A 230,686-nucleotide genomic window follows, 5' to 3' on the forward strand; every position below is an offset into this window, starting at 1 on the left:
TACCTTCCTTGCAGTAGGTTCATCCTGAACCGAAAATAACTATAAAATGGCCCGCTAATCTTTGCAAATAACTATTTGCAATATCAGATCAGCGAGGAAATATAGGTGTGGTTGATGCGGCGCTTACGATGTAACCACCCCTTCCTCTGGAACACATGTGATAAATCGATGTGAACCAACTCTGCCAGTATCCGTTGGTTGAGCAACCGCTATCGCACCTTCCCAAGCAAAAACATTACTTAAGACCAAGTCATTTGGCTCAATGTGATATAGCTTCTTCGAACCAACATCTACACCATTCAAGGCTGGCTTATGAAAAGTACCCTTTCCAAAGGACCTAACACCCAGTTCTGGATACTCACCATCGAAGTTAACACTAACTTTTCGGCGAATAATCGGTAACACCTGAGACATTGGAAGATACTGAACATCATCAATCAAATTCTGGAAAGCACTCTGTAGAAGTGCCTGCGCTTCTGTGAGAACACCTTTTCTTAGGGAAGTTACCTCATTGACCTGAGTCCGAATCGATTCAATTTTTTTTACTATTTGACGCTGCTCTGCTAGTTCTGGCAGACGAATCTCAATTCCTAAGAATTGTTTTTCTTTCAGGCGAACTCTGTTAGTCGTACCTTCGCTCACCTTTTTGCAAGCATCAACAAACCAAGGCGTCTTGCTTAGCCAATTCAGATACTCAACATCGAGTCTTTTGGGATCAGCTTCGAACAAAGGAAAATCGCTAGTGATTACCGCTCCATCAAGTTCTTCAGGAATGACCCCAAATGCTCCGTGCCTAGCATCAATTTTAGACAGAATGAATTGACCTGGAGACACGTAGAAACGCTTGCCAGTGCCAATTTCACTACCGAGTTTAACGCCTCGCAGATTCACGCCTTTGCCCCAAAGCCTGACCGTTACCTCTTTATATTCCTCATCAGGCAAGATATCTGCTGCATACTTACTGCTTGAAAGTAAATCACCGAGTCTAACCAGTGGCCACTGACTGTTCACTCATGACCTCCAGAAAGTTGCTCTTTTAGCCCATCCAATATCGAAAATATCTGCTTTTCTTTCTTAGCTATGCTTTCTAGCAGCTCCAGAGGCGGACGATGTTCTAGTGCTTCCAGGCTGTTTGGATTTTTTAAGTCCAAATTAGCGGCAAACAACGTACCATCTTCGTCATATTTCAAAATTTCGCTTGCTGAAACTTTCCAAGCGAAAGTGTTTTCGTGCCTTCTCTCCCACCATGCCATGCAATCAGCAAACTCACCAAATTCCATCGGTTTAGTTTTCGTATATTTTTTGCGCCCATCTGGAGTGGGAATATCGTAATACCAGATTTCGTCGGTTGGTCCACTTCTATCAAAGAACAGTAAGTTGGCCGGGATATCGGTATAAGGTGCAAAAACACCATCTGGCAATCGAACAATTGTGTGAAGGTTGAAGTTTTTAAGTAGTTCTTCTTTGATCCGCGCACCAATGCCATCACTAAATAACGTACCATTAGGTACAACAACTGCCGCTCGGCCTCCACAATCAGATCCTTTACCAGGCCTTTTAAGCTTGCGCATAATAAGCTGAAGAAACAAAAGTGCAGTTTCAGCTGTTTGCATGTCATCAGGGAAGTTCCCCAATATCCCTTTCTCTTCCTCGCCACCAAACGGTGGGTTAGTCAGGATCACGTCAACGCGGTCTTTGTCGCCGATTTCACGCAGGGGGAAGCGAAGACTGTTACCCGAGTCAATTTGAGGGTATTCCAGTCCATGCAACAACAGGTTCATCTGAACAAGCAAATAGGGGAGAGGTTTGGGTTCGCCACCATATAAGCTTGAGCCTTGCAGCATCGCGCGATCTTCTACGGTCGCACACTGGCCTTCCAGGTAAGACAACGCTTCAACCAAGAAGCCACCGGTGCCACATGCAGGATCCAGCACACTCTCGCCCAGCTGAGGCTTAGTGACTTCGACCATGAAACGAACCACTGGTCGTGGTGTATAGAACTCACCAGAGTCACCTGCTGCATCACGCATCTCTCGCAACATGGTTTCGTACAGGCGGCTAAGGGTGTGCATTTCCTCAGAGGAGTTGAAATGAATACCATTGACCTTATCGATCACATCTCGCAACAGGTAGCCATTAAGCATCCTGTTGTGTAATCCGCTGAAGACCGTCGCAATCACGTCACGACGATCCATCTGGCCATTTTCGCCCTGTAACTCTCTCAAATAAGCGAACAGACCCTCGCCTTTCGTGCCGTCTGGCCTGACAGTAAAGTCATTGTTGACAAAAGAGATCAGTTCACCTCCAGTGATCCCACCTTCCTTTGCTGCCCAATCACGCCAACGGTAAGGCGCATCAATTGCGGCTTTGAACTCTTTCCCCTCTAACTCAGCCTTTGCTTCTCTAAGGCTTTCTAAATCATCAAGAAACTTGAGAAACATCACCCAAGTAAGCACAGGAAGTCTATCAAGATCACCGTTAAGGCCTTTGTCCTTACGCATAATCTGACGTGCACTTTTTACAATAGAGCCCAGTTGTTGAGCTGTTGTCATTGGCTTTGCAGCCTTCTTTTTAGTCATCAATTACTACCAATATTCTTATGAGTGGTAGAGCAGAGATTGCATCTGGTCTACCGCACTTTTCATCTCTCTTGGCCCACCAAATCGTCCCGCAATCTCTATCAAATTGCCGAAATCAGAAATTGGTGGAACATCAACCACTTCTGCGAGGTTGAATTGTGTTGGTCCGTGTTCTCGGTACTTGCTTAAGAGCGCCTCTAGCACCTCTCTGGCCTGAGGGCCGTATTTGTCAAAGAAGTCGGGATTTTGCTTTCGCAGGTATTCTGCACGCTCGCGCCTGGTTCTTAGGGGCGCATCGAACGCCAAATGACAAAGCAAGTCAAATGGATCTGCGTCGGGCTTTCCAACCTCCTCGCTCACATGCAGGAAATCAATGCCCTTAGCGGACAGCGTCGCTATGATGTCTTCACGCTTAACCGGATCGGCCCAACTATCACGAAGCTCATCAGGTGATGAAAACAAGGTTCTCACGCTTTCTGCTGTGTAGTCGGTAAACTGGACAACCTTTAGCTGTTTACCACTTGCATCAAACTCGTAAACAACATGGGTAGAAATATCCACCATGCCACCATCAACATAATAGCGTGCTGGTTCAGACTCAGAGATTTCTCCTCCAGAGCCTGTGTCTCCCCCATCCGGCAGCGTATCATCACCGCTTCCATCTGGTACATCATCGCCATCTTGAGGTAACTCATTACCTTCATCATCAATGATGGTGTCTTCCTCGATGTCAGGGAAGCCATCAAAAGTTGGGTCAGCAAAGTTTTGAGTCGCTGACCCCGTATAATCCAGAATGCTGAACCAAAGCTTGTCGTAATCTTCACGTAACCTGGTTCCCCGCCCGATGATCTGCTTGAACTCACTCATTGAGTTTACAACCCGAACTAAAATGACATTTTTGCAAGTCGGTGCATCAACGCCAGTAGTCAGTAACTGCGAAGTAGTTAAGATTACCGGTGTTGTTGTTTCCAGCTCTTGGAATCGACTGAGGTGACCTTTACCAATTTTCTTTTCATCTGACGTCACCCGAGCAACATAGTCCTGATACTTTTTGACTAAATCGCTGTTCAGGTTATTCAAAGCTCGGCGCATATCGTCAGCGTGAGATTGGTCTACGCAGAAAACAATTGTCTTTGCGAACCTGTCGGTTCTTTTAAGAAAATCTGTAATATGCTTGGCGATCGTCTCCGTCCGGGCTTTCAGGACAACTTTTCGCTCAAAGTCTTTTGTTCCATACTCTTCGTCTGGGATTTCACGACCATAACGATCTAACTCTCCCTTGGTAGGCCTCCAACCCGTAGCATCTACTTGAGTAATTACGCGATGCACACGATATGGAGCAAGGAAACCGTCTTCAATTCCTTGAGCTAGGCTGTATGTATAGAGCGGATTTTCAAAGTACCTATATGTATCACGGTTATCTTCACGAAGGGGAGTTGCTGTCATTCCGACCTGATAAGCGGGCTCAAAATACTCAAGAATCTCTCTCCAGTTACTATCATCTCTGGCACTCCCACGATGACACTCGTCTACGATGATCAGATCGAAAAAGTCAGGAGAGAATTCTCTATATAAGCCTGGTCGGTTCTTATCCTTAGCAATGGATTGATAAATAGCAAAGTACATCTCTCGACTTTTTGTAATCTTGCCACCTTCAATCTTATGCCGAGCATCACCGAAAGGAGTAAACGTCTTATCTTTTGGGTCATCAACCAGTACATTTCGGTCAGCCAAGAACAAAATTCTGGGCTTTCTGTACTCACCTGAACTATTCCACTTGGAATTCCATAACTTCCAGCAAATTTGAAAAGCTACAATCGTTTTTCCGGTACCAGTAGCCATCGTGATTAGATTGCGCTTCTTTCCCTGCAAAATAGAAAGTACGGTACGGTTGATAGCTATCTGCTGGTAGTATCTCGGTGAAAACCCTCCAGGGGCATGATGATAAGCACTCAGAAGCCTATCGGTAGCTTCAGTATCCAAACCTTCGCCGCTTCCAAGACGCGTAATCAATTCTTCAGGGGTTGGATAATCACTGACGACCTGCTCAATCCCCGTCAGAAAATCGAATTCTAGAATTTCATGACCGTTGGTTGCATATGCGAACTTAAGACCTAGGATTTCAGCATAGGTTTTGGCTTGTTGCATTCCTTTACCTACAGGAGCTGATTCGGGCTTAGCCTCCACAACGGCAATAGGAAAGTCTCGGTTGTATCTAAGCAGGTAATCTGCCCTATATTGCTCACCGCGAGAGGTTTTATCTCCTCTAACAGTAATTCGCCCATCAGTAAGCTGATGCTGTTCCCTTATTTGATGAGGGGTGTTATCCCAACCTGCCTCAACAAGCTTAGGAGTAACATACTTCCGACAAGTATCTGCTTCATTCAGTTTTTCTTGCTGTGACTCTGCACTTTTGTCCGGCCAATAGCTTTCATGATTCTGAGGTTCATGCGGCTTGCTGTAATTTGCTTCTGCTAAAGCGTAGTCACCAATAGTTTCCGATGGCATCATTTCCAGCACAGTGCGCGGCTTTGGCGGTTTAGGACGACCAGACATGCTTGAAACGAGAGGAACTGTTAATTCTTGATTGCTATTTTCTTTAGACATTATTCATCAGCTCCTGATTCAGTAGATACCAACTGAACCGGTGATTCTAATTCAGCAGAAGGTAAAGTAACCTGTTGCACAACAATAGGTTTTCTAGGTGAGGATGCATCAAGATCAGCCAAGATAAATAGCATACTCGCAGTCATGAATAGTGCTACAGAAGGAAGTGATAACCTGTAGAAACGATGCATTCTGCTGAGGCGTTCTTCATTAACCTTAGTATTCGTTGATGAAATCTCTGCCGTACTACTCAGCAAGTAATCCAACATGTCACTTTCAATAGATCCATTCTCATCAGAATCCTTGTAGTGACGTTCCAAACCATGCCGATATGCCTCGACATCGGTTAGAACTGGTAAATAGTCATATTTGTTGCCCCAAAATGCTCTACTTAGGACCCACACTGAAAAAGCAAACGGAATTAGTGCAAGTCCCAAGCACCCAATAAATAGCCAAACGAGATATTGCGGCTCTGAAAAATCCACTGTTCTCAGCATATATGCCGATAGCGCTACACCAGTAGCAATGAACGCGAAACGAACCTGAGCTTGCGCAGTAATCCGATCCTTGCGCTCCAGCTCATGAAAATAGAGTTCTTTATAAAGCTGGAGTAATTCCTTTTTGTTCAAGATAGTCTTCCTGTTAACTAATCTGCACAGCACGAAAGTTGTTTAGAGTTGACCTAAAACCTAAAAGTATACGGCTCCTAGCATTGCCAACACACAGGTTATGCATTTAAAACAATTTAAGCTCGTATCCCATTGAAAAGTTTACGAAACTAATTACGTATATCCAAGCTATTTCAGGGTAACCCAGCTTTAGTTACTAAAGACATCAACAGCAAATATCGCTGATTAATGGCAATTAGACACTACGCTTAATCCAGCTGGCTATTCTAAGTGCCCATGGATCAATTACCTCTGGAGCAACCACTCCAGAGTGCTTTGATTTTGAGTGCGGAATACCTTTGTAAGAACCATCACCCAACTGATCCCTAAAAAAATCGTTCGGCCACCCCAAGGATTTCTTCATTATTCCGTGAAGAATAACCTGCTTGTTTATCCCGACCCAACCATGAGGTGATTTAAGCAGCATGGTCGATAGTTTCGCAGCACCATCAGATGTATCGACCTCAAGTAAAATAAATTCCCTGTTACCATGCAACAACTCAACAATGGCTAGGCAACGCGGGTTTTGTGTATCTGCTAACCAATGCTTTTTTCCATCTCCAACCCTAGGTAATTTTTCTAAGCTTAGGTTTAAGACCTGACAACCGTGAGATGACTCAAGAACCGCTACCATATTAAGAAATGATTGAAACTTGCCCAGGTAAAGGTGAACATCGTCCGTTTGATCATCCAGATTATTCCATGCACCTCCGGGCAGATTACCTGATTCTTCCTTTTCATTTGGACTCAGCTCTTTATCCAAAACCTCTTTGTCTCCATCGCCAACTATGTTGTTAACCGCCTTAGTCTTTTTCGCTATTCGATTTGTTATATGAGGGTTCTGAAAGGAAACGGATACTTGCTTAGATATGAGCGTCAGGGTCGCTTTATCAGAATCTGACAACTCGTCATCATCGAGTTCGAACTCATCAGAAGATTCTCCTTGCTTACTATCGCCTCTGGTTGGCTTGCCTCCGACCCTTCGATCATAGGCTGGGTGGTAGAAGTCAATTTCCCCTTCCACATCCGATGGTAAATTATCTAGCTGGGTTATTTCCCAAACAAAAAAACTACCCGAATCGCGATCTTCCCAACCTCGTGCCCCCAGCTTCACATCCGTCAATGGAGGTGGAGTGAATTGGTAGTGCCAATGTAAGTAACTGCCTTTCTGAAATTGCCCTTTGACAAGCTGCATGCTAATGCTTTCGAAAGAGGCTCTGGCAGCACTATCTAATAACACCCAACTGAGAAATCTTCGATTATCGTCTCGGTTAAAGTATGAAACTGGATATTCGGCGCCTTCACGAACTACGATTAATGGCTGACCATCCTCTCTGAGACCTAGCATAAAGTCTTCGGCCAAAGCGTCGTGCTGGAGGCTTAGTCGAGCAAGAAATGGATCATGATAGAAAAGTACTCGAGCGAATTCTAATTGCGGGATAAAGACTCGTTTAGTATTAACGGTCGCAACAAAACACATTTGATTGCCGTCACCGCCGTGATGATGGGCATGATACGCAGGGCAATCAGATGCCTTTGCGATACCCCAATCTTGAGCGTTATTTATAACAAAATCGATTGGCAATCCAGCAGGCTTTAGCTGCTGAGTTGGGTTTAACACTCTTTTTCTCGCAAGCACAGGAATATTACTGAACTGCATGCTTTGAGATTGTTTACCTGTAAAGTCTACATTTATCGCCCACCCCTTTCGGTCTAAGCCACGAAACAAAGAGCCAATGCCCATAACTTTTGAATCATTATCCAGCTTCTTAAATCGTGCATTGCTTTTACTCACTCAAGATATCCTTTAAAAGCGCAGTAATTAATTCCGTCATCCGCTCATCGCTTAAACCCGCTTCCCTGAGTAGCGACCAGCGTTTAATCTCCCGATGTTTGTTCCTCATTGACAAATAGGCACGCGTAAGCCTTCTTGCTTGATATTCAGTCGTGCTTTCAGAATAAAGAGTTAACAACATTGCACAACGTGGTAATCGGCTTAGATTCTTTTCAACAGTTGCTCGCTGATTCAACTGATGTATCAGGAAGGTACGGCTAAGATGCGGTGCGTTTAGGTTTTCAGTCAAAGCCTTACAGACACGCCTTAGCTCTCGAGCAATTTTCCTATCCCTTTTGGACCAATCGACTCGATGATTTTTTAGAGTAGTTTCAGTATGGAATGATTTGTCGATCTCCATCAACCATTCGTAGTTGTTACGATAAAGCCGAGCATACAATGCCTTATAAATCTGCCGTGCAGCTTTTGGCGAGTAGGATTTGAGGAGCGTTTTCCACTGCAATTGATCAGGGCTCGGCGGGGCTACAGGTTCTACGTCGTGCTTCTGAGCAGACTGATTCTTAGTTTCTGCGGCGGAAATTATTAGGCTCGAAGCTTGATTGATAGCTTCACTAATACTTAGCCTCCCATCAGACAGGGCTACGATTGCAACTATATGTTCAGCAAAACTAAAGCTTTTTCTATGCTTGCGGAATAGTGATTTTAGCCATGAAGTCTCTATTCTCGAGGGAAGAATTCTTACATCTTCGAGCCACTGCTTTCCCCAAAACGTAACAACAGTGTCGTGTATCTTTGAATGGTCAATTCTAGAGCCATCTAAATAATTCAGGCTTACAGCGAACTGTTTATAAAACAAAGACCATTGGGCAAAGCTAATCCCTTCACAATTACTCAGTAGTAACTGAGCACATTGCTTTGCAAAGACTTCATCCTGCTCCTTAACAAGGACATCTTGAAATAAATCAGCAGATTCTACCGGGATAAAAGCATGCCGATGCTCTCCATCTAATTCGATATTCGATCTACTCAATGCGCCATGTTTAGGGCACATTCTCACCAAAGGAACCTGCCAAAGGCGATGCCAATAGCATTCTCCATATTTCAACCTTTGCTCAGCCAAACATGGCCTGCAAGCAAACAATTCGGTCTTTGCCTTAACTCTGGAAGCAGCAATACCTGAAGCTAAATGTGCAGCACCTTGTGACTGCTCCGCCATCCAGTTGCGTAGCTTTTTAATTCGCTCAGGTGGCAAAAAAGGTGCGTAAATTGGCCATAGTGTATGGCGAGCGATTAAGAGACTTGTATTGAGCCCGCTGTTACTTGGGTACTGCTGAGCTAATGATTGAACATGACTAGGTAGATCCACCGTTGCGATTATTTTCCGATTCTCAAACACCTGATCCAACAGCTGCTTAGGAGAGGTCTCCCCATCATGCACACCCGCTCTCGCGACTGTGCTATACAGCAACTCATCAGAGTAAGGTTTCGGAAATCCCAGCATTAATACCCTGTTGCCCATCCTTCAAGATCAAACATTTCGCCATTTTGATCCAGTCGCTCAACTAACGACAGGTTGTCCTCTTTGCAGTAGGCAAACTGGTAACGCCAATCATCGACATCCAGGTCTACCCAGTCCTCTTCTTTAATGCGGTCCGTTGGTTGTTTATTTACTGAAGTGGTTTCGTCTGACTGATACCACGACACGATGACAGGGATCATTTCTGGGAGACTAAGATCAGGCTGTTCCTTAATTATTCGCGTGACCAATTGAGCAACTGTTTGTTCTTCAAATGATTCGTCTAACTGCAAAACCAAATTGTACAATCTCAGAGCTTCTGGGTTTCCTCCAAACAGTTGTTCTTCTTGCTTTTGGACATCCGCTAAGATTTTGGCTCCCAATTGGATAATGCGCTTATCCAGGTCGACAATACGCATGTCGGAGTACTTCACGATTTTATCTGCGTCACAGGACCGCAATGCATCTAACATTGGGTGTACTGGCTTTAACTCCTGCTTATAGACCGATTTCAAAATGCCCACTGTAATTCGTTCTTTCTTATTCGCGATAGCACGGAGCTGCGCCAATACAAAAAGCTTCACAACAATATCTAAGACACCTTGGGAGAGGTCATACCAACAATCTCTTATTTCATCGCTAAGTGGATCACCACCATGCTTTAACCATTGATACTTCCAGAGGTTGTCCGTGAATCGAATCCAATTGGTATTTGGCTGCCTTTCTTTTTCTTTAATAAGGTATTGTGGAATAGTTTCCCAGTAAATTGACCCCAGTCCAGCGCTGCGCCGGCCAGATTGCAGCTCTAGTTCAAATATTGGACGCGCTTTAGGAGTGCCAACTAAAACTATCGGAATCCCCACGGTATTCACTAGCTCTACAAAAAACTCCAGCATTTGCTCTTTACCACCTGAGCGCACCTGGCTTAATCGTTGGATTTCATCTATTACCAGAATACCAATTGCACGATTATTGGCTGTCTGCCGCATTAGAGCCAGCATCTTTGGAACAGAAAGACGCTGTTTTGCGTAGCGGCGCTCATAGTCGGTACCCAATACACTGTCGACTGCACTGAAGAAGTTAAGGCATAAGCTTTCGAGGTCACCGTTGCTAGGGCATTCAATCTTAAGGTACGTCACCTGAAAGCGATTTTCTTTTTCGTGGTAAATCACCTGAGGATACGTTGCCAATACTCGCTCAAGCGACTTACTTTTCCCAGCACCGGAAATACCCACAAGAGACATGCTTCGAGCCGTGGTTTTTTCCACAGCAAAGTTAGCAGCAACTTCACCGCCTGACTTTATAAACTCATAACCCTCCTGGAGCTTACGGTTCAATGAACCATCATTGATGTTCCTTCCGACATAGCCCATACGAAGCATTAGGTCGATCTTCTCTTGTAGCTGGACGTGCTGTGAAATAGGTTGAAAATAATCGTCTAACAATGACACAACCATATGCATTCTGGACTTCGGATCGGCTAATCTATCCGCAGGGTGATACTCAATTTTCCCTTTAATACTCTTACCTACTTGAGCAACCGATAGGATTGGTGGGAGCGCTTCAATGAATGGATTGTCATCATAGCGCTTAACACCTGTCGGGGTATAAGACGCAGTAACAAAGTGACTAGGACGTTCCATCAGTCGTCTCCGTCATCAAATAATTCATCTTCGAAGTCAGGATAATCATCATTTTCGTCAGGCGGATTCAAATGCACGACTTTAGCAGGCTGCTCGTTCTTAACGACTTGGTGACGACGCTGTTCACGTTCTTTCTCCAGTTGTTCAGAACGTGCACCACTTACTCCCTTCATTCGTTCTGAATTTGTTGCGACAGGCTTGGGTGATTCCTTGATAGCCGATGTTATGATGTCTTCTATTCTATCTTCATGCAGTTTTCGAATTCTGTCGGATTCGAGCTGGTCTTTTGCTGACTGTATTTTAATCTGTTTCTGTTTTCGCCATACTTCCCAGAAGGTAGAGCCTCTATATTCCCTCGATGTATCAGTAATTCGGCAAACCCAATGATCTCGATTTCCTTCAGAGTGAAATAAGTACACTTCATCGGCAAAATTAGGGTCATAGGCAACTTCAACTTCTTTCGGCCTGGGGGAATTTCCTGATCGATGCAACCAGCCAAGCTCTACTATTTCTGGCGCAGAGTAGTACACCCCAAACAAGCAGATTCCCTGTATTGATGTGCTTGCCTTTTGTCTAGGAAGCAGTGCTATCCGAACAGCCTCAGCATTAGCCTTACGTAAACGCCCTGTTCGATTCTGCAAGCCCCAGCTCCAAAGATGAATAGGAATTGACGGCAGATCAGCAGGCATGTCTTTGGCTCGATCATACTTCTTCATTGGATCTACAAAGTTACGCATCACAATAGAAGAAACAATAATTTCAGTGAATTCTGATACTGTGAGCTTACCATCCAACCAATAGTTCTTTCCTCCACGCTTCCTAACTGTTGGTCCAGAAACTTCTCCTGGAACAAAGCCCTTAAATTCTGCCTGCAGAGTTCTAAATCTTTGCTCTACAATTCCTTTAGCATCTCCTCTGTAAGGAGGCGTATTCTCTATTCTGACCTTATTACTAGCTTCAAGCCCTTCTATTTGATGGCCTAGAAGCTCACCACGGTCTGCAAGAATTGCTTCAGGTAAACCCGGTGTAGGCCATTCAAAATTATCTGTGTCTATCTCAAGATCTCTAAATATGTGATTTTTATCTGTTAGCGCTAAATGAAGCGCTTGAATTGCGGCTACGTAAGAAGGGTTCTCAAATCCGATATACCAACCAACAATAAAACGAGAGAAAACATCTATGACAAGATAAACAGTGGGCCGTCCAACAGGTTGATTGCGGTCATGATCCGAAACCAATATTACATCAGCAATAGTCGCATCAATTTCGTATCGTGAGCCAGGACCTAAGGCTTGCGTTGTCGCGGTACTTTCAAGTGGCCTAACATCCTTCATATATATGCTATCTGGTACACCTGCCCTTATCCTTTCAACATGTGTGTACTCGCGGTTGAAAAAGTAACTAAACTGCCGCTTTGTTGGCTTTTCAGATTCCGATACGCCAGGAGCGATATTTTCATATAGGCCCTTAAATTTCCGGTGAGCCTTTGCGATAGAAAATTTCTTCTTAAGTATGTATTTATCGATGATGATTCGGAAAAGCCTTTCAGTTGCCTCATCTACTAATGCGCCAGTCCCTTCCATTTTTTCTCTTGGCCGACCTAACTTCTTATTCTTCGCAATCCTCTTTTGACCTTTCGCCCCAGAGTTCTTGTAATCTGGCAACAGAGCATTGGGGACTTGGCCTCTTTGCCAATACCTGCGAACTAGCTTGTATATGTAAGGCCTTGATACTTCACCAAGTTCTAGAATCTCAGCAATACGTTTTGCTCGTACCTTTTTAACGTAGAAGTATGGATCTTCAACCACAGGCTTAATAACACGATAATTCGTGTCACGAATAGTTGCGTCTTTTGAATCCTGTTCTGGTTGTAGACCCAATACATAGGAAAAAGGGTCATCAACACGAACAAGCTTCTCTTGCAAAATCAACGCCTCAAGCTGAGAGAGGTCAACTATGTCTGGAAATGCTTTTTGATCATCAAGTGAAATCCAAACAACGTGACGCGCGGTGGTAAGAAGCACTCGATAGAGGTTATCTGCTACCTGAACCACCTCGTTAACCTGAAACACGCCAAACCTCCTGCAATACCTCAAAGCTTTCAGCTGTCAGATCTGAGCAACGCAATTCGGTAAATGGCTTTGTGATATCAAAATGGAAATATCGTTGGGCCAACAATCGTTTAATCTGATACAGACTTTCTCCAGGCTCATAGTCGTAGGCAAGATCAAGCTTTATACATAGGTCTTTAACTCTGAGACTTTCACTTCTTGGCAAGTGTTTTCTGAACAGTTCAAACTGAATCATGAGTTCACCCAGTTCAGTTTCATCGTCTATGTGGTTATAAAGCAGATTGATGTTTTCAAATACCGTTGAAGGCATCTGATTCTCCGTCACCAAAAACCAAGGTATCTGCTTCTCAGACCAATAGCGCCGCTCAATCTCAAGCTTTTCTATAGTTCTAGAGTCATTCAGTGACTCAGTTGCTTTCACCTGAATCACAAAACGTGAATTCACCTTCTCTCTTGCATCAACGACAAAGTCACTACTCATGTATTGATCCAGACCATGATGGTTTGGATGTTCGATACCTAAATCCTTACTAAGCTGCAGCGTTACCTCTCTATCCAATGGAAACTGTTCGCGAATATCAATAGTGGTGGGTCGCCATTGAAGGAGTAGGAAAGTTGCAAGTTCAAGATCTGAGAGAAGGTGGTGAGTGCGCTGAGTTAGGTGGCCAAAAACTCGATGAGATCGACCTTTAGAAGCAACATCGCGAACCGTGAGCCATGGTTTATAATCTGAACCAGCCCCCTGACCACGTCCGCTTTTGATCCAGCGCCTGTTTTTGGCCTCTGAATTCCAATAATTCTTCCTACCCATACTAAAATGCCACCTGAACTGACTTATTTCTAAGGTAGCTCAGATGGCAATAGTTAACAACTTTATTGGCCTGTTAATAACTATATTGTTTTATTAACAACTTTAATGTTCTCCAACACTAGCGACTACCAACTAGAGGCTTTTTACTCCACTGTTACCGACTTAGCCAGGTTGCGTGGCTGATCTACATCCGTACCCTTTAATACTGCGACATGATATGACAATAGCTGTAAGGGGATGGTGTAAACAATAGGGGCGATTAACTCTGGTACGGGTGCCAGTTTAATCACAGTAATACCGTCACCGCTGCTAAAGCCTGAGTTATTATCGGCAAATACAAATAACTCACCACCGCGGGCCTGCACCTCTTCTAGGTTAGATTTTAATTTTTCCAACAACTCATCATTAGGCGCTACTGCCACTATAGGCATTTCGCTATCGACTAGTGCCAAAGGCCCGTGCTTTAACTCACCGGCAGGATAACTCTCGGCATGTATATAGGAAATCTCTTTAAGCTTGAGCGCACCTTCCATAGCCACTGGCCATTGCACACCGCGCCCTAAAAATAAGGCGTTATGTTTATCAGCAAAGGCTTCGGACATTTTTTCTATGGATTGATCCAGCGTTAATACTTCGCTAAGTATTTGCGGTAATTGATGCAGGCTGCTTACCATTTCTGCTTCTTTCTCAGCACTTAAGCCATTGCGCTTACCCAAAGCTATAGTTAGTAGTACCAAGGCAACTAATTGCGTAGTAAACGCTTTAGTCGACGCCACACCTACTTCGGGGCCGGCCTCTGTCATTAGTGCTAAATCGGATTCGCGCACCAATGAGCTTTGCGCCACGTTGCAAATCGTCATGGTGGCGGCATAGCCTAAGGTTTTAGCTAAGCGTAAGGCCGCTAGCGTGTCGGCTGTTTCACCCGATTGAGAAATGGTAACGATTAGTGTGTCATCTTGTACTACAAATTTTCTGTAGCGAAACTCACTGGCTACCTCTACCCGACAAGGTACGCCAGCTATACCTTCAATAAGGTATTTAGCCACCATGCCTGAGTGATAGCTGGTGCCGCAGGCTATAATTTGTACGGCCTTGGTTTTATCGAAAATTTCTTTAGCTTGGGCACCAAAGGCTTGTTCTAAAATCTTATCTTTAGAGATACGTCCCCGTAAGGTGTCTTTAATCACCTCAGGCTGTTCGTATATTTCTTTTAACATATAGTGCCGGTACTGACCTTTGTCGGCGCTTTTGGTTTTATCTGTTAATTGCACTAGCTTACGCTTAACGGGCTCGCCTTGGGCATCATAAATGTCATAGCTGTCTGGACTTAAAACGGCAAAGTCGCCTTCCTCTAAATAGATAAATCTATCGGTAACTTGACGCAGAGCCAGCTGGTCTGAGGCTAAGAAGTTTTCACCTATGCCTAAGCCCAGCACTAAAGGGCTACCACTGCGGGCGCAGACTATGCGCTCGGGTTCGTTTTTATGAATTACGGCTAGGCCAAAAGCACCTTCTAATTGCTCTACGGCTAACTTCACGGCGCTAAATAAATCTTCACCCTTTTTCATAATAGAGTGAATTAAATGAACAATAGTTTCCGTGTCGGTTTGCGATACAAACACATAACCTTGGGCTGTTAGTTGCTCACGCAATTGTTCGTGGTTTTCTATAATGCCGTTATGCACCAAGGCAATTTCATTATTGGAGAGGTGAGGGTGGGCGTTTTCTTCCGAAGGTTTACCGTGGGTAGCCCAACGTGTGTGGGCAATACCTAAAGAGCCTGCCAAGGGTTGCTCTGTGACGGCCTGATCTAATACCGCCACTTTGCCCAAGCGCTTATGGCAACCTATTTCGCCTTGATGATTAATAATCGCCACACCAGCCGAGTCATAGCCTCTGTACTCTAAGCGTTTTAAACCTTCGACTAAAATGGCTGCTACTTCTCTACGTGCTGCAGCACCAACTATTCCACACATACTATTTATCCAAGCAATGATTGTTTAGAGGGCTTACTATTTCTTGTCTTTTTTGACGGGTCGCGACCAATTGTTGATTTGTCGCTGTTTGCCTCTGGCTACTGCCAAACTATTTTCTGCTACGTCGCTAGTGACGGTAGAGCCCGCACCAACGGTGGCCATACTGCCTATGTTTACAGGGGCAACCAAAGCGCTATTAGACCCTATAAATGCGCCATCACCAATATGGGTTTGATATTTATTCACACCGTCATAGTTACAGGTAATGGTGCCCGCACCTATATTGGCTGCCACACCTATAGTGCAATCGCCTATATAGCTTAGGTGATTGACTTTACTGCCTGCACCAATAATGGCTTTTTTGGTTTCGACAAAATTGCCTATTTTTGCTTTGTCAGCTAATTGTGTACCCGGTCTTAACCTGGCGAAAGGACCTATATCGCAATATTGGGCGATAGCGCTTTGCTCTATGATGCTATTGGCTTTAACCACAGTGCCTAGGCCTATGCGGCTGTTTTCTATTACACAGTTAGGGCCTATAACCACATCATCGGCCAGCTCTACCTCACCGATAAACACGCAGTTTACATCTATGCTCACATCCTGCCCTACGGTTAGCTTGCCGCGCACATCTATACGTTGTGGATCCGCCAAACTGGCACCGGCTGCCATCAATGCTTTGGCCTGCTGCAATTGATAGTAGCGCTCTAATTCAGCGACTTGCTCGCGGTTATTGGCACCTTGTACTTCCCATTCATATTCGGGTTGTTCGGTTTTGACCGCTATTCCTTGTTCTGCCGCCATACTAATAATATCGGTGAGGTAGTATTCACCCTGGGCATTTTCAGAAGAAAGTGCGGGCAACCATGTCGCTAAATGCTTTGCCGCTACAGCCATAATGCCGGTGTTGACTTCTGCTATGGCTAATTGCTCTGCGCTGGCATCTTTTTGTTCTACGATTGCGGTTACCTCGTTTTGCGCGTTACGCACTATGCGACCATAACCGGTAGGGTCGGCTAAGTTAACCGTGAGCAATGCCAGCGTCGTTTCATTGGCTAGGTCTAGCAATTTTTGTAAGGTCTGAGCTTGCACTAAGGGCACATCACCATAGGCAATCAGCACAGTGCTATCGGGTTGCAGCAAGGGTAGGGCTTGCGCCACCGCATGGCCAGTACCTAGCTGCTGGTCTTGTATTGCCCAGTTAACGTCATCTGTAATGCTGGCTTTAACTTGTTCTGCGCCATGGCCTATTACCACATGTATGGCCTGCGCATTTATGGTTTTTGCGCTGCTAATCACGTGCCCTAACATGGGCTTGCCCGCCACTGGGTGCAAAACCTTAGGTAGTTTCGAACGCATACGCGTGCCTTGGCCGGCCGCTAAAATAACAACTTCATGTGCCACTTTTGTTTCCCTCAAAGTGTGGTAAATGCTTACTCACTACAGCGTAAGTATTGCTTTATTATTTTTAAATGAATAAAAAAGGGTAGCCTAAGCCACCCTTTAATGCGATTACTTGTTAGTTATCACTACTAGCCCATTTTCTTACGAATTTGCTGTATGGTGCGCAATTGCGCAGCAGCGGCAGCTAATTGTGAAGCGGCTTTGCCATAATCAAAGTCAGCACTTTGATTTGCTAAGGCGTGCTCTGCTTCTTTTTGCGCTTCAGCGGCGGCAGCTTCATCCAAATCATTAGCGCGTATAGCCGTATCGGCTAATACACTAACTACGCCTGGTTGAACTTCAAGGAATCCACCAGAAACGTAGTAAACCTCTTCTTCACCATTTTGCTTTTTAATGCGTATAGGGCCTGGTTGTAGCGAAGTTAACAATGGCGCGTGGCCGTAGCTAATACCCAAGTCACCCAAGGTACCGGTTGCTACTAGCATTTCGACTAGGCCGGAGAAGATCTCTTCCTCAGCACTAACGATGTCGCAATGTACAGTCATAGCCATTTTTTAAACCTCTAATTAAAGACGGGTAGTAAGAGAGCATAGCTCTCTTACATCTTCTTCGCTTTTTCTAATACTTCGTCTATACCGCCACACATGTAGAACGCTTGCTCTGGGATGTGATCGTATTCGCCTGACAATAAACCTTTGAAGCTGGCAATAGTATCTTTCAAAGATACGTACTTACCGGGCGAGCCAGTGAATACTTCAGCAACGTGGAAAGGCTGAGATAAGAAACGCTCAATCTTACGAGCACGGTTTACGGTTTGCTTATCTTCTTCAGACAATTCATCCATACCCAAGATGGCGATGATGTCTTTCAGCTCTTTGTAACGCTGTAATACAGTCTGTACACCACGTGCAACATCATAGTGATCTTGACCTATGATTAATGGATCTAGCTGACGTGAAGTAGAGTCCAATGGGTCAATCGCAGGGTATATACCTTTAGAAGCGATATCGCGTGAAAGTACAACCGTCGCATCTAAGTGAGCAAAGGTGGTAGCAGGTGAGGGGTCAGTCAAGTCATCCGCAGGTACGTATACCGCTTGGATAGAAGTGATGGAACCAGTCTTAGTCGAAGTGATACGCTCCTGCAATACACCCATCTCTTCAGCAAGTGTAGGCTGGTAACCTACCGCAGAAGGCATACGGCCTAGTAGTGCAGATACTTCGGTTCCCGCTAGGGTATAGCGGTAGATATTATCGATAAACAATAATACGTCTTTACCTTCGTCACGGAATTTTTCAGCCATGGTCAAACCAGTCAGGGCAACACGTAGTCTGTTTCCTGGTGGCTCATTCATCTGACCATAAACCATGGCAACTTTTGATTCAGAGAAGTTCTCAACGTTTACAACGCCAGATTCCTGCATTTCGTAATAGAAATCGTTACCTTCACGAGTACGCTCACCAACACCGGCGAATACAGATAAACCACTGTGCTCTAGTGCGATGTTGTTGATCAACTCCATCATGTTTACGGTTTTACCAACACCGGCACCACCGAATAAACCAACTTTACCACCCTTAGCGAATGGGCAAACCAAGTCGATTACTTTGATACCAGTTTCTAGCAATTCTTCAGATGCAGATAACTCGTCATAAGCTGGCGCTTTACGGTGTATAGAGGCACGCTCTTTTTCACCTATAGGGCCACACTCATCAATTGGGTTACCTAACACATCCATGATACGGCCTAAAGTTTCAGTACCTACCGGTACAGAAATTGGCGCGTTAGTGTTATCAACTGAAAGACCACGGCTAACACCTTCTGATGAACCCATCGCAATTGCGCGCACAATACCGTCGCCCAATTGTTGCTGAACTTCTAAGGTTAAACCTTTTTCTGTGACCGTCAGTGCGTCGTAAACACGCGGTACTGCATCGCGTGGAAATTCCACATCGATTACCGCGCCTATTATTTGTACGATACGTCCGCTACTCATTTCCGGATCCTCTTACCAATATTTTAAAATTTAAAAAACTTTTCGTTTTATTTGCCAACGCGATTAAGCAATCGCAGCAGCACCACTTACAATTTCAGAAAGCTCTTGGGTAATAGCAGCTTGACGTGCTTTGTTGTAAACCAACTGTAAATCGTCAATTAGCTCGCCCGCATTATCGGTGGCGTTTTTCATTGCCAACATACGCGAAGCTTGCTCACAGGCACCATTTTCAACCACGGCCTGATAGACTTGCGACTCCACATAGCGAGCCAATAGGCCATCTAGTAACTCTTGCGCATCGGGCTCGTATAAATAATCCCAGTGATGCTTTAGCTCTTTGTTTTCTTCCGCAAGTAAAGGCAATAACTGCTCAACTTGTGGGTTTTGTGTCATGGTGTTTACAAACTCGTTACCGACTAAATACAGCTTATCGATTTTGCCTTCAGCATAGGCATCTAGCATGATTTTAACGCCGCCGATTAAGTCAGACAGAACAGGGTCTTCACCTAAATCGCGTATAGCAGCAATTACATTACCGCCGTAGCTGTTAAAAAATGCTGCCGCTTTAGCACCGATTAAACACAGATCAATTTCTATATCTTGATCAGCATATTCTTTCATGCCTTTGATAGCGGCTTTAAACAAGTTAATGTTTAGACCACCACACAGGCCTCTATCGGTTGAAACCACAATAAAGCCAACGCGTTTTACTTCGCGCTGTAGCATATACATATGCTTGTATTCAGGGTTTGCGTTAGCAATATGACCCACTACCGAGCGTATACGCTGCGCATAAGGCTTGCCCACATTCATGCGGTCTTGTGCCTTACGCATTTTACTAGCGGCAACCATTTCCATTGCGCTAGTAATTTTTTGCGTACTTTGGATACTCGATATTTGAGTCCGTATTTCTTTTCCGCTTGCCATATAAATAACCTAAATTATTTTTTATGGGCTTAGAGCCTTAACTCTAAGCCCACTAAAAATTAGTAAGTTTGCGTAGCCTTAAACTTCTCTATGCCTTCTTTGAATTTTGCTTCAAAGTCGCTGTTCCAATCGCCTTTTGCTGCGATGGCTTTCATAGTGTCAGCGTATTCGCTGTTCATGAAAGAGAGTAGGGCAGATTCAAAGTCACCAATCTTGGCAACATCGACATCGTTTAAGTGGCCTTCGTTAGCGCAGTAAATCATCAAGCCCATTTCAGCAACATTTTGTGGTGCATATTGCTTCTGCTTCATTAATTCAGTTACGCGCGCACCGTGGTCTAGCTGTGCCTTAGTGGCATCATCTAGGTCAGAGGCAAACTGAGAGAAAGCCGCAAGCTCACGGTACTGTGCTAAAGCGGTACGAATACCACCTGACAGCTTTTTAATAATCTTAGTTTGTGCAGAACCACCAACACGGGATACAGAAATACCAGCATCCATAGCAGGGCGGTTACCACTGTTAAACATGTCGGCTTCTAAGAAGATCTGACCGTCGGTAATAGAGATTACGTTAGTCGGTACGAAAGCTGATACGTCGCCTGCTTGCGTTTCGATTAATGGCAATGCAGTTAATGATCCGGTTTTACCTTTCACTTCACCGTTGGTGAACTTCTCTACGTAGTTAGCATTTACACGAGAAGCACGCTCTAATAGGCGCGAGTGCAAATAGAATACGTCGCCAGGGTAGGCTTCACGGCCTGGTGGTCTACGTAGTAGTAGAGATATTTGACGGTAAGCCCAAGCTTGCTTGGTCAAATCATCATAAATGATCAAGGCATCTTCACCGCGGTCACGGAAGTATTCACCCATAGTACAACCAGCGAAAGGCGCTAAGTATTGCATAGCCGCTGGGTCAGAAGCGGTAGCGGCAACAATAATGGTGTGCTCCATTGCGCCGTGCTCTTCTAATTTACGTACTACTGAAGCGATAGATGAAGCCTTTTGGCCTATCGCAACATAGATACATTTAATACCAGAATCTTTTTGGTTGATGATGGCGTCAACAGCAATCGCTGTTTTACCAACCTGGCGGTCACCGATGATCAACTCACGCTGGCCACGGCCGATGGGTACCATTGCATCAACGGCTTTTAAACCAATTTGCACAGGCTCATCTACCGATTGACGGTCGATTACACCCGGTGCGATTTTTTCGATAAAGTCAGTCGTCTTGTTAGCAAGAGGACCTTTACCGTCTATAGGGTTACCCAATGCGTCTACTACGCGGCCTTGTAGTTCAGGGCCTACCGGTACTTCTAGTACGCGGCCAGTACACTTACAAGTTTGGCCTTCAGCTAAGGTTTGGTAACCACCCAACACTACGGCACCTACTGAATCGCGCTCAAGGTTAAGCGCCATACCATAAACGCCGCCTTCAAACTCAATCATCTCACCAAACATTACATTGGTAAGACCATGGATACGAATAATACCGTCGGTTACAGAAACAACAGTACCTTCGTTTTGGGCTTCACTTGCTACATCTAATTGGTCGATGCGGCCTTTGATAATTTCGCTAATCTCTGATGGATTCAGCTGTTGCATGTTCTTTTCCTCAATCCCTTTGTTTAGGGATATCTGTCCAGGAGTGCTAGTTAGTCGTTACTAATGTCTATCATTAATAACCTAAACCTAAAACGTATTAAGCTTTCATCGCCTCGCCAAGCTTAGCTAAGCGACCGCGTATGCTAGCGTCTATCACTACATCAGCAGCGCGTATAATCACACCACCAATTAAGCTTTTATCGATATTCGCCTGTACTCTTACTTCGCGCTCTAGCTTGCTTGTTAAAGCTTTTGCTAATTGATCTTGTAAATCGGCATCCAGTTCAAAAGCGGTGGCGATATCAACATCAACTGTTTTTTCGCGGTTAGCTCTAAAGGCTTCATACAGTGCATAAATCTCAGCTAACAAGCTTAAACGCTTGTTTTCTGCTAACACTTTAATAAAGTTTTGTGCTTTAACCGTTAACGCATCACCACAAACATCAATAAAAATCTGTGCTTGTTGTTCAGACGTCAAGGAAGGTGACGCTAGCACCTTCTTGATAGTATCTGCTTGAGCAACGGCGGCCGCTGTTGCTAATTGCGTTGACCATTCAGCCAACGCATTAGCACTATCAGCATACTCAAATGCTGCTTTTGCATAGGGTCTCGCCAGGGTGCTTAATTCAGCCATAATAACCTCGTCTACACCTGGCCTTTACAGACCTGCAGCTAGTTTTTCAACTAGTGCTTTATGTTGTGCTTCATCGATAGAGCTCTCAAGTACCTTTTCGGCACCTGCCAACACTAAGCTAGCAACTTGCCCGCGCAATTGTTCTTTTGCACGGTTAGCTTCTTGCTCGATTTCAGCTTGGGCTGCAACTTTTAAGCGATCACCTTCTTCGCGAGCCGTATCTTTGGCTTCTTCAACGATTTGAGTAGCGCGCTTATTTGCAGCATCTATGATGCTGGCCGCTTCTTCTTTCGCCTTGCGAAGTTGTTGTGTTGCTTTTTCCTGTGCTAGTTCTAAATCTCTACCAGCACGGTCTGCAGCTTCTAGGCCATCTGCAATTTGCGCTTCGCGCTCATCCATTGCACTACGTATAGCAGTCCAAACGAATGCTTTGCAGAACCATACAAACAGTAGGAATGTAATGGACTGGCCAATTAAAGTCAGATTAATGTTCACGCCGACACCTCAGCTTCTTTGCATTTATAAGTAAGAGTTAGTAAACCGTTTCTAACCTAATTATGCAGCTAAAGTCGGAACGATTACGAACAATACGTACATGCCGATACCTACACCGATCATTGGAACCGCATCCAATAGACCAGCGATAAGGAACATTTTACCTTGTAGCATAGGAGCCATTTCAGGCTGTCTAGCTGAACCTTCAAGCAATTTACCGCCTAAAAGACCAAAACCGATAGCAGTACCAGCAGCACCTAAACCAATTAAAAGAGCAACAGCAATTAATGCAAGACCCATTGTTTTTCTCCAAATATTAAAGCTAAAAGTTAAAAGTTAAATCTAAAAATTCTTTCTTAATGTTCTTCGTCCACATCATGCGCCATCGCCATATAAACGATAGTTAACACCATGAAGACAAAAGCTTGTAACGCGATAACCAGGATGTGGAATATCGCCCAACCCATTTGCAATACGCCAGCTAAAGCACCTAGGAACAACCCAGCACCAAACATGGCAGCAATAAGAATAAAGATCATTTCACCCGCGTAGAGGTTACCGAACAAACGTAAACCTAATGAGATAGGCTTAGCGATCAAAGCCACTGACTCTAGGATTAAGTTAACAGGTATTAAGAATATATTGACGTACCATTTAGGCGCATGAAAAGGGTGCAGTGTTAACTCTTTAACAAAGCCCATAAAGCCTTTATTTTGAATGGTAAAGAAAATCATTAGGGCAAATACTGTGATTGCCATACCCAAAGTAATATTGGGATCAGTGGTAGGTACCACTTTGAAATAGAAGTGCGGATCGCCTGTGGCCCACATCATAAACGACGGAATCCAATCCACGGGGATTAAATCCATCAAGTTCATAAAGAATATCCAGATAAAGATAGTTAATGCCATAGGCGCAACTAAAGCATTTTTATAATGGAAGGTATCTTTAACTGTACTATCGATAAAGTTAATAATCATTTCGATAAAGTTTTGCAAACCTGTGGGCACACCTGAGTGCATGCCTCTGGCAACTTTGGCAAAAATAAACGAGAAGATTAAACCCAAGGTGATAGACCAGAACATAGAGTCTACATGCACCGCCATAAAACCCATGTCAGCCATTTCTTCGCTGTTGTGGGCTAAGGTCCAAGTATCCTCTGCCAGAGTGTGCTGTTCACCATCGGCTGAGGTTCTTACATAACCGGCAGGTAATTTGCCGTAGGTCATATTGGTAAGATGGTGCTTGATATAACTTTCAGTGGTTAGGGTATCGCCTGCCATGAATATCTCTCGAAAACCTTCATCAAATTAATGCTTTAAACAACGACTCAAACAGCCTAGCGCGTTGCCCGCCATGCTAACAACCAAGTCAGCACCATAAAAAAAATATATGTTAGAAATACGGCGACCACATCGATGGGCCTCATTACCGCAAAACTAACTGCAAACATTACCGCGGTTAAAACAAACTTACCCGCCTCGCCTCGATAGAAAGACTGCGCCACCTGTGGGGCAGCTCGCGCACCAGCATAGCGAAATGCATAAAATGAAAAATATGCATTTGGCCCTATAAATATGCCGGCGCCTATCAAGGCGCTATATATTGTTAATTCACTTAAAGCTAATAGCCAAGCAGCCAGTAATAGAATCAACAACACGAAAATTTGTAGTGCAAATATTACTAAGAGCCTGGGTTTCTTGAGCTTGGCTACTGGAGCAGTGGATGGTTGCAACTGCCTCTCACCTTATTATCTCTGTATGCCTATTAACCAACTTAGTAATCGCCCAGCCTTGAGCCAAGGCCCAGCAAAGCGGAGCGCATTATAGGTAGTTTACGCAGGTGATTCAACTCTATTAGTGAATTAAGCCCCGCCAGCAAAGCGCTGCTAGCCCAGTATTTTAGGGGCTTAGCACAGGCGGTTAGCATTTACTCCCGCAGCCAACCAGATATTGATCACATTTTTATATAAACCACTATATGTAGTAAGCAGCTATTTGATATGGCTTAAAATGCCATCTAGTTCATCCAGGCTGTTGTATTTTAAAACCAACTTACCCTTACCTTTAGCACCATGCTGTAACGTAACCGGCACGCCAATTTTTTCCGATAGCTCAGTTTCCAGCTTGGCGATATCACCATCAACCGAGTCTTGCTTGGCTTTGCCGCTAGGTTTTGCATCTTCGCTTTGCAGCTGTTTGATGAGCACTTCTGTTTGCCGTACCGACAAACCCTTGCTGATGATGGTACTGGCAGCCGCCGATTGCTGATCCAAGGGTAGGGCTAATAGTAGCTTGGCGTGGCCCAGCTCTATGTCACCATGCTCTAACAGGCGCTGCACATCTTCACGCAAATTCATTAAACGCAGTAAGTTAGCGATGGTGCTGCGGGATTTGCCCACCGCATCGGCTACCTCTTGCTGAGAAAGTTCAAACTCTTGTTGCAGGCGATACAAGGCTATAGCCTCTTCCATGGCGTTGAGGTTTTCGCGTTGTATATTTTCGATTAGCGCCATGGCAATGGCCGCTTCGTCGGGCACCTCGCGAATTAACGCGGGGATTTTATCCAGGCCTGCTAACTGGCAAGCACGCCAGCGGCGCTCACCGGCGATAATCTCATAGCGTTGATCGGCGATAGGGCGCACCACTATGGGCTGCATCACCCCTTGGGTTTTAATGCTGGCGGCCAATTCCTCTAGGGCTTCGGGGTGCATATCCCGGCGCGGCTGGTATTTACCGCGCTGGATGATTTCTACCGGCAAATCCCGCAATAAACCGTCGCCGCTTAGCGGCTCAGCCAACTCAACTACAGCCTCGTCGGCCTCGGCAGTAGCCTGCGGTTTGTTTTTATTAATCAAAGAGTTAAGGCCACGCCCTAAGCCACGTTTTTTTGCCATTGTGTATTACACCTGGTATTTGTCTTAGTTATTCGACTGCTGCTGCGGTTTGCTCTTTATCGCTGCGGCGCAGCATTTCACCCGCCAAGGCCAAATAGGCCACTGCACCCTTGGATTGTTTGTCATAAAACAACACAGGCATACCAAAGCTGGGGGCCTCGGCCAAACGTATATTACGGGGGATAAAGGTGCGGTAAACCTTGTCGCCAAAGTACTCCAGCAACTGGTCGGAAACGTCTTTGGTCAGGCTATTGCGGGGGTCGTACATGGTGCGCAACAAGCCTTCTATCTGCAAGCTGGGGTTTACCGACTCTTGGATTTGGTTAATGGTATCCATTAGCGCCGCCAAGCCCTCCAGTGCATAGTACTCACACTGCATGGGGATAATCACGCCATCGGCCGCCGCCAAGGCATTAACCGTGAGCATATTCAGCGACGGTGGGCAGTCTATAATCACATAGTCATAAGCGGCGCGCTCCACCGCTAAGGCATCGCGCAGCCGGTATTCTTTATTTTCTATATCGAGTAATTCGACTTCGGCGGCGGTGACGTCGGAGTTAGAGGGGACTATGTCATAGCCGGCATTTTCACCGTGCACACTGACCTCAGCCACGCCCTTGCCCAGCACCAGCACATCGTAAAGGCTGGCTTCGACATCATTTTTATCTATGCCGCTGCCCATGGTGGCATTGCCCTGGGGGTCCAAGTCTATAAGCAGCACTTTTTTTTTGGTAGCCACTAAGGAGGCGGCCAAATTTACACAGGTGGTGGTTTTACCTACGCCGCCTTTTTGGTTGGTAATGGCTAGTATCTTTCCCAAAACGAGTTCCTAATTATTATGCTGTAACGCACTTATAGCGCTCAGCGCTGTTTGGACATAACCACTAAATGACGTTGGCCGTCACTATGAGGCACATCAAGGGGATGACAGGCATCGACCTTATAAGTTTTTTGCACCGCGCTCAACTCTTCTGTGGGATAAACCCCTTTCATCGCATAAAAGCGGCCATCATCAGCAAGTAACTGCTGGCTACCCTGTACCATATCTTCCAGAGTGGCGAAGGCTCGCGATAACACACCATCATAGAGCTGCTCGGGATGGTGGCTCTCTACTCGGCAATGATGAACCGCCACATTGGCTAGCTTTAATTCGGTTTTCACTTGAAATAAAAACCGCGTTTTTTTGCCGTTGCTATCCAGCAAATCGAAGCTGCGCTCAGGGTAGAGTATGGCCAGTACTATGCCGGGCAAACCGCCACCGGTGCCCACATCAATAAAACGCTGGCCGCGAATTAAGGTTGCGATACTGAGGCTATCCAACAGGTGACGGCTGACCATTTCCAGAGGGTCGCGTATAGCGGTAAGGTTGTAGGCTTTATTCCACTTAATCAGCAATTGGTGATAGGCCAGCAATTGCGCCATCACTTTTTCATCTAAAGTGAGGCCTAGGGCCTCGGCACCGGCGGCTAAAATCGTACGATATTGTTCTGACATTAAGCGGACTTTTGTGAGTTCTGATTACCGGTATGCTTTAACAAACCTTGTTTTTTTAAGTAGATTAGCAACAGCGATACCGCCGCGGGGGTCACCCCTTGTATACGTGAAGCTCGCGCTAAGGTTTCGGGCTTGGCAGCAATCAGTTTCTGCTTAACCTCGTTGGATAAACCTTCGATGACCGAATAATCAAATTCATCGGGCAGTAGGGTATTCTCGTAACGGCGCAGCCTGTCGATTTCTTCGGTTTGCCTATCGATATAACCGGCGTACTTAACTTGGATTTCTACTTGCTCGGCCACCTGCGCGCAACTTACCGCCTCGCCTTTAACACTGGCTATATCGCTATAGCTAATGCCGGGGCGTTTTAGTAAATCCATTAAACTGTATTCGCGGGTAATGGGGGTATCGACCAAGGTATTTACTTTATCGCCAGCTTCGGTTTTGGGTTGCACCCAGGTTTGCGCTAAACGTTCAGCTTCTTTTTCTATACCCTCGCGCTTAATGCTAAAGGCCTGCCATTGCTCATCACCCACTAAACCTAGGTTGCGGCCTATTTCGGTAAGGCGTAAATCGGCATTGTCTTCTCGTAAGATTAAGCGGTATTCAGCACGGGAGGTAAACATGCGGTAGGGCTCCATAGTCCCCATGGAGATTAAGTCATCTACCATCACGCCTATGTATGCCTCGTCTCTACGTGGGCACCAGCTGTCTTGGCCCTGCGCTTTGCGGGCGGCATTTAAACCGGCCAACAAACCTTGCGCGCCCGCCTCTTCGTAACCGGTGGTGCCGTTGATTTGGCCTGCAAAAAATAAGCCGCTAATAAATTTGGTTTCTAAGGAGTACTTTAAATCGCGAGGATCAAAAAAGTCGTACTCTATGGCATAGCCTGGACGCGAGATATGAGCATTTTCAAAGCCCTTAATCGAGCGCACTAATTCAAATTGCACATCAAAGGACAGGCTGGTGGAAATACCGTTGGGGTATAACTCGTGGGTACGCAGGCCTTCGGGCTCGATAAAAATCTGGTGGCTGTTTTTATCGGCAAAGCGATGGATTTTGTCTTCTATGGAGGGGCAGTAACGTGGCCCCACGCCTTCAATCACCCCGGTATACATGGGTGAGCGATCTAAACCGCTGCGAATAATCTCGTGGGTTTGCTCATTGGTGTGGGTAATCCAGCAGCAGACTTGTTCGGGGTGTTGTGCCAGCGAGCCCATAAACGACATGACCGGCTCAGGCTTATCGCCCCACTGTGGTTCTAGGCCCTCAAAATTAACCGAGCGAGCATCGATACGCGGCGGGGTGCCGGTTTTTAAGCGCTCTACATTGAAAGGCAATTCCCGCAAGCGGTCGGCCAAGGCTATGGACGGCGGATCACCGGCACGGCCACCGGAGTGATTATCCATGCCTATGTGGATTTTGCCGCCTAAAAAAGTCCCTGAACACAATACTACGCTGGGGGCAAAAAACTTTAGCCCCATTTGGGTGACTACCCCTTTGACGGTCTCACCTTCAATGATGAGATCATCGACACCTTGCTGAAAAATACTGAGATTGGGCTGATTTTCTAATATATCCCGTATCGCCGCCTTGTACAGGGCGCGGTCAGCCTGGGCTCTGGTGGCCCTAACTGCTGGGCCTTTGCGGGCATTGAGGGTGCGAAATTGAATACCGCCTAGGTCGGTAGCCCTAGCCATGGCGCCACCCAGGGCGTCTATCTCTTTGACTAAATGGCTTTTGCCTATGCCACCAATAGCGGGGTTGCAGGACATCTGCCCCAAGGTTTCGATGTTGTGGGATAGCAATAAGGTTTTTGCCCCCATACGCGCTGCGGCCAAACAGGCCTCAGTTCCAGCATGGCCACCGCCAATAACAATAACATCAAAATGATCAGGGTAATTCACAGTGTATCTCAGTAAATAATCTAGCAGACCCTAGCCTGTTTTAGCTGGGGGTCAAAAGGGCGGCCATTATACGGCTTATTCTCAAGCTAGCGCAAAGAGTTGTTGTTGTTTTTTTGTACAGTTAAGTTTTATATTTTTTGTTTTTTTAAAGGTTATTAAATTTATTATTTTATATATATGAATATATCTATTGTTGTTATTGTTATTACTGAGCCCATATTTTGTGTATAAGCAATTTAAATATAATAAAATCAATGCCTTACACGAAATAAAAAGCCTGTATCAACGCTGTATCTGCTGGTATTAAGCTCTCAATGAGCTGTGCATAAAAGGCCTGTTTATCCACAGGTGATAATTTATAGTTATAAATAGCCTTTTTTATAAAAGTGATTTCAAGGGTTTTTACACAGCGCTTAGCCGGATTTATCCACAGAAAAATAATTAAATTTATTTTTTACAATAAGTATTGCTGCAAGCTGTGTATAAGTTGTGGGTAAGGGGCTGTAAGGGGAGGGGGAGGCTCTAGTCTACAGTCTCTAGTTTTAACTAAGCTAGCGACTGTAGACTGTGAACTAGCGGCTGCTACTTACCTATACAAAAACTAGAAAAGATCTTGCCTAGTAAGTCATCAGGGGTGAATTCACCGGTAATCTCGCTAAGTGCGTTTTGGCATAGGCGTAGATCTTCCGCTAATAGTTCACCAGCACCAAACTCAGTCAGCTGCTGTTGCCCTGCCAATAGAGCGCCTTGCGCCTTTTCTAGGGCATCTATATGCCTGCGCCTAGCGGTAAAACCGCCTTCACCGGCACCACTATAGCCCATGCAATTTTTTAAATGCTGGCGTAACAACTCTATACCATCACCGGCTTTGGCGGAGAGTTTTATCAGGCTGTGCTCGCCTTCTATTAACTCAGAGGATAATTGGTTGAGGTCACATTTGTTGTGGATAACTGTGATGTGAGTTAAATCGACAAATTCTTTAGCGGCTTGCGGCCAAAGTTTAAATGGGTCGGTTTCTTGGCTTTGGCTGCTATCGACGACCAGTAAAATTCTATCGGCTTTACGTATTTCATCCCAGGCGCGGCGTATGCCTTCTTGCTCTACTATGTCGGGGCTGTCGCGCAGGCCAGCGGTGTCTATGATGTGTAATGGCATGCCATCGATTTGTATTTGCTCACGCAGTACATCGCGGGTGGTGCCTTCTATTTCGGTAACTATGGCGCTGTCGCGGCCTGATAGGGCGTTAAGCAAGCTGGATTTACCGGCATTAGGCTTTCCGGCTATTACCACGGTCATGCCTTCTTGCAGTAAGGCCCCTTGCTTAGCTTGCTTAAAAACCTGATTGAGCTGATCGATAATGCCCTGCAGGTCGTTGGCGACTTTACCATCACCGATGAAATCAATTTCTTCCTCGGGGAAATCTATCGCTGCCTCTACATAGATGCGTAGCTGTATAACCTGCTCTACCAAGGTGTTGATCTTATTGCTGAACTCGCCCTGTAGTGAACGCAGGGCGTTTTTAGCAGCTTGTTCTGAGGCACTATCGATTAGGTCGGCAATGGCTTCGGCCTGGGCTAGGTCAATTTTATTATTGAGAAAGGCACGCTCAGAGAACTCACCCGGCCTGGCTAGGCGCGCCCCTAGTTTCATGACTTCTCTCAATAAGCAGTCTAGGAGTATGGGGCCACCGTGGCCTTGTAGCTCTAATACGTCTTCGCCGGTAAAGGAGTTGGGGCCGGCAAAAAATAAGGCGATACCCGCATCTAACACTTCTTTGCTGTTAGCGCCCTTGCTTTCATAGAAGCTGCCGTAATGGGCGTAGCGTGGTTTTAACTGGCTGTTGGTGATCTGCTGGGCTATGGCTAGTGTCTTGGGGCCAGAGACGCGGATGATGCCTACGCCACCACGGCCGGGTGGGGTGGCCAGGGCGGCTATGGTGTCGGTGTCTAGGGAGTTGCTATTCATAATGCGGCTTATCAACAATAAAAGTGTTTAAGAAGTTTGGGCTGTATCAGGCCAATTGCAATCATTGTAAGGCTTAATCGCCAGATATAAAAAAGGCTGCAAATGCAGCCTTTTTAGTTTTCGTTTTTGCTAACTGTTTTCTATGCGCTTGGTAATCACATACTGCTGCGCAATCGAGAGTACGTTGTTTACTACCCAGTACAATACTAAACCGGCCGGGAAGAACAGGAAGAAGAAGGTAAACAATACTGGCATCCACTGCATGACTTTGGCCTGCATAGGGTCGGGTGGCGGTGGGTTAAGTTTTTGTTGGATAAACATAGACACACCCATAATCAACGGCAGTATGAAATAGGGGTCCATGGCGGATAAGTCATTTATCCATAACATAAAGGGTGCATGGCGTAGCTCTACACTTTCCATTAATACCCAGTATAAAGAAATAAATACAGGCATTTGCACTAGGATGGGTAAGCAGCCACCTAAAGGATTTATTTTTTCATCCTTGTATAACTTCATCATGGCCTGCGATTGCTTGGCTTTATCGTCAGCATAGCGCTCGCGCAGTGCTAATAGCTTGGGCTGTACTTTGCGCATATTCGCCATAGAGGTATAGGCTTTGGCGTTAAGCTGGAAGAAGGCCGCTTTCACTAATAAGGTAACGCCTATAATAGCCGCACCCCAGTTACCGAATAGGGCATGAATTTTGGTAAGCAACCAGAACAAGCCCTGTGCTGGTAGCCATAAAAAGCCGTAGTCCACACTGAGTTCTAGGCCGGGAGAAATCTCTTCCAACTTATATTGATCTTTGGGGCCGGCATAAAAGCGCGAACTAATCGTGGCTTGTTGACCCGGAGCAACCTCTACCGCGGGGCCGGTAAAGCGTATTAGGTTAAAGCCATCGGCGGTTTTAACGGTAGAAAAGCTATTAGTGGCATTGGGGTCAGGTATCCAGGCGCTTAAAAAATAGTGCTGGATTAGTGCTGCCCAACCACCTTGGCGAGTATCTTTGTAAGGCGTCTCTGCCATATCGTCAAAGCTAACCTTTTTATAAGGCTCATCCACTAAGGTAAAAGCAGCGCCTAAATAGGGAGCCATGCCCATGCCACTGGTATCGGCACCGGGGTCTTTGCTGCTATCGCGCTTAAGCTGGCCAAACATACCGGCGCTCCAGTTTTGCGCGCTGCCGTTGTTGATCAGGTAATCGACATTAATAACGTACTTGCCGCGCTTAAACGTAAAGCGTTTGGTGATGTTTACATTGTCTGCGGTGGTTAACTGTAAATCGACAACTAACTCATCTGCGCCTTGTTGTAATTGATACTGTTGCTGGGCCGAGCTAAATAATGGTCTACCCTTGCGCGTGTCGGTGCCATTTTTACCAATCAAGCCACTTTGCGCGATATAGGTGCGAACAGGTCCTTGCTCTAATAATACAAAGGGCTGGTCGGGGGTATCGATAGCGGCATAGTGCTTAGGCAAGGCCACAAAGTTAATGTCACCACCTAAGGGGTTAATACGGACTTTTAAGGTGTCGGTGCTGACTTCTATATTGTTAGCGCTGGGGATTACAGTTGCTACCGGTGCGCTGTGTTGGTCAGCCGTGGCTGAGGGGAAGTCATCCTGAGTGCTGGTTTCACTGGGGATAAAACCGCTGTTAGCTGCCGTTGCATTGCTATTGTTATTCAATGCGGGGGCTGCTTGGTTAGAGACCGGAGCACTGTGCTCGGTTCTAAACTGGCTCCACTCCATCAATAACATATAAGAAAGAACCGCGATGGCTCCAATCAATAGATAACGTTTTAAGTCCATAATTATTGTGTAGATTGCTCAGGGTGTAGGTGGGTATCCGGAACGGGGTCATAACCGCCGGGATTAAAAGGGTGACAGCGTAACAGTCGGCGCAGCATCAGCCAACAACCTTTTAGTATTCCATGTTTTTCTATGGCTTCTATGGCGTAGCTGGAACAACTGGGGTAAAAACGACAGTGCCTTCCTATAAAAGGACTAATGCAATAACGGTAGGCTTTGATGCAGCTAATAAATAGTCGGCGCATAGGTGGCCTTATTTCTGCTACTGAGGTTTACGGTTGGCTTTGCGCTGCAGCTGTTGCCACAATTTCGCAAGGTGTTTATGCAAGGTAGCATTATCCATTGCATCTATACTGTGCCTAGCCAGTACAACAATATCTAAGGCAGGGATGTTAGCTTGGTTTAGCCGAAAACTTTCTCTGATAATGCGTTTAACACGGTTGCGTTGCGCCGCTAAACGAACATTTTTTTTAGCTATTACTAAACCTAATCTAGGGTGATCCAGTTGATTAGGTTTAGTAAGAAGTAATAGCTCTTTTGATGAAACTTTAAAAACAGCATTATCGAATACTGGCTTAAAGTCACAGGCCTTTAAAAGACGTCTAGATTTATCAAAGGCGTAGTCGGCCATAACCGGCAGCAACTAAAGTTTACGCAGATAAGCTGTTACGGCCTTTAGCGCGACGACGAGCAATTACAGCACGACCGTTTTTAGTAGCCATGCGAGCACGAAAACCGTGGTTGCGTTTGCGCTTTAAGTTGCTAGGTTGAAATGTTCTTTTCATGACAAAAATCCAATAAGCTAAAGTTCGAACGTTCGATCTCACAAGATATCAGGCTGACCCCCTGCGAAGAACCGCGCATTCTAGAGAAAAGCCCTACTAATATCAATTTGTTTCTGTGTGTATTTCAGGCAATTTCCCCCTCAAATCTAACTACCTATATATAGAAGCATGTATGCATCGATGCCACTATATGTAGTGGTTGTTTTTATACAGGGTTTTGGACGCTATTTACACAGTTTTTAGGTTTGTTATCCACAGCTTTATGCACAGGTTAGTAAAAAAAAATTTTTTTTGCGTTGCTGTCGAGTTTTTTTCTTAAGTTGTTGATTTATAAGAGTTTTAGCAAAGAGGGTAGCGTATATTTTTTGTGGATAAGTTGCTGTTTGCAGAGTACAATTTGGCCCTTGTTGAGAGCCTGCCCTGTAGTGTTATCACAGCTTATTAAAAAGCCTGGCAGGCCATAATAATAAGTGCTTGTTCAGCTGATATCTTACTCATTACCTATTGCGTATATCCAAGGAGTTATTTTTGCCTGCGTCTATTTGGCAACAATGCGTTAACTATTTACAGGATGAATTGCCGTCACAGCAGTTTAATACTTGGATACGCCCGCTAAAAGTTAATACTGATGTTAGTGATGTCATTCACCTGTCTGCGCCTAATCGCTATATAAAAGATTGGGTGAGCGACAAATATATGGAGCGCATCAACGAGCTGGTCTCGGAGTTGTGCAGCGCCGCGCCGCTAGAGGTAAAGCTGGAAATTAACGCTCAGCCCCCCACCTTTAGAAAACGGATGGCCAGCAGCAGCGCCAAAGCTACACCCGAAAACACCCAGCCAGCCACAATTATTAGTAAACCACGCTACAGCACCCAAAATAGCTCGCCGGTTAAAAAGACCCGCAAAGTCGAGGTTGAGGGCGGCATACATCACGATACTAAGCTATTTGCTAACTACACCTTTGATACCTTTGTAGAGGGTAAGTCTAACCAACTCGCCAGAGCTGCCGCCAAACAGGTGGCCGAAAGCGCGGGTGATGCCTATAACCCGCTGTTTTTATACGGCGGTGTGGGCCTGGGTAAAACCCACTTAATGCATGCGGTGGGTAATGCTCTGTTGGAGCGCAACCCAGAGGCCAAGGTGGTTTATATACCTTCAGAGCGTTTTGTTGCCGATATGGTTAAAGCCCTGCAACTTAATGCCATTAATGAATTTAAGCGTTATTATCGTACCGTCGATGCATTGTTAATAGACGATATACAGTTATTCGCGGGCAAAGAGCGCTCCCAGGAAGAGTTTTTCCACACCTTTAATGCCTTATTAGAGGGTGGCCAGCAGATGATCTTAACCTGTGATCGCTTTCCAAAAGAGATTGCCGGTTTAGAAGAGCGCCTAAAATCGCGTTTTGGCTGGGGTTTAACCGTAGGGGTAGAGCCGCCAGAGCTAGAAACCCGGGTAGCGATACTGTTAAAGAAAGCCGAACAGTCTAATATCAGTTTACCGGCTGATGCTGCTTTCTTTATTGCCCAGCGTATACGCTCACATGTTAGGGATTTAGAGGGTGCCCTTAAACGGGTGATAGCAAGTGCTCACTTTACCGGTAGAGCCATAGACGTAGAGCTGGTTAGAGAGTCGCTAAAAGATTTACTGGCAGTACAAGATAAGCTCATCAACCTGGATAACATCCTCAAGGTGGTGGCTGAGTATTACAAAATTAAGGTGTCAGACCTGTTGTCGAAACGGCGCAGCCGCTCGGTGGCCAGGCCCAGGCAAATGGCCATGGCCTTAGCCAAAGAGCTGACCAATCACAGCTTGCCAGAAATAGGTGATAGCTTAGGTGGGCGCGACCACACTACGGTGTTGTATGCCTGCAGAAAAATTAATGAATTGCGCGAAGAAAACTCCGATATACGGGAAGATTTCCAAAATTTATTGCGCACCTTAACCACATAATAAGTAGTACTAAACCACTAACTCATTCATAAAAACATAGAGATCAAATAATGAAATTTGTGATTTCCCGAGACGCCCTATTAAAGCCGCTTAATCTAGTTGCGGGTGTTGTTGAACGCCGCCATACATTGCCGATATTGTCGAATGTGATGTTGGTGTTAGAGGGCAATCAGCTATCGATTACCGGTACCGACCTTGAAGTTGAGTTGGTGGGGCGCGTAGCGCTAGAGCAAATGCCCGCTGCCGGTGGTGAAATCACTGTGCCGGCACGCAAACTAGCCGATATTTGTAAATCTTTACCCGATGGCAGCGATATAGAGTTTACCGTGGCCGATGATAGAGTCACCGTACGTGCGGGCCGCAGCCGCTTCTCTTTATCAGCTATAGCTGCCGCCGACTTCCCCAATGTAGAGCAAAGCCCAGGCAGCCAGCAGTTTGTGGTTAAACAGGGTGATTTAAAGCGTTTAATTGATAGAACCAGCTTTGCTATGGCGCAGCAAGATGTGCGTTATTATCTCAACGGCATGCTATGGGAAGTTAACGCCGGCCACTTGCGCATGGTCGCCACCGACGGTCACCGTTTGGCTATGTGTACACTGGAGGCCCCTATCGATGCCGCTGAGCAGATGCAGGTCATACTGCCGCGCAAAGGGGTAATCGAACTATCACGTTTGTTAATCAACGAAGATCAAGAGGTAGAAGTGGTTATAGGTTCTAACCATATACGTGCCACCACAGCTGATTTTACCTTTACCTCTAAGTTGGTAGATGGCAAATTCCCAGATTACGATCGCGTATTACCCAAGCAGAGCACCAAGGCTATCTTCGGTTCGCGGGATGATTTGCGCCAAGCCTTTTCTCGTACAGCCATACTCTCTAATGAAAAATATCGCGGTGTGCGCTTACTGCTTAGCGATGGCAGCTTAAAAATCATCGCCAACAACCCTGAGCAGGAAGAGGCGGAAGAGATAGTAAACGTCGATTACGCCGGTGAGGCCCTGGAAATAGGCTTTAATGTTAGCTATCTGCTAGATGTACTGGCGGTGCTTAGCGGCGACACGGTAAAACTATCGCTATCAGATGCTAATAGCAGTGCCTTGCTAGAAGAATCAGAGCAGGGTGATTCGCGTTACGTTGTTATGCCTATGAGGCTTTAAGCCTGATTAAAGGGCTTATATGCTTATTCGGCGGTTAGAAATAACCGATGTGCGCAATGTTAAGCACGCTAATATCGTGGACCTGTCCCCGATATCTATCTTTTATGGGGTTAACGGCAGCGGTAAGACCACGCTGCTGGAATCCATACATATATTGTCTTCAGCCAAATCTTTCCGCAGCCACAAACTCAAGCCGCTTATTAATAATGAGGCTGAGCGCTGTGTGGTTTTTGCCGAGGTGGCGGTGCAGGGCGATGAAGATCTGTTTCACCCCATAGGGGTGCAGCGCAGCCGTTCGGGCGAGGGCTTGATAAAGATTAACGGCGAGAATGTGCGCTCGGCGGCGCAGCTGGCTGAGGCTCTGCCATTGCAGGTTATTAATTCCGACACCTTCCTATTATTAGGTGGTGGCCCGGTAGTGCGCAGGCAGTTTTTAGACTGGGGCGTGTTCCACGTGGAACATGGCTTCCACGAGGCTTGGAAAGGCTTTCAGCGCTGTTTAAAACAACGGAATAGTTTGCTGCGACATGATAGAATAGACGGCCCTACCTTGCAGGTATGGACGCGAGAGTATGTGAAACTCAGTGAGCAATTAGATCACTACCGGGCACAGTATTTACGGCAGTTTAGCCCTGTGTTTGAACGCTGTTTAGCACAGCTTAGCAACCTTAGCGGCATAGAGTTACGCTATCAAAGAGGTTGGGCTAAAGATCAAACACTGGAGGCAGCCCTAGCTGCGCAAAGTGAGAGTGAACAGCAACAGGGTTACACTCTGAGCGGGCCGCATAGAGCGGATCTACGAATACTCTATCAAGGCCAGCTGGCAGCAGACATACTCTCCAGAGGCCAGCAAAAACTAATTGTTTGCGCCTTGCGAGTAGCACAGGGCTATTTGCTTAGTGAGCTTAATCAGCGTAAATGCGCCTATTTGGTGGATGATTTACCCTCTGAGTTAGATGAGGACCACCGCAAGGCGCTATGCAGGTTGTTGGATGAGTTGGATTGCCAAGTATTTATTAGTTGTGTTGACCATCAAGACCTTAATGGCTGCTGGCAGCAAACTGACAAAGTTAAACTGTTCCACGTGGAACACGGTGTAGTAACAGCGCAAACATAAGGCGCTAAAGCTAAGAATTATTAACGGCGGAAAAACTATGAGCGAAGAAAATAACTACGATTCCTCCAGTATCAAGGTCTTAAAAGGCCTAGATGCAGTACGAAAGCGCCCCGGCATGTATATAGGGGACACGGATGATGGCACCGGCTTGCATCATATGGTGTTTGAAATCGTTGATAACTCTATAGATGAGGCTTTGGCGGGCCATTGCTCTAAAATTAAAGTTATTATCCACCCCGACGAGTCAGTCTCTGTATCGGATGATGGCCGGGGTATACCCACCGAAATACATGAGGAGGGTGTCTCTGCCGCTGAAGTTATCATGACGGTATTACATGCCGGTGGTAAGTTTGATGACAATACCTACAAAGTCTCCGGCGGTTTGCATGGAGTAGGGGTATCGGTAGTAAATGCGCTTTCCGAGGAGCTTAAGCTCACCATACGCCGTGGTGGCAAGATACATGAACAGATTTACCGTCACGGTGTGCCTCAGGAACCACTAGCCATCGTTGGTGATACTGAAACCACCGGCTCAGAAATACGTTTCAAGCCTTCGGCGGAAACCTTTACCAATATAGAGTACCACTTTGATCTACTGGCCAAGCGTCTGCGTGAATTAGCCTTCCTAAACTCTGGGGTGCATATAGAACTCACCGATGAGCGCAGTGGTAAGCAAGAGCAGTACGCCTATGAAGGTGGCTTGGGCGAATTTGTTGCCTACCTTAACCAAAATAAAACCCCTATCAATAAGCTATACCACTTCACCAGCATGAGTGACGAAGGCATAGGTGTAGAGGTGGCGCTACAATGGAATGACTCATACCAAGAAAATATATTCTGTTATACCAATAATATTCCCCAGCGCGATGGCGGTACCCACTTAGCAGGCTTCCGTGGCGCACTGACCCGTAGTTTAAACAACTATATAGAGCGCGAAGGCCTAGCTAAAAACAGCAAGGTAGCCACTAGCGGCGATGATGCCCGTGAAGGTTTAACCGCTATTATCTCGGTAAAAGTACCCGATCCTAAGTTCTCATCACAAACTAAGGACAAGCTGGTTTCCTCGGAGGTAAAAACAGCGGTAGAACAGGCCATGGGCCAGCACTTTGGTGACTACCTGCTAGAAAGCCCCCAAGAAGCCAAGCTAGTAGTAGGCAAAATGATAGATGCCGCCCGCGCTCGTGAAGCCGCCCGCAAGGCACGTGAAATGACGCGCCGTAAAGGTGCGTTGGATATCGCTGGGCTACCGGGTAAATTGGCGGACTGCCAAGAAAAAGATCCCGCTTTATCAGAGGTATACCTGGTGGAGGGTGACTCGGCCGGTGGCTCAGCCAAACAGGGCCGCGACCGTCGCACCCAAGCTATATTGCCCTTGAAAGGTAAAATCCTAAACGTAGAAAAAGCCCGTTTTGATAAAATGCTTTCCTCGGTAGAAGTAGGCACCATAGTTACAGCCTTGGGCTGTGGCATAGGTAAGTCAGAGTTTGACCCTGATAAGCTGCGCTACCACAGCATTATCATCATGACCGACGCCGACGTGGATGGCTCGCATATACGTACCCTGCTGCTGACCTTCTTCTTCAGGCAAATGCCAGAGTTAATAGAGCGCGGCCATGTTTTTATTGCCCAGCCACCGCTGTATAAAATTAACCGCGGTAAGCAACACCAATATCTAAAAGATGAAGATGCATTTAGACAGTATCTTACTCAAAACGCCTTAGAAAACGCCTCGCTACACGTCAATGCCGACGCACCAGGCATTAGCGGCGAGGGGCTATGGGACTTAGTGACAGAGAGCCGCACAGTACAGGCCACTATAGACCGTCTGTCACGCTTATATCCCAGCGAAGTGATGAGTGCCATGATCAATGTTGAGGCACTCACCGTCGATAAAATGAATAACCGTGAATATGTGGAAAACTGGATAAAACCTCTACAAGAGCATTTTACTAGTGAAAAACAGCAATCCATTAGCTACAAAGTATCGGTACAAGAAGATACAGAGCGCCACCTGTTTTTACCGGTAGCCACCATTACCGCCCACGGTATAGACCGCGATTATCGCTTTGACCACGAGTTTTTTGCATCTAATGACTATAAATCTATAGTTACCTTGGGTGACAAGCTCAAAGGCCTAATTGAAGAGGGCGCCTATGTACAAAGAGGCGAAAAAACCATACCCGTGGCCAGCTTTGATGAAGCCCTGACTTGGTTAATGGCACAGGCCGAAAAAGGCATTAACATACAGCGCTATAAAGGTCTGGGTGAAATGAACCCCGAGCAGCTTTGGGAAACCACCATGGATCCAGAAGAGCGCCGCATGTTACGCGTGACTATAGAAGACGCGATTACCGCTGATCAAATATTCACCACCTTAATGGGCGACCAAGTAGAGCCGCGTAGAGACTTTATAGAAGAGAACGCGCTGAAGGTGGCCAACTTAGACGTTTGATGCTAAGTTATTGATATTTAAGGGGTTTCTTTTAAAGGGAACCCCTTTTTTATGGTCTGCCACAAAGCGGCTGCTAAGAACTAAAATAATAATATATACCATGTGCAGGTTAGTCTTATCGCTTACTTCATAACTACATTTATAACTACAGGGTTATGGCATGTAACCCCGCGCGGCTATGCGTATAGGCGCTATTGCTTAATAGTGACGCTATTGGGTTTGTTATATTCCACACAAAGCCATGCGGTTTCCTTTCTCTCTTTCGATCCCCGGTCTATGGCTATGGGTGGCACCGGAGTGGTCACAGCTAAGCCGCAGCAGGCCAGTTTATTTAATCCTGCTTTACTGCTGGCGCCACAGCTTAAAAAAAATCAACGTGCATTTGCCGGTGGATTTATAGGCGCGCGTTTATTGGATAGGGATGGGTTTTTAGCGGCGGTAGATAATTATCAAGACAATAAAGCCGAAGAAGTGTTCGACCAGCGCTTTAAGCTTGCCAAAGCTAACTACCAAAAAGGTAGCTTGAGTAGCGACGAAGTGCGGGATGTAGCAAATGCGGCAGAGCATTGGTTGGAAGATATTAACCAGTTATCAGATAAACCTTTGCGAGCAGCGCTTAGTTATGGCTTTGGCGGCGGAAAAACCCAGGACACTATGGCCTGGGGTGCACATTACCGGCACTACTCGGTACTGGGGGCGCGTATAGAGGTAGCGGCTATCGATAACCTAAGGGTTAAGCAAGCCATAGAAATACTAAATATTATTGCTGATGTGGCTGATCAAAGCGCCGATATAGCCGAGTTAGCTGAAGCTTTAGATACCCAAGGCCTAGAGCAATTAATTATAGAGGCTATTAATAGCGGCGAAGTTTCGGATGAATTGGCGGCCTTTTACGATTTACCCGGCGTACAAGAGTTGGTAGCAGAATCGATAAAAGCCGGTGAATTAGTGACACCATTAAATGAGTATTTTGATTTTGAGGGCTTAGCAGCAGCCTTACAAAATAATGCCGATACGGAGGATAAGCCTGAACTTAAACGCTACTTACGCTATCAAATCCCTGAACAGTTTGAGTCCACTATCTCAGTTGAGGGCGCCGAGGTAGATGAAACCAGTGTCAGCTACGCCACACAGCTACCGGCTGATCCTGCCCTACAAGTAGGTGTTAATTTAAAACATATCAAGCTAACCACTATAGGGCTAACTGAAAGAGTCGAAGAGTTCGAATACAACGATATTAAAAACTCAAAATACAGAAAAGAGTATCGCAGCATCAATGCCGATGCGGGTGTGTTTTATAAAATATCCCCACGTTATGCTGTAGCCGCCGTGGTTAAAAATATCTTGCCTAAAAACTATCACACTGCCAATGGCCATACTATTAAATATAGACCGCTGCTACGTATAGCGGGCAGCTATAAACAAAAAAAATTACAGCTAGTAGCCGATTTAGATATAACTCGTAACGATCCATTAGGTTACGACCCCGATAAGCAATATTTGGGATTAGGTGCAGAGTGGATGATAGTGCCTAGAGCAGCTATAAGAGCTGGCTTAAGAAATAACCTACATAATGATGAACGGTTATACTCACTGGGTTTTGGGGTGGGATCAAAAAACGCCAGTGTGGACTTCGCCATAGCAAAATCTAACAAAAATGAAGAATTAGGTGCGGCTTTGCAAATAGCGATTAAATTTTAATTGTTAGCAGCTTTAATTAACGGAAAGGCAGTACTGCGCCATAGAAAAAACAAATAAAACAATAATAATGGCAAGGTCATTAATAGCACTCCTTGCCATTGGTAGTGATATAAAAACCAACCAGAACTTAATGCCGCAATAGCCTGGCATGTAAACAAAATAAAATCGTTAGTGGCTTGGACTTTAAATCTATCTTCATGGTTGTGCCCCATAGGCAACAGGGTAGTACCGGCAATAAACAGAAAATTCCAGCCTATGCCTAATAACACTAAGGCCAGCCAAAAATGTATAAAGTGATTGTTGTACATAGCGATGACAACGCAAATTAAAAAGGTCATTAAGCCCGGCCATAGCACCCAGCGAAAACCACAGCGGCGTATTAACAAACCGGCAAGCAAGGAGGGTAAGTACATGGCGGCAATATGTGACTGAATAACTAGCTTAGTATGGTCTAGGCTATGGCCCATATGCTGATGCATAGTTAAGGGTGTTGCCGTCATAATAAAACTCATCACCATATAAGCCACCACCGATGAGAGTAAGGCTAATAGTAAAATGGGCGAGCGCAGTATTAATTGCCAGCCACTATGCGTCGATGGGCTAAGGTCTGAGGCTAGATTGCTAACAGGGCTGTCACGGGTAAAGGCTAATAACAGCACACAAAGTGCAAAAATTATCGCTAGTAATAAATATGAACCTATAAAATCATAGGCAATTAAAGATTTCCCCAGCAAGGCAATTTCAGGCCCTATAAAGGCTGATAATAAACCGCCCAATAATAGTATGGAGGTAACAGTGGCAGCTTGTGCCACCCCCGCATGTTCAATGACCGCAAAGCGATACTGATGAGCAGAGGCCATGGTAAAGCCCATTAAAAAGGTAGCGGCACAAAACTGATAAAAGTTTTTATCCCATAAACTCAGTGCTGATAACAAAGCCGAGCCACAGGCCAAAACCGCAAAACCTAAAAAAACCTTTTTACGGCCATAACGCGTTTGCAATTTTCCCAGGGGGATAGCGCTACAGGCAACCCCCACTATCATTAGTGCTACCGGTAGGGTGGCTTGGTCCTGTGAGGGAGCAATATGGGTGGCGATTAGGCTGGCTATAAACACCACCAGCGAACCGCCAGAGTTCATTAAGGCATAGGCCAGCACCAGCAGCCACACAGAAGTGGGCAGTTGAGCGAATAAGCGTTTAATCAAAAAAAACCTTTAGGGCCGGTCTGATTAATCTAATAAAACATCACTAAGATTATCGTCGGCTACAGTAATATTGAGTGGGTCGCTAAATTCTATATCAGCGCTGTCATCATCAAAAGGCTGATCATTTACCGCGTCACAGGTGAAGCTTAAGCTGTAATCGCCCTGGGGAACAAAGCCCAGGGTGAATTCATAGCGATCGTTTTCGGCATTGTAATTAACGGCACTGGAGCTAAGCACGTCATCGTCATTGCCTTGCATATCTTGTAATAGGCTGTCGTGGCCTGCAAATAAGTAAACCGCATTGCCTACCGCATTGTTGGGGTCGTTATCACAATTAACATCTAATACTAAACTGTCGGCAAGTACACCACTAACAGTATAAGCATTGATGCTGTCGACTACCCGTATAACAGGCTTCATTTGATATTTACCGCTGCCCGTTAAGTGTATGGATTTACGCAATTCAAAATCCAAGGCGATATGAGTATTGTCGCCAGCCCCTACCGTAAAAGGGTGATTAAGTTTTAAGCCAGATTGGCTGCCGCTAGGTATGCGCAAAGTGTGTTGATTGCCATTAACAACGATATAAGTATCTGACTCATCGATAGCTAGCCGCAGCCAATTATAATCACCGGCATTGAGCGCGTGTTCATCTAACAGCGAAATAAAATTTTCACCCTGATAATCTAATAGATTAACAGCCTGGGTTTCATCGAAGTCTATAGTAAAAGCTTGACCATCTATGGGTTTTACTTCTATGGCGGTAAATGCCACCACCACTGCACTGGCTTGCTCAACAGGGCCGTCGGTAACACTAACGGTGAGTTGGCCTTGTGTGTTGCTACTAGAACCGCCACTGCCGCCACAGCCCAGCAGTAGTGAGGAGGCCATAGCAGCAGCGATAAGAGTTTGGGTATTCATGAGATAAGCTTGGTAATCAAACAATAGCTAAAGTGTGGCTATAGCGGGGTTAAACCGCAAGCATAGAGTGAAAGCAGTGAGAATAACTGCAAAAAAATAGCAAAAATACAAAGACGCAAGTGCTATATAAAGCTTTGTTACAAGCTCAAAAACAGCTAAACAAAAAAACTTAGTTTTTGCCTGGCAGCATAAGCTTAGCAAACAATTGCTGCACATCGTCACTGGGGGCAGGGGTAAGCAAGCTGACAATAATGACGGTAGCCAAAGAAAAGAAAAACCCCGGCACTAACTCATATAAATCAAACCATCCGCCGCTAAACTGCGCCCAAACTACCACGGTAGTACCGCCCACAAATATGCCAGCCATGGCCGCAGCGGCGGTCATGCGCCGCCAATATAAGCTCACCAATAAGGCCGGGCCAAAGGCTGCGCCTAGGCCGCCCCAGGCATAGGCAACCACATCTAACACTTTACTATTGGGGTCTAAGGCCATTAGGCAGGCAAGGGTGGCTAACAAAACCACTGCAGCCCTACCCAGCTTAAGTGCCACAGAGGAGTGTATGTCTCTTTTAGTCCAGGCATCAATAATATCTTCGGCTAGGGCGGAAGAGCACACTAATAGTTGCGAATCCACGGTACTCATAATAGCGGCCAAAATAGCGGCAAGTAATACGCCGGCAACCACAGGATTGAATATAACTTCTACTAATACCATAAAGACTTTTTCCGGGTCGGCCAGCGGCTGAGCAATATAGGCTGCGCCTACCATGCCCACCAGCACTGACATGCTATACACCAATAGCGACCAACTAATACCTATAGTGGCAGCCGTGGGTACATCATCCTCACTGCGTACGGCCTTAAAGCGCGCCAAGATATGGGGTTGGCCAAAATAAGCCAAGCCCCAGCCAACCAAGCTGGCCCAAGCAATAAAAGTCAGCGGCTCGCCATGCCTATTAGTCCACAGCTCTAACATGGCTGGGTTTTGTGCGGCTAAGTTACCGCGAAAATCATCCATGCCGCTAAGGGCAACAGCGGGCACAATAATTAAGGCCAGCGTCATCAGCAGTGCCTGTACTACATCAGTCCAAGAAACCGCTAAAAAACCACCAAACAAGGTATAGGAAATAACTGCTAAGGTGCCCAGTATTACCGCTAGCTGATAGTCCATACCAAAAACAGAAACAAATAGCTTGCCGCCGCCCATTAGGCCTGAGCTCACATAAAAGAGAAAAAACAATAAAATAAACACAGCACAAATACTGCGTAACCAAGGGCTACTGACCGCAAAGCGACGTTGGAAATAGGCGGGCAGGGTAACGGCATCGTCTAAAGCGTAACTGTATTTGCGTAGCCGGCGGGCTAATAGTAGCCAAGCAGCGGCGACGCCCATACATAAACCTATGGCCATCCAAGCGGCTTCTATACCTGCAATATAAGCATAGCCAGGTAAGCCTATTAACACCCAGCCCGACATATCAGAGGCACCAGCACTTAAGGCTGCCACCCAGGGTGATAAGCTGCGCCCACCCAAATAATAATCGCTGGCATCATGGGTGCGCCTATAGGCATAAACGCCCAGAGTAAAAACTAGCGCGATGTACAGACAAAAAGTGACAGTGATAATCATAAGTTTTGGCTCTTGTTATTATTACTATGATTGTGCTGTTGTTAATAAACTAACCTTAGCGCTGGCTGGGCAGTTTTGCCACCTCGCTTTCTATCCATTGTTTGGCTAAGTCATTAACCTCGCGGCTGCTCTTGCCGCTGGTTTCTATAGGCTGGCCTATTACTATCGTTATAGTGCCAGGGTATTTTAAAAATTTATCAGCAGGCCAGTACACCCCGGCATTGTGGGCTATGGGCACTACTGGCGCATCTGCGGCTACAGCAATATTAGCACCGCCGCGGGCGTAGTTGCCGGTATGGCCTGGGTCTATGCGGGTACCCTCGGGAAAAATTAACACATTACGGCCCTGAGCTATCATGGCTACGCCATCACTTTGAATTTTTTTAAGGGCTTGTTTGGGGTTGCTGCGATCTATAGCTATTGGCTCTACCATGGCTAGGCCCCAGCCAAACACAGGGATTTTTAATAATTCTTTTTTTAGCACTATGCAAACTGGCGCTAAAAAATATTGTAAAAAATAGGTTTCCCACTGGCTTTGATGCTTAGATAAAGCGACATAGGCTCTGTGCTTGGGCAAATTTTCCTGCCCTATTATGGTAAATTTTAAGCCTAATACCCAGCGTGCCCAGTGTATGGTGCATCTATTCCAGCCCAAAATATAACGGCTACGTATGGGGTAGGGTAAAAACTTAAACAGCAAAACACCGGTGCTACAAAACCAAATCGTGAGTAAGGCATAGCCGGTGTAAAATAAAAAAGCACGTAGGCCTAAAAACAGTTTTCTCATACGTTATTATTTTTTCAATTGGGCTAATAAAAAATCACAGCTGTCTGCTAGGCTATCAAATACCTGCATATGGTTTAATTCGGGCTGGGGTTGCTCGGCTAATTTTTTTAAACTGCGCTGGCCCTTACCGGTTTTAACTAATAGCGGTTTGCAGCCTTTCACTAGACCCGCCTTTAAGTCCCGCAGTGAATCACCCACTATATAAGCATTTTCAGCAGAGCAGCCCAGGGCTTGTTCTATGGCGTCGATTAAACCGGCTTTAGGTTTGCGGCAGTCGCAATTATCGTCTGGGGTATGCGGGCAGAAAAAAATCCCCGCCAATTCACCACCGGCTTCATGTAATAGCGCCGTCATTTTTGCATGCATGGCTTCTAAATCGGCGGGTTGAAAATAACCGCGCCCTAAACCCGATTGATTGGTGGCTATGGCTATGCGATAGCCCGCCTGCGATAAGCGGGCCATGGCTGCTATGCTGCCGGGTATGGGCTGCCACTCCTCAACGGACTTGATGTAGTCGTCGGAGTCTTGGTTGATTACCCCGTCGCGATCAAGAATTAGTAAGGCCATGGTTTATTTAGCCGGTGCTAATAAAGAAATATCAGCGATATTTAAAAACAAGTTTCTTAGTCCTGCTAATAAAGAAAGTCGATTTTTCCGTAAGTTTTCATCTTCAACATTCACCATTACATGATCAAAATAAGCGTCAACAGGATCTCGAAGAATAGCCATTTCACTTAAGGCTTCTGTATATGAGCGGCTTTTAATTAGAGGAGCTACTTTAGTCGATACCGACATAAGTTGGGTATAAAGTAAATTTTCGGCCCCAGCTTCTAGAAGTGATTCATTAACTTGAGATGAGTAATCAACATCAGCTTTGGCCAAGATATTAGATACCCGCTTATTTGCCGCTGCTAACGCTAGGGCCTCGGGTAATTGGCTGAAATGATTAACCGCCAATACGCGCTGGTTTATATCCAAAGGTTGCGATAAGTTTTTCGCCGATACCGCCATAAAGACTTCGGCGGCGATATTATCCTCTACATACCAAGCGCGGAAGCGCTCCAGCATATAAGCCAATACGGTCTCGGTTAAACCTTTAGCTGCGGGCAGCTCGCCATGTTGCTGTTGAGCTAACGCCAGACAGTCGCGCAAATCCAGGTTTAAATCTTTTTCTATAATCAGGCGCAATACCGCCAAGCTAGCGCGGCGCAGTGCAAAAGGATCTTTAGAGCCAGAGGGTTTTTGGCCTATGCCAAATATGCCCACCAAGGTGTCTAGTCTGTCGGCCAAAGCTACTGCACAACCGGTTAAGGTTTCAGGCAATTTGTCACCTGCGAATTTGGGCAGGTAGTGATCTTTAATGGCATTGGCGGTTTCAGCGTCTTCGCCGTCGTTAAGCGCGTAGTAGGTGCCAGCTATGCCTTGCATCTTGTCGAACTCTAGCACCATGTCTGAGACTAGATCGGCCTTGCAGAGTAAGCCAGCCTTAGCGGCTTTGCTGGCATCGCTGCCAATTTTTTCAGCCAATATGCCCGCCAGTTTTTCTATGCGCTGGGCTTTATCGTGCAAGGTACCTAGCTTGGCCTGAAACACTACAGACTTTAATTTTTCTACCCGCTTAAGCAGCGGTGTTTTTTTATCGGTTTCAAAAAAGAAGGCGGCATCGCTTAAGCGGGGGCGTATCACGCGCTCGTTGCCGTCTATCACCTGCGCTGGGTCTAGGCTGACGATATTGGAGACGGTAATAAAATGGGGTAACAGCTTGCCCTCATCATCCACTACGTGAAAGTATTTTTGGTGCTCAGCCATGGAGGAGATTAGAGCCTCGGCGGGTACCGCTAAGAATTCCTGCTCAAAAGAGCCGGTTAAAGCTACCGGCCATTCCACTAAGCCAGTTACCTCATCCAATAAGTCATCGACTATAACGGCGTTGCCACCGACTTTTTTACCTTCGGCCGTCACCTGCTCGCGTATCATCTCTTTGCGTTGCTCATAGCTGGCGATTACGTGGCCGCTATTAGCTAACAACTCTTGATAGACCGAAGGGTTGGCAAATTCTAAATAGGTATCGCAGTGAAAGCGGTGGCCGCGGCTAATATTGGCGGCTTTAAGGCCTAGGATTTCGCAGTCTATGACCATGGTATCCAGCATCATCACCACCCAATGCACTGGGCGCACAAATTCATTGCGGCTGGCACCCCAGCGCATACGCTTGGGTATGGGCAGAGCATCTAAGGCGTTTTGCACAAATTCCGGTAACAAGGCCTTGGTGTCGGTACCGGCTTGGCTGCTGCGGTGTACCAGCTTGTCGGCCTTGCCGTCGTTTTCTACCTTTAACTCATCGATGTTAATGCCGTTCTTTTTGGCAAAAGCCTCAGCGGCTTTGGCGGGTTTACCCTCGGCATCAAAGGCGATTTTAGCCGGGGGCCCCCAGGCGACTATGTCTTTCGCAGGAGTTTGTGCGGCTAAATCTTTAACCACCACAGCCAAACGGCGGGGGGTGGCATAGGGTTCAATGCTGGTAAACGTTAAGTCAGCGGCGGTTAAGCTTTGCTTAATGCTGGCGCTAAAGCTGTTAGAGAGCTTGAGTAAGGCGGTGGGCGGCAGCTCTTCGGTACCTATCTCTACTAAAAAATCGTGGCTGTTGCTTGTGCTCATTATTTGTCCTCCGCGCTGGCAGCGAGTACTTCTTGTCGTAATGCTTCACTCGCAAGGGGGAAGCCAAGGGCTTTGCGGGCATCAAAATAAGCCTGGGCCACGCCGCGGGCCAGGGTGCGCACCCGTAAAATAAAACGCTGGCGCTCGGTTACGGAAATCGCGTGGCGAGCATCCAATAGGTTAAAAGCGTGAGAGGCCTTCATCACCATCTCATAGGCAGGTAGTGGTAGGTTGGCTGCTATTAAGCGCTGGCTTTCGGCCTCGCAGTGGTCAAACTGCTTAAACAGCTGCTCTACATCGGCCTGCTCAAAGTTGTAGGTAGACATCTCTACTTCGTTTTGGTGGAACACATCACCGTAAGTGACTATGCCTTCGGGGCCTTGTGCCCATACCAAATCATAAATACTGTCTACGCCCTGCAAGTACATGGCGATGCGCTCTAGGCCGTAGGTGATTTCGCCGGTAACGGGGTAGCACTCCAAGCCGCCCACTTGTTGAAAATAGGTAAACTGGGTGACTTCCATGCCGTTTAGCCACACTTCCCAACCCAAGCCCCAGGCACCCAAGGTGGGGGATTCCCAGTTATCTTCTACAAAGCGTATATCGTGTACGGCCGGGTCCAGCCCTAAAAAGCGCAGGGAGTCTAAATACATCTCTTGGATATTACTGGGCGAGGGCTTAAGCGCCACCTGAAACTGGTAGTAGTGCTGCAGGCGGTTGGGGTTTTCACCGTAGCGGCCATCGGTGGGGCGGCGGCAGGGCTGCACATAGGCGGCGTTCCAAGTCTCGGGGCCTATGGCGCGTAAAAAGGTAGCGGGGTGAAAAGTACCGGCTCCTACCTCCATATCCAAGGGCTGTAAAATCACGCAACCGCGCTCGGCCCAGAATTGCTGTAGGGATAGTATCAACCCCTGAAAAGTGCTTACTTGAGAGTTCATGTCGCCACGTATAAGAGTAATTAATAGACAAATAAATAAAGTCGCGCATTATAGCGCGACTCTGGGCGTATAAGTAGTGTGGTGGCTGGCTAACAGCAAGCGGCACCGGCGTTTGAGTTGCCTGCATAACAGGGTATGATTCGCATACGTTTTAATTACCCGTAACTTGTAGACCCCCCAATAATGAAATCATGGCTAGCGCTAACCACTATTAAGAGTTTTGCCTTATTGCCTATGCCCCTATTGCGGGTGCTGGGCCGCTGGGTGGGCTATGGTGCTTGGTTGAGTAATGGCCGCTCGCGGCAAATCACCGAGTTTAATATTGCCCTGTGCTACCCGCAGCTTAGTGCTGCGCAACAACGGCATTTGGCCAAGCAAAGTGTTCAGCAACTGGGAGTATTATTACTAGAGATGGGGCCGGTGTGGCGCTGGTCGCCGCAACGTTTAATGCAGCATATCACCGAGGTTAGTGATCTGGCCTTACTAGAGCGAGCCGAACAGGCCGGCAAGGGTACGGTTGTGGTGTTACCTCATTTGGGCTGTTGGGAGTTAATGGGGGTATTCTTGGCCCAGCGTGGCGCCGTCACCTCTTTGTATCAACCCCCCGAAGACCCGGGCTTTGATCAGATGATCTATCATGCCAGGCAGCGTACCGGTAACACCTTAGTGCCCACCAATACTCGTGGAGTAAAAGCCTTATTAAAAGCCCTTAAAGCGGGCGAGACGGTAGTCATCCTGCCCGACCAACTGCCTGTTGAAGGCAGTGGCGAGTTTGCCGATTTTTATGGCCAACCCACCTACACCATGACCTTGGTACACAACCTAATCAAGCGCACTGGCGCCAACTTGGTGGGGGCAGTTGCTGAGCGCACTGGCCGCAGCGGTTACAAAATTAGTTTTGTGCCAGCCCCCGCAGACATAAATGCCAGCGATAGCAAGCTGTCGCTTACCGCACTCAATCGCTGTGTAGAAAACTGTGTGCAGTTATGCCCCGAGCAATATCAGTGGGAGTACAACCGTTTTAAATGGTTGCCCAACGGCCAGCGCCGCAGTTATAAAAATTAACAGCTAAATAAATATCTAAATTAATTGCTAAGAGAAAGGATAAGTTGTGATAGCAGGAAAAGTAATAGGCGTCATATTGGGCGCTATGGTAGCAGGCCCCTTTGGTGCATTGCTGGGTTTAATGGCAGGGCACTTTTTTGATAAGGGCTTGGGTCAAGCCATGGGCTTTGACTACCAAGGCAACCGTGCCCAGCTGCAGCAATTATTTTTTGAAACCGTTTTTAAAGTCATGGGCCACCTAGCCAAAGCCGATGGCCGTATCAGCGAAGAAGAAATCAGCCAGGCCGAACAATTGATGACGCGCTTAGGTTTAAGCAGTGAGCATAGGCAGCAGGCCATAGAGTTATTTAAACAGGGGGCCCAGCCCGAATTTAACTTGCAGCAAAGCATTACCCAGTTTGTAGAAAAAGGTGGTCGCAGCCATAACCTGCCCGCGCTGCTTTTAGAGTTCTTGTTTAGCATAGCCATGGCCGATGGCGAGTTACACCCCAGTGAAAAAGAAGTGCTGGCCAATGTTGCCAGTTATCTAGGTATAGGTGGCCGACAGTTCGAGCAGCTGTTAGCCATGTTAATGGCGCAACAACATTTTCACCAAGGTGGTGGTGGTCAGCAACAGAGCAGTGCCGGTGATTTAGAGCAGGCCTATCAGGCGCTGGGGGTAGAAGAAACCGTTAGCGATAAAGAGTTAAAACAGGCTTACCGCAAATTGATGAGTGCCCATCACCCCGATAAGCTAATCGCCCAAGGTGTGCCCGAAGATATGATGAAAGTAGCCACCGAAAAAGCGCAGGAAATACAGGCGGCTTATGAGCTGATTAAAAAGAGCCGGAAGTAGGCTACTAGCTAAGCAGCTTAGCAAAACAGATTAGATATCTTTTGTTGTAAACGAGGCCGAATACAGCCTCGTTACTCCACGATAGTTTAGCTAGCCTTATCGCTTAAGCTGATAGTTTATAATTGTAAACGGTAGGCATGCCTTGTTGATCTAAGGCAACAAAAACCATTTTATCAATAGAGATAATTATTTCATTAGTCGCTTTTTTTCTAACCTCACAATTAACAGTTAATGATGTAGTACCTACATTGGTAACAGATAGACCAAACTCAATCACATCACCGCTGACAGCGGGTTTTTTAAAATCAATTTCAGAAATAAATTTAGTCACAATCATTTGTGTATTCATTTGGCAGCTGGCAAAAATAGCGGCCTCTTCATCTATCCAGCTGAGTAGTTGCCCGCCAAATAATGTATTGGAGGGGTTAAGGTCAGTAGGTTTAACAATACGGCGAGTATAAAATTTCATAGCGAGTTCCAGTGCATAAGATTAATAAGTACTACATATTGCTATAGCAAACCTTATGCCAAATAAAAAACCCACAGAAATCAGCGGTTTGAAAATTAATATGTGCTAGGGATGCGCCAAAATGACAAAAACATCAGTGACAACGCACTAGATTGATGCATAAATTAAGTGCGCAATTAGCGCCAGAGAGTGGCACAACATAATTATTGAGTAGCGTAGTCAGATCTCACATCCCACCTAACTGCTATAAAAAAACTTGCCGCCTATTAAGGCGGCATTAAAATTTTCTTGCAGCTATTTAACCGCCGCCAAGGCTTGCTCTACATCGGCAATAATATCGTCTATATTTTCTATGCCCACTGAGATGCGAACTAGGTCTGCACTTACACCTGCCGCCGCTAACTCTTGCTCATTAAGCTGGCGGTGGGTGGTAGAGGCGGGGTGGCAGGCCAAGGATTTGGCATCACCTATATTTACTAAGCGTAAAATCATTTGTAGGGCATCGATAAACTGCGTGCCTGCCTGCAAGCCGCCTTTGATGCCAAAACTTAAAATCCCCGAGGCTTTGCCGCCAGTAATTTTTTGGCAAGTCTCATAGTAAGGGCTGTTTGCTAAGGCTGCATAATTAACCCACTCTACTTTTTCATGGTTTTGTAAATAGTTGGCTAACTTCTCAGCATTTTCGCAGTGGCGTTCCATGCGTAGCCCCAGTGTTTCTAAGCCTTGCATAATATTGAAAGCGCTTTGCGCGGATAGCGCGGCACCGGTATTGCGCAGTGGCGCCACGCGGCAGCGGCCTATAAAGGCGGCGGGGCCCAAGGCCTCGGTGTATACCACACCGTGGTAAGAGGGGTCGGGCTCGTTAAGCACGGCAAAGCGCTTTTTATTAGCTACCCAATCAAACTTACCGGAGTCGATAATAATGCCGCCTATGGTAGTGCCGTGGCCGCCTATGTATTTGGTCAGTGAATGTATCACTATATCAGCACCTAACTCGAAGGGGCGGCATAAAAAGGGTGAGGCAACGGTGTTGTCTACCATTAAAGGTATACCGTGGCGGTGAGCAATTTCGGCCAGCTTTTCTATGTCGACTATATTGCCCGCGGGGTTGCCTATGGATTCACAAAAAATCAGCTTGGTGTTTTCGTCTATGGCGTTTTCAAAACCGGCATAATCATCGTGGGAAATCATGCGCGCTTCTATGCCTTGTTTAGGCAGCGAATGGGCAAATAAATTATAGGTGCCGCCGTAGAGCTGGCTGGTGCTAACAATATTAGAGCCTACTTCGCATATACACTGTATGGCATAGGTAATCGCTGCCATGCCCGAGGCTACACATAATGAGGCTATCCCCCCTTCCATGGCCGCCAGCCGTTGCTCTAATACATCGTTAGTGGGGTTCATGATGCGGCTGTAAATATTGCCCGGTACTTTTAAATCAAATAAGTCGGCACCGTGCTGGGTGTTGTCAAAGGTAAAAGAGGTGGTTTGGTATATGGGTACGGCAGCGGCCTTGGTGGTCGCTTCAGACTCGTAGCCATGGTGTAACGCCAGTGATTCTAATTTCATAATAAAAGCCTTTTCCTTGGGGTGATTATTCAGCTAATGCCAAGTCTTGAACAAACAGAATGTCTAGTACCACTTCAGGGTTCCAAACTTTGATGGCAGCCATGGTGTCATAACGTATTTGGTCTAACTCTTTTATAGAATTGACTTTAAATTCATCGCTCACTACTAAGTGCACCAATACATAGGTATTGCGGCCGCGCTTAGTGACCCGCAGCTCTATGAGTTGATGCGGAATATGGCCTAATAGCTCAAACAGTTTAGCTTCTATTTCATCCACTACTTTGGCCGGTGGTGCCATTAAAATAACTTCGCGTAAACTATCGAGTAAGATGCGGCCCGGTATAGGCAAGGCCAGTACCACTAAGATCATTAATAACAAAGGGTCTACATAGGGGGCCAAATCAGCGTATTCGGTTTGGTTGATTACCCAGGCCACTATGAAGCCCAGTAGTACCGACAGGCTGAATAGGCCATCAACAAACCAGGTTTTGGCCTCAACGGCTAATAGCCCAGAGCGGGTATCGCGGCCCATTTTTTTCAGCGAGCCTGCCACCACAAAACAACCCACGGTAGAAAGCACACCATAGACCACAGCCCAACCGTATTCGGCCTCGGTACCGCCTGCGAGCAAGCGCATAAGGGCTTCTACACCAGCGTAAACACAGGCCACAATCACGATTAGTGATTTAAATAAATTAAGGGTGGGCTCTAAAGAGGTATAGCCAAAATGAAACAGCTCATCGTCAGGCTTTTCTGCCAGTTTGGCGACTTTTAAGGTGATGAGGGCGGTGGCAAAAGCAATGAGCGAATAGATACCATCAAACAGTATCGCCCCAGAGTTGGTAAACACCGCAAAGCCTAACGCCAAGACTATAAAAAAGACTACCCCGTATAGTGACACTAAAAGGGCTTTTTGTTCGCGCTTGGCTTGGTTGTGGCAGGGCATAATAGGCTCGTAAAAAAATGATTGTTATGGGTTTATCAGTAAAAAATTTATGGTATCAGTGGTGGCTAAGCATATAGCCAAGCATACCAAACATAAAGCCTAATACCGCACCCATAGGTGGTGCCCAGTGTTTTTTAAGTGGCACCTGTGGGGCTATATCTTGAAACACCGAATATAAAATACCGCCTGAGGCTAATAACATAATAGCGGCTAATATCTCGGGTTGCTGGGTGAGCCAGTAAAAGCCAATTAAGCCAGCAACCGGCCCCAATAAGGCCATTAAGGCAAAATATAAAATAATACGCTTGGGGTTGAGCTTAGTGTGGCTGTTTAGCTCGCGAAAAGCATTAAAACCTTCTGGCAGGTTTTGTAGCGCGATTAGAGCGGCAATTAAAAATCCGCTGGCACTGTTAACGGTAAACGCTGCGCCCAAGGCCATAGACTCAGGCACAAAATCACTGAGCATGGCAGCTAGCTGGCCAGCGGGCGTGTTATGTTTGGCTAACCACCTATCTAATAACATAAAAGCTAAGCCGCCTAACACAAAAAAGAATGTTACAGCGCTGGTGGATAAATGAGGCAGGCTCTCTGGCACTAATACTAAAGCTACCGCAGATAATAGGGCGCCACCACCAAAGGCCAGCAAACCGTGCCTAAACTCTTGTTCTAGCCAGCGAGGTTTGATGCATTCTATACGGGCCAGCACTGCGCCTGCGGCCATGGCTAAGCCCGCGCCCAAACACAGGGCGACTATGGTAATTACGGTCATTGTTAAAGGTTAACCTCTATACCTAAGATGAAACCGCCTTAAATGTGGGCGATAAGTTATTTTATTTTATTGGTTTGCAGGGCTATGTCGGCACAGCGCTGCTCACCTTTATCAAAATAGGCTACCGCATCGGCGGTAGTCGCAAATATATGTTGCTGTGCTAGCCGCTCTGCCAGTGGTGAGCTCAGCAGCGCATCGCGCACCGGGCCAATTAAATGTGACAGGTATAATTCAATACCTTGTTGCTGCAAACTTTCTATTACATGGTCCAGCATTTTAATGGCGGTGCTATCTATGCTGTTTACGGATTCAGCATCAAAGATCACAACTTTTAAGCTGCCACTGGGGCGTTGCTTAATCCAGCTATAGAGTTTGCTAGTGAAATAATCGCTATTGGCAAAATACAGCGGGGCATCAAAGCGAAAGATTAATAGCTCGGCACGTATACGCGCCTGTTTAAAGCGGCTGATATTGCGATAAAGCTGGCGATCTTCCAGCAGCCCCAGCTCAGTCATATGAGGTATGGCACTGCGATAAACCACCACCATAATGGATACCGCCACCCCTGCCAGCAAGCCTTGCTGCACCCCTAGTGCTAAAGTAATAACAAAAGTAACCAGCAGTGATAGAAACTCTTTTTTATCTTGCAGTAATAAGCTTTTCATTTCGCTGTATTTAAACAGCCCCAGTACCGACATAATAATAATCGCCGCCAATATAGTTTTAGGCAGCGGGTACAGGGCAAATAAAGGTGTGAGAAACAGCAGTATAAAAGCAATAAACACCGCCGAGATAATCGCGGCCACTTGCGTTTGCGCGCCCGCCTTAACAAAAGCCGCACTGCGTGAAAAACTGGCCGATACCGGAAAAGCGCGAAATAAGGCGCCTATAGTATTGGCCAAGCCCAAGGCAATCAGCTCCTGATTAGGCTTGCTCATAAGTTTGTCGCCAGGCTGTTCTTGCGATTTAGCAATAGAGATGCTGCCCACATAACCCATAAAAGCCACGGTAAAAGCCACCGGTAAGAGTTGGCTGATTTGCTGCCAATCAAGAGTGGGCAGCGCTAGCAGGGGCAAGCCTTGGGGTATGCTCGCAATACTGGCTACGCCGTGCTGTGAAAGCTGTAGCAAACCCGATAGCAACATCCCCAGCACTAACAGAATCAGCGCTATAGGCAGTTTGGGGGTATAGCGGCTACTGAGAAAAATCAGCACTAGGCTACTCAATCCTAAGATTAGGGTATGCTGGTTCCATTGTGCACTGTTGCTTAACAGCTCATATAACTGAGCTAAAAAATGGCCGCTGGCTATAGGCATACCCACCAGGCTTTGCAGTTGGCTGGCCATAATAATTACTGCGGCTGCGGAGGTATAACCCACGATCACCGGGTAGGATAAAAAATTGGCAATAAACCCCAGCCGCAGCAGGCCAAAGGCAAACTGTAATAAGCCCACTAATAGGGTTAGGGTAAAAGCCAGTTGCAAATAGTGCTCGCTGCCGGGTTCGGCCAACAGGCTCAAACCCGAGAGTATTAATATGGCATCTAAGGCCACCGGCCCTATGGAAACTTTATTGGAGCTGCCCAATAAGGCATAGATCAGCGGCGGGAAAATCGCTGCGTACAGGCCCACCTCTGGCGGTAAGCCCGCTACCATGGCATAGCCCATGCTTTGGGGTATTAACAACACCCCTATGGTCAAACCGGCTAGCAGATCATCTTTAAAACTGTTGCGAGTATAGCCCTGTAGCCATAGTAAACCGGGGAATAACTTGAATAGCATAAATCGGGTCCTAAGGATGAGAGCTATGGCGGAAAATAAAAAAGATAAAATCTAGGCCAGTACAGGCAGTTAAACGGCGAAAAAGTTTCGCATAAGCCATACCGCCTTTTGCATCAGTACTGCTTATTAGCTGCGGCCTGGTAAATGCGCTGAAAGCCCTTAACGCTAAAACCATTCATGCGCTGATTGCCCACTAAAATCACCGGTACCCCTTTGGCCCCCAGTGCCTTATATTCACGTTTGGCGCGGGGATTTTTATCAATATCCAGCTCGGTAAAAGCTATGCCTTGCGCTTTAAAATATTGTTTGGCTTTTTTGCAGTAACCACACCACGCGGCGGAATACATGATGACATTGCGGGAGTTACTATTAGCCTGGCCTAGCGATTCGAAAGAAACATGTTGGTAACTATTAATTTTTAAGGTGACTGTTTCTACGGGCTGCTGGGTATCTTTGCTATCGCTAAAATGCACCCGGCCCTGTTCATCAGTCCACTTATAAATCTCAGCGTGGCTGCTGTGGGTAAGTAGTAGGGCCAACAATAAAATCAAATAATGCATGCCTAAAGCTCCATGGCGGCCAGGGTTTATCGTAGCAAGCTTAACGCAATCATAGATGCCTAGGGGCAAAAATAATAATAGCCATACCCAATAGGGCGGTTAGGCTACCGACTATATCCCAGACACTGGGGCTAATGCCATCAACCAGCCACAGCCAAACAATCGCCATACCTATATAAACCCCACCGTAAGCAGCATAAACCCGACCAGCAGCCTCCGGATGCAGTGATAACAGCCAAGCAAAGGCCGCCAAGCTGGCGGCGGCGGGGATAAGTAGTAAGGCACTTTTGCCCTGCTTTAACCATAAGTAGGGCAGGTAGCAGCCTGCAATTTCGGCCAAAGCGGTAAGGGCAAATAAGCCCAGGGTTTTCAGTTCGAACATATAATCCAGCCTAAGCAAGAGGTTTGGGGTTTAGTGTAAAGCAAAGTCGGGCCTAGCCACAGCGCCCGAATAGGCGCAAACAGTGTGTCAGTTTTTTTTACATAAAATCAAATAAATAAGCAGCCACAAATTATATCTATTTGATTTTAAAGGATAAAAAAGTTGGCCCAGCTAATGCATAAGGAGTGGATATGTTAATTGTTTCTAAGGCTATACAAACATGAAAAACCTAATACTAGCTATTTTAACGTCTTTTACAGCTATGACTGCCAATGCTGCATTGATTGAAATTTACGAATCAAACACGGGCATAGGTAATATTGCCCAGGCGCAAGCGGTTATCGATAATGCTGCCGCTGCCGACACTACGGCCGATAGCGATACCATCTTTTTCAGTGATGTAGGCCATCATGGTGCACCGGCTTTTCCCGGCGCCCACCACACCACTTTTGTACTAAAAGCCAGTGGTCTGATTGATACTTCTAATTATTCTGCCCTGTGGATATCTCACGACGACGGTATAGATGTAGACGTCAATGGCAACGACTTTTACACCTATAATGGCAACACCGCTTTACGAGGCAGTGGCTGGTTATCACTAGGTGCTGACGCCGGTTTACAAAGCTTTGATTTGTTATTTTGGGAGCACGGCGGTGCAGCCTCAGTGTTGGTATATGGCTGGTTACGTGACACTAACAGCTATGAAGTTGCGAAAGTGGCCACCGTTGCCGAGCCCGGTTCTATTGCCTTATTAGCTTTAGGTTTGATAGGTCTAGGTGTGGCGCGACGCAAAGCCTAATTTTATAATTGCTCTGCTAAAAACCTCATAGCGTGGCCGCAGCCGGTACACACTATGAGGTTTTTTTGTGCCTGTTGGTTTTTCTCTCTAAGCTTTTAAGCTCAGCTGTGGCAGTGTTCTTACAGCGCGTGCCTGTTGTTGATAAATCTCGTCTATGGCCTGCTTCATAGCGGCTTATTATTGCTGCTGGCGCGCAGCTTGTAGTCACCCGGTGTTATCCCCACGGTTTGGCGAAATTGGCGTATAAAATGTGCCTGGTCATAAAAGCCTGCTTGGTAGCCTATGTCGGTAAGGCTGTATTGTTGGGGGGCTTGTTTTAATAGTTGCCGGGCGTACTGCACTTGTTGCAAGCGGCTGTATTGCTTGGGGGCTAAACCCAGGTGGCGTTTAAAAACACGGTCCAACTGGCGCTGGCTTAGTGCCAAGCTGGCGCTGAGTTGCGGTATGGCTTGTAGGCCGTGGTGCTGGTCTATATATGCCAAAGCCTTTTGCAGGCGTTGATCATAAGCGGGTTGATTATTGAGTTGTGCGATTAGCCGCTGCTCTATTAAGGCTATGCGTTCGCCAGCACTGCTAAGCGCAGCTAGCTGTGCGGCCAATTCATCCCCCAAGTGTGAGAGCGCTAATTCGGCGGGGTTAACAATGCTATCCAGTAATTCAACTAAGGGCAGGCCAAATATGCTGTGGCCAGCACCAGGTTTAAAACGTATACCCAGTGCCTGCACGTTGCCGTGTGCAAAAAATTGTGTAGAGCTGCGGCGCGGGCCGGTGATTAAGCTGCCTTGGCTTAGGAAACTGCTGTGCAGCTGTATAGGGTCGGCAAAATTAAAAATAATGCCGCTGCCTCCTTCGGAGTGCATATAGTCCGGTGCTATGGAGGCTTGCTTGGCAGTGTTGATTTGCCAATAGCACTCTACATAGGGCGCCAGTGCCGGGCTGGGGGCATAGCGTTGAAAACCGAGATGAGTAAGCTTGTGCATCACCGTAAGCCTAAAGCAAGGGCTGTAACAAAGAGGGCTCAGTATAACAAAAGCGTTATTGGAAAATAGCAACGCAATATAAATGCTGGCATGTCCAAAATATACAATGCCGGCTTAGCTGCAGTGTTTATGCTACAGCCAGTGTTAACTATTAAGAGGAAGCCCCCATGTCCGTACGATTAAACTATTATCAAGTCGCGCCTGCGGCTATGGCTAGCTTATTTGCTGTAGAGCGCTACCTTAACGCGCAATCGCAGGGTTTAACTAAGACCTTGCTTGAGCTGGTAAAAATCCGTGTATCGCAACTAAACGGCTGTGCCTATTGTTTGGATATGCACAGCAAAGATAGCCGCGCCTTAGGTGAAAGCGAGCAGCGTTTATATACTTTGTCGGCCTGGCGAGTTGCCCCCTTTTACACACCAGCCGAACGCGCCGCCTTGGCCTGGGCCGAAGCCCTAACTCAGCTACCACAGCATGAAAACTGCGCCGAGCTGCTTAGCGAGCTGCGTGGCTATTTAGACGATAAGGCGATAGTCGATCTTAGCTTAGCGGTGTGCAGCATTAATACTTGGAATCGTTTCACCCATGCCTTTGGTGCCGATGTGGGTTCATACCAGCCGGGCCAGTTTCAGCACTTACTTTCAGAAAACCAGTAGGATAAAGCCATGAGATGTTTGCACAGCCTATGGCCTGTTTGGCTAGCAGGCCTCTTATTAGTGAACACGGCTGAAGCCTACCAGCGGCAATTACTGGCTGCTGAACTTCGCGATGTTAGGGAGCAGGCGGTAGATATGCGCCAGTGGCTGGGGAACAAGCCGCTGTATTTAAAATTTTGGGCGAGTTGGTGTGTGCCCTGCAATCAGCAAATGCCACATTATGTGGAGGCTTATAACAAATACGGTGATGACATTGTTTTTTTATCGGTCAATATCGATGTCAACGATGACAGGGCGGCGGTGCTGGCCATGTTAGAAAAATACGGCATGGCCATGCCCACCCTGCAAGATAGTGACGGCCGTTTAAGCCAGGCCTTTGATTTGCTGGGCACGCCCTTGCATATCTTGCTGGATAGCCGGGGACAGTTGGTGCATCAAGGCCACAAAGTAGACGCTTTGTTAAAGCAAAGATTGGACACCTTGGCGACGGCCAACAAGACGCTGACTGGCATAAGTCCAGCGCTAAAGGCTGCTGACGAAGAACTACCCAGCCCCAGCAGCAAGGGGGTGAGCACGCTCTATTTTACAGCCACTTGGTGTGATTGGTATTTGGCCGAGTCGAGGCCCCAGCAAAGTAAAAACTGTAGTTTAGGCCAGCATTATATTAAGCAACTACAGGCAGCCCACCCCGATTTAGTCGTACATAGCTTGGTGTCGCGGCTGTGGACAGGAGCTGCCGATGCACAGCAGTACCAGCACAAGTACCAGTTGCAACAGCCGCCACAGATAGATAAAAGCAATGCCCTGTTTTTGCGCTATGGGGTAAAAAAACTACCCACCTTATTGGTTTTTAATAATGGCAAGCAAGCCCTGCGTATCACCGATTTTTCATCCTATGATGAGGTAGATAAGCAGCTGCAAGGGCTAATCAAATAAGTTAAATCCTTAGCGCGGCTTTGGGCTATCGGCCACCGCAACCCACTTAGCATTGCGGCCGCGGCCGGTGGCTTGCAGCCAGCCCTCTTGCCTACACTGGCGTACCACCTTGCGTATCATATCTGGCCCTATGGTGGGCAGTTGCTGGCCTAACTCTGTTAAAGAAAAAGGGCCGTCAAAACTGGCTAGGGTTTGTTTAATCAACTGGGTTTTGCCGCCGCGCTTATTGCTGATGTTGGCCTGTTGGTAGGCTAGCTGAAAATTCTCATAACTGTGTTGCAGCACTTGCCAGCAGTAGCTTAGCCACTCGGCGGGGGATGCCTGTTGTTGGCTGTAGGCATAGAGCTGGCGATAACACTGCGGGTCATCTTTGAGCACTAGCGGCTCCAGGGCCTGGTACTGCAACACGCTATGGCCCTGTTCTATTAATAATTGCCTAAGCAGCAATAGCGCGATACGGCGGTTGCCGTTTAAAAAAGGGAATAGCTGTAAAAACTCAGCAATAAAAATAGGTATAGCCACTAAGGGCTCTATGCCTGCGGCGATATGGCCGCGTAAATTGTGCAGCTGTTGATCTATGCCTTGGGCCACCGGTGTGCTGTGGCTGCTAATGCTAATACGTTGGCCGCTCAGGTGGCGCAATGGCAGGCTGAGTTTGAGCTCGCGCCACTGCCCGCCCTTGGGGTGTAACTGCTGGTGCAGCTGCTGAATGTGTTGGGCGTTTAAGTGTTTAAGCTCTAAGCCCTGAACGTATTTAAGCGCCGCTAAATAATTAAAAGCGGCACCGTCTAAGGTTAAGGTGCTTAATAGCAGGTCGGCTTGCTGCTGGCTGCGCTGGGCTAAATTCGCCAGCCAATCAGCCGAGGCGGGCGCTTGAGCCTGATAGCGGCCCTGGCAGTATTTGAGCGCAGCCAGTTGCTGGCTTTGGGCCAGGCTGTAGCTGGTTTGGGATAGATTGAAGGTGGCAGTGGTTTCCATGTGGCTTAATATAGGTATTAAATTAACTTGATGCCACTTAGAAATAGATTTACAGGCGCTGGAGTATAGTTCTACCAATAAAATAAGGTATTAATTTTAGTTAATGCCTTATTCTGATTTTCTTAATGACTGCAGCCCGCGGTTTACTTTTTGTAGGTGCTCACCAATGGCGGGGCCTTTGGCCTTGGATACACCTACGGCCAGAATATCAATCACAGCCATATGGGCGATGCGTGAGGGCAGTGGTGTGTAGTTTTCGGTGTCTTCTTCCACATCTATATGCAGGGGGATATCGCACTCCAGCGCTACCGGGGTATTACTGGGCGCTAAGCCAATAATGGTGGCCCCTGACTCTTTCACTAAGCTCATGGCATCTAGCAGTATTTGGGTGCGGCCAGATTGGGAGATGGCGACCACCACATCCTCGTCGGTGAGTGACATGGCCGACATGGCTTGGATATGGGGATCGGAGTAGGCAGAAGAGGGGATTTGCAGGCGGAAAAACTTATGCTGAGCATCGGTGGCCACCGGGCTGGAAGCACCAAAGCCGTAAAACTCTACCCGCCTAGCCAGCATTAGCGCGGCCACGGCCTGCTCTATGGTGTATACATCTATGCTATCGCGCACCCGCTTTAAGGTGTCTATGGTGGAGTCGAACACCTTGTTGGTGTATTCCCGCGCCGAGTCGGACTCGTTAAGGCTAAACTCCTGGTATTGCGAGTTGTGGGCAATGTGTTGGGCCAGCAGCACCTTAAAATCCTGAAAGCCACTGCAACCTATGGCGCGGCAAAAGCGCACCACGGTAGGCTCGCTAACATCGGCGGCACTGGCCAGGTCGACAATGCGGCGGTGTATGACCTCGCCGGGGTTGGCCAGCACATACTCAGCAACCTTGCGCTCGGACTTGCGCAAATTGGGCTCACAGCTTTCTATAATTTTAATAATATTACGTGGCTTCACGGCGGCCCTTAGTCTTGGCTACAGATATTGGTGAGGGTAGTGGGTAAAAGGGGAGTGTAACCATTTTTTTTAAATCCGTCCCCTGCACAATTGCAGAATAACTGCGCAATGAATTCTGATAGAATCCCTCGCCATGGATGTTTCTCATATACTCAACGATTTAAACGACGCTCAACGGCAAGCTGTTGCGGCGCCTCCTTCTAATATGCTGATACTGGCTGGTGCTGGTAGCGGTAAAACCCGCGTGCTGGTACACCGCATAGCCTGGCTGATACAAGCTGAAAATATGGCCCCGCAGGGCATATTGGCGGTGACCTTTACCAATAAGGCCGCAAGGGAAATGCGCGAGCGCATAGACGAGCTGCTTAATATCCCCACCCGCAGTATGTGGGTGGGTACCTTTCACGGCTTGGCTCACCGCCTGCTTAAGGCGCACTGGCAAGATGCGGGGCTGCCGCAAAATTTTCAAATCCTGGATTCTGATGACCAGCTGCGCATTATCAAGCGTATACACAAAGAGCTGGCCTTGGATGAAACGAAATGGCCACCCAAGCAATCACAGTGGTTTATTAATGGCCAAAAAGACGAGGGTAAGCGCGCCGCCCATATAGAGGTGTACGGCAACGACCTGTACCAAAAAACCATGCTGGCGGTATACCTGCAATACGAGCAGGCCTGCGAGCGCCAAGGGGTGGTGGATTTTGCCGAGCTATTGCTGCGCGCCCATGAGCTGTGGTTAAAAAATCCGCGCTTACTGGCCCACTACCAACAGCGCTTTCAGCATATCTTGGTAGACGAGTTTCAAGATACCAATGCCGTGCAATACGCCTGGCTACGGGTATTGGCGGGTAAGCAAATCCCCATCGCGGCGGTAGGTGATGACGACCAGTCTATCTACGGCTGGCGCGGTGCCAAAATAGAAAACATACAGCAGTTCGCCCGCGACTTTGCCAACACCCAAGTGATAAAGCTGGAGCAAAACTACCGCTCCACTGCCACCATATTGGGGGCCGCCAACGCGGTTATCGCCAATAACACCGAGCGCCTAGGTAAAGAGCTGTGGACCGAAGGTGGCGAAGGTGAACCCATTTCGCTATACACCGCCTTTAACGAACAAGACGAAGCTCGCTTTGTGGTAGAGCGCATAGAAGAGTGGGTGAAGCAGGGCGAGCTGCGCGCGCAGTCGGCCATTTTATATAGGTCAAACGCCCAGTCGCGGGTATTGGAAGAGGCTTTGATTCGCGCCGGCATGCCCTACCGCATCTATGGCGGCCAACGCTTTTATGATCGCCTGGAAATTAAAAACGCCCTGGCCTATATGCGGCTGATTAATAATCGCCACGACGATACTGCCTTAGAGCGAGTGATCAACACACCCACCCGCGGCATAGGCGGCAAAACCGTAGACGTGGTGCGCAGCTATGCCCGCGAGCACGGCAGCTCCATGTGGCAGGCGCTGGCTAATGTGGTAGAGCAAAAGCTGCTGCCCGCCAGAGCCAGCAATGCGCTATTGGCTTTTGTTGCATTGATCGATAGCTTAGATAGCGGCACCGACGAGTTAAGCTTAGATGAGCTGGCCGATGAGGTGATTAAAAGCTCAGGCCTAATAGAGTTTCATAAAAAAGAAAAAGGCGAAAAAGGCCAGGCGCGGGTAGAAAACCTGCAAGAGCTAGTCGTAGCCGCCAAACAATTTGATGCCAGCGATGAAGAGCTATCACCGCTGCAGCAGTTTTTAGATGAGGCCGCACTGGATGCCGGTGAGCAACAAGCCGATGAATATGAAGACAGCGTGCAGCTAATGACCCTGCACTCGGCCAAAGGCTTAGAGTTTCCCTTAGTGTGTTTAGTCGGCATGGAGGAAAACCTCTTCCCCCATAAAATGTCCATGGACGAAGCGTCAGGCATAGAGGAAGAGCGCAGGCTGTGTTACGTAGGGATTACCCGCGCCATGCAAAAGCTCTACCTTAGCTATGCAGAGTCGCGCCGCATGTATGGCAATGAAAACTTTAACGCACCTTCGCGCTTTATACGTGAGATCCCCACCGAATACGTGGAGGAGGTGCGGTTAAATACAACCATTAGCCGCCCAGCCAGTTATGCGCCAGCGGTGAATGGCAACGGCTACGATGTGCCGGGCACCGGCATAAGCTTGGGGCAGCCAGTATTTCATCAAATTTTTGGCAGCGGCACCGTGGTTAATTTTGAAGGCCAGGGCAGTAGCGCCAGGGTGCAAGTCAATTTTGATGATGAGGGAAGCAAATGGTTGGTGCTGCAATATGCCAATCTTGAAGCTTTGTGAAGTTGTCGTTAACGGTTAATCATAAAACAATGAATAATAAGATGATGAAAAAAAGCCTAAATCTCACCCCCGCAATTATATTGTTATTAGTGGCGGCGGTGGTGGCGCTAAGTAGCCTATTGGTAATAGAGCGCAGCCAAAAAATTCTCGGTAAACAGGATCAAAAATCTGAGCTACAACAGGGTAGCCGAGAGGTTATAGAGTGGAAGTTGGTCACCTCTTGGCCAAAAAACTTTCCCGGTTTGGGCAACGGCCCAGAAGTATTTGCCAAAGCAGTAGAGCAAGCCAGCAATGGCCGCTTAAAAATTCGCGTCTACGGCGCTGGTGAGTTGGTACCTGCCTTGGGGGTGTTTGATGCGGTGTCGCAGGGCACTGTGCAAATGGGCCATTCAGGGGCCTATTATTGGAAAGGCAAAGCTCAGGCTGCCTCATTTTTCACCTCCATCCCCTTTGGTATGAATGCCCAAGAGATGAATGGCTGGCTGCACTATGGTGGTGGCTTGGAATTGTGGCAGGAGCTATACGCGCCCTTTAATATTATCCCCATGGCTGGGGGCAACTCCGGCACCCAAATGGGCGGCTGGTTTAATAAAGAAATAAACTCCCTAGCCGATATCAAAGGCCTGAAAATGCGCATACCCGGTATGGGGGGTGAAATTTTTAGCCGGGTGGGTGGTACCGTGGTGAATTTACCCGGTGGTGAACTTTATACCGCCCTGCAAACCGGTGTCATCGATGCCACCGAATGGGTGGGGCCCTATAATGATAAGGCCTTTGGCCTGCATGAGGTGGCTAAGTATTATTACTACCCAGGCTGGCATGAGCCGGGTTCTAACCTAGAGTTTTTGATTAATAAAACCGCTTTCGAGACTCTGCCTGCAGACTTACAAGCTATAGTTAAAATTGCTGGCCGCTATGCTAACCAAGATATGCTGGATGAATATACCGCCAGAAATAATGCCGCCTTAGTGGAACTTAGTAAAAATCCCAACATCAGTATTCGTCAATTTCCCGATGACGTGATCAGAGCGCTAAAAGCCGCTACCGAGCAATATATGCAAGAGATTACTCAACAAGACCCAATGACCAAAAAAGTTTACCAGTCCTGGAAGCGCTTCGCCGAGGGCGTGAAAAATTATCACCATGTTTCAGAACAGGCATATATCAATGCCCGGGATTTATAAGATGATGTCAACTTGCCGGCCTTTTACACTTATCTTGCTGTCGCTACTGCTATCGGCTTGTAGCCTATTTGAGCGCCAGCCCGAGCCAGCTACCCCGCAGCCAGCGGTAGTGGAAGTGGTTCCGCAAGAGCCCGCAGCCGCACAGCCGCAGGCTCCAGAAATAAGCAGCTGTGAACAACCCATAGTGAAAGAGGTGATTAAATACGTAGAGAAAGCATGCCCCAGCCAACAAAAATCTATAGTCAAAAAAGCTAAAGCCGCCATGGTTGGTGAAAAGCAGGTGATAGGGCGGGTGGAATACGTCAGCATCAACAATAATGGTATAGCGATTAAATCGCGTATCGATACCGGCGCTAAAACCTCATCATTGAATGCACAAGATTTATCCGAGTTTGAACGCGATGGCAAAAAGTGGGTGCGCTTTGCAGTGCTCAACCCCAAAAATGACGAAGAAATATACTTTGAAAAAAGAGTAGTGCGCTTTGTGCGTATTAAGCAGCAAACCGGTGATTTGCAACGTAGGCCGGTGATTAAAATGCCAGTCAAATTAGGGGATGTTACCGAGAATATTGAGCTAACCTTAACCGATAGAAGCGATTACCTCTATCAAGTGTTAGTGGGGCGTAATTATTTATTAGATCGTTTTTTAGTAGACGTTAGTCAAAAATACACGGCTAAAAAATAGGATTATTGCGTATGTCACCACGCGCTCAGGTTTACCTGCTAGGCCTTTTGCTGATTATTATGGGCCTGGGATTAATGGCTTATAAAAGTGAAATGCTAAGCATGCCGGTGAAGCCCGGTGAATATGCCACAGTATGGACCGTAGAAGCCAAAGTAGGGTTTACCGCAGATGGTGGTGCAGTCAAAGTCTCGCTGGCCTTACCTAAAAATCAAAATAATATGGAAGTGATAGAAGAACTGTTTAGCAGCTCAGGCTATGGCTTTAATATTTATGATAATGCAGGGCATAAGCGCGCCGAGTGGACTAAGCGCATGGCCAGCGGTAAGCAAACGCTGTATTACAAATTAGATGTTTATAAACGCCCTTCCGGCGAGGGCCTGCCAGAATTTGATGCCAGTAAAATGCGCGCCAAACCCAATTGGCAGGGTGAGCGCCAAGAAGCCTTACGCAATGCCGCGGCTTCGATTATTAACAACAGCTGGCAGACCTCCTCCAATAAAGAAAGCTTTGCCAGGCAGTTACTCAAGTCATTAAATGATAAGTCCAATAACGACGCTAGGCTTATACACAACAACTTGCCCGATAAAAAAACAGTAGATATTGCCTTAGACCTACTGTCATTGGCGGAAATTCCAGCGCATATCATTCGCGGTATTTATCTAGAAGATGATAGAAACCGTATGAGCGCCGATGCCCTAGTAGAAATATTTGATGGTGAAAAGTGGATAGTGTTTAGCCCTAATACTGGTGCTAAAGGCTTGCCCGATAATTTTTTAGTGTGGCAGCGTGGCGATGTTTCTATGTTGGATGTGGCAGGCGGCAGCCGTTCAGCGGTTAGTTTTTCAGTGTTAGCCAATGATGTGCCAGCGCGCAAAGTTGCCCTAGAGCAAATGGGTGGTGAGCAAGCGGCATTATTAGATTATTCGATTTATAGCCTGCCTATAGAGCAGCAAAGTGTTTTTAAATTTATCTTATTGGTGCCTATAGGGGCTCTTATCGTGATTTTTTTACGGGTGGTTATAGGTATACGCACCGCCGGTACTTTTATGCCCGTACTGTTAGCCATAGCGTTTATACAAACCCATCTATTAAACGGCGTGTTAATTTTTTTGTTAATACTAAGCATAGGTTTATTTGTGCGCTCATACCTAAGCCGCTTAGATTTATTGCTGGTAGCACGCATAGCGGCGGTGGTAGTAATAGTGGTTTGCTTGATGTCGTTTATCAGCATAGTCAGTTTTAAATTGGGGGTAGAACAGGCACTAACGATTACGTTTTTCCCTATGATTATCATCGCTTGGACTATAGAGCATATGTCCATCTTGTGGGAAGACGACGGCCCCATGGAAGTGCTAATTCAAACGGCGGGCAGTTTATTAGTAGCGATTATGTGCTACCTGGCTATGACCAACCATTACATAGAACATTGGATGTTTAACTTCCCCGAACTGTTATTCACCCTCTTGGGTATGATTATTATCTTAGGCCACTATACCGGCTATAGGATGTCAGAGCTGCTGCGTTTTCGCTATATGAGGCGTTCGTAAATGTTATTTGTCTGGCCCAAAGAGCTAAAACAGCTGGGCTTATTGGGCATGAACAGCCGCAATATTAATTATATTGCCAGGCATAATCCTAGGCATTTATACCCAATTGTTGATAATAAATTACTCACCAAAAAAGCTGCTATAGATGCGGGCATACGAGTACCAGAGTTACTAGGGGTAATAGAAAGCAACCACGAACTGAGCAAGTTGCCACAGCTATTAGCACCCTTAACCCAGTTTGTAATTAAACCTACCCGTGGCAGTGGCGGTAAAGGCATATTGGTGATTAGTGGCCGCGAGTTTGATTTTTTTCTTAAAACCAATGGCAGCAAAATTTTACAAAGTGATATACGTCGCCATGTAAATAATATTCTAAGTGGCCTCTATAGCTTGGGCGGCAAGCCTGATAAAGCCATGATAGAGGCCATGATTCAATATGACGATATCTTCAATGAGTACACCTACGAAGGTGTGCCCGACCTGCGTGTAATCGTGTACAAGGGCTTTCCTATTATGGCCATGCTGCGCTGTGCCACCCACTCGTCAGATGGCCGCGCTAATTTACACCAAGGTGCCATAGGGGTGGGTATAGATATACTCACGGGTAAAAGCCAATACGCGGTGCAGCATGGTAGGCCAGTCACTGAGCACCCCGATACCGGCAAAAGCTTTAAGGATTTAAGCATACCCTATTGGCAGGAAATATTACGCTTAACGGCGGGCTGCCATGAAATGACCGGCCTGGGTTACATAGGTTGCGACATAGTCATTGATAAAGAGCAGGGCCCCATGATTTTAGAGCTAAACGCGCGCCCGGGCTTGGCGATACAACTGGCCTGTGGTTTGGGCTTGGAAAAGCGCCTATCCTTTATAGACCGCCTAAGCACGGAAGTGATGGAACAAGATGCCGATAAACGAGTCTCCTTTTTAATGAGCAATCAATTTCAAGAGTAATTAGCGCGACTTAGCGCCAGAGGGCCTAGCTATGATTACGGTATACGGAGCAGCACAAACTAGAGCGACACGCATAAGCTGGATACTGGAAGAGTTAGAACTGGCTTACCATTTTGAGGCCATAGACTTTAGTAAGGGCGAGCATAAAAGCGAGGCGTTTTTAGCCATAAACCCCGCAGGTAAAGTGCCCGTTATAAAGTTGGATGACTTTGTAATGACGGAGTCGGCGGCCATAGTGAGCCACCTGGCCGAGCGTTACAGTAATGGCCAGCTGATCCCTTTTCCTGCTACCGAGCAGCGTGGAAAATATCAGCAGTGGTGTGACTTTGTGATTAGCGAATTAGAACAACCGCTATGGACTATGGCTAAACATCGTTTTGCTTTGGCTAAAGAACTAAGAGTGGCGGCAGTCATAGATACCGCCGCTTGGGAGTTTCAACAAGCCCTGGGCCTATTAAGCCAAGGCTTAGCAGAACAGGATTATATTTTAGGGGCAGAGTTTAGTGCTGCCGATATATTAATAGCTCACACTTTATTATGGGCGCAGGCTTTTAAACAGCCCATAGGTCAAGACAATCTACAGCGCTACTTGCAGCGCTGCCAACAGCGCCCAGCTTTGGCCAGAGCTATAGAGAAAGAAGCTCATCAATAAACTTTGTAGGATGTATGTTTAATAAACCGAATTTTGTAAAAAGTGGCTTGTATTCAGCCTTGTTTCTATCAGGCCTGCTACAGGCACAGGACACAGTTGAAACTTCAGCACTTATAGTTGCCGCTGCTCAACAGAGTACAGCCATAGCCGATGAGCCAGCCGCTAAGAGCAGCGAAAAGCCCGCCCCCAAAAAGCATAAGCAGGCCGCTAGGGCCGTGGATCTAGCTAAACCTATCAGCATAGAAGAAGTGGCATTGCCACAGGCTGAAAAAATTGAGGCTAGCAAAGCAGAGCCCGTCAGCAAAAAACAAAAGCCTATCACTGTAGCCAAACCTGAAAAACTAGAGGCTGTGGTAGAGGACAAGGAATATACGGCCAAGCAGCAATTAATTGCGGAGCCCGAAGCTGTAGCAGTCACTAGCAATAGCAGCAAAAAAGTGAAAGCAGCTATAGCTGTGCAAGCACCAAGCTCCGGCAATGATGAGAAAAATACGGCAGAAAAAAATGTGGTTGAAGCAAGTAACGAAGCCGTTAACAAAATCATACCCTCAATAGAGTCAGCGCTAAACACAGCCAAACAACAACAAGCTGCGCTGGATGAGCCCTTAGTTATTTTAGATACGGAAATTCCACCAGCAACAGCCACACGACTGGCATGGACCCCCGATCAATCCTTTAAAGGTATAGCCATACCCACACCAGTGTTGGTGGTAAACGGGGCTAAACCGGGGCCAGTTGTTTGTTTAACAGCTGCTATACACGGCGATGAACTTAATGGCATAGAAATCGTAAGGCGTGTGCTTTATAACTTAAAGCCAGAAAAATTGACTGGCACAGTTATAGGCGTGCCCATCGTCAACTTGCAGGGCTTTCATCGCAACTCTCGCTATCTGGCTGACCGCCGCGATTTAAACCGTTATTTCCCCGGCAACCCGGCAGGTAGTTCGGCTTCACGTTTGGCCTATTCATTTTTTAATGAAGTCATTTCCCACTGTGATGCCTTGGTGGATTTACACACTGGCTCGTTTTATCGCACTAACCTACCGCAGCTGCGAGCTAATACTAAAAACCCTAAGGTATTGGCATTAGCTAAACAGTTCGGTGCCACCGTTATTGTGCATGGCAAAGGTGCACCCGGCACCTTACGCTGGGCTGCGGTGCAGGCAGGCATCCCCGCGGTTACCTTAGAGGCTGGTGAGTCCATGCGTTTGCAAGTGGCTGCGGTAGAGCATGGGGTAAAAGGTATAGAAACCTTATTAGAACAAAAAGAGATGCTACACAGTTTAAAGTTTTGGAAAACCACCGAGGCCATTTACGAACAAACCCTATGGGTGCGCGCTGATCAAGGGGGTATATTATTTACCAGAGTATCAGAGGGCGATAGGGTTAAGGCGGGTGATGTACTAGGGGTGGTAACTGACCCTATCACCAATGCCAGCAGTGAAATTATTGCGCCTTTTAAGGGCCGAGTTATAGGTTTGGCACTTAACCAAGTGGTGATGCCAGGTTTCGCTACTTTTCATTTAGGAGTAGAGGCAGCTAATCTCATAAAGCCTGAACTTATAGACGAATATAATGGTGTAAACCCTGTGCCCGATACCGAAAGCGTAGATGAAACCATTACCGAGTTGGAAGATTTTAACTAAGGCGTATTTACAAAAACATAGTGGACATATCACCTAGTTGCAGCGAGTCTAAATAGTTTTGCACTGAGGTTTCGGCTTGAATAAAAGCTATGCCTAGTGAAGCTTGCGTGGGGCTTGTTTTTGTATAGGCAATGACTTTAACGGTCAGCTCTTGCTGTGCGTCCTCTGGATAAAAACGCAGCCGCAATTGTATATGTTGATCTTTTATATCGTCTATAGAAGTGCTCAGCTGGCTGGGATCAAAATGCAATTGGCAGCCGCCCTGGCTGATATCAACTATAACGGCTGTGAAAGCTTGCCCTTGATACTGGCAGCTGCATGATAAGGCACAGGGTAGGCGGGCATCACGCCGTAAGGCCTGGCTTTGTATACTCGTGGGAAAACTGCTTAACAATAATTTACTGCCACTATAGTTGACGGCAATAACTTCTGACTCAAAAGCAAAAATAGAGCCTTGCGCAATTAAGCGCATCACCAGTTTTTTTTCGGGAAAAAACAAGTTGTCATAAACTACATCGACGGTTTCTTTTTTCATTTGCTTAGGTGTTGGCAGTGCAGTAATCAACACCTTATTACTATCAACACCCACCAAGCGGGTGAGATATTTTAAAGAGCCATCTAGGCTGGAGACTTGCACCAGCGCGGCCAGTTGTAATTTAGCCAGCATGCTGGCCGGGCTGGTTTCAGCTGCCGCGCCATCCTCTTTGGGCATGGTAAAACCTTTATATTGATGCGTTTAAGTTACTAATAAAGCTAGCGTAGATCACTAAAATCGCCAGCGCTGATTATTAGTGTTAAAGTTGTTAAGTTTTTTGACGCCTACATAAATAAAACAAAAATATAGCAGAGCAATGTTGTGAGTCCACTTAATTATATTCGCGCGCTTTGCCTCAGCATCATTATAAGTGCCGAGTCTGGATGGGCTAATGTCGATGTGGCGGCTCCGAAAGTAATCCATGTGGCATCAGAGTATTGGCCAGGTTTTTCCAATCACGATGGTAGTGGGTTGTATTTCGAAATTATTAAGGCGGTATACGAGCCTGTAGGTATTGCCGTTAAATTCTCTATAGAGCCTTTTAAGCGAGCACGGCACAGTACCGTGCAACACCACCATGATGTGGTAATAGGCACTTATTCGCAGGCTGATAGAGGCAATAATTTATTATTGACCCCGCACTACCCAATCAACACAGAACGGGTATTGGCCATATATCATAAAGATAGCACCCTTAATTGGCACAACTTTTATCAGCGTAATCGTGAGGATTCCAGTGAGCCTAATCCATACAGCTCGGCATGGATAATTGGCTATAACTACGATCAACATCTAGGGATTAAAAAGGGCTTTGAGTTACGCAGACCCGAACAGGGTTTAAAAATGTTGGTACAACGCCGACTGGATGTTTTTATAGAGCCTGAAGATGAAACATTGGTTTTATTACAGGGGGCTTTAGCTGATTTAGGCGCGCAGCTACGCTGGGAAAACGTGTCAACCAATAATATTTACTTAGCCTTTAGCCATAACCCCAGAGCTAAGCAGTTGTGCAAAATTTATGATCAACGCTTACCTCAACTCTATCACAGCGGTAAATTACAGGCCTTGTTTGCAAAGTGGCAGCTGGATATTTCTAAAGTTAATTTTAATTGGGGTAAGTTGTTAGCGCAGGATTCTTGCGAACCTATAGAGGGGCTAAATAGCGTTAACGAGTAACGCTATGTTAGGTGTGCTATGAGAGTTGCTTTATTCTTCGTAAATAACGTAAATTTTTTGGGTGGGCTCTACTACTTCCCATTCGCCTTCAAAACCTGCGGGCACGCAAATTTTATCGCCAGCTACCATTTCTAGTTCATTGCCATCTAAATCGCGCAAAATCGATTTGCCGCTTAGTATATGGAAATACTCGTTTTCGCTGTATTTAATTTTCCAGCAGCCTACTTCTGAACCCCATTCGCCAGCAAAAAATTTATCTTCTACAGCAAAATGCAGTTGATTGTTTTGTTCGGGGTTGCCTTTAACGATGCGATCTTGCGCCGTAGGATAGCGTTCTACTTTAGCGGTACTGGTTGCAAAGTTAATCAGGTCAGCGATTTTTTTAGCCATTATAGCCTCTGTGTATTCAACAAATATTGTTCAGCCTAGGGCGGCAATTCTACAGCCCTTATAAAATAAAGCTAGCGCTGCGGTTAAAAAACAAACAGCTGGCAGTATGAGCAGCCCGCGCGTTTAAGTGGCCTTAAAGGGCAGATGTTTGCTGCACTGCAGTTTATAACGCTTTAACTCAGTTGTTTCCTGCTGTAAAAACTGTTGTATCGCGTGGGCAAAGTCTGGCTGGGCTAGCCAGTGGCTGGAATGTGTGTCTACGGGCTGAAAGCCGCGCTGTATTTTATGTTCGCCCTGCGCCCCGGAGTCAAAGCGTTGTAGGCCTCGTTCTATGCAAAACTCTATGCCTTGATAATAGCAGGCTTCAAAGTGCAGCTGCTCTAGCTCTTCACTGCAACCCCAGTAGCGGCCGTAAAGGCTGTGGCTGTCAAAAAAATTTAGCGCACCGGCAACAATATCTTGGTCTTTACGGGCTATCACCAACATTATCTGGTCAGCCATGGAGCTGGCGATGCGTTTAAAAAAATCTTGTTTTAGATAGCCGCCGTGGCCGCTGCGCTTGGCGTAGGTGAGCTGATAAAAATAATAAAACTGCTGCCAAATTTCTTCGCTAATTTCATTTCCGCTTAGCCGCTGCAAGCTTATGCCTTGCTGTTTAACACTGCGCCGTTCTTTGTTAAGGGTTTTGCGTTTACGAGATTTAAACTGCGCCAAAAAATCATCAAAACAAGTATAGCCCTGGTTAAACCAGTGAAACTGTACACTGCTGCGGGCCATAAACGGGGCGTTAAAGTGATTTGCTTGGCTGTGGTATAGCACATGTACAGATGAGGCTTGTAACTGTTGCGCCTGCGCGATGAGTTGTTGCCCCACCGCCTCGTACAGGGCCGCTGCATCACTATCGGGGTGTATGCACAGCCGTGGCCCGGTTGCGGGGGTGAAGGGTATAGCGGCTAGTAACTTGGGGTAATAGTTATAGCCATGGCGCTGGTAAGCCTCGGCCCAGCTCCAATCAAAAATATATTCGCCGTAGGAGTGTTGCTTAATATACAGGGGCATCACCGCGACTAGCTGCTCAGCTTGGTATACGCATAGATGATGAGGTTGCCAGCCGGTTGCTACCGCCACCGAGCCACTGAGCTCTAGGGCCGCTAAAAAAGCGTGGCGGGTAAAAGGGTAATCGCTGTGGACTAAACTGTCCCATTGCTGGGCGCTAATCTCGCTAATGCTGTGCAGATAACGAAACTCCATAGCGATCGGCTTAGCTGGCAAATAAAGGGGGCAGGGCATAATCCAGTGCTATGCCGATAAAAATAGCCATACCCACCCAGTTGTTATTTAAAAAAGCTTTAAAACAATTATTTCTTTCACGTAGCTTAATTAATTGTTGCTGGTAGATAAAAAAGCCTGCCGCGATGATTAAACTTAAATAAAAATACGCCCCCAACTTAAACTGCTGGCCCACTAAGCACAGGGTGAAGATAACGCAGGCTTGCAGGATTGCGGTGATGGTTTTGTCGTCCTCGCCAAATAAAATAGCGGTGGATTTTACCCCTATCCTAAGATCATCATCCCTATCTACCATGGCGTAAAAAGTGTCATAGACTATGGTCCATAGCACGGCAGCAATATAGACCAGCCATAATATAGCGGGCAGGCTGTTGGTTTGGGCGGCAAAGGCCATGGGTATGCTCATGGCAAAGGCCATGCCTAATACCAGCTGCGGCATATGGGTGTAGCGCTTCATAAAGGGGTAGCAGCTGGCCAGTGCTAGCGCTGCAAAAGACAGCTGTATGGTGAGGGTATTAGTAAACAGCACTAGCACAAAAGACAGCAAGCACAGCAGCACAAAAAACCCTAGCGCCTGTTTACTGCTAATACGGCCGGTGGCCATAGGGCGTTGGGCGGTGCGTTTTACATGGCCATCAATGTGCCTGTCGGCATAGTCATTAATAATGCAGCCGGCCGAGCGCATTAAAAAAGTGCCTAGGCAAAAAATAATAAGCAGTTTCAAATCGGGTATGCCTTGCGCGGCAAGCCACAAGGCCCATAGCGTGGGCCACAGCAATAAATAAGTGCCCACCGGTTTATTAAAGCGTATTAAAGCAAGGTAGTCGGGGGCGTGGCTGCGTAGTTGGGCAAGCGTCATAGTCTGGGTGTCGTCTGTGCTGCTTCGTGGGTTTGATGGAGTTTACGGGGTAAAAGCCTCTAAAAACAACTCGCTGACCATTAAGGGTTTGCCCCCTAGCTCAAAGCGCGAGCGTCGGCCCCATAGAGGCTCTTTTTGCTGTAATGGTGCTGGCAGCTGCCAACTATCGCCAGGTAGGCGCGCAAGCTGAAAGGGGTGGCGTTGCATGCTGGGGTCGCTAAAGAGCATGGCGCCCAGCGAGCTATTATCAAATTTGCGCAGCCGTCGTAAATGACCCCGCAGCGAGGAAGCAGGTATTACGCTGCGGGCAAAGACCCAAGGCTGGCCGTGGCAGCGCAGGGCCACTTCACGCACTATCGCCCACTCGCGGGCCTGCATGCCCAACAACTGTTGCTCTGACAAGCGCGGTCGCTGCCAGCATTGGCGCAGTACCTGCACACTAAAATTTCCCAGGCTGGCTTTGAGCAGGCGTTGGGTTAACGAACCGCTGTCTAATAGCCAGGGCCTAATTACAGGGGGCAGCTGGTGGGCGGTATAGCGGTGGTAGTCTTGCCAATGGGCTTCTGCGGGGCCTAGTAATAGGGTCAAGCGTGGTATCCCTTGCGTAAAATAATGGGTAGAGAGTGCTGATGTTAGCCCTAGGGGCCAGGCAAAGATGGGCTATTTTAGCATCGAAAGCAAAAGGCAATGAAGCCGCAAGCTACTGTTAAAAACAATGAGTTTCTGTTTAGCTTGTTCTACACCCTACAAAGGGCCAGTGTTATACTCGTCGCTTTCGCTGTTTTAGCGAGTTCAATCATCGATGTTACCCCCCCTAGGTGGGTAAGACCGCAGTAATAAAATTAAGAAGGTAGTGTTATGCAACAATGGGTCTGTATTGTTTGTGGCTGGATATATGACGAAAAAGTGGGCGACCCTGATTCGGGCATAGCGCCGGGCACTAAGTTTGAAGATATACCCGATGATTGGCTGTGCCCCGATTGTGGCGTGGGTAAAGATGATTTTGAGCTAATTGCCGTTAGCGAACCCGAGCCTGAAGTGCCCCACCACGAAGAAGAGGTCGCTACCGACCACGTGATAGCGCCAGTGATTATTTTAGGCACCGGTATGGCTGGCTACGGTGTGGCTAAAGAGTTTCGTAAGCACGATAGTGACACGCCTTTAATTTTGATTACCTCGGACGATGGCCGCGCTTACTCCAAGCCTATGTTGTCTACGGGTTATACCCGCAATACCGAGGCCGCCGATTTAGTCACTGCCGATGCTGGCACCATGGCCAGGCAGCTGCGTGCTAGCGTGTGGACCATGACCCAGGTACACAGCATAGACACAGCTCAGCAACTCATACACATAGGTGATAGCAACAGCCAAGTACATTATGGCAAGTTAGTACTGGCCTTAGGGGCCGACACTATCGTGCCGCCGGTACAGGGCGATGCCTTAGATCATGTGTACTCTATCAATGACTTATTAGACTTTGATGATTTCCGCAAAGCGGTGAAGAAAACCCAAGCTAAAAAGATTGTGTTAATCGGTGGCGGCCTCATAGGCTGCGAATTCGCCAATGATTTAATCAATGGTGGCTTTAATGTTGAGGTGGTAGATCCACTGGGTTACTGCTTACCCACTTTGCTACCCGAGCAAGCGGGCAAAGCCGTGCAGCGAGCCTTAGAGGCTAAAGGTGCCATCTTTCACTTTGGCGATTTAGTGAGCGCGGTTAATCGCAACCCCGCTGGCGGCGTTAAAGTGACTTGTCAAAGCGGCCAAGAGCTACAGGCCGACTTGGTGATTAGTGCGGTAGGGGTGCGCCCGCGTACCGAGCTAGCCGCTGCCGCTGGCCTTACGGTTAATCGCGGCATAGTCACCGATCGTAAACTGCAAACCTCGGCGGCCAATGTCTATGCCTTAGGTGATTGCGCCGAAGTCGATGGCCGTAACCTCGTTTATGTAGCGCCGCTTAATGCCGCGGCCAAAGCTTTGGGGCAAACATTGGCGGGTAAAGCTAGCGACGTGGTTTACCCTGCCATGCCGGTAATGGTTAAAACCCCGGCCTGCCCAGTGGCCTTAAGCCCAGCACCCTTGGGTGCGGAAGGCAGCTGGCAAATACAGCAAAATGGCAACGATACCGTAGCCGAGTTTCGCAATGCCGCCGGCCAATTATTAGGCTTTGCTTTGACAGGCGAGGGAACAAAAGAGAAGATGCGCTTACAAAAGGAGTTGCCCCCTATACTGGCCTAAGGGGGCAGAGCGCAGGCTAAGCCTGTTTTCTGTGTAACGATTGCTAAGGGTTAAGGGGCTCAGCCCCTGGCTACTGTCATAAAGTTACAATATTAAGCCAGCATAATTCCAATAATTATTTTACTAGGAGCTGTACATGCGCAAACCCGATTTGGCGGCCTATATTGCCGATAAAGCCGATTTACCCACCAGCCAAGCTAACGATGTGTTATCGGCTATACTCGATCAAATTACCATGAGCCTAAGCCGCAAAGAGTCGGTCACCTTAATAGGTTTTGGCACTTTTGAAGTGCGTCATCGCAATGCGCGCACTGGTAAAAACCCACAGACCGGCGCCCCTATAGAAATTGCCGCCAGCAATACGGTAGGTTTTAAAGCCGGTAAAGCCTTAAAAGAGAGTGTCAATAAAGCCTAATCAGCTACCCACTCAGATAATATAAAAAAAACCCTTATCGATAAGGGTTTTTTTTTGCCACTAACAAAGCCTTTTTGGGCTTAATCGTGAGTATCAAGGCTGAGCAGTTGTTAAATGTTTGTTTAAAAGGGTAATATTTCAAGTTGCTCAGTCGCAGTTGTTTTGCTGATAAAACAAACTGCAGTAGGGATGTTAATTACTGCGGCTGGTATAAACAGAGTTGTCTTAGGGAAAGGTCAATCTCCATCTCCACCATATTTAAAAGCGATCTTTTACCGTGCGATGTTTGTTATTAAGGGCATGCACTAAGCTTTAGGTCGATAATAATAAATGAGGTTGTAGTGTCTAAACATTCTGTCTTTTTCTTACCCCTGTTAACGGTTGCTGCCAGTGCAGCGATGGCGACAAACTCTGAAAATTATTATGACGAAAGTGATTTACTGGTAGATATACCGTTAGTAAGCGCTGGCGCACGTATGGCGCAGGCGCGTCATTACTCGCCCTCTTCCGTTACAGTGATAGACAGCGAAACCATTGCCGCCTTGGCGCCTAACAGCCTAGTGGAAGTGTTCCGTTTAGTGCCGGGGCTAATGAGTTTCTATATTAATGCTTCCATGCCGGGCTTATCTGGGCATGACCTAACCGATGACGATCCACGCCGTTTAGAAGTGCGTATCAATGGCCGCAGCGTCTATGTACCCACTTTCCCAACGGTTAATTGGAATTCGTTGGGTATAGTGCCCGATGATATAGAGCGTATAGAAGTCGTGCGCGGTTCCAATGTGCCTGCCTATGGCTCTAATGCGGTGGTAGGGGCGGTGAGTATTATTACCAAAAGCCCGCTTGAAGAGAGCGGCACCCATATACGCAGCACCGTAGGTGAAAACAATACCCGCAATATTAATATACGCAGCAATTTTGAAATGACTAACGGCTATGGTCAGTGGCGCTTTGCCCATAGAGAAAACGATGGCTTCGATGTGCTGGATGACAGCACTTCGGTAGACCATCTAGTGTTTAATACCACCCTAACCCCTAACTTGCTGGATAGCTACACGGTGGAGCTGGGGGTAAGCGAGGGCCGTTTTGGTATAGGCGACGGTGATTATGTGTACGCTTTTGCTGATGATAAAAATACCAGCTATTGGTTATCGCTGGGCTGGCTACGCGATGAAGGCAAGCAGCGTTGGGAAGGGTATTTTTCTTACTACGACAGCCACTCGGTGCATACACTGCCATTATCGTTATCGGTTGGGGAAGGCTGGGATGCTGAACAACTGGATCGTTATCTTGCTGGCAAGCCCGATGTGGTGGTGGATTATGGCTGGGGTCTGCGGGACTCACAGCTGTGGGAAGCCGAACTGGAGTACCAGTACAGTTTTAGCAAACAACTCAGAGTGTTAGCCGGTGCCGGTTATAAATACCAAAACATAGAAGCGCCCACCAATCTCAGTCACGGCGGTACTATTGATTACGGTATCTTGTATGGTTTTTCTAATATTGAATGGCAGCTTAGCCGCAAGTGGTTGGCCAATATTGGTTTTATGGCAGAAAACCAAGAACTAGATGAAACCCGCGTGTCACCCCGGGCATCGCTGCATTACCAGCTGTTACCACAACACAATTTTCGGATTAGTGCGGCCAAAGCTCACCGCAGTGCTTCAGTGTTTGAGTCACACCGGGAAGTGGTTGTGCGTGCCTACGACGATGTTTACGTAGATTACAATCTGCTCTCAGAGGATAAGCTAGAGGCCGAAGAGATGGATAGCCTAGAGCTAGCCTACTACGGCAGTTTTTTTGATGGCAGGCTGGACATAGATTGGCGCGCCTTTCATGAAAAAATGGAAGGTGGCATAGACCATGTTAAGTGGTGGGTGGATCACTTAGGCTGGGATGCCAGTGCCGATTACGACGAAGGCGACCCTAGTGACCCTGATCACAGAGCGCATTTTTTTACTAACAGTAAAAATTGGCGGGTAACGGGCTACGATATGCAGGTAAAGTGGCGGCCCACTGATAGTACAGTCGTGTCGCTGCAATATGCCAACCGACGTTTATATTTCACCCGTATAAGATACTGGACCCAAGCACCCCATGGTGAGAAGAGAGATAAACAGCGAGTGCCAGATCATACCGCCAGCCTGTTAATTACCCAGGATTTAGGCAGTGGCTGGAGTGCTTCGCTAATGAGCTATCATCAATCCGATATAGAGTGGCGCGGCGGCGAATTTGCCGAATCTTTTTATAGGCATGACATAGCGCTTAGCAAGGTGATGAAGTTTAATCAGTATCAGCTTAGGCTGGACTTAAAAGTTGATAATGTTACCGATGAAACCAACTTTGAATTTGAAACCTTAAACTACTTTAAGCGTACGGCCTATCTCAATGCTTCCTTGCAGTGGTAAGCTTACAGTCTAAGGATTAGTCTATAAGCGCTACAGCTAGGCAAACATAGCTAGAATAGCAAGCTTGTAAGGTATAGAAGGATTTTGCATGAAAATAATTATTGCCGATGATCATGCGATGACCCGCGCAGGGGTTATCGCAGCCTTATCGGAAATGTACCCCGAGGCCGATATTATTGAGTGCAGTGATGCCGCGTCGGTTTTAGCCGCGGCCAAACAGCAGCACTTAGATTTGGCCATAGTCGATTTGTTTATGCCCGGCAGTGACGGCTTTGGTCTTTTAAAAAATCTCTGTAAAAATTACCCTGAGTTGCCGGTAGCGGTGCTGTCGGCCTCCGATAATCCTAAGCATGTACATAAGGCATTAGATTTAGGCGTCAGTGGCTTTATCCATAAAAGCAGCAGCTTTGATAGTATGCATAAAGCGATACAACAAGTGCTAGCGGGTGCTACCTATACCCCTAATTTAGCAGCTCCAGCAGATGAGCTGGCTACAGCCATGGCAGATGATGATAGCCCGGAAAAGCGCGATGCCATCATCGCCAGCTTAACCAAGCGGCAGTTGGATATATTGGCCTGCCTAGCGCAGGGCATGAGTAACAAAGCCATAGCGGCAGATTTATTTATTTCTGAAAATACGGTTAAAACTCACTTAAAAGCCATTATGGCGGAGCTGGGTTGTAACAATCGCACCGAAGCGGGTGTGCTGGCTGAAAAACTGAGCCTGCTACCTTCTTGATGCCCATGTTTGCTAAGGAAAGCTTTCTCATGCTGGCGCAGTTATATGCTCGCAGCCTTGCCTGGCTAAGTATTTTTTTACTAAGCCTGTGTGGCAGCAGCTTAAGTTGGGCTAGCCCAAAAATTATTATTATTAACTCTTCTGATGCTCAGCCCTATCAGCTTGCCGCCGCAGCATTAAGCAAGCATTTAAGCGATAGCGAAGAACTCGCGCAGTATCGTGTAGAGTTGTTAACCATTACCCAGGCCCAAAAAATCTCAGAGTTAGGCCTGGGGCCTGATAGTTTTATTGTGACCGTGGGCTCGGCTGCCGCAGAGTACGCCATACAGCTAAATCCCGATGTGGCCATAGTCAATAGCTTTATTACCCGCAATGCCTATCAGGCCATACGTGGGCAAGCAGCTGCAAACAAAGCCATTACTGCAGTGTTTATGGATCAGCCTATAGCGCGGCTTATACACTTAGCCAGTCTTTTAAAACAAGATCAGCAACCTTACCGAATAGGCATGCTCAGCCAAACCGCATTGCCGGTAGATACTCCACACCCTGCCAGCATAGTAATTAATAGCGCTACATTACTGCTTAATCAAAACCCTATTAAACAAATAGAACCGCTAATGAAAAATAGCGATGTTTTTATTGTTAGGCCCAATACCAGTTTATTTAATCGTTTAGTGGCTAAGTTAGTGCTGCAGTTGAGTATGCGCTATAAGACGCCGGTAATAGGGTTTTCAGAAAAATATGCCAAGGCCGGTGCTTTGTTATCGTTATATGCCAGCCCAGAAAACATAGGCCAAGATAGCGCTAAATTAATACATGATTGGATTAGCGATACACACAAAAATATGCCGGCGGCCCGCTATGGTAAAAGCTTTAGCATAGTGGTGAATCAGCGGGTTGCAAAAAAGATGGCGCTAAGTGTAGATGCAGAGCATTTAACACAACAATTACAGCAACGCGAATTACATAAACAAGAGGAAAATAATTTTGCAGATCAGTAAATTATTTTCTTTTAGCCAATGGAGTCTCAGGGCTAGGGTGTCAGCACTGGTTGCGGTGCCGCTGGTGTGTATTACTTTATTAACAGTTTATAACATTAATAGCGCACTGAGCCGCGAAACCGCTAGCTTAGAAGATCGCGTAGAAAAGTTATTGTTTTTGGCGGCCGATGCTGCCCAGCTGGCTTTATTTGCCGGTGATAGTGAGGCGCTAGATAATTTGGCTACCGCTATAATGCGAGATTCACAAATAGCCGAGCTATTATTTTTTGATGATGCCAAACAGCAGCTTAGCGGCCAGCCAGCGACTATTGCCAGCAAAGTTGTGGGGGATGATTTTGTCGATGGCAAGCAATTAGCAGTGGCTAATCACTGGGTCTTTGTACGTTCAGTAAAACCCATGGGGGTGTTTATCGATGATGACCCTGAGCAGTATCAAGAGCCGGTCAGCCAAGAGCTATTAGGCTGGGTGCTGTTAACAGTGGATCTTAGTAATAGCCGTGATTATCGCGCCGCAGTGTTACGCAATAACCTATTAATAGCTGCGCTAATGTTAAGCATTGCACTATGGTTGGCGTTTCGATTTAGCCGGGCGGTAGTACGGCCTATTAATAAAATTACCGATGCTGTTGCTCGTTATGGTCAGGAAGATTTTAACCATCGTGTTGCCGAGCTGAGCTCGGGCGAATTAGGTGAGTTAGAAAAAGGCATTAATAAATTGGCTGAGCGGGTAGGGCAGTCACAATTGATTTTGAAAGCCGAGGTTGAAAAGGCCACCAATAAATGGGTGGCGGCGGCTAAAGACCTAGAGCGGCAAAACTTAGACTTGGCCGAGGCGAAAACTATTGCCGTTGAGGCCAACCACGCCAAAGATGATTTTTTGGCGCGTATGAGCCATGAATTGCGCACACCCTTAACCGGAATTATGGGCTTTGTGCGGCTATTAGCTAAAACTGATCAGCCGAAATTACGACAGGAATACAGCGATATTATATTAACCTCCTCTAGGGTATTACTGTCGACGATTAACGACATACTGGATTTTTCTAAGTTGCGCGCCAACTCCTTTGAGCTCAACCCCAGCCGTTTTAATCTGGAAACTTGTTTGTGTTCTGCCTTGGATTTGCACCGGGTGTCAGCTTTTGAGAAGGGGCTAGAGCTGAATGTATTAATCGATTCTGATGTGCCTCTAGAGCTAGTGGCCGATGTCGATAAATTACAAAAAGTGTTAAACAATATACTCTCAAACGCCGTGAAGTTTACCGAAGCCGGAGACATTATTGTGTTTGTTACCCTGCTAGAGCAACAGGGTGATGCGGCGGTGATTAATATAGCGATTAAAGATAGCGGCATAGGCATTAGCGCCGCTAATTTGCAGCGGCTGTTTAACCCCTTTTTTCAATGTGACGAAAGCAGCACCCGCAGTCACGATGGCACGGGCTTAGGTCTGTCTATAGCCGAAGACTTTGTCACCTTAATGGGTGGCCATATTAGTGTTGAGAGTGAGCAGGGTGAGGGCACAGAAGTGAGCTTTAGTTTTCTCTGCCAATTTCAGCAAAGCGCGGCTAAGCCTTTTGCCGTCGATGGCAGTTGGCGAGCACTTATTTATGATCGCAACCCCTGGACCCGGCGCTCGTGGCGTAACCAATTACTTAAGTACAGCAGTGATGTTTGTGTGTTGGCTAGCGCAGATAAACTATTAGCCAGCTTATCGCAACAGCCCAAAGCAGACTTGCTGTTGCTAGGTTTTAATGCCCAGCTTGATAGTTACAAAGAGCTCAGTGCTTTACTACAAAGCATAAGAGCGACGTATAAAGGGGTGATTCTTTTAGCCACTGCGGATGTAGGCAACAGCCAAATCATCGAACTGAGTGAGGCTTACAGTCACTGCTATTTACTCAGCAAACCCTTAACCCATAGCCGCCTATGGGCTGCATTAGCTAAGGCTAACGAGGAGTCGGCGGCGGCTTTTATATCCTCTAGCAACAGCCCGCCAAGCCTAAAAGATAAAACTCTTAATAGCCCTCGTTTGCCGGCGGGGTTGGCGGTATTGGTGGCGGACGATAATCCCTTTAACCAGCGCTTACTACGCACGTTATTACAGGCCGCCGGTGCCCAGGTAACCGTGGTTAATAACGGCCAAGAGGCGCAACGGCTATGTGCAAGGCAACGCTTTGATGCGCTGTTATTGGATTTGCATATGCCCAAGCTCAATGGCATGCAAGTGAGTGAGGCCGTGCGCAAAGGGCAACTCAATAAGCAAACCCCCATTATTATCCTGACCGCCGATGCGCGTGCCGAGCAGCAGCCAGCCATGGCTGCAGCAGGAGTTGATGCGGTGAGCTATAAGCCCTTGGACGAACAGGATTTAATGGCAAAAATTCAGCGGCTAGCAACCCCGTGTGAGGTTGAGGCTGAGCCCGCATCCACTCGTGCGCTGGTAACGCTGGCTGCCAGTGATATTGAGGCGGAGTTAAATTTACAATTACAGGCCATCGCTAAGGCGCTATTAGCAAAAGATATAGCGGCAGTGCAGCAGCAGGTACATCAGCTGCTAGGGGTGATAGGTTTGTCGGGTATAGATAGCCTAGAGCAAGTTGCTGCAGAGCTAAGCCTAGCCGCCTCCGCGGGTGATATGGCGGCAGTGAGCCGCCATTATGAAAGGCTTGCTGCTGATTGCGCCGGTCTTACAGCATGAGCATGATCAGCCAAAAAATTAAAAAATCACCCGTATAGGTGACGCGCGCTAACCATCAGCGACGTATATTAACCCCTCGCTAAGCCGTTGTTAGGATGAAACATGGATGCACAAGGGGTGCGCTTAGCGACTTATTACACCATTGCCCTAGCAGTAGATTTACTTATGTGCCGCCAACAATAATAACGCAGCACTCGGTCTATCATTTCACACAATAGCTAGGTGTTATTCAATAAGCTCTAGTTATGGATATGCTGGTAAAAAATAACATTTTCCCTATACAAGAATACAGCCTCTCTTTTGGCAACTTTCAGTTTTTTGCAGACTATGTGTGTTGCGAAATTAACGAGGGCGTAGACTTGGATGAAGCCAAGTTGCTGCAGTTTTATGCTTTATGCAGTGATGTGTTTCAGGGTGAGCGCTTTGCGGTTATAGAGTTAAGGCTGAGCTCTTTTTCGGTAGACCCCAGCTTTTATATTAAGCACAGTTACTTGCTCTCGCAGGTTAAAGCCCATGCCATGGTGTTAGCGGGCGGTACTTTTGCCCAGCTCAGTGAATTTGAGGCGCAATGTATAAAACATTGCCCTTGCCGGGTATTTCATTCACTTAGCGAGGCTATAGATTGGGTGACCCAGCAAGCCTAAAACGGCTAGGCTAAGCCGCAGCAATAGGCTAATGCAAGGTGGCCGAACCCTCCAGCACATAGACATCATTATAACGGCAGGCTTCCATCCACAGCGGCCACTCCATGGGCAGCAGGCTATCTATGGCCAGCATAGCTTGGCGTTGTTCGTGTTCTGATAGGCAGTGTATATAAGCTTCCAGCTTTTCCAGTTGTACCCCCGCCATGCGGAAAATATCCAGGCTTTGGTCACGCTGAGCCCACTCTATGCTGGTGCGCAGATTGGCTAATTGCTGCTTAAACATATGTCACCTTTTTGTTAACAAATTATATGCAGGTGACTAATGCAACATAGGGGCCAATAAGCCCGGTGCCTAGCTAGAAAGATAAGCGATTGATTATTAAAAGAAAATAGCAGGTAAATAGCCGCCAAGGTGGTGCCTGGCGGCCAGATTTTTGGCGCTAGCGCTGGCTGTTTACCCCGCCAGCTTAGGCTCTAGGTCTACGGCGGTGCTTTCACCTTCGGTTTTGGCGATGACTACGGCGCCGCAGGCATCACTAAAAACATTAACCGCGGTGCGCATCATATCGAGTATGCGGTCGGTGACCAGCAATAGCCCAAGGCCTTCCAAGGGTAAGCCTATGACACCTAAGATGACGGTAATCGCCACCAGGCTGGCTGCGGGTATACCCGCCACCCCTATAGAGGTGAGCAGGGCGACCAAGACCACAATAAACTGCTGGCTAAAGCTCAGGTCCAAGCCATAGGCTTGGGCGATAAACATAGCGGCCACGCATTCATACAGGGCGGTACCGTCCATATTAATAGTGGCACCCAGGGGCAGTACAAAACTGGTAGTGCGATTGGACACCCCTACCTCTTTTTCTACGGTTTCTAAACTCAGCGGCAGGGTAGCTGAGCTGGAGGCGGTAGAAAAAGCAGTGAGCATGACCGGCGACATTTTTTTCATAAAGGCGCCGGGGCTGACCTTAGCAAAAAATCGTAAGATTAATGGCAGCACTACAAAGGCGTGTATTAGTAATGCGGCAAAGGCCGTTAAAAAGAAAATCATTAAGGGTTTAAAAGCTTCAAAGCCCGTGGCGGCTACGGTTTTGGCGACCAGCCCAAACACCCCTAACGGTGCAAACTTCATCACCCACATGGTGATGAACATCATAATATCGAATACGCCCTGCCAGGCGTCTTGCAGCAGCTGGCCGCGGCTGCTGTCTATGCGGGTCATAAAAAAGCCAAATAATAGGCTAAAAAATATCAGCCCCAACATTTGCCCATCGGCTGCGGCTTCCACCACATTGGTGGGCACCATGCGCAAGAATACTTCGCTGAGATCACTAATATTACTGCCCTCTACCTTGCCTATCACCTCATCGAGTTGCTGCTTATCGGTGCTAAGGTTGAGCCTGGAACCCGCGGGTTCACCATCAATAATGCCCGGGGTGGTCAAGTTGACTAAGGCTAGCCCTAAGACTATCGCCAAGGTGCTACTGGTTAGGTAAAAGGCAATGGTTTTACCGCCTAACCGGCCTAAATGTTTACTGCTGCCTATGCCGCTAATACCGCAAATAATTGAGGCCATGATTAAGGGCACAATAATCATTTTTAAGGCGTTTAAAAATAAGCTGCCCATAAAGCTATAGGCTGAGATTAACGGGATACCCAGCAAGCTGCTGTCGCTGGAGGTGGCAAGGCCGGCTAGCACCGCCAGTACCATGGCGATAATAATTTGCCAGTGCAGAGCTAATTTTTTCATAGTTGGCCTTCGTTTATTTTTTATTGTTTGTGGGTGTAGGTTATGAATAGTCCAGCGGCTATTGGCTGATGTTGTGCAATAAGCTTAGCACCTTTGCCAGGCCTAGGCCTTGCAGATGCTTGATATTGGTATCGGGTATGCTCTCGGGGTCGGGGTGATGGGCTATGGCCTGCTCCAGTTGTTGCTCGCGTATAAAATGCAGCATGGGGAAGGGGGAGCGGTTGCTGTAGTGGCTAACATCGTCTTCGGCGACACCGGCAAATACATACTGGGGGTGAAAGGTGGCGATTTGCAGGGTGCCTTCCAAGCCTGCCTCTAGCAGCAGGTCGTTGGCCCAATCGGCAAAATCTAAGTAGTCGTGAAAATCTGCCAAGGCCTGGTCGAATACCAATAGGCTGGTGCTTAGGGTTTTTGGGTCGCTTTGTACGAGTAGGTCTAGCTCGGCTAGTACTTGCCGCACCATCTCCTGCTCATCATTGCTGCTGCATAGGGCTATGCGTATGCTGTCCTCTTCCAATACCTTTTGGGCAAAGGGGCAGAGGTTAAGCTTAATAACAAAATCTGTTAGCCAGGCGCGAGTTTGTTGTTGGGGGCTAGGCATTAGTGATTTTTCTCACGCTTTCTTCCAAACCAGGCAGCGGTTATTGGCGGGCATCTCGTGGTCAGCGAGTAGTTGCAGGCCAGCCTGCTGGGCTAAGGCATCGACCTTTTCAAAATCCCTAATGCCGCTAAGCGGGTCGCGGCTCTGTAACCACTGATCAAACTGGGCATTGCTGGCACTGGTGTAGTCGCCATGGTAGTTAAAGGGGCCGTAGACACAGACTAGGCCGTTGTTTTCCAATAATTCGGCCACCCCGGCAAAAAAACGCTGTACTTCATCCCAGCTCATAATATGTAAGGTGTTGGCAGTAAATATGGCGTCCACGGGATCTAGTAGCCAATGTTGGGCTACATCAAAATGTATAGGCGTGAGCAGATTGGACAGCTGACTTTGCGCGCAGCGCTGTTCTAGGTCTTCATCATAGTCGCTGCGGTCGCTGGGCTGCCACTGTAGCTGTGGCATTGCGGCGGCGAAATAAACCGCATGCTGGCCAGTGCCGCTACCAATTTCTAGCACTCGCTTAGTATTGGCAAATAAGGGCTTGAGCACCGCTAAAATCGGATCTTTGTTATTTTCGCAGGATTGTGAAAATGCTAAGGTCATTTTGGCTTATTCCTTGTGCTGGAGTACGTAAGCTCCGTGCTTAATAACAAATGCTAAAACGTGGCGATATAGCGTGAGAGCTGTTCTAGTTTTACGGGGTCGTCGTCAACAAAACGTATACCCAGCTTTAATACATTAGCATCTATACGGTTTTCTGCCGCTTGTATGCTGTGCACATAGCCATTTAAGCGGGCCACATCTTCGCCATCGTTTTGCACTATGCTGATGACTACCGGCTCTAGCACAGTGGGCAGCTGCTCTTCGCGCTTAATGGCGCCTGCTAATGTTTGTAAAGTAATGGAACTAATAACGCATTGGCTGCTAAAGCCGGCGAAGTGAATTTGCGCCTGTCCGCGCGCCACAGCAGTTTTTTTGCTGGATTTTTTGCGGGCGGGTGCCGGTGCTGCGGCTGCCCCACCCATGAGTGCGCTAAGCGAATCACTGGCGGCAGCTTTAGTGTTGTTGCTGCTGGCGGCGGGTTTACTGCCAGCGGTTAATAAGTCTACGCTTTCACCTGCCAATCCCGGTGTGGCTTTCTTGGCCTCGGGTACTTTAAAGCCAGCTTTTTTCAGTGTTTTGCTAACTTTTTTGGCCAGTGTTTCTGGTGAAAAAGGCTTGCCTATGTATTCGCTAACCCCGGCCTGTACAGCTTTGATAATAAAATCTTTTTCGCCACGGCTGGTTACCATAATAAAGGGTAGCTCGGCAGTGCTTTCATTGCCGCGTACCCAGCGCAGCAATTCTTCGCCGCTCATTTCTGGCATTTCCCAGTCGCATAAAATTAAATCAAAGCGATTAATTTTAATCATGGATTGAGCTTTGCGGCCGTTGTTGGCATCGCTAACTTCGCAGCCGGGAAAGCAGCTGCGCAAGTTCTTTTTTAGCATTTCGCGTATAAACGAGGCATCGTCTACTACGAGTATTTTTAAACCTTTCATAGGCTAGCCTTAACTATTTTTGCTCTTCGCGGGTGAATACCCATTCTCTGGCGGTAGACATGGCGGCGTTGTAGCGATAGCCATCGGTATCAAACTTTTTAATCGCAGTAGCATCACTGAGCTGGTTTTCAATAATATAAGCGCTCATTAAACCGCGTGCTTTTTTGGCGTAAAAGCTAATGATTTTATACTTGCCGTTTTTACAGTCTTTAAAAACAGGGGTAATGATTTCAGCGTTTAAAGCTTTGGGTTTTACCGCTTTAAAATATTCATTGGAGGCAAGGTTAATAATGACATCGCTTTTAATTTTTTTAAGCTGGGCATTAATAGCATCAGTAATGTCATTGCCCCAGAATTCATAGAGGTTTTTGCCGCGTTGATTGGCAAACTTGGTGCCCATTTCTAGGCGATAGGGCTGGATTAAATCCAGTGGCCGCAATAAACCGTAAAGGCCAGACAATATACGCAAATGTTTTTGTGCAAAGTTAAACGACTTGCTGTTAAAGCTTTCAGCATTCAGGCCGGTGTAGACATCGCCCTTAAACGCTAATACCGCAGCCTTGGCATTATTGCTATCAAAAGGTGTGTGCCAATTGTGAAAGCGTTGGTGGTTAAGCTCGCCCAGTTTGTCGCTAATACTCATTAGCTCAGAAATATCGCTGGGGCTGAGTTCGCGCAATTCATCAATCAACTGTTGTGAATGGGCTAAAAAATCAGGCTCGCTATGGACTTTGGTTTTGGCTGGAGTTTCAAAATCTAAAGTTTTGGCGGGGGAGATAAGCATTAACATAAGGAATAACTCAATAACTAATCAGGTGACAAAATGGCTTGCCACCAATTCAGGGGCTCGCCGCTTTGAGGGTGGTACACATTACCGTAGAGCCAGTTGGATTGTGGGTGTTGCTCTAATTGCTCGTTTAATAATTTTTCTATGGTATTAAAACCGCAGGAAACATGGATGCTGTACACCAGTACGCGCTTTTCGTGTATGTCTAAATCGCCGCCTAGTTTCTCTATCGCCGAGGTAAGGGCCTGCTCTAGGTTGTCGTTGTCTTCTTTGCTAAATACTCGCACGCAGAGGTTGCCGCCGTGTTGAAGTACCTTAAAGCTGCCCTTGGGCTGGCTGCTATCGTTAGCATTGGCATGGATAACATCGCCGCGGGCAATACCGCGTACAAAGACAGGGGATTTTAATAATAAATAACTGTGCTCTTCGGGCTGGGGGGTGACTAGCACCCGCTCTACCACCATTTCGCCGTTGGGGTGCTGGCCGGCCAATAACTCTAGGGTGGGCTGGCCGCCTATGATTGTTTCTACTGCCATGGTTAATTCTCTTAAGCTGTGACTGTGGTCGTTAGCAAATGTATACGCCGTTGTCGCGGCGGCGCTCACATTCACGAGTCACATTTTTGCACACCTGTATCATGGCCGAACTGGGGTCGGCTATTGCCGCACAGTCGCTGGCCTTAGCCGCTAGTTGATCATCGGGCAGCTTTTGCCATTTGCTTTCACAGGCGGCGAGTAAGACCGCTGAGCTTAATAGAGCTGATGTAAAAATAATTTTCATTATTCTCTCTCTTCGGGGAGTTAAGCGCTAAGGGAAGGTAGTCAATTATTGCTGGTGTACCGGCCCTCACTTTAACAGATAGCCCGCTTGTATGGCCAGTTGGCCGTGCTAGTTGCAGATAGCTTAGTTATAATCGGTGCACAATAACAATCATCGCCTCACGAAGACATAACCATGGCCTTTCTTTATACCCTGCAACAAATGATAGATCGTTTTAGTCTGCTTAGTGGCCGTATACTGAGCTTGGTCAGTTTACTGATGATGCTCACGCTCAGTACGGTGGTGGTATTGCGCTATGGTTTCAACCTAGGGTTTATAGCTCTGCAGGAGTTGGTGAGCTACCTGCACGCCTCGGTCTTTATGCTGGCCACGGCCTATACCCTGCAGCAAGACGGTCATGTGCGGGTAGATATTTTTTACAGGCACTTTAGCCCCAGAGCTAAGGCCTGGGTGAACAGCCTGGGAGGTTTGGTTTTTTTACTGCCCTTGTGTGGCTATTTTGTGCTCAGTAGCTGGGAGTTTGTGCTGCAAGCCTGGGCTATTAAAGAGGGCTCCGCTGACCCCGGCGGCCTACCGGCAGTATTCCTGTTAAAAACATTGATTCCTATGATGGCTATTAGCTTGGCCTTGCAGGCGGTGGCGGAAATACTGCGCAATGCCCTGCTGCTGGTTACCACTACCGCCGAGCCGGAGGCCAGCGCATGATAGAGCTAATTCCCCTGCTGATGTTTGTAGTGGTGTGCCTGGTGTTAATGCTGGGCTATCCAGTGGCCTTCTCGTTGGCGGGTACGGCGCTGATCTTTGCTGGCGCCGGCATTATAGGCGGGGTGTTTGATCCCGCAGCCTTAAGCGCCTTGCCCAATCGCCTATTTGGCACCATGAACAATATCACCTTAATGGCCGTACCTTTGTTTGTGATGATGGGGGTGATGTTAGAGAAGTCGCGCATAGCCGAAGAGCTATTAGACAATATGGCCAGTTTATTTGGCAGCCTGCGTGGCGGCCTTAGCATCTCGGTAGTGGTGGTAGGCATGTTGCTGGCAGCCAGCACCGGTATTGTCGGGGCTACGGTGGTAACTATGGGTTTAATGTCACTGCCCACTATGCTGAAGCGCGGCTATGACCCCAAGCTGGCCACCGGGGTGATATGCGCCACCGGCACCTTGGGGCAAATCATTCCGCCTTCCATCGCCTTGGTATTGCTAGGGGATATACTTTCTAGCGCCTATCAGCGTTCACAATTAAGCCGTGGTGTATTTGCTCCCGAAACCATGTCGGTGGGGGATTTATTTATAGGAGCACTGGTACCGGGTGTGGTTTTAGTGCTGCTATATGTAGGCTATGTGTTTATTTACGCGCAGCTTAAACCGCAGGCCGCACCCGCCATGGCGAAACAGGCGGTAGATTTTACTAAGCTGGGCAAGGGCTTATTGCCTCCGGTGCTACTAATAGTAGTGGTGCTGGGTTCTATTTTGGCGGGGGTGGCTACGCCCACAGAGGCTGCGGCCATAGGTGCCTTAGGTGCGACTTTGCTAGCGGCGGCCAAGGGCCAGCTCAGCCGCCAGCGCTTAGCGGAAGTGGCCGACGGCACGGTCAAAGTGACCTGCATGGTGTTTATGATTTTAATGGGCGCGGCAGTGTTTTCTATCGTGTTTCGTGGTTTTGGCGGCGAAGAGCTGATTCATCATTGGTTTGCCACCATGCCCGGCGGCGTTATGGCCGCGACCTTGGTGGTGATGGTGGTGATCTTCTTATTGGGTTTTATACTCGATTTTATAGAGATCACCTTTGTGGTCGTGCCTATTGTGGCACCCATACTACTTAATATGGGGGTAGACCCTATCTGGTTGGGCATTATGATTGCCGTGAACCTGCAAACCTCCTTTTTAACACCGCCTTTTGGTTTTGCTTTGTTTTATTTACGGGGGGTGGCGCCAGAGTCAGTTCACACGGCTGACATATATAAAGGCGTTATCCCTTTTGTTGTTATACAACTTTTACTATTATTGGCGCTGGCCTGCTACCCTGAATTGGCCACGTGGCTGCCAGCAATAATGAAGCAATAACAAAACAATAAAGAAAATTTAACACCTACATCTACCGGATTATTTATGAACGCTAATAGCGACCTAGACGACCAAGCCCCCACGCCCAATGGCGATTTAATGCTGCAAACAGTAGCCATGCCTGCTGATACCAACCCCGCAGGTGATATTTTTGCCGGTTGGCTAGTGTCACAAATGGATATAGCAGGTGCCATTAAAGCGGTTAACGTCACCCACACCCGGGTAGTGACAGTAGCTATAGATAGCATGCATTTTTTAACCTCGGTACGCATAGGCTCAGTAGTGAGCTGCTATGCCGAAGTCGTTGAGGTGGGTCGCACCTCGGTGCGGGTAAAAATGGAAGTATGGATTGATTACCACAACAGCCCCGAGCCTATAAAAGTAACTGAGTGTGAAATCGTTTACGTATCGGTTAACCCCCAAGGCCAAACCGTTCCTATAGAACAATAAACACAGCTGCAAGCTATAAGCTGCAAGAGGCAAGATAAAAAAATTCTTCTTTCTTGTCGCTTTCAACTTGTAGCTTTGCTCTTGTAGTTAAAGCTGTTGTGGCTACAGCCACAACTTTACCTCTCTTGCCACTTACCGCTTGCAGCTTGCCTCTGTGGCGGTGGAGCCGCCACTTACCAATGCCCGAACTACCCGAAGTCGAAACCACCTGCCGCGGAATTAGCCCTCATATCTGTGGGGTTAAGATTAAACAGCTGGTGGTTAGAAACAGCCGCCTGCGCTGGCCGGTGCCTGCTGAGTTAACTAGCCTAGTGCAGGGCCACAAGCTGCTGTCGGTAACCCGCAGAGCCAAATACCTGCTGCTCAACTTTGGCCACGGCAGTGTCATTATGCATTTGGGCATGTCGGGCTCTATGCGCATAGTGGCCGCGAAAACGCCACCCGCTAAACACGACCACGTAGATATGGTTTTTGCCAACGCCAAAGTGCTGCGCTTTACCGATCCGCGCCGCTTTGGCTGTGTATTGTGGTGTGAGGGCGATGTACATGGCCACAAACTGTTGGCCAAGTTAGGCCCTGAGCCGCTCACCGATGAGTTTGATGGCGAGCGCCTATACCTGCGCTCGCGCAAGCGTAAAAGCCCTGTTAAAACCTTTATTATGGATAACGCCCATGTAGTGGGGGTGGGTAATATTTATGCCAACGAGGCCTTGTTTAATGCGGGCATACGCCCCACCGCCGAGGCGGGTAAAATCTCTAGGCCGCGCTACCAGCGTTTGGCGGAAGAAATTAAGGCCGTGCTGGCTAAGGCCATCACTCAAGGCGGCACTACCCTAAAAGACTTTGTGGGTGGCGACGGCAAGCCCGGCTATTTTAAGCAGCAACTACAGGTATATGGCCGCGGCGGCGAGCCCTGTGTGGCCTGCGGTAAAACCTTAAAAGAAGTCAAAATTGGCCAGCGGGCTACGGTGTTTTGCCCACAGTGCCAGCGTTAGTGCTAGAAAAGGCCTTAAAAGCCGCGACAAATTCACATTAAGCGCAGTTTTTTACCCTATAATCGAGACGTATCGTTGATTAAGGACTATGATTAGCCCTACAGTGGCAGTACATAGAATAATCACGAAGTTTGGCTTCTAACTACTTATCAACTATAGTTTTTTACAGCTTTGAAGTTTGTGGCTAATAAAACGCACTCGCAAAGCGGGTGCTACCAAAAGATGGAGATATAACAATGCGAGCCCTATTAGAGTCTTTTTCACGTTTTGCGGCGGTTTTGAGTTTAGCCGTGGTATTGGTTTTACCTCAAATTGCTTACAGCGAAGCGATTAAGGAAGAGCCCACGGCCTTAGCAATGACCGGCGATTTATTAATTGCCCGGCCTTTCTTATTGGTAGCCACAGTCGTGGGCACGGCAGTGTTCATAGTCAGCTCACCCTTTGCGGCAGCGGGCGGCAACTTAGGTGGCGCGGCTGAAACCTTGGTATTAGGCCCTGCCAAAGCAACCTTTGTGCGCTGCCTGGGTTGTACCAAATCGGGTTATCAAAGAGATGTAGTGGACGCCGACGCGGATAAATAAGCGGCAGCTCCATTAAAAAAAGGCGCAGCATGCGCCTTTTTTTGTGCCTGCTGTTTGCAGGCTAGCCTTCTTGCACTAGCTTGATGTATTTATCCATCAGCTGTTCTTGGCTCTCTAGGTGATTGGGGTCTAGCGGGATGCAGTCTACCGGGCACACGATTTGGCATTGCGGCACGTCAAAATGGCCTACGCATTCGGTGCAGCGGTTAGGGTCTATTTCGTAAATTTCCTCGCCTTGATAAATCGCCTCGTTGGGGCATTCAGGCTCGCATACATCGCAATTAATACATTCATCGGTAATGATCAGTGACATGGTGGCTAAAACTTTTCTTGCAGGGCGGCAAACACTGGCGCGGGTACAAAGGGCTGCACATCACCGCCCAAGGCGGCAATCTCACGCACCAAACTAGAGGAAATGTGAGATAACTCGGGCAGGGCATTTAAAAACACGGTTTCAAAGCCCGGCTGCAGGGCGCGGTTCATATTGGCCAGCTGCAGCTCATATTCAAAATCGGCAATGCTGCGGGTGCCACGCAAGACGATCTGGCTGTTATGGGCCTGGGCAAAGTCGACTAACAAGCCGCTAAAACCCTGCGCCTCTACATTGGCTAGGTGGCTAAAGCTTTGTTGGCATAGGTCTATGCGTTGCTCCAGGCTAAACAGCGGTTGTTTTTTTTCGCTGTTAGCTATGGCCAGCACCACATTATCGAACAGGGCGGCAGCGCGCTGTACTAAGTCCACATGGCCTAGGGTAATGGGGTCGAAGGTACCGGGGAAGATCACTGTTTTCATACGGTTGCTACTTAAGCTGGGGTTAGAACGCATAGCGCTGGCTAAGGGCATGGTAGCGAAGGGGCTGCTGCCCGTCTACAGTTAACAGGCCGTGGTGGTTATCAAGCGGATGCTACTTTAAAGAGCTGATAGCGCACTTGACCGGCCGTTTTCTCGCGGTGTAAATGCCAGTGGCTGGGCAGTACGGGTAGCTCTTCATCGCGGCCCATCTCCAAATAGACCCAGGCGTGGGGCTTTAGCAGCGGCTGCTGAGCTAGGGCGGCTAAGCATTGGGCGGCCAGCCCGCTATGAAAGGGCGGGTCTAAAAAAATAATATCGTAGGGCTCATGGTTTAGGCTTAACCAATTAAGCGCGTTGTCGTGTTTGGCTTGAGAGGTATCGGCTTGTAGCAGCGCCATATTACTGCGTAGCTGTTGCACGGCGGCGCGGGCGCTATCGACCATGTCCACACGGGCGGCGCCGCGCGATAAAGCCTCTAAGCCCAGAGCGCCGCTGCCACAAAATAAATCCAGGCATCTAGCGCCGCTAATCTCAGGTGCCAGCCAGTTAAACAGGGTTTCACGCACTCTATCGGGGGTGGGCCGCAGGCCTTCCAGCGTGGGGAAGCTGAGCTTGCGGCCGCGCCAGAGGCCGCCAATTATACGTAGTTGGTTACTGCTGGGATGTTTTTGCTGTTTGGCCATAAAAAGCGGTGCTGTGTTGATGCGGGTGGGTATTTAAGGGCTCTGTTTCGGGCGCTAAGAATGGTAGGATAGCCGCCCTATGTAAAGCATTTTGTTGGCTGTGCCTGGTTGTGATGTTGCTAAGCATAGCCCCGACAATCATATTTTGGTGTTTAGACCCGCCCATGAAGTTTTTTAAGCGTTTTAAATCAGATAAATCCCAGCCTGCCGAGCAGCCCGCAACTGAACAAGCAGCAGTCGCTGAACAGGCCATAGATGAGACTGCGCCGTTAGAGGCACCGCCGGAAGCCATAGAGCCTGCTCAGGCGCAGGCTATTACAGAGTCAGCGGCAGAGCCTGAAAAAAAGGCCGGTTTATTCTCGCGCCTAAAAGCAGGCCTTAAGCGTACCAGCAGCAACTTAGGCTCAGGCTTGGGCAATTTGTTTTTGGGTAAAAAACAGATAGACCAAGATTTGTTAGAAGAGTTAGAAACCCATTTGCTCATGGCCGATGTGGGCATAGAGGCCACCCAGGATATTATTGGCGAACTCACCCAACAAGTTTCGCGCAAAGAGTTGGCCGATGGCGATGCCCTGTATGCCGCCCTGCAAAAAGAGCTGGGCATATTATTACAACCCAGCGAAAGCCCTTTAAAAATTGATAGCAGCAAAAGCCCCTATGTAATTTTAATGGTAGGGGTAAACGGTGTGGGTAAAACCACCACCATAGGTAAGTTGGCTAAGCGCTTTCAAAGCGAGGGCCGTTCGGTAATGTTGGCTGCGGGCGATACCTTTAGAGCGGCTGCCGTTGAGCAGTTGCAAGTCTGGGGTGAGCGCAACAATGTGCCAGTAGTGGCCCAGCACACCGGTGCCGATAGTGCCTCGGTAATATTTGATGCCGTGCAAGCGGCGCAGGCACGCAACATCGATGTGTTAATAGCCGATACCGCGGGTCGCTTACACAACAAAGATAATTTAATGGAAGAGCTGCGCAAGGTGGTGCGGGTCATGGGAAAACTGGATGACAGCGCGCCCCACGAAGTGATGTTAGTGCTGGATGCAGGCACCGGCCAAAACGCCTTATCGCAGGCCAAAGCTTTTCAAGAAGTCGTAGGGGTAAGCGGCGTTACCTTAACCAAGCTAGACGGCACCGCCAAGGGCGGTATTATTTTTGCGATCAGTAAGCAGTTAAATATCCCAATACGTTTTATTGGTGTGGGCGAGCAGGTAGATGACCTACGCCCATTTGAAGCACAAGAGTTTATTAAAGCGCTATTTGCTGAACAGCAATAACTTGCAACAAGGCCTAGCCCAACAATAATGATAAAGAAAGCACACCCGCTATGATTCAATTTGATAATGTTAGCAAGCGTTATGAAGGTGGCCACGAAGCGCTGCGCAATGTCAGCTTTCACATCAACAAAAACGAAATGTTGTTTTTAACCGGCCACAGCGGCGCGGGTAAAAGCACTTTATTAAAATTGATGATGATGATGGAACGCCCCACCTCAGGGCAGGTTTTTGTGGACGGCCAAAACCTTAGAGGTTTACCTAGCCGCCACATACCGGCGCTGCGCCGCAATATAGGCGTGGTGTTTCAAAACCATCAATTATTATTTGATCGCAGCGTATTTGATAATGTTGCCTTGCCCTTAATTATTGCTGGCTACCAGCCCCGCGATATTGCCCGCCGTGTACGCGCCGCCTTGGATAAAGTGGGCCTGCTGAGCAAAGAGAAAAAAATGCCCGTTACCCTTTCCGGCGGTGAGCAACAGCGGGTGGGTATAGCCCGCGCAGTAGTTAACAAACCGAAAATATTATTAGCTGATGAGCCCACTGGTAATTTGGATCCAGAGTTGTCTGCCGAAATCATGCATTTGTTTGAGCAGTTTAATCAGGTGGGGGTGACGGTATTAATCGCCAGCCATGATTTAAGTTTAATTGCGAGGCTACCCTATAGAATGATGACGCTGCGGCAAGGCCAAGTTGTATCCGGCATCAGTGGGAGGCCGCATGACTAAGCCTGCCCAAAACAGTAACCAATATGCTCGCCGTAAAGATAAAGGCGCCAGCCAAAGTCGGGTGAGCTTAGGCGATAAACTAGGCAGTTACGCCAGCCATCATAAGCTAATCGCTAAAGACAGTTTTTTACGTTTATTAAAAACCCCCATACCCAGTTTAATGACCTGGTTAGTGATAGGCATAGCATTGGCCTTACCCGGTGGTTTATTTGTGGCCTTAGCTAATGTTGAGTCAGTTAGCAAAGGTTGGGACGGCGCTGCGCAAGTGTCGCTGTATTTGCATAAGGCGGTGGGCGAACAAGACAGCCGCAAACTGGCCGATAAAATTCGTCTGCGTGATGATGTGGCAGAAGTAGAATACATTTCCGCCGTGCAGGCGCTAGAAGAATTTAAAAAACTGTCGGGTTATGGCGATGTATTAAATCAACTCGACAGCAACCCCTTACCGGCGGTGATCGTAGTGCGGCCCGTAGATGATAGCCACGCTAACACCCAAGTCTTGTTTGAAGCGCTGCAAGCCATACCACAAGTAGAACAAGCCGTTATAGATTTAGAATGGGTGCAGCGCTTATACAGCATGATGGCCTTAGGCAAACGCATGACCTTAGCTTTGGCCGCACTGCTATCCTTAGGGGTGCTCTTAGTTATAGGTAACACCATACGCTTAGCCATAGAAAGTCGCCGCGATGAAATTGTCATTGTTAAATTAGTGGGCGCAACTAACGCCTTTGTGCGCAGGCCTTTTTTATACACCGGCCTATGGTATGGCTTGGGCGGCGGCATTATGGCTTGGTTAATTATTAGCATTAGCGTGCTGTGGTTAAGCAAACCGGTGGCGGTATTAGCCGGGCTTTATCAAAGCGAATTTAGCTTGCAAGGCTTGGCGGCTGGCGAGGTGCTTATGCTATGGCTGGCGGCGGGTTTATTAGGTTTACTAGGCGCATGGCTGGCGGTAGGTAGGCACTTGGGGTCTATAGAGCCGCGTTAATTCATCATTGAGCATGAATACAATAATAAGGAAGTTATAGGATGAAGGATCTCACTACCCGTTTAATTATAATCGTACTATTTTTTACAGCCTCAACGGCAGCCTATTGTGAGGCTACTTCCGCTACTGACGCTGTTGTCTACTTGCCAGCCCGGTTTGCTGATGGCGGTAATAGCTTATTAGATGCACTTACGTTTAAGACCGACCAATCTGATTTTATAGCGACGACGTTTTGCTATGCGAAGGCATCGATAAAAGGAAAATTAATCAAACCACTATGTCTTATTAGTGACTGGGAGCAGAGGGCTTTTAGTAAGGACGTAGAACTTCAGCTAAATGATTTACCAATAGTAGCCGCTACAATCAACGGGGAGCCTGTAAATGTGCAGGTGCAGATGATGGTAAGTTATCAGTGCGGAAAAGGCCGATGCCAAGGCCTGGTAACATTAAATCATGGAGAATTAAAAAATACCTATGGCTTAAATTATATTGCGCCACAGCTTATTTTAGATGGTTTAAAAGGCCCGCGCGGTGTTGGCGGTTGGTTCTTTGAACGGGGGGTTAAGCTTTCTTTAGGTGTTACGGTTGATAGTCAGGGATTGCCTATTGATGTAAAAGAGTTTAAGTCTGAACCTGAATATAGAATGTGGTCAAAAAAAGTAAAAAAAATGTTGAAGAGAAGCCGTTATATTCCTGGCATATATAACGCTGAGTATGTGAGTATGTCCTATACATATGCTTTTATTGTTTATTAATGCTATGTAAACTTAATTAATAGAGAGAAATCTGATTAACAAAATGCAGTAGTGCTAAGCTTATTTATTAAATAAACCCATGTATGCCATTGCTACTGCCGCGCTGGCTTTAAAAAACTACTATCATGCCCTTATGTTTAGCAAACGCGTAATAAGAACAAGGCGCCTTCCATGACAAATATCAGCGTTACCATCACTGGCTTATATAGCTACCCCGTTAAATCCTGCAAGCCTGTCGCTTTAACATCCACGGTGCTAACCCCACAGGGCATACCCTATGACAGACACTGGATGATCGTTAATGATGAAAATGTTTTTGTAACCCAGCGTCAAAATTCAAAACTGGCATTAATAGAATCCGCATTAACCGAACAGGGCTTACAGCTATCCCTACCCGGGGCTGAGCCTATTACCATTGCCTACGCCATGCCTCAGGGCGAAATTATCAATACCGAAGTGTGGGGCGCGCCCTGTGTAGCCATAGATGAAGGCGCTGCCGTATCGCAGTGGCTGACCCAGCAGCTGCACAGTGATAAGCCCTTGCGACTAGTGCGTATGGCTGGTGATTTTATACGACTACAAAATGAACCTGCTTTACAAGCGGCGGGCAATACTAACCAGCACCATGTGCACTTTGCTGATGCGGCACCTTATTTAATCGCTAACGAAGCTTCATTAGAGGCTTTAAATAAAGCGTTAATACTGGCGGGTGAGCAGCCTGTGCCTATGAACCGCTTTCGACCTAATATTATTATTAAAGGCCTGCCCGCCTTTGCCGAGCATAATATTAGCTCATTAGGAAATCAGCACTGCGAGCTTAATTTTAAAATGGCCTGCGAGCGCTGCATTATTACCACCATCGATCAGCAAACGGGGCAGCGCGACCCAGCCATGCAGCCTTTTAAATTATTAAAAACACTCAATGGCAGTGCCGATGAAAAATCTAGCCCCATGTTTGGTTGTTATGCCGGTTTGGAAAAGGGTGAAAGTGTTGAGCTGATGGTGGCTGATGAATTAGTGGTAGTGGCATAAGCAGTTATTTACGGCGAGTAAAATTATGAAAAAGCTATTTATTTTTTTCACGGCTGGCTGCATAGGCGCTTTAGCGAATAGCCTAATTGTTTGGCAGTTTGGCCAGCTGGGTATTAGTGGCATGTTAGGGGTAAGCATAGCGCCCAGCCTAAGCCCGGCGTGGTTATACCCGCGCATCGTGTGGGGTGGGTTGTGGGCTTTATTATTTATTTTGCCCTTAATGCGCAGCCGTTTATTGTATAAAGGCTTGGTGCTGAGTTTAATTCCCACGGCTGTGCAATTGTTTGTTGTATTCCCCTTTAAAGCAGGCAAAGGCATGGCAGGCTTAGACTTAGGCATGCTTACGCCACTAATGGTTTTGTTTTTTAATGCGGTCTGGGGGCTGGTGGCAGCGCTAAGTATTCGAGCTGCAAGATAGCTTGCTGTGTTTAACTATCTGACTAAGGGAGTGAGTCATGAAACCTAAGCATTACTTTCGCAGTGTTTGTGTCTTGGCGGGGCTAGTGCTAGTAGCCTGTGGTCTGATTGATGGTTACAGCAATGTGTTGCCTTATCTCGATGCTCAATGGCTGCTGGGTGCGGGCGTGGCCTTAGTGGCTTTAGCGGCACGCAAAGCTGGTATGGCAGGCTAATCAAAAAACTAGTAAAGGGGCTGCTTGCTATCAATTCCTATATTTCACTTAGGTTTTAAAGGGATATTAGGTATCATCCGCATTGGCGTCTAGTGTTAGGCGTATTCATCGAGTTTGTTGAGGCCCCTTTGAACGTTTTTACTTGGATGCTAGGCACCTTGCTGTCCTTTTGCTTAATGGCTATAGGGGCGCGTGAGCTTAGTGGTGAGCTTTGCACGGCTCAAATTCTTTTTTTTCGCAGTGCTATAGGTTTATTGGCCATTGCGAGTTTGATTATATACTTGGCTAAGCCGCAGTACTTTAAAACTCAGTTGTTAAAACGCCATTGCCTGCGTAATGGCTTTCAGTTTATAGGTCAGTACGGTTGGTTTTTAGGTATAGGCCTGCTGCCGCTGGCGGAGGTGTTTGCCTTAGAGTTTACCGTGCCGTTTTGGGTGCTAGTCATTGCCGCCATTTTTTTAAAAGAACAACTCACGATTAAAAAAATGTTAGCGGTGGCCTTAGGTTTGCTGGGGGTAGTAATTATTGTGCAACCCGGAATCGCCATCATTAATAATGCCTCCTTTATTGTGTTAGGGGCTGCGGTGGGTTATGCCGTAGCACATGTAGCGACTAAGTTGCTAACTCAAACCGAACACCCACTGACGATTATGTTTTATATGTGTTTATTGCAGCTGCCAGTAGGCTTGTTGCTGTCCTTGTCGCAATGGCAGTGGCCTAATGGGCAACAGCTATTGTGGGTATTAGTGGTAGGTTTTACCGCGTTAACAGCAAATTATTGTTTGGCAAGAGCCATGCTCTGTGCAGAAGTGTCTACAGTGGTAACCATAGATTTTTTACGCTTGCCGGCTATCGCTGTGGTGGGGGTTATTTTTTATGGCGAAAGCTTTGAACTATCCCTGCTGATAGGAGGTGGTATTATGCTGGTAGGTAACTTGCTCAACGCCAAAGGTTTAAAATTAAGGCGTTGGAAGAAAGCCAGTATTAAAGATTAATTTGAGAAACGAAGGTTTATGGCTAAAGAAATAGAGCGTAAATTTTTAGTGGATAGCGCTAAGCTCTGCCTGCCAGAAAATGGTGTAATCATTAAGCAGGGTTATATAGCTACCGCCAGCAAAACGGCTGTACGGATAAGAGTTAAAGGCGAGCAGGCTTTTTTAACCCTTAAAGGTGAAAACCGTGGCGCGGTGCGCTCGGAGTTTGAATACCCTATACCCATGGCTGACGCGCAGGCGATGCTTACCGAGTTATGCCAGCGTCCTTATATAGATAAAACTCGTTATGAAATTCCACTAGGCTCACATATTTGGGAAGTGGATATTTTTCACGGTGATAACCAGGGTTTGTGTGTTGCCGAAATAGAGTTGGGGGCTGAGGATGAAGTATTTGCAAAGCCGCAGTGGCTAAGCCAAGAGGTTACTGGTGATGCCCGTTACTATAATAGCAGCTTGGTTAAGCAGCCTTATAGCCTGTGGCCGGAAAGTAACAACCACTACTAATATGAGCAAGAACTATGAGCATAAAAGTTAACTGGAAAAAAGATTGTCAGTTTAATGTCGTTACCGAAAAAGGCTTTGAGCTAACAGTAGATGCCGACAGTGAAATCGCGCCTTGCCCTACCGAATTATTATTGTCGGCCTTAGGCAGCTGCAGCGCCACCGATGTGGTAATGGGTTTGCAGCAGCAAGGTGTAGAAGTGCAGGGTTTAACGAATACCGTCACTTACACCCTTACAGAGCAAGAGCCGCGCTTATATAAAAGCGCGAATCTGCATTTTACGGTAACGGCAAAAAATGTCAGTGAGGAGCAAATAAAAACAGCGGCGGATAATGCTATACAAAAATATTGCCATGTTTGTTTGATGCTACAGCCTGCGATAGCGCTGAGTTATACAGTAGCAATGATTAATCCATACTAATTACGCTGTAGGTAATTGATGGTTTTTAAACTGCTCACGTAAGACCTTCTTATCTAACTTGCCGGTAGCCGCATGGGGTAATTCATCCACATACACTACATCGTCGGGCAGCCACCATTTGGCTACATGCTCACCCAAGTAAGTATTGAGTTCGGCCAGGCTTAGCTTTTTATTGGCAGCGGCCACCGCTACTAATAATGGCCGTTCATCCCACTTGGGATGAGGCACGCCAATGACTGCGGCTTCGGCTATGTCGGGGTGGCTGGTGGCGGCGTTTTCTAAATCGATAGAGCTAATCCATTCGCCGCCGGATTTAATCACGTCTTTTGCGCGATCAGTGATTTGCATATAGCCGTATTGGTCTATGGTGGCGATATCGCCGGTATCCATAAAACCCTGTTCGTCGATTATGCTTTTGTCACTGCGAAAATATTGTGAGGCTACCCAAGGGCCGCGTATGCCTAAATTACCAAAACTCTCGCCGTCGCGGGGTTGCTCGTTACCCGCTGGCCCCGCTACGCGTAACTCTACGCCGTAAGCCGGTAGGCCGGGTTTAAGTTTATAGTTATTTAATTGTTCGGCTGGTAAGTCGTCCAGCTCGGGGCGCAACATATTAAAGGTGCCTAGCGGGCTGGTTTCTGTCATCCCCCAGGCCGGGTGTACCGATACCCCATGTTGTTGCTCAAACTCATCCATAATAGTTTGCGGGGTGGCGGCACCGCCCACACAAATACGCTTTAGGCTGGGCACGGTTTCATTGTGCTCGCGCAGGTGGTTGAGCATGGCCAGCCAAATAGTAGGTACACCTGCCGCAACTGACACTTTACACTGGTTAACTAATTGCGTGAGTACGGCGCCGTCACCCATTTTGGGGCCGGGGAAAACAATCTTGCAGCCCGCCATTACCGTGGCATAGGGCAGCGACCAAGCGTTGACATGAAACATGGGCACTATGGGCATCACGGTGTCACGTATGTTAAGGGCAAAGGTGGATGACGAGGTACAGGCCATGGAATGCAATACGGTAGAGCGATGGCTATATAAAACGCCTTTAGGGTCGCCTGTAGTACCCGAGGTATAGCATAAAGAGCTGGCGGTGTTTTCATCAAACTCCGGGAATTCAAAATCAGTTGGGCGGCCTGCTAATAAGGTTTCATAGCACTCAACCTCTAATTCCGTGCTGGGCATATGTGCTTCGTCAGTCATAATAATAATGCGCTGGACGCTGGGCATTTTGTCGCGCAGTTTCTCGACTAAGGGGAATAGCAATAGGTCAACCATCAGTACTTTATCTTCAGCATGATTGACTATATAGATCAATTGCTCGGGGAATAAACGCGGGTTAATGGTATGGCATACCAAGCCTGAACAAGAGATGCCGTAGTAGGCCTCCAGGTGACGATAGTCGTTCCAAGCTAAAGTGGCCACGCGGTCACCCGGTGATAAACCCATTTCAGCCAAAGCGCTGCCCAACTGGCTGGCCCGGGCAAAGGCTTGCTCGTAGGTGTAGCTGTGTAGTGGTTGGTCAGCAGTAACGGAAATGATTTCTTGCTTGCCGTAAATACTGCGGCCATGGCGCATTACGCTATTGATGGTGAGTTGGAAGTCCATCATATTGCCGGTGAGCATAGGGGGGTCCTCTTTTATTATTTTGCAGTAGCGGCCCTGAGGCGTTTAGTTTTGTGAGTATTAGCACCTCAGTGTAGCGGCCGGCTATGGATATAAAAGGGTGAATGTCGCCAAATAAACTGGCATTTCACACCAGTAGGCAATATAAACAGGGCTGTAGCGGCGTAGCAGTCGCAAAGTATTTACATAAAATCGGCCCGGCAACAGGTATAATTGCGGCCTCTTTATTGTTGCTACTACAACGCGGCTATAGAGCCTGCCTAATCAAATAGGACTTTGTTTTGCTAAGTTATAGACACTCCTTTCACGCCGGTAATTTTGCCGATATTTTAAAGCACAGTGTTTTAGTGGCTGTGCTTGAACACTTCATTAAAAAAGATAAGCCTTTTGATTATATAGACAGCCATTCTGGGGCCGGCCTATTTGATCTTAGCTCCGAACACGCCCAAAAACTGGGGGAATATAAGGAGGGCATAGCCAAATTGCAGCCCGAGCAATGGCCAGAGCTTAGCGCCTATTTAAATGCTATAGCCGCTTTTAATGACCAGGGCGAGCTGCGCTATTACCCCGGCTCACCGTTATTGGCCATGCAGTACCTGCGCGCAAAAGATAATGCCTGGTTATATGAATTACACCCCAATGACGTTGAGCTACTGCGTAATAATATTGCCAGTTGCCGTTATAGCAAGCGGGCAAAAGTGACCTGCGCCGATGGCCTTAAAGGCCTGCTTGCGCATTTGCCACCAGTCTCGCGCCGGGGCTTGGTATTAATCGATCCCTCCTATGAAATAAAAACCGAGTACGAGCAAGTGGTGGCGGCGATAGCCCAGGGCTATAAAAAATTTGCTACCGGCATTTATGCCCTGTGGTACCCAGTAGTAGATAGGCAAACTATTAATCAGTTGGAGCAATCCTTACTGGCCACCGGGATTAAAGATATACAGCGTTTTGAATTGGGCTTAGCGCCCGACTCAGCAGGCCGTGGTATGACATCCTCAGGGATGATAGTTATTAACCCACCCTGGGGCTTATTTGAACATATGCAGCAAGTGCTGCCGCGTTTAGCTGCTACATTAAAGACTAACGCCGAGGCGGTGTATCGCTGTGAGGTATTAGTGGGCGAGTAAACTGTTACCGGCAAAAGCTTAAGGAGATAAACAATGAGCACAGCAGTAAGAGCATCTGATACCCCCTATGCCGTAGAAGTGGTTGCCGGCAAAAACTATTTTTGGTGTGCCTGCGGGCAGAGCAAAACCCAGCCATTTTGTGATGGCTCCCATAAAGGCACTGCGTTTACGCCGGTAAAATACTTAGCCGAGGAAACTAAACGGGTGTTTTTTTGCGGTTGCAAACAAACGGCGAATCAGCCGTTGTGTGATGGCAGCCATAATCGAACATAGTCGCGTATAGGCGCAGCTTTATTAAATAGGTTTTGACGTGGTAGATGTAATCATTTTAGCCCTGGCATTAAGTATGGATGCCTTCGCAGTGGCTATAGGTTTGGGTTCTAAGCATCAGCTAAAAACCAGCCGTTTGGCGTTGATGTCGGCACTGTACTTTGGTTTTTTTCAAGGCTTAATGCCGCTGTTAGGTTATATGGGTGGCAGGGGTGTTTTGGGTTGGGTGCAATCCTACGCATCGTGGATAGCTTTTTTATTATTGCTATTAATCGGTGCAAAAATGATTTACGAAGCTTTTGCCGAGGGTATAGAAGAGGATATAGCCATCATTACTCATCGCGTGATGCTAATGCTAGCCATAGCCACCAGCATAGATGCCTTGGCCGCGGGTTTTAGTTTAACAGTGTTGGCGGTTAATCCTTTTGTGGCTTGTTTAATTATAGGGCTAGTCACCTTCGGTTTTAGTTGGCTGGGCGTTTTTGTGGGGGCTAAAACCGGCACGTATTTAGAGAGCAAAGCTGAGTTGTTAGGTGGCATAGTGTTGATAGCTATAGGTTTTAAAATTTTATTGTTATAGGCTTTAGTTCCTAGTTCCTAGTTCCTAACTGTAGAGCTCCTAGATATAGAGCCTTAGCGTTTGTCGCGCCACATGGCGGTAAAAGTTGGGCCATTATTGGGTGCTTGATAGCGGCCTATAGGTTCAAAGCCCACAGCTTGATAACGCTTATCGTTAGCCGGGTTGCTGGATTCTAAATAGGCGGGCATGTGCATTTCGTCTAAGCGCGCCAGGTTTTCTTCTAGCAAGGCCATGCCTAAGCCGCGGCCTCGATAATCGTCGTGGGTGGCCAGCAAGCTTAAATAATAATGCGGTTCGGTTTGTGGATGTATCTTCTCAAATAGCTCGATAAATTCGCTTACCTGTTCGGCTCTTTCGCCAGTGAGGGTTTTAATGGTCTCGGGCAATTGTTGTTCGTGTTCGGGTAGCATCTCGCTACCGTAAGGCGGTATCCACACGGCAACGGATTCAAAGTTTTCGGTTTTGTACACCCAGGGGTAGCGCAGCGCGCCGCTAACAATCTGTTTTAAAATCATGTTACGGGCTGAATCTTGGGGGAATAGCCAGCGCCAGATAGGGTCGTGGCTAAAGGCACTGGCGACGACGGCACTAATACGTTCGGCATCGGCGGCAAGCGCCGAGCTGATTTTAAGATGTTGGTATGTGCTAGCCATTGCTATATGCCTTTGTGGTGGAGGGTTGCTCGCAGTTAGAGGCTAAACAAATTGTGGGCTATAGAACATGCCCTAATCAGGGCAGTGGCCGCTAAAATCGCAACGGAATAGGCCCTTTAAAAGAATGCAGCAAAGTTTTGATGCTTGCCCAGCTGCCAGCGAGGCAATAGGGTGATGGGAGCTTACGGCGTCGCTGCAGCTAGCTCTTTCTGTTTGGCTTGCAGAGCCTCGCCGGGCAGCAGGCTAATCAGCTCAACATTGTTGGGTATGTCCTCACTGTTATCGGCGGTAATAATGCGCAGTTTGTCGTTCTCTAGGTATAGCAAGGGCAGGGCGCTGTCGCCGTAGCTGGCGCGAAAATCGGCGTAGCTGTAATTATCATTAATTTGGGTACTTTTAATTATCGCCCCTTTGGCCATCAAGCCCGCTAGCTTGGAGTAAGAAATAGCATCACCAAATAAGCGCAGCCGTTGTAAATAAGACTCCGAAAATTGATGCCTGGCCTGCTTATTGTTGGGGTCTATATTGTTTAAGCCAAAGACTTTGTCGCTGCCAAAAATATCCTGGTAGTGGAAGTTAACCAGCGGGTTAAGCTGGCGGTAGGGTGAAATAATTAAGACCCGGCCTATTTGTGACAGGTCTATGTTGAGCTCGGCATGTTCAGAGGTGGGGTTGCCAAAGTAAACGGGAATATTGTCCATGCGGGCCCGTTTAATATTGTCGTAGTTATTGTCCGCTAATACGACGGGCATGTTTTTGTTGATCAGTACTTTTGCCAGTTCGCGGCAAAAGGCCGAGGCGCCAAAAATGAGCAAGCCCTGCGGCGAGCCGGTTTTTATCCCTAAAACTTTGGCCCACAAACCGGCTGTTAGGCTTTGAATAACAACGGTGCCGATAATGATTAAAAACACCAGCGGCACTATGAGGCTGGCGTTTGCTATGCCCTGGGCCTCTAGCTTGATGGCAAATAGTGAAGATACCGCCGCGGCGACTATGCCCCTAGGTGCCACCCAGCTTAAAAACCATTTGTCGGGGCTGCTCAGGCCCGTGTTATAGCCACAGCACCAGATGCTGATAGGCCTGGCAATAAACATGACCACAGCCAGCAGGGCCAGTCCCTCCCAGCCCAGGCTGAGTAAGGCATCGGAATCTAAGCGTGCCGCTAGCAAAATAAACAGCGCCGAAATTAATAATACGGTCAGCGTTTCTTTAAATTCGATAATGTCGCTAATGTCTACGCCGCGCATATTGGCCAGCCAAATACCCATGACGGTGACAGTTAATAAGCCTGACTCTTCCTGTAGGTGGTTAGAGCCCACAAACACCGCCAGCATAATAGTAAGCACGGCGGTGTTTCTTAAATAATGCGGTAGTAGGTGGCTGCTAAGCAGGCGCCCTACCGCGTAGCCAGCGGCAGCGCCTAGGCCAAAGCCCAGTAATAACATATAGGCTAGAGCCTGTAATACATGGGTGGCGGGGGCGGAGGCGACGGCAATAAATTCAAAAACTAATACGGCCAGTAACGCGCCTATAGGGTCTATGACTATGCCTTCCCAGCGTAAAATACTGGCCAGCTCGGCTTTGGGGCGCACACTTCTCAGCATGGGCACAATAACAGTGGGGCCGGTAACCACGACTAAGGCGCCAAATAAAATGGCTAAATACCAGTTAAAGGCAAATAAATAATGGGTGGCAACGCTAATACATATCCAGGTAATGACTGTGCCTAGGGTAACTAGCCGGGTGACCATCACGCCGTGATTTTTTATTTCTTTAAAGTTAAGGGTGAGTGCGCCCTCAAACAAAATCACTGCCACCCCTAAAGAGATAATAGGGAACAGTAGGTTGCCTAGTAATTCGTCGGGATTCAAAAAGCCTATGCCTGGACCCAGCACTAAACCACATAATAACAAGGGCAGTATGGCCGGTAGCCGCAGTGCCCAACCTAACCACTGGCACAGCAGTGATAATACGCCCAGTAATGCCAGCATAAGGGTGATGTGTTCTAGCATGGGTTATTATCCTTTATCAGCGGCTAGTCAGTGTAAGCAAAGTAAAGAGGATGGGAGTAAATAGCAATACGGCCGGGGCGGTATTTTTGCTGGCCTAGGTTGGTTTACTGTCTTGCTGTAAAAAATCAAACAGCGCTTGCCCGGCTTTGGGCAGGTAGCGATTTTTATGGTAAGCCAACCCCAAGTTTAAAAATAATGGCTCTTCAAAGGGTATGCCCACCAAGCCGGGCTCATCATTAAGCACTTGTTTTAGGCATACGCTAATGCCGCAGTGCTCGCGTACAAAGTTAAACAGTGGCCGCAAAAGATTGGTCTCTATGCCTATATGCAAGGGGCTGTTTTGCTGCCGCGCTAATTTTTCTAACTGCTCACGCAGATAATAGCCCTGGCTGTATATCACCAAGTCGCGCTGGGCAAAGTCGCTAAACGGTATATGGGCTCGCTGGGCAAACTCATCATCGTCTTTTACGCAGATAACAATTTCTTCTTGTAGTAAGGGGAAAGCCAGCAGGCTGCTGGGCACGGTATCCATATTGACTATGCCTAGGTCTACCTCGCCCTGTTCCAATAACTGCACCGCGCGGCTGGTGCCTTCGCCGCGCAGTTGTAACTTAATGCCGGGGTAAAGGTTGCGAAAGCGGCTGAGCTTGTCGGGTAAAAAATAAGAGCCCAGCATGGCCGAGGTACAGAGTTTAACTTCACCTAAGGTTAGGCCTGCAAGTTCGGACATGGCCTGCCGCGCCTGCTGGAACTGATCCAGTATGCGGTTGGCGTGGTCTAACAGTACTTCGCCTTCGGGAGTGAGGCAGATTTGTTTTTCGGCGCGGTCAAACAGCTGGCTATTGAGTTCGCTCTCTAGCTTTTTAATGGCAATGCTCACCGCAGGCTGGGCCATATGCAGGGCCTTGGCGGCCTGGGTAAAACTGAGCTGGGTGGCGACGCATTGAAAGATTTGTAGCTGGCGATTATCCATAGGCACACCCTGAAGGTAGGCAATAAAGCATATATATAATATATCGATTGAATATAAAGTATATATTATCGCTTATGATCTCTTTCGGCTACAGTTTGAGCAGTTTTAAAATGGCGTAATTAAGGCGAGTTTCAACTATGGTTGTAAATCTAGGTCCTTGTTTATCGTTTAACCCTTTTATTGCGCAGCTGCGTTAACAGGAGTCAGAGATGTCTAAAAGCCAGTACGGTAAATTTAATTGGGAAGATCCTTTTTTATTGGACGACCTACTCACCGAAGAAGAGCGCATGGTGCGTGATGTTGCCCGCCAATACAGCCAAGAGCAATTAAAGCCCCGCGTCAGAGAATCTTTTGCCAACGAGCACACTGACCCTGAGATATTCAGAGAAATGGGTGAGCTGGGCCTGCTGGGTTCTACCATAGAAGGCTACGGCTGCCCCGGCGTTAGCTATGTGGCCTATGGCCTAATCGCCCGTGAAGTGGAGCGTGTGGACTCAGGTTACCGCTCTATGTTGAGCGTACAGTCCAGCCTGGTCATGCACCCCATTAACGAATTTGGTAGCGAAGCACAAAAAGAAAAGTACCTGCCCAAGCTAGCCACTGGTGAATGGATAGGTTGCTTTGGTTTGACCGAGCCCGACCACGGTTCTGACCCCGGCAGCATGATTACCCGCGCTCGCACTGTGGATGGCGGCTATAGCCTGTCAGGTGCCAAAATGTGGATTACTAACTCACCTATAGCCGATGTCTTTATAGTGTGGGCTAAAACCGACGACGATAAAATCCGTGGGTTTATTTTAGAGAAGGGTATGAAAGGTCTGTCAGCGCCTAAGATTGAAGGCAAGCTAGCGCTGCGCACCTCTATTACCGGTGAAATCGTAATGGACGAAGTGTTCGTACCCGAAGAAAACCTATTACCGGGTGCCGAAGGCTTAAAAGGTCCTTTCAGCTGTTTAAACAGCGCGCGCTTGGGCATAGCTTGGGGTGCCTTAGGTGCCGCCGAAGATTGCTGGCACGCCGCCCGCACTTACACCATGGATCGCAAGCAGTTTGATCGCCCCTTGGCGGCCAACCAGCTAATCCAAAAGAAACTGGCCCTAATGCAAACTGAAATCTCATTAGGTTTGATGGGCTGCTGGCGCGCCACCTCTATGAAAGACCAAGGCAAAATGGCTATAGAGACCATTTCCCTATTGAAGCGCAACAGCTGTGAAAAAGCCTTAGTCGTAGCCCGCGAAGCCCGCGATATGCATGGCGGTAACGGTATCTCTGACGAGTTCCCCATTATGCGTCACATGATGAACCTGGAAGTGGTAAACACCTACGAAGGGACTTCGGATATACATGCCTTGATTCTGGGTAGGGCGCAGACGGGCATACAGTCGTTCTTTTAAAAGTATGAAGTCGCTAGTGGGTAGTCTCTAGTCGCTAGCAATACAGCCATTCCCGTAGGGGTATGGCTGTATTTGTTTATGACTCCTAAAAACTAGAGACTGTCGACTATTAACTAGAGACTGCTTCACTATGTCCTCCCCCCTAACCGGTTACAAAGTCTTAGATATGAGTCGCATCCTCGCTGGCCCTTGGGCGGGCCAAACCTTGGCCGACCTCGGTGCGGATGTAATTAAGGTAGAGCGCCCCGGTGAGGGTGATGATACCCGCAAGTGGGGGCCTCCATACCTGAGTGATAATGAGGGCAATCCCACTTCTGAGTCGGCCTATTACCTATGCGCTAACCGTGGCAAGCGCTCACTTACCTTAGATATAACCTCCGCCGAGGGGCAGGCCATTATTAAAAAGCTGGTGGCTGAGTCGGATGTGTTATTGGAAAACTATAAAGTCGGTGGCCTGAAAAAATACGGCTTGGACTACGAAAGTTTAAGTGCCATAAACCCGCGCCTGGTGTACTGCTCTATTACCGGCTTTGGCCAGCATGGCCCCTACCAAAACCGCGCCGGCTATGACTTTATGATACAGGGCATGGGCGGCTTGATGAGCATCACCGGCGAGCCCGAAGGCGGCCCATTAAAGGTGGGGGTGGCGGTGACCGATATTTTTACCGGCCTCTACGCCACCATCGCCATACAAGGTGCCTTGCTGGAGCGTGAGCGTTCGGGGCTGGGGCAGCATATCGATATGGCGCTGCTGGACTCACAGGTGGCAGTATTGGCCAACCAGGCCAGCAATTACCTGGTGGGCGGCATGGTACCGGGCCGTTTGGGCAATGCCCACCCCAATATCGTGCCCTACCAGGCTTTTGCTACCAGCGACGGCTTTATTATTTTGGCGGTGGGTAACGACAGCCAGTTTAAAAATTTCTGCGAGCTGGCGGGCAGGCCGGAGTTGGCAGATCTGCCACAATATGCCACCAACCAAGCGCGGGTACACAACCGCGAAACACTCTGTGCCGAGGTGGCGGCGTTACTGGCACAGCGCAGTGAGGCCTATTGGTTGGATGAGTTAACCGCCAGAGGCATACCCTGCGGCCCGGTTAACAGCATTGATAAGGTGATGGCCGACCCGCAGGTCAATGCCCGCGATATGCGCACCACCGTCAAACACCCCTATAACGACCAGCTGCAATTAGTGGGCAGCCCTATGAAGTTTAGCCGTACCCCCGTCAATACCGAGCAGGCTCCGCCGCTGTTGGGTGAGCACAGCGCGCAAATATTGGCGGAGTTGGGCTATAGCGAGGCAGAAATCGCCCAGTTTAAGGCCAAGGGTTTAGTTAGTTAAACGGCGGCCGATCTAGGGCGAGTATAGCTGTTGCATTCGGCCGGTTGTTTTTTGTTCAATGAAATCAAGGGCTTGCGCAGTCTACGAATTCTTATTATGAAAACAAGCACTTAGCGTCTATTTTAAGGCGGTAGCCGGCAGCAAGGAAAAGCAGTCATATTGATAATTTTTTCAACAATGCTGAGAAAATCCTGTATACTTCGGCGCAATTTTTTCCCCTGACATATTGAGTGACGCAATGGCAGAATTATCACATTACAGAAACATAGGTATCTTCGCGCACGTTGATGCTGGTAAGACCACAACCACAGAACGTATTTTGAAGTTGACCGGTAAAATCCACAAAACCGGTGAGGTTCATGACGGTGAATCAACCACTGACTTCATGGAGCAGGAAGCTGAGCGTGGTATAACCATACAGTCTGCTGCGACTACTTGTTTTTGGAAAAACCACCGCTTTAACGTAATCGACACACCAGGACACGTTGACTTCACTGTAGAAGTTTACCGTTCACTAAAAGTATTGGACGGCGGTATAGGCGTATTCTGTGGTTCTGGTGGTGTAGAGCCACAATCAGAAACTAACTGGCGTTATGCTAACGAATCAGAAGTTGCTCGTGTCATCTTTGTTAATAAGTTAGACCGCTTAGGCGCAGACTTCTTGCGTGTAGTGGGTCAAATCGAAAGAGTCCTGGGCGCTAACCCCCTAGTAATGACTTTACCTATAGGCCGTGAAGACGGTTTCGTAGGTGTAGTAGACGTATTAAACCAACAAGCCTTTGTTTGGGATGATACTGGCCTGCCTGAAAACTTCGAAATCAAAGAAATCCCCGAAGACATGGTTGACCAGGTTGCTGAATACCGCGAGAAGCTAATCGAAACCGCTGTTGAGCAAGATGACGACTTAATGATGGCCTACATGGATGGCGAAGAGCCTTCTATTGAAGACCTAAAGCGTTGCATACGTAAAGGTACTATTAACCTGGACTTCTTCCCCACTTTCTGTGGTTCTGCCTTTAAAAACAAAGGTATGCAGTTAGTGTTGGATGCAGTAGTTGATTACTTGCCTTCACCTACTGAAGTTGAAGCTCAGCCATTAACTGATGAGTACGGTGAGCCTACTGGTGAAGTAGCCACAGTATCGGTAGATGAGCCCTTACGTGCCTTAGCGTTTAAAATTATGGATGACCGCTTTGGTGCATTGACGTTTATTCGTATCTACTCAGGTACTTTAAACAAAGGCGACACTATTCTTAACTCTTTCACCGGTAAAACTGAGCGTGTTGGCCGTATGGTTGAGATGCATGCCGATGAGCGTACTGAATTAAGCACGGCTCACGCTGGTGACATTATCGCTATCGTAGGTATGAAGAACGTACAAACCGGTCACACCCTGTGTGATCCTAAGCACTCTTGTACGCTAGAGCCTATGATCTTCCCACAACCTGTAATCTCGATTGCGGTTGCGCCTAAAGATAAAGCCTCTACTGAGAAAATGGGTGTTGCGATTGGTAAAATGGTTGCAGAAGATCCTACCTTTGTTGTTGAAACTGACGAAGACTCAGGTGAAACCATTCTTAAAGGTATGGGTGAGCTGCACTTGGATATCAAAGTCGATATCTTAAAGCGCACCTACGGTGTTGAGCTAGATGTAGGTAAGCCTCAAGTTGCTTACCGCGAAACCATTACTCAGCCTATCGAAGACAGCTACACGCACAAGAAGCAGTCGGGTGGTTCTGGTCAGTTCGGTAAGATCGACTACCGCATCAAGCCAGGCGAGCCAGGTTCAGGCTTCACCTTTAGCTCTGTGGTTGTAGGTGGTAACGTTCCTAAGGAATTCTTCCCCGCGATTGAGAAAGGCTTTAAAGGCATGATGGGTGAAGGCCCACTAGCTGGCTTCCCCGTACTAGACGTAGAAGTTGAGCTATACGACGGTGGTTTCCACGCGGTTGACTCGTCAGCGGTTGCGTTTGAAATCGCGGCTAAAGGCGCTTTCCGTCAATCTATGCCTAAGGCCGGTCCACAGTTGATCGAGCCCATCATGGCAGTAGACGTGTTCACACCAGACGATCACGTAGGTGACGTAATTGGTGACTTGAACCGTAGGCGCGGCATGATCAAAGACCAAGAAGCTGGTGTTACCGGTGTGCGCATCAAAGCTGATGTTCCACTATCGGAAATGTTTGGTTACATCGGTCACTTGCGTACTATTACTTCTGGTCGTGGTCAGTTCTCTATGGAGTTCTCACACTACAACCCATGTCCAGCTAACGTGTCTGAAGAAGTAATCGCTGCTGAGAAAGAAAGAAAAGCTAACAAATAATTTTTGTTAGTTTAGTAATACTAAGCCCCGCTAATGAAAATTAGCGGGGCTTTTTTATGAGTTTAAAAACCTATGGCACAGCTATATAAAGCATTTCTACTCACCCTAGTGCTCTCTACTATTGCTAACCATGCTCAGGCTACAGAGCTGACCTATTATGTTGTTGAAAAACAATCGAGACCTTTTCAAATAGAGGCCAATGGTCAGAGTCAGGGCGGGATAATTACCGATATAGTCAGTGAATTAAGTCAGCGTTTAAATTGGCAGTTGCGGATAAAAATTTTGCCGTTTAAACGCATGTTGCAAGATATGGACAAGCATAAACATGACAGCTGGATAAATTATGCCGCTCCGGCCTGGGGGGTAGAGGGGGTACGCGGTGCGCAGAATCGCAATCTAGTTATGCCGGCAATAATGGAAGTAAAACATAAACTTTTACTGCGAGCAGACAATAGCTTTGAGCTAAGCAGTAAAGAGGATTTATGGGGCAAGACCTTAATTACCTTAATGGGCTTTGATTATCCGGGCATAGACGCAGAGCTGCAGCAGGGGTTGATACACAGGCTAGAAGTTAAAGACCATTATGCCGCTATCAAGGCGGTATACGCCCAGCGAGGCTTAGGCTTTGTCGGTATGGAAAATCGAATTCTATATAATATGAAGCGTGAAAATATTGATGCTAGTCTGTATAAGCTTATCGATTTTTCTGATGTGATACCCAGCTATAAAATCTTTTTAGGCGTCAGCCCAGACTTCGACCCACAGCTTAAACAGCAGTTGCAGCAAGAGTTTGTAAAAATGAAGCACGAAGGCGTGGTAGAGACGATTATCGCGCGATACACGACCCTGCTTTAGGGCGCCGTTGTGGGGGCATGCTGCTGGGCCTTCTGGATGCGCTCGCTAGTGGGTGGGTGAGTCGATAAAATATCACGCAGTGGTTTATCCTTTGCCCGCTGTTTTTTGCTGTTGTTGTCAAGCTGGGCAAAGCGTTGCATTACCGTGGCAAAATATTGCGGATGGATGCCATGCTGATGCATGGCGTGCAGCGCAAAGTCATCAGCCTCGGTTTCAAAGTCCCTAGAATAGGATAAATCTAAAATTAAGGTGGGCAGGCCGGTAAGCAGGTCCAGCGTGTCTATGTCGCCAGTGGCAATAATAACCACTAGGGTGACCATGCTGTCTTGCAATACCCGGCGAATAATATGCCTGCCCTGCAAATGCCCCAGCTCATGAAACAGCACTGCTAATAACTCTTTATCGTCTTCAACTAAATTAACCAGCGCATCGGTAAACACAATCTCGCCATTAGGAAGGGCTAAGGCATTGGCGCCCATGCCAGAGCGAAAATAAATTTTAGGGTTAAGCTCACTGTAATTGGCCAGTATGGGTTGGCTAAGCTCGAGAAGGGCTAGTTGACGTTCGGCGCTCAGTTCGCTGGGTTGAAAAATAGTTTTATCTAACAGCACTAAACTACTGGCTAACTTTTTTTGCGCAAACTCCGGCAGTTTAAAGGCAATAAAATTAGCCGCTGCTGGAATACCAAAAGTAAAACAGGCCCATAGCGCCACGGCGGTGGCCAAGGTGGCAAAGCAAATAGTGGGTAAGCTGTTTTCTAGTTTATGTAGCCAGCCACTGCGCTGCTTGCTCTTGGCTAGTTTCAGCCATGACTCTATAGCTTGATGATCGTCAGTAATAAATAATTGCTTATCGGCCAAGGCTATCTCGCGGGGAGTGCTGCCCAGCCTGCTATGTATGCGTAAATCCTTTAACTGCGTTTCAATGCGGGTGGGGGTGTCAGCTTGGTGATCTAGGTGTAGCGTCACTAGCTGGGGTTGTTGTGGGCTAAACGCCAAGCGCGCTGCTATGCGCTTAGAGGATAGCCCATCTAAAAAATGGCCTTCGATGACAGTCATGCTATGTGTTATACGCCAAAGTCGAAGACTTCACCAAACTGATCGCCTAAGGCAGTAATGCTGTCGTTTTCAGCAGCGATAAAGTTATCCAAAGAGCCGTGGGCTTGCAGGCATAAGTTATCGCATAAATATTTAGTCATGCGTACTTTCGCTGCAGGTAAGTATAGGCCTAGGGTTAAGACGGTGAGTACAGCATTAATAATAAATACCCGCGCCAAGCCTGGCAGGGTCAGCTGGGCTTTAAAGCGATGCCTGCCTAAGGATAAGCTGCGATAAAATAAATTAGTCACTTCGGCATAGAAGTAAGTGAACAGTATAAAGTACAGCGCCATCATTAAAACCGGAGCAACAAAATTAAGCGAGGCAAACAGCAGCGATATGCCCCACAGCGGCAAGCCTATAGTGATGCCTACGCCTATCATAATTAAAAACAACACGCCGTAATCTTTATAGGTGGCATCAAAATTAAAAGCGGTGGTACCGTAGGCGCTATTTTTAACTAGGTACTGGTTCATTTTGAGTATGGCCATGGGGTATAAAATCCCCAAGCTTAAAATGCCTAATAAGGGCCAAATATAAAACACCATAAAGGCCTCGCCATAACTGGCCTTAAAACGAAATTGGATATTTTTGTAGGCCGACATGCGGTGGTTAAAAGCCAGCGCTTTATTAACAAAAAAAGGTATCGCCAATGTCAGTGCTAAGGCCAGCACTAAGCCGGCACTGGGATCTTGTTGTGAAATAAAGGTGTAAGCAACAAACGCTAGCACGGCAATAATGCGGCTTTTGAGTATGGGTATAGGCTCTGCTAGGTAACGGAAGTTATTATTGTCTAAATAAAGGTTGGAGTAGAGATAGCGGTTGTTGCGCACCTTGGCCCAAGGGGAATATATGCCTAAGGTAATAATGCTCAGTAGTAAATTAACGATCCAAATTTTAAAATATTCGCTGCCGTCACCGCGAAATTTAAAATTACAGGCTTTAGCTGCTGGCGCATTGGCCGCGGCAGAAGAATTTGCTTCCATAGTAAGTCTTTCCATTGGTGATATTGTTATTGTTATTTAGCCTGCCCTCCAGACTAGCTATCAGCAGTATAGTAATAATTATTGGCTGGGCCTAATAAAAAGAATGGCAATATTTTACAAAAACAGCGCTTAAGAGTTTTTAGCTTGAGCTTTTTTAACCAGCCTATAGCAATCTATCATGCCCCACACCCACACTATGGCTAGCAGCCAGCTTAGGCTGGAGAGTGTGCCAGCGCTTACTTGGCCGGGGGTATTAAGTATGGCTTGCTGTATGGCGGCAGGGTCTATGGGGAGGTCGCCATTGATAATACGCTGGCTAATTATTTGTGACTTGTACCAGGCTTCTTTAATTAGCACCACTAACACGGCAACTACGATCAAGGCCGACACGGTACCCGCTAGGGGTTTTTTAAGTAGGAAATAGCCCGAGCCAGGAAAGACAAAGGCGGAGAGTAGTAGGGGTTTCACAGTCAAACCTTAATTGTTAATGGTACTAGTTGCTAAAAGTACTGTAACAATTAAGGTTTGTCATCTTTATCAGTTAGGCAGGCAGTTTATTAATAATATACTCGCCTATAGGTATGGCCGAGGTTGCCGCCGGTGAGGGGGCGTTGCATACGTGTAAGCTGCGTGGGCTTTCGGCGAATAAAAAGTCGTGCACTAAGGTGCCGTCACTTAATACTGCTTGTGCGCGTATACCTGCGGGGTAGGGCTTTAAATCCGCTAGGGTTAGTTGTGGGCAGTATTTTTGCACCAGTTTTAAGTAGCCGGGTTTCCACCAAGAGTTCCAGGTTTCTACTAAGCCAGTTTTGTAGTTGGCCTGTAATACTTTCCAAAAACCTTTAAAGGTGATCATATCCAGCACATCGCGCAGGCTGATATTAATTTTGCCATAGCCTTCACGCTTCCAGCCCTGTACCGCATTGGGGCCTACGGTAACGGAGCCGTCTATCATGCGGGTGAGGTGTACGCCTAAAAAGGGCAGCTCAGGATCAGGTATGGGGTAGATCAAATGTTTAACTATGTCGTTGTGCTTGGTGGGTAATTGGTAGTATTCACCGCGGAAAGGAATAATTTGAAAATCGGTTTCTATGCCTAGCATACGAGTAGTGCGGTCGGCCATTAAGCCGGAGCAGGTGATTAAAAAACCGGCGCTAATAACTTGCGTTTGACCGTTACAGTTAACCGTTACGTTAATGTTGTCGGAGGTTTCTTGCAGGCCAATTACTTCGCTATTAAGTCTGGCTTCACCGCCTAACTTTTCAAACTGTTTAGCCATGGCGATGCTAACTTGTTGATAGTTAACAATGCCAGTGGTTCTAACGTAAATAGCACCCAGGCCGACGATGTTGGGCTCACGCTGTTTTAGTTCAGCCTCGGATAATAGTTCCACCTCTAAGCCATTTTCTAAGCAGCGTTGAAACAGGGCTTGCATACGCTCAACTTCCACCGCATTGGTGGCTACTAAGAGTTTGCCACATTGCTCTACTTTAATATTGTGCTCAGCACAAAATTTTAAGGTGGCATCAACACCGCGCTTACAAAAATCAGCTTTTAAGCTACCCGGCGCATAGTAAACACCGGCGTGAATCACGCCGCTGTTATGGCCGGTTTGGTGTTTGGCGTATTGGTCTTCTTTTTCTAGCAGTAAAACTTTTTTACTGGGTTCGCGCTGTTGCAGCTGCATAGCGGTTGAAAGGCCAACTATGCCGCCGCCGATAATAATATAATCGTAATCTATACCGCTCACAGCGCTACCTCCAGATGGTTAAATATTTAAAAAAGTTTATCGAGTGAAGTGACCGCGCTGTCTTAATAGCTCGCGGCGTAGGCCTTCATGGGCAACAAACTTATCGCGGCCGTGTAGCCACATGTAGTTTTGTACTACCAACATAGAGCCCACTCTAACGCGCACGTTAATGCAGTTTTCTTCACTTTCTAGCGATTCACCCATGGCGTGCAAGTATAAACCCTGGGCGCGGTTTTGTGGCTCGGCAAACTGGTCTATGTATGACAGCTGGGGGTTGCCGTTAACGTCTTCATCAATAAATACAGGGTGGTGAACCTTAGTGCTAACGTTTTTGCTAGGTGGAGCACCCCATTGTATAGATTGCTTGGCTAGGGGGTGGTGGTAAAACTTATTAAGGTCTTTCCAATCATCCAAGTGCAGTAGCAGTGAGTCGCCACCATCCATGTTTTCTTCGGCCATCTTCATCATTAAAACAAAGTCAGTTTGTTCGTTAACAAAGGTGCCGTCATTGTGTAACTCCATGCGGCGGTGTGCTTGACGCAGGTAGCTGTCGCTGTTGTCTTTGTTCTCTACTGTGAAGCGTGCGTAAAACTTACCGTACATGGCGTCATGGTTGGGGATGCCGCAGATGTGTGAGATAGCGGTAGAAAGTTGTACGTGGAAGTCACCCTCTTGGTTAGCTTCTTCAGTATTAACGGGCTGGCCTTCGTATTCTAGTAGGAAGCCGCCGGTGTTACGGTCGCGCAGGGTGGCGTGTAAAAAGGCACCTAGGCTGTAATCGGTGATTTTGTCTAGTGCTTCAGCCAAGGCAAAGCGCAGGAAGGGTTTGTACTCTATTGCTTGTACCGAGTAGGTTTCACAGCTGCTTTTAAAGGCTTTAACTGTATCCGCGCTCAAAGTGACGACTTGCAAGCGCTGGCTGGCGGGGTAAGGGGCAACGGTAAAGCCGATAGGGCTAACGGAAGCAGGTTTTTGTAGAGCTAATGCGTTCATGGCTTTCTCCTGGTATTTGTTTTGGGCCTACCGGCAAGCATTTAGGTTGTGCTGTCGTGTAGCTGAGGGCAATAATGTCGACATTCTTGGTAAATGTCAACAAAAATATAAATCGGCGAGATTTAACTTTTCTGTCGATCCAGCATAAAATGGCCACCACTAAGCCTATTGATGAGAAACCGCATGTCTGCCATTACCCCAGCCAGCGCTAGCAGCCCCGAAAATAGTGATAACTTTGCCTCACAGGTATTGGGGCAGCTGAAAAGCGATATTCTCAATGGTTATTTTGGCCCCGGTGAAAAGCTGAAAATGGCCACCTTAAAAGAGCGCTATCAAGTGGGAGTTAGCCCCCTGCGTGAGGCGCTATCGCAATTATTGGTAGAACAGCTGGTGGTGGTAGAGAACCAGCGCGGTTTTAGGGTGCACCCTATCTCGCTGGAGGAAATGAAGGATATTTACGATACCCGGGCGCAGATCGAGGCCCTGTGTGTTAAGCAGGCTATAGCCCGTGGGGATGATGAATGGGAGGCGGCGATAGTCGCTGCCAGTCATCGCTTAAATAAGTCGGGTGAGCTGCTGGAAAAGGCCAGCGACGATGTGCAGGAGTGGGAGTTGCGCCATCAGGCCTTCCACACGGCCATAGCCAGCGGCTGTGGCTCTGCGACCTTGTTGCAGGTGCGTCGCTCGCTGTACGAGAAGGCCTCGCGCTACCGCAACCTGTGGCTAAAGCAGAATATGTCGGATCGCACAGTGTACCACGCCAACCGTCAGGAGCACGATGAGTTGGTAGAGGCCTTATTGCAGCGCGATGCCGATACGGCGGTTGCCCTGATTAGCCGGCACCTGCTGCGGCCCAGCCAGCTGTTACAGCAGGCTGAGCCTTCCTTGTTTTAGTGGCCGGCTTTTTGCTGGGCGATATAGTCGTCAACCAGTTGCTCCAACACGGTTAGCGGCACCGAGCCATTGCGCAACACTACATCGTGATACTCGCGTATATCAAAACGCTGGCCCAAGGCTAGGCGGGCTTTTTCTCGCAGTTCGATAATTTTTAGCATACCTATCTTATAGGCTGTGGCCTGTGCGGGCATTACGATATGGCGCTCCACCATTTTTACGGCATCGGCCAAGGCGTTGGGGGTATTGTTGGCGTAGTAGTCTATGCCTTGCTGGCGGGTCCAGCGTTTGGCGTGTATGCCGGTATCGACCACTAGGCGGCAGGCCCGCCACAGCTCCATAGCCAGGCGGCCGAAGTCGGCGTAAGGGTCTTGGTACAGGCCTATCTCTTTGGGCAGCATCTCAGAATATAGGCCCCAGCCTTCGGTGTAGGCGGTATAGCCCTCAAATTTGCGAAACTTGGGCAGGCTGTCCATCTCTTGCTTAATGGCTATTTGCATATGGTGGCCGGGTATACCCTCGTGGTAGGCCAACGCCGCCATTTGGTAGCTGGGCATGGAGGCCATGTCGTAGAGGTTGGCGTAATAAATGCCGGGGCGCGAGCCATCGGGGGCTGGCATTTGGTAAAAAGCTTTACCGGCAGATTTCTCTCTAAAGGCCTCTACTCGTTTCACTTTAAGTTGAGCCTTGGGCTGGGTTAAAAATAATTGCTCTAAGCGCCCCTGCATATCGTCTATCAGTGCGGTAGCCTCGCGTAAATAGCGATCCCGGCCTTGTGGGGTTTCAGGGTAGTAGAACTGTGGGTCTTGGCGCATAAAGTCAAAAAACGCGCGCAGTTCTCCCTTAAAGCCGACTTGTTGCATAATTTGCCGCATCTCACTATGTATGCGGGCCACTTCTTGTAAGCCTATGTTGTGTATCTGCTCTGCGTTTAATGTAGTGGTAGTGATTTTGGCCAGGGCATGGTTATAGAAGGCTTCGCCGTCTGGTAGTTTCCATACGCCAGCGCGGTTATCGGCTTGTTGTGCTAGTTGCTCTAAATAGCTAATTAATTGTTGGTAGGCGGGGCGTAGCTGATGCAGTAAGGCATGCTGCAGTTGTTGCAGCAGCTGTTTGTTTTCGCTGGGGCTGAGTTCCAGCGAGCTTAATTTGTTTTTAAAGTCTGCTAGTAAGGTGCTGTCTTTGCCTTCAGCAAAGGGTTGCCCGTTGAGTAGGTTTTTTGAGTCGCGTATTACATGAGCAAAGACAAATTTCGGTGCAATAATGCCTTTGTCGGCGCGTAGTTGTAGTTGTTCTATCAGCTGAGTGATTAAGCGCTGGCTGCCTTTTACCCTGGCGATATAGTCCAGCGCTTCTTTGTGGTTGGCGATGCTGTGTTGGTTAATTAAAAAAGCCGGTATTTCTGAGTGGGTGCCAAACATTTGGTTTACCGGGTAGCTGTGGTGACGCCAGGGGTAATCATCAATTTGGCTTTGCAAATATAAGCGCATCAGCTCGTGGCTGAGCAAGGTCTGCGGGCTGAGTTGCGTTTGATCCAGGCTTTGCAGGCGCTGTAGGTTGGCTTGGGCGTGATGATGTTCTGCCAGGGCAAACTGCTCGGATAAATCATGCCATTTATCATAATCTTTTTTGATACCTAAATAGGTTTGCCACAGTGGGTCGCGGTCTACGGCCTCATCAAAAATTTGATCGTACAGCTGGCGGGCTCGCTGGGTTTCGCTAATGGCCTGCTGCTCGGCTGCTGGTGATGGTAGTTGTGACGGTGGGCTGCTATCGCCACAGGCGGCTAGGCATGAACTAATAATCAATAGGGGCAAGGTTTTCATCATGGGCCTTCGTATAGTCTGGTTAATAATAATGTAAGACGTTTGTTGGCTAAATGCACTCAATTGTAGTTAATCGGCAGCTAACAGCTTGAAAAGAAAGTAAAACATGTTTAACTATTGAGCAGCTGTTCAAACTTCAGCAAAGGCTATAGCGGATGAAAATTCGACCCGGTGTGCATAATCGAATGGCCATATTACTGCTGGCAATATTACTGTTAGCCAAAGGGGCGATGGCCTATGCCGAGGCCTGTAGCACGCAGCAGCACAGGCAGTTCGATTTTTGGCTAGGTGACTGGGATGTTTTTGATGCCAGTGGCCAGCAGGTGGGGCGCAATCATATTTTTAGTGTATTAGACGGTTGCGCGCTTTCCGAAAACTGGACTAGCGCCAGTGGCAATGCCGGCAAGAGCTATAATTTTTACGATGCCGCTGAAAATAAGTGGCACCAAACCTGGATAGACCAGCAGGGTGGCGCTTTATATTTAGACGGTGGTTTGCAGCAAGGGAAAATGGTATTAAGTGGTACCAGGCTTGGCAAAAATGGCCAAGCTACCCTAGAGCGCATTACTTGGACACGATTAGACGATGGCCGGGTAAAACAGCACTGGCAGTCATCGCCCGATAAAGGTGCGACTTGGGCTGAAGTATTTGTAGGGTATTATCAGCCACGTAAAAAAGACAATAATAACTAGGAGTTAAAGCGGTATGGGCATTAAAGCACGATTAACAAATATTTTGAGAGCAGGCCTAGTGTGTTGCAGCACTATGGCTGCGGCTGACACTTTGGTCGTGGCTACTGACATATGGGAAGACTTTAGCAACGCCGACGGTAGCGGCTACTACACCGATATTTTAAGCGCTATTTATGAGCCGCGCGGTATCAAGGTAGAGGTTAAATATGTGCCTTATAAACGCTCGGTGGAAATGATGACTAGCGGCAAAGCCGATGTGGTGTTAGGGGCTTATAAAAGCGAAGGTTTGGCGGGCAGCTATGCCGCCTATCCCTTGGAGATGGATGTGGTTGATGTGGCTATTAGCCCCGAGTTGGCGGCGTCTTGGAGTGGCCTGGCGACGCTGGAGGGTAAAAAAGTAGGGGCAGTGCGGGGCAATGACTTTGATGAGTATGTGCCGGTAAAAATTCAGTATAAGGAAGTGTCTAATCTTAAGTCTTTAGTCAAAATGCTAAACCATAAGCGTATAGACGCGATACTGGATTACGAGGCAGATATATTAAGAGAGCTAAAAGCCACCGGTGAGACCGCAAAATTTGAAATCAAAAACGGGGTGATTAAAACCCCCAGTTTTGCGGTGTTTGCCAATAACAGCCACGGCCAGGCTATGTTGAAGATATTCAACGAGGCATTTATAGAGTTGCACCAAAGTGGCCAATTAAAAGAACTGTTAATGAAAAACACCGGCAGTTTAGATGGTTACCCTGTGCTGGAATAAGCGCGCGGTTATAAACCTAGCGCCGACAGGCCCGGGTGATCATCGGGCCTAGGGCCCAGCGGCCAGCGGAACTTGCGCTGGTCTTCGCTAATAGCGAGATCATTAATACTGGCATGTCTAGCGGCCATTAAGCCCTGCTTGTCAAATTGCCAGTTTTCATTACCGTAGGAGCGGTACCATTGCCCGGCGGCATCCTGCCATTCGTAAGCAAAGCGTACCGCAATCCTATCGTCTGTGTAGCACCACACCTCCTTGATTAAGCGGTACTGCAATTCCTGCGACCACTTACGTTGTAAAAAGGCAATAATCTGCTCGCGGCCCTGTAAAAATTCAGCGCGATTGCGCCATTGTGAGTCGGCGGTATAAGCCTGGGCTATGGCTTCGGGGTTTTGGCCGTTCCAGGCGTCTTCGGCTTTACGGGCTTTAAGCACCGCCTCTTCGTGGCTAAAGGGAGGGATAGGCGGGCGTGATTTAGAGCTAGTCATGAGGCTGTTCCTGTAGCGATGTAAAGTAGTTAGATAGATTTTTACTGTGCCCTAGTCAAGCATGACGGCGCTTTCTTTGGCTAGCAGCGCGTGCTTGGTAACCTCACCCCAGCGAAAGCCACCCAGGCCGCCGCTTTGTTGTAGCACCCTGTGGCAGGGGATAATAAAAGCTATGGGGTTGGCGCCTATAGCACCGCCTACCGCCCGGGCCGCTTTGGGCTTGTGGACTTGGCTGGCGATAGCGCCATAGCTGCTCACTTGGCCATAGGGGATACGGAGCAAGGCCTGCCAAACATTGATTTGAAAGTTGGTGCCACGTACCCACAAGGATAAGGGCTTATCCGTATTTTTGGGCGGGTTAAAAATTCGTGCAACCACGGCGGCGGTGTGCACCGGGTTTGCTCTAAAGTTTGCCTGCGGCCACTCCGCCTGTAGCTGTGCCAGTAGTTCCGCGGGGCTATAGTGCTGTGCAAAGCTGAGATGGCAAATGCCCTTTTCGGTAAGCCCTATAAACACCGGGCCAAACGCCGTGTTGTGGTAGCCGTAATCTATAAGCACCCCTAAGCCCTGCTGTTTGTACTCTAAGGGCGTTAGGGCGTTAAGCTGTACAAAGTGGTCGTATAACCGTGAGCTGCTGCTAAGGCCTAGCTCAGCGCTGGTGGCCATAGTGGTGGCATGAGGCTGCTTGAGCAAACTTTTGGCATGTTGCAGGGTTAGCGCCTGCAAAAAGCGCTTGGGGCTAACCCCCGCCCAGCGGCAGAACAGCCGTTGAAAATGGTAGGGGCTGAGGTGTACCTGTGCGGCTATGTCCTCTAGGCTGGGTTGTTGCTTATGGTTAGCGCGTATATAGCCTATGGCATGGGCAATTTTTTGGTAATCGGTGCTGGCCACAATAAAACTCTACGGGTTAAAAAAGATGACCCTAGTGTGTCTCGTTTAGGGCTGGCTAGGCTAGCCGAATCTTGCGCAATGAGGTATTTATTTTGGCTGTTGCCGCTGTTCGGCATAGCAGGGCAGGCCATCAGTAATGCTAAACCAATTGGCTTTATAGCCGATAGCGCCACGCAGGCAGTGTCGTCATAATCTGCGGCGGTATTTATGAAGCTGAGACTTAGGGTGAGACCCGTTTAAAAAAGCGACTATTAATAAAAAAGTATACCCAAATCATTAAAAAGAAGGCCAGGCCTATGGCGGCATCAGAATCCATATTGTGCTGAAAGGCTTGCAGTGACCAATCGTCGTTATCGTCCACAAACAAACCCATAACAGCCAGCAACATAAAAATGCTAATAGCATAAAACCAGCCATTACCTTTTTGTGCTTGTAGTTGTGGGGGGGCTTGTTTTTCGCCACGACAATATTGCTGATAGCTTTGCATTAATTGGTCTAGCCGCTTTAGCGCTATGGTTTGGCGTTGCTGGTTGTCTGCGTCGCTATTGGCCTTTCCCACCGCCGCCAGCCAGCCATTAATAAATTCTATCTCTTTGAGGGTATGGTCTATTTCTTTATTAACTTGCTTGTCTTTATCACGGGTCTTTTTCCAAGAGCTGATCATATCAAACAATTTAATAAGCACCGTGAGCACGGCGCCTATAGTGCCAATAATGGCGGTAAGACTTAAGGTTTCGCTTTCCATAGTGGTGTACCAGCACAGCCCTGATGTATGTGGCTTAGCTCCGGTTAAGGAGCTACTGCAAGCATGGCATTAGCCATAGCATAGCCTAAGTTTTGGCTAGCTTAAGCCATTATTTTTAATATTGAGTATTTTTTATTTTGGCGCTAGGGCTGTAACTGCTGCGAATGACCTTGGCCGTGATTAAGCCCAGCGGGATGTATACCGCTGCCCAGCTTAGGCTGAGCAAAGCCTCGCCGGTAAACCAGTTAATAGAGCCATCGGCCAATAACTCGCCGCTGCCGGTTTGATAGGGTACAACGTAAAATTTGCTCATAATAAAAGGCATTACACAGCCGTAGAGTATTAATATGGCTGGGGCTAGCAGGCTGGTTTTAACGGCTTTTAAATCCAGCTCCTGCACGGGGGTGCGGTGCAAGCGCATTCTATAAACCGCTTCGGCGCGGCTGACCTTAGTCAGTTTGGAAATGATCATCACCGTGGCCAGGCTCATAACGCCGCCAATTAAGGCTGGGTCTAAATAGCTGGGCAAAGTAATAAAGCCAAAGGTTTGCAGGCCGGCGGGCAGCACATTAAAAACAAACCCTGCTGCCATGCCCCAAAAGGCGGCGCTTTCACTGATGTTTTTGCTCCATACGCTCATTAATGCCACTGGCCCCCAAGAGGAGGCAAAGAGGGTGCCTATAAACATCATTAACCAAAAAATATTGGGCGGAAAATATAAGCTGGCCAGCAGTACGATAATACCTATGGCTAACATCACTATGCGGGTAAAGCGCAGGCTTAGGGCCTCGCTGGTTTCGCTGTGTTTAATAATGTCATTACTGGCGCTAAAGCCCACCAGGGATAAGAAGGTAGAGGCTGAAGACAGCGCTGCGGCCATAATACCGGCTAACAGCAAGGCCCCTAAAAACTCGGGCACCATATTTTTAGCCGCCCAAATCATCGCGCTCTCTACGGGTTCTATGCTGGGGTTGGCTAAGTTAATCAGCCCACCGGCCCCGTAAATCATTATTTGTAAAAGAATAACCGCCAGTGCGGCATACACCGAGGCGCGTATAACCACATGCTCATTTTTGGCCATTAAATGGCGGCTGGCTTGCCAGGGGCTAACGGCATATACCAGACTCCAGGCTATATCGATGATCAGCACCCATATCAAAAAGTCCATGGCGGTGGGCCAATCGGTACCGGGGCCAATCACCCCGTGCCAAGAGGCGATGCCGGGTTTACTTTGCAGTTGGCTGAGGCTTTCTACCGCCGTAGCTATGCCGCCTAAATCGTTAACAATAAAACCAATAAAAAAGACGGTGGCAAAGACAAATAATAAAAACATCAAGGTGTCGGTAAGAATAACCCCTTGAGAGCCAGAGTACATGGTAAATAAGGTATAGCTTAGCCAGGCTATTAGCAGGCTTTGATTAAAACTCAGGGCGGTGAGGTCGGATAGTAGCAACGCCGCGCCTTGCGTAACCACTAATAAGTAGCCTCCCAGGGCCACAATAATGGTTAAACCAGACACTTGTTGTACCCGCTGGCTATTAAAGCGTTGGCCAAAAAAATCCGCCACGGTGGGCGCGCGGCTACGGCGCAGGTAGCGGCCAAACAGTAGGCCGCCATAAATATAACCAGTGCAAGCCACTGCGGGTAATAAAAGATAAGGCCCCATTTGCCCGCTATAGGTAAAGCCAGCCTCGCCTAAAAAAATAGTAGAGCTAAACACGCTGGCTACTAAAGTGCCCACAATTAATAGCGTGGGGGCGCGTCGGCCGGCCACAAAGTAATCGTCTAAATGTTTAACGCTGCGGCCAACAACGCTGCCTATGATGACGAAAATGGCAATGCTGATAGCAATGGTAAGGGTGAATATATCCACAGGTAAGCCTTTTATTATAAGTGTTTGCAGTTGTTTTATTATTAGCGAGAAGTTTATAACAAGTTGCTGCAAGAAATCTTTGAGGGTAAGGCCAATTTGTCAGCTAGTGTCATGTAAGCTGTTAGTGAATATGCCCCTCACTTTATTTTAGGCAGCAGGCAGGCAAAGCTCGGAGGTGTAGAGGCCGTTTTCTTGATGGCTAGTAAATGCACCGTTGTGCGCAATAGCTATCTCTTTAACAATTTCTAGGCCAAAGCCCGTGGAGCTATAGAGCATATTGTCGGTATGGCCATGGGCAACTTTTTTCTCGCAGATAGTATTGCTGATAGTGATGAGTAGCTGTTTCTGCTGCTGGCTGGAACTAATAGTTATGGTGCTTAGCTCAGGCGAAAATTTAATGGCGTTGATTAATAGGTTGCTTAATGCCTGCTCTATACGCTGGTGATCACAATAAACCTGGTGGCTGGGATTGATGTCGGTACGTATATCAACTCTGGCATCGTTAATTAAAAGGGCTAAATTAGTGTTAGTGTCGTTAATGAGTTGATCTAAGGCATGATTGTTCTGGTTAAGTTGTATTTTGCCTGTAGCTAAGGCGGCGCTGTCTAGCAGTGTGTTAACAAATTCTAAGGCTTGCTTAGCCGTTTTATCAATACTGCTTAACGCTAGTTGTATACGTGTAAGGGGAACGTTGGGCTTGGTAGCCATTTTGGTAAAACTAATAATGGCGCCCAAGGGGCTGCGCAAATCGTGAGAAACATAGCCTACAAAACGGTGCAGCTGTTGATTTAGGGCGAGTAGTTTCTCTTCTTTTTGGCGCAGTGAAATAAACGTGCCTATAGAGTTGGCCATAAGCTCAATCAGATCGTGCTCGTGTATAGAAAAACCATGCTTACGGCAGTTAGTAGAGGTGAAGTTAAGTGTGCCAAAAATTTGATTATTGACATAAATTGGAGCCGACAAATAAGCCTCTAATTTAAGGTTTTGATAAACCGGGTGGCTGTTCATATACTCTAACTGGCCTACGTTAGGAAAGCCAACAATAGACTGGCTTTTGATAACTTCATAGCAGTAGGTTTCTTGCAGAGCAAAGACCTGGTCTTTTTTAAGCACCTCTAAGGGGCTAATAACATCGCACACTGTGTAGTCATCATTTTCTATACGGCTAACAATGCCGGTTTCTAAACCAAATATATCGATGCCGGATAATATGTACTGGTGTATGAGTTCATCAAAGCTAGCAAATTGAGTGGCGGTTAATTGATGTATACGTTTTAAATTCGCCAGCATAGCTTTTAGTTGTTGCTGCTCGCTAACCGAGGAGTCCATTTTTATAAAGGCATCGTTATTTACAAACTCAGGGTATGGCATGCTCTAGTCCTGATAGCGGTTATTATGTGTTATTAAGCTAATACGTGAGCGCTTATAATTTTATTAAAGCTAACTAAGTCAAAGTCACCTTTAATTTCAAAGCGTACCTTACCCACTTCACTTACATATAACTCAATTTCACAGTCTAGGTCCAGAGTGCCAGATGTTTCAACCGAAAAGCAGTGTATTTTGCTATAGGGTATAGAGGTGAAATCTACTTTAGAGCCGGTTAAGCCCTGTACATTAGCGGCGACTATGCGCTTATTAGTAAATACCACCTGGTCTCTAACGGTTTTAAATACTGCAAATATTGTTTCGCCGTCAATGAGAAAGCTGTTGATGTGAGGGTGGGCTTTATCATTGTCTATAGGCTTTAGTTTAAAAACCTCGGACTTGTCAAAATCAATCATAGCTATACCTATAGGCACTAAGGCTTGGGGGATGACTTTTATTTATAGCATGATTTGATTGGGAAGGGGGGAGAAAAGCCAGTAAGACTAATTAAGAGTATGTTTAGGTGGGTCTGGTAGGCACAGTTTGGCTATTTCATCAACTATGGTTTGGGTTTTTTTGTTGCTGTGGTCGTCTAATGGTTGATAAAACGAGAACACGAGATGAGTAATAACTTTTTCTTTAGCGCTATTGGTCGCGGCTGGCTGGTAGGTAAACTTTTTAATCGCCTTTAATGCGGCTTTTTGAAATCGTTTGCTGGTGTTGGGTGGAACTTTAATAACTGTTGGGTTATGAACTCGGCCGTCTTGACCAATAATAAAAGCTATATTTACGCAGGTCGCTTTATCGATGCTCCTTGCGCTATAAGGGAATGAGGGATAGGGAGTGGCTATAGGCGTCCAATAGTGATGTAAGTTTTCACTGCTAACCACAATATTGGCCGTTATAACGGGGTCGTTGCTAGTCGGAGTTTGGGGCGGCGCCGTGCAACCTATAAGACTTAGGTATAACAAAATTGTAGCTAATCGCATATCAACATCCTTGTTAACTGTTCTGGCTGGTTTAGGGCATAGGATAACTGGCAATTTCATCGGCCAGATAATCTTTTAGTGTGCCTAGGTAAGGCTCGTAGTTTTGCCACTGCTCTACACCCTGCTTATAAATAGGTTGTCTCACCTGCTCGGAGCTAGGGGTGCGCACGGAGCGCTCGGTTTTATAAAAGTCTAAGCAAGCCTGCTCAAAGGGAAGCTCGCAGTAATCCAGTATGCGGCGTACCTGCGTTTCTAAATCGGCCACCACATGCTCGTAGTGTACGCGTAGTACACGGCCGGGTAGAACTTGGTCCCAATGATCCATGAGCGCAACATAGCTTTTGTAATAACGGGCTATTTCTTCTAGGCCACAAGTAAACTCCTGGCCATCGGCGAAGAGTTGTTTAAAGCCGCTAAAGCAACAGGCCATAGGGTGGCGCCTGGCATCGATGATTTTGGCGTTGGGGAACATGCAGTGGATTAAACCTATATGCCTAAAGTTGTTGGGCATTTTATCGATAAAATAGGGGGCGCCCTCTCTATAACATTGCGTGTCGCGAATAAAATCGTCAGCAAATTGCTTGAAATCATCATTGCCCAGCTCGGTTAATATCTGCGGGTAGCGGCTTTCCTCTGTTTGCATACGCCTGCCGTTAAGCTTGTGAGCTAGGGCAATCATATTGGGCAGCTCCATGGTGCCATCAACCTGAGAATGCGAGGCGAGTATTTGTTCTAAAAGGGTAGAACCTACCCGTGGTAACCCTACTATAAAAATTGGGTCTTTAGCGTTGCTGCCATAGCCTTTTGTTTTACTGAAAAATTCTTGGTTGCATACTTGGCTTTGTTTTTTTAGTGCTTCGTCAAGTATGTCTGCATTGTAACGTAACTGGCTTTTCTTGAGCTGGTTGCCTTGCTCGTAATATTGAAAAGATTGTTGGTAGTCTTTTCTATCTTCGTAAGCTTTGCCTAATGCAAAGCAGATGTGAAATTTATCAATTAAGGTAGTGCTTGATTTTTCAATTAGCTCCTTCATTTGTTGTATTTCAGTGTCTTCAAAGCGATAGGTTTTTAAATTTGCTAAACTCCAATAGGCGTCACCAAAATCAGATCTAGCTTGGTATGCTCTTTTATAAGCTTGTATGCCTTCTTCCACACGACCTATGGTTTTTAAGGCGTGGCCAACCATTAGGTGAGGCATTTCAAGTTGCGGGTTTCTTTTTATTACTTCAGCATAAATTTCCAGTGCTTGTTCATGGCGGCCTAAAGAAACATGTTGGCTGGCCAAAGAGGTTTCAAAAGCGATATTGCCCGGGTATTCCTTACATAAATATTCTGCTTGCTCTAGTGCCTGCTCAAATTTTTGTCGCTTGTGAAGTATGGTTACGTAGTCGTGCCTAGCTAGCCAGTTGTTGGGTTCAAACTTAACACAGTGCTCAAGTAAAAATTCGGCGTCGTCATACACATACTGGCGCATACCTAGATCGGCTAGAAGGCGCATGCCTTCAACATGTGTTTTGTTTTTCTTTAAAAATGCACGGCAAATTTGTTCAGCTTGATAAAGTTTTTCTTCATGGATTAAGGAGCTTACGGTAATAAGCTCCTTGGGTAGTTTGCTTAGCCGCTGATATTCTGACTCGGCAAGGTTTAAACCTTGTTGATTTTTATCTATACGATAGAGATGAATTAATTCGCGCCAAGATGCATGTAGCGCAGGGTTGTGTTTTACGGCTTTTTCATAAGCTGCCAGTGTTTCTTTGTGGCTTGCGGTGAGCTTGAGGTTGTGCCCTTGTTCTTGATATGCGCGACCATAATTGGGGTTAATCTCTAATAGCTTGGCAAGGGTTTTTAATGACTCTTGAGGTTGTTTTTGGTAGCGCTGACAAACGGCTAGTAGATAAAGAACTTCAATATTTTCAGGGTCTTGTTTGAGTAGCTCTTGGCCGGATTGCAAGGCCTCTTGAAGCTGACCCGCCTGCAATTGTTTTTGCGCAGCTGCAAGAGCTGTGCGTATATCGGTTGTACTGTCGTGATTGGTTACATCATTCATAGGGGGGTACTTAGTTATTTATCAGCTTTTATTATTACAGTAGGTTCAGGAAACTTATAAAAGTTAACAGCCTTAATCGCTATCTTATAGAGTGCGGTTGCGAAAAAAAAGGGGTAACCGTAATGGTTACCCCTTTTTAGTCTTTACAGACTTTGCTTAAAAGTCATAAGCCATGCGTATACCAATAGTACGGGGCCTATTGGTGGTCACACGTAATTCGGAATCTAACGAGTTAATAAATAACTCAGCACGCTCGTCAGTTAGGTTTTCACCAAATAGTTCCACACCTAAAGATTCATTAATCTGCATACCTATAGAGGCATCGACACCGATATAGGAATCTTGCTTATAGCGGTTAGCTTCAACAATTGAGCTGTATTGTGAATCTGTAAAAGAATACACAATTTGTGCATAAGGTGAGTACTGGGCGTCAGCCATTTCGTAACGCGCTCTGAGGTTGTATTGCAACTCTGGGGCTAAAGCTAGCTGCTCACCTTCTTCAATAAATAACAGGTTGCCCGTAGGGGTTCCGTCATCAGTTAAAGTAGGTGCAGAAGCCATTTCTGCTTGGTTCCATGAGAAAGAAGCAAAAAGCGTTAGCTCTTCAGTAGCTGCGTAGCTGACATCGCCTTCAAGGCCCCAAACCTCTGCGTCAGCCGCGTTAGCTACAAAGGTTAGTACACCAAAGTTGGCTATATCAAGAACGCCAATTTGCATATCTTTCCAGTCCACATGGTAGAGCGCACCGTTGAAACGCAGGCTGCCGTCTAGCATATCAAGCTTCCAACCTATTTCTTGGCTGGTTACTTCATCGGTTTCATAGCTTTCTGGTACGCCTTCAGCGCGGTTAAAGCCACCAGGGCGGAAACCCTCAGAGTAGGTGTAGTAAAGCAAGGTGTCTTCGTTGGGGGTAAACTCCAGGGTAACCTTAACAACGTCGCCGCTTTCTTTACCGGGTGCAACATCTTTTAAGATTTCATCGTAGTTGCGACCATAATCACCATCGTCTCTAGATGCGAAGCTAGAAGAACCAACTAGGTTGTATTCAATGTCGTAGTAACGATAGCCAAAAGTGGCGGAGAAAGAATCAGGAACGATGTCGTAACTTATTTCACCAAATGCGGCCAACTGCTCTTCGCTACGGGTAGCATCGTTAATAAAGGTTGTTCCTGCTGGACGCAAGCCCGACTTAAACTGGGTGGCACCAGATAGAGGTGCATTACGGAATAAACCAGCATCGATAGAGCCTGGGATAACAAATTGTGTGTCTACAGATGTTTCGGCATCATCGTAGTAAACACCAGCTACAGTGTTAAGGCGCTCGCCTATGTAACTGAAACGAAATTCATGTGTTTGGCGAGTATTTTCTACTAGGCTATCGACGCTTTGAGTTGGGTCGCCACACACAGTGTAGGCTGGGTAGTTACAAATATAATACGCGGCATAAGTACCAATGGCGGTATAGCCTGTGTAGTCGTAGCTACTATTAACTTCCCTATCCAAATATGAGCCAGCATAAACTAAATCGAAGTCATTAATATGGCCGTTGATAGTGATGCCGTACTGTTGGAACTTGTCTTCGTTTTCATCAGGCGAAAAGCGCTGAACTTCTAGGTCGCCTACCCCTTTGCTGTTTGGGTCCAGTTGTTCGATAAAGTCGGGTGAGTGGTCAAATACACCATCGACATCTAGTTTTTGGTTCATGTATTGAAACAACGCATCCCAGTCGTCGTTGATAGACATGGCTATGCCTAAACGTGCACCAGTATAAACAGTTTCGTTAAAGTCTTTCTCTACAAACTTTGAGTTGTTTACCGTTAGTGCTGTAGCTCCTGTGGGGAAGGAAAGGTCATTTTCATTAAATGTTCTTTCGCCATAGACATTGTCTATGAAACCACCCTGTGTCACACGATAGCCAACTAAGCGGGCAGCAAGTTTGTCTTCTACTAAGGGGACGTTAACCACACCTTCAAAGCTATGGCTTTCTGAGCCATTCTTGGTGGTTGATAGGCTTACGTCAACGCCACCAGAAAATTCGTTTAGTTGCGGTTTGTTGGTAATCAAACGCACCGTACCGGCCTGTGAGCTGGCACCAAATAAAGTACCTTGTGGCCCGGGTAGTACTTCCACACGCTCAAGGTCGGCGGCGTATACATCTAAGTTGCGGCCGGTGGAACTTACCGGTTGCTCATCTAGGTATAAGGCGACGTTAGGTACGGGGGCGCCTATCTCTACCGAGGTTTGGTCAGAGGAGTCGGTGGCCATACCGCGTATAAATATGGTGGACTGGCCGGGGCCACGGCCGCCCGCATTTACGCCGGGTAAGTATTTGATGTAATCATCAAAATTGCTGATGTTGAGCTGCTCTAGCTTTTCCTCACCCATAGCCTGTACGGAGATGGCAACATCCTGCATGCTTTCAAAGCTTTTGGTGGAGGTTACAACAACTTCTTCTAGGTAGCCCGCTGCGTGGCTGGTCGTAGCGGCAGAGGTTGCGGTAGCGATTAAAATAGCCTGAGCAATTTTATTTCGGCGGAACATAATGGTATCCCCTTGTAATAGTTATAAGGCTTTTTTCGTTCGCAGACTTGCTGTTATTTAAAATTGCGAAGCGAATATAAGCTTTTATTTCTATTTGGTATGTAAAAGTACATTATTAGTTATTATTTATAACGGCCAAATAGTAACTAACATCGTCGAGCAATTAATATAAGCAGAATGTAAAAATTTGTTCGATTTAATAAACAAAAGTAGCAGGCAAGGCTTATAAATGCGAAGTTTTGCAAGCAAAAGTTATAGGGCATAAAAAAACCGGCCTAGGGGCTAAAAATCCTGGCTGGTTAAAAATCATCATTTAACGATGATGTGAGGACGTGCAAAGGTGTGGTTTATTTGGCTTGGCCTGCCTGTTTGTTAGCGGCAAATAAGCACAGCAAATCTAACGCTATGGTGGCACCTGCCAGGGCAGTAATTTCACTAACATCATAGGCTGGAGCTACTTCAACTAGGTCCATGCCTACCAGGTTGATGCCTTGTAGGCCGCGAATAATATGCAGGGCTTGGTGAGTGGACAGGCCACCTACCACTGGTGTGCCAGTGCCTGGGGCATAACAGGGGTCTAGGCAATCTATGTCGAAGGTGAGGTAGCAGGGGCTGTCACCGACTATCTCTTTAATCACGGCGGCGGTTTTTTCTATGCCGTTATCGTGTACCCATTTGGCGTTAAACACGTTATAGCCATGGGTGTCGGGGTTGGCCATGCGCATGCCTACTTGTGCCGAGGTAGCGGGGTTGATTAGGCCTTGCTTGGCAGCGTGGTAAAACATGGTGCCGTGGTCTATGCGGCCGTCTTCATCTTCCCAGGTATCGCTGTGGGCATCAAAATGTATTAATGAGATAGGCCCGTATTTTTCAGCATGGGCTTTAATTATGGGATAGGTAACAAAATGATCACCGCCTAGGGTCAACATGGCGGTGTCTTGCGCCAATATGTGCTGGGCGTGGGCGTGTATTTCGTCGGGCACTAAGTGGGGACGGCCAAAGTCAAAATCACAGTCGCCGTAATCGACCACTGCTAAGCTGTCAAAGGGATCGAAGTCCCAGCCCATTACCGTGCCCCACGACAGGTTAGAGGAAACAGCGCGTACCGCTCTAGGACCTAAACGCGCGCCCGAGCGGTTGGTGGTGGCGAGATCGTAGGGTATGCCAGACACGGCCACATCCACGCCGCGCAGGTCGCGGCTATATTTGCGGCGCATAAAGCTGGTGGCACCAGCGTAGGTAGATTCGGGGGTGCTGCCGTATAGGTCTTCACGGGTAAAGGCGAGGTCGTTAGTTGGCTTAGTCATAAAATACTTTCTTTCTTTGTTTACAATAAATAGGGCCTGGTGGGCAGGCCCTGCTCAGGCTTTTAATGGAAGTTGTAGTTAAGTGTTATGCCATAGGTTGCCGGTTGCTGCCTGTAAACCGTACGGCCAGCGAAGCCCGAAAAAGAATAAGTTTCCGATTCTTCATTGGTGATATTGCGGCCCCACAGCGTCAGCAACCAGCGCTCGTCGTCAGCGCCTATGGAGGCTTGCGCGTTTGCGCCCTTCACTTGGCCGTATTGCGCGTTAATGTCGCCTAGTTGAGCATATTGCTTATCCACCCAGCTGTAACTGGTTTGCAGACGGGCAATAAGATTGTTGCCAATAGTAAATTCGTAGGCAGCGGACGCGTTGTAACTCCATTTTGGCGATTGCGCTAACACAGTGCCTTGGTCAATTGTTGCGCCAATGGCATCAACAAAAGCGATTTCGCTGCCATCAATTGCGCCATTAAAATCGGCATCGCCGGTGGCGTTACCGTTAACCGCTATGTCGCCGCTAATGCCACGTAGCTCTGCAGCGCTAGGTGATTTAGTGACTTCACTATCTAGGTAGGCTATACCCGCGCGCAATGACAATTGATCGGTGGCGAGCCATTCAACATCTAATTCAAAACCTTGCGTTTCTGACTCAGGCACGTTGATCATAGTAGTGTCTAATGTCGCTGCAGCGGTTACATAGTTACTAAAATCATCAGCGGTGTAGGTGATTAAGGATTGCCTGTTTTCGTATTCCATTTTAAAAACAGAACCGTTCAGCTGCATGCTGCCTTCTAGCAATGACCATTTGAAACCTAGCTCAAAGGCTAAAATATCTTCTGGCTCTAAGTAACTCCAGGCATCGCTGTCGATAATAGGCGCACCATAATAAGAGCCACTTTTATAGCTAGTGGATACGCTAGAAAAAACTAATAGCTCGTCATTGGCTTGCCAATCTAAGCCTATCTTACCGGTAATAGCATCTTCGCTGTTGCTTTCATCTTGGCTAACCACGGGGATAATATCGCCAAAGATATCCTCAGTGGCTGCTGCATCAAAGCTACGCTTATCGTTGGAGTAGCGAATACCGGCAATTAATTTAAAGCTATCGTTTAGTTCGGTTTCGGTATGAAGATAGGCACCATAGGAGTCAGTTTTTTGCTCATAGGCGGTGATGAAACGATCGAGGCCATTGGCGTCAGCGTCGGCTGGGTCAAAGCTGCCATTCAATAGTGAGTCGGTTACTAAAAAGGAGTCGTCAAAATATGCTTGGTTTTCAACTACCTCCTCGTAAGAGATATTTACGCCAGTTACCCAAGTGAGTGGACCATCACTGTTACTCACTAGGCGAAACTCTTGTGACCACTGCTCTAGTTCTTCATCCAAAAATAATTCCATGGTTGATACGCTATGACCATCATAATTGTCTAGTACAACGCGCTCATACTGATCAAAAGAAGAGATAGAAATAAACTGGAAGGCATCAAAGTCGTAATTTACTGTTAAAGCAAACCCTGAGCCTTGCTCATCTTTGCCTATGTCTAAAGCGCCCACTGAAACTTTGCTAGGATTCGTTGGGCTGCTAAGCACATCAAAATCAGTTAACAGTAAGGCGTCTTGGGCGCCTTCGTTATGGGGCGATTCAGGTATGGAATTATCTTCGCTGTAATAAGCACGCAATAAGGCGTCACCGTTGTCGCTAATATCAAAAGCTAGTTGCCCGCGCAAAGCCAGCTTGTCGATTTTGCCGTATTCTTTGCCAGTGGCCACATCCTCTTGCCAGCCTTCGCCGGCTTTAACATAGTTAGTAGCGATGCGGCCGCGTATGCCGTCAGTGATAGGGCCAGAAACTATGCCTGTTAAGTCAACAGTTTCATGCGAGCCGTAACCGGCTTCAATCGAGGCTTCAAATTCATCACTAGGTTTGTTGCTGATAAAGTTAATCGCGCCACCGGTGGTGTTTTTTCCGTATAGGGTACCTTGAGGACCTTTTAAGACTTCTACACGTTCTATATCAAATAACTGGCCGCTTAAATAAACGGGGCTGGATGCAAATACCTCATCAGTGTACACACCCACGCCGCTGGTATTGTTGGCATTAAAATCATCCAAGCCTATGCCGCGTATGGCAAAAATGGGGGTGCCGCCAGAGGTGGCATTAACGGTCACTAGGCCAGGAGTCATTGCGCCCAAGTCAGAGGATTGCTCTATGCCTAAGGCTTTTAATCCATCGCCAGACAGTGCGCTGGCCGATACGCCTATATCGTTAACCGACTGCGCACGTTTTTGCGCGGTAACCATCACTTCTTCTAGTACGGCAGCTTGCGCTGTAGAAAAAACACTACTGCTAATTGTGGCGGCAATAATGCTTTTGTGTAAAAAATGTTTATTCACTTTCATTAGACACTCTCGCTATATATAAAAATTATTCTTATGCTCAAGAAATCAAAATAAGATTATTGATGGATCGCTAATCCAAATTTTTACATGAAGAATTTTTAGAGAGTAGTATCCTAAGTGGGTAGGTTTTTTAAACGCTATGCCCAGTATCAACGAAATCAGTATTACTGATTAGCAGATAAGCTTAATAAGAAAATGATTCACCACCAATAATGGTAATATCAGTGAGTATGCTAATATTTTTATTAACGGGGTAGCGAATAGACGACTCTATAAGGTCAGCGTTTTTATAGGGGTGGCCTTGGGCGGTGCCAGCTTTAATGGAATGTAGCGTGGTTTGCAGATCGATGGCATCGCTATAAACCATAGCAGGGATTTTGCTGCTGTCCTCGTCGGGGTGAGCACCGTATAGCAGGGTGTGCGGGTTTATCTGCGTGATAATTAAGTCGGTAGAAGCTATGTAGTCGTCTAGGTTCCCCATTAGCAACCAAGAGGGATAAAGATGATCGCCGGTGAGCAGGATATTATTGCTAATGTCGTGTACGACAATTTCATCTAAGCAGTGACCCGGTGTGGCTAGTACTTTTATTTGCAAACCACCAAGGTCTATTACTTCCATGTGCTGAATTAAGCGGCTGACTTTTAAGGGTGGCAGGGCCAGCCCTTCGGCAGCGCCTAGGTGCACGGATTCTGGAATATGAAACAGTCCATCACTTTTTTTAAAGCTGCGCAGGTAGGGCGTATTCATTAGCCAGATTTCGTCGAAGCGTGCGATGCCACCCAAATGGTCAAAATGTAAATGAGAGGGGATAACGGCAACGGGCTTGTCGGTAATAGTGCGTATAACTTCGGTAATATCATGTTGGAGGTTTGCACCAGCGTCAAACATTAACGCTTTTTCTGCTCCTACTATGAGGTAGGAGTAGTTGGCTTGGTAATAATTGGGTTCGCCTATGGCATACAATGACGGACTTAATTGATGTACCACAAAGGCATTATTATAAAAGCTTGTAGTCGATGGTTTTGCATCAACCAGTGGCTCAGCCAAGCAAAATGCCGTATGGGCAAGAAAAAAACAGCATAAAAAATATTTGAGCATACTGCCCCCACTTTTTACAGATGATGGTTCATGGTGTAGTCATAGCCAGCTTTGCTTTGGCCGCGGGTATTAGCCACATAATGATTAGACTCAATATAGTTAAGCCGCAGGCCATCCAAATGGCGGGGCCATACAGGCCGCCAGCTACTAAAAATGCGGCTATAGCAGGGCCAGCTGAATTGCCTACCAGATTGGTGAATTGCCCAGCCACTACCACGGTGCCGGTTTGATCCAAGTCGGCTTGAATGCTCAGGAAGTAGGGCCAGCAAAATGCCCAAGCCATAGAAAATATGCCTATGCCCAGGGTGTAACCGCTGGGTGTGTGTATAGTCATTAATATCAGTAGGCCTATGACTTGCAGGATAAGCCCGGCGCTAAGTGGTTTGATATAACCAAAACGGTCTTTTAAATACGTTACCAACAGGGCACCTAAAACAGAAATGCCGGTAATGATAGCGATAATATTGCCTGAGGCTTCCACGCTTAAGTTAGCGTCCATGCCCATGCGATCGGCGTAAGCCCAAATGGCGGCAGTAGCTGCGCCGTAAACACCTAAGCCAATAAGAGAGAGTAAGGCCGGGGCTTGAAAAATTAATTTAGTTTCTAGTGTATCCAGCTCATTGTTAGCCGCTGGCAAAGGGTAATTTATAAAGATAGGCGTGGCGATTAAAGCCAGTAGTTCTAGGCCAATAATAATCTGCATCATGCCATTAAACTCGATGCTGGCTAATGACTCCGCTAAAAAATACATCCCTATAGCCGGCAGTAAAAACTGGCAGCCTATATAAATGCCATAACCTTTTTCTGAATGACTAAGCCTGGCGATAGCCGCGCCTGCCGCTGCCATCGCGGCGCCGCCAGCCATGCCCGAACAAAAGCGCAGCACAGTAAAAATGCTTAAGTCATGAAAGTAGAGGCTTAATACATCAAACACTACCATCATGGCCAAGCCTATACTGGCCACCTTATGCAGTGGCCAGTGCTTGGTTTTAAGCGAAACGATCAGGGTGATAATGGCAACACCGGCCAAATTAATAGAGGAGACCCAGCCAGCGGTATCGGCGTCAAAACCTAAGTAGTCTATATAAGCCCCTACCAATATGGGCAGTATCATTAGCGAATATAGCCCTATGGTGCCGATTAGGCCTATGAGTAGCAGGCTAAGGCTGCCATTGGGGTTAAAACGTTGAATAAAGGCTTTCAGCATGGGCATACACTATTATTTTTAAGCTAAGTCTAACAGTGTATGTGATTTGCGCAGAGTTGCTATACCCACTTGGGATAGCGGCTAGTAGTTGCGCTAAGTCATATAGGCTTGCAGTGGATCGCCGCTATCTGAGGCTTTGGCAGAAGATAGGGCATCAATAAATAAATAAAATAACTCCGCCTGCGAGCTAATATCTAATTTTTGATAAATGCGTTTGCGGTGTAGCTTAACCGTGGCCAAGGATATATTCATGCGCTCGGCAGCAGCCTTATTAGAGTGACCGTGTAGCACTAGCTGTAAAACATCGTGCTCACGGGGGGTGAGCAGGGTGCTGCCAAAGTTTTTTAGTGCCTGTTGCAGAGCTTGATTAAGATTACTTTTATTATTTTGGTCGGGGTAGTGATGGCTATCTTGCAATAACCAGTGTTTGCTAAGCAGCTCGGTAATCAGGTGGCTAATGCTATTTAAAAAGCGTAGGGTTTTTACGCTAAAACTTTTGCCTGGGCGTGCATGGCTAATGGAAAAGTGTAGGTGTTGATGATGGGGTAAGGCCACAACATAGCTCAGCTCATCGGTGACATGGGTGGCTTTATAATAATGGCGGAAAAACTCTGTTTTTTTGAAGTTGTCGGGAGCTATATCTTTTAAACGGTAGGCTCCATTGGCTATGCCTTGTAGGCTGGCTTGATAATAGGGGTCAAAAATATAAGGGCCGTTAATATAGCTGCTGACTTGCAGAGCGTAGTGCTCTTCACTGTCAACATTGGAGTAAATGCATTGTGGCCGTTGTTGATCAGAAAAATATAAAAATAATAAATCGCTGACTTCCTCAAAACAGGAAAAGGCTTGGCACAGCGCGGGGTAAAAGGTGTCGCTGCCTAAGCTGGCAACGACGTTGCCTAGTTGGTTTAAGCATTGCTGCTGATTATGCATGGGCTAGGTTCATAGGGTAAAAGGTAGTAATGGACTAACCCTAGCATAAATAAAGCGGCAGCCGAAACAATAACGGCCCATCATGGGCCGTTTGCTAAACACGTTGTTTTACTACTAGCCCCAAATTTCTTCATCACTGGGCACGTATTTGTCTTCTTGGGTAAAGCCTATACGCTGGGTGTTTATCATGTGCTTGTAATTAAAGTTTTCAGAAATCGAGTTATTGCCCCAAGAGCCACAACCCAAGGTGCCGGTGGGGATAAAACCGTTCTTCAGTGAGCCGCCTACCGACAACGAGCCAGGCTCATTCACTGCTACGCGGCTAACGGGTAAGGATAGGCCTATCTTGGCAATGTTTTGTTCAGAACTGGAGTGTATAGCGCAGGTGTGGCCCTTGCCTTTAATCTCTAAATTAGCGCGAGCAATGGCGATGGCCTCGTCCAAGGTATCGTATTCAAAGGCAGCGAGTACTGGGCACATTTTTTCGCTACGTAATACATCGTCGGCCGCACCATTGGATTTGAGCATAATCACGCGGGTATCTTCCGGTACGTCTACACCAGCCAGTTTGGCGATGGTTTGCACGCTTTGGCCTACTACTTCTTTAGTATTGTAGCCGTTTTCAAAAATAACATTGCGGAATTTATCGACGGTGTTTTGGTCGTCAATGTAAAAAGCGCCATTGGCTTTAAAGGCGGCAATCACTTTGTCGAAATCTTTACGTGGCGCAATAACGGTTTGGTCGCCAGAGCAGATGATGCCGTTATCAAAAGCGCGGCCGGTAATGACTTTCCCCGCCGCTTGCTGGTAGTCGATGTTGTCATCAAAAATTGTTTGCACATTGCCTGCGCCTACACCAAAAGAGGGTTTGCCGCTGCTATAGGCTGCAGCCACCATGGCGGGGCCGCCGGTAGCTACCAGCACATCTACGCTGGACATCAGCTCGTTGGTTAAGGGCAGTGAAGGTTCGGCTATGCACTGAATAAGATTATCCGGCGCGCCCAATTTTTTAAGCTCGGCGTTAATCATATTGGCGGCTTTAAGCGTGGTTTTTTTTGCGCGCGGATGCGGTGCCACAATTAAACTGTTAGCGCCTTTAAGGGCAAACATGGCGTTACACATAATGGTCATCACCGGGCTGGTGGTGGGGATAACCGCACCCACTACCCCTACTGGCTTAGCAATGGTGATAATGCCTTGGGCATCTTTGGGTTCTATGATGCCCACCGATTTTTTGCCTTTAAGATAATTCCAAACATTGCGCGACTTGCCTTGGTTTTTGAGGGTTTTATCTTTGATATTACCCATTTCGGTTTCTTCATAGGTGTCTATGGCTAGCTCTTCGGCATTATCAAAAACGACTTTACCTACGGCGCGCACTAAGGCGTCGATTTGTTCTTGTGTATAGTGCTCTATGCCCTGTAGGGCGATGCGTGCTTTGTCTAGCATTTCGGTAATGGTTTGGCTCACGGTGTACTCCTGTTGCAGTTTGTTATTGTCTAAGCTGAAAGCGCCAGCTTTGAGTATAGCGTTGTTGCTGAAAAAACCGTCTAACGCGAAAGGGGTATAATAAGACTGTTTCCGGGCATAAAAAAGGGGCTGAAATATCAGCCCCTTTTTTGCAGTCACAGCATTTATCGCGCGTTTATAGCTTGATAAAAACGGTTTTGGTTTCTAAGAAATAAGCCAATTGCTCGGGGCCCATGTCTTTACCTATGCCCGACTGCTTAAAGCCACCAAAGGGCAGGCTGTAGTCGCCGCCGTCATGGGTGTTAACGCTAACGCCACCGGCATGTAGGTTTTTAACACAGCGGTGGGCTCTGCTGATGTCTTGTGTGAAGACGCTGGCCGCCAAGCCAAAATCGCTGTCGTTAGCTAAGCGCATGGCTTCTTCTTCGGTGTCGAAAGGTTGGATGACCAATACGGGGCCAAAGATTTCTTCACGCACTATACGCATGTCGTTAGTGGTGTCGGCAAAAATGGTGGGCTGTATGTAATAGCCTGGGCGATCAACCGCTTCGCCACCTTTGACTAAACGCGCACCTTCTTCTTTACCGATATTGATGTAGTTCATTACCGAGTTGAATTGGGCTTTAGAAATTTGCGGGCCCTGAGTGGTTTCTGGGTTTAGCGGATCGCCGATCACTACATCGTCCAGAGCTTTGGCTACGGCTTGTACGGTCTCTTCGTAAATGCCGCGCTGCACGTATAAACGTGAGCCTGCACTACACACTTGGCCAGAGTTAAAGAACACACTATTGATGCAGCTTTCGGCAACATCGGCGATGTTGGCGTCATCAAAGGCCACCATAGGCGATTTTCCGCCTAGCTCTAGGGTCACGTGGGTGATGTTTTCTACCGCTGCTTTACCCACAATCTTACCGACAGGGGTAGAGCCAGTGAAAGAGACTTTGTTAATACCGGGGTGAGCGGCTAGGTGGCTGCCCACGGTGCTGCCTTTACCGGTTACTATGTTAACTACGCCTTTAGGTAGGCCTGCCTCTTGGCATAATTTAGCGAAGTACAGCATGCTGATGGGGGTGATTTCAGCAGGCTTTAATACTACGGTACAGCCTACGGTTAAGGGCGCGGCCAGTTTCCACATGGCCATGTTTAAAGGCCAGTTCCAAGGCACGATAGCGCCTACTACACCTACCGGTTGCTTAAGGGTGTAACCAAAGGCATCGGGGGTAGAAACGTCGCGGGTAGCGCCGTCTATTTTGGTGGCCCAGCCAGCCATGTAACGCAAAAAGTCTATAGAGCCCATGATGTCTACGGGCATACAGCCGCTAATGGCTTTACCGGCGTCCAGGCTTTCCAGCTCAGCCAGGGTTTGCGCGTTGGCTTCCATTACGTCTGCTAGTTTTAATAGCAGTGCTTGTCTGTCCATGGGGCTTAGGCGTGACCACTCGCTGTCTTCAAAGGCTTGGCGGGCAGCGGCTACGGCAGCGTCTACGTCAGCTTCGTTGCCCATGGTAACGGTGATCAGTTCGCCGCCGTTGGCAGGGTCTTCTATAGTGGAAACCTGGCCGCTGGCAGACTCTACAAACTCACCGTTGATAAACATTTTGTGGTGTTTGCCTAGAAAGTTGCGAGTTTCTTCGGTGACATTGTATTTGTCTATATTAGCTTGGGTTATGGCATCCATAATGGGCTCTCTTTATTAATCTGTATGGGGATTACATCTTGTTTAAAAGATGTGTAGCAGTTTAGAGGGGATTATACGGCAGGGCTAGAACAAAACACCCCACCATATATGGGGTGTTTTGTATTTTTGTGTAATAAAAAGTAAAGTTTTAGTTACCAGTGGCCCTGCTCTTTCATTTTCTCACCCGCATCAATAATTGCTTTGCGTAGAGTGCTAACAATAAAGTCGGCCTCTTCTTTGGTGAGCACCAGTGGTGGTGACATTACGTTGAGGTTAACGATGGGGCGCACAATCAAGCCCATGGCGTCAGCTTCGTTAGATACTTGCTTGCCTATATCCAGCTCTTCAGGGAAGTTCTCTTTGGTCTCTTTGTTTTTAACCAATTCCACGCACACCATTAGGTGCGAACCGCGCACGTCACCCACCATGTCCAGGTCACGCAAGGTGTTGAGCTGCTCCATAAAATAGGGGCCTACGTCGCGCACGTGTTCTAAGATCTTCTCGTTTTCCAGTATCTCTATGTTTTTCAGTGCCGCGGCACAGCTAACCGGGTGGCCGCTGTAAGTGTAGCCGTGGGCATAGTAGTAGCCTTGGTCGGCTTGTGAGATACCTTCAAAAATGGCATCAGAGAAAATCATCGCACCTATGGGTAAGTAGCCGGAAGACAGGCCTTTAGCACAGGTAATAATATCGGGCACGATACCAAAGACGGATTCAGAGGCAAACCACTGGCCTAAACGGCCAAAGCCAGTTACCACTTCATCAGAGATATACAGTATGTCGTTGGCTTTACAGATTTCCCAGATGCGCTTTAAGTAGTTAGCGGGAGGTAAAACCACACCGCCAGCACCCATGATGGGCTCGGCAATAAAGGCTGCCACTTTGTCGGCACCGCCTAGCTCTTCAACTTTGGCTTCAAATTCGGCCACTAGTTTGTCGGCAAATTCTTGCTCAGATAAGCCTTTACCGTAGCGGTAGTAGTTAGGTGAGCTTAAGTGGTGGATGTCGTCAGACTTAAAGTCGAAAAAGTCGGGGTGGTCGCCAGCTTTGCCGCCTAAAGACATAGCCGCATAAGTGGTGCCATGGTAGGCGTCTTTACGTGAGATAAAGTGTTTCTTATCTTTTTTACCGCGGCAGTTATTGTACATTTGCACGGTGCGGTAGGCGCTATCTACAGCGGTAGAGCCGCCACAGGTAAAGAACACATGGTTTAAGTGGCCGGGGGCCAGATCGGCTAATTTTTTAGCCAGTTTTGCGGCGGGCACGTTAGTCATGTCTACAAAGGGGCTGGCGTAAGACAGCTCACGCACTTGCTCGGCAATCACATCGGCCATTTCATCGCGGCCCAAGCCTATGTTGTTGCACCATAGGCCACCTACGGCGTCTAGGTATTTGTTACCCTCGGTGTCCCAAATAAATGAGCCTACACCTTTGGCGATAGGTAGGGCACCTTCTTCGGGGAATACGTCGAAGATCTGGTAAGGGTGCAGGTGATGATCCCTATCCATATCGATAATAGCTTGGGTTTCGTCAGCACTAAGTTGGCCTTTGTGGGCCGCCGAGTTGTTAGAAGACATGGTCTGCTCCGTAAAACAAAAGAGTTATGTATTAAGTCGAAAATGAGTTTGAAGGAGTTTAAAAGGGTTTTATATACCCTTTAGGGGTGATGCGTTTACTGGTGTTTCGCCGCTATTAACGGAGTTTGTAAAAAGTTAACCGCAACTTTTTACACTTTAGCCACTGTATATAGGTGCTTTTGCAACACCGCGCCAGCCAAAATGCTTGATGTCTTATATTACAACTTACCTATAATAGTGTTTAATGAAACCTATCCATCTAAGTGAACGGTTAAGCGATGAGTGAAGTACAGGCCTTTGATAAAACTAGCCCTTGGCTAGAGCGTGTTTCGGCGGTGATATCGGCGCTGGGCAGTGATGCTTTTTGGCCTTGTTTGGCCGATTTAATCGGCGGCGCAGTGGCCATAGATGATTTTATGGTGTTGTTGTTTATGCGTGGCCAAACCCCGGTTATTTTGCATGGCCGCTCATCGCAAACGGAAATTAGTCTACTGGAAAAATCCTATATTAATGGCGCCTATGTGCTGGACCCTTGCTTCCAAGCGGCTAGGCGCCAGCAGTGGGGTTACTACAGCTTTGTGGAGATTGCCCCCGATGGCTTTTATGACAGTGAGCTGTACAGCATTTATCATGCCCAATCCATCATGCTGGATGAAGCAGGTTATTTAATTGAGGGTGAGGGCGAGAGCTTTATTAATATTTCGGTCACTCGCTTTGAAAGCTCACCGGAGTTTAACGCTCAGGAAAAAGCCCTGCTGCAACAGATAGAGCCGGTGGTTGCTGCGGCCGTAAAAGAGTATTTGCGCCAGCATATTAACCGCATAGCCGAAGAGAAGCGGCCGCTACACAAAATGATGGCCGAGGTGTTAGAGCTATTTGGCACCTCACTGCTAACCAGCCGAGAAACCCATGTGATACACCTGATATTGAAAGGCTATTCGGCCAAATCTATCGCTGAACACCTGGATATCTCTATTAATACCGTCAAGCTGCACCGTAAAAATGCCTACGCCAAGCTGGATATATGCTCGCAAAGCGAGCTATTCCACCTCTTTATAGACTCGCTGTCCTGTATAGATGATAACTGCACTCGTGACCCGCTGGTAGATTATTTAAAGGTTCCCGGCTAGATTTTTAGGGTAAAGCTCTGGGCGAGGTTGTTTGGGCAGGTCATTAGCTTGTTATTTGGCTACCCCTTAGGGGTTATTGTTTAAAAAAGCCTGCGCGGTAATATAGCTTTATAGATTTGAGTGGTGGCTCAACCAGGGATTGTCTGTTGTGCGACTCATAATTACCCATCTATGGTCTCTTCACCTTTAGCCCTCGGTCGTACGCGATCGGGGGTTTTTTATTTTACCTTTTTGACTATTGAAACCCTTGAAATAAGGGGCATAAAGCACTATTTTTGCGCTTGTTTGATACGCCTCAAAGCCATTAGTTAAGGCTGCATTACACTGTATTAGTGGTTTCTGGGGAGGAACTTTATTCCCCTTGGCGCTCTAAGCTAGGGGTGATAGTATTGGGCACTGATTTTTTGGAGGTAAACCATGTCAACAGCCTTACAGACTGTACATTTAGTACCGGGGAGCAATCTCAATGCGTACATGCAGACTGTTAATAGCTTTCCTGTACTCTCGGCCGAGCGTGAAAAAGAGCTGGGTGAAGAGCTGTTTTATCATGAAAGCTTAGAGGCAGCCCGTGAACTGGTAATGTCGCACCTGCGCTTTGTGGTACATATCGCCAAATCTTATCAAGGCTATGGCCTACCATTGGCCGACCTGATCCAAGAAGGTAATGTGGGCTTGATGAAGGCGGTTAAACGCTTTAGCCCCGAAAAAGGTGTGCGTTTGGTGTCCTTTGCGGTGCATTGGATTAAAGCCGAAATGCACGAATACGTGCTGCGCAACTGGCGCATAGTGAAAGTCGCCACTACCAAGGCGCAACGTAAATTGTTTTTTAATCTGCGCAGCTCTAAAAAGCGCTTAGCTTGGTTCACTGCCGACGAGGCACAGGCTGTAGCGGATGATTTAGGCGTAGACCTTAAAGAAGTGCTGCGTATGGAGGGTCGTCTAACGGCCACCGATATGGCCTTTGATATGGGCAATGATGATGAAGAGGACGGTTTTGTCGCCCCCGCTCATTACCTAGAGGATCACTCCGCTAACCCCGCAGCCCAGTTAGAAGACAGCAATTGGGAAGAGAACAGCCAGCGCCAGTTACTGGCCGCCCTGAATGTTTTGGATGAGCGCAGCCGCGATATACTGCAAGCGCGTTGGTTAAACGAAGATAAGGCCACGCTGCATGAGTTGGCGGATAAATACGGCGTATCAGCTGAGCGCATACGCCAGCTAGAGGCCAATGCTATGAAAAAGTTAAAAGGCTCTATAGAGCTATAATTTAGCCAGTGATGCTTAAAAACCGCCCCCAGTAGGCGGTTTTTTTATGGCTATGGCAAAGTCATCATTTAACGCCGTTACCTGCGGCAAACGAGGCAGCAATGGCCAAAACATTTCTGATTATCGCCGCTTTTAACGGCTTGTTAGCCGTGGCTATAGGGGCATTTGGGGCTCATGCCTTAAAAACCCGCCTAGCCCCCGACCTGTTGGCGATATACCACACCGCGGTGCAGTATCATTTTTATCACCTGTTGGCCCTATCGCTGGTGGGGCTGCTGTTATTGCAGTGGCCAAGTTCCCGCTATTTGCAGTTTAGCGGCTGGCTATTTATTGCGGGCATCTGCCTTTTTGCGGGCAGCTTATATATACTCGCGCTCACAGGCTTACGTTGGCTGGGGGCGATTACCCCGCTGGGCGGATTAGCGTTTATCGCGGCCTGGTTAAGCATGGCCATGGGCCTATACCACTCCTTGTAGTTAAGAAAGAGTTGCAGAGTTTATTTTGACAGACAACAAACGACCCGCTGACCCCAACAACCCTAAACACAAACCGATTAAAAGTTATGTGCTGCGCACTGGTCGTATGACGGAAAGCCAGCAGGCAGCCTACGATAAATACTGGCCCAGCAAAGGCTTAACGGTAGCCGGCGGTATGCTGGATTTGGCCGCCGTATTTGGCAACAACGGCCCGGTGGTGTTGGAAATAGGCTTTGGCATGGGCTCCTCATTGGTGGCCATGGCGGCCGCTGCCCCACAAAGCAACTACATAGGGGTAGAGGTGCATACTCCGGGTGTGGGCCGCCTGCTGCATTTAATGGGTGAGCAGGGCGTAGAGAATATACGGGTGTTTTGCCACGATGCGGTAGAGGTGTTGGCGCAGTGTATACCCGATAGCAGCCTAGACCGCGTACAAATTTATTTCCCTGATCCCTGGCATAAAAAGCGCCACAATAAACGCCGCTTAATTAAGCCGGAGTTTGTACAGCAATTACGCGCCAAATTAAAAGTGGGTGGCATTATCCATATGGCTACCGACTGGGAGCACTATGCCGAGCAAATGATGGAGGTGATGAGTGCTGCCGAAGGTTTTGCTAATCAAGCGCAGCCCTTTTGTTATTCTGAACGCCCCGATTATCGCCCCTTGACTAAATTTGAACAGCGTGGCCAGCGTTTAGGTCACGGTGTTTGGGATTTATTATTTGAGAAACAAGGCTGAGTGTTAGGCTGTTGCTTTGGCGGATTCGGTGTTGGTAATTTCTGAATCCAGCATGTTGATAAGGTTGATAAACTCCTCATCCATAGTGCTGCCAGCAACAAATAATAAATCCATGCGGGTTTTAAATTCATGCTCTATATCGGTAAACATATCACTTTGAATTTCTGTCATTGTGAGGTTGCCGGTAAAGCTATTTAAATTATCCAAGAACTCATCCACTATCGCCTTACCTTCCTCAGAAAGGTAGCGGTTTTGCTCATCGAGTGAGTCTATAGACGACTTTGCTTTACTGGTTAGTGAGCTTAGAAATTCTTTTCTTTCTTCAGACTGAGCCTGTAGCCGCAGATGATTAATAATACTCGATGCGACTACAAACAGGCTGGATAGTTGTGATAAATACTCCGGTGCTGAGCTGTAATACATATCTTGTATATAGCAGTATAAAGGGCCGCTTTTATAAATGGTGCCGTTATTATTATCCGTCCATGCTTGGTCTTGATGGTCGCTGGCGGATCTAAGCAGTTCTTTAATATCTTTGTTAACGTTGTTATCGGCATTTAGCCAGTGATGCTCATCATCGTCTTTACAGAGTATAGTGATGTTAAGTTTAATGCGTTGAGCGGTTTTTAAAATAGCCTCCAGTATGGCCTTTTCAGTACTGGCGTCAGTGATATGCTGTAAGCCCTCGGCTAAGGCGCTGGAAAATTCACCGCCCGCCAAGCCATCAAAATTGATATTTTCACTGTGTTGTTCGGGCAGTTCTACGGCTGCGCTGACTTCGGCGGCTAATTCGGCTTTGACGTTGTCATCTACCTCTAGCTCTAGCAGCTGTTGCCGCAGATGTTCAGTTTCGTATTCTAAAGTGGCGGTGCATAGTTCGGAGTCGCGCAGTTGTATTCTTAATTTTTCTACCAATTCATCCGATAAGCCGTTATCGCCTCCTTTGTTTTTTGAAAGCTCAGATTCCAGGTGCAAAATAAGCTTACGCTTTTCATTGTTGTTTTCAGCGAGTTTGGCAATTTCTTTTAATGAATGGCTGTATTTTTCTTTGATGTCAGAGATAAGGTAACTAATGGTTTCGCGATTATATTTGTCGGGGGCTTTGCCTTTTTCGGCGTTTTCATTAATGGTTAATTTATCAAAAGCTTCGCGAGTTTCAGACAGGCTGGTTTGCACCTGGGTAATATTGTTACTTTCGTTGAGGCTATCAATTTTTTTAATGGCCTCTTCTTTGCCTAGGTATTTTTCCCTAAGCTCTTTAGTAATGTTTTTTTGTAGCGCTAGCTGTTCTTTTAGTTTGTTTAATTGAAAATCTGACTTGTCGGAGAGCAAGGGGTTGGTGGTTGTTTTAGGCGGGTTTTTAGCGCGTAAATAAGTGACTAGCTTGTAATTAATATTCTTTAAGTCGGACAGCTCTAGGCCTTTGTCTATTAAATTTTCCAGCTCTATAGATAGCAGGTCTTTACGCAGGGTCAGGCCTTGGGTTTGATACTCTTTGTTGGATTTGCTGGCCTTAGTAATGAGTTCGTTAGTGCGCTCGATTTCGCGTTGTAGAAAGGGCTCGGTGTGTAAGCCACTAGCTGTTTGTTTGCTGAATAGTTGTTTGGTCTTTTGCAGGATTTTGGTTTTATGAGCAATGATTACCATAATCATCAGCGTGGCTAAAACTAATATGCTAAGCAGGTAGTAGTACAAAAATCCAGATTCATTAAGTTGTAGCATTGCAGGGTGTTCCCTATACCTTTACATAAATACTGTGCCCTACACAGAGAGAGGCTTTGCAGGGTTATAGCCTATTTGAATAGTTTTTTACTGAGCCTATAGGGTATTAACAGGCTTATATACGGGGTGCTTTTATTGTTGTTATTGCGGCTGTGGTGTTGATTAAGCGCCAGCCTTAGTAATAAAAACACCTGCTATTAATGTAGCAGGTATTTTATAAAATACAGGGGGATAAGGCTAAAAGCAGCGCTTATGGCGCGGTTTTAAACTCTATGTCTACAGGCTCGCCGTAGTAATTAAAGTATTTGAAACCTTTGTTGCGGCTGCCATCAATGCTAACGCCTTCCATCATAAGGTTGCCATTGGGGAACCAGGCCTGTTGTTTGCCGTGCTCTAGGCCATTTTTGAATTGCAGGGCCTGCATCATCTGGCCATTGCTATACCACATCCAAAAAGGGCCGTGGCGCTCGCCTTGCTCATTAAGGCATTTTACCTGGGTGCCGCTAGGTGGTGCTACGCCGATTTTTTTAGTGCCTTCAGGGCAGTTGAAGTCAGCTTGGGCTTGAGCGTGAATATGGGCGCATAGCAGTGACACAGAGATTAGGCGGGTGAAAAAGTGTATGGCTTTCAAAGTACAACTCTCATTGTTGTTGATGGATAAATGAGCTGGGCGGTGATGGCCGCGTGGGCCTTACTATAACGAAAAATAAGCCCCTTCGATAGTTTAGCTCTGCAGCTTGCTGCGGTGATAGGCATAAACCGCTGCGATAAATTGATCGCGCTGCTCAGCTTGTTGTAGTTGATCTTCGTCGGCCACGGGCAGTTGTGGGAAGTTAGCCATTAATTTTTCGGCATAAAGCCCTACGGCAGTGCGTTGCAATTGCTGATTTTTAATAAGCTTTACCTTGCGACTGCCGCAGCTGGGGGAGCCACGTTTAAAAATATAGCCCGATAATTGTAGGTGCTGGGCATAGTGTTGTTGCGCCAGCTGCTGTAACGCATCGGTGACATCTAAGCTGGCAGTTTGGGTACCCACGCAACGGATTTGGCCGTCACGTTCTACTAGGTGTATGGGTTCACGAGGTACCCCCAGGCCTATAGCCATTTCGGGGCAGTAGGCCTGAAACTGGAAGTGCTCGCTAAGTGCCGCCAGTAAGTCGGGTTGATTTTTATCGCTACCGTCGTAGCGCACCGCCTGCCCTAGCAAACAGCTACTCATGCCTATAATGGGTTGGCCTAAATTCACTATGGTCACCTAGTGATTAACAAAGCTTTACTGCCATTTAATGAATTATGGCCCCCACTTTTACTATCTTCATGGAGTTAGTGCCGCCATGGGCATTAATAAAATCGCCTTTGGTAATGATGACTAAATCACCAGGGCTAACCTGTTTGCGACGCAGTAATTCATTAACCACGGTTTGATTCATCTCAGCTGGGGCCACTGCCGAGGTATCAAAGGTGACAGGGATAACACCGCGGTACAGTGCCACGCGGTATTCGGTACGGGCCTTATTAGTAAAGGCAAATACCGGTAGGCTGGAGCTAATACGCGACATAATCAGCGGGGTTTTGCCGGTGTCGGTCAGGCTGATAATCGCTTTCACCCCGGTCAGGTGGTTGGCGGTATACATGGCCGCCAGTGCGATGGCTTCATCAACAGCGCCGAAGTGTTCATGCAGGCGATGGCTGGAGGTTTGGGTTTGCGGCTGGCGTTCGGCCCCCATAATAATACGGCTCATGGCCTCTACGGCCTCTATAGGGAAGGAGCCCGCTGCGGTTTCGGCGCTAAGCATTACCGCATCGGTGCCATCTAATACCGCATTGGCGACATCGAATACTTCGGCGCGGGTGGGCAGGGCGCTGTCTATCATGGATTCCATCATTTGGGTGGCAGTAATCACCGGGGTGTTAAGCTCTTGGCCGCGGCTGATGATGTGTTTTTGCACAGCAATTAATTCGGCATCGCCTATTTCTACCCCCAGGTCGCCACGGGCCACCATCACCGCATCTGAGGCGCGAATAATGCTGTCTAGCACATCGTGGGCAACGGCTTCCGAGCGCTCAATTTTGGCGACTAGGCCGGCATCACCACCCGCTTGGTGCAGTAGCTTGCGGGCCTGCGCTATATCATCGGCGGAACGTACATAGGATACGGCTAAGTAATCCACCTCTATTTGCGCGGCTAATTTAATATCGGCAAAATCTTTTTCGGTGAGGGCATCGGCGGATAAGCCACCGCCTTGGCGGTTAATGCCCTTGTTGTTAGAGAGGGTGCCAGCTACCAGTACTTTGGTTTCTATGCGGCTGTTGGCCACCGATAGCACCTCTAATACGATGCGGCCATCGTCTAGCAGTAGGCGGTCGCCAGCGGCGGAGTCCTCGGGTAGGCTTTGGTAGTCTATGCCTACTTCCTGTTGGTTGCCGGCGTTGCGATCCAGCTTGGCATCTAAGGCAAAGTGGTCGTCTACGGCCAACTCTATAGGGCCATTAGCAAAGCAGGAGATACGAATTTTGGGACCCTGTAGGTCGCCCAAGATGGCAATACTGCGCTGGTGTTTTTTGGCCAGTGCCCTTACTTGTTGCGCCCGCTTTATGTGGTCTTGGGCATTACCGTGAGAGAAATTCAAACGCACCACGTTCACGCCAGCGAGAATGATTTGCTCTAATACATCGTCTTTGTCAGTGGCGGGGCCTAGGGTGGCGACAATCTTGGTTCTTTTGTTCAAAGGTGGCTCCAGTTGGGGGTGGTGATAGCCTAGCCAGTAATGGCCTTGGCAAAAATTTTTGAATTGCGCTGGTAGTTATACAGCGACTGCCGTTTGGCGGGCAGCTGGCTGAGGCTGCCTTCTATAAAGCCCTGCTCTTGAAACCAATGTGCCGTAACTGTGGTTAAGACAAATAATTGCTGCAAGCCTAGCGCCGCAGCTTGTTGTTGCAGGGTGTTTAATAGCCTCAAGCCACGCTCGCCGCCGCGGTAATCGGGGTGGGTGGCGACGCAGGCGATTTCGCCCAGTTTTTCTTGCGGGTAGGGGTAGAGTGCCGCACAGGCGATGATCATGCCGTCTTTTTCTAATACGGTGAAATGATCGATTTCATTTTCTAGTAATTCCCGGGAGCGCTTTACCAAGGTGCCGTTGGCTTCCAGTGGCTCTATTAGCTCTAAAATGCCGCCTACGTCATCTATGCAGGCCGTGCGCATTTGGTCGTAGGTGTCTTGGGCGATCAGGGTGCCAGAGCCGTCACGGGTAAATAACTCGGCCAATAAGGCACCGTCTTCTTGGTAGCTAATACAGTGGCAGCGCTCCACGCCTTTTTCGGCGCTATTGATTAGTGCGCGCATGAGTACCTGCTCTTGCAGGTCGCTGCTGTTATCTAGCAGTTGCTTAACGGTACTGATGTCGGTGTTGTTAATTACCTCTCCCTCGGTATTGAGCAGGCCGGGCTTGTCAGAGAAAGCAATCAGCTTATCGGCTTGCAGAGCAATAGCGGTTTGGGTAGCGACGTTTTCCAGCGACAGGTTAAACACTTCACCGGTGGGCGAATAACCTATGGGCGAAAGCAAAACAATGGCGTTATCCTGCAAGTGGCTTTGTATAGCTAGGCTGTCTATGCGACGCACCACACCGGTGTGCTGGTAATCTATACCACCTCTTACCCCTATGGGTTTGGCGATTACCATATTGCCCGAGCACACCCGAATTTGTGAGCCGTGCATGGGGGAGTTAGCCAGGCCCATGGTGAGCAGCGCTTCAATTTGCGAGCGCAGTGAACCGGCGGCGTCTTTAACCGACTCTAAGGTTTGCTGGCAGGTAATGCGCAGGTCGTGTTCAAACTGGCTGTTGATGCCGCGCAGGGCGACGCGCTCTTCAATTTGTGGGCGGGCACCGTGTACTAGCACTAACTTCACCCCCAAGCTGTTAAGCAGGGCGATGTCGTGAATAATATTGGCAAAATTATCGTGGGCTACTGCTTCGCCGCCAAACATCAGCACAAAGGTTTTGCCGCGGTGGGCATTAATATAAGGCGCAGAGTTGCGAAACCATTTGACGTAGTTTTTGCTGTTGAGTGGCGTCTTGCTGTCAGACACGTAGTGTTCCTAATAAGTTTTTAATAGGCTTTTATTGTGCGTATAAAGCGCAGTGGTTACAAGCAGTAGCGGCGTATTAACTGCTGCAAAATGTCTATAGCCGGCTGCACTTGCGCTAAGGGCATAAACTCATTGGGTTGATGAGCCTGGTCTATGCTGCCCGGCCCCATCACCACCGTTTGCATACCTAGTTGTTGCAGCAGCGGCCCCTCAGTGGCAAAGGCTACCGATTGTGCGCCGTGGCCGGTTAAGCGCTCTACGGTTTTGATCAGTTCGGCGTCGGCAGCCTCTTCAAAGGGCGGCACCGCCGCGGCTAGCTCGCGCAGGCTAATGTCAATTTGTAAGCGCTGGGCGATGGGCAATAGGCGTTGCTGTAGTAATTGCTGCACTTCATCGTTGTTCATGCCGGGCAGGGTGCGTATATCGAAATGTAATTCGCTGTGGCCGCAGATGCGGTTGGGGTTGTCGCCGCCGTGTATGCAACCCAAATTCATGGTGGGCAGGGCCACTTCAAATAAGGGGTTTTGGTATTGCTGCTGCAGCTGGCTGCGAAATTGCAGCAGGTCGGTCATAACGATGTTCATGGCTTCCAGCGCGTTGTTGCCCAGCGCGGGGTTAGAGGAGTGGCCGGCTTTACCCTGTATGGTAATAGCGTTAAGCATTATGCCCTTGTGCATGCGTATGGGTTTTAAATCGGTGGGCTCACCTATCACCGCATAGCGTGCCTTGGGGCCACCGTGCTGCACCAGAGCGCGGGCGCCGTCCATGGTGGACTCTTCATCGGCGGTAGCCAAAATAATCAGCGGCTCTTTTAAGGGCTGATCTAAAAAGGCTTTGGCGGCCTCTATAGCGATGGGGAAAAAGCCTTTCATATCGGTAGCGCCCAAGCCGTAGAGCTTGTTATCTCTTTCGCTAATGGCTAAGGGGTTGCTATGCCACAGGCTTTCATCAAAGGGCACGGTGTCGGTATGGCCAGAAAACACCAGGCCACCAGGGCCGCTGCCAAGTGTCGCAATTAAGTTGGCCTTATTGGGCTTGCCGGGCAGGGGCAAAATCTCGCAGTTAAACCCTAAGGTGCTGAGCCAGCTGGCGAGTTTGTCTATCACTTTGCGGTTGCTGTGGTCCCAGCTGGCAGAGCTAGAGCTTACTGATATTTCACTCACTAACTCATGCAGCATGGTCATGAGCGGTGGTACGGTCTTAGGCATAATTACTTCCAAAACAATAGTAGGTCATTTCAGTGTAGCTGATGGCGTTGGCGCTAAATCACAGGCATAAAAAAGGCGGCACTAAGGCCGCCTGTGTTATCTGATAGCTTGGGTTAACTAATAGCTACTTAGCCAAAGATACCTTTAAACAAGTAGAAGAATACAATGGCCAGACCGGCACCTGCGGGCAGGGTAATAATCCAGCTCATAAAGATAGTGCTGATCACGCGCAGGTTAAGTGCGCCTATGCCGCGTGCCAAGCCTACACCCAATACAGCACCTACTAAGGTGTGGGTAGTAGAAATCGGTAATCCCGTGGCCGATGCTAATACCACGGTGGTGGCCGCACCCAGCTCGGCAGCAAAACCACGGCTGGGAGTCAGTTCGGTAATTTTTTTGCCTATGGTACCCATTACTTTGAAACCATAGGTAGCCAAGCCCAAGACGATACCGCCGCCGCCTAGTAATAATACCCAGCCCGGTAGGGCTGATTTAGCCGCGATATCACCACCACTGCCTATTACGCTGACTACAGCCGCTAGGGGACCTACCGCATTGGCCACATCGTTAGAGCCGTGGGCAAAGGCCATGGCACAGGCCGTGAATACCATTAGCACGGCAAACAATTTTTCTACGTTGCCAAAGCGGTTGCGGTTAGAGGGGATGGACTCATCTTTAACTCTGTTTAAAAAGATTTTGCCTATGCCAGCAACCATGAGGCCAATAACGGCGGCAATAGGCATGGCGTTGGCAAATTTAGAGCCCAGCCCTAAGTCTACCTCTATACCTACATGCTTTAAGCCTTTTAATAAGGTTACCATGGCGATCATAAAGCCCACTAAAAACATATACATGGGTACGTATTTTTTGGCGTTAGCAAAGGGGGTGGCGGTGTTGAGTATGAGCTTTTGCACACTCATAAATAAGCCAAAGGAAATGGTGCCCGCCAATATAGGTGAAACCACCCAGCTGGCTACTATAGAACCTACTTTGCCCCAGCTTACTGCATCTACGCCTATACCTACGGCGGCAAAGCCTACCAAGGCACCGACTATAGAGTGGGTAGTGGATACTGGCCAGCCCATCATGCTAGCCACCAGTAACCAAGTGCCCGCCGCTAACAGTGCGGCCATCATGCCGTAGACTAATAGCTCGGGGGTGCCGGCCATGACGGCGGGGTCAATAATGCCCTTGCGTATAGTCGAGGTCACTTCACCACCGGCTAAATAGGCGCCGGCAAATTCAAAAATCATGGCGATAATAATCGCCTGCTTAACGGTCAGTGCCCGCGAGCCTACCGAAGTACCCATGGCGTTGGCGACATCGTTAGCACCAACGCCCCAGGCCATAAAAAAGCCAAACAGACAGGCCATGACTAATAAAATATGGCCGTGTTGAGAAATGATTTCCATCGTTATTACCTATTTAATGTGTTAACGGGCGATGATAATTTGCAGGCGGCTGCCCACTTTTTGGGCGCGGTTGGCAAGGTCACCGATGGAGTCGATAACTTTGTATAAAAACATCGCGTCTATGGGAGGAAGATCCTTCTCTATGGCAAACAAACTGGCACGTATGGCAATTTCCTGCTCGTCATTGCGGTGCTCTAAGCGGTCCAGCTCGTCTATTAGCGCTTCTACGGTGTTGACCTCACGGCCTCTAAAGCCGGTTTCTACCAGCTCGTCCAGCTCATTAATGGCCTTAAGGGCTTGGGCAGAGGTAGCTAGTGCCTCTTCTACAAACTCCATAAAGCTGGCGGTAATGGGCTGAGGGATGCTCATCTTGCGGCCCATCATCAAACCCGAAATGGTTTTCGAGGCGTTGGCGATCTTGTCCTGCGCGGATAGCACTTCTAATAAGTCAGAGCGCGGTACCGGCAAAAATAAACTCTTGGGCAGGCTGGCGCGTATCTCACTTTTGAGTTCGTCAGCTTCTCCTTCTAGTCTGGTAATGGTGCTGCGGTGCTTGGTGGCCTGTTCCCAATCATCGGCCATGGCTGCTTCTAAGAAGGGGATAAGCGCTTCAGCACATTCATGAGCTTTAGCCATATGGTCTTGTATAGGTTGAAACGGTGACTTGCCAAACAAATTACCGAAGGGGTTGCCTCTTGCCATGTGAGTGACTCCTACTAAAAATTTGGCCAAGTATAGGGCTTAGCCCTAGGCATGGCTACTTGGATTGAACTGCACACACCCTTTAGGGGTGTACGCAGTTACAGCGCAGGCACTTTATTACACAAATATGACAGTAATGTTACGGCGGCTTAATATTGTTGATTTACCCTATGGCTAGCCGCCAGCGTTGCAAAAAATGCCTGTGGTACTGCCGCAGGCCATCATAAGCAGCTATAGTAGCCAGCATAAAGCCACGTTAGCCACCACCCATAATAAAAGAGTAAGGATTCGCTATGCAGGTTGAGGCGTTTAAGCCCGAACAGCCTTTACAACTAGGCCGCCTAGTCGCCGATTTACAGGCCGATGGCATTATCAGTGCAGAGCTGGCCCAGCACTTGCTGGCCAGCACCCGCAATCAAGAGCAGGCAGCGCAGCACCCCTTAAGCTATATCGCCAGCCAGCAGTTAACCGCCAGTAATCACAAGCCGCTGACTATAGAGCGGCTGTTAGACTGGCTGGGCGGCCACTGCCAGCAGCCCCACTACAATATAGATCCGCTTAAAATCAATGTGCCCGCCGTTACCGAAGTGATGTCCTACCAGTTTGCCCAGCGCCATGGCATCTTGGCAGTCGCTGTTAGCCGCGACGAGGTGGTGATAGCCAGCGCCCAGCCCTATATGCGTGGCTGGATGGCCGACTTAGAGCATGTATTGCGTCGCCCCATTAAGCGGGTGTTAGTCGACCCCGATGACCTCAAGCGCTACACCGTAGAGTTTTACAGCCTGGCCCGCTCAGTGCGTGGGGCCAGCACTGGCGAAACCGGTGGCAATGTAGGGGTGGGCAACCTAGAGCAAATGGTAGAGCTGGGTGAGCTTAAAGACCCAGATGCCAACGACCAGCACATAGTCAACATCGTCGACTGGTTGTTTCAATATGCCTTCGACCAGCGCGCCAGCGATATACACATAGAGCCGCGCCGCGATATCGCCCATGTACGCTTTCGCATAGACGGGGTGCTTTACAATGTTTATGAATTTCCAGCGCAAGTTGGGGTGGCGGTCACCAGCCGCTTAAAAATACTGGGCCGTTTAAACGTGGCCGAAAAGCGCAAGCCGCAGGATGGCCGCATCAAAACCAAAACCCCAGAAGGCTCAGAGGTAGAGTTACGTTTATCCACCTTGCCTACCGCCTTTGGCGAAAAAATGGTGATGCGTATTTTTGATCCCGAAGTGCTATTGCGCAGCTTTGATGAGCTGGGCCTAGGCGATGAGGACTATAAACGCTGGCGCGGCATGATAGAAAAGCCCAATGGCATCGTACTGGTCACCGGCCCCACCGGCTCGGGCAAAACCACCACGCTGTATTCCAGTCTCAAAAAACTGGCCACCTCTGAGGTCAATGTCTGCACCATAGAAGACCCCATAGAAATGGTGGAAGAGCGCTTTAACCAAATGCAGGTGCAGCACAATATAGACTTAGACTTTGCCAGCGGCGTGCGCGCCCTGATGCGGCAAGACCCCGACATTATTATGGTGGGCGAAATACGGGATTTAGAAACCGCCGAAATGGCCATACAGGCAGCTCTTACCGGCCACTTGGTGTTAAGCACCTTGCACACCAACGATGCCCCCTCGGCGATTACCCGTTTATTAGAGCTAGGTGTACCCGCCTATTTATTAAAAGCCACCCTGTTGGGGGTGATGGCCCAGCGCCTAGTGCGCACCCTGTGCCCCGATTGCAAAGAGCCCGACAGCATAGACGAAAAAGCCTGGCAGCAACTCACCACGCCGTGGAAAGCCGCACTGCCTAAACAAATCTTTAAACCCGTGGGCTGTTTAGAGTGTCGCAACACCGGCTACAAAGGCCGCCAAGGCCTGTATGAAATTTTACCCTTAAGCGATGACATACAAGACCTGTTAGATGGCGACATCAGCATACGCAATATACGCAACCAAGGCATACGCGAAGGCATGCACACCCTGCGTTTATCCGGCGCACAAAAAGTTGCCGCGGGCATGACGACGGTTGCCGAAGTGATGCGGGTGGCTCCGCCGCCGCAGGATAAGTAGCCGTATAAAAAGCCTGGCGATTACGTTTTAGCAAAACTTAATCGCCAGCTGAGCTTGTTAGCATCTTTACTATCCATTGATTATCTATCCAGAGTTGTGCTTTTGAATTCACCTACCCCCAGCCAAAAGCTTCCTAATGTTTTACAGACAGCCTTTGAAAAAAGTCTGCAACATTTTAACGAACGCTGCCCCGACTACAGCCCGTGGTTACAAAAGCAATTAGCCGACAAGGCTTTTGAGCAGCAATTAAAAACAGCTTGGGGGTGCAGCGCTTATGTGGCCGAGCAATGCCTGCGCAAACCCGAAGAGTTTAAACAGCTGGTAGAGCAGCAAACCTTATTAACACGCTATAACAGTGGTGTTATGGCGCAGCGCTTGAGAGAAAAACTGGCTGGTGTGGCTAGCAAAGAGCAGTTAGATACCGCGTTGCGTCAGTTTCGCAATAGCGAAATGCTGCGCATTATTTGGCGCGATTTTAATCGCCTGGCCGATATGGTGGAAACCACTGCCGACATCAGTCACTTGGCCGATGCCTGCATACAGCAGGCGCTGGATTTTCACCACCAGGAATTAGTGACCATTTATGGCCAGCCCTGTTGCCTAGTCAAAGGCCAGCCAGTGCCGCAGCAATTGCTGGTGTTAGGCATGGGTAAGCTAGGGGCTTACGAGTTAAACCTGTCCTCCGATATTGATTTGATTTTTTGCTTTCCTCGCTCGGGCGAAACCGTGGGCGAAAAAAGAGCCATAGATAACCACACCTTTTTTAGCCGCCTGGGCCAGCGCTTAATCCAAAGCCTGGATGCCCCCACCGAAGACGGTTTTGTGTTTAGAGTGGATATGCGGCTGCGCCCCTACGGTGACAGCGGCCCCTTGGTGCAAAGCTTTGCGGCTATGGAGCAGTACTACCAAGATCAGGGCCGCGACTGGGAGCGCTACGCCATGATTAAGGCGCGGGTAGTGGCTGGGCCCACAGCGCAAGGTGAAGAGTTAATGGCCCTGCTGCGGCCTTTTACTTATAGGCGCTATATAGACTTCACCGCCATAGACGCGCTGCGCTCCATGAAGCGCATGATCCAGCAGGAGTTGTTACGCCGCCAGTTAGCTGGCGATATTAAACTGGGGGCGGGCGGCATACGGGAAATAGAATTTATCGTGCAAAGCTTTCAGCTGATACGCGGCGGCCGCGAGTTGGAGTTGCAAGAGCGCTCCCTATTGCGCGTGTTGCAATGCTTAATGGAAAACGAATACCTGCCCGCCTTAGTGGTGCAGGAGTTACGCGCGGCCTATGTGTTTTTACGCAATACCGAACATTTAATACAAGGCTACCAAGATAAACAAAGCCAGCAGCTGCCCACAGATGCGCGCCCGCAAGCGGCCATGGCCTATAGCATGGGTTTTGCTAGCTGGGTCGATTTTGAAAAAAGCTTACAGCAGCACCGCGACCATGTGATGCATCATTTTTCGGCGGTGATTAGCGATGCTCCTGAGCATTTGGAGCAGCGCAGTGCCGATTTGCGCTGGCAGGGGCTGTGGCTGGATGAACTCAGCCTAGAAGAAATGGTACTGGTGTTAGAGCAGGGCGGCCATGAACAGGCGACGGCTACCGCTGAGCGCCTGATGCGCTTGCGCAATAGCCAGCAGCTGGCGCGCATGCAGGCCAGCGGCCGCGAGCGGTTGGACCAGTTTATGCCCTTGCTAATACAGGCGGTCACCGAAGTGGAAAGCCCTTCGCAAGCGCTGCTGCGCATTTTCCCCTTTGTGGAAGCGGTACTTAGGCGCACCGCCTATTTGGTGCTATTGGTAGAAAACCAAGGCGCGCTTAAAGAGCTGGTGCGCCTGTGTGCCGCCAGCCCGTGGATATCTACCCAGCTGGCGAGGCACCCGGTACTGCTAGATGAGCTATTAAACGCCAGCAGCCTCTATCATGTGCCCGATAAAGAGGAACTGCGCGATGACCTGCAGCAGCAGGTATTGCGCCTGCCCTTAAACGACTTAGAAGCCCATATGGAAACCCTGCGCTACTTCCGTCTGGCCCATGCTTTGAAAGTGGCGGCCTGCGAGGTGTCGGAGCGGCTACCACTAATGAAGGTCAGCGATTACCTCACCTGGATAGCCGAGGTAATTTTAGAGCACGTATTGGCGGTGGCTTGGCACAACCTAGAAGAGCGCCACGGCTGCCCGCAGCAAAGTGAGGGCGTGCCCTGCGAGCGCCGCTTTATCGTGGTGGGCTATGGCAAGCTGGGCGGCATAGAGTTGGGCCACGGCTCGGACTTGGACCTGGTGTTTATACACGATGTGCCCAGCCAGCAGCTCACCAATGGCGAGCGCCCCATAGAAAATAGCGTGTTTATGACCCGCTTGGGGCAGCGCATGATCCATATACTCACCACCCAAACCCAGCTGGGGGCCTTATACGAGGCCGATATGCGGCTGCGGCCCTCTGGCGATTCGGGGCTGCTCACCACCTCGCTCACCGCCTATAAGCACTATTTACAAACCGATGCCTGGGTGTGGGAGCATCAGGCGCTGGTGCGCGCCCGGGTGGTAGCCGGCAGTGGCGAGCTGGCCCGTGACTTTGCCCAAGTGCGCCAACAAGTCTTGGCTCAAGCCCGCGATGAGGCTGTGCTCAAAGCCGAGGTGGTGGCCATGCGCCAAAAAATGCGCGAGCATTTATTGGCTAAGTCGGCCGAAAAGGGTGATGCCCCTAGCGTAAGTGACATGACGAGTGGAATATTTGCCATTAAACAGGGCTGGGGAGGTATCGTTGACATCGAATTTATGGTGCAATACGCCGTTTTAGCCTGGTCGCAACAATACCCTGCATTAGCCACCTACACCGACAATATCCGCATACTGGAATCCCTGCAGCAAGAGGGCTTGTTTAGTGAGCCGGAAGTGGCCGCGTTGACGGAAGCCTACAAGGTATTTAGGTCGCTCACCCACAAGCTCAGCTTGCAAGAGCAAAAGGTGGAAGTGGATAGCGCAACCGTGGCCGAACACCGGCAGGCGGTGCTGCAAAAGTGGCAGCAGTTATTTGCCTAGGCAGCAGGCTAGTAGTGCATTCTCATATTATTTTGAATTAGGTTTAGGAGTAAGTTATGTCAATGGCCGATCGTGATGGTCTAATCTGGCTGGATGGCGAAATGGTGCCTTGGCGTGAAGCTAAAGTGCATGTATTAACCCATACCCTGCACTATGGCATGGGCGTGTTTGAAGGTGTGCGTGCCTACAACACCGAGAGTGATGGCACCGCTATTTTTCGCTTAAAAGAGCATACCGACAGGCTGTTCCGCTCGGCGCATATTCTGGGTATGAACATGCCCTTTGACAAAGACGCCTTAAACGCAGCGCAAAAAGCGGTAGTGCGTGAAAACAATTTAGAGGAAGCTTATTTGCGCCCCATGTGTTTTTACGGCTCCGAAGGCATGGGCCTGCGCGCCGACAACCTACAAACCCATGTGATGGTTGCCGCTTGGGAATGGCCCTCGTATATGTCACCCGAGGCCAAAGAGCTGGGCATAAAAGTGCGCACCTCATCTTACACTCGCCACCACGTAAACATCACCATGTGTAAGGCCAAGGCCAACGGCAACTACATCAACTCCATGCTGGCTTTAAAAGAGGCCTTGGATTGCGGTTGTGAAGAAGCGCTACTGTTAGATAACGAAGGCTATGTAGCCGAAGGCAGTGGTGAGAACTTCTTCCTGGTGTATAAAGACACTATTTATACGCCGGAGCTAACCAGCTGCTTAGACGGTATTACCCGCGGCACTATTTTTGAGTTGGCTGCCGAGCTGGGTTATACCATCAAAGAAAAGCGCATCACCCGCGACGAAGTGTATGTGGCTGATGAAGCTTTCTTTACCGGCACCGCCGCCGAAGTACTGCCCATACGCGAGCTGGATGGCCGCATCATAGGCAGCGGCAAGCGCGGCCCCATCACCGAAAAACTACAAAGCATGTACTTTGATGCGGTTAAGGGGCGTCGCCCGCAAAACCGTGATTGGTTAGCGCCAGTCGCGAAATAGCTCGGCGTTACCATGGCCGCAGACCGCGATGTAAAAAAAATCCTTATTGTCGGCCCTTCTTGGGTCGGCGATATGGTGATGGCGCAAGCCTTATTTATAGCTCTTAAGCAAAAACACCCCAGCTGCATAATTGATGTGCTGGCCCCCGAGTGGAGCCTGCCCATTTTAGAGCGCATGCCCGAAGTGCGCGCCGGCATAGTTATGCCCGTGGGCCACGGCAAACTGGATCTGAGCCTGCGCCAGCGCTTAGGGCAACAACTGGCGCGCGAGCACTATCAGCAAGCTATTTTGCTACCCAACTCTTTTAAGTCGGCACTGGTGCCGTTTTTTGCCGAGATACCCGAGCGCACCGGTTGGCGCGGCGAGATGCGCTATTTTTTACTGAACGACATACGCCTGCTCAATAAAAAACGCTACCCACTCATGGTGCAGCGTTTTGTGGCACTGGCCTATAAACCGGGTGCCGAGTTACCGCAACATCTACCTAGGCCATCTCTGCAAGTCGATGAAGCTAATGCCCAGGCGGTAGTGGCCAAGTTTGGCTTGGCGGATAAACCCTTTTTAGCGCTGTGCCCCGGTGCCGAGTTTGGCCCTGCCAAACGCTGGCCCGAACAACACTACGCCGCAGTAGCGCAACAATTTATACAGCGTGGCTGGCGCGTGGCCTTATTCGGCTCGGCCAATGATGTGGCGGTAGCCGAAACCATACAAGGTTTGCTTAGCGCAGAGGCGCGCCAGCACTGCATCAGTGTGGCGGGCCAAACCAGCCTGGCGGAAGCGGTAGACTTGCTGGCTAAAGCCAGCGCCGTAGTCAGCAATGACTCCGGCCTTATGCATATAGCCGCCGCCTTAGCGCGCCCCATGGTAGTGGTGTATGGCTCTACCTCACCCGGCTTTACCCCGCCACTCAGTGACAATGTTAGAGTGGAGCAGCTAGCGGTAGATTGCGGCCCCTGCTTTAAACGGGAATGCCCCTTGGGGCATTTAAAATGCCTGCAAGACTTGGCGGCCAGCCGGGTGATTAACTCCCTAGACCAACTACTACGCTCGAATGAATCATAAAGAAGGCTTACGCTGAAATGCGCGTACTGATTATAAAAACCACCTCCATGGGGGATGTGATACATACCCTGCCAGCCTTAAACGATGCAGTTAAGGCCATACCCAGCATACGTTTTGACTGGGTAGTGGAAGAAGGCTTTGAAGAAATACCCAGTTGGCACCCGGCGGTAGACGAAGTTATACCGGTGGCCATACGCCGCTGGCGCAAAAGCCTGTGGCAAAGCCTGGGCAGCGCCGAGTGGAAACAGTGCAAACAAATGTTGCGGCAACGCCACTACGACTGCGTGATCGATGCCCAGGGCCTGGTCAAAAGCGCTTGGCTGGCACGCTATACTCGTGCGCCGCGTTTTGGCTACGATAAAAACTCCGTGCGTGAGCGCTTGGCTACCTTGGCCTATCACCATAAAATTGCTGTGCCTAAAAACATGCACGCAGTAGAGCGCACCCGCCAGTTATTTGCGGAGTCTTTGGGTTATCAGTTGCCGCAAGAAAACGGCGTGCTTAACAAAGGCCACTATGGTGTTGATAAAGCCCAGTTTATTACCTCGGGCGAAACCAAACCCAATGTGGTGTTTTTGCATGGCACCACCCGCCATAACAAACACTGGCCCGAATCCTATTGGGTAGAGCTGTGTAAAATCATGTGTGACCAAGGCTATGGGGTGTACCTGCCCTGGGGTAACGAGGTGGAGCGCGAACGCGCCCTGCGTATAGCCGAAAAAGCCAACTGCGCCGAAGTGCTGCCCAAGCTCAATATACGCGGCGTAGCCTGTGTGTTAGCCAAAGCCAACGCGGTAGTGGCCGTGGATACCGGCTTGGGTCATTTAACAGCCGCCTTGGGTATACCGGCCATCTCTTTGTACGGCACCACCAGCCCCGATTTGGTGGGAGCCTATGGCGATAATCAAACCCATTTATGCGCGAAAGATTTTACCCCGGTAAATGATACGGCTATAGACCCGCCCGAAATGGCTGCCTTAACACCGGCAGTGGTGGCTGAGCGATTGTTGCCTTTGTTACCTGAACTGGTGGAATAGCGCTATGCGGATTGCATTCTGCCTTTATAAATATTTTCCCTACGGTGGTTTGCAGCGCGACTTTCTGCGCTTTTTGCAAGAGGCCCAAAACCGCGGCTATCAATGCCGGGTTTATTGTATTAGCTGGCAAGGCGAACAGGCCGACAATATAGATTTACGCTTTGTGCCCGCTAAGGCCTGGAGTAATCATCGCCGCAATGAAAAATATGCCCGCTGGGTGCAGCAGGATTTAGTAGCAGACCCAGTGGATATAGTCTTCGGTTTTAATAAAATGCCGGGGTTGGATATTTATTATGCAGCTGATTCTTGTTATGAAGATAAGGCGAAAACAAGCCGCGGCTTTTTATATCGCTTAGGTTCGCGCTATAAACATTTTTCGCGCTATGAACAGGCGATTTTTGCTCAGGGCCAGCAGGCAGAGATCTTATTGATTTCTGAAATCGAAAAACAAAAGTTTATTGAGCATTACCATACTGAAGAGTCGCGCATGCATATGCTGCCTCCCGGTATTAGCAAAGATAGGTGTGCGCCAGCCAATGCTCAGGCTATACGCCAGCAGTTTAGGCAAGAGTTTGCAGTGGCTGAAGATGATAATATGCTGCTGTTTGTGGGTTCAGGTTTTATCAAAAAGGGTTTGGATAGAGCGATTACGGCTTTAGCGGCATTGCCCGAAGCTGTGCAAAATAAAACCCATTTATTTATTTTAGGGCAAGATAAACAAGCCCGTTTTGAACAACTGGCAAGGCAGCTAGGTGTTATGGATAGGGTTCGTTTTATGGCGGGCCGTGATGATGTGCCGCGTTTTTTATTAGCTGCAGATGTGTTGGTGCACCCGGCTTTAGACGAGGCGGCAGGCATAGTGTTGCTAGAGGCTTTAGTGGCTGGCTTGCCAGTGTTAGTAACCGATGTATGCGGTTATGCCCCTTTTATAGCCGATGCCAAGGCGGGTTGTGTGCTGGCCTCGCCTTTTAATCAACAGGCCATGAATCAACAGTTACAACAAATGCTTGATAAAGCAGCTGCTAATCAGTGGCGAGAAAATGCCATAGCCTATTCACAAACTGAAGATTTATACAGCATGCACGCTACCGGTATAGATATATTAGAGCAGACATATCAGCGCTTGCAGACTAGAGTGAGTGAATAATGGAATTGTATTTGCGCGGTGACATAGAGCAGGCCTGGGGTGATAGCGATCCATTTCAAGAAGTTGAAAAGCTGCAGGGTGATATCTATCGCAACAAAGAGGGGCGTGTCACCCTGCAAACCCAAATAAATGGCAAGAGTTTCTTTGTAAAAATTCACCGAGGCATAGGCTGGAAAGAAATATTTAAAAATCTCTTGCAGCTGCGCCTGCCAATTATAGGTGCCAGCAATGAGTTTGCCGCCGCCGAAAAGCTGGCTGCCCTAGGGGTGGATACTTTAACCACCGCAGCCTTTGGTAAAAAGGGCATAAACCCTGCCAAGCAGCACTCGTTTATTTTGACTGATGATTTAAGTAATACCATTAGCTTAGAAGATTACTGTGCTGACTGGAAAAATAACCCGCCCAGCTTTGCTCATAAAAAAGCTTTGATAGCGTTGCTAGCCAAGGTAAGCCGTATTATGCATGGCGCGGGGATTAACCACAGGGATTATTATATTTGCCATTTTTTATTAGAGAAAAACTCCCTGGCTGACTTAAGCTCGCCGCAGTGTTATCTCATAGATTTGCATCGCGCCCAGTTGCGCAAAAAAACACCACAGCGCTGGGCTATTAAGGATATTGCGGGGCTGTATTTTTCGGCTATGGATATAGGGCTAACTAAGCGTGATTGTTTGCGCTTTATTAAAATATATAGCGGGCAAGCAAGTTTAAAAAATTTGAATGTGAGCTTTTGGCGTGCTGTTAATGATAAGGCCTTGGCCCTGTATCAAAAAGATCACGGCCAGCCCTCGCCCTGTGAAAAGTGGTGGTAGCATGGTTTCTATGAGGTCTATAGTTACCGATGCAGGCGATAAAATTTATTGTGCTGACAGGCTATGGCTTAACTATTTTGTAGCTAGTGACATGAGTTTGGCTCAGCATTTGGCAGGGGCCACCTTGCTTAAAGGTGATGATAAAATCAAGGCGGTTTTGCTCGACAAACCCTCTTTGTTTATTAAGTGTTATAGCGCAATGAGTTGTTTGCAGCGTTTGCGATCAGCGCTGGGCAAGAGCCGCGCTAAACATGTTTATAGTATTAGTATGCGTTTAGCTGCTGCAGGGGTGCCAGTGGCTAAGCCTATAGCCTATGGTTACAACGGCTACTGTTGGGCAAAAGATAGTTATTTTTTATGCGAGGCTTTTGCTGGTGGCTGCCTAGATTTAAAGCAGCTGTATTATAGTCAGCGGTGGTGCGGTGTTGATGTGCGGCAGCTGCTAACAGATATTGCGAAGGCGTTGGCGGCAATGCATAAAGCTAACTTGTGCCACGGCGACCTTAAGTGGTCGAATATTATTGTGGCAGAGAATGGGCAAGATTTTTGGTTTGTCGATTTAGATGGTGCTAAGTCTAGTTGGTTTAATAAAAAAGACTCGGGCCGTGATTTGGCAAGATTTTTAGTAAATGCGAAAGAGTTTGCACTCAGTGAGGATTTACAGGGTGCATTTTTGCAGGCTTATGCTGAGCAGCGTGACTGCGAGCTTAAAATGATTAAGCAATGGTTGGCACCAGCTTATGAAAAACTGGCTGTTAGGCATCGTAGTAAGTATCAGTCAAAGATATAAATTAAATAGTTGCGTGGCTATAGCATATAGCTGGCAAGAGATAGAGAAGTAACATGAAAAGAGTTATTACTTTTGGTACTTACGATGTGTTTCACTTAGGGCACTTGCGATTATTGCAGCGAGCTGCTGAATATGGTGACTCGCTAGTGGTGGGCGTTTCTTCTGATGCATTAAATTTTAAGAAAAAAGGGCGCAACCCTGTTTATGGTCAACACGATAGAATGGATATTGTGGCAGCCTTAAAGGTTGTTGATAGCGTATTTTTAGAAGAAGACTTAGAGCTAAAGATGGAATACATCAAAGCACAAAAGGCTGATGTATTGGTGATGGGTGATGATTGGGCGGGTAAGTTCGATTTTTGCAAATCCATTTGCGAAGTGGTGTATTTGAAAAGAACTCCGTCGATATCAACCACGGCTTTGATAGAGGTCATTAAAGAAATTTAGCTTAGCTCGGCAACTAATTGTTCTATGGCTTGGCAGCGGCTGCCCTCTAAAGGCTGATGGAAAAAGCGTTTAAGCCATTGTTGTTTTTCGCTAACGTTGAGAGATGATTGCGCTAACAGGGCCTCCAATGTGGAGGCTAGTTGCGGCCAAGTTTGGGTGAGTGGGCCGGGAAACTGGTTTTCATAATCATATAGCAAGCCGCGTGCGCCTTGGTATTGTTCCATATCGAAGGCATAGCCCACAATGGGTTTGTCCAACAGCAAAAAATCTACCCACAAGCTGGAGTAATCGGTAATTAATATATCCGTATTGCGCATTACTGTGTTTAGCTCGGGGTAATGGCGATAATCCAAATCCAATACATTAGTATTATCTATAAATGGACTAAATAAACCTTGATCTCTTGGGTGGGCACGTATGCCTAATACGGCATTGTGCTGGGCTAAAATAGCTTTTAACTGGGTAATGGTTTCAGTAGTGAAGCCACAGGCTTTGCGATCATAGTCGCGAAAAGTCGGGGCATATAAAATTAACTTTTTACCATTGAGTAGGGCTTTGAGTTTGCTTTGGTCGGCGGCTAAATCCTGAGGAAGTTGCTCAGCTGGGCTGGTGAGCCAGTCGTTGCGTGGAATCCCCGTTACTTTTATACGTTGGGCATCCATTAAAAAGCATCCGGCGATGAGTGCTCTTTCAGTCATTGAAGATACGCAGAAAGCATCAATGCCTAAGCCACGTTTAAATAGCTTGGCTAAGCTGCTGCGCTTAAATTTATAGTCTAGGTTACACATGCCCTTTAAAGGGATGCCATGCCACAGGTTAATCACTTTAGGTTTAAGCATGCCATACAGGCCGCGCAATTCTTGGGTGCCGTGGGTGACAAAATAAGCATGGGTGTTGCAGCGTAGGCGAAAGTGGCCCTGCCGCCAGCTATGAGGAAACACCACGGTGATACCTGGGTATAGTTGTTGGTATTTCGCTATCTCGTCATCACGCGCATTGATTATATAGGGCGTAACGTTGGCTTGTTGGTAGGCGTAGTCCAGCATAGCACGAACGTTGCCATCTAAACCTTGATGCTCACTAAGTAGAAAGCCCCAAATTTGTTGTTTGCTGTTCGTTTTTATTACTGTTAGCGAAAGTAGTTTAGCCAGTGGTGAGAGCAGGCTGGTGATTTGCTGTATGCGTTTTTGAGTGCGCTTAGAGTACATGCGTGCGTGGCCTTAGCGAAATATGAGTTATTAGGATAGCGGGTAAATAAGTCCATTATCGACATGAGCACGGGGCAGGTTGGGTGAACCCAGCCGGTCGGGGTTTTTGGTGCTTAGCCTATGCATGGTTGTCTGGTAGACCTCCAGTGACAGGTGGCTGGCTGCTGATTGATCAAACCGCGAATAGTGTTGTAAATAACTTTGGTAAAAACGCATGCGGTCAGTACGGCTAAGGTCTATGGCGGCTAGCATACCTATTTGCACTAGGTTTTTTACAATAAGCTTATAGGGTATATGCGTATATGATTGATTGCGCTCATTGTCGATGAGATGGAAGGTGTAAGGTTGCTTGCCTAGTTCCACCAGCACATTGTTAGGCCTAAGGTCACCGTGGACTATGCCAGCAGTATGTAACTGAGCAACCAGTTTGCCCATGGCGCGCAGCAGCTCGCGTTTCCAATATAAGGCGGCGCGATTGCAGGGTGACCGAAAGTAGCTGGCTATGCAGCTGCCTACACCGATGCCGTTTACTGCCTCCGTGAGCATAAACTCGCGGCCGCCACTGAGCTTGCCCCAGGCAATGACGGCTGGAGTGTTAAAGCCTTGCTTGGGTAGTATTTTAGCCTGTGTTATAGCCCGCTGGCAGCGGCTGCCTCGTAACCAGGCCTTAGGTGTTTCCCAAATATTGCGAGGTAGAAAAGCCTTGTAAAACAGCTTGCGGTCGGCATTAACGGCCACTTTAGCATAGGGCGATGAGTCTACCCATTGCCAGCCGCTGGGCAGTGCCGTGGTGTTAAGTTGCTCTATCTCGGCTGCTAAGGTTGTGTTGCTAGGGGCTAGCCATGAAATCATGGGTTAATCTCTTGGGGGCTGGGTGTGGCAATAATACAAATCTTGTGAGGGGATTGCATGGCTATTCTGCGCTTTAAAGCTGGTTAGAGAGGGCTAATGGTTTTTGACTTGATATGATAACATGCTGTTTTTCTTGAATAATCAATCATTTTCATGCTTTTTAACTCTCATATCTTTATTTTTATATTCCTGCCCTTAGTGTGGCTGGGGTATAACTATTTTAAGTCGGCTGGCAGGCAGGAGTCAGGCATCATCTTTTTGGTGTTCAGTAGCTTGGTTTTTTATGGCTATTGGAATGCTTATTATTTGCTCTTAATTGGCTGTTCTATAGTCGCCAACTATGGCATGGGTTTATTGATAGAGCGGCCAAGCCGGTATAAGCGAGCTTGGCTAGTTCTTGGTGTTGCTGGCAACCTGCTTCTACTGGCCTATTACAAGTACTTGGGTTTTTTTGTTTTAAATTACAACTATTTTGCCGAAACGCCGGTGGCGTTAGAGTCTATTATATTACCGCTGGCAATATCCTTCTTTACATTCCAGCAGATAACTTACTTGGTCGATAGCGCTAAAGGGCTGACTAGCGAACATAGCTTCTGGCATTACTGCCTGTACGTCACTTTCTTCCCACAGCTAATAGCTGGCCCCATAGTCCATCACAAAGAAATGCTGCCACAATTTACCCGGCCGCAGCCTAGGGCAATTCAATATAGCGACTTGGCTATAGGTATCAGTATTTTTGCCATGGGTCTGTTTAAGAAGGTGATGGTCGCGGATAATCTGGCGCCTTATGCTGGCGACGTCTTTTCTCATGCTGAAGCAGGTTTGCCGCTCAGTGCTTACGATGCTTGGGTGGGGGCGCTGGCTTACACATTCCAGTTGTATTTTGATTTTTCGGGCTATGCCGATATGGCTATAGGTATAGCCAGAATGTTTTCTATTAGGCTGCCGCTAAATTTCAACTCACCCTATAAGGCCAATAGTATTATCGATTTTTGGCGGCGCTGGCATATGACGTTGTCGCGGTTTTTGCGGGACTACCTTTATATTCCCCTAGGTGGCTCACGCAAGGGTAAGTTTAGGCGATTAATCAATCTATTTGTCACTATGTTGCTGGGAGGTTTGTGGCACGGAGCTGGTTGGACGTTTGTAGCGTGGGGTTGTTTGCATGGTGTTTACTTAGTGATAAACCATGGTTGGCGCAGTTTTATTTCGACTAATGATATGGCAGGTAAAGGGAGTTCAGAAAACAGAGTTCAGCAATGGTTGCTGGCAGCGCTATCGAGAGTGCTAACCATACTGGCTATAGTGATTGCTTGGGTATTTTTTAGAGCAGTAGATATCAGCTCAGCGGTAGATATAGTTACGGCCATGTTGGGATTTACAGATGATACGAGTGAAATTTTCAAGGTTTCAAAATCACTGCCAGCAATTGTGTTGCTATTTCTATGGGTTTGGCTATTTCCCAATGTTCAAGAAGTAATGAAAAAGTACCGCCCGGCTTATGACTTCGAGTCGAAAAAGTTTGAATCTAGCGTGGTTATGGTTTTATGGCGGCCAACACTAAAATGGTTTTTTGTGGTAATGCCTATGTTGGTTGTTGCAGTGCTAAATCTTACCCAGTTGAGTGAATTTATCTACTTTCAATTTTGATTATGTTTAAACAGTATTTTTTGACATTGCTGGCAGTTGTTGTTTTTGTGGTATTGGCTACAGCTGGCTTTTGTTGGGCGGTTGACCCATATGGCTTGTATGGGGCGTATACGAACGAAGGTAGCTTTAAAAAGCCAGAAGTTAATAATCAAATTCGTTTACATAAGCGGGCACAGTTACAGCGTAATCAATATGATGCGTTGATATTGGGTAATTCGCGCGCTTTTCGGGCTTATGATCCGGAGCATGAGTTTTTTGAGGGGTATAGGTCATATAACCTTGCGTTAAGTGGCGCTCACATTAATGAAGTTTATCATTCCTTGATATATGCAAGCAGGTATTCCGATATTAAAAAGGTGCTTTTGGTTTTGGATTATAGCCTGCAAAAAGATATCGAGGCTTCAGATTATATTCCTTCGGCAAAAACGTTTAAAAGCTCAGGTTTTGAATTTGGAGATGTTGCTTCTGATTTTCGTGACACATTACTATCTGTGGCGGCTTTAAAAGATAGCGGGAAAATATTTCTGTCTAAAGATGGGGCGGATAGAGACAGGGTTACCGAAAAAGGATTTTATAAAATAAAAAGGGAAAATTATTTTGAAAAGGAGTTCAGGCGATTAGAGCTGGGATATTTAGAAAAATTAGTTAAAAGCAATGTGGCTAGTCAGTTGTTAGCAAATCATAAATTGTATAAAGAAAAATATCATGAGTTATTGGCATTCTTATATGAAAATAAAATTGATACCACAATTATAATTTCACCATTGCACGCTAGATTTTTGCAGGTCTATCACGAAGCGGGTTTATGGCCAGATTTTGAAGCTTGGAAAACCTTGTTAGTCAAAGAGAACGCATTGCTTGCCAATACATACGGTATGAAACCATACCCCTTATATGACGCCGCTGTATATAACGCTATGAATGAAGAATTAATTAGGAAAGATGTGGCTGCACGGTGGTATTTTGAGTCCTCACATGCCAAGCCTGAGTATGGGGCATCATTGTTGAATGAAGTAATGTCTGCGAGGGGAGGTGACTTTGCTGTGAGATTAGATGCCGGAGATTTAGAGACGCATCTAAGATCACAGAAGGAGAAGTGGCGGCACTATCTGGAAAGAGCCGGTGAGCAGATTTTGCATATAAACCGTGCGGGCGCGAGATTGATTAATAAATAGGCGGAAAATAAGAGGGGGTCGCTGAAATACGCTGGAGATAATGTGCTAATATGCGGCCTCAAATTAAGGATTGGCTGGTTGGTTAAGATAGCCCAGCCTGTATGGATAACAGGGCATTAGAGGCGAGAGTGCATCCATATCTCAATATGGCTACGTGGTATATATGTCAAATAATAAACAAAGTAAGGTTGTGCTACAGATACTGAAATCGGTAGATAGCAGTATTAGTTCGGTGGCGTACTCAATATCGAGCTCAGTTCAGAACGCCGGTTTAAAGTCGCATGCACTGTTGCTAAGAGGAGAAGATGAAAGCGCCCTTAAAAGAAAATTTGATCGAGTAGATAGCCTCGATTTAGATGTGGAGCACTGGGAGGGCTTTAGGGTAAAGCTATTTATCAAGCTCTTAAAATATATGAGGCGAGCACGGCCTGATGTGGTACTGGTACATCGTTACAAAGAGTTTGCTTTACTGGCTATTATCTCAAAGATAATAAAAGGGCCTAAAGTTGTAGCCGTTTTTCATGGTGAGCGTGGATTCGCGTCATGGTTTAGGCGTCTTTCTTGTTCGTTGTATATGGATGAGAGTTGCTATTTAGTGGCTGTGTCGGGCAGTGTTAAGCGATATTTATTAAGTAGTATTCCAGGTCTACATCCATCAAAAGTTCAGGTTATTCACAATGGTATTGACTTTAAAAAAATTGAGTCCTCTTTGCTGGGTCGAGAGGAGGCTAGGGCTGCCGTTGGTGTTAAGGCTAGCGATGTGGTTTATGGTTCCATTGGTCGCTTAGTTAAGGCTAAGGGGACTGATGTGTTAGTAAAGGCTTTTAGTGAAATTGCTACCTTAAATCCGAAAGCCGTTTTGGTCTTGATGGGCGATGGCGCAGAAAAAGAAAAAATAGAGGATCTGTGTAGGTCGCTGGGAGTGCGCGAACAGGTAAAAATTTTAGGGAATGTTGAGTCTGCAAGCTGCTATTTAAAAGCATTTGATTTTTTTGTTTTTCCCTCATTGCGAGAAGGGTTTGGCTTGGCGCTGGTTGAGGCCATGGCTGCAAAAGTGCCAGTTATATTTTCAGACTTGGATATTTTTAGGGCGCTAGCAATTGATCATAAATATATGGTTGAGGCCAATAATGTAACCGACTTGGCACATAAGATGGAGGAAGTGGCTTGTGATGAAGAGTTGGTGCGGAAAGCTATTGTTGAAAAGCAGTATGTCTATGCCCTGGAGCACTTTTCTATAGAAAGAGCTGTTTTTTCATATCAAAAGTACCTGGTTGAGAATTTGTTGTGACAAAAGTAAATTTAACTAACGGGCTGGCCATTTTTGTATTGCTAGGGCTGGCATTATCTTTTGCTTACCCGGCTTTTTTAATTGAAAGTGGTTCTCCTAAAGCTATTTATTACGTAATGGTGATACTGCCTGGGTTGATATTACTGTGTTTAGATGGTGCTGTTTTTGCAGAAAGCCTCAAAAGTAACCGCGGCATGCAACTGGTTTTTATAATGTTGGCTTATTGGTGTATGACGCTGTTATGGGGTAGTGAGGGAGTAGCTGGCTCGCAATTTAGACGAATGCTTGCAGTGCTGATTTATCTGTGTGTGGTATGGCATGTATTCACCCATTATCCGCAGTTTATTACACGTTTTTATTTTTTGCTTTTTGTCTTGTTTGCGGTGGGTGTGTTTTGGAGTTTGGGGACATTTCCTTCAGTAAAAATCTTGCTTGGCGGCCATAGGCTGGGCAACAAGGCAGGCTTTGGTCAGGCTATACATGCTGCGCATTATTACGGAGTGTTTTTTTCTTTGGCGTTAGGGTTTTTGTTGTTTTCTAAGCATCGAGTGTTGCTTATTCTCTCCGGTGCTGTATGTGGATTGGCTTTGCTGGCGATTATATTAACAAAGTCCAGAGGGAGTTATTTAGCTGTGGCTGTGGCCGTAATTTTTGCTGCAGGCCTGTATGTCAGGCACTATAAAAAATATATCTTGGCGGCTGGGCTATGTGTCGTACTAGCGCTCTTGGCTTTGGCTATCTATCACTACTATCCTGCGTTTATTTTGAGCCGTGGAAGCTCCCACCGCTATGAGATTTGGGCGGAGGCTTGGCATATGATACAGGGTAACTTCTGGCTGGGTATTGGTTTGGGGGAGAGGCCAGGGATTACAGCTCGCGGTTTTGCTCATGCACATAATTTGTACCTGAATATATGGCTAACGACGGGTGTCTTTGGGCTATTGCTCTTCCTTTTGGCTGTGGGGTGGGTAGTAGCTAGAGCGATTAGGAGGCCTTTAAATAAAGTGGCTGGATGCTTAACTGCGATGGTCTTTTTCTTAGCTGCTATGATGACGGATTCGCAGCAATTGATAAATTCGCCTAATGAGGCTTGGTTATGCTTTTGGTTTTGTTTTGCCTGTTTAGCTGGGTGCAATGCTGTTAATGCGGCCCCTGTTCTGGCTAAGTAGTGGGTGGTCGGTAGAAATGGGTGTCTATACAGTGTTCAGGCCTAGTATAAATGCTGTAAACTCCCCCGCCATAAAAGTTTAACGAATAATATGGAAGAAACACTATGCAAGCTTCACGTTTAGTAGATAACCAATCTCAGGATGAAGTGGATCTATTTGCGCTGGCGGCAGCGCTATGGGCTAGAAAAGGCCTGGTTATTGCCGTTATGTTGGCAGTTGTAGGTTTAGCGGCTCTGTATTTAACTTATGCGCCAAAAGTGTATGAGGCCAAGGTCTACTTAAGTGAGGTGCAGCCCGCAGATATAGCGATACTAAACGCTGCAGATAGGTATATGTCGCAGCCTGCGGCAGTAACTAAAGAGCTAGCTTTTGCTTTATTGCAAAAAAACCTTAACTCTATAGCCATGGCAACCGCCTATTTTAAGCAGGATATGGAAGGTGTGTATAGGCAGGGAGGGGATAAACGGTCTGTTGCTGAGTTGGTTAGGGGGGGGTTTTTGAAGTCCTTGGGTGTAACCAAACCAGATAAGGGTAGCGAATATTTGGCGGTAACCTACCAATACATGGATCCTAGATATACCGCTAAATGGCTCAACGGCTATATTAGCTATGTTGATAATAAGACTAGGCATGAGTTACTCAAGGCAGCTATCGACAACAAAGTGCTAGCCATCAATGAGTATAAAAAGCAGGTTGCTTCGCTGCGGTCGGTATATGAAAAAAGGCTGCAGGATAGAATTGTTCTCTTAGAGGAAGCATATAGTATTGCGAAGCAGTTGGGGTTTGAAAAACCAGTATCTAGCAATGCCGGCAATAAAATCCTTATCAGCAATCTTGATGAAAGTTTACTTTATATGAGAGGGAGTGAAGTGTTGCGGGCTGAGCTGGACGCTCTAAAGTCACGCACCCAAAGAGACTCCTTTATTCCTGATATTCGTTTTATCCAAGAGAAGATTACTTATCTAGAATCGTTAACGTTCAATGTTAATGAGATAAAGGTTGTAAATATTGATGGCTGGGCGGTTGAGCCAGAAAGTAGTGTAAAGCCTAAAAAGGCTTTAGTGCTAGTGTTAGCGGGTATGCTGGGTGGTCTGCTGGGCGTTTTTGTTGTGTTAATTCAATGGGCTATTGATAATCGTAAGTATGGCGAGTAAATCAGTATAAGAGTGCAAATATAACATGTGATGTTTGGCATGTGGTTACTGCAATAGAGCGTTTCTTGGAGTTGTTTTTTAGGATTGATAAGCATTGATGCTTCTAGATGTCCATACAGATATTTGGCAAATACACTAAGTATAATCATTTTTAAGTTTGGTCGAGCTTTGTCGCTGAATCGGCTTGCGCTGAGTATGTTTATCTTAGTGGGGGTGTTGGCGGGGAGCTATGCTTTGATTTCTAGGCGGAGTTTAACAAGATGGAAAGCATGGGGCTTGATCTGTGCTAGCTGTTATTTAAGTGTAAAAGATAAGGTGAAAAAGTGATAGGGAATAATGATGCTAGCATAGCAGTTATTGGTCTTGGATATGTTGGTCTGCCATTGGCTGTGGAGTTTGGGAAGAAGCGGCCTGTCATAGGTTTTGATATAAATAAAGACAGAGTTGAAGAGCTTGAATCTGGTCAAGATAGCACGGATGAAGTTACGTCAAGGGAGTTAAAGGAAGCGGCTTATTTAACTTTCTCATCAAATTTTGACGATTTAAAAGAGGCCACTACTTATATTGTTACTGTGCCAACGCCTGTTGATAGCCACAACCGGCCTGATTTAACACCGCTAATTAAAGCAAGTGAAATGTTGGGAGGGGTGATATCCAAAGGTGATATTGTTATTTATGAGTCTACTGTATATCCGGGGGCGACAGAAGAGGATTGTATTCCGGTAATAGAACGTGTATCTGGGCTTGTGTTTAACCAAGATTTTTATGCGGGGTATTCTCCAGAGCGTATTAACCCTGGAGATAAAGAGAGAAGATTGCCGGATATCAAAAAGGTTACTTCAGGTTCGACAGCGGCTGTAGCTGATATTGTAGATGACCTGTATCGCTCTATTATAGTGGCGGGAACGCACAAGGCTGAGTCGATAAAAGTAGCTGAGGCTGCAAAAATTATTGAGAATGTGCAGCGCGACGTCAATATTGCACTGGTTAATGAGTTGTACCAAATATTTGAGCGTATGGGTGTTGATACTAATCAAGTAATCGAAGCTGCGGCTACAAAATGGAATTTTATGAAGCTGAAACCTGGCCTGGTGGGTGGGCATTGTATAGGAGTAGATCCCTATTATTTGCTGCATAAGTCTCAGTCATGTGGTTATATACCGGATTTAATGCGTTCAGCTAGAGAAATCAATAACAACATGGTTGATGCACTAGTTAGTAGTTTTCTGAAATCTATTATTCAAAAAGAGATAAATCCTGTTGGTTTAAGAGTTCTTTTGTTGGGTTTTGCTTTTAAGGAGGATTGTCCCGACTTGAGAAACACAAAAGTTGTTGATTTATATAATGCGCTTAGGGGAATGGGGTTTGTCGTTTCAATATATGACCCTGTTGTTAATGCGGCAGAAGCAATGCGGGAATATGGTGTGCTAGTCAAAGATAAGCCCGAGAGCGCTGATGTTGGCTTTTTAGCGGTTCCTCATAAAGGGATTTTGGATAGGCTTAGAGCAAATGAAATAAGCTTTGATAAGAAATATTGCTTTGATTTTAGGGGCGCGTTAAAAGCGTAGTGGCTAAAAGTTAAATAATAGAGAGATAGTATGAAAAATTTTGCACTAATTGGCGCGGCTGGCTATATAGCGCCACGACATATGATGGCTATAAAAGAAACGGGAAACAACTTAGTTGCCGCCTTAGATAAAAATGACTCAGTAGGTGTTATTGATAGTTATTTCCCTGATGCAGACTTCTTTACTGAATATGAGCGTTTTGATAGGCATATTGACCTTCTGAGACGCAAGGGCACCAAAATTGATTACGTAAGCATAGCCTCGCCTAATTACTTACATGACTCTCATATTCGTTTTGCTCTACGTAATAATGCCCATGCTATATGTGAAAAGCCGCTTGTATTAAACCCGCATAATATAGATGCATTAAAGGTTGTTCAAGAAGAGACCGGCATGCAAGTATATAACATTTTACAGTTACGCCTGCATCAGAGCATTATTGACCTTAAGGCTTATGTTACTGAAGAGCTTATTAAAAATCCTGATAAAATTTTTGATGTTGATCTTACATATCTTACTAGTCGTGGACATTGGTATTTTACCTCATGGAAAGGCGATGATGATAAGTCAGGTGGTATAGCAACTAATATAGGTGTTCATTTTTACGATATGCTGGGCTGGGTTTTTGGTGATATCCAAAAAAATGAAGTGCATTTAAAGCGTGAGGATGTGAATGCGGGGTACCTCGAGTTTAAATACGCGAGAGTGCGCTGGTTTTTGTCTGTAAATTATGACTATATTCCTGAAGTGATAAAAGTGTCAGGGCAAAGAACATACCGTTCAATTACCGTTGATGGTGAGGAAATTGAATTTTCAGGTGGGTTTACTGATTTACATACCAAAAGCTACGAGCACGTACTTAATGGCGGTGGGTTCGGCTTAGAAGAGGCGCGTAAGAGTATTGAAATAGTAAGTAATATTCGTAAGCAAGATGTGATTGCTAACTCGTCAGATGCGCACCCTTTTGTAGACAAAGTGATATCTTAATAAGGGTGTCTCATGATTGAATATTATAAACATGAAAGCGCTATTATCGATGATGGTGCGCAGATAGGGGCGGGTTCGCGTATTTGGCACTTCTCTCATATTTGTGGCGAGGCTGTCATTGGTTGCAATGTTTCATTGGGCCAAAATGTATTTATTGGCAATAAAGTTACTATTGGTGATAAATGCAAAATCCAAAATAATGTATCAGTTTATGATGATGTTTATTTAGAGGACGAGGTGTTTTGCGGTCCAAGTATGGTGTTTACTAATGTTTATAATCCTCGTTCGGGTGTTGAGCGTAAATCCGAATACATGTCTACGATAGTTAAACGAGGTGCAACATTGGGAGCAAATTGTACGATAGTTTGTGGAGTAACTATTGGGGAGTATGCATTTGTTGGTGCAGGCGCGGTTGTGAATAAAGACGTTCCTGCCTATGCGATGATTGTGGGGGTTCCGGGAAAGCAAATTGGCTGGATGAGCGAATATGGTGAGAAGCTAGATTTGCCACTAACTGGTGGCGCTGAGGCGGTCTGTCCTAACACGCAGCAAAAGTACATCTTAAAGAACGATATAGTGGAAAAGGTTTGTTGATAATGCAATTCATTGATTTGGCTTCTCAGTACCAGCATTTAAAGGCGCGTATTGATATGCGTATTCAGAATGTACTCGATCATGGGCAGTATATTATGGGGCCAGAAGTTCAAGAGCTGGAGGAGGCGTTAGCAGAGTATGTGGGGGTGAAGCATGCTATTACTTGCGCTAATGGAACTGATGCATTGACGCTCTCTATGATGGCTTTAGAAATAAAAGAGGGTGATGCGGTTTTCTGCCCCACGTTTACTTTTTTTGCTACAGCAGAAACTATTGCTTTTCAGCGGGCAACACCAATATTTGTGGATTCTGATGAGTCGACATTTAACATATGCCCGAAGGATTTAGAGCGGTGTATTAAACAAACAATTGCGGAGGGGAAGTTGAGCCCTAAAGCTATAGTTGCTGTTGATCTATTTGGCCTCCCGGCGAACTACCCTGAATTAGAAAAGCTTGCTAAGAAATACGATTTAAAATTAATTGAAGATGCCGCGCAGGGCTTTGGTGGCTCGATTAATGGTAAAAGGGCGGGTAGTTTTGGCGACATAGCTACAACCAGTTTTTTTCCTGCTAAGCCTCTGGGGTGTTATGGCGATGGAGGGGCGATATTTACTGATAATGATGAGTATGCGGAGCTGATTCGATCATATCGTGTTCATGGTAAAGGGAGCGACAAATACGATAATGTTCGAGTTGGTATGAATAGTAGGCTGGATACTATTCAAGCAGCTATTTTATTGGAAAAGCTCGCCGAGTTTCCTCGGGAACTTACTTGTCGTGATCGAGCTGCCGCAGAATATGAAAAAGAGCTAAGTGGTAGTTATAAAACGCCTCAAGTTCCGAAGGGTTATACTAGTTCTTGGGCGCAATATACATTGGTCGATGAAAATCGTGATGCGATTATGCGGGAGTATAAGAATAAAGGCATACCCACGGCTATTTATTATGGGACTTGTATGCATCAACAGACAGTGTTCAAGGCGCTTAGTTTTCGTAAAGACAATTGTCCTGTAGCGGAGAGGCTGGCCAAACAAGTATTTAGCTTGCCTATGCATGCCTATTTGTAAAGTTGAGTGTGTATGAAAGTCTTGATCATTGCGCCTATTCATTCCCCGATTGTTCAAAAGTTGGTCGCGGCCTTAAAAAATGCCGGAATTGACGTTTTAGCAGCCTCTCATAATGCAAAAGATATTGATGGCGTGATCGATCTCGGAGAGATTAATTCAATTTTTTCTTATTTCAACTTTTTTAAAATAAGAAAAATTATTAAATCTTACAATCCTGATGTTGTCCATGCGCATGTGTTAAACCATTACGGCTTGATGGGGGCTGTTCATTCTAGGCCATTAGTTGTTGCGTTATGGGGGTCTGATGTGATGCTGGCTCCTTATGGCGGGTCTATCCTGAGAAAGTTTTTTTATAGAGCCATAAACTACATTGTCTTGAAAAGGGCGACTAGGATACATACCTCAGGCTCTCATGTTGCTGCTGAAGCTTTAAAACAGTGCAGATTTTCGAAAGGAAAGATGGAAGTTTTTTATTGGGGGTTTCCTTTAACTAAGCCTTCGGATAGTGAGCTTAAGCGTATTGGTAAAAAACTCTCTCGAGAATTTATGCTAGAGGGTGATGGATATATAGTTTTTCCACGAGGCGTGGGCGAGGTCTATAATCCTACCGGCGTGGCTAAAATTATAAATAAACTTCATTCTGAAAATATAAAAAATAAAATAATTGTTCTTAAGGGCTTTTCCGATAATTTAAGTGTAGAACGTTTCTCTAAGCTGGTTGACATGTCAAAAATAATATTTGTTAATCGGCTGCTTACCCAAGATGAACTGTATTACATTTACAGCAAGGCAACTATTCATGTGTCAATTCCTAAATCAGACAGCCTAGGCGGAGGGGTTATTGAGCCAGCGCTATTGGGAAGTTATCCTATTTTGAGTGACTTGCCTTCTTACCGAGAATATGCGAGATCAAATGGGGGCTGTGTATTAACGAATATTTCAGATGATGCGTTGAATAGCCTAGTTACAAAGATCAAAGGTGGGGAGTTGGCTGGCTCGGATGAAGATAACTCTCAAGTTGATTATAGCGTGCAGTCAATAGTTAAGAGCTTTGAAGTGCTTTATCTCAGAGCATTAAATGACAGTAAAAAGCATGAATATTAATAATGTGCTGTTATTTTCTATAGGGCCTCTAGGGTCGGCTGTATTAAGTTTAATAACACTGCCAATAGCAACGTGGTTTTTTTTACCTGAGGATATTGGTCGGCTGGCAATGTTACAGGTCATAATGAGCTTTTCTGTTTTAATGTGTGGCTTGGGGCTAGATCAGGCGTACGTGAGAGAGTTTTATGAAGTTGAAGAAAATAAAAGGGCTTCGCTTTTAAAAACAGTATCGCTTCCAGGGCTGTTTATTATAGTTGGCCTGTTGGCTGGCTCGTTTATTAGCCCCTGGTCAATTTCTAAAATGTTGTTTGGCGTTAATGCCGGGAGTTTAACATTTTTTTTATTGATCGCTATATTTTGCGCGTTCAATATTCGATTTTTGAGCCTTGTTTTACGTATGAATGAGCGAGGGTTGGCTTTTTCTATAAGCCAAATTTTACCTAAGGTTGTATTTTTACTATTTTTAGGTGTTTATATTTTATTTGAGTTTGAAAGCACGTTTAAGCTTTTAGTTATTGCGCAAACTATTTCTGTTTTGTGTGTGTTTCTGCTTTTTTCTTTTAATGCAAGGCGGCAGTTATGTTTGGCGCTACGTGCTGACTTTGATTATAAAAAACTTAAAATGATTTTGGTGTATTCTATTCCTTTGATGGGAGGGGGGGTTTCCTTCTGGGGGTTAACAGCTACAGATAAGTTTTTTTTGAGAGCTTTTTCCTCATTTGAAGAGCTGGGGGTTTATTCTGTTTCCATGAGCTTTGCTGGTGTAGGCCTGATCTTGCAGGCTATATTTTCAACCATATGGGCGCCTACAGTTTATAAATGGAGTGCCGAGAAATGTAGCACCAATAAAGTTAAAAAAGTTATTGATAGTATGGTTGTGATTGTGGTCTTGCTTTGGGCGGGGGTTGGTGTGTTTTCATGGATGGTGCCTTTATTCTTGCCTCAAAGCTTTCAAAGTGTACAGAGTATTTTACTTGTAGCAATTGCTTATCCATTGCTTTATACGTTGTCTGAGGCTACTTCTGTTGGCATTGGTGTAAAGAGAAAGTCAGTGTACTCATTGATTGCAACAGTAGTTGCGTTGGTCGTGAATGTCATAGGGAATTATTTTCTTGTTCCTAGGCATGGGGCGGCGGGCGCAGGTGTGGCTTCAGCCTTGGCGTTTTTTGTTTTTTTTGTTGTAAAAACTGAAGTTTCAGTTCGTATATGGCTTGAATTTGAAAGATTTAAAATGTATTTGTTTATTGTTTTGTTGTTGGTGCTTTCTGTCCTTATAAATATATTGTTCTTTAGTTCAAAGGAGGTTGTTATTGTTTTTTTGGTTTTCTTTGTTGCCGCGATATGCAGTTATAAAAGGCAGTTGTTGGTGTTTTGTTCGTTGTTAAAAGACAATATGCCTAGTGCTTTAAAGGGGCGGAGGGATGGGTGATGTGATGATGGTGCGCAAAGACAGCGTTAAAAAGTCAGGGGTTTTTTTTGCTTTAGTAATGATTTTGGCATTATTTACATTCTTCAAAGAAGTATACGCTACAAATAATTTTTTACCTACGCTGAGCTTTGTGTTGCTGCTAGAGATAATGGTGTTTAACTTTTTTTTAAACGATGATGATGTTTTTTCCCCGTTATCTATTTTTTCAATTATGTATTCTGGTTATGCCATTGGTGGGTATTATTATGCGGGCTCGGAAGATTATTTTGGGAAGTTTCTTGAGTTTATAAATATTTCTCGCGAAGAAACGGTATGGTTAATGGAGTGTGGGTTGTTATATTCTATTATTTCGTACTTTTTTTTCGGATGTGGATATGTTCTTTTCAAGAAAAAGATTGTGTTTTTTGATCAAAGTTCAGGGCGATCTTTTTGGTTGTTTTTCTCTCGGTATTATCATTACTTGGCATTCCCCTTTCTTTTTATCGGCGTTGTTTATTGGTATTGGGTTGCCATTGTTACAGCTGGAGGGTTGATTGATATGTTGATTTACTTTCAGGCTTTCAGGCATTTAGTGGCTGATGCGCAGGTTAGTGTGCTTCCATATCATTTCTACTATAGTGGTATTTATATTTGGCTGTTAGGTTTAGTTGTTAGTGGAAAAAAAATCAGCCTTTACTTTGTGGTATTTAGCATTCTTGGTTTAGTGATAAACTTATCTCAAGGGAGAATAACTCTTGCGATTACTTTTCTATTGTCGCAGCTTTTCTTCCTTGCATTGTTGGAGGTGAAGAATAGAAGAAAAGTTTTTGTAAGCTTTGTCGGGCTAATGGCACTAGCATTTGGCGTATACTTTTTGCGAATGCTGAGTAATAGTGTGTTTATTGGTAGCGAAGTAGATGTATTCAGTAAAAGCATACTCGAGACAATTGTTGGCGGGGGGAATGTTGCTGACCTGCAACAGCTCGTGATTATATTTCATACTTTCGAGTTAAGTAACTCTTTGTTAGGGGCTACTTATATTGATTGGTTTCGCAATAGTATAGGTGTGTTTTTTGGTTCTTCCCCTTCTTCTGTTGGTCTAACAATTAAAGAGCTATATGTTCCTGAAAGTTCAGGGGCGCCAACTCCTGGTGCCATTGGAGAGGCATACGCTAATTTTAATTTTGGCGCCCCGCTATTTATTTTTTTTATTGGGGTAGCTTTTTCTTTGATTTACAGATATGTAATGTCTAAGGGCGGAGTGTTTTTGTTGCTTGTCTATTCAGTGTTTTTAGCGCGTTTTATATTTATATACCCTAAGGTTGATTCTACAATGATGGTTAATTTTTTATGGGGAGTAACCCCATTTGTTATGGGTGTTATTCTATTGCGCATATTTCACGAAATTTTAGCGAACTGCCAAAATGAAAAATAATAATATTGTTCATCTTACTTCGGTCCATCCTCGTTACGATAGTAGGATATTTATAAAAATGTGTCAGTCGCTAGCCCAGAATGGCTATTTGGTTTCATTGATTGTGGCAGACGGAAAAGGTGGAGAAGTTAAGTCCAAGGTTAAAATAGTAGATGTTGGAGAAGAAAAAAATCGTTTTTTACGTATAACATCAACAGTATTTAAAGTGTTTAAAAAGGCGAAAGAGCTAGATGCGGATATTTATCATCTGCATGATCCAGAATTAATGCCTGTCGCTTTATTGTTAAAGTTGTTAAAGAAGAAAGTTGTTTTCGATATCCATGAAGACTTGCCAAGGCAGGTATTAAGAAAATACTGGCTTCCGTATATGCTTCGCAAGCCAATTTCATTAATAGTTGAATCGCTAGAGTTTGTGACAGCTAAATTTGTTGATGCCATAGTGACTGTAACTCCCTCTATTGCAAAGCGCTTTCCTTTTTCTCGAGTGATTGAGGTGAGAAATTATGCATTATTATCAGAGTTTAAAGATAATAGTGCAGAAAATAACAGTTTAAAAAATAAGAAGCTTGTTACCTATATTGGAGGAATATCGAAAGATCGAGGTATTGCCGTTATGGTAAATGCAATTGATATTGTTGATGAGAAGTTAACATTAGGAGGGAGATTTCAAGGAACTAACTTACAGGAAGAGATAGAAGTTCTTGAGGGATGGAGAAATGTTGATTTTTTAGGGTGGCAGACGAGAAGTCAAATCTCCAAACTTTTAAGTAATTCGCTGGTGGGTCTTGTTGTGTTGCAGCCAACAGGGGATTACGAGGATGCCCTTCCTGTAAAAATGTTTGAATATATGGCCTCAGGTGCTGCTGTGATTGCGTCGAATTTCCCTCTTTGGAGAGAGATTATAAATGAGGTGCAATGTGGTCTCTGTGTGGACCCAACATCGCCGGTGGAGGTGGCTGGCGCTATTAATAGCTTGTTAGATAAACCTGAAATGGCTATAGGAATGGGGCTTCGTGGTAGACGGGCGGTATTGGATAGGTACAATTGGAATACGGAGTTAAGTAAGTTGCTTGCTTTATACGAAGACTTGCTTTTTTACGATGAAAATAAGTGAGAGATATTGTGTTTTCGTAAGTTTTCCAGGTAGTGTTTTTTGCAAGGGTATGCCAACTAATTTAACCGGTTATTGAAGGTAAGTGCTAATGAATTTGTATTATGATTTGTTGGCTTGCGGTGATTGAAATTGATTAAGAAGAAAACTGTATGGTATATATCTAAGTATGCCAATATTGAGAGATTTGGTTCAGATACTAGGCACGCTAGCTTTTGCAAGGAGTTTTCCAGAAATGAATTAGATGTGAGGCTTATCACATCTAATTCATCGCACCTTTTTGAAACGTTACCTACTTTTAAAGGATGTTATTATGAGCATAAAGATAAAGGTGTGGATGTGGTTTGGGTAAATACTATTCGCTATCGTAAGACCAATGGTGTTAAGCGAATTGTCAGCTGGATTTGGTTCGAGTTGTTAGTGATTATTTTTCCAATGGTTAAGAAATGCAAAAGGCCAGACGTTGTAATAGCCTCGTCTCTCTCTCTCTTTTCAGTGCTGTCGGGAAGTTTTTTTAAGTTCTTTTATAAGTCAAAGTTTATTTTTGAAATTAGAGATATTTGGCCTCAGAGCTTGATTGATCTAAAAGGGCTGTCGGTTAACAGCCCTATAGCTTTATTGTTAGGGGGCATTGAGAGATTTGGCTATAAATATGCAGATGTGATTGTTGGTACAATGCCGGGTCTGCATTTGCATGTTAAAGAGAAAATAGGAGACAGTAGTAAAGTACATTTTATACCTCAGGGGGTTAGCCTTGATTGGTACAGGGATAGGCAAGAAAGCGTTTCTCTGGAGTATATAGATAAATATATTCCAAAAAATAAATTCATCGTAACCTATGCAGGTACATTTGGTGTGGCTAACGCCTTAAATTATATTGTTGACGCTGCTAGAATGTTGAGTCATGAAAGCACAAATATTCATTTTTTATTAGTGGGAGCAGGATCTGAAGAAGCAAAGCTTAAAGAGCAGGTTTTAGCCTCTAATATTAAGAATATTACATTTGCTCCTCGGGTGGGAAAAAACCAAGTGCAGTCTATCTTAGAGGAGTCAGATGTATTATTGGCTTCCGTTAGGGATGAAAAAGTTTACAGATTTGGGTTGTCATTAAATAAGTTTATAGACTATATGTATGCCAAAAAGCCAATAATATGTCTGTTTTCTGGCTATCCATCAATGATTAATGAGGCAGGGTGTGGTGAATTTATACCGTCGGAAGATGCCGAGGCATTAGTTGATAAATTGTTAGAGTATGAGTCCTATAGTAAAGATGATCTAAGTAAACTGGGTCAAAATGGCTATGATTTTTTGGTGAATAATAGGAGCTTTAACGTCTTGGCTAAGCAGTATATGGGTTTGTTCTGATGATGAAACGGTTGTTTGATTTTATCGTTTCTGGTTTGGGCCTGATTATTCTTTTTCCCGTTATAATATTAGTCGGCTATAAAGTAGCTAAAAATATTGGGAGACCGGTTTTTTTTTATCAATATCGGCCTGGCTTGAATGGAGTGATATTTAAAATGACTAAGTTCCGAAGTATGCGAGACACCGTTGATAGTAATGGTAATATATTGCCTGACTCAGAGCGTTTGACGCCATTTGGTGAGCAGTTGCGTAGTTCAAGCATGGATGAGCTGCCTGGTTTATGGAATGTTTTGAAAGGTGATATGAGTCTTGTAGGCCCCCGCCCATTATTAGTTGAATATTTACCTTTGTATTCGAAAGAGCAAGCCAGGCGCCATACTGTACGCCCAGGCATTACGGGCTGGGCACAAGTTAATGGACGAAATGCGATTAGTTGGGAGGATAAATTTAAGCTAGATGTTTGGTATGTCGATAATCGAAGTTTTTGGCTGGATTTGAAAATACTATTTCTGACAGTTAAAAAGGTGTTTGTTAAAGAAGGGATTTCCGCTGATGGCGAGGTAACTATGCATAAGTTTACAGGAAATAATGAGTAATAAGTTAGCAGTCATAGGGGCTGGTGGTCACGGTAAGGTTGTAGCGGAAGTTGCGATTTTGGGTGGTTTCTGGGATGAGGTTGTTTTTTTCGATGACGCATACCCAAAAGTGAGTGGCGGTCGGTGGCCGGTTGTAGGTTCTAGTGAGAGGCTATTTGAACAGCTAGAAGCTTTCGATGGGGTTATTGTTGCTATTGGTAATAATCAGCTGCGGTTAAATAAAACCATGCAGTTATTGAGTGCTGGCGGCAAGGTTGTTTCGGTTGTTCATCCTTCGGCAGTGGTCAGTCCGTATGCCCAAATAGATTTGGGTACTGTTGTATTTCCAGGCGCTATCATTAATGCCGATGCTGTTATTGGTCTGGCATGCATTATTAATACCGCAGCAGTCATCGAACATGATTGCCTGCTTCATGAAGGCGTGCATATAAGTCCCCATGCAACTTTATCAGGTCAAACGGTTGTTGGCGCACGAAGCTGGTTGGGGGCTGCGTCTGTTACTAAGGAGCTGGTAACCGTTGGCAGTGATGTTATTGTAGGTGCGGGGGCTGTGGTTGTTAAGTCTTTGCCTAGTGGGGTGACTGCTGTTGGCAATCCTGCACGTGTTTTGGTTAACCGTTAATTGTGATTCATACAGGAATAATCGTGTCTAAAGTTTTTTTATCACCATGGCCGTCTTTCTCTCAAGAAGAGTCTGATGCCGTTTCACGTGTTTTGTTATCTAATAAAGTAAATTATTGGACGGGCCAAGAAGGCCGCCAATTTGAAAAAGAGTTTGCGGATTTTTCTGATTCAGAATATGCCATTGCTGTGGCAAATGGAACAGTGGCCTTAGATTTGGCGTTGTATGGCTTGGGGGTTTCTAGCGGCGATGAAGTTATTGTTACTTCACGCACGTTTCTGGCATCAGCTAGTGCTGTTGTTACATGCGGTGCGACTCCTGTTTTTGCTGATGTGGATATAAATAGTCAGAATATTACAGCTGATTCTATTCGTGAGGTGATGACCAATAAAACCAAAGCTATTATTTGTGTTCATTTGGCAGGGTTGCCTTGTGAGATGGACGAGATAATGGCGTTGGCTAAAGAAAATGGCGTGTTTGTGATTGAAGATTGTGCTCAGGCGCACGGTGCTATGTATAAAGGACGCTCGGTGGGATCTATAGGCGATGTTGGGGCATGGTCTTTTTGCCAGGATAAAATTATGACTACCGGCGGTGAAGGCGGAATGGTTACAACCAATAATAAGGCTTTATGGGAGAAAATGTGGGCTTATAAAGACCATGGCAAGTCCTTCGATGCGGTCTACAATTATAACCACCCCCCGGGTTTTAGATGGTTGCATGAGAGTTTTGGCACTAACTGGCGTTTAACTGAAATGCAGTCTGTTATTGGTCGCATTCAAATTAAGCATATGCCCATGTGGAGTCGAAAAAGACAAGAAAATGCGAAGGCTATTAATCGTGTTTGTGAACAGTTTTCAGTCATAAGAGTTCCCTCTGTGCCAAGTCATGTTGTACACGCCTGTTATAAACATTATGTTTTTGTCAGGCCGGAATATTTGGCCGAAGGCTGGAGTCGTGATCGTATAGTTGATGAAGTGAATGCGCGAGGAGTGCCTTGTTTTCAGGGGACGTGTTCAGAAATTTATCTGGAAAAAGCTTTCGATAATTCAGGGTTTCGGCCTGATATACGTTTGCCAAATGCCAAAGAGCTGGGAGAGACCAGCTTAATGTTTTTAGTGCACCCTACGCTGCTAGAAGAAGAGGTCAGAGACGCTTGCGAAGTAATTGGTGAAGTGTTGGCACTAGCTTCTTCATCGTAGATGCTCAGAATATTATTAGAGTGCTATGTGTGCCAATAGTTGGTGATAAGGTGTTATAGCCATAAACGAACGAAATATTTTTGTTGATATGGAATGTCAAAGAGTGTCATAAATGCTTAAAAAACTAGTCGATATATCTAGGCCTCAAAAACGTGTTATATCTGTACTCACCGATATGTTCTGCATCCCCTTAGCATTATGGGGCAGCATCAGCATTCGTTTGGAGACGCTATATCGGATAGATAATCCCTTAGTTGTCTATAGTTTGGCAATTACCACTATTGCTACCCTGGCAGTTTTTGTACGTCTAGGTCTTTACCGAGCTGTTATTCGCTATCTCTCTAACCATGCACTTATTACAATCGTTTCAGGCGTATCTATTTCGGCTCTTATATTTTCGGCCTCTAGCTTCTTATTAAAAGCCCCTATTCCTCGTTCTGCCCCGTTTATTTATTGGGGGCTAGCGCTTATTTTTGTGGGGGGCTCTCGTATGCTGGTGCGCGACTATGTACGTCGCTTGCAAAAACTACAAAAAGAAAAAGTGATTATCTACGGTGCTGGGACTTCGGGTTTGCAGTTGGCCAATGCCTTATTTCAGGGGCAGGATTACCAGCCCGTTGCCTATGTGGATAGCAATCAGGCTTTGCAGGGCAGTGTTTTGCAAGGGTTGCGTGTTTATAAGCCTAGCAAGCTTGAACGTTTAATTAGAAAGCATGGTGTGACTAAGTTGCTGCTGGCGATGGGGCATGCCACCCGTGCTGAGCGGGCAGAGATATTACGCTCGATAGAGCCTCTGGCTATACAAGTTCAAACCATACCGGATATGGCTGATGTAGTCAGTGGTAGAGCTAAAATTGAAGAAATTAAAGATATAGAGTTAGAGGACTTGCTTGGCCGTGACCCCATTGCACCGAATAATGAATTATTAGATGCCATTATTAAAGGCAAGGTGGTGATGGTGACTGGCGCTGGTGGATCTATAGGCTCTGAGCTATGCCGGCAAATTATCGAGCACGAGCCCAAGGTGCTACTGTTATTTGAGCTGTCAGAATTTAATCTATACGCCATTCATAATGAGCTAACTAATATAATTAGCGATAAGGCGTTAGCGGTAGAGATTAAGCCTATTGTCGGCTCGGTGCAACGTGATCACCGTTTGCAGGTGATTATGAGCAGCTTTGGTGTGCAAACGGTCTACCATGCTGCAGCTTATAAACATGTTCCCTTGGTCGAGCATAATGTTGTTGAAGGTGTACGCAACAATGTCTTTGGCACCTGGTATGCGGCCGAAGCGGCTGTTAAAGCTAAGGTAGAGACTTTTGTGTTGATATCCACTGATAAAGCAGTGCGTCCCACCAATGTGATGGGGGCTAGCAAGCGCATGGCGGAGTTGGTACTGCAGGGTATGGCCGAGCGTCAATCCGTGACACGTTTTTCCATGGTGAGGTTTGGCAATGTGTTGGGCTCATCGGGCTCGGTGGTGCCTTTATTTAGAGAGCAAATCAAAAACCACGGCCCGGTAACGGTAACGCATAAGGATATTATTCGCTATTTTATGACTATCCCTGAGGCTGCTCAGTTAGTGTTGCAAGCAGGGACCATGGGTAAAGGTGGAGATGTTTTTGTACTGGACATGGGGGAGCAGGTTAAAATTGCCGACCTTGCTAAAAAAATGATCCGCCTTATGGGCTTAGAGGTGCGCAGCGAAAAGAACCCCGATGGTGATATAGAGATTGTGTATACCGGCCTGCGCCCTGGTGAAAAACTGTTTGAAGAGTTATTGATAGGCGACAATCCGCAAGGTACCGAGCATCCGAGAATTATGAAGGCGCAAGAGCGATCGTTACCTTGGTCCGAGGTAGAACTGATCCTCGATCAGCTAGATCATTGTTGCCATGATTTTGATTGTGAAAAAGTACGTGCCATTTTAGAGGCGGCTCCGCTGGGTTTTGCGCCCAATAATGCTATAGACGATCTGGTTTGGAACCAAAAAAAACCTGTTACTGCGTCTAAGATAGCCGCGGTGACAGATATTGATTTGGCTCGTAAATAACAGAGTTACTTTTGCTTGCGCCCCGATAGTAGAGGCTGCCATTCCCTCTCATATATTGAGGCCAACGTATTTCTGGCTGACGGTAATGGTCATTTCTCTTCGTTCACGTAATAATACCCGCCTGTGAACTTTATTTAGAGATAACTCCCCTATGAAACTCACCATGCCCCGTTTTGACCAAGCCCAAGTCCTAGTCGTGGGCGATGTAATGCTAGATCGCTACTGGCATGGTGGCACTAATAGAATCTCCCCCGAGGCACCGGTACCAGTGGTTAAGGTCTCGCAGGTTGAGGACCGGCCCGGTGGCGCGGCCAATGTGGCTTTAAATATCGCGGCTTTGGGGGCGGGTGCCTCGCTGTCTGGCATAGTTGGCAAAGACGATGAGGCTGAGGTGCTGGCCACTCGCATGCAGGCGGCGCAGGTACATTGTAATTTTCAGCAGGCTGAGAGCGAGCCTACTATTACTAAGTTGCGGGTTATCAGCCGTCATCAGCAATTACTGCGTATGGATTTTGAAGAGGCTTTTAGTGCCTCTGCTGCCGATGGCCTAAGTGACAAAGCCAAGGCTATGCTGCCTGCTATGGGGGCTTTGATACTGTCGGATTACGCCAAGGGTGCTTTGTTGGATCCGCAGCCATTAATACAGGCCGCCAAAGCCCTTAATATTCCCGTGTTGGTAGATCCTAAAGGCACCGACTTTAGCCGCTATCGCGGTGCTACTTTGCTCACCCCTAATTTGCACGAGTTTGAAACCATAGTCGGCCACTGCGTCAACGAGCAGCAGTTAGTGGCCAAGGGAGAGCAGCTGATGGCTGAGCACGACCTGCAGGCGCTGCTTATTACCCGCGGTGAGCACGGCATGACCCTGTTGCGCCCCAACGAGCAGGAGCTGCACTTGCCGGCCCGCGCGCGCGAGGTGTTTGATGTAACCGGTGCTGGCGATACGGTGATTTCTGTTTTGGCGGCATCACTGGCGGCGGGTGAGCCTATGCCACAGGCGGTGGCGCTGGCCAATTTAGCGGCGGGCATAGTGGTAGGCAAGCTGGGTACGGCGGTGATCAGTGCGCCCGAATTGCGCCGGGCCATTAACAACGAGCAGGGCTCAGAGCGCGGCATGTTAAGCCTAGAGCAGCTGCAAATAGCCTTGCAAGATGCCCGTGCCCACGGCGAAAAAGTGGTGTTTACCAATGGCTGTTTCGATATTTTGCACCCCGGTCACGCCGGTTATTTAGAGCAGGCCAAAGAGCTGGGTGATCGCCTGGTGGTGGCCGTCAATGGCGATGCCTCTATCACCCGCCTAAAAGGCCCCGGCCGCCCTATTAACCCGGTAGAGAGTCGTATGTCGTTGTTATCTAAACTGGAGTCGGTGGATTGGGTGATTCCCTTTGAAGAAGATACGCCAGAAAAATTATTGGAAGTACTCAAGCCCGATATCCTCGCCAAGGGTGGCGACTACGATAAAGAAGGCGTCGTGGGCTGGCAGATAGTTGAGGCTTATGGCGGTGAGGTCAAAGTGCTCTCGCTGTTTGATAGCTGTTCCACGACTTCTATTGTTGAAAAAGTGCTGGAGAAAAACCGCTAGCCCGTTTTTAGTCACAGCTCATTTATTTGGGATTGCGTCACTAGATTGGCTTAGCTAAAGGGCTGGCAGCTTAGCCCATAAGCCGGGCCGACCTTAGAAGAAGGTTTTAATAAAAATACTGAGGTTGCTGCCGTTAATGCGGCGCTGGCTGTCGCCCTGTAAGGGGGTGTAGCGTATATCGGTTAGCCTAATCCCCAGTGCTGTGCCCTGAGAGTAGTGGTAATTATATTCTGCTACGGTGCCGGTGCTGTCTTTAAAGCGCATAGCCTCATCGGCATAGCTGTGCTCGGTTTTAAAGCGAGGGTTGAGCTGGTGGCTAAAGCCTAGGCCAAAGCGGTGTGCCCCTTGCCGGTAAAAGCTTAACAGGTCTATGGTCTTGTAGCCCAAGTTAGCATCGCCTTGTTGCGCCTCGGCGTGATCAAAATGCACCGATACCATCGCCTCCAGTGACAGCGGTAACTGCGCCAGTGGCAGGGCCGCGCCAGCCCCCAGTGGGGCCAGGCCGCTGGTGGCAAAGCTATCATCGTAGGGGTTGTAGAGGCTTTCAACCTTGTCGGCACCCCCAAAGGATAAACCGTAGGCGGTTAGCCATTGTACTTGTTGGCTCTCATCCGCCTGTGGAGTTAGGGTTTGCGCATAGCTTTGGCTGCTGCTTAGTAGCCAGAGGATGAACGATAGTAGGGGCAGCGACTTAATCATGGCTAGAGTATGTAAGAGCCATACCGCGCTGGCTATGGGTATTTACCACGGCTTTTGATAATTGCGAGTAGGTCTGCGTATAGGCTGTGAATTGTCCCGCGGGTGAGTGTGGGGGCTTAGATCGGAATGCTCTAAGGCGATTTATTGCTGGTTAAACCAGCTCTCTAAAATGATCTTGGCCGAGAGGCTGTCTACCCCTTGTTGTTTAAAGTCGCGTGAGCCGCTGCGCTCAATAATATCGCCGCGGGCCTCAAAGCTGGATAGCCTTTCATCCATGGTTTCTACCTTTACTCCAAAGCGGCCGTTAAGGCGGCGAGCAAATTTTTCGGCGCGGGTACACATCTCCGAGGGGCTGCCATCCATATTTAAGGGCAGGCCCACCACACAGAGGTCGGGCTGCCATTCCTGCAGTAACTTTTCTATCTGCTGCCAGTTGGCGGGCACTCCATCGTTGGCTTTAATTTCAGCTAAGGGGTTGGCCGTTTGGGTGAGGGATTGCCCCACCGCTGCGCCTATGGTTTTTAAGCCGTAGTCAAAGGCCAGTACGGTGATGGTTGGGGTGGCAGCCATAAATTAAGCGTGGCCGGCTTGTGGCGAGATTAGTGATAAATCTATGCCCAGTTTAGCGGCTGCTGCTTTGGCGCGCTTTTCTATGGGGGTGCGAAAAATAATATCGTTATCGGCGGGGGTGGTAAGCCAGGCGTTTTGAGCGATCTCGGCCTCTAGTTGCCCTGCGCCCCAGCCAGCATAGCCCAAGGCGACCAAGCTGTGTTCGGGGCCTTGGTTGTGGGCCATGTCGTTAAGTATATCCTGCGAGGTGGTCAGGCAAATATTGTTGGCGATAGTTTGGGTGCCCTGCCACTGTTTATTGTCGCTGTGTTCATGCAGCACAAAGCCGCGCTCGGTTTGTACGGGCCCGCCAGCTAAAATGGCGTCGCTGCGGCTGGCGCTAATATCGTCTATCTGTAAGTGAGCAAACACATCATCAAGGTTAAGCTTTAGCGGGTGATTAATCACTATGCCCATGGCGCCCTGTTCATTATGTTCGCAGATATAGGTGATGGTATGGCTAAAGGCACTGCCGTTTAGACTGGGCATGGCGATTAAAAAATGGCCAGTGAGATTGCTGCTATTGGTTTCGTTGTTCATAGCCTTAGTATGGGGGTGATTGGGCTAATCTCAAGTGTTGCAGTACTTATTCGCTGCTAGAAGTCAGGCGATTTTGGTGAAAGCGCCAGGTGCGTATGATCTCTAACACATCGACTTTGCGTTGCATCTCCGCGGGGAAGGGCGGGTAGGGGGCGGCCAAGTGCACTATGCGTATGGCGGCTTGGTCCAATATTTTATGGCCGGAAGAGGCCAGGATTTTGACATCAAATACGCTGCCGTCGGGCATCAGCGACACCACTAAACGCAGCTCGCCAAATATTTTTTGTTGCTTAGCTGCAGCGGGGTAGTTTTGGTTGCCTATGGCTTCTATTTTTTCGCGCCAGTGATGCAGGTATAGGGCATCCTCGGATTGTTGGGTGGCCACGGAGGTGAGGCGGCGTATACGTGGCCGCTTAGCGTAGGCCTGGCGCTGTATGTCTAGTTTGGCTTCTAGGCTGGAGATCTCCTGCTTGCGCTGGGCAACGGTCATCTCATTAATTTGCTGCTCGCGATGCTCTTGGCTTTCATCCTGGCTGCTGCGCTGCAATTGCTGATGGTTGGAGCTTGCCTGGGTGACCAGCACCGGGCTGGTTTTTTGCCGGGCCTCGCTGTGGCTGGATTGCTGCTGCGGCGCTATTTCGCGGATGCTGTTGTCGTGAAACTGGGCCTTGTCGCGGGTGGTGAGCATGGCGGCTTCTTTAAGGGTGCCGCTACCTTCTTGGTTGCTCTGCGCTAAAAAATCAGCTTGCTCAGGTTTCTTATCGCTGCGGTATTGCGACAGGGTAATTTCCAGCTTGGTGGCCGCAGCTTGCCTGGCCTCGGGGCTAAAGCTAACCCCTAGGATAATGGCGGCATGCAGGGCCAGTGCTAAGCACAGGGCAAAGCCCAGGCGGTCGTTGGCCAAGTCGCTGGGGTATTGTGGCGGTAACGCAGATGCTGCCATGGTGTGTGTGCTTAACGCTGGGCTAACAGTTGTTGAATTTCGTCCATCAGCATAGCCGCTATATCGGTTTGATACTCGTTATCAATTTCGCGCAAGCAGGTGGGGCTGGTGACGTTAACCTCGGTGAGATAGTCGCCGATAATATCCAGGCCCACCAATAGCAGTCCTCGCTCCTTGGCGATGGGGCCTACTTGTGCGGCTATCCAGCGGTCGCGGTCGCTTAGCGGTTGGGCGCGGCCGGTGCCGCCAGCGGCGATATTGCCGCGGGTTTCGCCTTTGGCGGGTATGCGGGCTAGGCAGTAGGGAACGGGCTCGCCGTTGATCAGCAGCACCCGTTTGTCGCCATTGCTAATATCGGGGATAAACTGCTGCGCCATAATAGTGCTTTGGCCAAAGTTGGTGAGGGTTTCCAATATCACCGCCAAGTTAGGGTCGTCGGCCTTTACTCTAAAAATAGAAGAGCCGCCCATGCCGTCTAAGGGTTTGAAGATGACATCTTGGTGCTGTTGGTGAAAGGCCCGCAGCCTCGCTGGGTCACGGCTGACCACTAGCGGTGGGCAGCACTCGGGAAATTCAGTGGCAAACAGCTTTTCATTGTGGTCGCGCAGGCTTTGTGGCTTGTTGACCACTAAGGCTCCCTGGCGCTCTGCGGCCTCTAAAATATAGGTGCTATACAAAAACTCGTTATCAAAGGGCGGGTCTTTGCGCATAAGAATGACGTCAAGCTCGGCCAGGGCAATATCCTGGCTGTCACCTAAGTCGTAATAGTGCTCGGGGTCGCGAAAAACCTGTAAGGGAGTGGCCGTTGCCCGCGCCTGCCCCTTATCTAAGTACAGGTCTTGCTGGCGCATATAGCTGATCTGCCAGCCGCGGTCGCTGGCTGCCCAAAGCATGGCTAAAGTACTGTCTTTTTTGTAATGGATGCTTTCTATAGGGTCCATTACCACGCCTAGGTGAATAGTCATAGTGAGGTTGCTCTTGTAATCGAAGTGGTCGCTAAATTCTGTTAGGTGTTTCTCAGTTCCAGCTGGGCGATATTGCATTGTGCCTCTATACTGGTAATTTGCTCTAAGTTACGTGGCTGGGCTTTACAAATCAAGACTACAATTAAGGCTGGCTAAGAAACCACACAAAATAGATTTTTCTTAGAATTATCTGGGGTTTATGGATAAAAGCTTGAAACTGTGTTAAATATTAAAGAGTTTCGTGATAATCCATAACTGCGCAGGTATAGCGAGTTAAAATGATAATAAGGTCGATGGTATGGAAGTAAACTTTGAAGATTTAAAAGTCATGGTCATCGATGACAGCAAAACGATTCGTCGCACGGCAGAAACCCTACTCAAAAAAGTGGGCTGTGAGGTGATTACAGCTACCGATGGTTTTGATGCGCTGGCCAAGATTGCCGATAGCAAGCCCGATATCATCTTTGTTGATATTATGATGCCGCGCCTGGATGGCTACCAAACCTGTGCGTTAATCAAAAACAATAGTGAGTTTAAGTCTACCCCTGTGATTATGCTGTCCAGTAAAGATGGCTTATTTGATAAGGCCAAGGGCCGCATTGTGGGCTCTGACCAATACCTCACTAAACCATTTAGTAAAAACGAATTACTAGGGGCGATACAAGCCCATGTTAGCGAAGCTTGAACGCTGGCCAACCTATAATAATAAGTGAATAAGCCCTTAGCTGGGCTCTGTATAGCATCTAGAGGGAATGATTTATGGCTCGAGTATTGATTGTTGATGACTCGCCTACCGAAACTCACAAAATGTCGACTATCCTCGATAAGCACGGCCACCAAGTGCTTACCGCCGGCAGTGGTGAAGAGGGAGTGGCAACCGCTAAGGCCGAGCTGCCTGATGTTGTGCTAATGGATATAGTTATGCCTGGCTTAAATGGTTTTCAGGCCACCAGGCAGCTCAGTAAAAATGCTAGCACCAGCCACATCCCGGTGATTATAGTGACCACCAAAGATCAGGAGACCGACCGGCTGTGGGGCCAGCGTCAAGGCGCCAAGGGGTATTTGACCAAGCCTGTTAACGATGCGGTATTAATGAATGCTATCAATGAAGTGCTGGCCTAGGGCTGGCAAGCGCAACACAACTATAGTGAGTTGCTATGAGTAAACAACTACAAGCTTTTGCCGCCTTACAGGATATAGCAAGCCGTAGCCTGCAGTCGGCCAAAGGCCTGCCTGCGCAGGTTGATGTAGTTCCGCTGTGGTCAGGCATAGGTTTTACCTTGGGTGGCCATCGTTTTGTCGCCCCTATGGGTGAAGTGTCTGAAATTTTAGTGCAGCCTCCTGCTACGCGTTTGCCCGGTGTTAAGCCCTGGGTACGTGGCGTTTCTAATGTGCGGGGTAAGTTACTACCGCTAATCGATTTAGAAGTTTTTTTTGGTGGCGCATTAAGTGGCGGTCGCAAAAATCACCGCGTGCTGTCTTTAGAGTTAGGTGAGCTGTATACCGGCCTTATAGTCAATGAGGTGCACGGTATGCAGCATTTTCCTGTTGATACCTTTAGCGATGAGTTGCCAGCGGGCGTTGAGCCTTTGGCACCTTTTTTGGCGGGTAGTTATCAACAAAACGGCGATACTTGGGTGGTGTTTAGCACCTTTAAGTTGGCACAAAATACAGAGTTTATGAATGCAGCGGCCAGTTAATATTGGGCGCTTAAAATAAGATTTAATTAATGATCGATCGGATATTGGGCTGGGAGTTCCGGGCATGAATGCTAAAACAAAAGGTGCAGCTGCTAAGCTGTCGACAAATCGCACCATACTATTTTTTATAGTGTTGCTGGCCGCAGGCTTGGTGGGGGCGATAATTAATGCGTATATCGTTCTTAGGGATGCGGGGCACGATGCGCAGTATCTAGAGCTAACGGGTGAGCTGCGTATATTGTCGCAACAAATCGCCACCAGTTCGCGGCAGGCGACCGGCGGAGACCCAGAGGCGTTTACCCAGCTAGATAATTCACGAAATAGCTTTAACGATACCTTGCGTGTATTGCTCAATGGTAAGGGCGACTTGCCCTCGCCGCAGGCTATGTTAACCGATGAGTTGTCGGCGCTGGGCTCAACCTGGGCGCAGGTTAACACCTCGGCAGAAACCATTGTAAAAAACCGTGAACGTATACTGTTTTTACATGATGTTGCTAGAACCCTGAACGAATCTATACCCGAGCTGCAAGAAGAGTATAACAACGTTGTTGAAATCCTTACCGATAACCGAGCCCCCGCCGACCAAGTGTCTATAGCCCAAAGGCAGTCATGGCTGGCAGAGCGTATCGCGCGTAACGTCGATAAGATGCTACAAGGTGGCGATGCCGCTAAAGCGGCGGCCGACCAATTTAACTTGGATGCGAGTTTGTTTGGTAGCGTGCTGGATGGCATGCTGAAAGGTAATCGCGTAATGGGTATTACCCGCGTTACCGATGCCGAGGCTAAAGCCAGCTTAGAGGGTATTAGCCAGCTGTTTGAATTTGTGAGTGGCTCGGTAGATGAAATCTTCCAAGCCTCTCCCGACTTGTTAAAAGCGCGTGAAGCTGCCGATAAAATCTTGGTTGATGCGCCGCGCATGATGGAGCAAACCAGTGAGCTAGCTGCCCGCATCGGTCGCTTAGAGGGCGAGCGCACGGTAACTACTACCACCGCGCTGGTGTTTGTGGGTATCACTATCTTTGCGGTATTTATGATAGGTATACAAAACTTCCGTAATACCCGCGCCCGCTTGAACGAAACGGCAGATACCAACGAGCGTAACCAGACCGCTATCTTGCGTTTACTGGATGAGCTAGCCGACTTGGCGGACGGTGACTTAACCACCACTGCAACGGTATCGGAAGACTTTACTGGCGCCATCGCCGACTCTATCAACTTTACTATCGACCAATTAAGAATACTGGTATCGCAAATAAACGACACCGCGGTAAAAGTATCGGTGGCGGCAGAAGAAACACAGGGCACTGCACTGCACTTGGCCGAAGCGTCTGAGCATCAGGCGCAAGAAATTGCCGGGGCATCAGCGGCGGTTAACGAGATGGCGGTGACCATCGACCAGGTATCTTCCAACGCGGCCGAATCAGCCAGCGTTGCGGAGCGCTCGGTTGCCATCGCTAACACCGGTGCCGAAGTGGTACAAAACACCATACACGGCATGGATAACATCCGTGAGCAGATACAAGAAACCTCTAAGCGTATTAAACGATTGGGTGAATCGTCACAGGAGATTGGTGACATCGTATCTTTGATCAACGACATCGCCGACCAAACCAACATCCTGGCACTTAACGCTGCCATACAGGCCTCGATGGCGGGTGACGCCGGTAGGGGCTTCGCGGTTGTTGCGGATGAGGTACAGCGCCTAGCGGAACGTTCATCAGCTGCAACCAAGCAGATTGAGGCGCTGGTAAAAACTATCCAGTCAGATACCAACGAAGCGGTAATCTCGATGGAACAAACCACCGCCGAGGTGGTGCGAGGTGCGCGCTTAGCACAAGACGCGGGTACTGCACTGGAAGAAATCGAAACCGTATCGCAGGAACTGGCGGAATTGATTCAAAACATTTCGAACGCGGCGCGCCAACAGGCATCGTCAGCGGGCCACATCTCCAATACCATGAATGTAATCCAAGAGATTACCTCGCAAACTTCATCAGGTACTACTGCAACCGCGCAATCTATCGGTAACTTGGCCGGCATGGCGAACGAACTGAAAGAATCGGTGGCGGGTTTCAAACTGCCTGAAGAGGAAGATGTGCTATTGGAAGAAGCGGGTGCTGATATTACCGAAATAGATATGGAACTGGTGGAGGTTGAGTAATTCACCATGCTCACCACAGCCTACGATAGCGGCGATGTAAATAGTCATGGCGTCGTGGGCATATGAGCCGCTAGCGCCATTAAGCGATAAGCAATATGAGCAGTGGCAGGCATTACTAGAGCAGCGCACCGGTATTTGCTTTATGCAACACCGATCTATTTTGCAAGCTGGGTTAGTGTTGCGCATGCGGGAGATAGGCATTAGTGATTACGATGAATATTTTCAGCAGGTCAGTGCCGTACCTCAAGGAGCCATTGAATGGTCTTTGTTGGTGGATCGCATCTCGGTTAAGGAAACCAGTTTTTTTAGAGATGCTGATGCCTTTAATGCGGTTAAGCAGTTTTTACTCAACCGCCTTGATGCCCAGCAAAGGCCGCAAGATGATACATTAGAAATTTGGAGTGTGGGTTGCTCTACAGGTGAGGAGGCTTACTCTCTTGCCATGGTTGCCAGCGACATGGTCGATTATACCCAGGCTAAAATTTTTATAGGGGTGACGGCAACCGATATTAGTTCAACCGCATTAAGTTACGCCCGGCGAGGTGCTTATGCGCCGCGCAAGCTAGAGCGCATGCCGGCAGAAACAAAAATTAAATACTTTTCAGAGCAAGAGGATAAACACTTCCAGGTTGTTCCTAGCCTGAAACAAAAACTATGTTTTACGCAGGGTAATATCCTAGAGCTGGAACAAGCGCCAGCCATAAAAATGGATATTATTTATTGTCAAAACGTACTGATATATTTTCAGCGTTGGCGTCATAAACAAATACTGGATATGTTTGCCGAACGCTTGAAGCCCGGCGGTTTGTTAGTCATGGGGGCGGGTGAGGTTACACAGTGGAACCACCCAAAAATGAAACGGTTAGCTGATGAACGCGTATTGGCTTACCTTCATGCTCATGAGCAATAAGCGCTGATTGAATTGATAAAAAAAGGGCCATAGAGAATGGTTGAGCGTCGAGATTATGTTGCGCTAGATTGGGTAGCTGGAGAGATAGAAGAAACTCTCAAACAGGCCGCGCAAGCTTTAGATGCCTATATTGCCAATCGTGATGATGCGACCAAGTTGCGTTTTTGTTTAACACATATCCATCAAGTGTTAGGCACTTTGCGCATGGTTGAGTTCTTCGGCGCTGCATTACTGGCCGAAGAAATGGAATACGTAGCGGATGCCATTTCCCATAACCGCATACACGAAAGCCATATAGAAGATGCCCTGCAAGTATTGCATGCCGCTATGGTGCAGCTGCCCAAATATTTAGAGCGGGTTAAAGCTTCGCGCCATGGCCTGCCGTCCATTTTATTGCCGGTATTAAATGATTTGCGTGCTGTGCGCGGCGAGCAACTGTTATCAGAAACGGTTTTATTTGCCCCCGATATGTCCATGGCCAAAGAAGGTCATGCCGCAACAGCGCTAAGTATTTCAGGTAAAGAGCTAACCGAGGTTGCACATAAACTAAGGCAAATGTACCAAATTGCTTTATTAGGTTTAATACGCGGCAAAGATGTTAGGAAAAATTTAAATTACCTAGCAAAAGTTTGTGCGCGCTTAGTAAAAGTTTCAGAAGGGCAATCCTCACAAGCTATATGGCGTGTTTGTATAGCAGTTTTAGAGGGCTTGCTAAATGGCTCTATAGAGACCAGCGTCTCGGTAAAAATTTTGCTGCGCCAAGTTGATAGGCAAATCAAAAACATTATCGATCAAGGTGAGCTGGCGGTATTGGCGCCATATCCAGAAGACCTAGTTAAAAACTTGCTTTATTACGTGGCGCGCAGCAAGGCCAACTCCCGTTATATTAAAGAAATTAAAAACGATTTTAATTTGGCTGGCTCGCTACTGGGTGAGGGCGATTTAGACGGTGGCGATTTGGCCACGCCCGATAGTGCCGCTATGCACGCGGTAATGGTGGCGCTAGCCAATGAGCTCTCCGATATACAGCAGCAAATGCAAGTGGCTGGCACAGATAGTGTGGCGCTAGCAGGTATATTGCCTCTGTTTCGCCGGGTCTGCGATACCATGGCCATACTGGGCTTGGGTAGTCATCTTAAACAGCTGCATGATTTATACACGCGTTTTGCCAAACAGTTGGCAACCGATATTGATAGCCAGGAAATTGCCGAGGTACTGGCAGCGATTACCGCTATCTGCCTAGAACTTAAGCCTGATGAATTAGTTGAACCTGAACAAAAACAAGAGCTGTTTAACGATAGCGAAGAGGCTCAGGGCCATTTAGATACGGCTTTTGAATCGGTGCTGCGTGAATCGCGAGTAGGCTTAGAACAGGCTAAAGATGCGGTTATAGAATTTGTCGCCACCCAGTGGGATCACAGTTGCTTGGCCGATGTGCCCGCGCAATTACAAAATATTATTGGCAGTTTAGGCATGGTGCCATTAGCCCGTGCCAGCACAATTTTAAAATCCTGCGAAACCTATGTTAGCCGCGATTTACTGGCCAACAAAAGCGTACCCGATTGGCAGGTGTTAGATACTTTAGCCGATGCGATTACCTCGGTAGATTATTATTTAGAGCGTCTAATCGAAGACCCAGAAAGTGACGGCAGTGTTATTTTAGATATGGCGGCCGACAGTGTTGCTGAGCTAGGCTATCCGGTGGCGGCTGACAGCGTTAGTGCCGATGAGCCACCCCTGTTGGCTGCCGAAGCTGAACCAGCCAGTGTAGAGCCACCGCTGTTAGATGAGCCCCCAGTGCTCAATGATGAACAGCCTAGTGAGGGTCATAGCGAACAACAAAGTAGCGAGCAGAGTGTTGAACCGCCGATACTTGCCGCAGCAGAAGAATTTATTGTAGAGCCACCGACCTTAGAGCCCGAGCCCTCAGCGGCTAGCGATGAGGTAGGTGAACTGTCACCAGAAGATATACCCTTATTAGCCGAGGCCATGGCTTCTGAGTTTGTCGATCCCGACGAAACCACTATAGATTTTGAAGACGCCGAAGAGCTTAGCGAAAGCCATGCTGCAGCCAGCCCAGAGCCTATTGCCGACCTTGAAACCGCAACAGCCGCCGCTGTAGAAGAAGATGAAGATTACGATCCTGAAATTGTAGAGATCTTCATTGAAGAAGCCGGCGAAGTTTTAGAAACCATAGCCGAGTACTTACCGCAATGGCAGGCCGACCACAGTAATAGTGACGCAAGAGACACTGTGCGCCGTGCTTTTCATACCTTAAAAGGCAGCGGCCGTATGGTGGGGGCCACCGATATAGGTGAGTTAGCCTGGGCTATAGAGAGCCTGCTCAATACCATTATCGATGGCTCATTAAATTTAGAGGGCCAGCACTTAAGCCTAGCGGCTGAAGTTGCCGACTATGTGCCTACCATGGTTAGCGCTTTTGAAAATCGCCAGCCTATAGAGGGCGCCACGGCACAGGCCTTTATTGCCCGCGCCGAAGCTTATATTGCCGGTGACGTGCCTGCAGCCGAAGCTGTACAAGCACAGCCTGAAGTAGAAGAAACTTCGCAGCTTGATGATGGTTTGAGTATAGAAGAGCCAGAGCAACAGCCAGAGGAAGATGCTTTGGCCTTAGAGCTGGCCGATGAAAGCGAAGAGGCCGTTGATAACGAACTGCTGGAGATCTTTGCCGGCGAAGCTGCTACGCATAGGGAAGTGCTGGATCAATTTATCAGCCATTGCCACGAGCTAGCGGGCCCCGCCGATTTAACCGACGAATTGCAGCGTGCCTTACATACCTTAAAAGGCAGCGCCAATATGGCGGGTATTACCCCAGTGGCGATGATAGTAGGGCCGGTGGAAGGTTTGATAAAAGATTTGCGCGCCATGCAAATGAAGGCTGATCACAGCATTGTTGAGCTGTTAGAACAAACCTCTAGCTACATTTCGCAGGGCTCGGCACAGCTTAGTACTAACCCCATGCAAACACTGCCAGGCAGTGACGATTTTTTAACGCAGCTAGCAAACATACATCAAGAGCGCTTAGCTGTCGCCGCCGATGCCAACGCCGAAGACAACAGTATTCCGCCGCAGGCGCTAAATGAATTTTTAACTCTGAGCCTAGACGTAGTAAGCGATGCTGAGCAAAAACTACTGGCTTGGGCTAAAGACGAGCTGGATGAAGGCAAGCAACAGCAGTTGCTAATACAGTTTTCTCGCATGATAGAGCGTGCTGAAATTATTAATATGCCCGCCTTTGTCGAGCTGGCGCAAGCGATGCAAGTTTTCTATAGGCAGGCCATAGATGCCGGTGAACAAAGCGAAGCGTTTTGTAACTTGGCAGCACAAGGCAATGACGCCTTAATTGATATGTTAGACCAAATTGCTGGCCATCAAACGCCAGCTTTTGATGAAGCTTTGTTAGCGGCGATAGAAGACTTTAGCATGTCGGCAGGCAGTCCTATGGCCGAGTCTGAAACCGCAGAGGCCGATGCTATCGCTAGCAGCGACGTTAGTGAGGCCAGCGATGAGTTCGAGCCTATAGAGCCGCAACTAGAGCAAGCGCCAGAACCTGAGCCTGAATCTGAACCAGAGTCGCAAACCATAAGCGAATCAGAGCCGCTAGCAGCGCCAGCGGATAGCAGCACTGCCAGCGCCGACGATGATGAAGAGCTGGATGATGAAATCATCGAAATCTTTATGGAAGAGGCGGGTGAACTATTAGAGTCACTGGATGAAGCTATACATGCTTGGAGCGAAGATAGAACCAATCGCGCCCACCCCGATGAATTACTGCGTGTATTACACACCCTTAAAGGCGGCGCGCGTTTAGCGGGTATTAGCAGCATAGGCGATCTCAGTCATAATTTTGAAACGCGTTTGGAAAGCCTAGATTTAGATAATTTACAGGCCGATGACGCGCTGATGGCTGAAACCCTAGCCACTCAAGATCAGTTAGTGGTTATGGTTGAAAAGCTTAAGCAGGGTGAAAGTCTGGTCGGTATAGCCACCGATTTACCTGCGGTAGATGAGCCAGCAGCCCAGCCTGAAGTTAAACCGCTGAGTGAGCCTGTTGCCGAGCAGCGCAATGAATTTAACCTGCCCTTAGCAGCGGCCAAGCCCGAAAAAACAATCACACCTTTTACCGCTCCTGCAGCCAGCAACGACACGGTAACGCCTCTGCCCGCTGATAGTAAGCGCGGTCCGCAAGAAGTGGTCAAAGTGTCGGCGCAGTTATTAGAGGAGCTGGTTAACCTTGCGGGTGAAACCTCTATTTCCCGTGGCCGTGCGGAAGAGCAAATTTCGGAGCTGGTTTTCTCGCTAGACGATATGCAAATCACCGTCGACCGCTTGCAGCAGCAGGTGCGTCGTTTGGATATGGAAACCGAGCAGCAAATTCTCTATCGCCAAGAGCAGGTAGAGAGTGAAGGCCTAGAGGGGTTCGACCCCTTAGAAATGGACCGCTATTCACAGCTGCAGCAATTATCGCGCTCGCTGTTAGAGTCCTCATCGGATTTGACCGATATTAAAGGCACGCTGGCCGATAAAGCTCGCGACATGGAAACCTTGTTAGTGCAGCAGTCGCGCATTAATACCGAGCTACAAGAAGGTTTGATGCGTTCACGCATGGTGCCCTTCTCACGCATGGTACCCAGGTTGCGCCGTATCGTCAGGCAGGTCAGTGGCGAGCTGGATAAAAAAGTCGACTTCCGTTTAGATAATGTCGAAGGTGAATTAGACCGTACCGTGTTAGAGCGTATGGTCGCGCCCTTAGAGCACATGTTACGCAACGCGGTAGATCACGGCATAGAAAACAAAGAGCAGCGTCAAGCGGCGGGTAAGTCACCGCGCGGCACTGTTGCCCTTAATTTAGCGCGCGAAGGTGGCGAGATCGTGTTAACTCTCTCCGATGACGGCGCCGGTATCAACTTAGACGCGGTGAAGAAAAAAGCCATAGAGCGCGGTTTAATGGAGCCTGATGCCAGCCTCTCTAATCATGAAATTTTGCAATTTATTTTGCAGGCCGGCTTTAGTACAGCTGACAAAGTGACACAAATATCGGGCCGCGGCGTAGGCATGGACGTGGTGCACAGCGAAATCAAACAGCTGGGCGGTACCATGGACATAGAGTCTATCTACGGCCAAGGCACCCGCTTTATTGTGCGCCTGCCCTTTACCGTATCGGTTAACCGCGCCTTAATGGTTAACATAGGCGGCGACAACTATGCGATACCGCTAAACACCATAGAGGGTATAGTGCGGGTTAGCCCCTTCGAGCTAGAGGCTTACTATCAGCCCGATGCCCCGCTATTTGAATATGCCGGCCAATCCTATTTATTGCGCTATATGGGCGCACTGTTAAACCGCGGCGAAAAACCGATTTTGGAAGGCCGCAGCATGCCCTTACCGGTGATTTTAGTTCGCGGTGCTGACCACTCGGTGGCAATACAAGTTGATCATCTGATGGGCTCGCGCGAAATAGTGGTGAAACCCTTGGGCCCCCAATTTAGCATGGTGCAAGGCTTGTCGGGTGCCACCGTGTTGGGTGATGGTAATGTGGTTATCATCTTGGATCTGCCTGCCATGATACGCGCCGATGCCCTGCATGCGCATAGAGATGTATTGATACCGCAAGATGAAAGCCGCTACGAAGAAGATCGCATCACTAAAGTGATGGTAGTGGATGATTCGGTAACCGTGCGCAAAGTAACTTCGCGCTTCTTAGAGCGTCAAGGCATGGAGGTAGTGTTAGCAAAAGATGGTATCGACGCCGTCGCGCAGCTTAATGAAATGGAGCGCATCCCTGATGTGATGCTACTGGATATAGAAATGCCACGCATGGATGGCTTTGAAGTCGCCAGCCGGGTAAGGCACACCAGCCGTTTAAAAGAGCTACCCATAATTATGATTACCTCGCGTACTGGTGATAAGCACAGAGAGCGCGCCATGAGCTTAGGGGTTAATCACTACCTGGGTAAGCCTTACCAAGAGACGGTGCTACTAGAAACTATACAAGAGCTTACCGGCGCTGTAGCAGGGTGATAGGTTATTAAGCGATGACGGCACATGCCCGGCGGGTGGCGTTGGTAACCGACAGTGAGCTGGGCAGGCAGGCGCTAATGGCCTTAGTCGGCGGCTCGCAAAATAGCATTGCGGTGAGCATAGATGTAAGCCTAGGCAGCCAGCCCTTGGTCGACTATCTTCAGCAGCATCACGATGAACACTTGGATATGTGGCTGCTGGATATTAGCGCGCAGCACGACCAGAGTATTTTGCACATAGTCTGTGATGGTAGCGACAAGCCCATCTTAGTTAATGACGAGTTACCTACTGCTCAGCATATGCAGCGCTATCAATTGTGGCAAAAGCGCTTATTGGAAAAGGTGGCAGGTCTCAGTATAGAAAATAATGGCGCTGACAATGTTGGCTTGGCCCCTGCTGTACAGGTTTGGGTGCTGGCCGCCTCATTGGGTGGCCCCGCAATGGTTAAGCGTTTTTTAAGCAGCCTGCCCAAAGGTTTACCCATAGCCTTTGTATATGTGCAGCATATAGAAGCAGAATTTGATAATTACTTAGCGGGCGGCATGGGGGCCGAGCAGGGTTACCCCTTGCGCCTGATAAACCGTGAACAAAATTTACGGGCCGGCGAAACGTTGGTCGTTCCAGCCGACGCCCAACTACGATTTTTACCCTTTGGCGGCGTGATTAAAACGGCCATACCCTGGCAGGGCCCTTACCAGCCTTCAATTGATCAGGTGGTAGCCGAGCTGGGCAAAGAGTATAGGAAAAAACTCGGCGTGATTATATTTAGCGGCACCTGTAATGACGGCGAAATTGGTTGCCGCGTAGTTAAAGCCTGTGGCGGCAAAGTGTGGGCGCAAAGCCCCGCCACCTGTGTGAGTGCGGCCATGCCCGAGGCCGCAATGAGCACTGGCTGTGTTAGCTTTCAAGGCAGCCCAGAAGAATTAGCGATGCAATTGGCGCATATTATGGCGCAGCCCATTGCCCAGCAAGAGGTTAGACGATGAGTGAACAAGTAGTAACAACAGTAAACGATGAATTAGCCACTCTATTAATACCTATGAATGGTAAGCAGTTGGTGGTGCCCAATGTCACGGTGGCGGAAATTATCCCCTATATTGAGCCCAGTACCGAGCAAAGTGATTTACCTACTTGGTTTTTAGGCAATATCAATTGGCGCGGTATAGAAGTGCCGGTGGTGTCCTTTGAGGCGATTAATGAGGAGCCTTTTGTTAGCCAAAGTGCTAACCGTCGTATTGCCGTACTCAATGCCTTGGTGGATGGTGAAAAGCTCCCGTTTTGCGGCCTTATCGCCGAAAGTGTGCCGCGCCTAATGCGTATACAGCCCAACGACATAGTTAATGAGGATGTGGAAACCGGCCCCGCTGAGTTAGGCCATGTGCTGGTGCATGGTGAGCAGGCGGTAATCCCCAATGTGGATTACATACAGGAGCAGGTGCTGGCGCTGCAATAGCTGAAGGTCTTCACTTTAAACGCAAAAAGCCGAGCCCAGCTCGGTTTTTTGCGTTTAAAGACTAGTTAAAAAGCGGTAGGTAAAACCCTGTGAACAGCTTGGCAAAGGTTTATAATGAATAGGCGTTCATCATAAGGCATTGTTTTAATAGGGTTTTATCTTTTTTTAAAAAATTGTGGACAAGTGCTGTTGCGGCATTATAATGAATGTATATTCATTCGCTAATGTGTGTTGGCATGACTTTTCAGTATCTACCTAAAACCGCTGCCTGTTTAAGCCATGGTACAGGCGGCCGCCACATCCTCACCTTGCCTGCGGCTTGGGTGGTGATGTTTGCTACCTACTGGTAATTGCTACCGCTGATCGTTTCTCTTTTGTAAATTTATTGATTACTACCTGTTGCTTGCCTTTGTGTGCAGGCGAGCAAGGTTTATGTTGTAGGAGTTTTATTATGTCTCACTCTGTATTTAAAAATGCCAAGGGCCAGCACGTCGATTCCTATTACGCCGCTACGGTAGGCGAGGTGGCAGACTACCCACGTTTACAAGCTGATATAGAAGCCGAAGTGTGCATTATAGGTGGCGGCTTTGCGGGCATTTCAGCGGCTATAGAGTTAGCTGAACAAGGCCATGATGTCGTATTGCTAGAAGGCGTGAGAGTGGGCTGGGCGGCTTCGGGCCGCAACGGCGGCCAGATTATAGGCGGTTGGCGTGATAGCTATGATGACTTGGAGGCTAAATTTGGCTATGACACCGCCAAAACTTTTGCCGACATGAGCAACGAAGGCAAACAAATTATTTATGACCGAGCCGAAAAATATAAGATCAATGCCGATATAAAAAAGGGCTATTTGTTGGCGGCCATGTGTAAGTCGCATGTGAACTACATGCATGACTATATAGCCGAGGCGGAAAAGTGGGGCGGTGCCGAACACTACCGTCTTATTTCGCAGCAGGATGTGAAAAACTATATAGACAGCAATAGCTACATAGGCGCTTTAGATAATCAAAGCAACGGCCACTTACACCCTTTAAAATTGGCGGTGGGTGAGGCTAAGGCTGCTGCCGATTTAGGTGTGCGTATCTACGAACACTCACCCGTGCTGGATGTGCAGGGCGGCGATGAGCCTGTAGTGACTACCGCTCACGGCAAGGTAAAAGCAAAACAGGTGATCATGACGGCTAACTGCTACCTGGGTAAGGCCGCACCCAAGCTAGAAAAGAAAATCATGCCCGCCGGCACCTATGTGATCGCCACCGAACCACTAGCGGCTGAGCGCGTAGCCAAGCTTATCCCCCAAGGCCAAGCGGTGTGTGATATGCGCCATATATTGGATTACTACCGTATTACCGCCGACAACCGCTTACTGTTTGGCGGCAAAACTATTTACAGCGGCAAAGACCCCAAAGACATAGGCAAAAGCATGTTTAAAGATATGCTAAAAGTGTTTCCGCAGTTAGCAGATGTCAAAATAGATTTTGCCTGGGGCGGCCATATAGATTTATCGGTTAACCGCATGCCACATATGGGGCGTTACGCCGATAATGTGTATTTTGTGCAGGGCTTTTCAGGCTTTGGTGTGGTGGCTACACATATAGCCGGCCGTGTATTGGCAGAAAAAGTCATGGGCAATACCCAGCGTTACGATATCTGGAATCAAATAAAACACCACACTTTCCCCGGCGGTACTTTGCTGCGCAAGCCCGGTTATTTATTAGGCTCCAGCTTTTTTTATTTGCGGGATATGATAGATACGATGAAGGGGTAAAGTTTTTAGTTCCTAGTTCCTAGTTCCTAGTTCCTAGTTCCTAGTTCCTAGTTCCTAGTTCCTAGGATAAAGACTAAAGTCAAAAGGCCTCAATACTGGAGGCCTTTTTATAATTAAAAAATTAGATATCACCCCACAGCGATTGCAGCAGGGTTAGGGCGGCCAGTGGTGCGGTTTCGGTGCGCAGCACTCTGGGGCCTAGGCTTAGGGCGTTAAAGCCTTGAGCTAGAGCCTGTTCAATTTCGTGATCACTGAGGCCACCTTCGGGGCCGATTAAAATAGCGGCGCTGTTGGGGCTGTCGGCGGGGTTTAACTTTTTCGTATTGCGGTGGTGTAATACCAGTTTTTTCTCGGCTTGACTGTTGTTAAGCCAGTCTAGTAAGGGGGTGGGGGCGTGCAGCTGCGGTAGCAGGTTGCGTTGGCATTGTTCGCAGGCGCTGATAATAATATTTTGCCAGTGGCTGTGTTTTTTTTCGGCTCTATCGGCTTTGAGTTTCAGCTCGGTGCGCTCGGTATACAGCGGTGTAATCTCAGTGGCACCCAATTCGGTGGCTTTTTGCATTACCCAATCCATACGGTCGCCCTTAGACATGGCTATGCCTAAGTGTACCGGTAAAGGGGATTGTCTATTGTCGCTGCGGTGTTCGCCTATAATAACGCTAACGGATTTTTTAGAAAGGCTGACTATGTTGGCATCAAACTCGCCGCCCTGATTATTGAATAATATGAGGGCGGCATCATTTTGCATACGTAAAACTTTACTTAAATGATGACTGGCTTGCGCTTCTAGCTCAACGGTTTGGCCAGTGACCAGTGTGTTTTGAGTAAAAATTCTAGGTACGCGCATGCTCAATCAATCACATTAAGAAAGTTTTAAGTTTTGCCAAATGGTTTTGTTCGGCTCTACCAGATTCATGGTGTAAAAATGCAAGCCCGGGGCGCCGCCCGCTAATAAGCGTTCGCATAGACTGCTAATAAAATCGGTGGTAAAAGCCTTTAAGCCTTCGGGGTCGTTTTCTAAACTTTCTAATTTATAACCCAACCAGCGTGGTATCTCGGCACCACAGGTCTTAGAAAAACGCATTAAGTTGTGGTGGTTGATGATGGGCATAATGCCGGGATAGATGGGCTTGTCTATGCCTATCTTGTCGCACTTTTCCAAAAAGTGGAAATAGGCATCTACATTAAAAAAGTACTGAGTGATCGCGCTGTTGGCACCGGCGTCCAATTTCTCTTTTAAAAACTGTATGTCTTGGGCGTAGCCGTCGGCATCGGGGTGTATCTCGGGGTAGCAGCCTACTTCTATATTAAAGTGATCGCCGGTGTGCTCGCGTATAAAGGCAACTAACTCACTGGCATATACCAGGCGCTGCGCCCCTAAGCCCGAAGGCATGTCGCCGCGCAGGGCTACCATGCGTTTTACGCCGGCGTCCTTGTAGCTAGTGATCAGTTCCAGCATTTCTTCTTTGCTGTCGCTACCAAAAGACAGGTGTGGGGCGGTGTCTATACCTTCGTCTATCATTTCTAACACTATGTCCTTAGTGTTATCGCGGGTGGAACCGCCGGCACCATAGGTCACAGAAAAAAACTCAGGGTTTAGCTGGTTTAACTCAGCGCGTACTAATTTAAGTTTTTCTTTGCCCGCATCGGTTTTAGCGGGGAAAAACTCAAAAGAAAATCGTTTGGACATGGAAAGAGTCTCTAGTTGGTAGCCGCTAGTTCCTAGAGGAATTCGCGGCCTAATGTTCTGCTAGCGACTAGTGGCTAAGCCACTAGCGACTAAAATTAATACTTATAGGTTTCCGTTTTATATGGGCCGTCTACCGATACGCCTATATAGTCCGCTTGTTCTGGGGTTAGCTTAGTTAATACACCACCAAAACCGTTTACCATATGTGCGGCTACTTCTTCGTCCAGCTTTTTGGGCAGTACTTCTAGGGTAATAGCCGCTGGCTTTAAGTCAGCTTCCAGGTCGGCGAACTTGCGCTCATATAAATAAATTTGTGCCAGCACCTGATTGGCAAAAGAGCCATCCATAATACGCGAAGGGTGACCGGTAGCATTGCCTAGGTTTACCAAACGCCCCTCTGATAATAGTATCAAGTGATCGTTTTCAGCTTTGTTGCGGTAGACCTTGTGTACCTGTGGTTTAACTTCATCCCATTCCCAGTTTTTTCGCATATAGGCGGTGTCGATTTCATTGTCGAAGTGGCCTATGTTACAGACTACCGTACCTGATTTTAGCGATTGTAAAATCGCTGAGTCGCACACATTGAAGTTGCCAGTGGTGGTCACGATTAAGTCAGTGTTGTTTAATAGTGCTTTGTTAGTATCTTCTGGCTTGCCGGTGTTTATGCCGTTGTTATAAGGCGACACCACTTCAAAACCATCCATGCAGGCCTGCATGGCGCAGATGGGATCTATCTCGGCAACACGTACTATCATGCCTTCCTGGTTTAGCGATTGGGCAGAGCCTTTACCTACATCACCGTAGCCTATAACCAAGGCTTTTTTGCCAGATAATAAGTGATCGGTGCCGCGTTTGATGGCGTCGCTTAATGAGTGTCTACAGCCGTACTTGTTGTCATTTTTTGACTTGGTTACTGAGTCGTTAACATTAACCGCAGGCACTTTTAAGGTGCCTTTTTCTAACATCTCTTGTAAGCGGTGTACGCCGGTGGTGGTCTCTTCAGTAATGCCGTGTATACGGTCTAACATGTGGCCGTATTTGTTGTGCAGCATCAGGGTTAAGTCGCCGCCATCATCCAATACCATATTGGCATCCCAGGGCTGGCCATCTTTTAAAATGGTTTGCTCTAAGCACCACTCGTACTCTTCTTCAGTTTCACCTTTCCAGGCAAACACCGGCACACCAGCGGCGGCAATGGCAGCAGCGGCGTGATCTTGGGTAGAGAAAATATTACACGATGACCAGCGAACTTCTGCACCTAAGGCCACCAAGGTTTCAATCAATACACCGGTTTGTATGGTCATGTGTATGCAGCCTAAAATCTTAGCGCCGGCTAAAGGCTGGCTGGGGCTGTATTTTTCGCGCATAGCCATTAAGGCTGGCATTTCAGTTTCGGCTATGTCTAATTCTTTACGGCCCCAATCGGCTAAAGAAATATCGGCTACTTTATAATCGCTCATAATAAAATCCTAAAAATAAATATTTTGTTTAGTCTTGCCGCTTAAAACTTGCGGCTTATTGCTTGATGTAGTTAAAGCGCAGCTTTCAGTGCATCAACCTTATCTGTTTTTTCCCAGCTAAAAGCGGTAAACGTGTCTGACTGTTGTTGGCCGCTTTCGTCTTTCCAGCTATAGGTGTGCTCAAAGGGCTCGCGGCCAAAATGGCCATAAGTCGCGGTGAGCTGATACATGGGGTGTTCTAAGTCCAGCATCTTGTTAATGCCGTAAGGGCGCAGGTCAAATACTTTGCGTATGGCGGCGGCTAATTGATCGTCGCTAACCGTGCCGGTGCCAAAAGTGTTGACCGAAATAGAAGTGGGTTCGGCCACGCCTATGGCGTAGGACACTTGTATTTCGCAGCGCTCAGCCAAGCCAGCGGCCACTACATTTTTAGCCACATAGCGGCCTGCATAAGCTGCCGAGCGGTCAACCTTTGAAGGGTCTTTGCCCGAGAAAGCGCCGCCGCCGTGGCGCGCCATACCGCCGTAGGTATCAACAATAATTTTTCTACCGGTTAAGCCGCAGTCACCTACCGGACCGCCGATAACAAATACGCCGGTGGGGTTGATGTGATATTTAGTGTCGGCGTGCAACCATTCGGCGGGCAATACCGGCAAAATAATATTTTCTATCACGGCTTCGCGTAAATCATCTAATGCAATTTCGGGGTCGTGCTGGGTGGATAGCACTACCGCATCTATGGCGACGGGCTTGCCGTTTTCATAACGTAAACTCACTTGCGATTTTGCATCAGGGCGCAACCAGGGCAGTATGCCTTCTTTGCGCAATTTCGCTTGGCGTTCCACTAAGCGGTGCGAGTAGTAAACCGCGGCAGGCATTAAGGTGTCGGTTTCGTTAGTGGCATAGCCAAACATTAAACCTTGGTCGCCAGCGCCTTGCTCTTCGGGCTTGCCGCGATCCACGCCTACATTAATGTCTATAGATTGTTTGCCTATAGCATTGAGTACCGCACAGCTGGCGCCATCAAAACCTACCGCCGAGCTGTTGTAGCCTATGCCGGTGATAACGTCGCGAATAATATCTTCTAAATCCACATAGCAAGAGGTTGAGACTTCACCGGCCACTACGGCCATGCCGGTTTTTACCAGCGTTTCTACCGCCACGCGAGCGTTTTTATCTCTGGCAATAATGGCGTCTAAGATGGCATCTGAAATTTGGTCAGCCATTTTATCGGGGTGGCCTTCTGAAACGGATTCAGAAGTAAAGGTTGAATATTCTGCCATGGTTAATTCCTTACAGGGTTTTCAAATAATGGGTAAGCCTAGGGCTTAATAAATTCTCTAATTTGTACGCGAAAGCCATTGAGTTGGGTCAGGTATACACTTTGGCCTTCTGTTAAACCGGCGCTCTCGGCCCAGCTGCTTAAATCTTCGGGCTCAAAACCCAGCCATAAATCGCCACAGGCTTCCTGTGCCCAGAGTTGGTCGTGGCTGCACAGGTCGGTAATAAATAAGCGGCCCTGTTGATTGAGTAGCTGAGCTAAATCTTTAAACATCTCGGCGGGAGAGGGCACATGATGCAGCACCATGTTGACCACTATGCTGTCTACCTGAATGCTTTTCAGGCTTTCATGTTTGCTGTCGCCGTGAATAAATTCTATGTTGGCTAGCGCCTGTTGCTGGGCAAAGGCCTGCGCCTTATTAAGCATTTGCTCGGAGTTGTCCAAGGCATACACGGTGGCAAAGTGCGGTGCTAACTCTGCCAAAAAAGCGCCTTCACCCGGGCCTACCTCTAAGACATTGCCAGCGGTGTTGGCATTGCGCAGTACCAGGCTGGCGCAGTTGCTGGCGTAAATATCGTAGGCGGCAATTTGCTCTTGTTGCTCGTTAAAGCTGTCGGCGTGGCGATTAAAAAAATCGCGCGAGCGTTGAGCGCGGTGGTTTTGCACTTCGCTTAGGCGCTTTTCTACCTCGGGGCTTAAGCGCAACTGGTCGGCGGCATCAAACACTCCACGCTGCAGGGCATCTAGTTTATGGTCCAAGGCATGGTGGGCGCGGCGGTAAAAAATGGTATTGCCTTCGCGGCGGGTGATTAATAGGCCCGCAGTCGCCAATAGTTTTAAATGATGGCTGAGGCCAGACTGCTTGTAATCCAAGATGGTGCACAGCTCTAACACGCCAAAAGAGTCGCGGCTTAACACCCGCAAAATATCCAGCCGCAATTGGTCGGCGCTGGCTTTGCACAGTGCCAGCAGGGCGGCCGCGTATTGCTGGGCTTGTTGGGCCGGGCTGCTGGGGGTGGCTAGGGCATGGGTTTGGCTATTCATGGGGGCGCAGTCTAGCAGCACTTTGCACCTATATCAAAATATTTTGATATAGGTTTGGCGGTGTCGCCTGAGTCTGGCGCGCTAATTGGCGGAAAAAGCCGTATTTTTAGTCGGCAAATGCACTTATGGGCATTGCTGTATGGGCGTGGGTGCGAGAAAATAGCCGGCTTTCAAAATGACCTTCTTGGAGTTCCAATCAATGCCGTCACGTAGCGAATTAGCTAACGCCATCCGCGCACTCAGTATGGATGCTGTGCAGCAAGCCAAATCCGGCCACCCGGGTGCCCCTATGGGTATGGCTGATATAGCCGAAGTACTGTGGAACGACTTCCTACAGCACAACCCCGCTAACCCCAACTGGCCCGACCGCGACCGCTTTGTACTATCTAACGGCCATGGCTCTATGCTGATTTACTCGCTATTGCACCTCAGCGGCTATGAGCTACCCATAGAGGAGCTGAAAAATTTCCGCCAATTGCACTCCAAAACCCCAGGCCACCCCGAATACGGTTATGCGCCGGGTATTGAAACCACCACCGGCCCGCTGGGCCAGGGCATTACCAATGCTGTGGGCATGGCGGTAGCCGAGAAGGCCTTAGCCGCACAATTTAACCGCCCCGGCCATAATGTGGTGGATCACCACACCTATGTGTTTTTAGGTGATGGCTGTTTAATGGAAGGTATTTCCCACGAAGCCTGCTCGCTGGCCGGTACCTTGGGCTTGGGCAAACTGATTGCCTTTTACGACGACAACGGCATTTCTATAGATGGTGAGGTTGAAGGTTGGTTTACCGACGATACCCCCAAGCGTTTTGAATCTTACGGCTGGCATGTAGTGCCCGCAGTAGACGGCCACGATAGCACTGCGATTAAGCTGGCCATAGAAGAGGCTCATGCCTCGGACAAGCCCACCCTGATCTGCTGTAAAACCATTATCGGTAAGGGCTCGCCTAATAAAGAAGGCAAAGAAGATTGCCACGGCGCGCCACTGGGTGATGAAGAGATTGCGCTAGTGCGTGAAACTCTGGGCTGGAAGCACGCACCTTTTGAAATCCCCGCCGATATTTATGCCGGTTGGGATGCTAAAGAGCAGGGCCAAGCTTTAGAAAGCGACTGGGATAAACGCTTTGAAGCCTATGCCGAAGCTCACCCCGAGTTGGCCGTAGAGCTGGCCCGCCGTTTAAGCGGCGACCTGCCGGAAGATTTTAGTGCCCAAGCTGAGGCCTATATACAGCAGCTACAAGCCGATGGCGCTAGCATAGCCTCGCGCAAAGCCTCGCAAAATACCCTAAACGCCTACGGCCCGTTACTGCCTGAGTTATTAGGCGGTTCCGCTGACTTGGCGGGTTCTAACCTGACCTTGTGGAGTGGTTCTAAAGGCATTAGCGCCGACGATGCCTCGGGCAACTATTTATTTTACGGTGTGCGCGAATTTGCCATGTCGGCGATGATGAACGGTATCGCCTTGCACGGCGGCTTTATCCCCTACGGCGCGACCTTCCTGATGTTTATGGAGTACGCCCGCAACGCGGTACGCATGGCTGCTTTAATGAAGCAGCGCAGCATTTTTGTCTACACCCATGACTCTATAGGTCTGGGTGAAGACGGCCCCACCCACCAGCCGGTAGAGCAACTGACTGCCCTGCGCGCCACGCCTAATTTGGATACCTGGCGCCCCTGTGATGCGGTAGAGTCAGCGGTGAGCTGGAAAGCGGCGCTGGAGCGCAACGACGGCCCCGCGGCCTTGGTATTCTCTCGCCAAAATCTAGAGCACCAGCCTCGCACTGCCGAGCAAGTGGCCAACATCGCCAAGGGCGGTTACATCTTAAGCGATTGCGAAGGCGAGCCCGAAGCCATACTGATTGCCACCGGCTCGGAAGTGGCTCTGGTGATGGCAGCCAAAGCACAGCTAGCCGATAAAAAGATACGAGTTGTATCTATGCCTTCTACCTCGGTATTCGACAGACAAGACGCCGCCTACCGCGAAAGCGTATTGCCTAGCAATGTGCTAGCCCGCGTTGCGGTTGAAGCCTTGCACCGCGATTTTTGGTACAAGTACGTAGGCTTAGATGGCCGTATCGTTGGCATGGAGACTTTCGGTGAGTCGGCCCCGGCAGGCGACTTAATGAAGCACTTTGGCTTTACCGTTGAAAACGTTGTAGAAGCGATCAACGACTGCATAGCTGAGTAAGCAACATGATAAGGCTGGCAATTAATGGTTATGGCCGCATAGGGCGCTGCGTACTGCGCGCTCTATATGAGGGGGGCTACCGCGAGCATATGCAAGTGGTGGCCATTAATGAGCCCGCCGATTTACCCACCATTGTTCACCTCACCAAGTACGATAGCACCCACGGCCGCTTTAAGGCCGAGGTGAGCAGCTCGGCGGGCTGCCTGACGGTGAATGGCGATAGCATAGCTATTAGCCATCACGAAGCCCTAACGGATTTGCCCTGGGGGCAACAGCAGGTGGACTTAGTGTTGGAGTGCAGTGGTCGCTTTGATAGCCAAGCTGCCTTGCAACAGCATCTCACCCAAGGGGCCAAGCGGGTATTGCTATCGCAGCCCGGCGAAGCCGATATCAACGCCTTGGTTTATGGGGTAAATCACCAGCAATTAAGTGCGGCTGACACCATCGCTTCAGCCGCCTCTTGCACCAGTAACTGCATAGTGCCGGTTATCGATATTTTGCATCAGGCCTTCACTATAGAGTCTGGCGGTATTACCACCATACACTCGGTGATGAACGACCAGCCCGTGCTGGACGGCTATCACCATACCGACCTGCGCAAAACTCGCGCCTCCAGCCACTCGATTATTCCGGTAGATACCGGCCTGGCCCAGGGTATAGATAGATTACTGCCCAGTGTGAGCGGCCGCTTTACCGCCAGAGCCTTGCGGGTGCCCACCACCAATGTGTCGGCCATGGATTTATCGGTGATTGTTAAGCAGCCCGCCACCAGTGCCGCGGTTAATGAGCGCTTACAAGTCGCCGCTCAACAGCAGCTAAAGGGCGTGCTGGGCATTACCTACGAGCCGCTGGCCTCCTGCGATTTTAATCACGACACCCACTCCGGTGTGGTGGATGCCGCACAAACCCGGGTCAGTGGTAGTTTAGTCAATGTATTGGTGTGGTTTGACAACGAGTGGGCCTATGCCAACCGCATGCTGGATATTGCCCAGTATTGGTATGAGCAAATAGACCATGGCAGTGTTTCATCCTAATAACGATAACGGACAGCAGTAAAAGGAAAACATAATGAGCGTCATCAAAATGGCCGACTTGGCCTTAGCGGGTAAACGGGTATTAATACGTGAAGACTTAAACGTACCCATTAGCGAAGGCCGAGTAACCAGCGATGCACGCATACGTGCGGCGCTGCCCACCATAGAGCTGGCCTTAAAAGCTGGCGCTAAAGTCTTGCTGATGTCGCATTTGGGTCGCCCCACCGAAGGCCAATACGAAAGTCAGTATTCACTAGCGCCCGTGGCCGAGCATTTGGGCGATTTATTAAACCGCGAAGTGCCCCTGATTAGCGATTGGCGCGAGGGTGTAGAGCTGGCCGATGGCGAGTTGGCCCTGCTAGAAAACGTACGCTTTAACCAAGGCGAAAAAGCCGACGACGAGGCGCTGGCCCAAGCCTACGCCAGCCTCTGTGATGTGTTTGTGATGGATGCCTTTGGCACCGCCCACCGCGCCCAGGCCTCTACTCACGGCGTAGCCAAGTTTGCCGAAGTGGCCTGTGCCGGGCCGCTATTGGCGGGTGAATTAGACGCGCTGGAAAAAGTCATGGCCAACCCCGCCAGGCCCTTGGTGGCGATAGTGGGCGGTTCCAAAGTTTCGACTAAGCTTACGGTACTGGAAACACTATCCGAGGTAGCCGATCAGCTAATCGTGGGTGGTGGCATAGCCAATACCTTTTTGGCCGCCAGTGGTAAGCCGGTAGGTAAGTCACTATGTGAGCACGATTTAATTCCGGTGGCACAAACTCTAATGGCCAAAACCACCATACCCGTACCCAGTGATGTAGTGACCAGTAAAGCATGGGGCGGTGCGGCCGAGCTGAAAAACGCCAGCGATGTGCAGGCCGACGACAGCATTTTTGATATAGGCCCTCAGGCCTCAGCTGAGATAGCTGAGATTTTAAGCAAGGCCAAAACTATCTTGTGGAACGGCCCGGTGGGGGTGTTTGAATTTGATCAGTTTGGCGCGGGCACTCAAGCCTTAAGCGAGGCCATAGCCAATAGCGCAGGTTTTTCAGTAGCCGGTGGCGGTGACACCCTAGCCGCCATAGACAAATACAATATCGCCGATAAAGTGTCCTACATCTCTACCGGCGGTGGTGCCTTTTTAGAATATGTGGAGGGTAAGGTGTTACCCGCTGTGGCCATGTTAGAGCAGCGGGCGAAAGGGTAAAAGCTAGCGTTAAGAGCCAAGCTGCAATTGGCAAGAAAAAGCCTATTTGAAAATAAGGGATGCCGAATCGAGTTCGGCGTGACGCAAATTAAGTTGTACCGTCATACCGGCCTTGCGCCGGTATCTATTGCCATTACCGAACAGCGATTTGAACAACGAGAAAACAGAATACAGCCGCGTTAAACATAGCGCGGCGCAAAGACAGTAACAATTAAAACTTAGGTCAATTATAAAGGAAACTATCATGGCACTTATCAGCATGCGTCAAATGTTGGATCACGCCGCCGAGCACGGTTACGGCGTACCCGCATTCAACGTGAATAACTTAGAGCAAACTCGCGCCATTATGGAAGCCGCCCGCGCCACTAACAGCCCGGTGATTATGCAAGCTTCAGCTGGCGCACGTAAGTACGCCGGTGCACCGTTTTTGCGTCATATGATTTTGGCGGCTATAGAAGAGTTTCCAGAAATCCCCGTGGTTATGCACCAAGATCACGGCACCAGCCCGGCGGTATGCCAGCGTTCTATTCAATTGGGTTTTTCATCAGTCATGATGGACGGCTCTTTAGAGGCCGATGGCAAAACCCCTTCTAGCTATGAGTACAATGTAGACGTGACTCAACAAACTGTTGCCATGGCTCACGCCTGTGGTGTGTCGGTAGAGGGTGAGTTAGGTTGCTTGGGCTCTTTAGAAACAGGTGAGGCCGGTGAAGAAGACGGTGTAGGTGCTGCCGGAAAATTAAGCCACGAACAAATGCTAACCGATCCCGAAGAAGCCGCTGACTTTGTTAAAAAGACTAACGTAGATGCCTTGGCAATTGCCTGTGGTACTTCTCACGGTGCCTACAAATTTACGCGCCCACCTACGGGCGATATTTTGGCTATAGACCGTATTAAAGCCATACACGAGCGCATACCTAACACGCACTTAGTGATGCACGGTTCTTCATCAGTGCCGCAAGATTGGTTAGCGATCATCAATGAGTTTGGTGGCGCCATACCCGAAACCTACGGTGTGCCGGTAGAGCAAATTTGCGAAGGTATTAAGCACGGTGTACGCAAGGTTAACATAGACACCGATTTGCGTTTGGCCTCTACCGGCGCAGTGCGTCGTTTTATGGCTGAAAACCCTGCCGAGTTTGACCCGCGTAAATACTTGCAGCAAACCATTAATGCTATGAGAGAAATCGTAGAGGCGCGTTTTGAAGCCTTTGGCACTGCCGGCAACGCCAGCAAAATTAAGCCGGTATCACTGGAAGCTATGTTCCAGCGCTATGAGGCTGGTGAGCTAGACGCCAAAGTAAACTAAGTTTGAGTTGAATGCGCAAGGCGACCCTAGGTCGCCTTTTTTATGAGCGCTATTTGGTGCTTGTGTAGCCGTCCATAGGCTTGTTTAACAGCATTGCCTTTTTTGCATGCCCTTAGAGCTAGCTGTGGCGATCAAAGGTTGGGGCAGAGTTCGGCCTGTGGCTTGCGGCGGCGAGAAATAAAAATACCCGAGTCGCTAAGTTTGGCCTGTGTTTTAGCTTCGCCAGCTAGGGTGGCGACTTCGTGATGTGACTTGCATTGTTCTACGTCGGGCTGGGCTAGGCCTATGGCCAGTGTTAGTAAGCCAAAAAATTGTTTCTGGCCTTGGCGATCTACATGCCAGAGGCCGTTGTTGCTTAATTCTTTGGCATTATAAAAGCGCCTAACCTGCTGTTCAAAATCCTGTTTAATCTGCTGGCAGCAAGTTAGCCAGTCTGACTGTTGAAACACGGCGATAAAATCATCGCCGCCTATGTGACCAATAAAATCGTCGGCACTGGTGACCATTTTTTTTAATATATCTGATAGCAGCCGCAGCACCTGATCACCCATGTTATAGCCATAGTAATCGTTAAAGGCCTTAAAATTATTTAAATCAAAATAGGCGATGGTAAAAGCGCTGTGCTGTTGCAATAGTTTATCCACATGCTCATAGATGGGCACATTGCCTGGCAGTTGGCTTAAGGGATTGGCATAGCGGGCATAGCGTATTTGCTGTTCGGTAATTTTCTGCAGTAAGGTGCTGGTTTTTCCTATGCCGTAGTAGTTTTGGTTGTGGGTGATAATAAAATCCTGCTGCAAATTATCACTTTGGCAAGTGGTGAGTTTACGGCTGACCTCTTCTAGAGAGGTGTTTAAATCCACGATCACTGCCTGTTGATTCATAAAGCCTAGCACGGACTTATGGCCGTATAACTCGCGGCTGTAGCGGCCGGTCATTAATTCTAAAACCGCCTGTCGTTCAACTAAGCCCAAAGGCGTGTCACCCTCGGTAACCGGCAGGCAGCGCAGGCTTTTGTTGCTGTGAAATAAGTCAATAACACGGTTTAATGACCAGTTTTTATGTATGGCCGGATAGCTTAACGACATGTCGGCTACCGTTTGTGAAAGGCAATTAATGTTGTGATGAGGGTTGTCTATGGCGTGCAGCTTGTCTTGTATGGAGTGAAAGTTAGCCGGTATGGCCTTGGGTCTGCCTAAATAATAGCCTTGGCCAAATTGAATTTTTAAGGCGTGCACCACGGCCAGCTCTTCAGCTGTTTCTATGCCTTCGGCAATCACCTTACAGTCCAGTTCGTTGGCAATCTCCTGTATGGAGCGTACAAACTCGCGCTTTACTGGGTCTTCATTAATATTTTCTATAAAGTGGCGATCTATTTTGACGTAGTCCGGGCGCAGCTCTGACCAGGCTTTTAAGCCCGCATAGCCAGCACCCAAGTCATCGATGGCGACTTGAAAGCCCTTGTCGCGGAAGTGATCAAAGGAGCGCTTTAATAAATCGTAATCATCTAAAGGGTATTGTTCGGAAAGTTCTATAACAATATTTTTAGCAGGTATACTATATTGTGACAGTATCCAGTCAGTCATGCCGTGCTCATAACCGGCCTCGGCTAGGCTAACAGGGCTAACATTAATAAACAGTTTGCCTTCGGCCTCGTACTGGCTAAAGCGCTTACAGGCGGCATCGCGGCAGGCGAATTCTAACTTAGAGAGGTTGCCTGATTTACTGGCCGTATCGAATAGCTGCAGTGGGTTATGCAAGGGGCTATTAGCAGGTCCGCGGGTTAGTGCCTCATAACCATGCAGTTCAGCTAGGCGTAGGTTAACAATAGGTTGGAATACGGCGGTGAGTAAATTGTGCTTGATGATATTAAGCAGTTCGTCGGTATAAGCGATGGGTGACATGCGCAAGTCCAAAATTAAAATACCGCTTAAGTGTAAAAGAGTTATATGACAGAAAAGTTGCAATATGATGAATCACCACACTTATAGCCAGAGGTGTTAAGTCCTTGACAGAACCTACTTTCAATTTAGATGAGCTGCTGCAGACTTTGCCCAGTTTTAGTTTGTTGCAACGCCCTCATTATTCCCAGCCCGTATTGGATTACTTTAAATA

The 230,686-nt window shown here is 47.5% G+C and carries 206 protein-coding genes and 1 pseudogene (1 of these 207 cut by a window edge); 97 read left to right on the forward strand and 110 right to left on the reverse strand.

Annotated features, from left to right (window positions below; all coding sequences use genetic code 11):
* Positions 1-123: 123 nt before the first annotated feature.
* The 29 genes from NO559_RS04190 to rpmH form a co-directional block, all read right to left on the reverse strand.
* Positions 124-1,011, reverse strand: coding sequence for a restriction endonuclease subunit S (locus NO559_RS04190; RefSeq protein ID WP_258330540.1), 888 nt, complete (start codon positions 1,009-1,011; stop codon positions 124-126).
* A complete protein-coding gene (locus NO559_RS04195) occupies positions 1,008-2,579 on the reverse strand; it encodes a type I restriction-modification system subunit M (protein ID WP_258330541.1) in 1,572 nt (523 codons plus the stop codon). Before NO559_RS04195 ends, NO559_RS04190 begins: the two co-directional genes overlap by 4 nt.
* 18 nt (positions 2,580-2,597) lie before the next feature.
* Complete coding sequence (gene hsdR, locus NO559_RS04200) at positions 2,598-5,186, reverse strand: EcoAI/FtnUII family type I restriction enzme subunit R (protein WP_258330542.1); 2,589 nt, start codon at positions 5,184-5,186, stop codon at positions 2,598-2,600.
* A complete protein-coding gene (locus NO559_RS04205) occupies positions 5,186-5,815 on the reverse strand; it encodes a hypothetical protein (protein WP_258330543.1) in 630 nt (209 codons plus the stop codon). Before NO559_RS04205 ends, hsdR begins: the two co-directional genes overlap by 1 nt.
* A 235-nt stretch (positions 5,816-6,050) precedes the next feature.
* Positions 6,051-7,649 (reverse strand): Tn7-like element transposition protein TnsE, encoded by a 1,599-nt coding sequence (locus NO559_RS04210; RefSeq protein ID WP_258330544.1) that lies wholly within the window; start codon positions 7,647-7,649, stop codon positions 6,051-6,053.
* Positions 7,642-9,168, reverse strand: coding sequence for a TnsD family Tn7-like transposition protein (locus tag NO559_RS04215; RefSeq protein WP_258330545.1), 1,527 nt, complete (start codon positions 9,166-9,168; stop codon positions 7,642-7,644). The genes NO559_RS04210 and NO559_RS04215 overlap by 8 nt, the downstream gene beginning before the upstream one ends.
* Positions 9,150-10,808, reverse strand: a complete 1,659-nt coding sequence (locus tag NO559_RS04220) for an ATP-binding protein (protein ID WP_258330546.1) — start codon at positions 10,806-10,808, stop codon at positions 9,150-9,152. Before NO559_RS04220 ends, NO559_RS04215 begins: the two co-directional genes overlap by 19 nt.
* Positions 10,808-12,880, reverse strand: a complete 2,073-nt coding sequence (locus tag NO559_RS04225) for a transposase family protein (protein WP_258330547.1) — start codon at positions 12,878-12,880, stop codon at positions 10,808-10,810. Before NO559_RS04225 ends, NO559_RS04220 begins: the two co-directional genes overlap by 1 nt.
* Positions 12,867-13,691: a TnsA endonuclease N-terminal domain-containing protein gene (locus tag NO559_RS04230; protein ID WP_258330548.1), complete on the reverse strand. Its 825-nt coding sequence runs from the start codon at positions 13,689-13,691 to the stop codon at positions 12,867-12,869. The genes NO559_RS04225 and NO559_RS04230 overlap by 14 nt, the downstream gene beginning before the upstream one ends.
* A 143-nt stretch (positions 13,692-13,834) precedes the next feature.
* A complete protein-coding gene (gene glmS, locus NO559_RS04235) occupies positions 13,835-15,667 on the reverse strand; it encodes a glutamine--fructose-6-phosphate transaminase (isomerizing) (RefSeq protein WP_258330549.1) in 1,833 nt (610 codons plus the stop codon).
* Between the two features lie 36 nt (positions 15,668-15,703).
* Entirely contained in the window at positions 15,704-17,071 is a 1,368-nt protein-coding gene (gene glmU / locus NO559_RS04240; RefSeq protein WP_258330550.1) for a bifunctional UDP-N-acetylglucosamine diphosphorylase/glucosamine-1-phosphate N-acetyltransferase GlmU, read from the reverse strand.
* A 128-nt stretch (positions 17,072-17,199) separates the two neighbouring features.
* A complete protein-coding gene (locus NO559_RS04245) occupies positions 17,200-17,622 on the reverse strand; it encodes a F0F1 ATP synthase subunit epsilon (protein ID WP_258330551.1) in 423 nt (140 codons plus the stop codon).
* Between the two features lie 47 nt (positions 17,623-17,669).
* Positions 17,670-19,067, reverse strand: a complete 1,398-nt coding sequence (gene atpD / locus NO559_RS04250; protein ID WP_258330552.1) for a F0F1 ATP synthase subunit beta — start codon at positions 19,065-19,067, stop codon at positions 17,670-17,672.
* A gap of 63 nt (positions 19,068-19,130) precedes the next feature.
* Positions 19,131-19,994 (reverse strand): F0F1 ATP synthase subunit gamma, encoded by an 864-nt coding sequence (gene atpG / locus NO559_RS04255; protein ID WP_258330553.1) that lies wholly within the window; start codon positions 19,992-19,994, stop codon positions 19,131-19,133.
* 59 nt (positions 19,995-20,053) lie between these two features.
* Positions 20,054-21,598: a F0F1 ATP synthase subunit alpha gene (atpA, locus tag NO559_RS04260; RefSeq protein WP_258330554.1), complete on the reverse strand. Its 1,545-nt coding sequence runs from the start codon at positions 21,596-21,598 to the stop codon at positions 20,054-20,056.
* A gap of 97 nt (positions 21,599-21,695) precedes the next feature.
* Entirely contained in the window at positions 21,696-22,232 is a 537-nt protein-coding gene (locus tag NO559_RS04265) for a F0F1 ATP synthase subunit delta (protein WP_258330555.1), read from the reverse strand.
* Between the two features lie 24 nt (positions 22,233-22,256).
* Positions 22,257-22,727 (reverse strand): F0F1 ATP synthase subunit B, encoded by a 471-nt coding sequence (locus NO559_RS04270; protein WP_258330556.1) that lies wholly within the window; start codon positions 22,725-22,727, stop codon positions 22,257-22,259.
* A gap of 60 nt (positions 22,728-22,787) precedes the next feature.
* Entirely contained in the window at positions 22,788-23,027 is a 240-nt protein-coding gene (gene atpE / locus NO559_RS04275) for a F0F1 ATP synthase subunit C (RefSeq protein ID WP_019528668.1), read from the reverse strand.
* 56 nt (positions 23,028-23,083) lie between these two features.
* Positions 23,084-24,010: a F0F1 ATP synthase subunit A gene (gene atpB, locus NO559_RS04280; protein ID WP_258330557.1), complete on the reverse strand. Its 927-nt coding sequence runs from the start codon at positions 24,008-24,010 to the stop codon at positions 23,084-23,086.
* Positions 24,011-24,066: 56 nt separating this feature from the next.
* Positions 24,067-24,462 carry an ATP synthase subunit I gene (locus NO559_RS04285; RefSeq protein ID WP_258330558.1) on the reverse strand — a complete coding sequence of 132 codons (396 nt, stop codon included), beginning with the start codon at positions 24,460-24,462 and terminating at the stop codon, positions 24,067-24,069.
* A gap of 258 nt (positions 24,463-24,720) precedes the next feature.
* Positions 24,721-25,623: a ParB/RepB/Spo0J family partition protein gene (locus tag NO559_RS04290; protein ID WP_258330559.1), complete on the reverse strand. Its 903-nt coding sequence runs from the start codon at positions 25,621-25,623 to the stop codon at positions 24,721-24,723.
* 28 nt (positions 25,624-25,651) lie between these two features.
* Positions 25,652-26,443, reverse strand: a complete 792-nt coding sequence (locus NO559_RS04295) for a ParA family protein (protein WP_258330560.1) — start codon at positions 26,441-26,443, stop codon at positions 25,652-25,654.
* A 41-nt stretch (positions 26,444-26,484) separates the two neighbouring features.
* Complete coding sequence (rsmG, locus tag NO559_RS04300; RefSeq protein ID WP_258330561.1) at positions 26,485-27,117, reverse strand: 16S rRNA (guanine(527)-N(7))-methyltransferase RsmG; 633 nt, start codon at positions 27,115-27,117, stop codon at positions 26,485-26,487.
* Entirely contained in the window at positions 27,117-29,024 is a 1,908-nt protein-coding gene (gene mnmG / locus NO559_RS04305) for a tRNA uridine-5-carboxymethylaminomethyl(34) synthesis enzyme MnmG (RefSeq protein ID WP_258330562.1), read from the reverse strand. The genes rsmG and mnmG overlap by 1 nt, the downstream gene beginning before the upstream one ends.
* A 582-nt stretch (positions 29,025-29,606) precedes the next feature.
* Positions 29,607-30,989 (reverse strand): tRNA uridine-5-carboxymethylaminomethyl(34) synthesis GTPase MnmE, encoded by a 1,383-nt coding sequence (mnmE, locus tag NO559_RS04310; protein WP_258330563.1) that lies wholly within the window; start codon positions 30,987-30,989, stop codon positions 29,607-29,609.
* Positions 30,990-31,118: 129 nt separating this feature from the next.
* A complete protein-coding gene (gene yidC, locus NO559_RS04315) occupies positions 31,119-32,801 on the reverse strand; it encodes a membrane protein insertase YidC (protein ID WP_258330564.1) in 1,683 nt (560 codons plus the stop codon).
* Between the two features lie 2 nt (positions 32,802-32,803).
* Positions 32,804-33,046, reverse strand: a complete 243-nt coding sequence (gene yidD, locus NO559_RS04320; RefSeq protein WP_258330565.1) for a membrane protein insertion efficiency factor YidD — start codon at positions 33,044-33,046, stop codon at positions 32,804-32,806.
* 17 nt (positions 33,047-33,063) lie between these two features.
* On the reverse strand, positions 33,064-33,432 hold the full coding sequence (gene rnpA / locus NO559_RS04325) for a ribonuclease P protein component (protein ID WP_258330566.1): 369 nt from the start codon (positions 33,430-33,432) through the stop codon (positions 33,064-33,066).
* 19 nt (positions 33,433-33,451) lie between these two features.
* The gene (gene rpmH / locus NO559_RS04330; protein WP_258330567.1) at positions 33,452-33,586 is read right to left on the reverse strand and encodes a 50S ribosomal protein L34; all 135 of its coding nucleotides are present in this window, start codon (positions 33,584-33,586) and stop codon (positions 33,452-33,454) included.
* 528 nt (positions 33,587-34,114) lie between these two features.
* Between rpmH and dnaA the strand changes: the two genes are divergently transcribed.
* The 5 genes from dnaA (at position 34,115) to traF (ending at position 41,966) form a co-directional block, all read left to right on the forward strand.
* The gene (gene dnaA / locus NO559_RS04335) at positions 34,115-35,539 is read left to right on the forward strand and encodes a chromosomal replication initiator protein DnaA (RefSeq protein ID WP_258330568.1); all 1,425 of its coding nucleotides are present in this window, start codon (positions 34,115-34,117) and stop codon (positions 35,537-35,539) included.
* 50 nt (positions 35,540-35,589) lie between these two features.
* On the forward strand, positions 35,590-36,696 hold the full coding sequence (dnaN, locus tag NO559_RS04340; protein ID WP_258330569.1) for a DNA polymerase III subunit beta: 1,107 nt from the start codon (positions 35,590-35,592) through the stop codon (positions 36,694-36,696).
* A 19-nt stretch (positions 36,697-36,715) separates the two neighbouring features.
* Positions 36,716-37,813: a DNA replication/repair protein RecF gene (gene recF, locus NO559_RS04345; protein ID WP_258330570.1), complete on the forward strand. Its 1,098-nt coding sequence runs from the start codon at positions 36,716-36,718 to the stop codon at positions 37,811-37,813.
* Positions 37,814-37,850: 37 nt separating this feature from the next.
* A complete protein-coding gene (gene gyrB, locus NO559_RS04350) occupies positions 37,851-40,265 on the forward strand; it encodes a DNA topoisomerase (ATP-hydrolyzing) subunit B (protein ID WP_258330571.1) in 2,415 nt (804 codons plus the stop codon).
* A gap of 282 nt (positions 40,266-40,547) precedes the next feature.
* Complete coding sequence (gene traF / locus NO559_RS04355; RefSeq protein ID WP_258330572.1) at positions 40,548-41,966, forward strand: conjugal transfer protein TraF; 1,419 nt, start codon at positions 40,548-40,550, stop codon at positions 41,964-41,966.
* On the opposite strand, the gene NO559_RS04360 is transcribed toward traF, so the two are convergent.
* The 7 genes from NO559_RS04360 to glyQ all read right to left on the reverse strand — a co-directional run bounded on the left by NO559_RS04360 (position 41,963) and on the right by glyQ (position 50,105).
* A complete protein-coding gene (locus NO559_RS04360; RefSeq protein WP_258330573.1) occupies positions 41,963-43,171 on the reverse strand; it encodes an MFS transporter in 1,209 nt (402 codons plus the stop codon). The two genes, traF and NO559_RS04360, sit on opposite strands and share 4 nt — an antisense overlap.
* A 24-nt stretch (positions 43,172-43,195) precedes the next feature.
* Positions 43,196-44,092, reverse strand: a complete 897-nt coding sequence (locus NO559_RS04365; RefSeq protein ID WP_258330574.1) for a DUF4382 domain-containing protein — start codon at positions 44,090-44,092, stop codon at positions 43,196-43,198.
* A 169-nt stretch (positions 44,093-44,261) separates the two neighbouring features.
* Positions 44,262-45,722 carry a sodium/proline symporter PutP gene (gene putP, locus NO559_RS04370; protein WP_258330575.1) on the reverse strand — a complete coding sequence of 487 codons (1,461 nt, stop codon included), beginning with the start codon at positions 45,720-45,722 and terminating at the stop codon, positions 44,262-44,264.
* Positions 45,723-45,777: 55 nt separating this feature from the next.
* On the reverse strand, positions 45,778-46,509 hold the full coding sequence (locus NO559_RS04375; RefSeq protein ID WP_258330576.1) for a 1-acyl-sn-glycerol-3-phosphate acyltransferase: 732 nt from the start codon (positions 46,507-46,509) through the stop codon (positions 45,778-45,780).
* 6 nt (positions 46,510-46,515) lie between these two features.
* Positions 46,516-47,076, reverse strand: coding sequence for a D-glycero-beta-D-manno-heptose 1,7-bisphosphate 7-phosphatase (gmhB, locus tag NO559_RS04380; RefSeq protein WP_258330577.1), 561 nt, complete (start codon positions 47,074-47,076; stop codon positions 46,516-46,518).
* 3 nt (positions 47,077-47,079) lie between these two features.
* The gene (gene glyS / locus NO559_RS04385; RefSeq protein ID WP_258330578.1) at positions 47,080-49,167 is read right to left on the reverse strand and encodes a glycine--tRNA ligase subunit beta; all 2,088 of its coding nucleotides are present in this window, start codon (positions 49,165-49,167) and stop codon (positions 47,080-47,082) included.
* Positions 49,167-50,105, reverse strand: a complete 939-nt coding sequence (gene glyQ, locus NO559_RS04390) for a glycine--tRNA ligase subunit alpha (RefSeq protein ID WP_258330579.1) — start codon at positions 50,103-50,105, stop codon at positions 49,167-49,169. Before glyQ ends, glyS begins: the two co-directional genes overlap by 1 nt.
* 183 nt (positions 50,106-50,288) lie before the next feature.
* On the opposite strand from glyQ, the gene NO559_RS04395 reads away from it, so the two are divergent.
* Positions 50,289-51,170, forward strand: coding sequence for a lysophospholipid acyltransferase family protein (locus NO559_RS04395; RefSeq protein WP_258330580.1), 882 nt, complete (start codon positions 50,289-50,291; stop codon positions 51,168-51,170).
* Between the two features lie 46 nt (positions 51,171-51,216).
* The gene (gene djlA, locus NO559_RS04400; protein ID WP_258330581.1) at positions 51,217-52,005 is read left to right on the forward strand and encodes a co-chaperone DjlA; all 789 of its coding nucleotides are present in this window, start codon (positions 51,217-51,219) and stop codon (positions 52,003-52,005) included.
* 103 nt (positions 52,006-52,108) lie between these two features.
* Here djlA and NO559_RS04405 read toward each other — a convergent pair whose 3' ends face one another.
* The 7 genes from NO559_RS04405 to NO559_RS04435 form a co-directional block, all read right to left on the reverse strand.
* Complete coding sequence (locus NO559_RS04405; protein ID WP_258330582.1) at positions 52,109-52,474, reverse strand: acyl-CoA thioesterase; 366 nt, start codon at positions 52,472-52,474, stop codon at positions 52,109-52,111.
* A gap of 294 nt (positions 52,475-52,768) precedes the next feature.
* Positions 52,769-54,043: an O-acetylhomoserine aminocarboxypropyltransferase/cysteine synthase family protein gene (locus tag NO559_RS04410; protein ID WP_258330583.1), complete on the reverse strand. Its 1,275-nt coding sequence runs from the start codon at positions 54,041-54,043 to the stop codon at positions 52,769-52,771.
* 25 nt (positions 54,044-54,068) lie between these two features.
* Positions 54,069-54,989: a cation diffusion facilitator family transporter gene (locus NO559_RS04415; protein WP_258330584.1), complete on the reverse strand. Its 921-nt coding sequence runs from the start codon at positions 54,987-54,989 to the stop codon at positions 54,069-54,071.
* 55 nt (positions 54,990-55,044) lie between these two features.
* The gene (locus NO559_RS04420) at positions 55,045-55,758 is read right to left on the reverse strand and encodes a ZIP family metal transporter (RefSeq protein ID WP_258330585.1); all 714 of its coding nucleotides are present in this window, start codon (positions 55,756-55,758) and stop codon (positions 55,045-55,047) included.
* A 56-nt stretch (positions 55,759-55,814) separates the two neighbouring features.
* Positions 55,815-57,539, reverse strand: a complete 1,725-nt coding sequence (locus NO559_RS04425; protein WP_258330586.1) for a SulP family inorganic anion transporter — start codon at positions 57,537-57,539, stop codon at positions 55,815-55,817.
* A 113-nt stretch (positions 57,540-57,652) separates the two neighbouring features.
* Positions 57,653-58,099: a glutaredoxin family protein gene (locus NO559_RS04430; RefSeq protein WP_258330587.1), complete on the reverse strand. Its 447-nt coding sequence runs from the start codon at positions 58,097-58,099 to the stop codon at positions 57,653-57,655.
* A 49-nt stretch (positions 58,100-58,148) separates the two neighbouring features.
* Complete coding sequence (locus NO559_RS04435; protein ID WP_258330588.1) at positions 58,149-58,481, reverse strand: YnfA family protein; 333 nt, start codon at positions 58,479-58,481, stop codon at positions 58,149-58,151.
* Positions 58,482-58,701: 220 nt separating this feature from the next.
* On the opposite strand from NO559_RS04435, the gene NO559_RS04440 reads away from it, so the two are divergent.
* Positions 58,702-59,280 (forward strand): PEP-CTERM sorting domain-containing protein, encoded by a 579-nt coding sequence (locus NO559_RS04440; RefSeq protein WP_258330589.1) that lies wholly within the window; start codon positions 58,702-58,704, stop codon positions 59,278-59,280.
* A 164-nt stretch (positions 59,281-59,444) separates the two neighbouring features.
* On the opposite strand, the gene NO559_RS04445 is transcribed toward NO559_RS04440, so the two are convergent.
* Positions 59,445-60,260: a helix-turn-helix domain-containing protein gene (locus NO559_RS04445; RefSeq protein WP_258330590.1), complete on the reverse strand. Its 816-nt coding sequence runs from the start codon at positions 60,258-60,260 to the stop codon at positions 59,445-59,447.
* A gap of 167 nt (positions 60,261-60,427) precedes the next feature.
* Here NO559_RS04445 and NO559_RS04450 point away from each other — a divergent pair, with 167 nt between their 5' ends.
* The gene (locus NO559_RS04450) at positions 60,428-60,916 is read left to right on the forward strand and encodes a carboxymuconolactone decarboxylase family protein (RefSeq protein ID WP_258330591.1); all 489 of its coding nucleotides are present in this window, start codon (positions 60,428-60,430) and stop codon (positions 60,914-60,916) included.
* A 60-nt stretch (positions 60,917-60,976) separates the two neighbouring features.
* A complete protein-coding gene (locus NO559_RS04455) occupies positions 60,977-61,852 on the forward strand; it encodes a redoxin domain-containing protein (protein WP_258330592.1) in 876 nt (291 codons plus the stop codon).
* A gap of 9 nt (positions 61,853-61,861) precedes the next feature.
* Here the strand turns inward: NO559_RS04455 and NO559_RS04460 are convergent, their stop codons facing one another.
* Complete coding sequence (locus tag NO559_RS04460; RefSeq protein ID WP_258330593.1) at positions 61,862-62,830, reverse strand: Fic family protein; 969 nt, start codon at positions 62,828-62,830, stop codon at positions 61,862-61,864.
* 108 nt (positions 62,831-62,938) lie between these two features.
* Positions 62,939-63,790 carry a transcriptional regulator HexR gene (hexR, locus tag NO559_RS04465; protein ID WP_258330594.1) on the reverse strand — a complete coding sequence of 284 codons (852 nt, stop codon included), beginning with the start codon at positions 63,788-63,790 and terminating at the stop codon, positions 62,939-62,941.
* Positions 63,791-63,923: 133 nt separating this feature from the next.
* Between hexR and uvrD the strand changes: the two genes are divergently transcribed.
* From uvrD to NO559_RS04500, 7 genes are read left to right on the forward strand one after another with little or no spacing between them, the layout of a single operon-like run.
* Positions 63,924-66,089 carry a DNA helicase II gene (uvrD, locus tag NO559_RS04470; RefSeq protein ID WP_258330595.1) on the forward strand — a complete coding sequence of 722 codons (2,166 nt, stop codon included), beginning with the start codon at positions 63,924-63,926 and terminating at the stop codon, positions 66,087-66,089.
* 41 nt (positions 66,090-66,130) lie between these two features.
* Positions 66,131-67,273, forward strand: a complete 1,143-nt coding sequence (locus NO559_RS04475) for a TRAP transporter substrate-binding protein (protein ID WP_375542734.1) — start codon at positions 66,131-66,133, stop codon at positions 67,271-67,273.
* Between the two features lies 1 nt (position 67,274).
* Positions 67,275-67,958, forward strand: a complete 684-nt coding sequence (locus NO559_RS04480; protein WP_258330596.1) for an ATP-dependent zinc protease — start codon at positions 67,275-67,277, stop codon at positions 67,956-67,958.
* 11 nt (positions 67,959-67,969) lie between these two features.
* A complete protein-coding gene (locus tag NO559_RS04485; RefSeq protein WP_258330597.1) occupies positions 67,970-69,505 on the forward strand; it encodes an inactive transglutaminase family protein in 1,536 nt (511 codons plus the stop codon).
* Positions 69,506-70,459: an alpha-L-glutamate ligase-like protein gene (locus NO559_RS04490; RefSeq protein WP_258330598.1), complete on the forward strand. Its 954-nt coding sequence runs from the start codon at positions 69,506-69,508 to the stop codon at positions 70,457-70,459.
* A 31-nt stretch (positions 70,460-70,490) separates the two neighbouring features.
* The gene (locus NO559_RS04495) at positions 70,491-71,111 is read left to right on the forward strand and encodes a glutathione S-transferase family protein (protein ID WP_258330599.1); all 621 of its coding nucleotides are present in this window, start codon (positions 70,491-70,493) and stop codon (positions 71,109-71,111) included.
* Positions 71,112-71,125: 14 nt separating this feature from the next.
* Entirely contained in the window at positions 71,126-72,757 is a 1,632-nt protein-coding gene (locus NO559_RS04500) for a succinylglutamate desuccinylase/aspartoacylase family protein (RefSeq protein ID WP_258330600.1), read from the forward strand.
* A gap of 7 nt (positions 72,758-72,764) precedes the next feature.
* On the opposite strand, the gene NO559_RS04505 is transcribed toward NO559_RS04500, so the two are convergent.
* Positions 72,765-73,469: a flagellar brake protein gene (locus NO559_RS04505; protein WP_258330601.1), complete on the reverse strand. Its 705-nt coding sequence runs from the start codon at positions 73,467-73,469 to the stop codon at positions 72,765-72,767.
* A gap of 144 nt (positions 73,470-73,613) precedes the next feature.
* On the opposite strand from NO559_RS04505, the gene NO559_RS04510 reads away from it, so the two are divergent.
* The gene (locus NO559_RS04510; protein ID WP_258330602.1) at positions 73,614-74,468 is read left to right on the forward strand and encodes an ABC transporter substrate-binding protein; all 855 of its coding nucleotides are present in this window, start codon (positions 73,614-73,616) and stop codon (positions 74,466-74,468) included.
* Between the two features lie 30 nt (positions 74,469-74,498).
* Here the strand turns inward: NO559_RS04510 and NO559_RS04515 are convergent, their stop codons facing one another.
* The 4 genes from NO559_RS04515 to NO559_RS04530 form a co-directional block, all read right to left on the reverse strand.
* The gene (locus tag NO559_RS04515; protein ID WP_258330603.1) at positions 74,499-74,858 is read right to left on the reverse strand and encodes a cupin domain-containing protein; all 360 of its coding nucleotides are present in this window, start codon (positions 74,856-74,858) and stop codon (positions 74,499-74,501) included.
* 123 nt (positions 74,859-74,981) lie between these two features.
* Positions 74,982-76,109 (reverse strand): GNAT family N-acetyltransferase, encoded by a 1,128-nt coding sequence (locus tag NO559_RS04520; protein ID WP_258330604.1) that lies wholly within the window; start codon positions 76,107-76,109, stop codon positions 74,982-74,984.
* A gap of 10 nt (positions 76,110-76,119) precedes the next feature.
* The gene (gene ubiA, locus NO559_RS04525) at positions 76,120-77,007 is read right to left on the reverse strand and encodes a 4-hydroxybenzoate octaprenyltransferase (RefSeq protein ID WP_258330605.1); all 888 of its coding nucleotides are present in this window, start codon (positions 77,005-77,007) and stop codon (positions 76,120-76,122) included.
* 42 nt (positions 77,008-77,049) lie between these two features.
* Positions 77,050-77,595, reverse strand: a complete 546-nt coding sequence (locus tag NO559_RS04530; protein WP_258330606.1) for a chorismate lyase — start codon at positions 77,593-77,595, stop codon at positions 77,050-77,052.
* 270 nt (positions 77,596-77,865) lie between these two features.
* Between NO559_RS04530 and NO559_RS04535 the strand changes: the two genes are divergently transcribed.
* The 7 genes from NO559_RS04535 to NO559_RS04565 all read left to right on the forward strand — a co-directional run bounded on the left by NO559_RS04535 (position 77,866) and on the right by NO559_RS04565 (position 87,144).
* Entirely contained in the window at positions 77,866-79,245 is a 1,380-nt protein-coding gene (locus NO559_RS04535; RefSeq protein ID WP_258330607.1) for an FAD-dependent oxidoreductase, read from the forward strand.
* Between the two features lie 136 nt (positions 79,246-79,381).
* Positions 79,382-79,660: an HU family DNA-binding protein gene (locus NO559_RS04540; protein ID WP_258330608.1), complete on the forward strand. Its 279-nt coding sequence runs from the start codon at positions 79,382-79,384 to the stop codon at positions 79,658-79,660.
* Positions 79,661-80,001: 341 nt separating this feature from the next.
* Entirely contained in the window at positions 80,002-82,065 is a 2,064-nt protein-coding gene (locus tag NO559_RS04545) for a TonB-dependent siderophore receptor (RefSeq protein ID WP_258330609.1), read from the forward strand.
* A gap of 88 nt (positions 82,066-82,153) precedes the next feature.
* Positions 82,154-82,804 (forward strand): response regulator transcription factor, encoded by a 651-nt coding sequence (locus NO559_RS04550; protein ID WP_258330610.1) that lies wholly within the window; start codon positions 82,154-82,156, stop codon positions 82,802-82,804.
* A gap of 29 nt (positions 82,805-82,833) precedes the next feature.
* Positions 82,834-83,805, forward strand: a complete 972-nt coding sequence (locus tag NO559_RS04555; RefSeq protein ID WP_258330611.1) for an ABC transporter substrate-binding protein — start codon at positions 82,834-82,836, stop codon at positions 83,803-83,805.
* The gene (locus NO559_RS04560; RefSeq protein ID WP_258330612.1) at positions 83,792-86,500 is read left to right on the forward strand and encodes an ATP-binding protein; all 2,709 of its coding nucleotides are present in this window, start codon (positions 83,792-83,794) and stop codon (positions 86,498-86,500) included. Before NO559_RS04555 ends, NO559_RS04560 begins: the two co-directional genes overlap by 14 nt.
* A gap of 245 nt (positions 86,501-86,745) precedes the next feature.
* Positions 86,746-87,144 carry a hypothetical protein gene (locus NO559_RS04565; protein WP_258330613.1) on the forward strand — a complete coding sequence of 133 codons (399 nt, stop codon included), beginning with the start codon at positions 86,746-86,748 and terminating at the stop codon, positions 87,142-87,144.
* A gap of 28 nt (positions 87,145-87,172) precedes the next feature.
* Here NO559_RS04565 and NO559_RS04570 read toward each other — a convergent pair whose 3' ends face one another.
* From NO559_RS04570 to NO559_RS04605, 8 genes are all read right to left on the reverse strand, one after another.
* Positions 87,173-87,427 carry a hypothetical protein gene (locus tag NO559_RS04570; protein WP_258330614.1) on the reverse strand — a complete coding sequence of 85 codons (255 nt, stop codon included), beginning with the start codon at positions 87,425-87,427 and terminating at the stop codon, positions 87,173-87,175.
* Positions 87,428-87,598: 171 nt separating this feature from the next.
* The gene (locus NO559_RS04575) at positions 87,599-88,894 is read right to left on the reverse strand and encodes a dicarboxylate/amino acid:cation symporter (RefSeq protein WP_258330615.1); all 1,296 of its coding nucleotides are present in this window, start codon (positions 88,892-88,894) and stop codon (positions 87,599-87,601) included.
* Between the two features lie 58 nt (positions 88,895-88,952).
* Positions 88,953-89,495: a DUF1415 domain-containing protein gene (locus NO559_RS04580; protein WP_258330616.1), complete on the reverse strand. Its 543-nt coding sequence runs from the start codon at positions 89,493-89,495 to the stop codon at positions 88,953-88,955.
* A 12-nt stretch (positions 89,496-89,507) separates the two neighbouring features.
* Positions 89,508-90,098: a class I SAM-dependent methyltransferase gene (locus NO559_RS04585; RefSeq protein ID WP_258330617.1), complete on the reverse strand. Its 591-nt coding sequence runs from the start codon at positions 90,096-90,098 to the stop codon at positions 89,508-89,510.
* Between the two features lie 53 nt (positions 90,099-90,151).
* Positions 90,152-91,036: a response regulator gene (locus tag NO559_RS04590; protein WP_258330618.1), complete on the reverse strand. Its 885-nt coding sequence runs from the start codon at positions 91,034-91,036 to the stop codon at positions 90,152-90,154.
* A gap of 13 nt (positions 91,037-91,049) precedes the next feature.
* Positions 91,050-91,826: a peroxide stress protein YaaA gene (gene yaaA / locus NO559_RS04595; RefSeq protein WP_258330619.1), complete on the reverse strand. Its 777-nt coding sequence runs from the start codon at positions 91,824-91,826 to the stop codon at positions 91,050-91,052.
* A 17-nt stretch (positions 91,827-91,843) separates the two neighbouring features.
* Positions 91,844-92,359, reverse strand: a complete 516-nt coding sequence (locus NO559_RS04600; RefSeq protein WP_258330620.1) for a DUF4265 domain-containing protein — start codon at positions 92,357-92,359, stop codon at positions 91,844-91,846.
* A 31-nt stretch (positions 92,360-92,390) separates the two neighbouring features.
* Positions 92,391-92,603, reverse strand: coding sequence for a hypothetical protein (locus NO559_RS04605; RefSeq protein ID WP_258330621.1), 213 nt, complete (start codon positions 92,601-92,603; stop codon positions 92,391-92,393).
* 174 nt (positions 92,604-92,777) lie between these two features.
* Here NO559_RS04605 and NO559_RS04610 point away from each other — a divergent pair, with 174 nt between their 5' ends.
* From NO559_RS04610 to NO559_RS04630, 5 genes are all read left to right on the forward strand, one after another.
* A complete protein-coding gene (locus NO559_RS04610) occupies positions 92,778-93,308 on the forward strand; it encodes a TRAP transporter small permease subunit (protein WP_258330622.1) in 531 nt (176 codons plus the stop codon).
* Positions 93,305-94,669 carry a TRAP transporter large permease subunit gene (locus NO559_RS04615; RefSeq protein ID WP_258330623.1) on the forward strand — a complete coding sequence of 455 codons (1,365 nt, stop codon included), beginning with the start codon at positions 93,305-93,307 and terminating at the stop codon, positions 94,667-94,669. The genes NO559_RS04610 and NO559_RS04615 overlap by 4 nt, the downstream gene beginning before the upstream one ends.
* Before the next feature lie 45 nt (positions 94,670-94,714).
* Entirely contained in the window at positions 94,715-95,119 is a 405-nt protein-coding gene (locus NO559_RS04620) for an acyl-CoA thioesterase (protein ID WP_258330624.1), read from the forward strand.
* 179 nt (positions 95,120-95,298) lie between these two features.
* Entirely contained in the window at positions 95,299-96,114 is an 816-nt protein-coding gene (mutM, locus tag NO559_RS04625; RefSeq protein WP_258330625.1) for a bifunctional DNA-formamidopyrimidine glycosylase/DNA-(apurinic or apyrimidinic site) lyase, read from the forward strand.
* 236 nt (positions 96,115-96,350) lie between these two features.
* On the forward strand, positions 96,351-96,695 hold the full coding sequence (locus tag NO559_RS04630; RefSeq protein ID WP_258330626.1) for a hypothetical protein: 345 nt from the start codon (positions 96,351-96,353) through the stop codon (positions 96,693-96,695).
* Between the two features lie 61 nt (positions 96,696-96,756).
* On the opposite strand, the gene NO559_RS04635 is transcribed toward NO559_RS04630, so the two are convergent.
* From NO559_RS04635 to rsmD, 3 genes are all read right to left on the reverse strand, one after another.
* The gene (locus tag NO559_RS04635) at positions 96,757-97,008 is read right to left on the reverse strand and encodes a YfhL family 4Fe-4S dicluster ferredoxin (protein ID WP_258330627.1); all 252 of its coding nucleotides are present in this window, start codon (positions 97,006-97,008) and stop codon (positions 96,757-96,759) included.
* 5 nt (positions 97,009-97,013) lie between these two features.
* Positions 97,014-97,487: a pantetheine-phosphate adenylyltransferase gene (gene coaD / locus NO559_RS04640; protein WP_258330628.1), complete on the reverse strand. Its 474-nt coding sequence runs from the start codon at positions 97,485-97,487 to the stop codon at positions 97,014-97,016.
* A 101-nt stretch (positions 97,488-97,588) separates the two neighbouring features.
* A complete protein-coding gene (gene rsmD, locus NO559_RS04645; RefSeq protein ID WP_258330629.1) occupies positions 97,589-98,170 on the reverse strand; it encodes a 16S rRNA (guanine(966)-N(2))-methyltransferase RsmD in 582 nt (193 codons plus the stop codon).
* A gap of 164 nt (positions 98,171-98,334) precedes the next feature.
* Here rsmD and ftsY point away from each other — a divergent pair, with 164 nt between their 5' ends.
* The 10 genes from ftsY (at position 98,335) to NO559_RS04695 (ending at position 105,494) form a co-directional block, all read left to right on the forward strand.
* Entirely contained in the window at positions 98,335-99,441 is a 1,107-nt protein-coding gene (ftsY, locus tag NO559_RS04650) for a signal recognition particle-docking protein FtsY (RefSeq protein ID WP_258330630.1), read from the forward strand.
* A 50-nt stretch (positions 99,442-99,491) separates the two neighbouring features.
* Positions 99,492-100,169: a cell division ATP-binding protein FtsE gene (ftsE, locus tag NO559_RS04655; protein ID WP_258330631.1), complete on the forward strand. Its 678-nt coding sequence runs from the start codon at positions 99,492-99,494 to the stop codon at positions 100,167-100,169.
* A complete protein-coding gene (gene ftsX / locus NO559_RS04660; RefSeq protein WP_258330632.1) occupies positions 100,162-101,157 on the forward strand; it encodes a permease-like cell division protein FtsX in 996 nt (331 codons plus the stop codon). The genes ftsE and ftsX overlap by 8 nt, the downstream gene beginning before the upstream one ends.
* 41 nt (positions 101,158-101,198) lie before the next feature.
* Entirely contained in the window at positions 101,199-101,912 is a 714-nt protein-coding gene (locus tag NO559_RS04665) for a hypothetical protein (RefSeq protein WP_258330633.1), read from the forward strand.
* A 171-nt stretch (positions 101,913-102,083) separates the two neighbouring features.
* The gene (locus tag NO559_RS04670) at positions 102,084-102,944 is read left to right on the forward strand and encodes an MOSC domain-containing protein (protein WP_258330634.1); all 861 of its coding nucleotides are present in this window, start codon (positions 102,084-102,086) and stop codon (positions 102,942-102,944) included.
* A gap of 25 nt (positions 102,945-102,969) precedes the next feature.
* Positions 102,970-103,362 (forward strand): hypothetical protein, encoded by a 393-nt coding sequence (locus NO559_RS04675; RefSeq protein WP_258330635.1) that lies wholly within the window; start codon positions 102,970-102,972, stop codon positions 103,360-103,362.
* Positions 103,363-103,399: 37 nt separating this feature from the next.
* Positions 103,400-103,576: a hypothetical protein gene (locus NO559_RS04680; RefSeq protein ID WP_258330636.1), complete on the forward strand. Its 177-nt coding sequence runs from the start codon at positions 103,400-103,402 to the stop codon at positions 103,574-103,576.
* A gap of 128 nt (positions 103,577-103,704) precedes the next feature.
* The gene (locus NO559_RS04685) at positions 103,705-104,571 is read left to right on the forward strand and encodes a DMT family transporter (protein WP_258330637.1); all 867 of its coding nucleotides are present in this window, start codon (positions 103,705-103,707) and stop codon (positions 104,569-104,571) included.
* A gap of 18 nt (positions 104,572-104,589) precedes the next feature.
* Positions 104,590-105,075: a CYTH domain-containing protein gene (locus tag NO559_RS04690; RefSeq protein ID WP_258330638.1), complete on the forward strand. Its 486-nt coding sequence runs from the start codon at positions 104,590-104,592 to the stop codon at positions 105,073-105,075.
* Between the two features lie 14 nt (positions 105,076-105,089).
* Entirely contained in the window at positions 105,090-105,494 is a 405-nt protein-coding gene (locus NO559_RS04695; RefSeq protein ID WP_258330639.1) for an OsmC family protein, read from the forward strand.
* Here NO559_RS04695 and NO559_RS04700 read toward each other — a convergent pair whose 3' ends face one another.
* Positions 105,495-107,123, reverse strand: a complete 1,629-nt coding sequence (locus NO559_RS04700) for a long-chain fatty acid--CoA ligase (protein ID WP_258330640.1) — start codon at positions 107,121-107,123, stop codon at positions 105,495-105,497. It lies immediately after the preceding gene.
* A 281-nt stretch (positions 107,124-107,404) separates the two neighbouring features.
* Between NO559_RS04700 and NO559_RS04705 the strand changes: the two genes are divergently transcribed.
* Genes NO559_RS04705 through NO559_RS04715 form a run of 3 tightly spaced genes read left to right on the forward strand, consistent with a single transcriptional unit; the run spans position 107,405 to position 109,100 of the window.
* Positions 107,405-108,250: a 23S rRNA (adenine(2030)-N(6))-methyltransferase RlmJ gene (locus NO559_RS04705; protein WP_258330641.1), complete on the forward strand. Its 846-nt coding sequence runs from the start codon at positions 107,405-107,407 to the stop codon at positions 108,248-108,250.
* Positions 108,251-108,283: 33 nt separating this feature from the next.
* Entirely contained in the window at positions 108,284-108,523 is a 240-nt protein-coding gene (locus NO559_RS04710; RefSeq protein ID WP_258330642.1) for a CDGSH iron-sulfur domain-containing protein, read from the forward strand.
* A 37-nt stretch (positions 108,524-108,560) separates the two neighbouring features.
* Positions 108,561-109,100 carry a manganese efflux pump MntP family protein gene (locus NO559_RS04715; protein ID WP_258330643.1) on the forward strand — a complete coding sequence of 180 codons (540 nt, stop codon included), beginning with the start codon at positions 108,561-108,563 and terminating at the stop codon, positions 109,098-109,100.
* 53 nt (positions 109,101-109,153) lie between these two features.
* Here the strand turns inward: NO559_RS04715 and NO559_RS04720 are convergent, their stop codons facing one another.
* The 3 genes from NO559_RS04720 to NO559_RS04730 all read right to left on the reverse strand — a co-directional run bounded on the left by NO559_RS04720 (position 109,154) and on the right by NO559_RS04730 (position 112,738).
* Entirely contained in the window at positions 109,154-109,753 is a 600-nt protein-coding gene (locus tag NO559_RS04720; protein WP_258330644.1) for a GNAT family N-acetyltransferase, read from the reverse strand.
* Between the two features lie 182 nt (positions 109,754-109,935).
* Positions 109,936-111,765, reverse strand: coding sequence for a sodium:proton antiporter (locus NO559_RS04725; RefSeq protein ID WP_258330645.1), 1,830 nt, complete (start codon positions 111,763-111,765; stop codon positions 109,936-109,938).
* 94 nt (positions 111,766-111,859) lie between these two features.
* Positions 111,860-112,738, reverse strand: coding sequence for a LysR family transcriptional regulator (locus NO559_RS04730; RefSeq protein ID WP_258330646.1), 879 nt, complete (start codon positions 112,736-112,738; stop codon positions 111,860-111,862).
* A gap of 209 nt (positions 112,739-112,947) precedes the next feature.
* Here NO559_RS04730 and NO559_RS04735 point away from each other — a divergent pair, with 209 nt between their 5' ends.
* From NO559_RS04735 to NO559_RS04750, 4 genes are all read left to right on the forward strand, one after another.
* Entirely contained in the window at positions 112,948-114,132 is a 1,185-nt protein-coding gene (locus NO559_RS04735; protein ID WP_258330647.1) for an acyl-CoA dehydrogenase, read from the forward strand.
* Between the two features lie 130 nt (positions 114,133-114,262).
* Positions 114,263-115,474 carry a CaiB/BaiF CoA-transferase family protein gene (locus NO559_RS04740; protein WP_258330648.1) on the forward strand — a complete coding sequence of 404 codons (1,212 nt, stop codon included), beginning with the start codon at positions 114,263-114,265 and terminating at the stop codon, positions 115,472-115,474.
* Between the two features lie 238 nt (positions 115,475-115,712).
* Positions 115,713-117,797 carry an elongation factor G gene (gene fusA / locus NO559_RS04745; RefSeq protein ID WP_258330649.1) on the forward strand — a complete coding sequence of 695 codons (2,085 nt, stop codon included), beginning with the start codon at positions 115,713-115,715 and terminating at the stop codon, positions 117,795-117,797.
* Positions 117,798-117,869: 72 nt separating this feature from the next.
* Positions 117,870-118,652: an ABC transporter substrate-binding protein gene (locus NO559_RS04750; protein ID WP_258330650.1), complete on the forward strand. Its 783-nt coding sequence runs from the start codon at positions 117,870-117,872 to the stop codon at positions 118,650-118,652.
* On the opposite strand, the gene NO559_RS04755 is transcribed toward NO559_RS04750, so the two are convergent.
* From NO559_RS04755 to glaH, 5 genes are all read right to left on the reverse strand, one after another.
* The gene (locus NO559_RS04755) at positions 118,649-119,710 is read right to left on the reverse strand and encodes a M48 family metallopeptidase (RefSeq protein WP_258330651.1); all 1,062 of its coding nucleotides are present in this window, start codon (positions 119,708-119,710) and stop codon (positions 118,649-118,651) included. The genes NO559_RS04750 and NO559_RS04755 overlap by 4 nt on opposite strands.
* Positions 119,711-119,718: 8 nt before the next feature.
* Positions 119,719-120,735: a YjgN family protein gene (locus tag NO559_RS04760; RefSeq protein WP_258330652.1), complete on the reverse strand. Its 1,017-nt coding sequence runs from the start codon at positions 120,733-120,735 to the stop codon at positions 119,719-119,721.
* A 129-nt stretch (positions 120,736-120,864) separates the two neighbouring features.
* Positions 120,865-121,203, reverse strand: a complete 339-nt coding sequence (locus tag NO559_RS04765) for a hypothetical protein (protein ID WP_258330653.1) — start codon at positions 121,201-121,203, stop codon at positions 120,865-120,867.
* A gap of 73 nt (positions 121,204-121,276) precedes the next feature.
* Complete coding sequence (lhgO, locus tag NO559_RS04770) at positions 121,277-122,485, reverse strand: L-2-hydroxyglutarate oxidase (protein ID WP_258330654.1); 1,209 nt, start codon at positions 122,483-122,485, stop codon at positions 121,277-121,279.
* Between the two features lie 36 nt (positions 122,486-122,521).
* Positions 122,522-123,478: a glutarate dioxygenase GlaH gene (gene glaH, locus NO559_RS04775; protein ID WP_258330655.1), complete on the reverse strand. Its 957-nt coding sequence runs from the start codon at positions 123,476-123,478 to the stop codon at positions 122,522-122,524.
* 183 nt (positions 123,479-123,661) lie between these two features.
* On the opposite strand from glaH, the gene csiR reads away from it, so the two are divergent.
* Positions 123,662-124,372, forward strand: a complete 711-nt coding sequence (gene csiR, locus NO559_RS04780; protein ID WP_258330656.1) for a DNA-binding transcriptional regulator CsiR — start codon at positions 123,662-123,664, stop codon at positions 124,370-124,372.
* Here csiR and NO559_RS04785 read toward each other — a convergent pair.
* Complete coding sequence (locus NO559_RS04785; RefSeq protein ID WP_258330657.1) at positions 124,369-126,201, reverse strand: DUF885 family protein; 1,833 nt, start codon at positions 126,199-126,201, stop codon at positions 124,369-124,371. The genes csiR and NO559_RS04785 overlap by 4 nt on opposite strands.
* A gap of 152 nt (positions 126,202-126,353) precedes the next feature.
* Between NO559_RS04785 and NO559_RS04790 the strand changes: the two genes are divergently transcribed.
* Both NO559_RS04790 and NO559_RS04795 read left to right on the forward strand, forming a co-directional pair.
* The gene (locus NO559_RS04790; RefSeq protein ID WP_258330658.1) at positions 126,354-126,890 is read left to right on the forward strand and encodes a hypothetical protein; all 537 of its coding nucleotides are present in this window, start codon (positions 126,354-126,356) and stop codon (positions 126,888-126,890) included.
* 13 nt (positions 126,891-126,903) lie between these two features.
* Entirely contained in the window at positions 126,904-127,647 is a 744-nt protein-coding gene (locus tag NO559_RS04795) for an ABC transporter substrate-binding protein (protein WP_258330659.1), read from the forward strand.
* 8 nt (positions 127,648-127,655) lie between these two features.
* On the opposite strand, the gene NO559_RS04800 is transcribed toward NO559_RS04795, so the two are convergent.
* The 17 genes from NO559_RS04800 to NO559_RS04880 form a co-directional block, all read right to left on the reverse strand.
* Entirely contained in the window at positions 127,656-128,132 is a 477-nt protein-coding gene (locus NO559_RS04800; protein WP_258330660.1) for a nuclear transport factor 2 family protein, read from the reverse strand.
* A gap of 51 nt (positions 128,133-128,183) precedes the next feature.
* Positions 128,184-129,023, reverse strand: coding sequence for a methylated-DNA--[protein]-cysteine S-methyltransferase (locus NO559_RS04805; protein ID WP_258330661.1), 840 nt, complete (start codon positions 129,021-129,023; stop codon positions 128,184-128,186).
* A gap of 220 nt (positions 129,024-129,243) precedes the next feature.
* Positions 129,244-129,768 carry a hypothetical protein gene (locus tag NO559_RS04810; protein WP_258330662.1) on the reverse strand — a complete coding sequence of 175 codons (525 nt, stop codon included), beginning with the start codon at positions 129,766-129,768 and terminating at the stop codon, positions 129,244-129,246.
* Positions 129,769-129,883: 115 nt separating this feature from the next.
* Positions 129,884-131,641 carry a sodium:solute symporter gene (locus tag NO559_RS04815; protein WP_258330663.1) on the reverse strand — a complete coding sequence of 586 codons (1,758 nt, stop codon included), beginning with the start codon at positions 131,639-131,641 and terminating at the stop codon, positions 129,884-129,886.
* Between the two features lie 147 nt (positions 131,642-131,788).
* Entirely contained in the window at positions 131,789-133,012 is a 1,224-nt protein-coding gene (locus tag NO559_RS04820; protein ID WP_258330664.1) for a GAF domain-containing sensor histidine kinase, read from the reverse strand.
* 32 nt (positions 133,013-133,044) lie between these two features.
* Positions 133,045-133,422, reverse strand: a complete 378-nt coding sequence (locus NO559_RS04825; protein ID WP_258330665.1) for a PH domain-containing protein — start codon at positions 133,420-133,422, stop codon at positions 133,045-133,047.
* An 87-nt stretch (positions 133,423-133,509) separates the two neighbouring features.
* A complete protein-coding gene (locus NO559_RS04830) occupies positions 133,510-133,995 on the reverse strand; it encodes an energy transducer TonB (protein WP_258330666.1) in 486 nt (161 codons plus the stop codon).
* Positions 133,996-134,026: 31 nt separating this feature from the next.
* Positions 134,027-136,042: a tetratricopeptide repeat-containing sulfotransferase family protein gene (locus NO559_RS04835; protein ID WP_258330667.1), complete on the reverse strand. Its 2,016-nt coding sequence runs from the start codon at positions 136,040-136,042 to the stop codon at positions 134,027-134,029.
* Between the two features lie 156 nt (positions 136,043-136,198).
* The gene (locus NO559_RS04840) at positions 136,199-138,583 is read right to left on the reverse strand and encodes a TonB-dependent receptor (RefSeq protein WP_258330668.1); all 2,385 of its coding nucleotides are present in this window, start codon (positions 138,581-138,583) and stop codon (positions 136,199-136,201) included.
* Positions 138,584-138,930: 347 nt separating this feature from the next.
* Positions 138,931-139,890, reverse strand: coding sequence for an agmatinase (gene speB / locus NO559_RS04845; RefSeq protein WP_258330669.1), 960 nt, complete (start codon positions 139,888-139,890; stop codon positions 138,931-138,933).
* A gap of 62 nt (positions 139,891-139,952) precedes the next feature.
* Complete coding sequence (locus NO559_RS04850) at positions 139,953-142,286, reverse strand: TonB-dependent receptor (protein ID WP_258330670.1); 2,334 nt, start codon at positions 142,284-142,286, stop codon at positions 139,953-139,955.
* 184 nt (positions 142,287-142,470) lie between these two features.
* The gene (locus tag NO559_RS04855; RefSeq protein WP_258330671.1) at positions 142,471-143,385 is read right to left on the reverse strand and encodes an MBL fold metallo-hydrolase; all 915 of its coding nucleotides are present in this window, start codon (positions 143,383-143,385) and stop codon (positions 142,471-142,473) included.
* Positions 143,386-143,413: 28 nt separating this feature from the next.
* The gene (locus NO559_RS04860; RefSeq protein ID WP_258330672.1) at positions 143,414-144,592 is read right to left on the reverse strand and encodes an MFS transporter; all 1,179 of its coding nucleotides are present in this window, start codon (positions 144,590-144,592) and stop codon (positions 143,414-143,416) included.
* Between the two features lie 93 nt (positions 144,593-144,685).
* A complete protein-coding gene (locus tag NO559_RS04865; RefSeq protein WP_258330673.1) occupies positions 144,686-145,525 on the reverse strand; it encodes a LuxR C-terminal-related transcriptional regulator in 840 nt (279 codons plus the stop codon).
* A 114-nt stretch (positions 145,526-145,639) separates the two neighbouring features.
* Positions 145,640-146,995 carry an aldehyde dehydrogenase family protein gene (locus tag NO559_RS04870; protein ID WP_258330674.1) on the reverse strand — a complete coding sequence of 452 codons (1,356 nt, stop codon included), beginning with the start codon at positions 146,993-146,995 and terminating at the stop codon, positions 145,640-145,642.
* Positions 146,996-147,170: 175 nt separating this feature from the next.
* Positions 147,171-148,673, reverse strand: coding sequence for an aldehyde dehydrogenase family protein (locus NO559_RS04875; RefSeq protein ID WP_258330675.1), 1,503 nt, complete (start codon positions 148,671-148,673; stop codon positions 147,171-147,173).
* A gap of 152 nt (positions 148,674-148,825) precedes the next feature.
* A complete protein-coding gene (locus tag NO559_RS04880; protein ID WP_258330676.1) occupies positions 148,826-150,250 on the reverse strand; it encodes an aminotransferase in 1,425 nt (474 codons plus the stop codon).
* A 278-nt stretch (positions 150,251-150,528) separates the two neighbouring features.
* Here NO559_RS04880 and NO559_RS04885 point away from each other — a divergent pair, with 278 nt between their 5' ends.
* The 4 genes from NO559_RS04885 to trmB all read left to right on the forward strand — a co-directional run bounded on the left by NO559_RS04885 (position 150,529) and on the right by trmB (position 153,861).
* Positions 150,529-151,380 (forward strand): LuxR C-terminal-related transcriptional regulator, encoded by an 852-nt coding sequence (locus tag NO559_RS04885; RefSeq protein WP_258330677.1) that lies wholly within the window; start codon positions 150,529-150,531, stop codon positions 151,378-151,380.
* Positions 151,381-151,797: 417 nt separating this feature from the next.
* Positions 151,798-152,646 (forward strand): RNA polymerase sigma factor RpoH, encoded by an 849-nt coding sequence (rpoH, locus tag NO559_RS04890; RefSeq protein WP_258330678.1) that lies wholly within the window; start codon positions 151,798-151,800, stop codon positions 152,644-152,646.
* 101 nt (positions 152,647-152,747) lie between these two features.
* Complete coding sequence (locus tag NO559_RS04895) at positions 152,748-153,122, forward strand: DUF423 domain-containing protein (protein WP_258330679.1); 375 nt, start codon at positions 152,748-152,750, stop codon at positions 153,120-153,122.
* 106 nt (positions 153,123-153,228) lie between these two features.
* Positions 153,229-153,861, forward strand: coding sequence for a tRNA (guanosine(46)-N7)-methyltransferase TrmB (trmB, locus tag NO559_RS04900; RefSeq protein ID WP_258330877.1), 633 nt, complete (start codon positions 153,229-153,231; stop codon positions 153,859-153,861).
* Positions 153,862-153,864: 3 nt separating this feature from the next.
* Here trmB and NO559_RS04905 read toward each other — a convergent pair whose 3' ends face one another.
* The 8 genes from NO559_RS04905 to NO559_RS04940 all read right to left on the reverse strand — a co-directional run bounded on the left by NO559_RS04905 (position 153,865) and on the right by NO559_RS04940 (position 162,995).
* On the reverse strand, positions 153,865-155,583 hold the full coding sequence (locus NO559_RS04905) for a hypothetical protein (protein WP_258330680.1): 1,719 nt from the start codon (positions 155,581-155,583) through the stop codon (positions 153,865-153,867).
* A gap of 250 nt (positions 155,584-155,833) precedes the next feature.
* Entirely contained in the window at positions 155,834-156,214 is a 381-nt protein-coding gene (locus tag NO559_RS04910; protein WP_258330681.1) for a toxin-antitoxin system YwqK family antitoxin, read from the reverse strand.
* Between the two features lie 93 nt (positions 156,215-156,307).
* Positions 156,308-156,829: a DUF523 domain-containing protein gene (locus NO559_RS04915; protein WP_258330682.1), complete on the reverse strand. Its 522-nt coding sequence runs from the start codon at positions 156,827-156,829 to the stop codon at positions 156,308-156,310.
* Between the two features lie 37 nt (positions 156,830-156,866).
* Positions 156,867-158,312: a pyruvate kinase gene (gene pyk / locus NO559_RS04920; protein ID WP_258330683.1), complete on the reverse strand. Its 1,446-nt coding sequence runs from the start codon at positions 158,310-158,312 to the stop codon at positions 156,867-156,869.
* A 29-nt stretch (positions 158,313-158,341) separates the two neighbouring features.
* Complete coding sequence (gene argA, locus NO559_RS04925) at positions 158,342-159,673, reverse strand: amino-acid N-acetyltransferase (protein ID WP_258330684.1); 1,332 nt, start codon at positions 159,671-159,673, stop codon at positions 158,342-158,344.
* A 56-nt stretch (positions 159,674-159,729) separates the two neighbouring features.
* Positions 159,730-160,881: an acetylornithine deacetylase gene (gene argE, locus NO559_RS04930; RefSeq protein ID WP_258330685.1), complete on the reverse strand. Its 1,152-nt coding sequence runs from the start codon at positions 160,879-160,881 to the stop codon at positions 159,730-159,732.
* 128 nt (positions 160,882-161,009) lie between these two features.
* Positions 161,010-162,293, reverse strand: a complete 1,284-nt coding sequence (locus tag NO559_RS04935) for an inorganic phosphate transporter (RefSeq protein WP_258330686.1) — start codon at positions 162,291-162,293, stop codon at positions 161,010-161,012.
* Between the two features lie 21 nt (positions 162,294-162,314).
* Complete coding sequence (locus tag NO559_RS04940; protein WP_258330687.1) at positions 162,315-162,995, reverse strand: TIGR00153 family protein; 681 nt, start codon at positions 162,993-162,995, stop codon at positions 162,315-162,317.
* Positions 162,996-163,288: 293 nt separating this feature from the next.
* Between NO559_RS04940 and NO559_RS04945 the strand changes: the two genes are divergently transcribed.
* From NO559_RS04945 to NO559_RS04985, 9 genes are all read left to right on the forward strand, one after another.
* A complete protein-coding gene (locus NO559_RS04945) occupies positions 163,289-165,064 on the forward strand; it encodes a GspE/PulE family protein (protein WP_258330688.1) in 1,776 nt (591 codons plus the stop codon).
* 96 nt (positions 165,065-165,160) lie between these two features.
* On the forward strand, positions 165,161-168,106 hold the full coding sequence (gene glnE / locus NO559_RS04950; protein ID WP_375542735.1) for a bifunctional [glutamate--ammonia ligase]-adenylyl-L-tyrosine phosphorylase/[glutamate--ammonia-ligase] adenylyltransferase: 2,946 nt from the start codon (positions 165,161-165,163) through the stop codon (positions 168,104-168,106).
* A gap of 56 nt (positions 168,107-168,162) precedes the next feature.
* Complete coding sequence (locus tag NO559_RS04955; RefSeq protein ID WP_258330690.1) at positions 168,163-169,092, forward strand: branched-chain amino acid transaminase; 930 nt, start codon at positions 168,163-168,165, stop codon at positions 169,090-169,092.
* Positions 169,093-169,104: 12 nt separating this feature from the next.
* Positions 169,105-170,154: a lipopolysaccharide heptosyltransferase II gene (gene waaF, locus NO559_RS04960; protein ID WP_258330691.1), complete on the forward strand. Its 1,050-nt coding sequence runs from the start codon at positions 169,105-169,107 to the stop codon at positions 170,152-170,154.
* 17 nt (positions 170,155-170,171) lie between these two features.
* Positions 170,172-171,191 carry a lipopolysaccharide heptosyltransferase I gene (gene waaC, locus NO559_RS04965; protein WP_258330692.1) on the forward strand — a complete coding sequence of 340 codons (1,020 nt, stop codon included), beginning with the start codon at positions 170,172-170,174 and terminating at the stop codon, positions 171,189-171,191.
* Between the two features lie 4 nt (positions 171,192-171,195).
* Positions 171,196-172,338, forward strand: coding sequence for a glycosyltransferase family 4 protein (locus tag NO559_RS04970; protein WP_258330693.1), 1,143 nt, complete (start codon positions 171,196-171,198; stop codon positions 172,336-172,338).
* Positions 172,338-173,150, forward strand: a complete 813-nt coding sequence (gene rfaP / locus NO559_RS04975) for a lipopolysaccharide core heptose(I) kinase RfaP (protein WP_258330694.1) — start codon at positions 172,338-172,340, stop codon at positions 173,148-173,150. Before NO559_RS04970 ends, rfaP begins: the two co-directional genes overlap by 1 nt.
* Before the next feature lie 10 nt (positions 173,151-173,160).
* Positions 173,161-173,940: a lipopolysaccharide kinase InaA family protein gene (locus NO559_RS04980; protein ID WP_258330695.1), complete on the forward strand. Its 780-nt coding sequence runs from the start codon at positions 173,161-173,163 to the stop codon at positions 173,938-173,940.
* Between the two features lie 53 nt (positions 173,941-173,993).
* Entirely contained in the window at positions 173,994-174,386 is a 393-nt protein-coding gene (locus NO559_RS04985; protein ID WP_258330696.1) for an adenylyltransferase/cytidyltransferase family protein, read from the forward strand.
* On the opposite strand, the gene NO559_RS04990 is transcribed toward NO559_RS04985, so the two are convergent.
* Entirely contained in the window at positions 174,383-175,594 is a 1,212-nt protein-coding gene (locus NO559_RS04990) for a CDP-glycerol glycerophosphotransferase family protein (RefSeq protein ID WP_258330697.1), read from the reverse strand. The two genes, NO559_RS04985 and NO559_RS04990, sit on opposite strands and share 4 nt — an antisense overlap.
* A gap of 30 nt (positions 175,595-175,624) precedes the next feature.
* Entirely contained in the window at positions 175,625-176,446 is an 822-nt protein-coding gene (locus NO559_RS04995; RefSeq protein ID WP_258330698.1) for a lipopolysaccharide kinase InaA family protein, read from the reverse strand.
* A gap of 153 nt (positions 176,447-176,599) precedes the next feature.
* Between NO559_RS04995 and NO559_RS05000 the strand changes: the two genes are divergently transcribed.
* The 20 genes and pseudogenes from NO559_RS05000 (at position 176,600) to hldE (ending at position 199,579) form a co-directional block, all read left to right on the forward strand.
* Positions 176,600-178,096, forward strand: a complete 1,497-nt coding sequence (locus NO559_RS05000; RefSeq protein ID WP_258330699.1) for an MBOAT family protein — start codon at positions 176,600-176,602, stop codon at positions 178,094-178,096.
* Positions 178,097-178,098: 2 nt separating this feature from the next.
* Positions 178,099-179,271, forward strand: coding sequence for a hypothetical protein (locus tag NO559_RS05005; protein ID WP_258330700.1), 1,173 nt, complete (start codon positions 178,099-178,101; stop codon positions 179,269-179,271).
* Between the two features lie 163 nt (positions 179,272-179,434).
* Complete coding sequence (locus NO559_RS05010; RefSeq protein ID WP_258330701.1) at positions 179,435-180,562, forward strand: glycosyltransferase; 1,128 nt, start codon at positions 179,435-179,437, stop codon at positions 180,560-180,562.
* Positions 180,559-181,731 carry an O-antigen ligase gene (locus tag NO559_RS05015; RefSeq protein ID WP_258330702.1) on the forward strand — a complete coding sequence of 391 codons (1,173 nt, stop codon included), beginning with the start codon at positions 180,559-180,561 and terminating at the stop codon, positions 181,729-181,731. The genes NO559_RS05010 and NO559_RS05015 overlap by 4 nt, the downstream gene beginning before the upstream one ends.
* 104 nt (positions 181,732-181,835) lie before the next feature.
* Positions 181,836-182,036, forward strand: a pseudogene (locus NO559_RS17020) (Wzz/FepE/Etk N-terminal domain-containing protein); the annotation flags it as partial.
* Positions 182,037-182,063: 27 nt separating this feature from the next.
* Positions 182,064-182,885, forward strand: coding sequence for a GNVR domain-containing protein (locus NO559_RS05020; protein WP_328505079.1), 822 nt, complete (start codon positions 182,064-182,066; stop codon positions 182,883-182,885).
* Between the two features lie 323 nt (positions 182,886-183,208).
* Positions 183,209-184,453: a nucleotide sugar dehydrogenase gene (locus tag NO559_RS05025; protein ID WP_258330704.1), complete on the forward strand. Its 1,245-nt coding sequence runs from the start codon at positions 183,209-183,211 to the stop codon at positions 184,451-184,453.
* Between the two features lie 30 nt (positions 184,454-184,483).
* Complete coding sequence (locus NO559_RS05030; protein ID WP_258330705.1) at positions 184,484-185,440, forward strand: Gfo/Idh/MocA family protein; 957 nt, start codon at positions 184,484-184,486, stop codon at positions 185,438-185,440.
* A gap of 12 nt (positions 185,441-185,452) precedes the next feature.
* Positions 185,453-186,034 (forward strand): acyltransferase, encoded by a 582-nt coding sequence (locus NO559_RS05035; protein ID WP_309149058.1) that lies wholly within the window; start codon positions 185,453-185,455, stop codon positions 186,032-186,034.
* 2 nt (positions 186,035-186,036) lie between these two features.
* Positions 186,037-187,101 (forward strand): DegT/DnrJ/EryC1/StrS aminotransferase family protein, encoded by a 1,065-nt coding sequence (locus tag NO559_RS05040; protein WP_258330706.1) that lies wholly within the window; start codon positions 186,037-186,039, stop codon positions 187,099-187,101.
* Positions 187,102-187,113: 12 nt separating this feature from the next.
* On the forward strand, positions 187,114-188,205 hold the full coding sequence (locus NO559_RS05045) for a glycosyltransferase (RefSeq protein WP_258330707.1): 1,092 nt from the start codon (positions 187,114-187,116) through the stop codon (positions 188,203-188,205).
* On the forward strand, positions 188,180-189,634 hold the full coding sequence (locus NO559_RS05050) for a lipopolysaccharide biosynthesis protein (protein WP_258330708.1): 1,455 nt from the start codon (positions 188,180-188,182) through the stop codon (positions 189,632-189,634). Before NO559_RS05045 ends, NO559_RS05050 begins: the two co-directional genes overlap by 26 nt.
* The gene (locus NO559_RS05055) at positions 189,627-191,048 is read left to right on the forward strand and encodes an O-antigen polymerase (protein ID WP_258330709.1); all 1,422 of its coding nucleotides are present in this window, start codon (positions 189,627-189,629) and stop codon (positions 191,046-191,048) included. Before NO559_RS05050 ends, NO559_RS05055 begins: the two co-directional genes overlap by 8 nt.
* The gene (locus tag NO559_RS05060; protein WP_258330710.1) at positions 191,038-192,162 is read left to right on the forward strand and encodes a glycosyltransferase family 4 protein; all 1,125 of its coding nucleotides are present in this window, start codon (positions 191,038-191,040) and stop codon (positions 192,160-192,162) included. The genes NO559_RS05055 and NO559_RS05060 overlap by 11 nt, the downstream gene beginning before the upstream one ends.
* Positions 192,163-192,285: 123 nt before the next feature.
* Positions 192,286-193,524 (forward strand): glycosyltransferase family 4 protein, encoded by a 1,239-nt coding sequence (locus tag NO559_RS05065; RefSeq protein ID WP_258330711.1) that lies wholly within the window; start codon positions 192,286-192,288, stop codon positions 193,522-193,524.
* Positions 193,524-194,120 carry a sugar transferase gene (locus NO559_RS05070; RefSeq protein WP_258330712.1) on the forward strand — a complete coding sequence of 199 codons (597 nt, stop codon included), beginning with the start codon at positions 193,524-193,526 and terminating at the stop codon, positions 194,118-194,120. The genes NO559_RS05065 and NO559_RS05070 overlap by 1 nt, the downstream gene beginning before the upstream one ends.
* Positions 194,113-194,742, forward strand: a complete 630-nt coding sequence (locus tag NO559_RS05075) for an acetyltransferase (RefSeq protein ID WP_258330713.1) — start codon at positions 194,113-194,115, stop codon at positions 194,740-194,742. Before NO559_RS05070 ends, NO559_RS05075 begins: the two co-directional genes overlap by 8 nt.
* Before the next feature lie 23 nt (positions 194,743-194,765).
* Positions 194,766-195,944: a DegT/DnrJ/EryC1/StrS aminotransferase family protein gene (locus NO559_RS05080; protein WP_258330714.1), complete on the forward strand. Its 1,179-nt coding sequence runs from the start codon at positions 194,766-194,768 to the stop codon at positions 195,942-195,944.
* Positions 195,945-196,056: 112 nt separating this feature from the next.
* Positions 196,057-197,997, forward strand: coding sequence for a nucleoside-diphosphate sugar epimerase/dehydratase (locus NO559_RS05085; protein ID WP_258330715.1), 1,941 nt, complete (start codon positions 196,057-196,059; stop codon positions 197,995-197,997).
* Between the two features lie 151 nt (positions 197,998-198,148).
* On the forward strand, positions 198,149-199,579 hold the full coding sequence (hldE, locus tag NO559_RS05090; protein ID WP_258330716.1) for a bifunctional D-glycero-beta-D-manno-heptose-7-phosphate kinase/D-glycero-beta-D-manno-heptose 1-phosphate adenylyltransferase HldE: 1,431 nt from the start codon (positions 198,149-198,151) through the stop codon (positions 199,577-199,579).
* A 93-nt stretch (positions 199,580-199,672) separates the two neighbouring features.
* On the opposite strand, the gene NO559_RS05095 is transcribed toward hldE, so the two are convergent.
* The 5 genes from NO559_RS05095 to gshB form a co-directional block, all read right to left on the reverse strand.
* Positions 199,673-200,278: a hypothetical protein gene (locus NO559_RS05095; RefSeq protein ID WP_258330717.1), complete on the reverse strand. Its 606-nt coding sequence runs from the start codon at positions 200,276-200,278 to the stop codon at positions 199,673-199,675.
* 141 nt (positions 200,279-200,419) lie between these two features.
* Complete coding sequence (gene ruvX / locus NO559_RS05100) at positions 200,420-200,848, reverse strand: Holliday junction resolvase RuvX (protein ID WP_258330718.1); 429 nt, start codon at positions 200,846-200,848, stop codon at positions 200,420-200,422.
* A 3-nt stretch (positions 200,849-200,851) separates the two neighbouring features.
* A complete protein-coding gene (locus NO559_RS05105) occupies positions 200,852-201,427 on the reverse strand; it encodes a YqgE/AlgH family protein (protein WP_258330719.1) in 576 nt (191 codons plus the stop codon).
* Between the two features lie 46 nt (positions 201,428-201,473).
* Positions 201,474-202,370 carry an energy transducer TonB gene (locus NO559_RS05110; protein ID WP_258330720.1) on the reverse strand — a complete coding sequence of 299 codons (897 nt, stop codon included), beginning with the start codon at positions 202,368-202,370 and terminating at the stop codon, positions 201,474-201,476.
* An 11-nt stretch (positions 202,371-202,381) separates the two neighbouring features.
* Positions 202,382-203,335 (reverse strand): glutathione synthase, encoded by a 954-nt coding sequence (gene gshB, locus NO559_RS05115; protein WP_258330879.1) that lies wholly within the window; start codon positions 203,333-203,335, stop codon positions 202,382-202,384.
* 298 nt (positions 203,336-203,633) lie between these two features.
* Between gshB and pilG the strand changes: the two genes are divergently transcribed.
* From pilG to NO559_RS05160, 9 genes are all read left to right on the forward strand, one after another.
* Positions 203,634-204,020 (forward strand): twitching motility response regulator PilG, encoded by a 387-nt coding sequence (gene pilG, locus NO559_RS05120; protein ID WP_258330721.1) that lies wholly within the window; start codon positions 203,634-203,636, stop codon positions 204,018-204,020.
* Positions 204,021-204,094: 74 nt separating this feature from the next.
* Positions 204,095-204,457 carry a twitching motility response regulator PilH gene (pilH, locus tag NO559_RS05125; protein WP_258330722.1) on the forward strand — a complete coding sequence of 121 codons (363 nt, stop codon included), beginning with the start codon at positions 204,095-204,097 and terminating at the stop codon, positions 204,455-204,457.
* A 35-nt stretch (positions 204,458-204,492) separates the two neighbouring features.
* Entirely contained in the window at positions 204,493-205,035 is a 543-nt protein-coding gene (locus NO559_RS05130) for a chemotaxis protein CheW (protein ID WP_258330723.1), read from the forward strand.
* 64 nt (positions 205,036-205,099) lie between these two features.
* On the forward strand, positions 205,100-207,196 hold the full coding sequence (locus NO559_RS05135) for a methyl-accepting chemotaxis protein (RefSeq protein ID WP_258330724.1): 2,097 nt from the start codon (positions 205,100-205,102) through the stop codon (positions 207,194-207,196).
* Between the two features lie 46 nt (positions 207,197-207,242).
* Positions 207,243-208,106, forward strand: a complete 864-nt coding sequence (locus NO559_RS05140; protein WP_258330725.1) for a protein-glutamate O-methyltransferase CheR — start codon at positions 207,243-207,245, stop codon at positions 208,104-208,106.
* Between the two features lie 36 nt (positions 208,107-208,142).
* Positions 208,143-214,148 carry an Hpt domain-containing protein gene (locus tag NO559_RS05145; RefSeq protein ID WP_258330726.1) on the forward strand — a complete coding sequence of 2,002 codons (6,006 nt, stop codon included), beginning with the start codon at positions 208,143-208,145 and terminating at the stop codon, positions 214,146-214,148.
* Positions 214,149-214,162: 14 nt separating this feature from the next.
* Positions 214,163-215,134, forward strand: a complete 972-nt coding sequence (locus NO559_RS05150) for a chemotaxis protein CheB (RefSeq protein ID WP_258330727.1) — start codon at positions 214,163-214,165, stop codon at positions 215,132-215,134.
* The gene (locus NO559_RS05155) at positions 215,131-215,601 is read left to right on the forward strand and encodes a chemotaxis protein CheW (RefSeq protein ID WP_258330728.1); all 471 of its coding nucleotides are present in this window, start codon (positions 215,131-215,133) and stop codon (positions 215,599-215,601) included. The genes NO559_RS05150 and NO559_RS05155 overlap by 4 nt, the downstream gene beginning before the upstream one ends.
* 451 nt (positions 215,602-216,052) lie before the next feature.
* Complete coding sequence (locus tag NO559_RS05160; protein ID WP_258330729.1) at positions 216,053-217,369, forward strand: FAD-binding oxidoreductase; 1,317 nt, start codon at positions 216,053-216,055, stop codon at positions 217,367-217,369.
* Between the two features lie 121 nt (positions 217,370-217,490).
* Here NO559_RS05160 and NO559_RS05165 read toward each other — a convergent pair whose 3' ends face one another.
* The 5 genes from NO559_RS05165 to NO559_RS05185 all read right to left on the reverse strand — a co-directional run bounded on the left by NO559_RS05165 (position 217,491) and on the right by NO559_RS05185 (position 222,845).
* A complete protein-coding gene (locus NO559_RS05165) occupies positions 217,491-218,216 on the reverse strand; it encodes a 16S rRNA (uracil(1498)-N(3))-methyltransferase (protein ID WP_258330730.1) in 726 nt (241 codons plus the stop codon).
* Between the two features lie 15 nt (positions 218,217-218,231).
* The gene (gene metF, locus NO559_RS05170) at positions 218,232-219,059 is read right to left on the reverse strand and encodes a methylenetetrahydrofolate reductase [NAD(P)H] (protein ID WP_258330731.1); all 828 of its coding nucleotides are present in this window, start codon (positions 219,057-219,059) and stop codon (positions 218,232-218,234) included.
* 95 nt (positions 219,060-219,154) lie between these two features.
* A complete protein-coding gene (gene ahcY / locus NO559_RS05175) occupies positions 219,155-220,519 on the reverse strand; it encodes an adenosylhomocysteinase (RefSeq protein WP_258330732.1) in 1,365 nt (454 codons plus the stop codon).
* A gap of 71 nt (positions 220,520-220,590) precedes the next feature.
* Positions 220,591-221,802 (reverse strand): methionine adenosyltransferase, encoded by a 1,212-nt coding sequence (gene metK, locus NO559_RS05180; RefSeq protein ID WP_258330733.1) that lies wholly within the window; start codon positions 221,800-221,802, stop codon positions 220,591-220,593.
* 38 nt (positions 221,803-221,840) lie between these two features.
* The gene (locus tag NO559_RS05185) at positions 221,841-222,845 is read right to left on the reverse strand and encodes a metalloregulator ArsR/SmtB family transcription factor (RefSeq protein WP_258330734.1); all 1,005 of its coding nucleotides are present in this window, start codon (positions 222,843-222,845) and stop codon (positions 221,841-221,843) included.
* Positions 222,846-223,044: 199 nt separating this feature from the next.
* On the opposite strand from NO559_RS05185, the gene tkt reads away from it, so the two are divergent.
* The 4 genes from tkt to fba all read left to right on the forward strand — a co-directional run bounded on the left by tkt (position 223,045) and on the right by fba (position 228,571).
* Positions 223,045-225,036 carry a transketolase gene (gene tkt, locus NO559_RS05190; protein WP_258330735.1) on the forward strand — a complete coding sequence of 664 codons (1,992 nt, stop codon included), beginning with the start codon at positions 223,045-223,047 and terminating at the stop codon, positions 225,034-225,036.
* A 5-nt stretch (positions 225,037-225,041) separates the two neighbouring features.
* Positions 225,042-226,070, forward strand: coding sequence for a type I glyceraldehyde-3-phosphate dehydrogenase (locus tag NO559_RS05195; protein ID WP_258330736.1), 1,029 nt, complete (start codon positions 225,042-225,044; stop codon positions 226,068-226,070).
* Positions 226,071-226,104: 34 nt separating this feature from the next.
* The gene (locus NO559_RS05200; protein WP_258330737.1) at positions 226,105-227,262 is read left to right on the forward strand and encodes a phosphoglycerate kinase; all 1,158 of its coding nucleotides are present in this window, start codon (positions 226,105-226,107) and stop codon (positions 227,260-227,262) included.
* Between the two features lie 244 nt (positions 227,263-227,506).
* Positions 227,507-228,571 carry a class II fructose-bisphosphate aldolase gene (fba, locus tag NO559_RS05205; protein WP_258330738.1) on the forward strand — a complete coding sequence of 355 codons (1,065 nt, stop codon included), beginning with the start codon at positions 227,507-227,509 and terminating at the stop codon, positions 228,569-228,571.
* Positions 228,572-228,702: 131 nt separating this feature from the next.
* Here the strand turns inward: fba and NO559_RS05210 are convergent, their stop codons facing one another.
* A complete protein-coding gene (locus tag NO559_RS05210) occupies positions 228,703-230,475 on the reverse strand; it encodes a GGDEF domain-containing protein (protein WP_258330739.1) in 1,773 nt (590 codons plus the stop codon).
* A 104-nt stretch (positions 230,476-230,579) separates the two neighbouring features.
* On the opposite strand from NO559_RS05210, the gene NO559_RS05215 reads away from it, so the two are divergent.
* Positions 230,580-230,686, forward strand: the beginning of a protein-coding gene (locus tag NO559_RS05215; protein ID WP_258330740.1) for an alpha/beta hydrolase. It continues 850 nt past the right edge of the window; the window shows 107 of its 957 coding nt (coding positions 1-107); the start codon lies at positions 230,580-230,582; the stop codon falls past the right edge of the window.

It is taken from the genome of Dasania sp. GY-MA-18, assembly GCF_024734385.1.
Taxonomy (GTDB): Bacteria; Pseudomonadota; Gammaproteobacteria; order Pseudomonadales; family Dasaniaceae; genus Dasania; species Dasania phycosphaerae.

Excerpts from the sequence above, each read along its gene's own strand:
- NO559_RS04195 (WP_258330541.1), bottom strand. The coding sequence starts at position 2,579 with ATGACTAAAAAGAAGGCTGCAAAGCCAATGACAACAGCTCAACAACTG.
- hsdR (WP_258330542.1), bottom strand. The coding sequence starts at position 5,186 with ATGTCTAAAGAAAATAGCAATCAAGAATTAACAGTTCCTCTCGTTTCA.
- NO559_RS04215 (WP_258330545.1), bottom strand. The coding sequence starts at position 9,168 with ATGGGCAACAGGGTATTAATGCTGGGATTTCCGAAACCTTACTCTGAT.
- NO559_RS04220 (WP_258330546.1), bottom strand. The coding sequence starts at position 10,808 with ATGGAACGTCCTAGTCACTTTGTTACTGCGTCTTATACCCCGACAGGT.
- NO559_RS04230 (WP_258330548.1), bottom strand. The coding sequence starts at position 13,691 with ATGGGTAGGAAGAATTATTGGAATTCAGAGGCCAAAAACAGGCGCTGG.
- glmS (WP_258330549.1), bottom strand. The coding sequence starts at position 15,667 with ATGTGTGGAATAGTTGGTGCTGCAGCACGTAGAGAAGTAGCAGCCATT.
- NO559_RS04245 (WP_258330551.1), bottom strand. The coding sequence starts at position 17,622 with ATGGCTATGACTGTACATTGCGACATCGTTAGTGCTGAGGAAGAGATC.
- atpD (WP_258330552.1), bottom strand. The coding sequence starts at position 19,067 with ATGAGTAGCGGACGTATCGTACAAATAATAGGCGCGGTAATCGATGTG.
- atpG (WP_258330553.1), bottom strand. The coding sequence starts at position 19,994 with ATGGCAAGCGGAAAAGAAATACGGACTCAAATATCGAGTATCCAAAGT.
- atpA (WP_258330554.1), bottom strand. The coding sequence starts at position 21,598 with ATGCAACAGCTGAATCCATCAGAGATTAGCGAAATTATCAAAGGCCGC.
- NO559_RS04265 (WP_258330555.1), bottom strand. The coding sequence starts at position 22,232 with ATGGCTGAATTAAGCACCCTGGCGAGACCCTATGCAAAAGCAGCATTT.
- atpE (WP_019528668.1), bottom strand. The coding sequence starts at position 23,027 with ATGGGTCTTGCATTAATTGCTGTTGCTCTTTTAATTGGTTTAGGTGCT.
- atpB (WP_258330557.1), bottom strand. The coding sequence starts at position 24,010 with ATGGCAGGCGATACCCTAACCACTGAAAGTTATATCAAGCACCATCTT.
- NO559_RS04290 (WP_258330559.1), bottom strand. The coding sequence starts at position 25,623 with ATGGCAAAAAAACGTGGCTTAGGGCGTGGCCTTAACTCTTTGATTAAT.
- rsmG (WP_258330561.1), bottom strand. The coding sequence starts at position 27,117 with ATGTCAGAACAATATCGTACGATTTTAGCCGCCGGTGCCGAGGCCCTA.
- mnmE (WP_258330563.1), bottom strand. The coding sequence starts at position 30,989 with ATGAATAGCAACTCCCTAGACACCGACACCATAGCCGCCCTGGCCACC.
- yidC (WP_258330564.1), bottom strand. The coding sequence starts at position 32,801 with ATGGACTTAAAACGTTATCTATTGATTGGAGCCATCGCGGTTCTTTCT.
- yidD (WP_258330565.1), bottom strand. The coding sequence starts at position 33,046 with ATGCGCCGACTATTTATTAGCTGCATCAAAGCCTACCGTTATTGCATT.
- rnpA (WP_258330566.1), bottom strand. The coding sequence starts at position 33,432 with ATGGCCGACTACGCCTTTGATAAATCTAGACGTCTTTTAAAGGCCTGT.
- rpmH (WP_258330567.1), bottom strand. The coding sequence starts at position 33,586 with ATGAAAAGAACATTTCAACCTAGCAACTTAAAGCGCAAACGCAACCAC.
- dnaN (WP_258330569.1), top strand. The coding sequence starts at position 35,590 with ATGAAATTTGTGATTTCCCGAGACGCCCTATTAAAGCCGCTTAATCTA.
- recF (WP_258330570.1), top strand. The coding sequence starts at position 36,716 with ATGCTTATTCGGCGGTTAGAAATAACCGATGTGCGCAATGTTAAGCAC.
- gyrB (WP_258330571.1), top strand. The coding sequence starts at position 37,851 with ATGAGCGAAGAAAATAACTACGATTCCTCCAGTATCAAGGTCTTAAAA.
- traF (WP_258330572.1), top strand. The coding sequence starts at position 40,548 with ATGGGTGGCACCGGAGTGGTCACAGCTAAGCCGCAGCAGGCCAGTTTA.
- NO559_RS04365 (WP_258330574.1), bottom strand. The coding sequence starts at position 44,092 with ATGAATACCCAAACTCTTATCGCTGCTGCTATGGCCTCCTCACTACTG.
- putP (WP_258330575.1), bottom strand. The coding sequence starts at position 45,722 with ATGATTATCACTGTCACTTTTTGTCTGTACATCGCGCTAGTTTTTACT.
- NO559_RS04375 (WP_258330576.1), bottom strand. The coding sequence starts at position 46,509 with ATGAGAAAACTGTTTTTAGGCCTACGTGCTTTTTTATTTTACACCGGC.
- gmhB (WP_258330577.1), bottom strand. The coding sequence starts at position 47,076 with ATGGCCTTACTAATTCTTGATCGCGACGGGGTAATCAACCAAGACTCC.
- glyS (WP_258330578.1), bottom strand. The coding sequence starts at position 49,167 with ATGAGCACAAGCAACAGCCACGATTTTTTAGTAGAGATAGGTACCGAA.
- glyQ (WP_258330579.1), bottom strand. The coding sequence starts at position 50,105 with ATGAACTCTCAAGTAAGCACTTTTCAGGGGTTGATACTATCCCTACAG.
- NO559_RS04395 (WP_258330580.1), top strand. The coding sequence starts at position 50,289 with ATGAAATCATGGCTAGCGCTAACCACTATTAAGAGTTTTGCCTTATTG.
- NO559_RS04405 (WP_258330582.1), bottom strand. The coding sequence starts at position 52,474 with ATGAAATTTTATACTCGCCGTATTGTTAAACCTACTGACCTTAACCCC.
- NO559_RS04410 (WP_258330583.1), bottom strand. The coding sequence starts at position 54,043 with ATGAAATTAGAATCACTGGCGTTACACCATGGCTACGAGTCTGAAGCG.
- NO559_RS04415 (WP_258330584.1), bottom strand. The coding sequence starts at position 54,989 with ATGCCCTGCCACAACCAAGCCAAGCGCGAACAAAAAGCCCTTTTAGTG.
- NO559_RS04420 (WP_258330585.1), bottom strand. The coding sequence starts at position 55,758 with ATGACCGTAATTACCATAGTCGCCCTGTGTTTGGGCGCGGGCTTAGCC.
- NO559_RS04425 (WP_258330586.1), bottom strand. The coding sequence starts at position 57,539 with ATGCTATTCAAGTTATTCCCCGGTTTACTATGGCTACAGGGCTATACT.
- NO559_RS04430 (WP_258330587.1), bottom strand. The coding sequence starts at position 58,099 with ATGCATTATTTGATTTTATTGTTGGCCCTACTACTTACCCACAGCAGC.
- NO559_RS04435 (WP_258330588.1), bottom strand. The coding sequence starts at position 58,481 with ATGTTCGAACTGAAAACCCTGGGCTTATTTGCCCTTACCGCTTTGGCC.
- NO559_RS04440 (WP_258330589.1), top strand. The coding sequence starts at position 58,702 with ATGAAAAACCTAATACTAGCTATTTTAACGTCTTTTACAGCTATGACT.
- NO559_RS04445 (WP_258330590.1), bottom strand. The coding sequence starts at position 60,260 with ATGCACAAGCTTACTCATCTCGGTTTTCAACGCTATGCCCCCAGCCCG.
- NO559_RS04450 (WP_258330591.1), top strand. The coding sequence starts at position 60,428 with ATGTCCGTACGATTAAACTATTATCAAGTCGCGCCTGCGGCTATGGCT.
- NO559_RS04460 (WP_258330593.1), bottom strand. The coding sequence starts at position 62,830 with ATGGAAACCACTGCCACCTTCAATCTATCCCAAACCAGCTACAGCCTG.
- uvrD (WP_258330595.1), top strand. The coding sequence starts at position 63,924 with ATGGATGTTTCTCATATACTCAACGATTTAAACGACGCTCAACGGCAA.
- NO559_RS04475 (WP_375542734.1), top strand. The coding sequence starts at position 66,131 with ATGATGAAAAAAAGCCTAAATCTCACCCCCGCAATTATATTGTTATTA.
- NO559_RS04480 (WP_258330596.1), top strand. The coding sequence starts at position 67,275 with ATGATGTCAACTTGCCGGCCTTTTACACTTATCTTGCTGTCGCTACTG.
- NO559_RS04485 (WP_258330597.1), top strand. The coding sequence starts at position 67,970 with ATGTCACCACGCGCTCAGGTTTACCTGCTAGGCCTTTTGCTGATTATT.
- NO559_RS04490 (WP_258330598.1), top strand. The coding sequence starts at position 69,506 with ATGTTATTTGTCTGGCCCAAAGAGCTAAAACAGCTGGGCTTATTGGGC.
- NO559_RS04495 (WP_258330599.1), top strand. The coding sequence starts at position 70,491 with ATGATTACGGTATACGGAGCAGCACAAACTAGAGCGACACGCATAAGC.
- NO559_RS04500 (WP_258330600.1), top strand. The coding sequence starts at position 71,126 with ATGTTTAATAAACCGAATTTTGTAAAAAGTGGCTTGTATTCAGCCTTG.
- NO559_RS04505 (WP_258330601.1), bottom strand. The coding sequence starts at position 73,469 with ATGCCCAAAGAGGATGGCGCGGCAGCTGAAACCAGCCCGGCCAGCATG.
- NO559_RS04515 (WP_258330603.1), bottom strand. The coding sequence starts at position 74,858 with ATGGCTAAAAAAATCGCTGACCTGATTAACTTTGCAACCAGTACCGCT.
- NO559_RS04520 (WP_258330604.1), bottom strand. The coding sequence starts at position 76,109 with ATGGAGTTTCGTTATCTGCACAGCATTAGCGAGATTAGCGCCCAGCAA.
- ubiA (WP_258330605.1), bottom strand. The coding sequence starts at position 77,007 with ATGACGCTTGCCCAACTACGCAGCCACGCCCCCGACTACCTTGCTTTA.
- NO559_RS04535 (WP_258330607.1), top strand. The coding sequence starts at position 77,866 with ATGCAACAATGGGTCTGTATTGTTTGTGGCTGGATATATGACGAAAAA.
- NO559_RS04540 (WP_258330608.1), top strand. The coding sequence starts at position 79,382 with ATGCGCAAACCCGATTTGGCGGCCTATATTGCCGATAAAGCCGATTTA.
- NO559_RS04550 (WP_258330610.1), top strand. The coding sequence starts at position 82,154 with ATGAAAATAATTATTGCCGATGATCATGCGATGACCCGCGCAGGGGTT.
- NO559_RS04555 (WP_258330611.1), top strand. The coding sequence starts at position 82,834 with ATGCTGGCGCAGTTATATGCTCGCAGCCTTGCCTGGCTAAGTATTTTT.
- NO559_RS04565 (WP_258330613.1), top strand. The coding sequence starts at position 86,746 with ATGGATATGCTGGTAAAAAATAACATTTTCCCTATACAAGAATACAGC.
- NO559_RS04570 (WP_258330614.1), bottom strand. The coding sequence starts at position 87,427 with ATGTTTAAGCAGCAATTAGCCAATCTGCGCACCAGCATAGAGTGGGCT.
- NO559_RS04575 (WP_258330615.1), bottom strand. The coding sequence starts at position 88,894 with ATGAAAAAATTAGCTCTGCACTGGCAAATTATTATCGCCATGGTACTG.
- NO559_RS04580 (WP_258330616.1), bottom strand. The coding sequence starts at position 89,495 with ATGCCTAGCCCCCAACAACAAACTCGCGCCTGGCTAACAGATTTTGTT.
- NO559_RS04585 (WP_258330617.1), bottom strand. The coding sequence starts at position 90,098 with ATGACCTTAGCATTTTCACAATCCTGCGAAAATAACAAAGATCCGATT.
- NO559_RS04590 (WP_258330618.1), bottom strand. The coding sequence starts at position 91,036 with ATGAAAGGTTTAAAAATACTCGTAGTAGACGATGCCTCGTTTATACGC.
- yaaA (WP_258330619.1), bottom strand. The coding sequence starts at position 91,826 with ATGTTAATGCTTATCTCCCCCGCCAAAACTTTAGATTTTGAAACTCCA.
- NO559_RS04600 (WP_258330620.1), bottom strand. The coding sequence starts at position 92,359 with ATGGCAGTAGAAACAATCATAGGCGGCCAGCCCACCCTAGAGTTATTG.
- NO559_RS04605 (WP_258330621.1), bottom strand. The coding sequence starts at position 92,603 with ATGAAAATTATTTTTACATCAGCTCTATTAAGCTCAGCGGTCTTACTC.
- NO559_RS04610 (WP_258330622.1), top strand. The coding sequence starts at position 92,778 with ATGGCCTTTCTTTATACCCTGCAACAAATGATAGATCGTTTTAGTCTG.
- NO559_RS04615 (WP_258330623.1), top strand. The coding sequence starts at position 93,305 with ATGATAGAGCTAATTCCCCTGCTGATGTTTGTAGTGGTGTGCCTGGTG.
- NO559_RS04620 (WP_258330624.1), top strand. The coding sequence starts at position 94,715 with ATGAACGCTAATAGCGACCTAGACGACCAAGCCCCCACGCCCAATGGC.
- mutM (WP_258330625.1), top strand. The coding sequence starts at position 95,299 with ATGCCCGAACTACCCGAAGTCGAAACCACCTGCCGCGGAATTAGCCCT.
- NO559_RS04630 (WP_258330626.1), top strand. The coding sequence starts at position 96,351 with ATGCGAGCCCTATTAGAGTCTTTTTCACGTTTTGCGGCGGTTTTGAGT.
- NO559_RS04635 (WP_258330627.1), bottom strand. The coding sequence starts at position 97,008 with ATGTCACTGATCATTACCGATGAATGTATTAATTGCGATGTATGCGAG.
- coaD (WP_258330628.1), bottom strand. The coding sequence starts at position 97,487 with ATGAAAACAGTGATCTTCCCCGGTACCTTCGACCCCATTACCCTAGGC.
- rsmD (WP_258330629.1), bottom strand. The coding sequence starts at position 98,170 with ATGGCCAAACAGCAAAAACATCCCAGCAGTAACCAACTACGTATAATT.
- ftsY (WP_258330630.1), top strand. The coding sequence starts at position 98,335 with ATGAAGTTTTTTAAGCGTTTTAAATCAGATAAATCCCAGCCTGCCGAG.
- ftsE (WP_258330631.1), top strand. The coding sequence starts at position 99,492 with ATGATTCAATTTGATAATGTTAGCAAGCGTTATGAAGGTGGCCACGAA.
- ftsX (WP_258330632.1), top strand. The coding sequence starts at position 100,162 with ATGACTAAGCCTGCCCAAAACAGTAACCAATATGCTCGCCGTAAAGAT.
- NO559_RS04665 (WP_258330633.1), top strand. The coding sequence starts at position 101,199 with ATGAAGGATCTCACTACCCGTTTAATTATAATCGTACTATTTTTTACA.
- NO559_RS04670 (WP_258330634.1), top strand. The coding sequence starts at position 102,084 with ATGACAAATATCAGCGTTACCATCACTGGCTTATATAGCTACCCCGTT.
- NO559_RS04675 (WP_258330635.1), top strand. The coding sequence starts at position 102,970 with ATGAAAAAGCTATTTATTTTTTTCACGGCTGGCTGCATAGGCGCTTTA.
- NO559_RS04680 (WP_258330636.1), top strand. The coding sequence starts at position 103,400 with ATGAAACCTAAGCATTACTTTCGCAGTGTTTGTGTCTTGGCGGGGCTA.
- NO559_RS04690 (WP_258330638.1), top strand. The coding sequence starts at position 104,590 with ATGGCTAAAGAAATAGAGCGTAAATTTTTAGTGGATAGCGCTAAGCTC.
- NO559_RS04695 (WP_258330639.1), top strand. The coding sequence starts at position 105,090 with ATGAGCATAAAAGTTAACTGGAAAAAAGATTGTCAGTTTAATGTCGTT.
- NO559_RS04700 (WP_258330640.1), bottom strand. The coding sequence starts at position 107,123 with ATGCTCACCGGCAATATGATGGACTTCCAACTCACCATCAATAGCGTA.
- NO559_RS04710 (WP_258330642.1), top strand. The coding sequence starts at position 108,284 with ATGAGCACAGCAGTAAGAGCATCTGATACCCCCTATGCCGTAGAAGTG.
- NO559_RS04720 (WP_258330644.1), bottom strand. The coding sequence starts at position 109,753 with ATGGCTAGCACATACCAACATCTTAAAATCAGCTCGGCGCTTGCCGCC.
- NO559_RS04725 (WP_258330645.1), bottom strand. The coding sequence starts at position 111,765 with ATGCTAGAACACATCACCCTTATGCTGGCATTACTGGGCGTATTATCA.
- NO559_RS04730 (WP_258330646.1), bottom strand. The coding sequence starts at position 112,738 with ATGGATAATCGCCAGCTACAAATCTTTCAATGCGTCGCCACCCAGCTC.
- NO559_RS04735 (WP_258330647.1), top strand. The coding sequence starts at position 112,948 with ATGTCTAAAAGCCAGTACGGTAAATTTAATTGGGAAGATCCTTTTTTA.
- NO559_RS04740 (WP_258330648.1), top strand. The coding sequence starts at position 114,263 with ATGTCCTCCCCCCTAACCGGTTACAAAGTCTTAGATATGAGTCGCATC.
- fusA (WP_258330649.1), top strand. The coding sequence starts at position 115,713 with ATGGCAGAATTATCACATTACAGAAACATAGGTATCTTCGCGCACGTT.
- NO559_RS04750 (WP_258330650.1), top strand. The coding sequence starts at position 117,870 with ATGGCACAGCTATATAAAGCATTTCTACTCACCCTAGTGCTCTCTACT.
- NO559_RS04755 (WP_258330651.1), bottom strand. The coding sequence starts at position 119,710 with ATGACTGTCATCGAAGGCCATTTTTTAGATGGGCTATCCTCTAAGCGC.
- NO559_RS04760 (WP_258330652.1), bottom strand. The coding sequence starts at position 120,735 with ATGGAAGCAAATTCTTCTGCCGCGGCCAATGCGCCAGCAGCTAAAGCC.
- glaH (WP_258330655.1), bottom strand. The coding sequence starts at position 123,478 with ATGAACGCATTAGCTCTACAAAAACCTGCTTCCGTTAGCCCTATCGGC.
- csiR (WP_258330656.1), top strand. The coding sequence starts at position 123,662 with ATGTCTGCCATTACCCCAGCCAGCGCTAGCAGCCCCGAAAATAGTGAT.
- NO559_RS04785 (WP_258330657.1), bottom strand. The coding sequence starts at position 126,201 with ATGATGAAAACCTTGCCCCTATTGATTATTAGTTCATGCCTAGCCGCC.
- NO559_RS04790 (WP_258330658.1), top strand. The coding sequence starts at position 126,354 with ATGAAAATTCGACCCGGTGTGCATAATCGAATGGCCATATTACTGCTG.
- NO559_RS04795 (WP_258330659.1), top strand. The coding sequence starts at position 126,904 with ATGGGCATTAAAGCACGATTAACAAATATTTTGAGAGCAGGCCTAGTG.
- NO559_RS04800 (WP_258330660.1), bottom strand. The coding sequence starts at position 128,132 with ATGACTAGCTCTAAATCACGCCCGCCTATCCCTCCCTTTAGCCACGAA.
- NO559_RS04810 (WP_258330662.1), bottom strand. The coding sequence starts at position 129,768 with ATGGAAAGCGAAACCTTAAGTCTTACCGCCATTATTGGCACTATAGGC.
- NO559_RS04820 (WP_258330664.1), bottom strand. The coding sequence starts at position 133,012 with ATGCCATACCCTGAGTTTGTAAATAACGATGCCTTTATAAAAATGGAC.
- NO559_RS04825 (WP_258330665.1), bottom strand. The coding sequence starts at position 133,422 with ATGATTGATTTTGACAAGTCCGAGGTTTTTAAACTAAAGCCTATAGAC.
- NO559_RS04830 (WP_258330666.1), bottom strand. The coding sequence starts at position 133,995 with ATGCGATTAGCTACAATTTTGTTATACCTAAGTCTTATAGGTTGCACG.
- NO559_RS04835 (WP_258330667.1), bottom strand. The coding sequence starts at position 136,042 with ATGAATGATGTAACCAATCACGACAGTACAACCGATATACGCACAGCT.
- NO559_RS04840 (WP_258330668.1), bottom strand. The coding sequence starts at position 138,583 with ATGTTCCGCCGAAATAAAATTGCTCAGGCTATTTTAATCGCTACCGCA.
- speB (WP_258330669.1), bottom strand. The coding sequence starts at position 139,890 with ATGACTAAGCCAACTAACGACCTCGCCTTTACCCGTGAAGACCTATAC.
- NO559_RS04850 (WP_258330670.1), bottom strand. The coding sequence starts at position 142,286 with ATGAAAGTGAATAAACATTTTTTACACAAAAGCATTATTGCCGCCACA.
- NO559_RS04855 (WP_258330671.1), bottom strand. The coding sequence starts at position 143,385 with ATGCTCAAATATTTTTTATGCTGTTTTTTTCTTGCCCATACGGCATTT.
- NO559_RS04860 (WP_258330672.1), bottom strand. The coding sequence starts at position 144,592 with ATGCTGAAAGCCTTTATTCAACGTTTTAACCCCAATGGCAGCCTTAGC.
- NO559_RS04865 (WP_258330673.1), bottom strand. The coding sequence starts at position 145,525 with ATGCATAATCAGCAGCAATGCTTAAACCAACTAGGCAACGTCGTTGCC.
- NO559_RS04875 (WP_258330675.1), bottom strand. The coding sequence starts at position 148,673 with ATGGATGCCATAACCCAAGCTAATATAGACAAATACAATGTCACCGAA.
- NO559_RS04880 (WP_258330676.1), bottom strand. The coding sequence starts at position 150,250 with ATGTCTTCTAACAACTCGGCGGCCCACAAAGGCCAACTTAGTGCTGAC.
- NO559_RS04885 (WP_258330677.1), top strand. The coding sequence starts at position 150,529 with ATGAGTGAAGTACAGGCCTTTGATAAAACTAGCCCTTGGCTAGAGCGT.
- rpoH (WP_258330678.1), top strand. The coding sequence starts at position 151,798 with ATGTCAACAGCCTTACAGACTGTACATTTAGTACCGGGGAGCAATCTC.
- NO559_RS04895 (WP_258330679.1), top strand. The coding sequence starts at position 152,748 with ATGGCCAAAACATTTCTGATTATCGCCGCTTTTAACGGCTTGTTAGCC.
- trmB (WP_258330877.1), top strand. The coding sequence starts at position 153,229 with ATGACGGAAAGCCAGCAGGCAGCCTACGATAAATACTGGCCCAGCAAA.
- NO559_RS04905 (WP_258330680.1), bottom strand. The coding sequence starts at position 155,583 with ATGCTACAACTTAATGAATCTGGATTTTTGTACTACTACCTGCTTAGC.
- argE (WP_258330685.1), bottom strand. The coding sequence starts at position 160,881 with ATGCCTAAGACCGTACCACCGCTCATGACCATGCTGCATGAGTTAGTG.
- NO559_RS04935 (WP_258330686.1), bottom strand. The coding sequence starts at position 162,293 with ATGGAAATCATTTCTCAACACGGCCATATTTTATTAGTCATGGCCTGT.
- NO559_RS04940 (WP_258330687.1), bottom strand. The coding sequence starts at position 162,995 with ATGGCAAGAGGCAACCCCTTCGGTAATTTGTTTGGCAAGTCACCGTTT.
- NO559_RS04945 (WP_258330688.1), top strand. The coding sequence starts at position 163,289 with ATGCAGGTTGAGGCGTTTAAGCCCGAACAGCCTTTACAACTAGGCCGC.
- NO559_RS04955 (WP_258330690.1), top strand. The coding sequence starts at position 168,163 with ATGTCAATGGCCGATCGTGATGGTCTAATCTGGCTGGATGGCGAAATG.
- waaF (WP_258330691.1), top strand. The coding sequence starts at position 169,105 with ATGGCCGCAGACCGCGATGTAAAAAAAATCCTTATTGTCGGCCCTTCT.
- waaC (WP_258330692.1), top strand. The coding sequence starts at position 170,172 with ATGCGCGTACTGATTATAAAAACCACCTCCATGGGGGATGTGATACAT.
- NO559_RS04970 (WP_258330693.1), top strand. The coding sequence starts at position 171,196 with ATGCGGATTGCATTCTGCCTTTATAAATATTTTCCCTACGGTGGTTTG.
- rfaP (WP_258330694.1), top strand. The coding sequence starts at position 172,338 with ATGGAATTGTATTTGCGCGGTGACATAGAGCAGGCCTGGGGTGATAGC.
- NO559_RS04980 (WP_258330695.1), top strand. The coding sequence starts at position 173,161 with ATGAGGTCTATAGTTACCGATGCAGGCGATAAAATTTATTGTGCTGAC.
- NO559_RS04985 (WP_258330696.1), top strand. The coding sequence starts at position 173,994 with ATGAAAAGAGTTATTACTTTTGGTACTTACGATGTGTTTCACTTAGGG.
- NO559_RS04990 (WP_258330697.1), bottom strand. The coding sequence starts at position 175,594 with ATGTACTCTAAGCGCACTCAAAAACGCATACAGCAAATCACCAGCCTG.
- NO559_RS04995 (WP_258330698.1), bottom strand. The coding sequence starts at position 176,446 with ATGATTTCATGGCTAGCCCCTAGCAACACAACCTTAGCAGCCGAGATA.
- NO559_RS05000 (WP_258330699.1), top strand. The coding sequence starts at position 176,600 with ATGCTTTTTAACTCTCATATCTTTATTTTTATATTCCTGCCCTTAGTG.
- NO559_RS05005 (WP_258330700.1), top strand. The coding sequence starts at position 178,099 with ATGTTTAAACAGTATTTTTTGACATTGCTGGCAGTTGTTGTTTTTGTG.
- NO559_RS05010 (WP_258330701.1), top strand. The coding sequence starts at position 179,435 with ATGTCAAATAATAAACAAAGTAAGGTTGTGCTACAGATACTGAAATCG.
- NO559_RS05020 (WP_328505079.1), top strand. The coding sequence starts at position 182,064 with ATGTCGCAGCCTGCGGCAGTAACTAAAGAGCTAGCTTTTGCTTTATTG.
- NO559_RS05030 (WP_258330705.1), top strand. The coding sequence starts at position 184,484 with ATGAAAAATTTTGCACTAATTGGCGCGGCTGGCTATATAGCGCCACGA.
- NO559_RS05035 (WP_309149058.1), top strand. The coding sequence starts at position 185,453 with ATGATTGAATATTATAAACATGAAAGCGCTATTATCGATGATGGTGCG.
- NO559_RS05040 (WP_258330706.1), top strand. The coding sequence starts at position 186,037 with ATGCAATTCATTGATTTGGCTTCTCAGTACCAGCATTTAAAGGCGCGT.
- NO559_RS05045 (WP_258330707.1), top strand. The coding sequence starts at position 187,114 with ATGAAAGTCTTGATCATTGCGCCTATTCATTCCCCGATTGTTCAAAAG.
- NO559_RS05050 (WP_258330708.1), top strand. The coding sequence starts at position 188,180 with ATGACAGTAAAAAGCATGAATATTAATAATGTGCTGTTATTTTCTATA.
- NO559_RS05055 (WP_258330709.1), top strand. The coding sequence starts at position 189,627 with ATGGGTGATGTGATGATGGTGCGCAAAGACAGCGTTAAAAAGTCAGGG.
- NO559_RS05060 (WP_258330710.1), top strand. The coding sequence starts at position 191,038 with ATGAAAAATAATAATATTGTTCATCTTACTTCGGTCCATCCTCGTTAC.
- NO559_RS05070 (WP_258330712.1), top strand. The coding sequence starts at position 193,524 with ATGATGAAACGGTTGTTTGATTTTATCGTTTCTGGTTTGGGCCTGATT.
- NO559_RS05075 (WP_258330713.1), top strand. The coding sequence starts at position 194,113 with ATGAGTAATAAGTTAGCAGTCATAGGGGCTGGTGGTCACGGTAAGGTT.
- NO559_RS05085 (WP_258330715.1), top strand. The coding sequence starts at position 196,057 with ATGCTTAAAAAACTAGTCGATATATCTAGGCCTCAAAAACGTGTTATA.
- hldE (WP_258330716.1), top strand. The coding sequence starts at position 198,149 with ATGAAACTCACCATGCCCCGTTTTGACCAAGCCCAAGTCCTAGTCGTG.
- NO559_RS05095 (WP_258330717.1), bottom strand. The coding sequence starts at position 200,278 with ATGATTAAGTCGCTGCCCCTACTATCGTTCATCCTCTGGCTACTAAGC.
- ruvX (WP_258330718.1), bottom strand. The coding sequence starts at position 200,848 with ATGGCTGCCACCCCAACCATCACCGTACTGGCCTTTGACTACGGCTTA.
- NO559_RS05105 (WP_258330719.1), bottom strand. The coding sequence starts at position 201,427 with ATGAACAACGAAACCAATAGCAGCAATCTCACTGGCCATTTTTTAATC.
- NO559_RS05110 (WP_258330720.1), bottom strand. The coding sequence starts at position 202,370 with ATGGCAGCATCTGCGTTACCGCCACAATACCCCAGCGACTTGGCCAAC.
- gshB (WP_258330879.1), bottom strand. The coding sequence starts at position 203,335 with ATGACTATTCACCTAGGCGTGGTAATGGACCCTATAGAAAGCATCCAT.
- pilG (WP_258330721.1), top strand. The coding sequence starts at position 203,634 with ATGGAAGTAAACTTTGAAGATTTAAAAGTCATGGTCATCGATGACAGC.
- pilH (WP_258330722.1), top strand. The coding sequence starts at position 204,095 with ATGGCTCGAGTATTGATTGTTGATGACTCGCCTACCGAAACTCACAAA.
- NO559_RS05130 (WP_258330723.1), top strand. The coding sequence starts at position 204,493 with ATGAGTAAACAACTACAAGCTTTTGCCGCCTTACAGGATATAGCAAGC.
- NO559_RS05135 (WP_258330724.1), top strand. The coding sequence starts at position 205,100 with ATGAATGCTAAAACAAAAGGTGCAGCTGCTAAGCTGTCGACAAATCGC.
- NO559_RS05140 (WP_258330725.1), top strand. The coding sequence starts at position 207,243 with ATGGCGTCGTGGGCATATGAGCCGCTAGCGCCATTAAGCGATAAGCAA.
- NO559_RS05145 (WP_258330726.1), top strand. The coding sequence starts at position 208,143 with ATGGTTGAGCGTCGAGATTATGTTGCGCTAGATTGGGTAGCTGGAGAG.
- NO559_RS05150 (WP_258330727.1), top strand. The coding sequence starts at position 214,163 with ATGACGGCACATGCCCGGCGGGTGGCGTTGGTAACCGACAGTGAGCTG.
- NO559_RS05155 (WP_258330728.1), top strand. The coding sequence starts at position 215,131 with ATGAGTGAACAAGTAGTAACAACAGTAAACGATGAATTAGCCACTCTA.
- NO559_RS05160 (WP_258330729.1), top strand. The coding sequence starts at position 216,053 with ATGTCTCACTCTGTATTTAAAAATGCCAAGGGCCAGCACGTCGATTCC.
- NO559_RS05165 (WP_258330730.1), bottom strand. The coding sequence starts at position 218,216 with ATGCGCGTACCTAGAATTTTTACTCAAAACACACTGGTCACTGGCCAA.
- metF (WP_258330731.1), bottom strand. The coding sequence starts at position 219,059 with ATGTCCAAACGATTTTCTTTTGAGTTTTTCCCCGCTAAAACCGATGCG.
- ahcY (WP_258330732.1), bottom strand. The coding sequence starts at position 220,519 with ATGAGCGATTATAAAGTAGCCGATATTTCTTTAGCCGATTGGGGCCGT.
- metK (WP_258330733.1), bottom strand. The coding sequence starts at position 221,802 with ATGGCAGAATATTCAACCTTTACTTCTGAATCCGTTTCAGAAGGCCAC.
- NO559_RS05185 (WP_258330734.1), bottom strand. The coding sequence starts at position 222,845 with ATGAATAGCCAAACCCATGCCCTAGCCACCCCCAGCAGCCCGGCCCAA.
- tkt (WP_258330735.1), top strand. The coding sequence starts at position 223,045 with ATGCCGTCACGTAGCGAATTAGCTAACGCCATCCGCGCACTCAGTATG.
- NO559_RS05195 (WP_258330736.1), top strand. The coding sequence starts at position 225,042 with ATGATAAGGCTGGCAATTAATGGTTATGGCCGCATAGGGCGCTGCGTA.
- NO559_RS05200 (WP_258330737.1), top strand. The coding sequence starts at position 226,105 with ATGAGCGTCATCAAAATGGCCGACTTGGCCTTAGCGGGTAAACGGGTA.
- fba (WP_258330738.1), top strand. The coding sequence starts at position 227,507 with ATGGCACTTATCAGCATGCGTCAAATGTTGGATCACGCCGCCGAGCAC.
- NO559_RS05210 (WP_258330739.1), bottom strand. The coding sequence starts at position 230,475 with ATGTCACCCATCGCTTATACCGACGAACTGCTTAATATCATCAAGCAC.